Below are 161,885 nucleotides of genomic sequence, written 5' to 3'. Positions count from 1 at the left end.
GATCTTCCTTCTGTCGCAAGAGGAATGATCAACCAAGGGCTTCATTCATGATCAACTGGGGTCACATCACGCTGCTACCGGTTAAACAACAAGCTGAGGGGCCGTTTCAGAACGGGGTGCAGGCGGGTGTGAGACGTGCCCGCCGCGGAGGCGGGGCGACGTTTTCGCGAGAAACCGGCGTTCCGCGTGAGGGCGGGGCGCCGGTTTCGCGCGAAAACGCCACCGGCGTCTGGCGCGCGGTGTCTTCGGGTGAGCGTGCCCGGGGCTGTTTCAGAAGCGGCTCTAACGACGTGCGCGGCACAGCGCCCCGGCGATGGCGGCCTGCCCCAGGCTGATCCCGCCGTCGTTGGGCGGCACCTGCGAATGCAGCAACGTGCGGAACCCGTTGCTGTCCAACGACATCGTGACGCGCTGCAACAGCAGGACGTTCTGGAAGACACCGCCGGAAAGGGCCACGGTGCCGATGCCGGTGGACTCCCGCATCCGGCCGCAAACGTCCACGACCGCCGCCGCCAATCCGTTGTGGAACCGCGCGGCGATCACCGGCAACGGCGTTGCGGCGCGGAGATCGGCGACGACCGAACGAACCAGGTCCGCGCCGCGAACGCGCAACACCGGCCCGCCACTGATCGACACCGGGTATTCGCCCGCCTCGGTGGTGTCGGCGAGTTGTTCGAGTTCGATGGCGGCCTGGCCTTCGTAGTTGATGAGGTCCCGCACGCCGAGGATCGCCGCCGCGGCGTCGAAGAGCCGTCCGGCGCTGGAAGTCGGCGGCGCGTGGCGATCCCATCGCGACAGCGCGGCGATCTCGGCCCAGTTCGCGTTGCGCCGCAGCACATCGAGATCCGGGGACAGGTTCCCGCACTCGGCGAGGTAGGCGACCGCGGTCCGCCACGGCTGCTTGATGGCGGTCGTCCCCCCGGGCAGCGGAACCGGTTCCAGGTGGCCCTGCCGCCGGAAGCCGGTCAGGTCGGCGACCAGGAACTCCCCGCCCCAGATCGAGCCATCGCCGCCGTACCCGGTCCCGTCGAACGCCACTCCGAGCACGGGGCCGGATTCGCCGTTGTCGGCCAGGCAGGATGCGATGTGCGCGTGGTGGTGCTGCACCCCGACCAGCTCGGTACCGTCCAGTTCCGCCGCGTACTTCGTCGACAGGTACTCGGGGTGCAGGTCGTGGGCGACGACCCGCGGTTCGACGTCGAACAGCCGGCGGAAGTGCTCGATCCCGTCGGTGAAGGACCGCAGCGTCTCGTAGTTCTCCAGGTCACCGATGTGGTGGGAGACGAAGACGTGCTCGTCCTTGGCGACGCCGAAGGTGTTCTTCAGCTCGGCACCGCAGGCCAGCACCGGCTGCGGGAACGGCCACGGCAGCGTCACCGGTTCCGGCACGTAGCCGCGGGACCGCCGGACCGGCATCGTGCGGCCGCCGACCACGCGGACGACGGAGTCATCGGTGCGGACGTGGATGGGCCGGTCGTGGACCAGGAACGCATCGGCGATGTCGCCCAGCCGCGCGAGCGCGTCGTCATCGCGGTAGGCGATCGGTTCGTCGGAGACGTTGCCGCTGGTGAGCACGATCGGGCGGGGAAAGCGGCGCAGGAGCAGGTGATGCAGCGGGGTGTAGGGAAGCATGAGGCCCAGCTGGTGGTTCCCGGGCGCGACGCTCGGCGAGACCAGGGTGTCGGGCAGCCGGTCGAGCAGCACGATGGGGCGTCGCCGGGACGTGAGCGCGGCTTGCTCCGCGCCGTCGATCGCGCACAGCGACCGGGCCTGCTCCACCGAGGCCACCATGACCGCGAAGGGCTTGTCCTCCCGGTGCTTGCGCTTGCGCAGGGTGGCCGCCGCATCGCTGTTGGTCGCGTCCACGGCCAAGTGGTACCCGCCCAATCCCTTCACGGCCAGCACTTCGCCGCGTGCCAGGACCGCCACCGCTTCGGTGAGGGGGTCGCCCTGAAGGGCCACGCCGCCGCTGTCGGTCAGCCGCAGCCGCGGCCCGCAGTCCGGGCAGCACACCGGCTGGGCGTGGAACCGGCGATTCGCCGGATCGCGGTACTCCGCCTCGCACCGGGCGCACAGGGTGAATCCGGCCATCGTCGTATTCGGACGGTCGTACGGAACGTCCCGGACGATGGTGAACCGCGGCCCGCAGTTGGTGCAGTTGGTGAACGGGTAAGCGGACCGCCGGTCGTCCGGATCGGTGATTTCGCCCAAGCAGTCGGCGCAGGTGGCGGTATCGCTGGAGACGAGGGCCGCCCGCGATCCGGTCGAGTCGCTGTCGACGACCCGGAACCCGGTTTCGGCCACGGCCGCGACATCGGCGACGGAGATCCGGGCCACCACCGCCAACGGCGGAGCCTGCTCCCGGAGCATGCCGAGGAACCGCCGGATGCCTGACGCCGGCCCCTCCACCTCGACGAACACGCCGTGCACGTCGTTGCCGACGTGCCCGGCCAGCCCCAGCCCGGTCGCCAGCGAGTAGACGAAGGGCCGAAAGCCCACGCCCTGCACGATTCCCTCGACCCGAACACGCTTCCGGACCAATTCGCCCATCGACCCAGTCTCGAACGAAGGACCACGCAACGCATCCGCGCGACTTCACCCGGACGCGACTCTGCCGGCGCACTTCCGCACGTGGATGGGCGGGTGCCACTCCCGTGCACCGAGTGCACCCGAGTCGCTGCAGCCCCGCGCCGCCCGAGCAGCAGAGCCGGTCAGGCCCGGACCCTGTTAACTGGACGGCGCCGACCACGAGAACCCGTGTTCGACGAACACGGGACCATTCGAGCGTCGCGACGTGCAGGTGTGCTTCCGGAGGCCGGCAGGCCCGTCCACATCGCGTCCCGAACGCCACTTCTGAATCCGTCCACATCAGACCCCCTTGCCGCAGAAGGTGATTTTGCCTGCCGACCGAGTCATTCGCGGTGCCTGGCGAGCGATTCGCTTCTCGCCGTTGGCGAGATCCTTGGTCAGGGCGCAGATTCTCTTCTGAGATGGGACTTTCGGCGCTATCACCGGGCGAACTCGGCGTGTTCGCATGGCTACAGGGCGACCGGGACAAGTGTGGACGCAGATGGTGCGTGGCCACGACGCAGCGGTCGCCAAGTGGGCACACCACCGCTCCGGCAGCAGTCGGCCGGAACATGGGGGTGGCGGGCCGCGGGTGCGCCAGGCGTACCGCAGATCACCACCGGGACGGGAACCAGGGCTGGCACAGGAGACAGACCTCGATGGGATACCAGCTCGGGGTGGACCTCGGCACCACCTTCACCGCGGCGGCAGTCGCCGTGGAGGACCGAGTCGAGGTCGCCACGCTAGGTGAGCACGCGCCGAAGGTGCCGTCGGTGCTGTTCCTGACCGACGCCGACGACTTCCTCGTCGGCGAGGCCGCGCACCGCCGGGCGGCCACCGACCCCGGTCGCGTGGTCCGGGAGTTCAAACGCCGGTTCGGTGACCCGGCCCCGATCATCCTGGGCGGCAAACCGTTCTCCGCCGACGCGCTGATGGCCCGGCTGCTGCGCTGGACCGTCGACACCGTCGCCCGCGAGCGAGGTGAGCAGCCCGAGCACGTGACGGTCTGCCACCCGGCGAACTGGGGGCCGTACAAGCAGGACCTGCTCTCCCAGTGCTTCCAGCTGGCCGACCTGACCGGGGCCACCACGGTGACCGAACCGGAGGCCGCGGCCATCTCCTACGCCTCGGCGGAACGGGTCGACGCCGGTGACACCGTCGCCGTCTACGACCTCGGCGGCGGCACGTTCGACGCGGCGGTGCTGGCCAAGCGCGAGCGCGGATTCGACCTGGTCGGAGCATCGCAGGGCATCGAACACCTCGGCGGTATGGACTTCGACGAGGCCGTGCTGACCCACGTCGTGCGCAGCACCGGGAAGTCCTTGCACGGACTCGATCCGCGCGACGTGCACACCCGGCAGATCATCCTGCGCCTGCGCGCCGAATGCACGGCCGCCAAGGAGGCGCTGTCGGAGGACACCCAGACGGTCGTGCCGGTGCTGCTGCCTCAGGTCCAGACGCAGGTGCGGCTGAACCGGCAGGAGTTCGAGCAGATGATCCGGCCGAGCGTCGCCGAAACCATCCGGGACCTGCTGCGCGCACTGCATTCGGCCGAGATCGAGCCGGGGGACCTGCAGAAGGTGCTGCTGGTCGGTGGATCCTCGCGGATCCCGCTGATCTCCCAGATGATCTCCGCGGAGCTGCGCAGGCCGGTGGCGGTCGACGCCTCCCCGAAGTACGCGATCGCCTCCGGCGCGGCCATCACCGCACGCGAACGAGCCGCCAGCCGGCTCACCCCGGCTCCGCCGTCCGCAGCCGCGAGCCCGGTGCCGGCCGGGATGAGCGAGCCCGCTGCGGAGTTGGGCCCACCGGTAAGCGCCCCGCAGGAGGCGCCGAGCGAGCCGGCGCCGGTGCAGCCGGAGCCGGCGGCAGCGGAGCCGGTACCGCAGCAGCGTGCAGCGGCGGAGCCGCCGGCACCTGCCGAGGAGCCGGAACCCGCTCCGGTCGCGGCCGCACCCGGGGAAACGGCCGGTTACGTGCCCGAGGCCGCACCGGTCGCACCGCCGAGTTCGCCGCTCAAGATGCCTTCGAAGCCCTCGATGCCGTCGATGAAGGTCCCCGCAGCGCTGAAGGAGCCGCGGGCGCGCGTGATCACGCTCGTGGTCGCTGTGATCTTGTTGCTCGGGGGCGCGGGTTGGGGCGGCTGGACGTTGCTGTCGGGCATGTCCGGCGCGCCTCCGCCACCCGCGGTGGCGCCTCCGGCCCCAGTGCCCACGCCTGCCCCGTACCAGCCGGGCGGTAGCGACTCCGGGGGCGGCGGAGGTACGGACAGCGGAGGTACGGACAGCGGCGGTACCGGCGGGGGCACCGATAGCGGTTCCGGCGGTTCGGGTGGTTCCGGTGGTGGCACCGATAGTGGTTCCGGCGGTGGCTCTGGTGGCGGCACGGGCGGCGGCACGGACAACGGCTCCGGCGGCGGTTCTGGTGGATCTGGGGGCGGTTCCGGCGGCGGCACCGTGACCGACGACCCGCCGAAGCCCACCGACGAAAACCCCCCGAATACCGGCGATGGAGAAACTGACGGCACCAACAAGGGCACCCACAACCAGTGATGGCGTCCGGGTGGACGACCACCCACGACACGAGGCGGGAAGACATGGACGAGGAGATGGTCGCTGACACGGGTGCCGGCGACGAGACCACGGACTTCTCTGCCGAGGAAACGACGGATTACACGGCAGCGGAAACGACGGACTACTCCGCCGAAACAGATATGTCGACCGAGACGGACTACTCGGCAGATACCGATTACTCAGCCGAGACGGATTACTCGGCCGAGACGGATTACACCGCCGAGACGTCCGACTACGGCACCGCCGAGGACTCCACCGACGTCGCTTACACCGATCCATCCGAGTACGGCACCGCTGAGGACTCCACCGACGTCGCCTACACCGATCCATCCGAGTACGCGGTCGATGAGCCGGCGGACTACGGCGCCGAGCCCACGGATGTTGTCGAGGAGTCTCCCGATTACTCGACGGAGGACGTGGTCCAACCCGGCGAGGAGACTTCCGGCACCGGCGAGTACACGACCCTGGAATACCAGTTCCCCGCGGGTGAAAGCTGGGCTTCCGAGGCGGGGTACGAGCACCCGGGGGCCGGGGAACAGCCGGAGGTGGAACCGGCCGAGCCTGGTTATGAGAGTTTGGCGCCTCATACCGAAACCGAGTACCCGGAGCGTGGGGCGTGGGAGGACGTGCAGCCGGCTGAGCCTGGTTATGAGAGTTTGGCGCCTCATACCGAAACCGAGTACCCGGAGCGTGGGGCGTGGGAGGACGTGCAGCCGGCTGAGCCCGGTTACGAGAGCTTGGGGCCGCACACCGAAACCGAGTACCCGGAGCGTGGGGCGTGGGAGGACGTGCAGCCGGCTGAGCCCGGTTATGAAAGCTTGGGGCCGCACACCGAAACCGAGCACCCGGACTACTCGACGACGCAAGACGCGGGCCTGGCAGCGGAACAGCAGGATCTCAGCCAGGCGGACCTGGACAGGCTGCGAGACCTCGACGCCCACGGCGTAGCGGGCCCGACCGGGTACTTCGGCGGCGAGGACATGCGGGAGCCGCTGGGAGCCGGCACCGCGGCCGAGACGGGTGTCCAGGAGGACCCCAACACCTCGTACTACGTCGACCCCGGGCTAGAACCGTGGGACACGGGGTACGACACGACCTTGGATACGTCCGGGCTCTGGGAAGGCGGAGGCTGGGACACCGGGGGACCGTACACCGGGGGCTGGGACACCGGGGGACCGTACACCGGGGGCTGGGACACCGGGAGCTGGACCACCACCACGACAACGACCACCACCACGACAACGACCACGCTGCCGTGGGCGCAGGGCGATCCGTTCTCGAATCCGGCCCTGCTCCAACTCATCGAGCCGACCCTGCACGACACGGGCTGGCTGGGCAGTCCGGTCGACGCCACGACCTCCGTCGCCGGTGCCGAGCTGGGTGGTTGGGTCGGTGAGCCGCTGGCCGGCACCGACTGGGGCTCGTACGCCGGGGACACCCTGTCCGGAACGGGGTTCGGCGACTTCACCACGGTCGCCGACGACCTGCTCGGCGGGGAGTGGGGCGACCTGGCCGGTTCGGTGACGACCACGATCGGCGACATCGGGCTCGGCGACATCGGGATCGGCGGGGTCGCCGGCGGTCTGCTCAGCGGGGACATCGGCGGGCTGGCCGACAACGTGGCCACCGGGCTCGGTGTCGGCGATTTCGGCCAGGCGGCCACCGACTTCTACAACGGCGACTGGGGCGGTCTGCTCGGGACCGCGGCCGAGGAGATCGGTGTCGGCGATCTCGGCCCGATCGGCGACGTGGCCGATGACGTGCTCAGCGGCGACTGGGGCGGGTTGGCCGGTGAAGCCGCTGGTGTCGCGGCCGATGCGCTCGGTGTCGGGGAATACGCGGATGTCGCTACCGACGTCTTGAGCGGTGACTGGGGCGGCATGCTGGGCACGGCGGTGGACCTGGGCGGCACTGCGCTCGGCGTCGGCGGCATCGCCTCGGGAGTGGAAGACCTCTTCGAGGGCGACTACGGTGCGGCGGTCGGCGGTGTCGCGGGGGCGACCGTCGGCGGAATGTTCCTCGGGCCGCTGGGAGCCGCAGCCGGTGGCTGGCTCGGCAGCGAGTTCGGCGAGTGGCTCGGCGACGCCGGTGTCGACGAGGCCATCGACGACGCGGCCGACGCGGTCGGTGATTTCACCTGGGACGTGGTGACCGACATCGGATTCGACGATGAGCTCACGGACGTCTGGGACTTCAGCACGGAGGCGGTCAGCGACATCGGTGACGCCTTCACCGATTTCGGCACGTCGGCGGGCGATGTGTTCGACGACGCCGCGGAGACGGTGACCGACGTGGTCGACGACGTCGGTGGTGCCCTGGAGGACGCCGGCGAAGCCATCGGCGACCTCTTCGGGTTCTGACCGATGCACATCCACAATGGACTTTGACGGTAACGGGGTCGGGTGGGCGGCAATGACAGGGCCATCGCAGCAACCCAAGCCCCCCGAGGGGGGCTCCGCGCACTGGGTGGACGGCGTCGAAGCCGTCCTGGCCGCGGCCAGCAGGCTCGCCGAGAAGAGCGGGCGCAAGGACCTGGTCCGGCGGTTGAACGCGGACCGGAAGCACCTGGCCGACCGGAAGAAGCGGTTGATCCGCATCGTCGTGGTCGGCGAATTCAAGAAGGGCAAGAGCTCGCTGGTCAACGCGTTGGTCAACGTGCCGATCTGCCCGGTGGTGGACACCGCGTCCACCGCCGTGCCGATGTCGATCACCTACGCAGAGAAGCCCGCCGTCACGTTGACCTACCAGCCGAGCGGCAACGGCAAGAAGGAGGCCAGCCGGGTGGCCGCGCCGATGCGGGAAATCCCCAGGCAGGTCACCGAGGCGCCGCCGAACGACAAGGGCGGCAAGTTGATGTGGGTGGACGTGGGCATCCCGAACCAGCTGCTGTCGCAGGGCGTGACCTTCGTGGACACACCGGTCGGCGGCCTGAGCGAGACGGCGGAGGCGCCCACCTACGGCGTGCTGTCGGCCGCCGACGCGCTGGTGTTCGCCACCGACGCCGCGCAGGAACTCACCGCGACGGAGATCGAACTGCTCAAGTCCGCGAAGAACCTCTGCCCGAGCGTCGTCTGCGCGGTGACGAAGATCGACCTCTACCCGCAGTGGCGGCAGATCGTCGAGCAGGACAAGGCGCACCTGCGCGCCGCGGGGCTGGAGATCCCGGTGTTCCCGGTGGCCACCGCGTTGCAGGCGCAGGCCGCGCTCAAACGCGACAAGCGGCTGTTCGCGGAGTCCGGCTGCGTGCCGCTGCTGGCCTACCTCGGGCAGAAAGTGGTCGCCAACATCGAACGGCTCACCCTGGCCGCGGTCACCGCGAACTTCCGCGACGTGCTGGGCCAGGTCGACCAGGTGCTGGCGGCCCGGCAGCAGACGTTGGCCGATCCCGAGCAGGGCAAGGAGCTCGTCGCGAAGCTGCAGGAGGCGGGCAAGAGGGCCGAGGCGTTGCGCGCCGCCGGGGCGCGTTGGCAGCAGACGCTCGGTGACGGCTTCGGCAACATCTCGTCCGATGTGGACTTCGACATGCGGCGGCGGTTCCGGGATCTCACGCGGGAGGCCAACAAGGCGATCGGCGAGGGAGATCCGGCGAAGACCTGGGAGGAGATCCAGGCGTGGATGCGGCGCCGGCTGACCGCGGAGGTGGTGGAGAACTACACGTTGCTCCAGCAACGCGTCGCCGAGCTCGGCAAGTCGGTGGCCGAGCAGTTCGCCGAGGAGCAGCAGGGCGCCGAGGTCGAAGTGCACGCCGAGGCCCCCACGGAGCTGATCAAGGAGCTGGAGGAGGCGGCCGAGGACGTCGAGATCGTCAAGGCCAGCCTGAAGACCAAGGGGATGCGCACCGGCATGCTGCTGTTCAAGACCGTGGGCCGGGTGGCGCTGATGTCCGGGATGAACCCGGTGTCGATGGCTTTCGGCGTCCTCAGCGGTGTCGGCGGACTGCGCTCCGGGGCCAAGCGCGACGTGCAGGAACGCCGCCAGAAGGCCAAGGCGGCGGTCAACCAGTACACCGAGGACCTGAAGTTCCACATCGCCAAGGACTCCAAGGACACCATCCGCCGGATGCAGCGCGAGATGCGGCAGGGCTATTCCGAACGCGCGGCGGAACTGCAGAACGCGGCGGCGCAGTCGGTGGCGGCGGCGAAGAAGTCGTTGCAGGCGGACAAGGCCCAGCGGGAGCGCCGCCTGCCCGAGATGGAGCAGGCCCGCAAGTCCGTGGCAATGCTGCGCAGGAAAGCCGAAACGCTCTTCCGGGCAAGTGAAGGCGGGGTGCGGGATGAACAACTCATCGCTCATCCAGCAGGTTGACGGGGTGATCCGGTCGGCGGCCACCGCCTACGCCGGCACCCCGGCCGAGGCATCGCTGCAGACCCTCGCGGTGCGGGTTCGGCAACCGCTGCGGGTGGCCATCGCGGGCAAGGTCAAGGCCGGCAAGTCCACCCTGCTCAACGCGCTGATCGGCGAGGAGCTGGCGGCCACCGACGCGGGCGAGTGCACCCGCATCGTCACCTGGTTCCAGCACGGCGACAGTTGTCGCGTGGTGCTGCAGCCCAGGCAGGGCGAGGCACGGGAGGTGCGGTACGCCCGCCCGGACAGCCGCGCCATCCGGATCGACCTCGGCGGCGCCAGGGCCGCGGACGTGGAGCGGCTGGTGGTGGAGTGGCCGTCCACCGCGCTGCGCAACTTCATGCTCATCGACACGCCGGGGATCGGTTCGGTGTCGACGGACATCTCCGAGCGGGCCCAGGACTTCCTGACCCCGTCGAACGGTCGGGCCACGCCGGCCGATGCGGTGCTGTACCTGATGCGCTACGCGCACCGCGAGGACATCCGGTTGCTGGAGGCGTTCCACGACGACGACATCGTGCAACCGACACCGGTCAACGCGGTGGGCGTGCTGTCGCGTGCCGACGAGATCGGTGCGGGCAAGATGGATTCGATGGCGAGCGCGGCGCGCGTGGCCGATTCCTACCGGAAGAGCGAGCAGGTGCGCCGGCTGTGCCAGACGGTGCTGCCGGTGACCGGGCTGCTCGCCTACACCGGGCGGACCCTGCGCGAGGAGGAATTCCGCGGGCTGGAACTGCTGGCCAGGGCACCGGCCGAGGAACTGGCGCCGACACTGGTTTCGGTGGACCGCTTCATCAAGCTGGACTGCCCCGCCGAGGTCGACGCCGAAGGGCGGCGCCGGCTGCTGGAGCGCCTGGGCATGTACGGACTGAGGCTGGGCATCGAGCTGATCCGGTCGGGCAAGTGCGGCAATTCCGCGCAGCTGGCCGCGATGCTCATCGAGAACTCCGGGCTGCGGCAGCTCGTCGCGGCGCTGGGCACCCAGTTCGCGGCCCGGGCCGAAGTGCTCAAGGCCAGGTCGGTGCTGCAGGCGCTGGGCATGGTGCTGCGGCAAATGCCCTTGGAGGGAAACAAACAACTGGTCGCGGAGGTGGAGCGGGTGTGGGCCGGCGCCCATGAGATCGCCGAGCTCCGGTTGCTCAACTCCCTGCGGCAAGACCCCGCCGGGCTCACCGAGGAGGAGGTCGCGGAAGCCGAGCGCCTGCTGGGAAGTTCGGGAATCGCCCCGGCCCGCCGCCTCGGGCTGGCGCCGGAGGCCGACCAGGGAGCGATCCGCAATGCCGCGCAGGGGGCGCTGGCGCGTTGGCAGGGCCGGGCGGAAAGCCCGGCGAGCCTGCGGCAGTCGGTCGCCGCCGCCCACGTCCTGATCCGCACCTGCGAAGGAATGCTGGGCGACCTCGTCGAACCGACCGGGTGACCGCGGGTCGCTCGAGCCGAACATCGGTGCCCGTCGGGTCAGACCCCGTGCTGGAGCGCACGTCCGGTTCGGCGGGCCGGGAAGGAGGGTCCTGTGCAAGACGTGGGACCGAAAGCGAATCCTGGATATCCGAACGACAGCGGCGTCCCGTTCCCCGGGCCCGTCCAGGAAGGCGACTTCAGCGACGAGCACGCGGGCCAGCAGGCCGGAAAAGCGATCGGCGGCGTGATCGGGAGCGCTGCCGGTGAGGGGTTCGGGGCGGACTGGGCAGGTGGCGAGGTCGGCGAAGGAGTCGGCGGCATCGTCGGGGAAGGCGTCGACGCGGTCCGCGGCATGGAGATGGTGCCCGAAGAGGACCTCCCGCACGAAGCGGACCCCGCTGACGCGGGAGCCGCAGCTGCCGCGTCCGAGCAGGGCGCCGGCATGTGCCTGCCCGGCACGGACGACATGGGTGGAATGTCGGCGGATGCGAACATGTCGGGCGGCGGCTACTCCGCCGAACCGAACATGTCGGTCGACCCGGGCTCGCTCGACGGCGGCTACTCGGTCGACCCGGGCGCGCTCGACGGCGGCTATTCCGTCGACCCGGGCATGTCGGATAGCGGCTATTCCGTCGACCCCGGCATGACCGATGGCGGCTACTCCGCCGAGCCGGACATGTCCGACGGCGGCTATTCCGTTGACCCGGGCTCGCTCGACGGTGGCTACTCGGTCGATCCGAGCTCGCTCGACGGCGGCTACTCCGCCGAGCCGGACATGTCCGGCGACGATTCGGCGGACTATTGAGGAGATGGTGGCTTCAAAACCCGTCCTCGTCGAATGAGGTTCTTCCAACCTCGTTTTGCGTGGCGGTGCGGGTGGCGGAACCTCAGAGGCTTCCTGGTCTGTGGGTGCCCTGACTTATGTATGCCCAATACACGGCGTCAGGGCCGTCCTCGCCAGGAAGCCTCTGAGAACCCGCGGCGGTGCCGGTGTCGTAGGTGGGCTATGCGCCTGCGGCGCATGCGACACCACATCGATGTGCGGCTTTGCGGCCCGCGGCTGCGGGCCGACCAGGACGAAAAACGCTCAATAGAACGGGACTATGGCTCGGCTCGTTCCGATGCGGCACGGGGCTCGCCCCTAACGCCATAACGCGAAGAGCCTTTTCGACGCACAGGCAGCGATAGCCATCGTCGTGGTGTACTGCGGGATCAAATTTCCGGGTACGCCGGGCAATGGCGTACCTCCGATCGTCGGCGACGGGAGCTTGGCTGCCAACCCGGGGTCAACCGGTGCAACGCGGCGGTAGGCGGTGGAACACGACGTTCCGGATCTGCTCGCCGGAGATGTCAGCGGTCAGGTACGTGCAGTGCGGCTGGCTACGACGATCGGTGGGAGAGCCGGGGTTGAGCAGTCGAAGACCGCCGGGCGTGGTGGTGTCCCACGGGATGTGGCTGTGCCCGAACACGAGCACGTCGGTGTCCGGGAACAACCGATCGCATCTGGCTTCCCGGCCCCGTGCGGGGCCGGTTTCGTGGATCACGGCGAGTCGGACTCCGCCCAGCTCGGCGCGGGCGACTCCGGGAAGCCGGCTTCGCAGTTCTGGACCATCGTTGTTGCCGTACACCCCGATCGTCCGTGCGCTGCGCGCCTCGAGTTCGTCCAGCAGCGCGACATCGACCCAGTCGCCGGCGTGGATGACGGTGTCGGCTGTTGTCACCGCGTCCCAGATCTCCGCTGGCAGGGTCTTGGCGCGTTTCGGGAGGTGAGTGTCGGCGATCAGCAGCAGGTGCATGCCCCGAGTGTCGAGGAGACCGGTGCCGATGCGCCACAGCGCGGTGGATGTGGCGCAGCGGCGTTGCGGACCGTTCCTGCGGTCACATGCACGGGGAAGAGCTCGGAAGCTCGCTCATGCGTGCCGGCGACTTTCCGGCGAGGAGCACACCTGTTCCGGTGGGTGACCCGGTACTTGGCGATGATCGCCTTGTTCTTCGAACTCGCCATGGCCTGCCCGTGACCTGCCCGATGGCGAACCCGGCTAGAGCGGTTCCTGGTCGCGCCGGGGCAGGAGAGAGCTCTCGTCGTTGGCCCATCGGTGGAGCAGCAGCGCTTCGAGTTTGCCGCCCAGGTGGGTGCTGGCGCGGATGCCGAACACGACATCGGAGGCGAGTTCTGGCTCGGAGTCCAGCAACGGGGCGAGGACGCTCCGTCTGACCAGCTGTTCGTGGACAGCGTCGGCTTCCACGTGCTCGGCGTAGAAATCAATGGCGTCCGGGCCGCAGCCGAGCCGTCGCATCGCCTGGACGAGCCGGTCGGAGCCGGGCGACGAGGTGAGCTCGACGGTGGCGAACTGCCCCAGCAACGCGCCTCGGAGACCGCGGTGCAGCCCGCACATCGACATCAGATTGACTTCGGCGAGCGTCTCCGCCGGGGCGGGATCGAGGTAGGCCCCGTACCGGTCGTCCAAGCCGAGAGCGCGCATCATCCTGGCGAACAGGTGGGAATGCATGCGTTCGGGGTTACCGGCACCGTATTCGTCGTGTTCGATCGTGACGAAAGCGGATTTGGCCGCCCCGGAGAGCCGGGGGATCACCCAGGCTTGTGGGTCCGCTTCCTTGAGGTGGTACAGCGACCGGTGCGCCACGTACTCGCGCAACTGCCACAACTGCCCGTCGCGACGGAGGTGGTGCGTGACCCCCCACGCATCGGCGGGCTCGACGAGGACGTTCTGCAGTTCGGCCGCCACGTCATCGCCGGCCGGGACGTCATCGCGCAAAGCGGCGAGGAACACCTGCTCAAGCCTCTGGCGAAGCGCCAGCAGCGTGGTGTCCCATTCCCACTCCGGTTCGACACCGCGAAAGCCGCGGTAGTGCAGTTCGTGAAGGCAGTAGAGGGCGAGTTGCAGGTCTTGCCCATAGGGGTCGGCCCCGTTCAGGGGCGTCGGCGGAGCCGGGTTGCCGCGGAGCGTTTCGAGGACCGCGGATGACAGCGGGCCGCGGGGGAACGGCAGCTCCGGTGTCTCAGCACTGCCGGTCGTCTTCGAAGGTCTCGTTCTGGTCGTCATCGGTCTTCCTCCGGCGGCTTCGGGCGCAGCGGCGGTGGCTGGTGTCGCACATCGGGTAGCGGCGACTCCGGCGGCACGTGCACAGGGCGGTCACCGCACGTTCGGAACACACGCGACGTCCGTCTGGTGTGATCAGTTCGACCGGGCCGTGCACGAGCACGGGCCCCTCGCCGGTGATCTCGATGCGAGTGGGGGAGCGGTCAGTCACGGCAACCCTCCACGACGACGAGTTCCTCTTCGCGGCGGCCCGATTTCAGCAGTCCGCGACCTTCGACGAGCGCGGTGCGGGTTCGCATCACCGGACCGAAAGGCACGCGAAATCGCGCGACCACCTGTGCCCGAATACCGGCTCCTTCCAGCCGCACCAGGGTCGCGCGTTCATCGCACACCTCGGACTGCACGATCAAGACCGTGCCGCCGCTGGAGAGCGCGTCGGCAGACCCGAGGCAGATCCGGTCGAGCACTTGCCTGCCATCAATGCCCGCATCCCAGCAGCGAGCAATCCGGTGGCGGGGGAGCAGCGAAGTGGGTGCGGGCACGTAGGGAGGATTGGCCAGCAGGAGATCGAATCGTTCGCCCCGCACCGGCTCGAAGAGGTCACCGCGACGAACATCGACCGGGGCTCGGTGCACCCGGGCGTTGAGCCACGTCGCGGCTGCGGACCGCAGTGACAGGTCGACCGCCGTGACCGATGCCGCCCCGGCCCGCACCGCCTCGAGGGCGAGCGCACCCGTACCGCATCCGATGTCCAGCACGCGCCGCCCGCGGGCGTACTGGCCTTGGCGCATGACGTCCGCCAGCAACGACGTGTCGTCGGCTGCTCGGTAGACACCGGGTAGTCGCATGAGGAGCACCCCGCCCTCATACCCGGTACCCATCGGGCGAAACATCGGACTCCGGTCGTTTCCGGTGACGCCGACGTTCAACGGCGGGAGAAGAGGAAGAGCCCGTACCGCCAGCGCTCGTCCATCCAATGCCGGTGAGGGAGCAGGCCGAAGTCGCGCATCTCATCGATGAAGTGCGCCGGATCGAACTTCGCGGAGAATCCGACGTTGATCGAATCGCCTACCGCGAACTCCAGCCGGATGTCCAGTGCGCGCAGTTCCGCCACGTGCTCCGTGGTGGCGTAGAGGTGGCCTTCGACCGTGCGGGTGTGCTCGTTGTAATGGGCCCGCGCCTGGAAGCGGTCGAGCAGGAAATCACCGTCGAAGCGACGGTTGAGGTGGGCCAGGTGGTTCAGGCGGAACCGCACGAACGCGGAACTGCCCGGCGGATCGTTGTAGCAGGTTTCGAGGACGTGCTTGGGTTTGACCAGGTCTGCTGAAACGAGAAAGCGGTCGCCGGGTGCGAGCGTGCGCTCGATCTCCGCGAGCAGCGCGTGGCGTTCGGCGGCGGTCGTGTTTCCCAACGTGCTCCCCAAGAACATCATCGTGACCGGCGCGCGACGTCGTCGGCGGATCCAGCGAAGCCCCGCTTCGTACCGGCCCCACAACCCGCGTACGGTCAGCTCGCGGCAATCGGCGGCCAGCGAGTCGCCGCTGGAGACGAGCATTTCGCGGCTGACATCGATGGGAAGGAACGTCGTTCGACGCCGGGCAGCGCACGCGGCGAGCAGTACTCGTGTCTTCTTCGCGCTGCCGCTGCCCAGTTCGGCGACCCACGGTGTTCCGAGCTCGTCCGCGATCGCCCCGGCATGCCGCTGCAGCAGACCGTCTTCCACGCGGGTCAAGTAGTAGTCAGGTAGCCCGGTGATCTCCTCGAAGAGTTCTGACCCGAGCGCGTCGTAGCCGAAGTGCGGCGGAATTCGAGGCGGCGCCTCGCGCAGGCAGGCCACCAGGGCATCGCCATCAGTCCAGAAGCCGGTGTCGCCGTCCACGGCCTCGACCCTGGTCCGGCCTTCCAATCGCCCACCAACGTTCGCTGCTCGGGTGCATCGGGCTCGTCGACCGGCATTCGAGGCGTGGTCGCCTCCGACCGGCCAGGAACCGGTCGCGAACGAGACGTCGCGAACTCGGTTCGTCCGTGTCTCCCGAATACCCGGCTCGGCGAGTCTCATGCGCTCAGCCCCACTCGCAGTCGCCCATCTGCAACGGCGCCGCGCGGAGAAGGCACTGCTGGCACACGACATCCGCACCCATGTCGGGCCGCTCCTGGCACAGGAACGAATCGAGGCGACCTACGATCTCCAGGCCTACGACGACGCATGCACCCGCCTGTCCGGACCTGGAAAATCGGCGATGTCGTGCAGGTCGTTCGCGCCGATCCGCTTCCGCCGCGCCGCGGCGGCGTGCAATCGCCCGAGAACTCCGGTCCCGCCCCGCCCGAACCGCTGTTCCCATTCGACGAACGCGTCCCGCCGCACGAATGCCCCCTCGGCGATGAAGCCGTCAGCCCGGGACCACCGCGACCGGGCACGGTGGGTGGTGCAACACGCCCCTGGTCACGGAACCCATCAGCAGGCCGGGAAATCCCCCGAGTCCCCGGTGGCCGACGACCAGCAGCTGCGCATGCTGCGCGGCCTCGCGCAGCGCTTGCACCGGCGGGACGTTCGACACGATCTGGCGAACGACCACTTCCGGGTAGGGGGCGGTCCCGGCGGACACCTGCTCGGCGAGGCGCTTTTCGGCGCCGGCCAGGAGTTCGTCGCGGTCCGGGTGGTCGTAGGGGCCGGGAATGAAGTAGGCGTTCGGCAGCGCCTGCACCGCGACGAGTTCGCTGCGACGTCGGTCGGCCGCGTGGAAGGCGTAGCGCAACGCCTTCCGGCTGCCCGTCGAGTCGTCGACCCCGACGACGACCGGCCCGGACGTGGCGGTGCCGGGGCCCGGGACGACGACCACCGGCGACGAGGCGTGCGTGGCGACCGCCGCGCTGATCGAACCGAGCAACGTCTCCCGGAACGCGCCTTGCCCGCGCGAGCCGACCACGACCAGCCGCGCGGAGGCCGACCGGTGCACCAGTTCCTCGGCGGGATGCCCGGTGGAGACCTCCTCGGTGATATCCAGTTCGGCCACCGCCTGGCGGCAGCTGTCGGCGATGTCCCGCACCACTTCCCCGGCGAACGGATCGCGGGTGGGATCGTTGTTGACCAGGAGGACGTGCAGCGGAACCGACAGGCGCTCGGCCTCGACGGCCGCCCACCGCGCCGCTTGCGACGAGGACTCGGAGCCGTCCACGCCGACCACGACGGACTGCTTCGCGCGTGTCATGCTCGCGCCCTCCCGCGATGCTCGGACCGCAACGTCGCTCACGTTGCCAACCTCGACCGCCGCGCTGATAGGGCCGATGGGCTCTATCGCCGCCGACGAGGTGGGGTGGTCTTCTCACGCGTCGCGCGGTACTTCCTGCGGAGACTGGTGGAACCCGACGACGCATCCGCTTGGAGCCGGGCGAACCCGAGGACCCCTCCATCCGCAAGCCCCACGTCCGACGGAACTCCAGTGACCATCTCCCCTTGCCGGACCGCGGCGGGCTGCGCGACGGTCGAGCCGGATCAGGGCCTTTCGGAGTGGAACATGACCGTTCAGGCAAGCGCGCTCGATCTCGCCGGCACTCCCGTGGTCGCCGTCCGGCCCGAGCTGGACGCGATGAGCGCGCTGTACGAGATGTACCGGCGCGACGTCCACCACCTCGCCGTGATCGTGGACGACGACGCCTTGGGCCTGGTGAGCGCGGCGGATCTGCTGCAGGGCATCGCGGCCCAGTACCCGAAGACGACCGCTCCGGTCGGCTCGCTGTGCCCGGCCCCGGGGCCCCGGGTGGACGCCACCGACGACATCGGCGTCGCCGCACAACGCATGATCGACGCCCACACCGATGCCGTCCTGGTCATGCGGGACGGGCGGGTGTGCGGCGTGCTCACCGCGGTCGACCTCGTCCGCAGGATCGCCGGAACCCCCGCCGCACAGCCCGAGGAGGAGGGTTCGCGATGAGCGTCGCCAGGGCCGAGGCAGAGTCCGCCGTGCTCGGTGAAGCCGTCCACTGTGCACACAACACCCACCCGTGGGAACTGCCGGTTCACGGGCGGACCGCCGAGCTCCTGGCGCAGCGGCTCGGCCGCACCGCGGGGCCGCAGGCGCTGATGCGATTCGGCCTTCCCGCGAAACCGGAGGTCGGGGAACGATGACCGCAGCACAGGAGAAACCGGTCGTCGTGGGCATCGACGGGTCCGCGGCGGCGCTGGACGCCGTGCGCTGGGCCGCCGCCGAGGCCCACCACCGAGGCATCTGGCTGCGGGTGGTCTTCGCGGACGTCCTCGCCCAGACGTACCTGCCGGACCTGCCGACGACACCGGTGCCCGAAACGTACGCGAGCGCCATGGCGAGACAAGCCCAGCAATGGCTGCACCGGGCCAAGGGAGAAGCGACCGAAGCGGCCCCGGGTCTGGAGGTGCGGACCTTCGTGGTCGCCGGCGGCGCCATACCCGTGCTCGTCGCCGAGTCGCGGCACGCGCAGCTCACCGTCGTCGGCAGCAGCGGACTCGGCGGCTTCGCCGAACTCCTCGTCGGGTCGGTCGCGATCGGCCTGTGCGCGCACGGCCATTCTTCGGTCGCAGTGGTGCGACGGTCGCGCGTGGAAGCCCCCGACGCGCCCGTCGTCGTCGGCGTGGACGGCACACCAGCCGGGGAAAGCGTGCTGAAGACGGCATTCGAGGAAGCCGCGATGCGCGGTGCCGCTCTTGAAGCCGTGCACGCCTGGCACGCCGCCGGCACCGAGCAAGCCTGGTACAGCTTCCACGCCGAGGGCCGCGCAGCAGCGGTCCAGCAGGAGGAGGAGCGCATCCTCGCGGAGCGCCTCGTGAGCTGGCACGAGAAGTACCCCCAGGTCGAAGTCCGGCGCATCGTGGCGAACGGCAAACCGGCACGCGTCCTGCTCGAACACGCGCAGCACGCGCAGGTGGTGGTCGTGGGAGCACGCGGGCGCGGGGCGTTCACCGGTCTGGTGCTGGGCTCGACGAGCCAGCAGTTGGTGCACCACGCGCCGTGCCCGCTCATCGTGGCACGCTGAACGAGCAGAGGAGGCGAGCGTGATGCCTTACGGCTACGGCTGGGGCATGTGGGGCCTGACGATGATGACGGTGAGCATGGTCCTGTTCTGGGCGCTCGTCATCGCGGCGATCGTCGCGCTGGTCCGCTACCTGCAGCGCACCGGGCAGGGCGACCGCGACACCGCCACGGCCGAAGAGCTGCTGGCGGAGCGCTTCGCCCGCGGGGAGATCGACGAGGAGGAGTACCGGCGCCGGAGGACGGCTCTGACCGAACGAAGACGCCGGACGTGACGGCCGGATCGGGTGTTCCGCTTTCTTCGACGAGGGGAGGAGGGCCGATGAACGACAAGACGGACAGGACGCGGATCCAGCCCCCTGACACCGCTTCGGCGCAGTGGGAGGTCACGGAGCGCTCGGTGAACGTCGACGACTTCGCGGCCCGCTACGACATGGGCGCGGTCGAGCACCTGGTCGTCAACGCGCCGCCGGAGGCGGTGTACCGCGCGCTGCGCCATCTCGACCTGCTCACCATCGGGTCGCGAGCCGCGGATCTGGCCATGTGGGTGCGGGGACTGCCGGAGCGGCTCCAACGCCGTGCTCCGCCTCGGGTTCCGACCCGCCTGACCTACGACGACCTGTGCGCGAGCGGCGACTGGGTGCTGCTCGGCGAACGGCCGGGCCAGGAAGTCGTCTTCGGTGCGGTGGGCAGGTTCTGGACGCCGATCGTGCGCATGGAGGAGGTGACCGCGAAGGAGTTCGCCAAGTACGGCAAGCCCGGCCAGGGAAAGATCGTGGCGTCGTTCTCGGTGCGCCCCTACGGCCGCCGCAGCAGCCTGGCCACCTACGACATCCGCGTCACGCTCGACGACCCGATCACGCGGCGGATCTTCACGCTGTACTGGCGGACGGTGTCGCCGTTCGTCAAGTCCATCATGCGGGCCACCCTGCGCACCGCGGCCGGGCAGGCGCGTCCGTGAGCGTTGTTCCCCGTGGAAACCGGTTGCGTGGTAACGGGAATGGGCGCATGTCGAACCGAAGTGGACTCGCTAGACGAGGTGGGAACCGTGACCGGTTACGGGGTTCTCGTGGTGGGAGTGGACGGATCGGATGCGAGCGCGCGGGCGCTGCGCTGGGCCCTCGCGGAGGGACGCCGGCGGTGCGTGCCGGTGCACGCGGTCATGGCCTGGACGCCGCATGCCGTGCTCGCCGGGCCGGGCCCGATCCTGATGAGCCCCGGGCTGGCTCCGCACCACGTGCGGGATCAGCACTGGGAGGACCTGAAGAGCTTGGTGCGGGGCTGCATGGGCGGAACCACGACGCCGGAAGTGCACGCCGAGCTGGTCGAGGGCGATGCCGCCGAGGTGCTGGCCGAACGGTCCGCCCACGCCGCGATGCTGGTGCTGGGCGATCGTGGTCATGGACGGATCGCCGACGTGATCCTGGGCAGCACGGCGCTGCGGTGCATCCACCAGGCCCGATGCCCGGTGCTGGTGGTCCCCGAGGGAATGCCGGAGCAGACCGGGGACGACGCGCAGGCCGGCGTGGTCTCCTTCGATCCCGCGCTCGATTAGGCCGAAGGGGGAGAACGGATGACCGAGACCAGTCGCAAGGCGGTGGTGGCGGGGTTCGACCTGACGGAGTCCTCTCGCCGGGCTGTGTGGTGGGCAGCACGCGAGGCATCCAGCCGACGTCGGCCGCTGCTGCTCGTGCACGTGCTCACGTGGCCGTTCGCGGAGCACACGTCGATCAAGGTGCCGGGCGAAGATGACTTGCTGGAGCCGCTGCAGAAGATCCTGCGGCACGAACTCGCGCAACTGGTCGCCGGCTGCCAGGAGATCGACGCGGAACTGGAAGTGCACAGCAGCATGCCGTTCGGGGATCCGGCCGAGGTGCTGGCGGACATGGCGGGGGAGGCCGAGGTGCTGGTGCTCGGCGGGCCGCGCATCGGGGTGGAGCTCGGGGTGCTGGGCTCGATGTCGGCGGAACTGCTGACCCGGCGCACCGGGGCTCCCGTCGTCGTGGTCCGCGGTGACCGGGAGCAGCCCGGCACGGGGCCGGTCGTCGTCGGCGTCGACGGCTCAGCGGCCAGCCGCCTGGCCATCGATTTCGCCTACGACTTCGCCTCCCGCCACGGCGGCGAACTCGTCGCGGTGCACGCCTGGAGCGACCTGCCGCTGGACCCCTTCGCCCGCGTCCAGCAGTGGGAGCTGCCCTGGAGCGAGGTGCGCGAGGTAGCCGAGGAAGCGCTCGCCGCTTCCCTGGCTGGACGGGGCGAACGGTATCCCGATGTCGGCGTTCGGCGGGTGGTGACGCCGGAAAAGCCCGCCGAGGCCTTGATGGGCGAGGCCCAGGAGGCGAGCCTGCTGGTCGTGGGGAGTCGTGGGCGGGGGCGCATCCGGCGCAGCCTGCTCGGCTCGGTGAGCCACGCGGTCGTCAACCGAGCGCACTGCCCGGTCGCGGTCCTGCGCGCCGGATGACGCCGCCCACCGAGGCCGCCACTCACGACACCCCGCAGGTTTCAATTGAAACTGTTCCTTCGGGCACTGATGGGGCGCAGGTTTCAATTGAGCGTTTTCCATCCTCTGTGCGGGATGCCTGTGCCTCTGGGTCGTGAGTGTCTGTGGCTGCTATGGCGACCACAGGCACTCACGACACCTGCGCAGCCTCCGGCCCGGACGACGGCGACCGGGCAGGAGGCGTGGTGCAGCACGCCGGCGGCGACCGATCCCAGCAGCAGCCCGGTGAATCCGCCGCGCCCCCGGTGGCCGACGACGAGCAGCCGGGCATCCTCGGCTGCGGCGGCGAGCTCGGCCACCGGGTGCCCCCGCTGGGCCACCTTGCGAACGGGCACGTCCGGATAGGACTCGGCCCACCCGGCGAGCTGCTCGGCCACTCCGCGCAGCGCTTCGTCGCGCAGGTCGGCCAGTTCGTACTCCATGCGGGGCACGACCGGCGCGTACTCGATGTCCTGCCACACCTGCACGGCCACCAGCTCGGATCCGTACCGGGAGGCGGCGTCGAACGCGTACCGCAGGGCAGCGCCGCTGTGCGGGTGGTCGTCCACGCCGACGACCACCCGCCCGCTCGATGCCATGCCAGACCTCCCCGCCGTCCGACCCCCGAGTACCCCGGATCAGCGCCGGAAAATGAGCCCGGCTGGGGCGGCGTTGTTCCAGTTCGCCCACCGGCTGCTCGGCGCGGGCGTCGCGGCCGCTTTCCGGCAGGGCCGCACACTGCGCAGGCCGCCCCGGACGCCGTTCGATCGGAAGTGGCTCATTCGCCGCCCTTCTGGATGTAGGAGCGAACGAACTCGGCGGCGTTCTCCTCCAGGACGTCGTCGATCTCCTCCAGGAGGGAATCGGTCGAATCGTCGAGCTCGTCGCGCCTGTCCGCACCGCGGGTTCGCGGTTCTGGTAGCTCTTCGTCGTGGTGGGTGTGTCGGCGAGCCTTCTCCTGGCGCATTCCGCACCTCCTGCGGTCGATGCGTGCCCCAACGCCCGGTTGCTGCCGGCGTCAAGCGGCCGCGAGTCGCGCCCGTCCGACAAGCGTCGCGAAGCACGATCGCGGTCGCTAGAGACCCTCGTCCCAATCCACTCCGGCGGCTTCCACGCGGATGGGGAACAGCCTCGCGACGAGGTGTCAGAGCGGGGAGCGAGTTCTCCAGCGAGAACCGGGCGGTTTGCGGGCCCCGCCGCCGGCCTGCGGTGCCCGAACAGGCGTGCGCCGTGGGGCGGATCCTCGTGGCCGCCATGGTGACCTTGCGTTCGCTCGCGATGTGCTCGTGGGATACCCGAACCGCCGGGAGATTCCACCGGCGGGGTCGCACCGCCGGCACGATCCCGGTGGCGGTTGAAGGGTGAGCGATGTCCACGGTCCGGTCGCGCGACCGGCGCGGACCAGGGCCGACCGACTCCGTTCCGGCCGACCCCGTGGCGGGTACCCGGGCGGGAAACCCGTGGTGCGGGGAGTGCCGCCATGGCGTTGGCCGCGGAGCTCGCCCCCAGGTCCTGGCCGGAAGCGTCTTCCGCGGACGGTGATCCGGCTGTGCGACGTGACCACTGTGGACGATCGACCCGGCGTTTCCCCGCGCCGCGCCGGTCGTGTGCGGACTGGAGGTGATCGGAATGGCCGGTGGCGAGAGCGAGGCCGGCGGGGTCGGGAAGCGGCTGCCGCGGCCCGTTTACGAGCACGAGCTCTTCCGGTTGCAGAGCGAGTTGGTGAAGCTGCAGGAGTGGGTCCGCACTGAGGGCACTCGGCTCGTGGTGGTCTTCGAGGGGCGTGACGCGGCCGGGAAGGGCAGCACCATCAAGCGGGTGGCCGAGTACCTCAATCCGCGGGTCGCGCGGATCGTGGCGCTTCCGGCGCCGTCGGAGCGGGAGCGCTCGCAGTGGTACTTCCAGCGCTACGTCGAGCGCCTGCCGGCGGCGGGGGAGATCGTGCTGTTCGACCGCAGTTGGTACAACCGTGCGGGCGTCGAACGTGTGATGGGGTTCTGCACGGAGGAGGAGTACCGCCTGTTCCTGCGGCAGTGCCCGGTGTTGGAGGGCCTGCTCGTCGAGGACGGCCTGCTGTTGCGAAAGTACTGGTTCTCGATCAGCCAGGCCGAGCAGGAACGGCGGTTGCGCAAGCGCGTGGACGATCCGATGCGCCGGTGGAAGCTGTCGCCCATCGACCTGGAATCGGTGTCCCGCTGGGACGAGTACTCGAAGTCCAGGGACGAGATGCTCGCGGCGACCGACACGCCGACGGCGCCGTGGTACCTGGTGGAGAGCGAGGACAAGCGGCGGGGCCGCATCAACATGATCGCGCACCTGCTTTCCAGCATCCCGTACCGCGAGGTGCCGCGCCCCCGGGTAGACCTGCCGGCTCGACCGCGGCCCGGCGACTACGAGCGGCCGCCCAAGGAGAACTACACCTACGTACCCGACCACGCCGCCGCGCTCTGAAGCGTCGACCGCCCCGGGCCCCATCGGCAGGTTCGCGAAATGATCGACGACCGCCGCGGAGGCTGAATTGTTCCACAAAGGACGATCGTTCATGGCGCGTGCGCTCAGCTCGGATTTCCTTCTTGCACCAGAGATGCGATGTGCGAGAGCAACGCGCACAGCGAGCGCGGTCCATCGACGGAGTACCGGGCCCAGGTCAGGCGGTCGCCGTGTTCGGCGCTGAGCACCACGATGCCGATGCCGTCGTCGTGCACTTCGCGCAGGGCGTCTTCGTCGGTGTAGTCGTCGCCGGCGAACACCGGCACGACGTCGTGGCCGACCAGCCCGATGCGATTCAGCAACCAGCGCAGCGCCCTGCCTTTGTTCCAGTCGATGTCCGGCAGCAACTCGACGACGCGTCGGCCGTGCGTCGTTCGCAGCCCGGGCCGTGTGTCGCCGACCCGGCGCACGATGGAGATCACCGACTCGACCTCGTCCGGCCGGACGTTGCGGTAGTGCACGGCGAGTGCGAACCGCTTGCGGTCGACCAGCGCGCCGGCCACCGGCCGCAATTCGGTCGACAGCAGCCGTTCGGCCTCGTCGAGGTCGGGCAGCGCGGTTTCGCCCGACTGCTGCACGACCGACGTGCCATCGGGCCCGGCCAGCTCGAAGCCGTGGCTGCCCGCGCACCACGCGTCCTCGACCTGCACCCGTTCGCGCAAGTCCCGCAGGTCGCGGCCGCTGATCACCGCCACCGGGCAGTGCCGGGCGAGAGCCCGCAGCACCTCGCCGGTCCCGGCCGGTAGTCCGACCGCGGTCGGATCGTCCCTGATCGGGGCGAGGGTGCCGTCGAAGTCCAGCAGCACCGCCGGGCGGTGGCCCCGCAGGCGATCCGCGATCTCGGACCACCGGTCGAGCGCGTCGGGCACGTCGGACAGGCGGCGTTCCCCGGAGCCGGCGACGGCGACACCGGCGAGGCTGGGCACGACCACGTCCGCTCCCGCTTCCAGCAGCCTGGTCGGGGAACCGGACCGGGCAACGCCGACGACCAGGGCGAATCCACCGGACCTGGCGGCTTCGGCACCCGGCCCGGAGTCCTCGACGACCGCGCAGCTCGATGGCCGGACGCCGAGCCGACGGGCGGCCTCGAAGAACACGGCGGGATCGGGCTTGCCGGGCAACCCGAGTTCCTCCGCCACCGCACCGTCGACCCGAACGCCGAACAGGTGCGCGATCCCGGCTCGTTCGAGGACGGCGGCGCAGTTCCCGCTCGCGGAGATGACGGCGGTCCGGACGCCGTGGCGGTGCAACGACTCGATCAGCGCGATCGCGTCGTCGAACACCGCGACGCCCTGGGCGTCGAGGGCATCGCGGAAGTAGCCGTCCTTGAGCTTGCCCAGCCCGTGGCAGGTTTCCCGCCCGGCCGCGTCGCCTGCGCTGCCCAGCGGCAATCGGATGCCGCGGGAGCGAAGGAAGTCCCGCACGCCGTCGACCCCCGGCTTGCCGTCGACGTGGCGGAGGTAGTCGTCGCCGGTGAAGGGAAGGTGGTCCTCCGGCGGATCCGGCGCGCGCTCGGCCAGGTACCCGTCGAACAGGCGCTTCCAAGCGGCGGCGTGCACCGCGGCGGTGTCGGTGAGCACCCCGTCCAAGTCGAAGAGCACCGCGTGGTGGCGGAGCGGATCGATGCTCGTAGCGGCCATGATGGCTCCGTGCGGGTACGGCGTCCCCACGGAATACCCAGATCACCGCGCAGTTCCACCCGCCCTCCCTCCGGCGTGCGATCAGAGGTCCTCGTGCAGCGTCCTGCTGATCCACTTCTTGCAGAAGCCGGGGACCGCTCCAGCACGTGTTCCAGTCGCCGTCCCCGTGGTCCTCAGGAGGTTCCCTGCGGTGGCCCCCGCGCTGGAGCTGTGGGCCACCGGAGCCCCCGACGCGCACCATGGCATTCGGCTTCGGGTGGACCTCGCGGAAGGATGTTTTCAAATGCGAACGAAAGGGTTAGGGTGATGTCGCTGCTTCGCCGTGATCGTCGGGTTGGCGGAGCGGCCCTTGGCCGTTGGCTTCGGGGACCGACGGCAGAGCGGGTACTCCGAGACCGCGAGCCGCCCGGGGTGCTCGCCGCTCGAGGCCGTGCGGTCGGTTGTTCCCGTCCGCAGGCCCACAGCCTCCGTCTGCGGCCCTCTGATGGGGCAGTGGCAGCACCTGCGGAGCAGAGGAATCCACCTCGCGCCCCGCTCATGTTCGTGCACAACAGTAGCGCACCGACACGGTGCGTGGCGCCTGCAACCGTTCGGCTGAAACTTCCACGGTGCCCCGGCTCGCGGCACGGCCGAGGCATCCAGTGCGGCACCAACAGCTTGCCACGCGGCAAGCAAATCCGAGTGCATCGAGCGCGCGACGATGTCACCGGCCGGCTGCGCCGATTGGGGTTGCAGGCCGCAGGAGTACGAGGTTGGCGCCGGATTCTTTGCTTCGGCACGCTGAAGAAACATCATCCCCGGGTACGGTTGTGTCCGCGACGCCGTCGCAAGACTGAATGCGCCGATGCGGAGGAGCGGTCCATGCCACAGCCCGAACCGGCCATCAAGAATTCGGACAAGGGATACGTAGCGCTTCTTGGATGGAGTCTCAACGCGGTGGAGGCTCTCGACCGGTTCGATCGACGTTATGTCGTCGTGGCGCCGGACTGGGCCGAGGAGTACTGCTCCGAGCACGACATTCCCTACGTGCGGTGGAACTTCGAGCGGCTCAACGACCGCTCCATGGAGATCGCCGAGACCCTCAAGGCGGAGGGTGTCGACGTTGCGATCCCGCTGTTCGAGGAGACGGTGGAGTGGGCGGGGGCGATCAACTCCGTCCTGCTGGACAACCCGCGTCTGTTCGGCCAGGCCATGCTGCTGCGGGACAAGGCGCTGATGAAGCGTCGCGCGCAGCTCGGTGGGATCCGGGTCGGGATCTTCGAGGAGGCCCATGACCGGGAGGACGTGATCCGCTTCCTCAAGCGCGTCAATCAGACGCTGCTCAAGCTCGACGGCGACCCGAACGACCCGATCCATGTCAAGGCGTTCGACAAGGCCGGGTGTCTCGGGCACCGCGTCATCCGCACCCCCGACGAGATCGACACGATTCCGGACGAGGAGTTCCCGGTTCTCATGGAATCACATCTCGACGGCTGGGAATTCGCCGTCGAGGCGTGGATCCACAACGGGAAGATCAAGTTCCTCAACATTTCCGAGTACGTGACGCTCGGGTACTCGGTGTTCGTTCCGGCGACCCCGGAACTGGAGAGGTACCGGTCGCAGATCACGGCGCAGATCGAGAAGCTCATCAAGACGTTCGACATCGAGTTCGGCTTCGTGCACCCGGAGTACTTCGTCACCAGTGACGGCGAGATGTACTTCGGCGAGGTCGCCTACCGGCCGCCGGGCTTCAAGGTCTTCGAGCTGCTCGAGCGGGCATACGGGTTCAACGCCTACCAGGGCCTGGTCCTGGCCTTCGATCCGAAGACCACCGAGGAGGAGATCGACGCCTTCTTCCCGCGCGAGGTCGCCGACGCGTCCGGGGTCGCGGGCTGCTTCGGCGTCTACCCGCGCCGCCGGGTCGTCGCCGACCTGCAGATCCCGGAGGCGACCGAGGACGACGACTACTACGAGTCGCACGACCTCTCGGCGCCGCTGGAGGAGACGGTCACCAAGAGGACCGCGTTCGGCAACCACTGGGGTCTGGTGTACTTCTTCGGTGACGACCCCTACCGGATGCGTGAACTGTTGAAGAAGCAGGAAGAGCTCGACTTCTACGTCTGACGACTCCGTGGACGCAGGAGACCTACCCGAGGGAATCCTTTGAAACCGACCGCCGACGTCACGGGTGAGGTCACGACGCTGGACAAGCGCGTGGCCTCGCTCGACGCCGCTGTTCAAGCCATGGCCGAGACCCGCGACTTCGGAAAGCACGCGAAGCTGCGGCGGGTCCTGGAAGCGTTGCGGCGGGTGCTGCTGCAGCCGGGCGGCGCCGCGGCGGTCCAGGCCCGGGCGCAGGCATTGGAGGAGGCCGGTCTGTTCGCGGGGACGGACTGGGCTTCTCCGGAGATCCTTCTCCCGTCGCTGGTCGGCCCCGGGCTGCGCAGCGGAGACGCGGACACCGTCGTGGTGGAGGCGACCAGCGAGCTGCGGATGCTCGCTGTCGCGCGTGGCGACTTCGCGCACCCGACCTTCTCCGCCGAGGACGCCCGCCAGTTCCTGTCCCAGGCGCTGGCGATGAACCTGGAGCTGCTGTTCACCCCGCCCAGCGAGGCGGAGCGGACCCGGCAGGGCCGGACCGCGCAGCTGATCCGGGACCTGTTCCGGCACCTCGCCGACGAGATCGGCTACGACAGCGTCCTGGGCAAGCTGGTCGACGAGATCTGGCGGATCCTGCGCCAGCGCCCGATCCAGGTCGACCAGGTGCAGTCGCTGATCACCCGGATCGCGATCTACCGCGGCGATCCGGACGTCGACCTGGGCGCGTCCTCCGGGCAGGGCCTCGACCGGCTCATCACCAGCCTGTTCGGGACCACCGAGGCGTGCCGGGACGACCCTGGCATCGAGGTCTTCCGCTCCAGGCTGGAGGCGATGGACGCCGGAGGTCTGCAGTACGAGGCCACCGGGTTCGCCCGGGCGATGCACGACATCGGTCTGGTGTCGCCGTACCACGCGGAGCTGCTGCGGTTCCTGCTGCACGAGAGCGACTACCTCGTCGGCGAGGCGCTCGGGTTGTCCGACACCGGCCGGAACTGCCTGCTGCGCTACCGTGATCTGGTGCATCGGCTGATCGAGGGGGCCGTGCACCCGCAGACCGCGCAGTGCATCTACGGGCTGGCACTGCTGCTCGACCGCGGCATCCTCTACGAGCCGCCGGTGGTGCCCGCGCTGTGGCGACAGCTGGCTCTGGAACTCTCGCCGGTCGCGGAGGAGCGGTTGGCGGCGGTGTTCGGCGACCAGCCGGAGCCGAAGGCACGGCTGACCGCGGGCGTACTGTCGATGCTGGGCCAGCCGCTCGGTGTCGGGCAGGGCGACAATCCGACCTGCCAGTCGGCCCGCGCGCTGTCGATGTGGGCCTACAACGACCCGGATTACCTGCTGCAGGTGGTGGTCTGGGCGGCCCGCGACGACGAGGTCATCATGCACTTCGAGGGCCAGCCGGTCTCGTCGAAGGACAGCGCGTCCGGGGTCGCGAACAAGGTGCCGATGGACCTGGATCCCGTGTCGTTGCTCGTGGTGCCCCACCTGGACCGGATCTACGCCGAGATGGGGAGGCGCTGCGCCGATCGGCCCGGGGACCCGCACCGGTGGGTCAACCCCGAGTTCCACGGCTGGTGGGCGGCTCGTGGATTCTGGATCAACGTCGAGGTCGAGACCGGGAGGCTGGTCGGCCTCGACGAGTTCCTGCGGCAGTTCCACGCGAGCTATCACCCGTCCTACAACGGTGGGCAGCCGGTGATCCATCCACAGCCGGCCGGCGTCGCCGTCACCGACAGCGCGGCCCGCTACGTCGGCTGGCACGCGATCACGATCCTGCGGGTCGCGCCGGATCCGCAAGACGTCATGCGGGTGTACTTCTTCAACCCGAACAACGACAGCGGCCAGGACTGGGGCGACGGCGTCGTGGTCTCCACCGCGGGCAACGGTGAGCGGTTCGGTGAGGCCTCGCTGCCGTTCGGCCAGTTCGCGTCGCGGCTCTACATCTTCCACGCCGACCCGCTCGAGCGTGGGGAGCCGGAGAGGGTGCCAGTCGAGGACGTCGTGCGGATCATCGGCTACATCGAGCGCAGCTGGGGCGCTGACCGGCTGCCACCGGGGACTCTGCAGGCATCGAAGGACCCGCAGTCCTGACCCGCGTGCTCTCCGGCATCGCGAATCCTCTGCCGGGTCTGCTGCGCGGTGCCAACGCATAGATCCCGCATTCTCATAGTTTGCTTGTCATATGGCAAGCAAGTGGCGTCGGCGCCTGTCCGATGCATCACATCGATCGCCGAACGCTCGGCGCGGAACTGCGATGTGCGAGTGCCGCTTGGCCGGGAAGCGGAGGTTGGCGTCACCGCACGCGAACGGATTCATAGCCAATCGGCAACTAATCCAACTAGGATCACACGGCTGCGGGCCGCCTGAAGCGCAGAGACCGCCTTCTGCTGTGTCGCTCGATCATGCCACCGGTGCCTGCGGGCAGGTGGTGGGAGAGGTGCAACCGGGTGGGCCGGAGTTGCCGCTCACGGTTGGGTACGCGCCGATGTGGGAGCTGATGCCCGCTCCTTCCACCGGTGGTGGATGCCAGATCACTGCGAGATACGTCAGCGGGCCGGCCGAGATGACGGTGACGGTGGGCTACTACGGAGTCCTGTACGGGAGCGCCACGAACGGCAAAGCACCCGGAAAAGCGGTCGCCGGCCCGCGGATCGTGCGTCGTCCGATCACCAAGGACAGCCGTTCGAGATCCCCATCGCATGCCCGGAAGGCTGGGGGCACGTGGTGGCGATCGAGTTGCACCTCGCCCTGCAGTCGGTCGAAGGGCACGTGGTGACCGACGACGTCCCCAGCAAGCCGTGGCTCGACGCGGAGTACGTGGCGTGGGAGCGCGAGCCGGCGACCGCTCCGGAATGACGGGCCGCGAGCGCAGGTCAGAGCAGGATCCAGCTCCGTTCCCGCGCCACGGAGGTCTCACCGCGGTGCGGCCCCAGCCAGTCGACGCACACTGCCACGGCGTCGTCATCCAGGTCGCTGTCCTGGAGAAATGCGCGGAGGTCGCTGAGCAGCGATCGCACGGCTTCGGCGGGGTCGAGGTGGCGACTGCTGTGCAGCCAGCCAGAGCACGCCCAGCCGGTCGCCCCGCACGGTCATCGGCAGATGCAGCGCCACTTCCTCGTCGATCGGCTGTTGGACGCTCACCTGATCGCAGAAAACACGCCCTTCCACGGTTGCCACCAGGGGGATGCCGGGGCCCTCGGGTTCGAGCACCGGTTCCAGAACCGCAAGCCTCAGATCGACCAGGTAGATCTCCAGCCCGGCAACGCCGAAATGATGCCTCAGCAGCGCTTCGAGCACCCCGGGCAACTCGTGCGCGGGAGCGGCCCGCAGGGCTCGATCGATGGACTCCAGACGGGTGGGGACGGTCACCATTTCTCCGGCTTCACCTGGGGCCCGCTCAACTGCGGGCGATCTTGAATCGTGACGTGACAGAATGCGTCCGGGAGCCCGTACGCGAAGGAACGTGATGCACCCGGCTAGGAGGGTTGTTCTAGTGCGCGAACCTGATCCTGTTTCCTCCGAGGCCCTGGACGACCTCGAAGCCGGCGTCGGGGTGCTCATGGTGGTCTGGTCGCGCAGCGCCGAACGCATCAAGCCCAAGGTCTCGGCGTCGCAGCTGCGGGCGCTCGTCGTCGTGGACAGGCAAGGCGCCATCAACCTCATGAGCCTTGCCGACGAGCTCGGTTCGATTCCCTCTGTGACGAGCCGGCTGTGCGATCGGCTCCAGGCCGCCGGGTTCCTCGACCGGACCGCCAGCGAGGGTGACCGCCGCGAGGTCATGCTCCAGGTGTCCAAGGACGGTCGCCGCCTTCTCCGCCAGTTCCGTCGGGAGCGTCAAGCGGACCTCAAACAGGTCTTGGACGCCATGAGCCCTCGAAGCCGCAATGCCCTGCTCGCCGGCATGAGCGCCTTCTACGCGGCCGCGACCGAACTCGGCCTGCCGGACGAGATGCTCGCCTGACCTTCTGCCCGGTTCCGTCCACGGCATACCGGGGCGGCCGTTCCTGGCCGCCGGAGCGGCGCGGCTGCGACCATGTCCTCGCCTTTCCTGTTTTACTTGTCAGAGGACAAGTAAAGTACCGGCCCTGCGCAGCGCGGCCCCAACCGGGTGCGGTTGCCGTCATATGCCGGCGGTTGCGCCTGCGGCATGCGGTAGTCGTGCGAGGTGAGGAGCGGGATGCGTCACCGGCGCCGGACGTCGGCCAGGTGACCGCGTGGCGAAACGTCGAACCGCGACTTGCCGGAACTGGGCGTGTGCGGGTGGTTACGCGCGGGCGAGGTCCGCGATGCCAGTTCCCCTTGTTGACGACGATCGAGTAGATCGTCAGCCCGGGAGCAGTCGATTCAGAGGATCGGATGTGCATGGCTTTCCGCTCCCCGGCGACCCGGAAATCGTTCGCCTCGCGGCTCTTCGTCCGGTGGTGGTGAAGGTCGGCTGCCGAGGTGCTCACGAGGTGTCGACGGCGGTCGCCGGAGACGTCGGCGGCGCGAGCTCGGCCGCCAACTCCCGGCGCATCTTCACGTGCTCGGCAGGCATCGACACGGTCGTTCCACCGACGAACCGGTCGCCGCGGTAGCGCCGGATCGCGAATCTCCCGCTCGCCGGGCCGGGCGTCACTTCGGTGCGGTCGTGCTCGGCCCGCGGCGCGCCGGCCATCTGCACCTTCACCCCGGCCTGGTCGGTCCAGAACCACGGGACGGGCCGGTACGGCGCGTCCTGACCCACGATCTGCTTGGCCACGTGCAGGGCCGAGTCCATGGCGTGCTGGACCGAGGTGAGCCGTTCCAGCCGGTCGTCGAGCGGAAACCGCACGCAGTCGCCGATTCCGCTCACGTGCGGGTCGGAGGTCCGCAGCCGGGTGTCGACCACGACCCCGTCGTCCACCACCAGACCGGCCCGTTCGGCCAGGGCGGTCGACGGCGCGGAGCCGATCCCGACGACCACGAGGTCCGCCGGGATCCGCGCGCCGTCGTCCGTGGTGACCGACACGAGCCGATCGCCCTCGATGGTGTGGGCGACCACCGACCGGCCGAGGTGGAACCTGACGCCGCGGGCACGGTGCCGCTGCAGGAGAAAATCGCCGACCTGCGGCGGTACCGCGTGCGCCAGGATCGAGGACATGCGCTCCACGACGGTGACCGAGCAACCGAGTTCGGCGGCCGCCGTCGCGATCTCCAGCCCGATGAATCCACCGCCCACCAACAGCATCGATCGCGCGCCGCGCAGCCGCTCGCCCAATGCGACTGCGTCGTCGCGGTCGTGCAGGTGAAAGACGTTCCGCAAACCGTGGAGGTCGCGGACCGGGCGCGGGCGGGAGCCGGTGGCCAGCACGAGGTGGTCGTACGGCGTCGTCGTGCCGGAAGCCAGCGAGATCTCACGGGCGGCGAGATCCACCCCGGTCACCGGGTCGCCGAGCACGAGCGTCGCGCCGATCGAGTCGTAGTGCGCCGCGTCGTGGAATTCGACGGGTGCCGGGTCGGCGTCCAGGAGGAACGCCTTCGACAGGGGCGGCCGCTGGTACGGCAGGCATGCTTCGGCGCTGACGAGGGTCAGCTCGCCGGCGTATCCGAGCCGCCGCAGGCTCGAGGCCGCGTGCACCCCGCCCTGGCCCGCTCCGACGATCACGACGCGGCGCATCGGGTTCCCGGACATGGCGGTCAGGGCTCGACGATTTCGATTGCGGCCGTGGGGCAGGAGAAGACCGCCTCGTTGACGTCGGCGACCGCCTCTTCGCCGACCTCCTCGGCCAGCAGGATCACGATTCCGTCCTCGTCCTGGTCGAACACCGCCGGCGCGGCCAGGACGCACTGCCCCGACCCGCAGCACTTGCCCGCATCGATCCTGAGCTTCATGGCACGCCCGCCTTCCGTTCGGTGATCACGTTCCTCATCGGTGTCCTACGGCTCGTCGATGTCGACCAGCGGATCGCCGGCGTTCACCGTCGATCCCTCCGCGACGTGGACGGCCGCGATGGAACCGGCGTGTTCGGCGAGGACGGGGATCTCCATCTTCATCGACTCGAGAACCACGACCGTCGTGTCCGGTTCGACGGCGTCACCCGCTGCGACCAGGACCTTCCAGACGTTCGCGCCCATGTCGGCATTGATCGTTTCCGCCACTGCCCTACCTTCCCGTGGATGCCGTCGCGCGACCGGTGACGGCCGCGACGATGTTCGTGTCGTACCCGCCGGCGGCGAACTCGCGGTGATCGACGAGCTCGCGCAGGAACGGCAGGTTGGTGCGCAGCGGCCCGACGGTGAACCCGTCGAGCGCCTCCCGCGCGCGCTCCAGCGCGCGGTCCCGGTCCTCGGCGAACACGCAGATCTTGGCGATCAGCGAGTCGAAGTGCGGCGTGATCGCCAGTCCCGCCCGGTACCCGGCGTCGACCCGGATCCCGTCCCCGCTCGGTTCCGCCCACTGCTCGATCGGACCGGGACTCGGGAAGAACCGCACCGGATCTTCCGCGCAGAGCCGGAATTCGATCGCGTGCCCGCGCGGACGGGGCGCGAACCCCGCGGTGACCGAACCGGTCACGGCGATGCTCAGCTGTTGCTCCACCAGATCGACGCCGTGCGTCAGCTCGGTCACCGGGTGCTCGACCTGGATCCGGGTGTTCATCTCCAGGAAGACGAATTCCTGCGTCCGCGCGTCGACGAGGAACTCCACGGTGCCGGCGTTGCGGTAGCCGACCGCGCGGGCCGCGTTCGCCGCCGCGTCGTGCAGCCGTTGCCGCACCTCCGGGTCGAGACCGAGCGCCGGTGATTCCTCGACGAGCTTCTGGTGGCGGCGCTGCACCGAGCAGTCGCGCTCGCCCAAGGTGAGGATCGTTCCGTCCGCCAGGCCGAGGACCTGGACCTCGATGTGCCGCGCCGATTCGACGAACCGCTCGAGGAAGACCCGGTCGGAGCCGAAGCTGCGCGCCGCGATCGCTTGCGTGCGGTCGAATTCCTTCCGCACCGATTCGGCGTCGTGGGCGATCGTCATGCCGATCCCGCCACCGCCGCCGGCGGCCTTCACCATGACCGGGTATCCGATGCGCTCGGCCTCCGCAACCGCCTCGGCGGCATCGGACAGCGCCGCACCGGCACCGCCGCCGACCGGAACACCGGCGGCCGCGACGCGGTTTCGCGCCTCGACCTTGTCGCCCATCGCGGAGATCGCTTCGGGGGCGGGGCCGACCCACGTCAGGCCCGCATCCACGACCGCACGGGCGAATCCGGGGTTCTCGGCGAGGAAGCCGTAACCGGGGTGGACCGCGTCGGCTCCGGATTCCACCGCGATGCGGACGATCTGGTCGATGTCGAGATAGGCGCCGACGGGCTGATCGCCGGTGATCTCGCGGGCGATGTCCGCTTCGGCGACGTAGGGCAGGCCGGCGTCGACGCGGTGGTGGATCGCGACGGTGCCGACGCCGAGGCGCCGGGCGGTCGCGATGATCCTGCGGGCGATCTCGCCGCGGTTGGCGACCAGCAGTCGCCGGGGGAATTGCCGCTCCATCCTCATCCGCCTAGGGTCTGTTTCACAAGCGGCGTGAGCCGCTTGCTCTTCTGGTGAGTGGGCCGTCAACTTGCACCGCCACACGCACCGCGACGCAAGCACTTGCAAACACTTCCTAGTAACTCGTGGGCCAGTTGCTGAGGTGGTGTTCGCCCACCCCGCCGGTCCGGGTCAGCGCGTTGTCCTCGAGGGCGCCGAGGATGAACTCGCGGGTGTCCGCGGGGTCGATCACGTCCTGCACGCCGTAGACCCGGGCGACGTCGTAGCCGGTCGATTCCTTCGCCATCTCGGCCAACCGCTGTTCGTAGAGCTCCGGATCCGCGGCGGCGTCGATCCCGTGCACCACCCCGACCGCCGAGCGCGGGTCCATGAAGCTGACCTCCGCGGTCCACCACGCGGCCATGGCGTCGGTGGTCCAGGCGCCGCCCATGTTGACGTAGCCCTGCCCGTAGTTCTTGCGCATCATCACCGTCACCTTCGGCACGGTCGCCAGCGAGAGCGCGTTCATCCAGTTGATGACCTTCCCGACGATTCCGCTGCGCTCGCCGTCCAGTCCGATGAGGAATCCCGGCTGGTCGACGAGGAAGACCAGCGGGATGTTGTACGAGTCGCACAGCACGATGAAGCTGGTCGCCTTCGCGCACGCGGACGCGTCGATGGCGCCCCCCTTGAACATCGGGTTGTTCGCGATGACCCCGACCGACCGGCCGTTGATCCGGCACAACGCGGTGGTGAGCGATTTGCCGTAGCGCTCCTTGACCGGGAACACGCTCCCGAGGTCGGCGATGACCTCGATGACCTTCCGCACGTCGTACACCTTCGTGCGCTCCGGAGGCACGATCGCGTGCAACTGCGCGCCGCGGCCGGCCGAACCTTCCGGCACCGGGGCGATCGGCGGTGCTTCGCCGTTGTGCGACGGGAGGTAGCTCAGGAACCGGCGCAGGAGGTCGATCGCCTCCTCGTCGGTGTCGGCGACCGCATCGGCGAATCCGGTCACCTCGGAGTGCAGTTTCCAGCCGCCGAGTTCCTGGCCGTCGACCTGTTGCCCGGTCGCCCGGCCGACCAGCCCGGGGCTGGACACGGCCATGATCGCGCCCTTGCGCATGACCGCGAAGTCCGAGCCGGCGGTGTGCCAGGCGGCGGAACCGAAGGAGTACCCGAACGCCGCCGACACCCACGGGTTGGTCCGGCGGCGCAGGAACCGCGTCCGGTCGTTGGCGTTGCCGAGCCCGGTGCCTCCCATGACGTCCGGCATCCGCACACCGGTCGACTCGGCCAGGTAGACCAGCGGCATCCCGCTGCGCGCGGTCAGGTCCTTCAGGTGCCCCATCTTCTTGTTGCTGACGGCTCCGGAGGACGCGCCCTTGACCGTGAAGTCGTACGCGATGACGCCGGCGCGGCGCCCTGCGATGCGCCCGGTGCCGGTGACCTTCCCGTCGGTGGGGGTCACGTGCTGGTCGGCATCGACGTTCGAGGTCGCGAAGAGGCCCATTTCGCGGAAGGAACCTTCGTCCAAGAGCCGGGCGACTCGTTCGCGGGCGTTGAGCTCGCCCTTCTCGGCCCGGGCGGTCAGCTTGCGTTCGCCGCCCATCGCCAGCGCGTGCGCACGCCGCTCGGCGTGCCGGATTTCGTGATCGGTGGTCATGTCGTGGATTCGCCCTTCACGGTCGTTCACGCGGTGGCGGTGCAGACGAGCGCGGCTCGACGTTCCTGGAAGTCGATGAGGGACCGCGCGACCCGGCCGGCTTCGTCGACCGAGCGGAAGACGGGCAGGCCGAGTCGCTGCGCCTGGAGGGTGTAATCGGCGACGGCCCGGTCCATGTCCGGCCGGCCGTCCCCCTTGAGAACGAGGTACTGCTGCGTCGCCGCGCCGGTGCGCGCGTGCGCGGCGGCGATGCTCCGGATGATCGTGCCGGTCACATCGCCGTGCCGTTCGGCCAGGTTCCGCTGGATGATGCCGACGTTCAGGTGGGTGATGAGGATGGCAGGCGGCGACGATTCCAGCACGATGGACAACAGGTCCCCGGCGATGGTGCCGCCGCCCACCGCGAGCGTGCCCGCCGGGGTGTCGATCGGGTTCTCCAGGCCGTTTCCGGGCGGCAGACCGAGCGATTGGATCCGCTCGATCGCCGGCTCCGGCAGCGGCGGCACGGAGAATCCGTGGCGTGCCAGCGCATCCGTGGCCAGCACGCTGGCACCGCCGCCGTTGCCGAACAGGACTGCATCGCGGGTGGCCGGTGGCGGACCGTCGAGCCGGACGGTGGCGAAAGCCAGCAGCACGTCGAGGAATTCCTCGAGGGAATCCGTCAGCGCGATACCGGCCTGCCGGCACACCGCCGGCCAGAGCCGGTGGTTGCCCGCGAGCGCGCCGGTGTGGCTCGTCGCCGCGCGCGAGCCGGCGGCGGTGCGCCCTCCGGCGAGGAGCACGACCGGTTTGCCGGAGCCTCGTCGCGCAAGCAGGTCCAGGATCGCGCGCGCCGCCGCGATCGACTCCAGGTACATGCCGACGACGCCGATGTCCGGATCGTCGAGCATGAACTCCACGAGTTCGGCGGCGTCCACATCGGACGAATTGCCGATGCTGGTGACGCTGTGGAAGGCGATCCCACGCGCCGCACCGAGCCGCAGGATGTCGACGCTGAGGCCGCCGCTCTGCGAGACGACGGCGACGCCGCCGGCGGTGAGCGGCGGGTCCGGGATGAAGCTGACCCGCGCCGCGGAACTGTGCATCCCGAGGCAGTTCGGGCCGATGACGCGCGTCCCCTGCGCCTCCATCCGCCGGACGAGATCCCGTTCGAGCTCGACGCCTTCGGCGACCTCGCCGAAGCCGCTGCTGATGATCTGGGCGAACGCGACCTTGCCGGGATCGGCGGTCAGCGCGTCCGCGACTTTCTTGGCCGGGAGCGCGACGTAGGCGTAGTCGACCGGTTCGGCGACTTCCCGGAGCGAGCGCTGCGCCGGGAGTCCCTCGATCTGCTCCGCCGAGGGGTGGATCGGGATCACCGTCCCGGAGAAGCCCGCCCGCCGGAGGTCGGCGATGTACCGGTTGGCGATGTTCGACCCGCTCGCGCTCGCACCGAGCACCGCGATCCTGCGGGGGCGGAACAGGCGTCCGAAGGCACCGTGCACGGCACGTTCCCCGGTGGCGCATTCCGCTTCGGAACCTGCGGCGAGGACCATCCGCGCATCGACCGCGACCGCCTGCTCGGCATCGACGATGACCGGGTTGAGGTCGACCTCGACGATCTCCGGCGGCAGTGCCGAGAGCAGCCCGCCCTCGCCGCCGAGCCGCAGGACGAGCGACACCAGCGCATCGAGGTCGGCCCGGATCCCACCGCGCGCCCCGCTCAGCAGCGCGCTTCCCTTGAGTTCCGACAGCATCGAGGTCACATCCGATGCGGTCAGCGGGGCGATGCCGAACGAGACGTCGGCGAACAGCTCGACGAAGACCCCGCCGAGACCGAGCATGACGACCCAGCCGACGCCGGGCGTGCGCACCGCGCCGACGATGACTTCGTGGCCGGGGTCGGCCTTGGCCTCGACGAGGAAGCGGTCGATCCGATGCCCGTGCGCAGCCAGTGCTGCCGTCATCGCCGTCGCCTCCGTGGCCAGGTCCGCCCGTGCGACACCGACGCGAACCCCGCCCGCATCGGACTTGTGGACCAGCGTCGGCGACACGGCCTTCAAGACCAGGTCGCCGTCGAGCCCGTTCGCCGCGACGGACGGATCGGCGTGCGCGTTGCCCGGCGGGACCGCGATGCCGTTGCTGCGCAGGATTTCCTTGGCCTCGGGCTCCGGCACGACTTGAGCCCCGGAGGCGACGAGGGCGGCGATTGCCGTTCGCAGCTGTTGCGGCAGCCGCGCGGAGTTCTCGATCAAGCGTCTTCCCTTCGTCGGCGCCCGGCACCCGGTTCGGGAGGCGGCTCGTGGCTCCGGCGAGTGTGGCGGGACTCGGAATGTCCGGGGAATACCGCGAATCGTGTACCGGTGATGGCGGATCGCTATCGCGGCTGTCCACTCGCCCCGGTCCGGCAGAGCGATAGCCGGTCCCGATCGGTGCGCAAGCCGGTCGGGTCTTCCTCGCGCCGAGGCGGGCACGCATGATGGCCGCAGCCGCGGCGCGGAGGGGTTTCCGCGCCGGCCGCATCCCAGGAGCCCGGCCCTGCAACGAGGCAGCAAGGAGTCCCCGTGGAAGATCGCACCGAAGCCACGAGCGAGCAGCGGGGGGAGTGCCCGCACCTGAGGCAGTTGTCGCTGGATCCGGCGCCGGAACGCCCGCTGGACGATCCACCGTATTTCAGCGAACTGCGTGCCACCTGCCCGGTCAGCCAGGTCGACCTGGGCGGTGGGAAGACCTCGTGGCTGGCGACGAGGTTCGACGACGTGAAGGCGATCCTCTCCGACACCCGGTTCAGCGCCAACCCGATGACGCCGGGCTTCCCGGTCCGCGGGCTGCCCGGAGCGAACCACCCCATGGTCGCCGACAGCATGATCCGGCAGGATCCGCCGCTGCACACGACGCTGCGCCGGTGCGTGGTCAAGTACTTCACGCCGCGGGCCGTCGAAGGCTACCGGGAGCAGGTCGAAGCCATCGTCGACGACCACCTGGACGCGCTCGCGGCGCAGCCCGGGCAGGCCGACCTCGTTTCCCGGTTCGCCCTCGCGATCCCGACCACGGTGATCACCCGGCTGCTCGGCATCCCGATCGAGGACGCCCCGCGGTTCTTCGACCTCACCGAGCGGCAGACGACGCTGTCGCTGTCGGAGGAGGACATGTACCGGACGGTCGAGGAGTTCCGCGCCCTCGGCCTGGAGTACGCGGCGCTGAAAGAGGCGAATCCGTCCGACGACCTGCTCAGCAACATCATCCGGGAGCAGTACGAAGTCGGCGGCATCACCCGTGATCAGCTCGCGGCGCTGATCACGATCCTCATCATCGGCGGGCACGACACGACCGCTGGGATGATCGGGCTGTCGATCTTCACCCTGCTGAAGCGGCCGGATCAGCTCGCGCTGCTGCTCTCCGGGGAACGCCGGTGGGACGTCGCGATCGAGGAGCTGCTGCGCGTGCACTCTGTCGCGCGGATGGGGCCGCGCCGGGCCGCCACGGAGGACATCACGATCGGCGAGCACACCTTCCGGCAGGGCGAAGGCGTTGTCGCGTCCATCTGGTCGGCCAACCACGACGAGAGCAAGTACGCCCGCACCACGTGGGAGGACTTCGAGATCCCCGCCGAGAAACCGCAGCACCTCGCCTTCAGCTTCGGCTCGCACCAGTGCGTCGGGCAGAACCTCGCCCGGATGGAGCTGATGGTCGCGGTGCCCAGGATCTTCGCGCGGTTCCCCGACATGAAGCTCGTCGACCCCGAGGTCACGCATCTGTCCTATCGGGACGATCGGGCGTTCTTCAGCCTCAAGGAACTCAACGTCACGTTCTGACCGGAGCCTGAAAGCTCGCTCGATTCAGGGAATCGAGCGAGCTTTCGCGTGAGTGGCGCTAGTGCTTGATCGCCCCGCCGTCGACGACGATGGTCTGGCCGGTCACGAAGGAAGCGCCCTCGGACAGCAGGAAGCGCGCCGGAGCGACGAAATCGTCCACAGTGGCAGCGCGTTTGATCGCCCGTCCGGCGATGTTGGCCGGCTCGGTGTGCGCGATGTCCGCCGACAACCCGGTGACGACGAGTCCGGGGGCGATGACGTTCACCGTGATCCGGCGGTCGCCGAGTTCGGCCGCCATCGACCGGGCGAATCCGATGACACCCGCCTTGGACGCGGCATACGCGGCTATCCCGCCGGGCCCCTTGAACGCGGTACCGGAGGAGAACAGCACGATCCGCCCGCCGTCGGACATCGCCGCCGCGCACGCCTGGACGGTGGCGAGGGTGCCGTGCAGGTTGACCTCGAGCACCCGGGCCCACTCGTCCCACGGCATGTCCAGGAACGGCCCGGTGCGGCAGATGCCGGCGCAGTGGACCAGCCCGGACAGGGGACGATCCGCGCAGAGATCCGCCACGAGGCCCACCAGCCCGTCCCGGTCGGTCACGTCGCCCGCGACGTACCGCACGCCCGGCACCGGAGCTTCGGGCACGGCCGGATCCAGGACGACGACCGGCCGTTCACCCGCGAGCGACTCGACCAGCCGGGCGCCGATGCCGGACGCCCCACCGGTGATCAGGAGTGGCCCGCTCATCGGGACCGACTCGCGACCAGCTGCTCCAGGCCCTTGATCGCGTAGTCCAGGACCATCGACATGACACCCACCAGCTCCGAGAGGACCGCCTCCCGGATTCCTGCGAGAACGGGAAGCATCGCTACTCCGCCGCCACCGGAGCGCGCACCAGGTCGATGTCGGCGGGGGTGGCCGTGTGCGGCCCGCCGTTGACGATCACGGTCTGCCCGGTCAGGTACGTCGCTGCGGCCGAACACAGGAACAGGCACACGGACGCGATGTCCTCCGGGCGGCCGAGCCGGTTCATGGCGACGAACCGGGCGACTCGGGCTTCGACGTCGTCGGCCGCGAACCGGGACGCCGCGGTGACCACCGCCCCGGGCTCCAGGCAGTTCACCCGCACGTTCAGATCCGACCATTCCCACGCCATGGTCCGGGTGAGCGACGCGAGCCCGGCCTTCGCGGCGGCGTACGCCCCGCGCAGCGGGTGCGCGTGACCGGCGGAGGCGGATCCGATGTTGACCACCGCGCCGCCGCGGCGCCGGAACCCCGGCAGGCAAGCGGTGGCCAGGTGGAACGCGCCGCTGAGATTGGCCTCGATCATGGCGTTCCACGCGTTGACCGACAACTCCTCGAGACGCGCGCCGAAGTTGCCGCCGGCGTTGTTGACCAGGATGTCCACCCGCCCGAAGCGATCCTCCGCAGCGGCGGCGATGTCGGCCGCGGTCTGCGGGTCGCGGATGTTGCCGGTGACCGCCACCGCGTCGCGACCCAGCTCGCGCACGCGCGAGACCACGTCCTGCAGCACGTCGGCGCGCCGGCCGTGGACGACCAGGTCGGCCCCGGACGCGGCGAACAGGTCGACGACCGCGCCGCCGATGCCGCCGGTCGCGCCGGTGACGATCGCCACCCGGTCGCGAAAATCGAACTGCACGCCGCCGAACGGCGAAACCGCTTGCTGCGCAGCTGTCATCGTTTCCCTCCGAAGGTCCGGTTCGGACCAGGCTCGCCACCGGGTGCCCTCCTGGCAACGGTCCGCGGGCTATCGGCGCGATAGCTCCGCACCGCGCCGATCTGTATTGACAGCCGCGCGTCGAGGCGCGGAGCATCACCGAACCGGCGTGGCACGGTCGGAAAGCGGTCGATCAGCCGCATTCGACGTACGCGGACTGTTCGATGGCGAACGCGTTCCCGAGAGGCACGAGACGCCGTCCCAGCCGCACCACGGTCCACCTCTCGACCCAGCGGAGTTGCAATGAGGCAGACCAGCACGGCGAATCCGAGGACGGAGCCCGCGGACCGGGCGGCGGATCACCGGCCTCCCAGCAGGCGCCCGGCCGGAGCGCCGATCGAATTCCGCCACGTCAGCCACAACTTCATCCACGGCCGGCGCGCGGACGAGGAGGCCTCCGCATGATCGAGCGCATCGTTGCCCCGGACGGCACCAGCCTGGCGTACCGGGTCGTGGGCAACGGCTCGCGCCCGGTGGTGCTGGTGCACTCGCTCGCGCTCGACGGCTCGTGGTTCGAGCCGCTCGCGGCGGAACTCGGGGACGTGTTCAGCTGCGTCATCCCCGACCTCCGCGGCCACGGCGCCAGCGCGGGCACCCCGGACTCGATCTCGCTGGCCTCGGTCGCCGACGACATCGCGCTCATCGCCGAGCGGCTCGGCCTGACCCGGTTCCCGGTCGCCGGGATCTCGCTCGGGGGGATGGTCGCCCAAGCACTCGCCCATCGCCACCCCGATGCCGTCGAGGCCGGGGTCCTCATCGCGACGGCCGGGGCGTACGACGACAACGCGCGGGCCGGATCTCTCGCGCGGGCGGACGCCGCCCGGGCACCAGGTGGGCTGGCCGCGCTCGCCGACATGACGATGACCCGCTGGTTCGGCGATCCCCAGCGACCGGATCCGCTGATCGCCCGGGCCCGGGACCAGTTCCTCGGCGGCGATCCCGCCATCCACGCCGCGTTCCTCGAGGCGATGACCGCCGTCGGCGACTTCGACGTGCCGCCGTCGGTGCCGACGCTGGTGATCGGTGGCGCCGACGACGTGAGCACCCCGCGCACGGTCATCGAGAACCTGCACGCGCGCATCCCGCACTCGCGGCTGCGGTTCGCGCCCGGTGGTCACCTCGCCGCGTTCACCCATCCCGCGCCCGTAGCGGCGTTGCTCCGGGAGTTCCTCGAATCCCCCGAACCGTTCCCGCCGCACAACGACACCTCGAAGGATGCCCGCGTTGTCTGATTCCGCCCAGTCCCCGGAGGAGTTGCTCGATCACCTGCGGGCGGCGCGAACGCCCGCGCTGCTGATGCTCGTCGCGCACCTGACCGACGACCCGTCCGTGCTTCGCCCGCAATGGCGCCCGAACCCGGACCTGCTACCCGCGACCGGTCTCGACGCCGAGACGGATGCGGAGGCCCGGGCGTTCTGCCTGGCGACGCTCGAGCCGTACCTGCAGGACATCGCCGCGTGGCCGGTCGAGCCGTCCGCGGCAGTCCTCGAAGCGATCGCGGAGTGGGCGCTCGACCGCTCCGCCGGCGAGGACACCGCGCTGCTGCGCGTCGCCTTCGTCCCGCCGGGTACCGATCCCCGCGCTCCGAAGTGGACGAAGGACCGGCTCGCCCCGGACCGGCCGATGCGGGTGGCCATCGTCGGGGCCGGCCTGTCCGGCCTGATGGCCGGGCTGCGGATGAAGCAGGCCGGGGTGGACTTCACGATCATCGAGAAGAACGGCGACGTCGGCGGGACGTGGTACGAGAACAGCTATCCCGACTGCCGGATCGACGTGCACAGCCACATCTACACCTACTCCTTCTTCCCGCACGACTGGCCGTCGTACTTCTGCCGGCAGGACGTGATCTTCGACTACCTGCGGGCGTTCGCCGAGCAGAACGGGCTGCTCGAGCACATCCGGTTCGACACCGAGGTCGTCTCGGCGACCTGGGACGACTCGCGGCACCTGTGGTCGGTCGCCACCACCGGGCCGGACGACCGCTCCCGGACCGAGGAATTCACCATCGTCGTGTCCGCGGTCGGACAGCTGAACCGCCCGATGATCCCGCGCATCGACGGACTGGACACCTTCGACGGGCCCGTGTTCCACACCGCGCAGTGGGACCACGACGTCGACCTCACCGGCAAGCGGGTGGCGATCATCGGCACCGGCGCGACCGGCGTCCAGGTGGCGCCGGCGATCGCGCGGTCCGCGGCGTCGCTGACGATCTTCCAGCGCAGCGCGCCGTACCTGCAGCCGACCCCCGAGCTCCGGCAGGAGATCCCGGACGACGAGCGCGCACTCCTGCGCGAGGTTCCGCTGTACCGCGCGTACTACCGCTTCTCGATATTCCTGCCGAGGGCCATCGGACGGCTCGCCGCCGCGACCGTCGACCCGGCGTACCCGCCGACCGAACGGGCCGTGTCGGCACCCAACGAGCGGCTGCGCGAACTGCTGACGGACTACCTGCTCGGCCAGGTCGAGGACCGGCCGGACCTCGCCGCGAAGATCGTCCCGGACTACCCGCCCGGCGCGAAGCGGATCGTCCGCGACGACGGGACCTGGATCAGCACGCTCAAGCAGGACCACGTGGAGCTGGTCACCGAACGCATCGCCCGCGTCGACGGAAGCGGGATCCACACGACCGACGGTCACTACGTCCCGGTGGACGCCATCGTCTTCGGAACCGGCTTCAACGCCTCGGACTTCCTGATGCCGATGAAGGTCACCGGAGAGGGCGGGGCGGACCTGCACGAGTCGTGGGGCGTCGACGCGTGCGCCTACCTGGGCCTGGCCGTGCCGGGCTTCCCGAACCTGTTCTGCATGTACGGCCCCAACACGAACCTGCTGCTGCACGGAAACCTCGTGCTGTTCATCGAATGCCAGTCGGTGTACATCCTCAGCGCGATCGAGCGGTTGCTGGAGTCGGGCAAATCCTCCTTGTCGCTGCGCCGCGACGTCTTCGAGAAGTACAAGGACGAAGTGGCCGAGGCGAGCGCGCTGCGCGTGTGGGGATGGTCCAAAACGCACAGCTGGTACCAGAACGCGGAGGGCCGCTCCACCATCATGTGGCCGCTGTCGGCGCACCGGTACATCAGCAGCACCCAGGCCGTCGATCCAGAGCAGTACGAATTCTCTTGATTTTCCAACTCGTTTTGCGTGTCGGTGCTGGGAGCGGAACCTCAGAGGCTCCCTGGACTGCGGGGGCCCCTCCTTATGTATGTCCAATACACGGCGGAGGGGCCGTCCTCACTCAGGAGTGCCCCAGGGGCACGGGCACAGTGAACCCGCGGCGGTGCGAGTTGCGAAGGTGGGCAGAAAGCGCCTTCGACGCTTGGCGACAGCCTCGCAGCCACACGGCTTCGAGCACCGCGGCTACAGCTGACGACCACGATGAAAAAAGACCCGCTGACCGCGCAGCTCACACCATCTGTCCTGAGGAGACCTGTCTCGCCGTGATCACCGAGAAGAACACCGTCGTCAACGACCTCGAGACCCGATACCTCATCGGGGGCGAGGACCGGGGCAGCACCGTCGTCTTCCTCCACGACGGCGCGTGGGGCGCGTCCTCGGACGTCACCTGGGGGATGCTGTTGCAGCTCGCGGCGCAGACGCACCGCGTCATCGCGCCGGACCTGCTGGGCTTCGGCGGTTCGGCCAAGGCGGTGCGGCTGGACCAGTCGCCGTTCGGCTTCCGGTTGCGCCATGTGTACGCGCTGCTCGACCAGCTCGATGTGGACGGCCCGGTCCACCTGGTCGGGAACTCCTTCGGCGGTTCGATCGCGCTTCGCGCGCTGCTGGACGACCGGCTGAGCGGGCGCCTCGCGTCGGTCACGTCGATCAGCGGTACCGGCGGCCCCTGGCGCAGCGCGACGAGCGCCGAACTGGCCGGCTACGACGGCACCCGCGAGGACATGACCCGGATCGTCCGGCTGCTGTGCGACGACTACCCGGGCATCGAGGACCAGGTCGACGCGCGGATGCGGTGGGCCGCGATGCCGGGCCACTACGCCGGGATGCTCGCGCCGCACGCGACTCCGCCCGAGCCCTTGCGGATCGCGCGCCCGGCCGACCCGTACCCGGCGCCGTTCGCGGACGTCACGACCCCGGTCCTGCTCTTCGACTGCGCGGGTGATCCGCTGGTCGAACGCGGCTGGGTGAAGCACCTGGCCGACCGGTGCCCGGCGGTGACCGTCGCCCCCGTGCCCTACAAGCATGCGCCGAACATCAGCCACCCCGAGCAGACCTGGCGCCTCATCGCCGACTTCGTGAACGGAGCGTGAGACCGTGTTCGACGATCCCCATGACGCCGTCGCCGCCGCGGACGTCCCCCACGACCGGCTGTTCCGGCTCGACGGCAAGCGGTACGCCGTCCTGGGCGGTGCGGCCGGTATCGGCGAGCACGTCGCGCGCACGCTCGCTTCCCGCGGGGCGCGGCTGCTGCTCGTCGACGTCGACGAGGACGCATTGGATCGCCTCGCCGGCGAACTCGACGCCGACCGGTTCGCCGCCGACGTCTCGTCCGAGGACGGTGCGCGGTCCCTGGCCGAGCACGCCGCCGGTGCGCCGCTGCACGGATACGTCGACGTCATCGGCCAGATGCAGCGCAAGCCGCTGCCGGGCTTCACGCTCGCCGAATGGGAGAAGGACTTCCGGGTCAACCTGACGCACGCCTTCCTCGCCGCCCAGCACCTGGCTCCCTTGTTGGTGCGACCCGAGTCGTCGATCGTCTACGTATCGAGCATCAACGGCACGCGCGCGGGCAGCTATGCCGCGGGGTACGGCCCGGCGAAGGCGGCGCTGGAGGGATGGGTGCGTCAGCTGGCCGACGAGTACGGGCCGGAGGGGATCCGGGTCAACGCCGTCGCACCCGGGCTGTTCCTGTCGCCCCGCCTCCTCGCCGGCGCGCACGCCCGCACGATGATCGAGCAGTTCAGCGGCAAGACGATGCTCCGGCGGCTGGGCCAGCCGTACGAGGTCGCCGCGGCCATCGCGTTCCTGCTCACCCCGGCCGCGGGCTACATCACGGGCGCCACGATCCCGATCGACGGCGGGGCGCGCGCGGTCGACGCGACCGGCCTCGACCTGCTCACCCGCTGAGACCAGGGCGGGCCCGCCGGGATCGTCGGCATACGATGACCGGACGGTCGGTGGCAGCGGCGCCGTCGACCCGGCGGGAGTAGGGGCCGAGCGTGAGATTCGAGCAGTTGCGCTACCTCGAAGCAGCGCTTCGCACCGGCTCCTTCCGCCAAGCGGCCCACGAGCTCGGCGTCTCCCAGCCGACGATCACCAACCAGGTGCAGCGGCTCGAAGAAGACCTCGGCGTCGTCCTGGTCATGCGCGGGGCGCACGGCGTGCGCCCGACGGATGCCGCCGAGCGGATCCTGCCGCACGTGAAGTCGGCGATCCGGGCCGAGGACCTGCTCCGCCAGGAAGCCAGCGCGATCGACGGCCTGAAGATCGGCAAGGTGCGCCTCGGCACGGTGGCGATCGGGAGCATGCGGGTGCTGCCGCACGTGGTCCGCGAGCTGCACGAAGGGCACCCGAACATCCGGTTCGAGGTCACCGAAGGCGGGACCTACGTCGTGCGCGACGGAGTCCTGGACGGGAAGCTCGACATCGGCCTGATCACCCGGATCCCGCTGCCGGGTGAGCCGCCGGACGACGAACGACTGCACCACATCGACCTGATGACCGGACGGCTGGTCCTGTGCGTGCCCGACTCGCACCCGCTGGCGCGCGCGGAGACCTTCGACGTCGACGACCTGGCCGGCGAACCGCTGATCTTCTTCCGGGAGGGCAGCATCCTGCGGAAGGCGTTCGAAGAACTCGTCACCGGCATCGACGCGCGCATCGTGTACACCACCGACGGCGCGGAGACCGCGCAGCGGATGGTCCGGGCCGGGGTGGGGATCGCGATCGCGAACACGCTCGCGCCGTCGACGACCAGCGGCAACGGCGTGACGCTGATCCCGATCAACAAGCCGTGGGCCCAGACGACGCTGTCCGCGATCGTGCGGCTCGGGGAAGTGCGCGGACGGATCGTCGAGACCTTGCTGCGCCAGATCCGGTCGTCCAAGACCTCGGTCGGGCAGGCGTAGCGCGGACAGGCTGCTGCGGTGATAGCCGCCGGCTTCTTCTGCCGCGGCGGCCCGTTCCCTAGAGTCCGAGGGCATGAAAGCCGTGCACATCAAGGATCTCGACGGCCCGTCCACCGTCGCCGTCGTCGACGTCGACCCGCCTTCGCGCAAGGATGACGAGGTGCTCATCGACGTTCACGCGGCGGGGGTGTCCTTTCCCGAGGTGCTCCAGACGCGGGGGTTGTACCAGGTCAAACCGGAGCTTCCGTTCATCCCGGGTGCCGAGGTGGCCGGCGTGGTCGTGGACGCGCCCGCGGGAGCGCCGGTGCGCGCGGGCGACCGGGTCGCCGCGCTGCCGTTCCTGGGCGCCTTCGCCGAGCAGGTCGCCTGCCCCGTGGACGCGACGTTCCCCATCCCGGACGCGTTGGGTTTCGAACAGGCTGCGGCGATTCCGTTCAACTACCTGACGGCGCATTTCGCGCTGTGCCGGCGCGGCCGCATGTCGGCGGGGGAGACGGTGCTGGTGCACGGTGCCGCCGGAGGTGTCGGCAGCGCGGTGATCCAGGTCGCGAAGGCGTTCGGTGCGGGCTCGGTGATCGGCGTGGTGTCGACGCCGGAGAAGGGGAAGATCGCGCTCGAGGCCGGGGCCGACCAGTACGTGCTGGCCGACGGTTTCAAGGACGCGGTGCGCGAAGCGACCGGCGGGCGCGGTGCCGACCTGGTCGCGGACACCGTCGGCGGTGACCGCTTCACCGACTCGTTGCGCTGCCTCGCCGCCGACGGCCGGATGCTGGTGATCGGGTTCGCGGCCGGATCGATTCCGGAGGTGAAGGTCAACCGCCTGCTGCTGAACAACCTGGACGTCATCGGCGTCGGCTGGGGTGCCTACGCCAAGGCACGCCCCGGCTACCTGCGCGGCCAGTGGACCGAGATCCTGCCGAAGCTCGAATCCGGCGCCCTCGCGCCCCCGGTCGGCGGCACCTACGCCGTCGACGACGTCCGGGACGCACTGGAGGCGATCGACCGCCGGCAGGCATTGGGCAAATTGGTCCTCCGCCTGCGCGGGTAGCCGCTCCGCCTGCCGGCGGAGCACCTTCTCAGGTCGCTTCGAGTCGTTCCCATCCGTCTTGGGTGAGCAGCCGGGACCGGGTGAGGATCGGGTGCTTCGAGGGAGAAGCCGCCGCCCCGGCCGGGCACGAGGCCGACGGTGAGGTGCGTGTGCTTCCAGTACCCGAACTGCGGTCTCGACATCCACACCGGGACGGCTTGGCCGTCCCGGTGTGATCGCCGAGGTGCCCGTCGGCGTCACTGCTGGCGAATTCGCCCGCCGGGCAGCACATGGGCGCGCTGCCCTCGCAGATCCGCCGGACAGGTGGAACATCACCGTCCGGTTTCAATCGCGCCTCCCGCTCGAGCAGGAGCGAATCCAGATGGGGCGAAATGGTCCGGCGCCAATGACTTTCGGATTGAACGATTGCCCGACCGCGCACATTGCGGAACTCGCCAACCATTCCGGCGAGTTCGAAACGTTCCTGATCAAGTACTCCGCGGCCGGCCCGGACACCAGCTGCACGCTGCAGGGGCCGCCGATCAAGGTGGGCCTGTTCACCGAATCGGGCCCGGTGCCCGGAGTCGTGGTCGAGTCCGACGACGGCATGGGGGATCCGGCTGGTGGATGGCTCCATGTTCGGGATCTCGCAGCGCACCGCGGACCCCGTCAACCCGGTGACCCCCACCTCGATCGAGTTGACCCTCCCCGAGGTGCCTGCCGGGCAGAACTCCCACGAGGTCGCGGCGTGGCCGGCCGATGAGCCGGTCAAGGGTTCCGCGCCGTACGCCACCCAGATCGTGCAAAGCGCGGAGGGCTGAAGCCGGAGGACCGGCTGCCGGAGAAGCTCGAGGACGATCCGTCGCGCCCCGGGATGCTGATGACGGTGTGGGGCGTCGGTTACCGGTTCGACCCGCCCGCTGCTCGGTGATCCGGGTGTGAAGTGGCCGGGACGCTGGGGGGAGACGTCCCGGCCACACAACGATTCTGGGGCCGTCCGGCAGCCGTGCCCGCCGGTGCGCGCGGCGGAGGGTTTTCCTCCACGGACGTCGATCCCGCTGGTGGCGAAGGGGATTGCCGCTTCCGCTCCGCGGGGACCGGTCGGGGATTCGGCGGTCCGGCGGACGACGCGCTCCCACCTGGTGTACTGTTCCACTAGATAACTGGTGAAATGGTCATTTGACCCGGGAAGGGCGATCATGAGTGCAGGAGAGGTGCCCGCGGTGCGGACCCACCAGCTGGCCAAGAGATATCGCCGCGGGTGGGCGCTGCGCGGTTGTTCGCTGTCGTTGCCCCCGAACCGGGTGGTCGCGCTGGTCGGCCACAATGGGGCGGGCAAGAGCACTCTGATGGGTCTGACCGCGGGTCTGCTCAAGCCGACCGAGGGCGACATCGAGGTGTTCGGGCGGCGGCCCAGCGGAACCGGTGCGCCTGAAGAAGTGGCCTACGTGACCCAGCAGAAGCCGCTCTACGCCGGCCTGACCGTGTCGGAGACGCTGCGCTTCGCCGCGCGGATGAACACCCGCTGGGACCAGGCGTACGCGGAGCAGCTCGTCCGCTCGGCGGAGGTGCCGTTCGACGCCAAGGTCGGCAAGCTCTCCGGCGGGCAGCGCACCAGGGTGGCGCTCGTGCTGGCGCTGGGCAAGCGCCCCGGTCTGCTGATGCTCGATGAGCCCCTGGCCGAGCTGGACCCGCTGGCCCGGCAGGCGACTCTGCGCACGCTGCAGGAGGAATCGCGGCAGCACGGCATCGGGATCCTGCTGTCCTCGCACGTGCTGGAAGAGCTCGAAGCGGTCTGCGACCACCTGGTGCTGCTGGGCAACGGCCGGGTGCGGTTGGACGGGGCGGTCGCCGATCTCGTGGCGGGGCACCGCGTTCTGCGGGGAGCCGGACAGCTGCCCATTGCGCCGGGCGACGTCGTCGACAGCGTGCGTTCCGGGCAGGAGCAGGTCCTGATCGCCAAGCGGCGCGGGCCGGTGACAGCATCCGGGTGGCGCGAGCACGCGCCCCGGCTCAACGACATCGCGCTGGCCTACATGCGCAACAACGACGACAACGCGGAGGTGGCGGCGTGATCTGGGTGGCCTGGCGGCAACACCGCGCACAGCTGATCACCCTGGCAGCCCTGCTGCTGCTCGGTAGTGCGACCGTGCTGGTGCTGCATGCCAGCATGACCGGTGACATCGAGGAGCACGGCCTGCAGGCGTGCCTGTCGATCCGCGAGAAGACCCCCGACTGCTCGCAGGCGCGGGTGGAGTTCCAGAAGGAATGGTTCGATCTGATCAAGGTCGGACAGGGCTTGGTCCTCGCGCTCCCGGTGCTGCTGGGTGCGTTCTTCGCCGCGCCGTTGTTCGCCCGGGAGATCGAGCACGGCACCCACGTGCTCGCCTTCACCCAGTCCGTCAGCCGGCTCCGCTGGATGATCACCAAGATGGCGATGCTGCTGCTGCCGTCGGCCGTCGTGGTCGTGGTGCTCCAGTTGCTCGTCGCCCGGTGGGTGGCGGCCGCCGGTCTGCTGGGCCCGTTGCGGAGCGGCCCGTTCCAGTGGCTGAGCTTCGACTCCACCGGGCCGATGCCGGTCGTGCACCTGCTGTTCGGCTTCGCCCTGGGTGCGCTGCTGGGCGCGGTCATGCGGCGTTCGCTGATGGCCTTGTCCACCACGCTCGGCACGCTGGTCGTACTGCGCGTCGTGGTGACCAACGTCGCCCCGAACTTCTTGCCGGTGCAGCGCCTCACCACGTCCGACCCGACGATCAGCGCGACGCCCAGTGAGCCCGGGGCCATGGTGCTGGACACCGGCTTCCTCGGTAAGGGCGGGCAGCTCCTGCACCCTGAGTCGTCGGACGTGACCTCCTGCCCGATTGGTGTGGACTTCGGTGCCTGCTACGCGGAGAAGGGTCTGACCGGAACCTTCGCCGACGTGCTCTCCCCGTCCGCGGCGCCGGGTCTGCAGCTGGCCGAGTTCGCCGTGTTCGGCCTCGCCGCGGTCTTGCTGCTGGTGGGAACCGCGTGGACGCTGCAACGGCAGCACTGATCCGGCGGCCCCGGGTTCCGCGCTCGGATGAGCGGGGAGGATTATGCTGGGCCGTATGATCGAGTTCCGGATCGACCGTCGTTCCGGGGTCTCCACGTACGTCCAGATCATCCAGCAGGTCACACAGGCCATGCGGCTGGGCCTGCTGGGGCCCGGTGATCGGCTGCCCACCGCGCGTGAGGTGGTGGAGGCGACGGCGGTCAATCCGAACACGGTGCTCAAGGCGTACCGCGAACTCGAACGCGACGGACTGGTCGAGGCCCGGCGCGGGGTGGGAACCTTCGTGACGCGTTCGCTGGCGAACGAGCTGACCGCCGTCGAAGCGCCGTTGCGACGCGATCTGGAGGACTGGATGAGCCGCGCGAAGAGCGGTGGTCTCGTCGTGGAGGCCGTCGACGCGCTCTACGCTGCCGTCCGAGACCAGCATTTCCACGTTGAGGGGCCGAACGCATCATGAGCGCGTTGAGCACCACCGGGTTGTCCAAGAGCTACGGCCGGAAACCGGCGCTCCGGGACTGCACCGTCGAACTGCCCGAGGGAAAGGTGATCGGGCTGGTCGGCGCGAACGGCGGGGGCAAGAGCACCTTTCTCGGGCTGGCGGCCGGACTGATCCGGCCGTCGGCCGGGCAGGTGCGGGTGTTCGGTGACGAGGTGCGCGGCCGCCTGCACCCGGACGCGGCGTACCTGCCGCAGCACCGCCCGCTGTACAAGGACTTCACCATCGCGGAAATGATCCGGACGGTGGGAGCCGTGAACCAGCGGTGGTCGCCGGAGCGGGTGGAGGAGGCCCTGGCCACGCACCCGGAGATGGATCGCAGCAGCCGCGTCAGTTCGTTGTCGCAGGGCATGCGCACTCAGCTCGCGCTCGCGCTCAGCCTCGGCCGGCTGCCGAAGCTGCTGCTGCTCGACGAGCCGATGTCGGACCTCGATCCGCTCGCCCGGGAGGACTTCCTCCGGCTGGTGATGACCGATGTCGCCGAGCGCGGGATGACGGTCGTGCTGTCCTCGCACTTGCTCGGCGAACTGCGCGACGTGTGCGATCACCTCATGCTGCTGCATGCCGGGCAGGTGCTGCTCAACGGTGATGTCGAGGAGATCCTCGACGACCACCTCGACGTCATCGGCCCGGCCGACGACGGATCCTCGGTCACCGGCACGGTGATCCACACGAGGCGAACGGGCCGGCAGCAGCGTTCGCTCGTGCGCACCCCCGGCTCGCTCGCGGCGGGCTGGGAGGGTCAGCGGCCGGAGCTCGAAGGGCTCGTGACGGACTACCTGCGGGCTCGGCAGGGAAGTCGCTGATCACGGCGCCGGCCGGGCGTTCCTGTTCTGAGCGCCTGGCCGTGCTGCCGATGGACAGCCCGACGATCATGGCGATGCGCGGGCATCCGCGGGCTGAATCCCATGCGGTGCAACAACATCGAGACTCCGCGCAGGGTGTGCTGGACTCGGAAGAGCCGAGCGATCAGATCAGCCGCCCGCGCCAGGGTCCGCCGCTGATCCTCGGTGCAGCCGTGCGCAGCGGGGCCTTCTTGCGCATCACCCGTACGGCGAAGCCCGGAGTACACGGTTGCGGGCCGTTGGCAGGGGTCCTAACCTGCGCCGATGGTCGTGCAACGATTGCAGGCGGCGGCGCTCTTCCTCGGCCCGGTCATCTTTGCTGCATCGCCGTTCTTCTGGATCGACGGTCATTACGGCGTGAACGGCGGGATGTTGATCGCCCTTTCCATGGTGCCCTGGGTGTACGGGCTGATCGGTGAATACGAACGGTTGCGCGAACTCATCCCCGTCGCGGCCGGGCTGTGGTTGTTGCTGTTGTTGATCGGGATGTTCGGCAGCATCGCATTCGGACTGCAGGGCTTTTTCGAAGGCGTGTTCGGCTTGCACGATCAGGTGGCCCTGGCGCGCTTCGGCGACTACCCGCCGCAGAGCGTTCTGGTGCTGTGGCTACCGGGGCCGACCTTCCCGCTGGCCCTGCTGGTATTCGGGGTACTCCTCTTCTGGACCCGAATGTCCCCGTCGTGGGTCGCCGTCCTGATCTGCCTCGCCGCTGTCGTCTTTCCGCTGGGCCGGGTTCTTCGCCTCGAATGGGTCGCGTACGCCGTCGACCTCCTGGTGATCGTGCCATTCGCCCAACTCGCTTGGAGCGCTTGGCATCGGACGCCGGCCGGATCCACGACGTCCTGAAGGCCGGACCGCTCCGGCGTTGCTCGCGCAGGCCTGCGGTGCGGGGTGTCGGTGTTGTCAGCCGTCTTCCGGGGGATTTTCGCCCCGCCGGGCCGTTCGCGGGTTCCCGGCATCGTTGTCGCCGGGCTCGTCGTCCCGCCGAGCCTGCTCGTGTTCGTCGGCGTCGACGAGCTTCGCGAGGATCTGTTCCGCTCGTTCCCGGCGGTGGATCAGGCTGTCGGTTCGCAGGTCCTTGCTCAGGGCCACGCACATCAGCACCATGACCAGTGCGAACGGCACCGACGCGAGGAACGTCAGATTCTGGATCCCCTCCAGGGCGTCATCCCCGCCGGACATGAGCATGATCGCCGCGACGGATCCCGTGGCCACACCCCAGAACACGATCATCCACTTCCGCGGTGAGATCGTGCCCCGCTGGGAGAACTTGCCCATCACGAGTGAAGCCGAGTCCGCCCCGGTGATGAAGAAGATCGCCACCAGGACGATGACCAGCACGGTGATGACCGTCGGGATCGGCAGCGCTCGGATGACGGTGAAGATCTGCACTTCCTCCCCGCCGGAACCGGCCACGTCGACGGCGCCGCCGCGCTGCAGGTCGATCGCGGTGCCGCCGAAGATCGCGAACCAGGCCACGCTGACCGCGCTGGGGACCAGGAGTACTCCGCCGATGAACTGCCGGATCGTGCGGCCCCGGCTGATCCGGGCCAGGAACGTACCGACGAACGGCGCCCAGGAGATCCACCACGCCCAGTAGAAGATGGTCCAATGTGAAAGCCATTCGTCAACGGCCTCGCTGCCGGTGGCCCCGGTGCGTGCGGCCATCTCCGCGAAGTCGCTGACGTAGTTGCCGATCGACGTCGGGATCAGGCTCAGGATGAACACCGTCGGCCCGGTGATCAGCACGAACAGCGCCAGCAGAGCCGCGAGGGTCACGTTGATGCCGGACAGCCACTGGATTCCCCTGGCGACCCCGGAGGCGGCGGAGGCGACGAAGCAGATCGTCAGGACGCCGATGATCAGCACCATCACCGGGATGCTGACGGCGTCGATCCATCCCGCGCTCCGCATCCCGCTGCTGATCTGCAGCGTGCCGATGCCCAGCGAGGCCGCCGAACCGAACAGCGTCGCGAACAGCGCGAGGATGTCGATCACCTTTCCCAGCGGCTTGACCGCACCACGCCGCCCCAGCAGCGGAACGAACGTGGAACTGATCATCTGACGTCGACCGCGGCGGAAGGTGCCGTATGCGATCGTCAAGCCGACCACCGCGTAGATCGCCCACGGATGCAACGTCCAGTGGAACAGCGTCGTCGCGAACGACGTCCGCACAGCGGCTTGGCTCAGCGGCGGGACCGTTTCCGGCGGGGGCTGCACGTAGTGCGCCAGCGGTTCGGCGACGCCGAAGAACATGAGGCCGATGCCCATGCCCGCGATGAACATCATCGCGATCCAGGACAGCGTGTGGAACTCCGGCTGTTCGTCGTCACCGCCCAGCGGGATCGCCCCGTAGCGGCTCAACGCGAGCCAAACGACGAAGACCACGAACCCTGTCGCGGCCAGCGCGAACCCCCACCCGATGTCGTCCACCGCCCAGCGCAGCGCGGCTTCGGCGAACGCGCCGAGCGTTGCCGGCGAGGCGATGCCCCAACCCAGGAAGAACAGAACCAGCAGTGCCGTGACGCCGAAGATGACGCGGTCGGTCGGCGATCGGGTGGCCTCGGGTGACGGGCTCGCCGCTTGCTCCGCCATGGGCGCACCTCGCATTTCCCGAGTTCAACCTGGTCACATGGTCGTGTCGCCCATCGCGGTCGGCAACTAGATGGCCGACCCCCGCGAAGCCGGCGCTCGTCGCCTCAAGGCCGTCCACGACCAGGGGACGCCAACCCGGTTCGAGTGGGTACGTCGGAAAATTTTGTGAGCGCTTTTCATCCTGATCTGCGTCGTCAGCTCTGGGGCCCGAATGCGCAGGGTCGTGAGTGCCTGTGGTCGTCATAGCAGCCACAGGCACTCACGACCCAGAGGCACAGGCGTACCGCACAGAGGTCGGAAAAACCTCAGTCGCTTCGATACTCGAAGTCGCCGTGGTCAGCCGGGTTGTCTCGGGAGGATCCCGGCCGCGGTCTTGGTGATCGCTTGGAGGGCGTGGGCGATCGTTGGATTGTCCCGGGCACCCATCCTGGTGACTGCCAGGATTCGGCGAGCAGGTGCCGGTTCGCCGTGGAGCGGGATGCGGGCGACCGGCCAATGGCTGTGCAGGCGTGCCAGCCGGGGCACCAGGATGACGCCGAACCCGTGGGCGACGAGTGCGGTTCCGGTGTCCCATTCGTCGGCGTAGTGCGCGATGTTCGGGCTGAAACCCGCTGCCATGCATGCGGTTGTCACCAGCTGGTGGTAGGTGCTGTCCGGCCGGCCCAGGATCCACGGCTCGTTCGCCGCGTCGGCGAGTGTCACCGCCGGTCGGTCGGTCAGCGGGTGGCCGAGTGGCGTGACCAGGTCGAGCGGATCGTCGAGCAGCGGCTGCTGGTCGAACCGCGCGTCCGACAGCGGCGGGGTGTCCGCTGTGACGATCACCAGCGCCAGGTCCGCGTCTCCGGCGAGCAGCAGGTCGAAGCACCGGGCGGGCTCGGCCTCGATCAGCCGCACCTTCAGGTTCGGGAAGTCGTCACGCAGTTCGGCGGCGGCCGGCGGCAGCAGATGCGTTGCTGCGGTGGAGAAACCGCACAGGGTGAACGGACCACCGGGTTCGTCGGCGAGAGCGGCCATTTCCGCCTTGGCGCGCTCCCACTGGGTGTGCAGCAGTTCCGCGTGGTGCAGCAGCGCATGCGCGGCGGAGGTCAGCCGGATCCGGCGGCCTTGCGGAACCACGAGTTCCACGCCGAGTTCCGCGGACAGCTGGCGCAGTTGGTAGGACACCGCCGACGGCGTGTAGTGCAGCGCCTGGGCCGCGGCGGTGACGGTGCCGTGCTTGGCGACGAGCTGCAAGACCCGAAGTCGACTGTCAATCATGCAAAGAGTTTGCACGATCTGCTGCATGAACATTTGATTGTCCGGACCGGCTGTGGCGCTCCACGCTGGTGGGCACAGACGGCCACCTCGGCCGGAATTCGCGAGGAGCGCCATGCACCCGACGGATCCTCTGCTCCAGCCGTTCACCATCAAGCAGCTCACCTTGCGCAACCGCGTGGTCAGCACCTCGCACGAGCCCGCCTTCGCCGATGACGGCCTGCCCAAGGACCGCTACCGGCTGTACCACTTGGAGAAGGCGCGCGGCGGGGTCGGGCTGACCATGATCGGCGGCTCCGCGGTCATCGCCCCCGACAGCCCACCGGCCTTCGGCAACCTGCTGCTCTACCGCGACGAGGTGGTGCCGTGGCTGCGTCGGCTCGGCGACGACGTGCACGCCGCCGGCGCGGCTGTCATGTGCCAGATCACCCACCTGGGGCGGCGCACGAGCAATTACGCGGGGGACTGGCTGCCGGTGCTGTCCGCGTCCCCGGTGCGCGAACCCGCGCACCGCGCGTTCCCCAAATCCGCCGAGCAGTGGGACCTGGACCGGATCGTGCGGGACTACGCCGACGCGGCGGCTCGCTGCGAAGCCGGCGGCCTCGACGGCGTCGAGATCCAGGCGTACGGGCACTTCCTGGACAGCTTCCTGTCGCCGACGACGAACCACCGCACGGACTCCTACGGCGGGAGCCTGGCGAACCGGATGTCGTTCCCGCGCCGGGTGATCCGGGCGGTGCGGGCCGCGGTCGGGCCCGGTTTCATCGTCGGCATCCGGATGATGATGGACGAGGTCCGGCCGGGCGGGCTGACCGTCGACGACGCCCTGGCGGCGGCGCGCTGCTTCCTCGACGACGGCATCGACCTCATCAGCACCATCCGCGGCTCGATCGAAAGCGATGCCGCGTTGGCCCGGACCATTCCGTCCATGGGCACGCCGTCGGCGCCGTTCCTCGAATTCAGCGCCGAGATCAGGCGGCGGCTCCAGGTCCCGGTGATGCACGCCGCCCGCATCGCCGACGTCGCGACCGCGCGCCACGCCGTGCGGGACGGCCTGCTCGACCTGGTCGGCATGACCCGGGCCCAGATCGCCGACCCGCACCTGGTCGCCAAGGTCGCGGCGGGAGCGGAGGACCGCATCCGGCCGTGCGTCGGGGCCAGCTACTGCCTCGACGCGATCTACGACTCCGGCGACACCAAGTGCATCCACAACCCTGCCACGGGTCGGGAGCAACAGCTCCCGCACACCATCACGCCCGCGTCGGAGCGGAGGAAGGCGGTGGTCGTGGGCGGTGGTCCTGCGGGGCTGGAGGCGGCTCGGGTGCTGGGTGAACGAGGGCACGACGTGGTGCTGTTCGAAGCGAACGACGTGCCGGGCGGGCAGGTCCGCATCGCGGCCGCGAACCCCCGCCGGCGGGACCTGATCGGCATAGTCGACTGGCGCGTCGAGGAATGCAAGCTGCACGGCGTCGACTTCCGGTTCGGAGTGCTGGCCGAGGCAGCGGAAGTCCGCGCGGAACACCCCGACGTCGTGGTCATCGCCACCGGTGGCACGCCGAACGCGACGTTGCTGGAAGGCGACGAGGTGGCCGATACCTGGGACGTGCTCACCGGTGCTCTGCGTCCCGAAGGCCGGGTGCTGGTCTACGACGACAACGGCGCGTACCCGGGCATGGACGCCGTCGAGGTGCTGGCCCGCCGAGGGGCATCGGTCGAGTACGTGACCCCGGAACGCATGCTCGCGCCGGACGTCGGCAGCATGAATTCGCCGGCATATCTGCAAGTCTTCGCCGAGAACGCGGTGCGCGTCACGCTGGCTCACCGGCTGCGATCGGTGCGCCGCACACCCGACGGGCGCCTCACCGCGACGTTGCGCAGCGAGTACGCCGAGGTGGAGGCCGAGCGGGCCGTCGACCACGTGGTGGTCGAGAACGGGACGTTGCCCAACGACGAGCTCTACCAAGCACTGCTCGCCGATTCGACCAACCTCGGCGAGGTGGACCACCGTGCGCTGCTGGCCCTCGCGCCGCAGCAGGTCACCCGGAACCAGGCGGGGCACTACCGGCTGTTCAGGATCGGCGATGCCGTGACCAGCCGCAACATCCACGCGGCCGTCTTCGACGCGCTGCGGCTATGCCTGCCCATGTGAACACGAGGAGCGCGGAAGTGACTGCACTGGGAACCATCGAAGCGTCCGAACTCGTCGCCCGGCGGCCGGTCGGCCACAGCCTGGAAGCAGCGTTCTACGCCGGCCGGGAATTCTTCGACCTCGACATCGCGGCGATCTTCGCGAAGCACTGGATCTTCGTGGCCACCGAGGCCGAACTGCCCGAGCCGGGCGACTACCTCACCACGACGCTCGGCACCTACTCGATCATCGTGTTGCGCGATGATGACGAGAACATCCAGTCGTTCCACAACGTCTGCCGCCACCGCGGCGCCCGCATCCTGGACCAGCCGAGCGGATCGGTCGGGAACATCGTCTGCGGCTACCACAAGTGGACCTACGGCACCGACGGCGCGCTGCGGCACGCGCCGTCCCAACCGTCCGGCTTCGACCCCACCTGCTTCGGGCTCAAGCCCGTCCACGCCCGCAGCGTCGCCGGTCTCATCTTCGTCTGCCTCGCCGACGAACCGCCGAGCGACTTCGCCGACGTGGCCGCGCGCATCGAGCCGTACCTGGCGCCGCATCGCCTGCGCGAAGCCAAGGTCGCGGCCCAGGTCGACCTGGTGGAGCAAGGCAACTGGAAGCTCGTGATGGAGAACAACCGGGAGTGCTACCACTGCGACGGCCACCCCGAGCTGCTGCGCACGTTCTTCCCCACCTACGGCTACACCGAGGAGGATCTGCCGGCGCGGCTGCTCCCGGCGCACGAGCGCTACCTGCGAGTCGATGCCGAACTGCGGCAGACATACAAGGACCTCGGCCTGCCGTACCAGCTCATCGAGGAGCTGGACACCCGCGCCACCGGTTTCCGGATCCAGCGCGATCCGCTCGACCTCGCCGGGGAATCCTTCACCGCAGACGGCAAAGCCGCGTGCCGGCGCCTGCTCGGCGACGTCCCGACACCACGGCTCGGGCACCTGTCGCTGCACCTGCAACCCAACTCCTGGTTCCACGTCGTCAGCGACCACGCCGTCACCTTCTCGGCGCTGCCGATCGCCCCGGACCGGACGTTGGTGCGCACCACGTGGCTGGTGGCCCCGGATGCCGTGGAAGGCGTGGACTACGACCTGGGGACGCTGCTCAAGGTCTGGACGGCCACCAACGAGCAGGATGCGCGGCTGGTCGCCCGCGCCCAGCAGGGGATCAGCAGCCCGGCGTACGAGCCCGGCCCGTACGCCCCGACCGAATACCAGGTCGAGGCCTTCTGCAACTGGTACATCAGCCGCCTCCGCGAGTACCTGCGATGACCGGCGTGCGAACCTTCCGGACCGGCCGCGACTGGGCGGACGCGGCGGACCAGCGGCTGGTCTGCAAGCAGGTCCAGCAGCTGACCGCCGACGTGAAGACGTTCGTCTTCGAACCCGCCGAGCCCGGGCTGTTCCACCACGACCCGGGCCAGTACATCACCATCACGGTGCCGGTCGACGGGCTGGAGGTCGACAGGTGCTACACGCTGTCGTCGCCGCCCTCCCGTCCGCACCTCGCGGCGATCACCGTGAAGCGCGTGCCGGGCGGGCAGGCCTCCAACTGGCTGCACGACCACCTGGTGCCCGGTGCGGTCCTCCACGCACGAGGCCCGTTCGGCGAGTTCTCGATGCACCGGCGCCCGGCGCCGAAGTACCTGTTCCTCTCCGCGGGGAGTGGCGTGACGCCGCTGATGTCGATGACCAGGACGCTCCACGACCTGGCCAGCCCGGCGGACGTGGTCTTCGTGCACAGCGCCCGAACCCCGGACGACATCATCTTCCGGCGAGAACTGGACTTCATCGAAGCCACTTCGGAGCGCATCCGGGTGACGCACGTCTGCGAGGACGACGGGCCGCACGAGCGCTGGGCGGGCCGGCGCGGTCGACTGGGCATCGGCATGCTGCGGAGCATCGCCCCGGACTTCCTGGACCGCGAGGTGTTCACCTGCGGACCGGCCGGCTACATGGCGGCCGTGCGGCGGATGCTCGCGGAAGCCGGTTTCGCCATGGACCACTACCACGAGGAGAGCTTCACCATCGACGCCCCGGTCCCCGAAACATCCGGTGGCGAAGGGAGATTCGAGGTGCGGCTCGCCCGCAGCGGCCGGACCGTCGAGTGCGACGCCGACACACCGATCCTGGACGCCGCGGCAAGCTCCGGCATCACCTTGCCGTCGTCCTGCGGACAAGGAATGTGCGGCACCTGCAAAGCAACGCTGCTGAAGGGCTCGGTGGACATGCGGCACAACGGCGGTATCCGCCCCCGGGACCGAGCGGAGAACAAGATCCTCCTGTGCTGCGCCAAACCACTGGAGGACCTGGTGATCGACGCCTGAACCCTCCCAGCCGAGCGCGCTTCCGGGGTCGACGAGCTGACACCGGCGGAGCTGCAGTGCCCGCCGGCGGAGCCGTCCAACGCGGCGGCGGGGGAGCCCTCGGTGTTCATGCGGCTGTGCGGGGTTCCGATGAATTCCGAGGGCATCCGGCGTCTTGTCGTCCCGCCGTCCGGGGGTGACTAGGCGGGAGCGAACCGGTTGTGCTCAGGCGGGGCGAGGTGGTTCAGCCGGAGTTACCCCAGAGCAAGATGAATCCGGTGCAACGCCTGCTTCGCGGCTGAAGAGCGCAGCGAGGAACAACGGTGCGCCCGGCTACGAACAATCCGTCGGTGGTTGCGCGGCTTCCGCTTCGACGATCCAGATCGGCCTGTCGGAACATTCCACGCGAGTGCCGTCACCGGGTTCGAGCCGGGTGCGGATGATGCGCATCCAGCTCCCGTCGATTTCGGCGAATGGTCCGGGGATGCCGGCTCCGTAGTAGAAGGTTCGCACTTGGTTGTGGATGACGTGTGCAGACTGGGACCAGTCGATGTAGCTGAAGCCCGGTTCCATCAAGGGGGCCCTCGTCGCTGCTTTCTCGTCTTGGGGCATACCTGGGAATCCGTCGGCGACGAGGTCTAGGGCTTTGCCGAGGGTGGTCTCGACGCTCGGGGTGATCTGGTCCCAGAGCTGGTCGTAGGTGATGAATTCGGGAAGGTGGATGCCGTCGTGCTGGGCGATGATGTTTCCGGTGTCAATCTTGTTGTCCATCCGGTGGACGGTCACGCCGAGGTGGGTGTCGCCGTTGCGGATCGCCCACTGCACCGATGCGGGGCCTCGGTATTTGGGCAGTGCTGAGGGGTGCACGTTGACGATGCCGAGCCTGGGGACGTCGAGGACGGCAGGGGGCAGTTTCCACGACAGGCCGAAGACGACGGCGACATCGACGCGGTAGCCGCGGAGCGCGTTGGCCAGTCCGTCAACGTCACCGGGCAGCAGGAGGTCGACTTCGGGCGGGATCCCTTCGAGAATGTTGTCCACTTTCGCGCCCATGTTCGGATAGCTGTCTCCCCTGGGGCGGGCGGAACGTCCTGTGATGTACAGGACCGGCTCGTGCCCTCCCAGTCTGGTGCCTGCGTGGAGTGCGGCGAAGAGGTCGGATCGGAAGGACACCAGAGCGACCCGGGGCATCGTGGTCTCACTTTCACGGTCATGTGTGCGGTGCTCGTCCGGTGAACAGCTCACTCGGCTGACAGAGCGTTCACCTGGGTGTGGAGTCGTCTGGCGGCCGGGTCGGTGAACTCGGCGAGGGTCTGTTGCGCCTCGTTCGCGTGAGTGGAGGCCTCGGCTCGCGCACCGGTTGCGGTCAGGGCATGGGCGAGGTGGGTCAGTGTCACGGCCAGGTTCCAGCGGTCGCCGAGCTGGCGGTGCCGCTCCGCGGCAGTGCGGTGGAACTCAGCAGCCTCGGGGTAGCGGTTGAGTGCCGCATACGCCTGGCCGATAGCCCCCCACACGATCCCCTCTCTGGATCGGTCGCCGATGCGGCGCTGCAGGGCCGCCGCTCGGTGGTAGGTCTCCAGCGCGTCCTCGGCCTGGCCGAGTGCGACCTGCAGCCGGCCGAGATCGAGCAGCCACCATCCTTCCCAAACGGGGTTGCGAGCTTCCTCGGCGATGCCGAGAGCCCGGTCAATGCTCTCGCGGGCCTGCTCGAGGTGTCCCGTTCTGCGTTGGATTTCGCTGGCACAGCGCAGCGCGTCCCCCTCCCCGGCCTCGTTGCCGACCTCGCGGTACAGCGTGAGCGCGATCCTGTTGAGCTCGTGCGCCTGCTCGTAGTCCTCGGCTTCGAGGTGTACGTGCGCGAGCCCGTTGGCGGTGATGGCCCGCCACGCATGATCGTCGAGTTCCATCGCCATGGAATGAGCCCGCTCGAAGTAGTCGTGTGCTTGGTCGAGGCGGTGGCCCCGCAGTGCGGCCAATGCGATTCCGTTCAGCGAGGAAACCTGCCCGATCCTGTCACCGACCTCCTGCCGAAGGGCGAGGGCTGCTTGGTGGAACTCGATCCCTTGATCGAGTTCGAAGCTCTGCGTGTGCAGTTTCGCCAGGCTTTCGGTGATCACGGCCTCGCCACTGCGGTCGCCGACCTCGCGCACGGCGGGCAGTGCGATCGCACAGGCGGTGCGCCAGTCGTCGAAGTGGTTGTGCCGGGCGTACATCCGTTGGATCGCGGCGGGAATCTGCCAAGCGAGATCCGGCATGCCCGCGTTGTGAGCGGCCTGAGCGGCGGCGAGGAGGTTCGACCGCTCCTGGTCGAACCATGTGATCGCCTCGGTCTGGTCGTCGAAGCTCATTGGCGGGGGGCCTTCGGCTTGCTCGGCCAGTGAGGTGCGGAACGCTCCCGGCACCGCGGTGGCCATGCACGCATCCGCGGTGCGCAGGTACCACAGCAAGAGCCGCCGCAGTGCCGCACCGGCAGTATCGGGATCCTCATGCCGTGCCTCGTCGAGAGCGTAGGCACGCAGCAGATCGTGGAACTGGTAGCGATCCCGTGCGATCTGTTCGAGCAGATGCGTACCGACGAGCTCGTCGAGCAGGCGTCGGGCCTCACCCGCGGTGGCTTCGACCAGCGCTGCGGCGGCATGCGTGCTGAATTCGGGGCCGGGATGCAGGCCAAGGAGCCGGAACAGGCGGTGAGCGCATGCGGTCAGGCCACGATACGACCAGGCGAACACCGAGCGGACCGCATCGGATTCGTCATCGTGGCTGGCCGTGAGCGCGTCCCAAAGTTCGGACTCGTCCCGGAGCCTGGCGATCAGTTCGCGCAGCGGTATCGTCGGCTGGCTCGCGGCCCGTTCGGCTGCGATCCGCAGGGCCAGGGGAAGGCGCGCGCACAGTCGGGACAGCTCGGCGAGATCGGTCGCGCTGTCGGTGCTCCGGTAGTCGGCGGAGGCTTTGCGGAGAAGTGTGGTCGCTTCGGCCTCGTCGAGGAGGTTCAGCGTGAGGCGGTAGGCACCGTCCCGGGCGACCAGCCCGGACAAGCGGCTGCGGCTGGTAACCAGCACCAGGCAGTCCGATGTGCCCGGCAGCAAGGGACGGACCTGGCCGGGGCCGGAGGCGTTGTCGAGCACCACGAGCATCCGGCGCCCGGCCAGCCGGGAGCGGAACAACGTCGCCCGGTCCTCCAGCTCACGCGGAATTGCCGAGGCCGGCACGTCCAGGGCACGCAGGAAGCGTTCGAGGGCCTGATGGGGGGTGACGGGGGAGCCGGGGTCGTAGCCGCGCAAGTTGACGTACAGCTGCCCATCGGGAAATTCGTGCTGGACCTTGTGCGCCCAGTGCAGGGCGAAGGCGGTCTTGCCGACCCCAGCGGTACCGACGATCACGCACAGTGCCGAGACACGGGCGGAACTCTCGTGCCTCAGGAGTTTGAGGTCGAGGCGCTGCAACTCGGCGTCCCGGTTGACGAAATCCCAGACGTCGGGCGGCAGTTGACGCGGCACGGGCACATCCGCCCGGTGCTCGGCTGCTGGCGGGTGATGGAAGTGGACGCCTCCGCTGACGTCGCGGGCCTGGACGACGTCAGCAGCGCGACCGGACAGTTCCGAGTGCGTCGCGGCATGCTTGTGCGGGTCGTACTCATCCGGCTCTGGCGTTGTGTGCACGGATCGGCCTTTTCTGTCCTGAACGAGGAACTTGTCGATGTCTGGGTCATTCCTCGCCGGGACCGGGCGGGGGCAGTGCCTCCACGACGCGCTCGAAGTAGTCGGCGATGTCCTCGCCGGTCGCGTACAGCCGCATCATGAAATCTCGCCAGCTGGCGAGATCCTCCGGAGCATCCGATCGAATCGCCCCCGCTAGGACGCCGTCGGCGTCGTACAGGACCTGGTAGATGGCCTCACTGCCGACTGTCACGATCTCGGGAAGGGGCCCATCGGACTCGAACGGGGCGACCTCGTCGACTCCGACGATCCGCACCTGCCCGCCGTATTCGCTGCGTTGACGCTGGGAATGTATGAGCCACTGCATGTACGGGGTGAGAGGCTCTTCGACTACACGTACTCGGTAGGTCGTGAATCCCTGCCGGGCAACTCGTCGAAAGTAGGACTTCAGGCTTTCCGATCTGTCCTCGAGGAGCTTCAGCGACTCGCGCCAGTCGCCACGTGCGAACGCATCCCAGCTCGGGTTGCCCTGCTCCTGAAATGACTGCCGTCGTTCGAACTTCCAGAAATCGTTCTCCGTGATCCGCCAGAAACGAGGATCGAAGTCCCGGAGATATTCCTCGGGTGACAGGCGCTCGCCCAGCAGTTCACGCGGAGGATTCTTCATCGGCGATATCCCCCTTCGCTGACCTCAACATCTTCCCGGGGATGACGACAAGCCGCTCGTCGTGGCCGATGCTCACGCCCGAAGGCAATCGCCGCAGGTAGCTCTCGGTGAGATCTCGTCCGATCACCGCCACATCTCCGTTCTCTAGTTCCCAGATATCCGGACAGCTCGGATTTTCATCTGTCATGGACAACTCCAGTGCTGATTTTCCCAAACGTCGCAAAAAAGGCGTCGTAGCGTCGGCTTCCCATTTTCTTTGCATCGGAAATCACATCCAATCAACCGAGCCTAAAACGCATAACGATTACCAGTAATGTCATGTTACGTCAAGTGATCGCGGAAGTACGAGGTGCTATCGGGGGAAGTCCCTACATTCGAGCTTTGTTCCTGCCGATGTGGAACACGAGCGGCACATGTCGCGCACCGCCTGCGCGCGGTCTCCTGCTCGCGGAAGGTTTTCGGGCCCATAGGTTCGAGTTGGGGCCGGGCGGCGCAGTCACGATGTGACGACCATCGTAAACAGAGTTACGACAATAGGAGGCCATCCATTCATCGGAGCAAGAAGAAGAGCTGGGAAGTGCTCTCCGCCGGTCGCCCGATCAACCGGTTCGCCCGCGAGCTTGGGCTTGAGTCATGAGACGTTGTGGAACTGGGTGCGTGCGCAATCCTGTTGGGCCAGTCTCCAGGGACGGGATGGTGTCGGTCGTCGAGCCGCGCTTCGATTGGCAGGGCTTGCTCTGGTGCCCGATGGTGGGAGCGGAACCCGCGGCTGCGGGCGTCTGCAGGGTGGAGTGGGGGGAGCGACATGCCGAAGTACTTGGTGCAGGGCAGCTACACCGCCGGGGGGACGAAGGGGGTGCTCGCCGAGGGCGGAACCGGGCGGCGGGAGGCTGTTGAAAGGGTCGTCGGGTCGTGCGGCGGAACGCTTGAGTCGCTTTACTTCGCGTTCGGAGCCGACGATGTCTACGTCGTCGTCGACATGCCCGACGACGTCTCCATGGCTGCCATGGCCATGGCGGTTCGGGCCGCTGGGGCCGTGACGTCCAGGGTGGTGCCGCTCCTTCGCCCCGAGGACGTCGACGAGGCTGCGCGGAAGACCGTCGACTACCGACCCCCCGGAGCCTGAGCGCGGCTGATGCCGGTGATGGGTCCGTGACCGCGGCCGGTCCGGTGTGGCATGTGGCCGTCTTCGGATACCTACCGGGCGATCCCGGTGTTCGGGGACATCGCTGCAGGCGCCAACCTCGTGAAGGATGATGCGTGCCTGTGCCTGCGATGATCACTCCTGTGATGCCGCCGGAGCCTTGGGTGCTCGTGCGGTGCACGTGCTGCTCGGGCCTTCAGACGCGGGTGTGGACGGGAGTTGCTTCCGGCTGGGAGTTGTGGACGTGCCCGCTCCCCGCGATGGATCCGGCCTGCACCACCGAACCGGCCACGACCTGCGGCTCGGTGCAAGTGATGCCCAAAAGTGACCGTTGAGCATGCCAAGGAGTCTTCATTTTCTCGATTGGTTCCGGCGTCTTCGAAAAATGCGGAGACCGGGTTCGATAATTTCCAATGGTTCTCGCGGAATGCGCGATCTAGGGTGATGTCGTGCGACGAACGATGGAATGGGCATGCTGAGCGGGGCTCTCGCGGGAATCAAGGTTTTGGACCTGTCCCGAATCCTGGCCGGCCCGTGGTGCACCCAGAACCTGGCCGATCTCGGCGCCGAGGTGATCAAGATCGAAAACCCGGTTGGCGGCGACGACACCCGGGGTTGGGGGCCGCCGTACTTGCCGGACACCGCGGTCGCGGACGGGTTCTCCGGCTACTACATCTGCTGCAACCGGGGCAAGCGGTCGATCGCGATCAACTTCGCCGAGCCGGCTGGTGCGGCGCTCGTTCGCGAGTTGGCCGCCGAGGCCGATGTCGTCGTCGAGAACTACAAGCCCGGAACCCTCGACCGGTACGGCCTGGGGTACGCCGCGCTGCGGGAGATCAACCCGAAGCTGATCCACCTGGCCATCACCGGCTTCGGTGCCAGCGGGCCGATGGCTGGAAAGCCTGGCTACGACTACGTCTTCCAGGGCATGGGCGGGCTGATGAGCTACACCGGGCCCGCCGACGGCACACCCGGAGCCGGGCCGTGCAGAACCGGGGTGGCGGTGGTCGACCTGATGTCCGGGATGTATGCGACCAGCGCGATCCTGGCCGCTCTCCTGCAGCGCACGACGACCGGTGCGGGGCAGTCGATCGACATCGCGCTGCTCGACGTCGCGGTGGCGATGAACGCGAACCAGGCGTCGAACTACCTGGTGTCGGACAAGATTCCGCAGCGCATCGGAAACGCCCACCCGAACTGCGCGCCGTACGACGTGTTCGCCTGCGCCGATGGCCACCTGATCCTCGCGATCGGCAACGATGCGCAGTTCCGGCGGTTCTGCGCCACGGCAGGGTTGGCCGAGCTCGCGGCCGATGAGAGGTACGCGACGAATGCCGCCCGCATCGACAACCTGTCCGGGCTGCGTCCGGTCGTGGCCGCCGCGATGGCGTCCCGGAGCCGCCAGGAGTGGTGCCGCGTGCTCGACGAGGCCGGGGTTCCCTGGGGCGCGATCAACACGCTGGACGACGTCTTCCGCGATGCCCAGGTGGTGCACCGGGGCATGCGGATCGAGGCCGAACATCCCACGCTGGGCGTCGTGCCGATGGTGCGCAACCCACTGCTGGCCGGGGACCGGAAGGCCGAACACCGACCGCCGCCGGCGAAGGGTGAGCATTCGGTGGAAGTCCTCAGTGGACTCGGCCTCGGGGGCGACGAGATCGCGGCTCTGGTGCGCAAGGGCGTCGTCCACTCCGGTTGAGAGCTTGCGACACCACCAATCCCGCACGACCCGCTGTGGCGTACCGGTCACAGGCAGAACTGACAGTGAACCCCGGACTTGGGAGCAGATTTGGCGGACAGCAGGACTTCCGAACACACCACGACGACCCTGGACGGCGACGGCATCGCAACGGTCACGATCACCAATGCGAAGGTGCTGAACATCCTGAGCAGCCCGGTCATCAAGGACGTCACGGCGGCGATCGAGGCGCTCGCAGCCCGCGACGACGTCCGGGTGCTGGTGCTGCGCGGCACCGGTGACCGGGCGTTCATCGGCGGCGCCGATATCGGCGAGATGGTCACGCTGAACCGGAGCAGCGCCGCTGAGTTCATCACGGGTCTCAAGGACATGTGCGATGCGGTGCGCGACTTCCCGGCGCCGGTGATCGCCCGGCTCGCCGGCTACACCCTGGGTGGCGGCCTTGAAGTGGCGGCCGCCTGCGACCTGCGAATCGGCAGCAGCGATGCGCATTTCGGCATGCCCGAGGTCGCGGTCGGCATTCCGTCGGTGATCCACGCCGCGCTGCTGCCACGGCTGGTGGGCAACGGCCGCGCCACCTGGCTGACCCTCACCGGCGACCAGATCGATGCGCCCACCGCGCTGTCCTGGGGCTTGGTGCACGAGATCTGCGACCTACCCGAGCTGGATGCCGCGGTAGCCCGCAACGCGAAGCGTCTCGCCGAGCTGGGCCCGGCCGCGCTGCGCCGGCAGAAGCGGTTGCTGCGCTCGTGGGAGGACCTACCGGTCGACGAGGCTGTAGCGGCCAGCATCCCGGAATTCGCGGCAGCCTTCGACACCGGTGAACCGCAGCGGTTCATGGCCGAATTCCTGAACCGGAAGCGCTCCCGGTGACCGCGGTTCGATGAGCGGGTCGGTCGCGGCTCTCAGGAGGCGATCGCGAAACGAACCAATGATCAAGATCGAAGATGTGCTGCCCTCCGCTCGGAGGGGTGGGCAGCGGGGTTGCAGCCACCCACGTGGTCACCGACGGCGCGCGGCCGGGACGCCGTGCGACGTTGTGATGGCCGTCTCGTCGGGTCCTCTCCTGGGCTTTGGGCCGTGGTAATTTCGCCGGGTCGATACCGCAGGTGAGGGGCCGTGCGCGCGACCGGTGTGGAGGTGGCGGATTGGGCGGCGGCATGCGGTACGAACTGACCGATCTCCGGCTGTTCCGCGCCATCGCGGAGGCGGAAAGCCTGTCGACCGGTGCGTCGGCGGTGTTCATCACGGCGTCCTCGGCCAGCTACCGGCTGAAGAACCTCGAACACGCGATGGGCACCGCGTTGTTCACCAGGACGGCGCGCGGGATGCGGTTGACCCCGGCCGGTGAGGTGCTGCTGACGCACGTCCGGGAGGTGCTGGCCGGTGTGGACCGGATGCACGGGGACGTGTCCCGGTTCTCGCAGGGGCTCAAGGGCAGCGTGCGGCTGTGGGCCAACAGCAGTTCCCTCAACGGCTTCATCCTGCCCAGCGTCAGCCGGTTCCTGCTGGCTCACCCCGACGTCAACCTGGATCTGGAGGAGCGGCCGAGCGGTGCGATCGCGGAAGGCGTGGCCACCGGCGAGGTCGATGTCGGCGTGCTGGCCGGGGAAGTCTCCGACAGCCGCGTTCGGTCGGTGCGGTACGCGGTGGACGAGCTGGTGGTGGTCACGCCGATCGACCACCCGCTGGCCCGCCAGCCGGAGATCCGATTCGGCGCGGCGCTGGAGTTCGACTTCATCTGCATGAGCCGGACCAGCAGCAACTACCTGTTCCTGGCCGAGGTCGCGAAGCGGGACCGGCAGACGCTGAACACGCGGTTGCACGTCCACTCGTTCAACGCCGTGCTGCACCTGGTGGAGACGGGCGTCGGGGTGTCGCTGGCGCCGCTGAGCGTGGCCCGGCCGATGGCCGAGAGCGGCCGGGTGGCCGCGCTGCGCATCCTGGAGCCGTGGGCTGCCCGGGAGCTGCACCTGGTCACCTCGGTGGACGCCGCGCTGCCGAGCTTCACGGCGGCGTTCGTGGACTTCCTGCTCACCGACCCCCGGGTGGTGGCCACCCGGCAGGCGGTTCAGCCCGGCGCGTGAGCGCCTTCGATATCCACGAATCCTGGGTTCGAATATTTCAAGTCGATTTCCGGGGTCGTTGGGAATAGTATTTCATTTCGTTCGGTAGTGCGCATCGGTGAATCGAATGTCGCGTGCCCGTGGATCACAAGATTATTGGAAGTCATGGAATTGAATCGCAACGGAGCGGCGGTCGTAGGCGTCGATGACCATTTTCAGCGGAGTCTCGAAGCCGGAAAGTTCGTGATTCCGCGCTGCGAGGACTGCGGCCGGCCCCATTTCTACCCGCGCGTCCTCTGCCCGCACTGCGGCTCGGCGAACCTGCGGTGGGTCGAGCCGTCGGGCCGCGGCACGGTGCACTCCACCACCGTGGTGCATCGCCGGAACGACGAGACCTACAACGTCGCGCTGGTGGACCTCGACGAAGGCCCGCGCCTGATGACCAACGTGACGGGCATCGAGCCGGCCGCCGTCCGGATCGGGATGCCGGTCGTCGCAGTGGTCGGCAAGGCGGCTGGAGCCGGCCCGCTGCTGACCTTCGAACCGGGGGAGGAGCAGTGCTGACCAACTCCTCGATCGCCGTGCTCGGCACGGGAATGGCCGGTCTCGGGCACGCGGGCACCCGCAGCGAGCAGGACATCATCGCGCAGGCCGCGTCGACGGCGGTGGCGGCCAGCGGGCTGCGGATGGAGCAGATCGACGGCATCATCACCGCCAGCCTGACCTCTCCGTGGTGGGTCATGCGGATGGCGGAGTACCTCGGCATCCGGCCGCGCTTCTCCGACAGCACCATGTTCGGCGGCTCGTCGTTCATCGCCGCGCTGAAGATCGCCCAGCTGGCCATCGCCGCGGGCGAATGCGACAACCTGCTGATCTGCTACGGCGCCACTCCGCGCAGCGCGCCGAGCAGCACCGCTGTCAACCAGATGCGCGCCGCGCTGGACCCGCAGCCGTACGAGCACCCGTACCAGCCGTTCAACCCGCCGACCAGCTACGCCCTCGCCGCCGCACGGCACATGCATGAATACGGCACGACGCGCGAACAGCTCGCGAAGGTCGCCGTAGCGGCGCGCAAGTGGGCGCAGCTGAACCCCGCCGCGTTCAAACGTGATCCGCTCACCGTGGACGACGTGGTGAACGCCAAGATGGTCTCGGAGCCGCTGACCGTCCGGGACTGCTGCCTGGTCACCGACGGCGCGGGCGCGTTCGTGGTGACCCGCGCCGACCGCGCCCGCGACCTGCACCCGGCCCCGGTGCACGTGCTCGGCACCGGACATGCTCACTGGCACCGGCAGATCTCCAGCATGCCGGAGCTCACCGTGACCCCGGCGGTCGATTCCGGCCGCGCCGCCTTCGCCCAGGCGGGCCTGACCCCGGCGGAAATCGACGTCGTCGAGCTCTACGACGCGTTCACCATCACGCCCATCCTGTTCCTGGAAGACCTGGGCTTCTGCGCGAAGGGGGAGGGCGGCGCGTTCGTCTCGGACGGCCGCATCGAGCCCGGCGGCAGCCTGCCGATGAACACCAACGGCGGCGGCCTGTCCTTCGCACACCCGGGGATGTACAGCATTTTCCTGGTCATCGAGGCGGTCGAGCAGCTGCGCGGCGCGGCGGGGGCGCGGCAAGTGCCGGAAGCGCGGACCGCTCTGGTGCACGGCAACGGCGGGGTCTTCTCCAGCGAGGCGACCGCGATCCTGTCCACGGCGTCCCCGGCGGAGGTGCGGTCGTGATCAACAAGTTCGTCGAGTCCATCGAGCAGGCGGTGGCCGGCATCGCCGACGGATCCACCGTCCTGGTCAGCGGTTTCGGTGTGGCCGGTCAGCCGGTCGAACTGCTGGAGGCGCTGGCCGAGCAGGGCGCCGCCGAGCTCACCGTGGTGTGCAACAACAGCGGCACCGGGGAGGACGGGCTGGCCCGGCTGATCAAGCTCGGCCGGGTTCGCAAGCTGATCGCGTCCTACCCCAGCGGCACCGGATCCCACGTCTTCGCGGAAGCGTTCGCAGCGGGCCGCATCGAGTACGAATGCGTGCCGCAGGGCACGCTGGCGGAGAGACTGCGCGCCGCCGGCGCGGGCCTGGGCGGTTTCTTCACGCCGACCGGCTACGGGACCGCGTTGGCCGACGGCAAGGAAACGCGGGTCATCGATGGCCGGGGCCACGTCTTCGAAGCGCCGCTGCACGGCGATGTCGCGCTGGTGAAGGCCGAACACGCCGACCGGTGGGGAAACCTCACCTACCGCAAGACGGGCCGGAACTTCGGGCCGTTGATGTGCATGGCCGCCGCCACGGCGATCGTGCAGGCCGACCGGTCCTGCGAACTCGGTGCGATGGACCCGGAATCGGTGGTCACGCCGGGCATCTTCGTGCAGCGGGTGGTCGCCGCGGAGGGGAGGACCGCATGATCGGGAAGCGGAGTCGATCGGAGATGGCGCGGGCGGTCGCGCGGGACATCCCCTCCGGTTCGTACGTGAACCTCGGGATCGGGCTGCCGGTCCTCGCCCTGGAGCACTGGACGCCCGCCGACGAGGTCGTCGTGCACAGCGAGAACGGCATCCTCGGCATGCGCGCCCTGGCGCCCGGCGAGGAGCCCGATCCGGACCTCACCAACGCCGCGAAGGCACCGGTGGGCATGCTGCCGGGCGGTTCGTTCTTCCACCACGCCGACTCGTTCGCCATGATGCGCGGCGGACATCTCGACTACTGCGTCCTCGGGGCCTACCAGGTCTCCGCTTCCGGTGACCTGGCCAACTGGTCGCTGGGAGACACCGGCCGGGCCGATGCCGTCGGCGGTGCGATGGATCTCGCGGTCGGCGCCAAGCGGGTGCACGTCGTGATGGAACACCTCACCAAGGACGAACGGCCACGCCTGGTGGCGCAGTGCTCGCTGCCGCTGACCGGCGCGGGAGTGGTCGACCGGATCTACACCGATCTGGCCACGGTGGACGTGACGAGGAACGGCTTCGTGGTGCGCGAAATGGTTCCCGGGCTCACCCGCGCGCAACTGCAGGACCGCACCGGTGCCCCGCTGTGCTTCGAGCTGGAGGAGAAGCATGTCTGACAACACGAAACCGGCGGCCTTTCGGGCCGAGGTGCGGGACTTCATAGCCGCCGAGCTGCCTGCGGACCTGCGCCGCAAAGTCATCGAGCACCGGCGCCTGGAGAAGCAGGACTTCCTGCGCTGGCAAGGAATCCTGCAAGCGCGCGGTTGGGCCGCGCCGAACTGGCCGGTGTCCCAAGGCGGGGCCGGATGGTCGCCGGCTCAGCGGCAGATCTTCGACGAGGAAGCCGCCATCGCCGGGGCGCCCGAGACGCCGCCGTTCGGCCTGCGCATGGTCGGCCCGGTGCTGCTCGAGTACGGCACGCCGGAGCAGCGAGAACGCTACCTGCCCAGGATCCTGACCGGCGAGGACTGGTGGTGCCAGGGCTACTCGGAACCAGGTTCGGGCTCCGACCTGGCCTCGCTGACGCTGCGCGCAGACCGGGACGGCGACCACTTCGTCCTCAACGGACAGAAGACCTGGACCACCTACGCGCAGTACGCGGACATGATGTTCTGCCTGGCCCGCACCGACAGCGGCGGCAAACCGCAGGAGGGCATCTCGTTCCTGCTCGTCGACATGCGTTCGCCGGGCGTCACGGTGCGGCCGATCCGCACCATCGACGGTGACACCGAGATCAACGACGTGTTCTTCGACGACGTCCGGGTGCCGGTGGACAACCTCGTCGGCGAGCTCGGCGGCGGCTGGACCTGCGCGAAGTTCCTGCTGGCGCAGGAGCGCTTCGGCGCCGCACGGGTGGGCCGGGCCAAGCGTGAACTCGCGTTCCTCCAGCGGATCGCCGCTCAGCGGGACATCGACGGGGCACCGCTGAGCGCGGACCCGGTGTTCGCCTCGAAACTGGCGCGGCTGGAGATCGACGCGCTCGCCTTGCAGGAGACCAACCTGCGGCTGACCGAACGGGTGCTGGCCGACGGTGGGCTGGGCACCGAGGCGTCGGTGCTGCGGCTTCTCGGCGCGGACCTGGCGCAGCGGATCACCGAGCAGCAGGTCGAGGTGGCCGGGGTGCACGGCATCCGGTTCCCGGACGGCGCTTTCTCGCTGGACGGCGCCGGAGTCGGCCCGGACTGGGCGGAGCCGCTCGCCGGCTTCTACCTGAACCTGCGCAAGATCTCGATCTACGGCGGAACCAACGAGATCCAGCGCAACATCATCGCCAAGACCCTGCTGGACCAGCGCGAAGGCCGCTGGCAGCACGTGGACCTGCAAGACGAGCAGCGGGCGATCGCCGAGGCCGTCGGCAGCTACCTGGACCGCGAATACCCGCCGCCGCCGCGAACCACGCTCGAATCCGCGCACTGGAAGTCCTTCGCCGAAATGGGCTTGCTGGGCTTGACCGCCGAGGATTCCGGCGCGGATGCGAGCACGACGGGTGTAGTCCTGGCGGAGTTCGGCAGCCGGCTGGTCGACGAACCGTACGTGAGCACGGCGGTGCTGGGCGCACGGTTGCTCGCCGGCGGCCTTCCCGGGCAGCGCGCCTGCGACGAAATCCTGCCCGGGGTGGTTGCGGGCGAGCGCATCGTCGCTCTCGCCCACGGCGAGGCGCAGACGGATCACAACCCGCACAGCGTCGAGACCCGAGCGGTGCGCACCGGCGACGGTTGGTCGCTGACCGGGCAGAAGATCGTCGTGATCGACGGCGGCCGAGCCGACCACTTCATCGTCTCGGCCCGCACCTCGGGCGAGGCGGCGGCCGAGGCCGGCATCTCGCTGTTCCTCGTCGACCGCGACCAGGCCGGGCTGGACCTCCGCGACTACCCGACCATCGACGGCCGCCGCGGGACCGACCTGCGGTTCACCGACATCCACCTGCCGGAAACGGCCCTGATCGGAGCTCCCGATCAGGCCTTCCCGGTGCTGGACAAGGCGCTCGACGCCGCGACCGCCGCGCTGTGCGCGGAAGCGGTCGGGGTCATGAGCACCGTCCTGGACCTCACCACCCAGTACATCCGGGACCGCCGCCAGTTCGGCTCCAGGCTCGCGGACTTCCAGGTCGTCCGGCACCGGTGGGTGGACATGCTGCTGGCGCTGGAACAGGCCCGATCGCTGGCCTGGCTGGCGGCCCGCCACGTCGACGATGCCGACCAGGCGGTGCGTGCCCGGATGGTCTCCGCGGCCAAGGTCGGCTGCGTCGAAGCCGGACGCCTCCTGCGGCAGCAGGGCATCCAGCTGCACGGGGCCATCGGCATGACCGACGAGCTCGCGCTCGGCCACTACGTCAAGCGCCTGTTCGCCATCGAGCACACCTTCGGCGGCGTTCGCCACCACCTGACCAGATTCGCGGAGCGCTCATGACCACCGCCACGTACCAGCGGCGCAGCGACGTCGCTGTCCTCCTCCTCGACAACCCGCCGGTCAACGGCCTCGGCGACACCGTCCGAAAAGGACTGTTCGAAGGAATCGCCCGGGCGGTCGCCGACCCGGCGGTGCGGGCCGTGGTGCTCGCCGGGCACGGCCGCGGCTTCTCCGGCGGCGCCGACGTCCGCCAGTTCAACACCCCCGCGGCGAATGCCGAACCGATGCTGCGCCAGGTCATCGCCGCGATCGAAGAGTCCGCCAAACCGGTTATCGCGGCGATCCACGGCGTGGCGCTGGGCGGCGGGCTGGAGCTCGCACTGGGCTGCCACTACCGCGTGGTGACCGCGGACGCGACCCTCGGGCTGCCCGAGGTCAACCTCGGCCTGGTGCCCGGTGGCGGTGGCACCCAGCGGTTGCCCCGGCTCATCGGGGTCGCCGCCGCGCTGGACATGATCCAGCACGCCCGCTCGGTGAACGGGGCCGAGGCGGTGGCACTCGGCCTGGCCGATGCGGCCTTCGACGGCGACCCGGTGGATGGCGGCGTCGAATTCGCCCGCACGGTGCTCGACGCGCCGAGCCACCCGGTGATCGGCCGACGCGCTCCAGCAGCCGCCGAAGTCGACTTCGCCGCAGCCCGCGCAGCGGTCTCCCCACGAGCCCGCAACGCCGACGCGCAGCGCGGCGCCATCGACTGCGTCGAACACGCCACCGAACTGTCCCTGGCCGACGGCCTGGACCGGGAGCGAGCGGTCTTCGACCGGCTGGTCGGCGAGCCGACGTCGAAAGCCCTGCGGCACCTGTTCTTCGCCGAACGCAAGGCGGCCAAGGCACCCGGGCCGGGCAACCGCCCGATCGAGTCGGTGGCCGTGATCGGTGCGGGGACCATGGGCGGCGGAATCGCGATGGCGTTCGCCAACGCCGGATACCCGGTCACCGTCTTCGAACGCGAGCAGGCGCCGCTGGATCGTGGGCTGGCGCTGATCCGCCGCAACTACGAGATCACCGCGAACAAGGGCAAACTCGGCCAGGACGAGATCACCCGACGGCTGGCGCGCATCAAGCCCACGCTGGACATGCCCGACGTCGCCGACGCCGACCTCGTGATCGAGGCGGTGTTCGAAGAAATGCCCGTCAAGAAGGCGGTTTTCCAGCAACTCGACGCGGTGTGCAAGCCGGGGGCGATCCTGGCGACGAACACCTCCCGGCTGGACATCGACGAGATCGCCGCCGCGACCAGCAGGCCGCAGGACGTGATCGGGCTGCACTTCTTCAGCCCGGCCAACGTGATGCGGCTGCTCGAGGTGGTCCGCGGCGCCCGGACGGCCGGCGAGGTGATCGACACCAGCATGCGGATCGCCGCCGGCATCGGGAAGATCCCGGTGCTGGTCAAGGTGTGCGAGGGTTTCGTCGGCAACCGGATGCTCACCGGCTACTGGCGCGAAGCCTGGTTCCTGCTCGAAGAAGGTGCCTCGCCGCAGCAGATCGACCAGGCCATGAAGGACTTCGGCATGGCCATGGGGCCGCTGACGATGTCCGACCTCGTGGGACTGGACATCAACTGGGCCGCCCGCAAGCGCCTCGCCCCGACTCGCCCCGAGCACCTGCGCTACTCGGCGGTGCCCGACCGCATCTGTGAGCAGGGCAGGTTCGGGCAGAAGACCAACGCCGGCTTCTACCGCTACGAACCGGGCGACCGCACACCGATCCCGGACCCAGCGGTCGAGGAGATCATCGAGCAGTGCGCACGGGAAGCCGGCATTGAGCGCCGCGAGATTCCCACCGAGGAGATCGTGGACCGCTGCGTGCTCGCGCTGATCAACGAGGGCGCACGGATCGTCGAAGAGGGAATCGTGCAGCGCGCTTCGGACGTCGATGTCGTGTACGTCCAGGGCTACGGATTCCCGGCCTGGCGCGGCGGCCCGATGCACCACGCCCGAACCACCGGCTTGGACATCACCCTGGCCAAGATCAAGGCGCTGCACGCCGCACATGGCGAGCTCTGGACACCCGCTCCGCTGCTGGAACGAGCCGTGGCCGAAGGCCGAACCAGCCTCTGACCCCGGTCTCATTGAGGTTCTTCCAGCCTCGTTTTGCGTGGCGGCGGGTGGCGGAACCTCAGAGGCTCCCTGGTCTGTGGGTGCCCTGACTTATGTATGTCCGATACACGGCGTCAGGGCCGTCCTCGCCAGGAAGCCTCTGAGAACCCGCGGCGGTGCCGGTTGCGGGGGTGGGCTATGCGCCTGCGGCGCATACGACACCCGATCGACGTGCGGCTTTGCGACCCGCTGCTGCCGGCCGACCAGGATGAAACACGCTCATTGCTGGACGAAGGAGTCCGCATGTCCACACGTTCGCTCGATACCGGGAAGCCGGAAGACGCCTCCGGCGTCGCGGCTCCGATCGACTCCGCCGCGCGATCCAGGATGGCGCGCCGGGCCGGAATCGCGGCCTTCGTCGGAACCACCATCGAAATCTTCGACTTCTACATCTACAGCACCGCATCGGCGCTCGTGCTGGGCGCGCTGTTCTTCCCGACGGTCTCGCCGGCCATCGGCACGCTGGTCGCCTTCGCCACCATCTGGGTCGGATTCATCGCCCGTCCCCTGGGCGGCGTCATCTTCGGTCACTTCGGCGACCGGCTCGGCCGCAAGAAGATGCTGATGATCACCCTGACCATGATGGGGATCGCCACCACCATGGTCGGCCTGCTGCCGACCTACGGCCAGATCGGCATCGCCGCACCGCTGCTGCTGGTCACCGTGCGGATGCTGCAGGGCATCGCGATCGGCGGCGAATGGGGCGGCGCGGTGCTGATCGCCACCGAACACGCGCCCAAGAAGAAGAGCATCCTCTTCGGCGCGTTCGCCCAACAGGGATCGCCGGTCGGAAACCTGCTGGGCACGCTGGCGTTCATCGCCATCACCCAGCTTCCCGAGGAGCAGTTCACCTCGTGGGGCTGGCGGATCCCGTTCCTGTTCTCCGCGGTGCTGGTCATCGTCGGCATCGTGATCCGCACCCGGCTGGAGGAGTCGCCGGAGATGGAGAGCCTCCGCCGGTCCAGCACGGTCGTGCGGCTGCCGCTGGCGGAAGTGCTCCGGTCCACGCCGAAGGTCGTCGTGCTCGGCATCCTGGCCGGCGCGATCGGCATGGCTTCCTCGTACGTCAAGACGACCTTCGCGCTGTCCTGGGCCACCGAGGACATCGGCTTCTCCCGGTCCACCTTCCTGATGGTCATCATGATCGCACTGATCGCGCAGGTGCTGGCCCAGCCCTTCGGTGCGGTGCTGGCCACCAGGTTCGACACGCGGAAGGCGATCGTCTGGATCCTGGTGCCGGAGATCTTCCTGATGCCGCTGATGTTCTACCTGATCGGCACGGGGTCTACCGCGCTGGCCATCGTGGGCATGGTGCTGGCGACCTTCCCGCACTCGATGTTCTACGCGACCCTGGCCGGCATCCTCTCCAACGCCTTTCCCGCCCGGACCCGCTACACCGGCATCTCGGTCTGCTACCAGATGTCCACCACGGTCTTCGCGGGCACCGCACCGTTCCTGTGCCAGTACCTGCTCACCACGACGGGCTCGATCACTTCGGTGGTGGCGCTGACGATCGGCTACGTCGTGCTGTCGCTGGTCTGCTCCCTGGCCCTCCTGAACCGGACTCCCGCACCGCAGGATTGATCCGGTGAGGTTTTCCAACCTCGTTCTGCGTGGCGGTGCGGGTGGCGGAACCTCAGAGAGCCCGGAAGGCGAACGCACGACGATCTTCCGCTCCCTCCTCGGTTACGGCGGGGCGATGGCCGTGTTCGGCCCCCTGCTCATCTGGGCCGTCACGGTCCTCCCCAGTTGATCCCCGCCGCAGAAATGAAAGGAGACGTCCATGGGAATCCTCGACGTCCAGCAGCGTGACAAGGTCCTGCATGTCGTCTTCGACCGCCCGGAGAAGCTCAACGCGATGCGCCGGGAGGACATCGACGCCCTATCCGTGCTGATCGCCGGAGCCTCGGACATCCGCGCGATCGTGTTCCGGGGAGCCGGGGAACGGGCGTTCAGCGCCGGCGTGGACGTCAGGGAGTTCCTGTCCCTCACGACTCCCGACAGCGCGCGGGACTTCATCTCCGCGCTGCGCGACATGCTGGCGAGCGTCCGCCGGGCACCCGTAACGACCATCTGCGCCATTGACGGCTACTGCATCGGCGGTGCCCTGGAGCTGGCTGTCGCCTGCGACGTGCGTCTGGTGACGACGCGGTCCAGCTTCGGCCTGCCGGAGATCAAGCTGGGCATCCCGTCGGTCATCGACGCCGGTCTCCTGCAGCAGTACGTGGGTCTCGGCCACGCGAAGGAGATGATCCTGACCGGCGATCTTTACCCGGCCACCGCACCGCAGCTCGCCGGCCTCTGCAATCGGCTGGTCGAGCCAAATGAGTTGGCGGAGGTGCTTGACACCTTCCTGGCGAAGGTCACGTGCCACACCACAACGGTGCTGGCGTCGCAGAAGCGACTCTTCGAGACGTGGCAGAACACGACCACGGACGTGGGCATCGATGTCAGCGTCGGTGAGTTCGCCGGTACCTTCGCCGCCGCCGACACGATGGAAGCGCTGACTCGGTACGGAGCCGAGCTGGGAATCGAGCGCGAGCCGGCCGGCCGGTGATGGCCCGCGACGCAGACCTGATCCCCAGCAGCGCGAGAACAGGAGAGGACACCGCCGGATGACCAAGCCTCTGGAAGGGATGCTCGTCGTCAGCCTGGAGCAGGCCGTCGCCGCGCCGTTGGCGACGTGCCGGCTTGCCGACGCGGGTGCTCGCGTGATCAAGATCGAGCGCACAACGGGAGATTTCGCCCGCGGATACGACCGTGCGGTCCAGGGCGAGAGCGCCTACTTCGTCTGGCTCAACCGCGGCAAGGAGTCGATCTGCCTGGACTTCACCCGGGAAGAGGACGATGCCCTGTTGCGAACCATGATCAGCCGCGCCGATGTTTTCGTGCAGAACCTCGGCCCCGGTGCGGCGGCCCGCGCCGGCCTCGAAGCGGAATCACTGGTCGAGGCGAATCCCCGGCTCGTCGCGTGCACCATCTCCGGCTACGGCCGGACCGGGCCCTACGCGCAGATGAAGGCCTACGACCTGCTGATCCAGGCGGAGTCCGGGCTGGCATCGGTCACGGGAACGCCCGAAGCGCCAGGCCGGGTCGGGGTGTCCGCATGTGACATCGCCGCGGGACTCTCCGCCCACGCCGGGATCGTGGAGGCGCTGCTGAGGCGCGCGAGTACGGGCTCAGGGGGCGTTGTGGACGTCTCGATGTTCGCGGCGATGGCGGAGTGGATGGCCGTCCCACTGCTGCATTGGGAACACCAGGACACGATCTGGCCGCGGGTGGGCCTCAACCACCCGATCATCGCGCCGTACGGGGCATATCCCACCGCTGGCGAGGGGATGGTGCTGGTGGGCATCCAGAACGACGTCCAGTGGCGGAGGTTCGCGGAGCGGCTGCTCGACCGGCCAGAGCTCGCCGGCGACGAGCGGTACGCCACGAACGTCGAGCGGGTCGCCCACCGGGCCGAGATCGACGGTCTTGTCGAAGGTTTTCTCGCGCCGCTCACCGCCGACGAGGCCGTCGCCCGGCTCGTGCAGGTCGACATCCCGTGCGCCCGGATCAACGGGGTTCCGGAGCTCGCTGTCCACCCCCAGCTGAGCCGGCTCGGGGTGGGCACGCCTGCCGGCACCGTTTCTGTGACGGCACCGCCGACGCGGCACTCGACCTGGTCGCTCGAGTCCGCATCCGTACCCGCGCTCGACCAGCACGGTGCGGCGCTCCGCGAGGAGTTCGCGGCGACCACGGCGCCATAGCGCCGACCGCGTCGATCGCCCCGGCACGTGACCGCGTAGCGGCCGTCCGAACAGCACTCGGCTGAAGGCTTTCAGTGGTGAACCCCCGCTCCGACCGGATCGCAACAGCGGCCGAAGCCTGCGCACGCTCACCGCGTCGCAGGCATGGCGTTTCGGCCGGCCCCGCCGCGCCAGACCCGAGAAGGCCCGCTGACCAATGCTTTCGCGCTGATCAGCGGGCCTGTCCCGTACCCCGGAACCGGTTACGCCCGGCGCATTCCGCTCTCGATGGCGTCGATGATCCGCGGCCGCAGTTCGTCGGCGCGAACGATCGCGTCGACCGAGCCGACTTCGACGGCCCGCTGGATGCTGTGCACCCGGTCGAACTCCGCCGCCACCTCGCTGAGCTTCTCCGCGCGCACCGCCGCCCGGACATCGGCCAGCTTCAGGTTCAGCGTCGCCCGCTCGGTGCCGTCGGCCTCGGCGGCGAGCTCTTCGAGCTCGCGCACCGCGGGGTCGTTCGCCGTCCGCGTGTTGACCTCGCCCGCGAAGACCACCGCGGCCGCCGGCGCGCCGCCGATCACCGAGGCGAACGAGCCCTCCACGGCGAGCACCGTCATGTTCGGGTTCAGGGCCTTGGAGAACACCACGAAGGCGCCGCCGTGGTACCGGGAGATCACGCAGAACACGATCGGGCCGCGGAAGTTCACGATGGCCCGGCCGATTTCGGCGCCGTACTCCAGCTGCAGCTTCCGCATCGACTCCGGCGAGCCGTCGAACCCGGACAGGTTCGCCAGCACCACGAGCGGCCGGTTCCCGCTCGCCGCGTTGATCGCCCGCGCCGCCTTCTTCGACGAGCGCGGGAACAACGTCCCGGCGGTGTAGGAGTCCGGCCCGTCGGTGGGCGGGAAACCGCGGCGCGCCACCGGCTGCGATTCGATCCCGAGCAGGCACACCGGCCAGCCGCCGAGGTGCGCGTCCTGCACGACCGCGGTGTCCGCGTCGGCCATCCCCGCCCAGCGCTCCAGAACGGGGTGGTCCTGGTCGGCGACAGCCCGCAGCACCGTGCGGATGTCGAAGGACTTCTTGCGGTCCGGGTTGCTCGCGGCGGAGAAGATCTCGCCCACCGTGGTGAAGTCGCTGCCGGCCAACGCGTGCGGGAAACCGGAGATGTCCCGGTCGCGCGGGTCGGCCGTCCCGGCCCGCCGCGGCGCGGCCTCGCCGGGGACGACGTAGGTGTGGTCGTAGTGCGCCATCAGCACATCGCGCGCGGCACCCAGGTTCGGAGCCCAGTACTGGGCCTGGCCGTTCGGCCCCATCACGCGGTCGTAGCCGCCGATGCCGAAGTTGTCCTCGGCCGACACGCCACCGGAGAAGTCCAGCGACTGCTTGCCGGTCAGCACCATCGCCGAATCCGGCGTCATCACCAGGATTCCCTTGGTGTGCATGAGCATCGTGGCCTCGGCGTTCCAGTACGGCTGGGCGCCGACGTTGATCCCCGCCACCACGATGTTGATCTCGCCGCCGTCCTGGGTGAACTGGACGATCCGCTTGAGCGCGGCGGCCACCCAGTCCATGTTCTCCGTGCCGGAGTCCATCGAGATCCGGGCACCCGCCGACAGCGCGAACCACTCCAGCGGCACCTGCAGCCGTTCGGCCAGGTCCAGGGCGGCGATCACCCGCGAGCACTCCGGTTCCGACAGCGCGCCGAGCGCCTTGGTCGGATCGCCCAGCAGCATCACCCGGGTCACGCCCTCGGGATGGCGCTCGGTCGGTGTGCTGATGACGCCGGCGACGATGGCCGCCGAGTTCTGGCCCTTCGGGCGGTCCACCGGCACCAGCGCGCCGGTCTCGTCGAGGTCGTGCTCGACGAACGTGCCGTCGGGCCCGGCGAGCATGCCGGTCAGCTCGTACGGGTAGGCGGTACCGCGCTTGGCGGCGCGCAGCACCTTCTGGCGGTAGCTGTCCAGCGGCTCGATCGGTTCGGTCGGCGGTTCGATGACGGACAGCTGAATCCCGGTACCGGCGTCGTAGCCGATCCGCACGGCGAATTCGCTCAGCTCACCGGTCTCCCGGTCGCGCCGGCGCCCGAGGAACAGCACTTCCTCCAGCCCGGCACCCGCGGTCGTGGGCAGTACCCGCTGCGCGACGGTGTTCAGCTCGTCCGTGGACAGCTCGTTCGGCGGCCACACGTAGATGGTGATCCGGTTGGTGCCGGACCGGTTGTTCCCGTTGTTCGCGCCGGGCTTCGCCTGCGCCTTGCGGACCGCGTCGAGGCATGCGGTGAGCACGCCTTCCGCGGCCGGCAGCGCGACGAGCCTGCCGTCGTCGTCCCGGAGCGGCGTCAGGTCCCGCACCTGGGCCAGTGCCACGAACCGCTCGTCGGACGGGTTGTCCGGCGCCACGCAGCGGAAGAGGTACACCTCCTCGTCGGCCGACGGCAGGCGGGTGAGGTCGAATTCGCTCAGCCGCTCCAACTGCATCCGCTCGGCGATGAGCGGATGCAGCCCGCGGATCAGGCGTTCCTCGGCGAAGCCGGCCGGCGACGGCCGGAACGTGAAGTGGTGGTGCATCACCGCGCCGCTGCGGCCCGCCACGGTGGTGGTGATCCGGCCGACCTGGCTCGGCAGCGGTCGGGCCGCGAGCACCTCGGCCAGCTCCGCCGCCATCGCGTCGGTGTCTTCGGGCTGATCGGCCCAGACGAGGTAGATGTCGGCGACCAGATCGCCGTCCGGCGCCAGTTCGCCCAACGCCCGCACGGCGTCGGGCAGGGCCGCGAAGTCCACCGCGGTGGCCACCACGCGCGTGCGCGCGCTCCGGTGCTCGGCGCTGACGAACGTGCAGCCCGCGGCCCGGGTCGTGCGGACGTCTTCGAGCTCCCGGTTGCCGTAGTAGCGGCGGGTGAGCACCTCCAGCAACGGCGCCGGATCGGTGCCCTCGCGGCCGATGCGCTGCCCGACCAGCCGGACCAGCGGTTCGGCGCTGGTGACCATGGCGGAGATCCGCTCCGCCCGGTCCGGTGCGTCCGGGTGCTCGTCGAGGTGGCGCAGGTGCTCGCGCACGCCCGCGTAGACCTCCGCGCGGTGGCGCCGCAGCATGGGTTGGGCGAACCAGCGGAAGACCACGGTGCGCGCCAGGTCGGAGACGGCGGGGAACCGGAGCTGGGTGGCCGCGATCAGGTGTTCCAGCGCCAGGCCCGCGGCCTGGCGGGCCGCGCTGGACGGAGGTGCCTCGGCGAGCCACTTCCGCAGCAGGTCGGTCACCACCGCCGCGCCCGTCGTGGCGCGCTGCTGGGCGAGGAAGATCCGGAAGACGGCCTCTTCCAGCTCGGACGCCCGGTCCAGCTCGTGGACCCCGTAGTGACCGAGCACCCGGACGAGGCGCTGCTGGAACGTCTCGGACAGCCCGGCCCGCTCGGCGTCCAGGCTCTGCAGGTAGGTGTGGAAGTACTCGCGGGGGCTGTGCACCCGCGAGTCCGCCTTCGTCTCTTCCCCGACCGGCCGGTTGCGGCTCAGCTCGGAGAGGTCGGCGAACACCGCGAGCAGTTCGATCACCTCGGTGAGCGGGCGCTGCCCGGCCTCGGCGAGCTCCGCCCGGGCGGTCAGGTAGTCCGCCAGCACCCGGCGCTCGTCGTGCGGGTCCACGTCGAACCCGAGCAGCAGACTGCGCAGATCCTGCTGACCGCGGGTCGCCCGCTGCCGCGCGCTGAGACCGTCCGGCCGCTGGGGCAGGGCGAGGTCGGCGGCTTCTTCGGAGGGCTGCTCGGGGCCGGCCTCGTCCTGGTCGCCGAGCGGTTCCAGCCGCAGCAGCGGCGCGCCCATCTCGACCTGGCTGCCCGCCCGCACCCTGCATTCCCGCAGCTTCGCGCGGAACGGCGCGCGCACCACGGTCTCCATCTTCATGCTCTCCAGCACGAGCACCGGAGCACCCGCTTCGACCTCGGCGCCGACCTCCAGCGGGGTCGCGACCACCAGGGCAGGTGCCGGTGCGCGCAGCACACCGCCCTCGTCCCGGCTGACCCGGTGGGCGACGCCGTCGACCTCGACGAAGTGCACGGGACCATGGGTGTCGGTGACCAGCCGGTAACGCTGCCCGTTGACCGAGATCTGCCCGGCGTGCGAGTCGAACCGCTCGACCTCGACGTCCGCGGGGTGGACGTCGCCGCCTGCGGTGCCGATGCCGACCCGGAACCGCTGTTGCCCCACGCGCGCCACCTGCACCCGGTAGCCGACGCCCCGCAGCTTGAGGTCCAGCGGTCGGCCGCTCTCGTGGCGCGCCTGGGGGCGGCCGCCGTGCGCGGCGGCCAGGAACCGCTGTCGTTCGGCGAGCTCGGCGTCCTCGTAGTCCTTGATGGCGGCCGCGGCCAGCGCGATCGCGGAGTGCCGGTGCGCCTGGAGCTCGCCCTGCGCGCGCACCCGGTCGATCCACCCGGTGTCGGCGGTGGCCTCGATCACCTCGGGCCGGTCGAGCAGGTCGAGCACGAAGCTCTTGTTCGTCGCGCCCCCGGCGACGATGACCGTGGTCTGCGCCATCGCCCGGCGCAGCCGGCCCAGCGCCTCGTCGCGGTCCCGGCCGAACGCGATGATCTTGGCGATCATCGAGTCGAAGTCGGCGGGAATGGTGTCGCCCTCGCCGACCCCGGTGTCCACGCGGATGCCGGGACCGGCCGGGAAGTCCAGGCGGACGATCTTGCCGGGGGAGGGGGCGAAGTCGCGGTCCGGGTCTTCGGCGTTCAGCCGGGCCTCGACCGCGTGCCCGCGCTCGGCGGGCGGCTCACCCGCCAGCTTGCCGCCGGACGCCACGTGCAGCTGGGCCTTGACCAGGTCGACGCCGGTGGTGGCCTCGGTGATCGGGTGCTCCACCTGGAGGCGGGTGTTGACCTCCAGGAAGGCGAACAGCCGGTCGCCGGGGTGGTAGAGGAACTCCACGGTCCCCGCGCCCCGGTAGTCGACGGCGAGGGCGAGCCGCTCGGCGGCGGCCTTGAGCTCCCCGCTCTGCTCTGCGTTGAGCACCGGGGAGGCCGATTCCTCGATGACCTTCTGGTTGCGCCGCTGGATCGAGCAGTCCCGCACCCCGAGCGCCCACGCCGTGCCCTGCCCGTCGGCGATCACCTGGACCTCGACGTGCCGGGCGCCGGTGACCAGCCTCTCGAGGAAGACCGCGCCGCTGCCGAAGGCGCGCTCGGCCTCCATCCGGGTGCGCTCGTAGGCGTCGACCAGCTCCTGCTCGTCGTTGATCACCCGGATGCCGCGGCCGCCACCACCGGCGGTCGCCTTCAGCATCAGCGGGTAGCCGATCTCGTTCGCGCTGCGGATCGCCGCGTCCAGGTCGGCGACCTCGCCGCGGCTCCACGGTGCCACCGGGACGCCGACCTCTTCGGCGATCAGCTTCGCGCCGATCTTGTCGCCGAGCCGGCGCATCGCCTCGGGGCTCGGCCCGATGAAGGTCACACCCAGCTTCTCGCAGAGCTCGGCGAACGCCGGGTCCTCGGCGACGAAGCCCCAACCGACCCACGCCGCGTCGGCCCCGGTCTCGGTCAGCGCCCGCTCCAGGGCGCCGAGATCGAGGTAGGGGCGCGCCTGCGCCGGGCCGAGGTCGTAGCTCAGATCGGCCTCGCGCACGAAGGCGGCCGTGCGGTCGGCGTCGGTGTAGAGGGCCACGGTCTCGATCCGGGACCCGGTTTCCGCCGCGACCTCCCGCACGGCATGGATCAGCCGCATCGCAGCTTCCCCACGATTGACGATCGCAACACGACTGAACACCGAGCAGACCTCCTGCAGCTATCTCTCCTGGGGGCGGTAACACCCCGCTAAGCACACCATCCTGGCTACCGACGGGTATGGATATGTCGAAACCATGGCGTGGTGCGCCCCGAAAATCGTTTGGCATCGCCAAATCGACCCGGCAGGCGCCCCATCCGGTGGTCTCGACGCAGCAACTTCAGTGATCCACATCTCATCGGGCGGACGCGAGCGTGGCAGGAACGATATAGGACGGTCCACGGTCGGCCGATCACCGACTCCGGCACTCGGCGGCAGTGCGCATGTCAGCCGTGGCGTCTGCGGCTGATCGTCAGGTCATCCGGCGAGCAGCGCGCCGATCGGCCGGAACATCAGCCTATGTGCCGTCCGCGTTGATGTCGGATGTCGACTGCTCCTTTCTGCGTGCGGCAGGCCAGAACGCCATGCGGTCGAGCAGTCCGTCGCGCAGGACGAGGCTGTGGAACAGCACCGCCGACATGTGCGCCAAGAAGGTGACGAAGAGCAAGTAGGCCAGGACCGTGTGTGTTTGGTGGAGCACGGCGTACAGGGTGGGGTCGGCCGGTAGGATGCGCGGGAGGTGCAGGCTTCCGAACAGCACGACAGGGATCCCGGCTGCCGACGTCATTCCCCAGCCGACGAGTGGTTGTGCGAGCAGCAGGCCATAAAGAAGCAGCTCCGACCCGATTGCCACAACGCGCTCAGGCCGCGACATCGTCGGTGGATGTGGTGGAGGCCGGTGCAGGAGCCGGTTGACAACGCGGACCACGGCAAGAACGAGGACGGCGACCCCCAGCGGACGGTGCACGGACCGCAGCGTGTCGTAGGCGGTGGGGGAGACCACCATGGCGACTCCGATGAACAGCATCGTGATCACCATGACGGCCATCGTCCAGTGCAGCAGGCGGGAGAGAACGGTGAAACGCTGGTTCTGGAGATTCCTGCTCACCGGGGCCCCTTCGTCACGTCGATCGCACCGGGGTGCTTGGGTTCGCCGGCTCGCCGCGTGAACGACTGGGCGTAAACGGCCGAGCGGGCGCTGAGCAATGGATCATCGGAGGCCGCCAGCCCGGCGGGCAGCACGAGGGGGTCGAAGTTGGTATCCCGGGCATTGCCGCTCGCCTCGGTCTGCACGGAGTCGATCGTGAGCATGCCCGCGTCGATCTTCTGGCGGTCGCCTGCCCACGGGATGGTCGGATCGTCCGTGGGATCGTGCGGTTGGCCGACGGTCAGGATCAAACGCCACTGCAACGGGTTCTCCGCCACCTTTTCGACCAGTTCGTCGAACAGGTAGTCCCTCCCCGCGGGAGTAGCCGCATGCGCCGGCGCTGCGGAGCGGGCAGGCACCAGCGACCAGCGAATCGCCGTCGTCACGTCCGCCGCGTTGGTCGCCAGGAACGTGTTCAGGCTGTTGAAGGTGCTGTTGTCGAAGCCGGACGTCGGCGGGTTCGCCTTGATGATCTCCATCGCCTTGGCGGTTTCGGGGTGCTGGGCGAGGAAGCCGGACATCTTCTGCGGGTCCGGTTTGCCCGTACCGGGAAGTGGCTTGGACGCGAGGAGTCGTTCGTAGAATCCTTGCACGGATCTATCCGGAAAGACCGGGATGTTGATCAGGGCGGTGCGCCATTGCTCGCCGTTCGGCACGTGGAAGAGCAGTCCGAGTCCGCGAATCGTGCTGTGGGCATCGGTGGCGTAGGGCATCCCTCCGGACAGTGAGAAACGTCCTGTCACCGGGATGCGGTCACCTTGGAACACCGCCGCTTTCGAGACCGCGGCTCCCGAACCGTTGCTGTCGAAGAATCCGGAGACGCTCACGCCCTTTGCGTGGTTGCGCCTGAACCCGTCGTGCTTGCCGTTCACCTGCTCGAACCGGTCCGCGATTCGCTTCGGTGTCAACTCGTCGGTGCTCAACCACCCGCCGGAGTAGAGAAATGCGCCGGCGCTCGTCGCGCTCGCAGCGGCCACCCCGGTCAGTCCCAGGAGTGCGGATCGACGGTTGACCACCGAGCGACGAGGCAGGCGGGAGCCCTCCACGTCATCGTTCATGTCTCCTCCTTGAACCCGGAAAACTCCGGGAGGAATACGTGGATCGAAGCCGCATCGTTCAACCGATCGCAGTGGTGCCGATCACATCGGCGTGGCGCTCTGTGGGCATGCGTCCCTGTTCGTGGACGACCGACGAGCCGCTCACGTCCGTTGCTTCGACCGCGATGTTCTGCACTGATGCGAAGGAATGGGCCGTTCTCGGGCAGGGCCGGCTGCCCGAGAACGGCCCATCGCGGTTCAGCCGGTCGGCGCGGCGGTCTTGATCGCTTCGCCGTTGGGGCTGACGAGATACCAAGTGTGCATCTTGTCCTGCCCCTTGACGTCCCCGGCGGCCATGTCCTGTGCGAAGTAGTAGAGCGGCTTTCCGGCGAAGGTGATCTGCCGGCTGCCGTCGGGGCGGGTCACGGTTCCGAGCTTCGCCAGGTCCACTCCAGGGCCGGCCTGCGGAGTTCCGCTCAGCGGCGGCCAATTCGCTGCGCACTGGTCCACGCACCGAGAGGTGTTGGGTTCGTCCTTGGTGAAGAGGTAGAGCGTCCGGCCCGAGGCGTCGACCAGGTAGTCGCCGGTGGGTGCGGTGCGGGTGCCGACCACGGTGGCAGCGGGTGCAGGCGTGCCGGCCGGCTCCGGCTGTGAGCCGGGCTGCTCGCTCGTCCCGCACGCCGAGATGGTGATCATGCAGGCACTGGTGGCCAGGACCGCGATTCCGCGCATTGGCATGGTGTTCCCTTCCGTTCGGTTGCCTTGATTCCCCGTACGTCTGCGGTCGCGTGGCGGTTCAGCGCAAGACCGTGGCCGGGATCACTGAACCGGCCGGGTGCGCGCGACGTACACCCGGGCGCGGAGAATGCGGCTGACGCAGGACGGAGTGCGATGAGTGCGAACGAGCGACTGCTTCGTGCGATGTACGAGGAGTACGGGGGCATGCTGACCGCGTTCGTCCTGCGGTACACGGAAGACCGGCAGCGGGCCGAGGACGTCGTGCAGGAGACGCTGCTCCGCGCGTGGCGCAACCTCGATTCGATCGATCCCGCCCGCGGCGACCCCCGGTCGTACCTGTTCTCGATCGCGCGGAACATCCTGATCGACGACTGGCGCGCCGAGCAGCGCCGCCCGCGCCTCGTCCGCGACGATGGGGTCGTCGAATCGCTGCCGGTGGCCGACGACCTGGACCGGCTGCTGGACGGCTGGCTCGTCGGCGAAGCGCTCCAGCGGCTGTCGGCCCAGCACCGCGAAGTCGTGGTGGCGTTGTACTTCCAGGGGCGCAGCGTTGCCGAAGCGGCGGAACAACTGGGGATTCCGCAAGGCACCGTGAAGTCCCGCGCCTACTACGCGGTGCGATCGTTGCGAACGGCCTTGGAGGAGATGGGAGTGGTCCGGTGAACGAGGGGCACGCGGAAGTTCGCAAGCTGCTGGGGGCTTACGTGCTCGGCGGTCTGGACCCAGAAGAGCGTCGGCGTTTCGAGGAACACCTCGGCCACTGCGCGGAATGCAGGGAAGAACTGTCCGGCTACGCGGGGCTTCCCGGGTTGTTGCACCGCGCCGGTCCGCCGCCGGAGCCGATCGAACCATCCGAGCCGGAGTGGGCGAAGCTGATCGAGAAAGCCCGCACCGAACGAGCGGCGCCACCGAGAAACCGGAGGTGGCCGCTGGCCGTCGCCGCAGTGGTGCTGCTCGGTGTGGGAACCCTCGGCGGCATGGCCGCGGTCTCGTGGGAACCGCAGGGATCCGAGCTGGTGGCAGCCGCGGGCGTGGCGTCGCACGGGCACGGCAAGCTGGAGAGCCGTCCATGGGGGACGGCGGTGTCGCTGCACGTGGAGAACCTGCCGCCGGACGAACGCTTCGTGGCCTGGGTGGTGGCCCGCGACGGCCGAGCGGAGCAGGCCGCCACGTGGTCGCGGACTCCGACCAGTGAAGCCCGGCTGTCGGGCGCGTCCGCGATTCCCCGGGACCAGGTGTCGCTCCTGCTCGTCACCACGGGAACCGGCCGCCCCTTGCTGGAGATGCGCGTATGAACCAGGTACTCGCCCTTCCCGGGGCGCACACTCCGCAATGTCGATCGGACCGCTTCAACGTCCATCGTCCACATCGGAGCCTCGAGCAACACCCGCCGGCGCACGATCCGACGACGATCCCATCCGGCGCCGCGAAGTCTTCAACGGACTGATCGAGGAGCGGGCCGGGCTTCGGGCTGGTCAGGGAGCGGCGCATCCCCCTGACCAGCCGGTGTTCTCAGCCCGGCACCTCGCGCAGTGCCTTGCGGCGCCCGTGCCGCCCGACCGACTTGTCCTTCAGGTCGATGCCCTTCGTCTCCGGCAGCGTCAGCACGACGAGGCCACTGATCAGGCCGAGCGCAATGCTGTACCAGGTGAACGCGCCGGCCATGCCTTGGCTGGCGAAGAACGTCTGCAGGTAGGGGGCGGTGCCGCCGAACAGCGCCACGGCGATCGAGTAGGGCACGGCCAGCCCGATCGCCCGGATCCGGGTCGGGAAGATCTCCGCGTAAACGGCGGGCCCGATGGACGTCGACATGGCCAGGAAGATCAGCGCGATCGACATCGCGAAGAACAACGACCACGCCGACTCGTTGAGCATCGCGTTCAGCGGGAAGCTCAGGATCGAGAGACCGACGACCGCGGTCAGCAGGATCGGCTTGCGGCCGATCCGGTCCGAGAGCGCGCCGAACAGGGGGACGGCGATCAGGAAGACGATCTGCGCTCCGACGCCGGCCCACAACGCCTGAGCCGGCGGCACCTTGATCACGCTGATGGCGTACGCGGGGGCCGAGATCGCCCACACGTAGTAGAGGACGGTCGCACCCACGGTCATGCCGATGACCTGGAAGAGCAGCTTGGGATGTGCCTTGACGGTCTGCCAGATGGCGCCCTTCTCGGTGCGGAGGTGATCCTCGTCCTCGTTGCCGGTGGGGTCGTCGTGGATGGCTTCCTCGACGAAGGCCTCGGTCTCGTGCATGCGCAAGCGCATGAACAGCGCGTAGAACCCGAACACACCACCGATGATGAACGGAAGCCTCCAGCCGTAGGCGTTCATCGACTCGGTGGTCAGCATCGTGGAGAGCACGGCGGCGAGCAGGGTGCCGGTGAGCTGCCCGATGGTGCCGGAGAAGTAGATGAGGCTGGACCACAGTCCGCGCTTCTCCTTGGGAGCGGTCTCGGCGATGTACGTCTGCGCAGAGGGCAGTTCGCCGCCGTGCGCGAGGCCTTGGGCGAGGCGGGCGAGGACCAGGATGAGGGAGGCGCCGATGCCGATGGTGGCGTAGTTCGGCGAGATGCCGATCAGCAGGCTGCCACCCGCGGCGAGCGCGACGCACAGCGACATGGAGAGCTTGCGGCCCATCTTGTCGGCGATCCAGCCGAACAATGCGCCGCCGAACGGGCGGGCGATGAACCCGACCGCGAACACGATGAGTGTCTTCAGCACGTCGGAGACGGGGTCGTCGCTGTGGAAGAACTGCGAGGCGAAGAACGGGGTGAAGGTGGTGTAGACGCCCCAGTCGAACCACTCCATCGCATTGCCGGAGCCGATGCCGAAGAGCGTGCGGGCCTTGCTCTGGTCAGCGGAAGTCTGGATGTGGCCGCTGGACTGAGGTGTGTCGCTCACGATGTCGCCTCCTCGGCGAACACGTCCAGCCTGCGGGCGGCGAGGCCGGCGTAGATGGCGGCCGCGTCGGAGAGCACGGCCGGATCGAAGTCCGCGCGTGGCGAGTGGTTCATCGGGGCGGCGTCCGGGTCGAGCCCCGGCGGGGTAGCACCGATACCGAGGAACGCCCCGGGGACGGCGGCTATGACCCGGGAGAAGTCCTCCGACCCGGACACCGGGTGGGGCATCTCCTGGTAGCGCTCCTCGCCGAGGACGTTGCGGACCACGTCGGCGCCGAAGTCGACCTCGGCAGCCGTGTTGACGGTCTTCGGATATTCGCTCGCGAACCGGTACTCGACGTCGACGCCGTGCGATGCCGCGACGCCCTCCAGCGTGCGCTGGATCGAGGAGGCGAGCAGGTCCCCGTTCGCCTCGCTGTAGCAGCGAACGGTCGCTTCGAATGTCGCGGTGTCCGGGATGACGTTGCTCTTCGTGCCACCGGTGAATCGCCCGACGGTGATCACGACGGGGTCGAAGATGTCGAAGGTGCGGGTCACCATCGTCTGCAGTGCGGTGACCATCGCCGCTGCCGCGACGATCGGGTCCTTCGCCCGGTGCGGAGCCGACCCGTGGCCACCGGCTCCGCGGACGGTGACGGAGAGACCGTGCGACGCGGACATGACCGTCCCGGCCTTGCTGGTGAACAGCCCTGACGGCAGCTGACTGGAGAACACGTGCATGCCGAACGCGGCGTCGACGCGCTTGCCGGCAGCGTCGAGGACGCCTTCCTCGATCATGACATCTGCGCCGTCGAAGCCCTCCTCGCCGGGCTGGAACATCATCACCACGTCGCCCTTGAGCGTGTCGCGGTGCTGGCACAGCAGCTTCGCGGCGCCGACGAGCGAGGTGGTGTGCAGGTCGTGCCCGCAGGCGTGCATCGCGCCGTTGGTCGCGGCGAAGTCCAGCCCGGTCTCCTCATCGACCGGCAACGCGTCCATGTCGCCGCGGATCAGCACGGTCTTCGGGTCCGCTGCCGCCCGTTGCCCGCCACGGAGCACCGCGGTGACCGACGTCGTCCTCGTGCCCGTCGTGATCTCCAAGGGGAGTCCCCCAGCGCGGAGAGCACCGCCTCCTGAGTGCGTGGCAGTTCGAGCCCGGTCTCCGGATGGCTGTGCAGCCGCTTGCGCAGTTCGATCAGGTCACCCTGCATCGCCGTGGCATCTTCGAGGAAGGTCATGTCCTGCTCCTTGCCTACTCGCGAATGTCGGCACATCGAATTTGTCCGGATTCGGCGGATTCTGGGCCTGCGTGAGCCGTCCCGATCCGCCGGAGCCGGACCCTGCTGGGGGTGGGCCGCAGCTGTCCGACCGGACGGTATGGGATGCGACGACCAGTGTCCAGAGTGAAGTGCTGTCGTGGCTGCGCTGGCCTTCGCCCTGGTTCTGCCGCTGATCCTGCTGGGCGTAGTCGCGTTGCTGTGGTGCGTGCCGTTCGTGGTGTGCACGTGTGCCAAGTCGCTGGGCTACCGGCTGCTGCTGGAGGACCTAAACTGCACGGCGTGCCTCGCCTCATCCATCTCAATGGTCCGCCCGGCATCGGCAAGTCGACGCTCGCGCGGCGTTATGCAGACGATCACGTCGGTGTGCTCGATCTTGACATCGATCAGCTGCGGGGATTGATCGGTGGCTGGCGCGATCGGTTCGCGGAGACCGGAGAGATCGTTCGGCCGCTGGCCTTGAGCATGGCGGGCACGCACCTGGGAGCCGGTCGCGACGTCATCATGCCGCAGTTCTTGGTGCGGTTGAGCGAGATTGAGCGCTTCGCGACCGTCGCGCACGACAACGGCGCCGAGTTCTGCGAGATCGTGTTGATGGATACCAAGGAACGGTCCGTGGAACGCTTCGCCCGCCGCGGCGGGGACGATGATCCCTGGCATCGCCTGGTCAAAGAGATCGTCGATCGGGAAGGTGGCCCTTCGCGCCTGGCGGCTATGCACGATCAACTCACCGATGTGCTCAGCCGGAGGCCGGCAGCCATCGTCGTGACGAGCGTGGCAGGTGCGGTTGAGCAGACTTACGAGGCCCTGCTCGCGGTTCTCGACCCGAAGCCTTGAACGCGCCGTCCGCGCAGGAAGTCGGCGGGGGAGACCCGTTGACTCCTCAGTCCGGGTATCGGCGATCGGGGTTCGCCCCGGCTACCAGGTCGCTGAGCCGGTAGTCGGCGATTCGGGCGACCTCCAGCACGGCGATGTGGCGTTCCTGGGCCGGGGTGTTGTGCAGTCGTTGCGCTCCGCGGTCCAGCACCTCCTTGAGGTGGGATTGGTCGCGCAGGCACATGACCAGTGGGAAGCCGAAGCGCTCCCGATAGGCATGGGTGAGTTCGTCGAGGCGCGCCTGATCATGTCCGGGTAGCCGGGTCAGGCCGGCTGTCGAGTGGTCGCGTGTGGACATTTCGCCGGTCTCTCCGCAGGCCACCGAGGGCCCACCGAGGTCGGGGTAGCACAAGAGCAGTCGCTGCAGTTCGTCGTTGCTGGAGTTGAAGTAGGCCTCCTGCAGAGCGGCTCTCAGGTCGGTCGCGCTCGCGAAGGGGCGCCGTTCGTAGGCGCGGTCGATCGCCTGGCTCGGGCCTTGGAACAGGGCCGCGAAACCTGTCCTGAACTCCTCGCGAGTCATGTTGTTGATGCGTTCCAGCGGCAGGGGCGTTGCGTTCGGTGGATCGGGGTTCGGGCGCCTGCGTTTCGGACCCAGGTGGTGCAGGACCAGGTTCAGGCCGATAGCCGTGATGGCTCCGAGGGTGATGCCGCTGCCGACGAAGATCTGCGCCCAGTCCGGGACGGCCGTCTTGACGTCGGGGACTGCGGTGACGTACATGGCGATCCCGATGCTGGCCGCGACGATCAACGAGTTGCGGTGGTCGTGGAAGTCGACGCGGGACAGGATCTGGAACCCGACGACCGACACCATGGCGAACATGGCCAGGGAGGCGCCGCCCAGTACCGGGGCGGGAATGGAGGTGACGATGGCGGCGAACTTCGGTACCAGACCCAGCAGCATCATGAAGACGCCTGCGACGCTGATCACCCAGCGGCTCTTCACCCCGGTGATGCGCACCAGGCCCACGTTCTCGCTGAAGCAGGTGTAGGGGAACGAGTTCAGGACGCCGCCGACGGCCACGGAGAGGCCGTCCGCCCGCATCGCGCGGGCTATGTCGTCACCGCGGACGCGCCTGTCGAGGATCTCCGAGACGGCGAACACCGCACCGGTGGTTTCCACCGCGGTGATCAACATGACGATCATCATCGAGATGATCGGCCCGAGGGACAGCTCGGGGATGCCGAACTGGAAGGGGGTCGACAGCCCTATCCATTCGGCTCGGCCGACCTCGCTGAAGTCGGTGTCGCCGAGCAACCAGGCTGCGGTCGTGCCGATCGCGAGCCCGAGCAGTACTCCGATCGTGGCCAGGAATCCGCGTGACACCTTGTGCAGGAGCACGATGATGGCGAGCGTGCCGAGAGCGTAGGCCATGTTCCGGCCGCTGCCCGGGTCGAACGAGGGGCCGTCGCCTCCCGCCGCGCTCACCGCGGCCACCGGCAGCAGGGCCAGGCCGATGATGGTGATGACCGAGCCCGTCACGACGGGCGGGAAGTAGCGCACGACCCGGGCGAACAGCGGCGCGATCACGAAGGTGATCAGACCGCACACGATGATGGCGCCGTAGACCGTCCGAAGCCCTTCCGCGCCGCCACCCGCTTCCAGCGAGACGGCGATCATGGGTGACACGGCGACGAACGCCACGCCCTGCAGCAGGGGAAGACGTACTCCTACCTTCCAGAAACCCACCGACTGGACGATGGTGGCGATCCCGCACGTCAGCAGCGCGGCGTTGATGAGGTGCACGAGCTGACCGCTGGTGAGGCCGAGCGACGACGCCACCAGGATCGGGATGACGATCGCGCCACCGGCGAAGAACGCCAGCACGTGCTGGAATCCGTAGATGACGAGCTTCCCGGCCGGCGGAACCTCATCGACGGCGGCCCGCCGAGCCGGACCGTTGGCACTCATGCCGCACGACCGGCGGCAGCGGGGAAAATGCCGGACATCAAAGGGAATCCCGGCACGCGTTTGACGCGGTCGCACCAGCGCCGGACCGCAGGGTAGTCCTGGCGGGAGACACCGCCTTCCTCGCTGAGGGCCACGTCGCCGAAACAAGCGATGTCGCCGAGGGAGAACGCGCCGGCCAGGAAGTACCGGCCCTGCTGCTCGCCGAACCACAAGTGGCGGTCCATCATCCGCAGCAACCGGTGGGCCTCTCGTTGGGCCGCAGGCAGGTCCAACGGCTCGCCGTAAGCCTCGTGCCGCCGGGCGGCTCCCGCGGAGGCCGTGAGAGAGCGCCCGAATGCCAGCCAATCCAGGACAGCGGCGAGGTGCGCCGGATCATCCGCCGGCATCAGGCCGCCTTCGCGGTCGTGCACCCGAGCCAGGTACAGGAGGGCCGAAGTGGGGTCGTGCACGACGACGGCAGGGCTGAAGTGCTCATCGACGAGGACGATGGCCGGCCGTCCGGCCGGGGCGATGCCGGGATACTCCTCCAGTGCCACCGAGCGGAAGTCCGATCCCAGGACTCCCAGCATCGCCCGCACCTGGTAGCACTCCGCTGACGTCTCGTCGTCGTAGATGGTGATCATCGAGGACTCCTCACAGATCGAGAGTCAGTCGGGGAGTCAGCGAACGAGAGACGCAGGTGATGACCGAGTCGCCTGCCGCCCGCTCCACATCGTCGAGGTAGACGTCTTGATGGTCCGGCCGGCCGTCGATCACGGCGACCCGGCAGGTGCCGCACGCGCCCTGTCCGCACGACGAGGGCACCACGACTCCGGCTTCCCGCACGGTCTCGAGGATGCTGCGCCCGGGTTCGACCGCGAGGTTCATGACCGAGCGGGCGAGGACGACCTCGAAGCGGCTGCTGTCGTCGATCGCCTGGTCGTTGCGGAAGTACTCGAAATGCACGGCGTCGCGAGACCAGCCGCTCCGCCGTGCGACATCCCGCGCGACGTCGAGCATCGGAGGAGGACCGCAGAAGTAGACCTGGCTGTCGTCGTTCGCGGTGGCGAGGAGTCGTTCCAGCTCGGCCTCCGTCGCGGCCGGATCCAGGCCGGCGACGACGCGGACGCCGCCGAGGGCGGCCAGTCGTTCGCCGAAGGCCACGTCAGCTTCGTCCGCCACGAAGTAGTGCAGCTCGTAGTGCAGCCTTTGGTGCTCGAGCGTCTGCGCCATCGCCAGCATGGGGGTGATCCCGATGCCCCCGGCGACCAGGAGGGTGCGTTCGCGGTCTTGCCGCAGGGGAAAGCAGTTGCGGGGCAGTGACACCGCGAGCACGTCGCCCTCGCGCACCCGTTCGTGGAGCGCCACCGACCCGCCCGCCGAGTTCTGGGTGCGCTTCACCCCGATGACGTAGTGGTCGGTCTCGCCAGGTCCGTTGACCAACGAGTACTGCCGCACCAATCCTCCGGGCAGGGCGACGTCGAGGTGGGCGCCCGCCTGACCGCTGGGCAGCGGATGCTCGTCCATCGGCCCCAACTCCAGGCCGCGGACGCCGACTCCCGCGTCCCACGCTCTGACCACCCGAACCCGGGTCGGCAGGTCGCGTCGGTCGCTCTTCTCCGGCAATGTCGCCAACTGCGCCGGTACCGGTTCGTAGCGCGGCGGAAGCGGCTGCGGTGCAGGCTCGTGCGCTGCCCGTTCCTCGGCGATGTCCCGCAACCGGGCCAGGGCATCATCGAACTGCCGAAGGAGTCGCAATCGCTCACCCGCAGGAGGTGCGGGGGCGTCCAGCACGCCCCGGACGATCGCCCGGCCGGCGTCCACCGGCTGCACCACGAAGAAGCCCAGTCCCGGCAGCTCGACGCCGAAATCGCCGCGCCGTCTCGCCGCCGGCGGCTCAGTGTTCGAGGGGGCCGGTGGCTGCTCCAGGAGCAGGGTCACCACGTCGCCAGGCGGTGCGCACACCGGCATCGGTCGTAGCACCAGACCCGGGTCGAGTTCGGGCGGCTCATCAACTGGTCGACCGACGGTGGTCCAGATCATCCCCCCGCGCGCCCGAACCGGGTATGTGCGGTTGCAGATCGTCCTCGCCGGTGCGTCGGCGGGATGGGCTGGGATGTACGTGCAGGCTGCGGTGCGATTGGCGTACCGCCAGCCGTGGTACTGGCATTTCAGCTCGCGCCCGTCGTTGACCGCGATCGACAACCGCACGCCGCGGTGCAGACAGCGGTTCTCCCACACGTTGACGTGGTCGTCGTCGGCGCGCCAGATGGCCAGCTCCTGTCCGAGCAGCTGACCTTGGAACACGTGCCGGTAGACGAGGTCGCTCTCGGACGCGACCGGATACCACGCATCGGCTGCACGCAGCAGTAAGTCCCCGCGCATCAGGCGGCTCCCGGGATGACTCCGTAGCGAACGCCCAACTGGCCAAGCCATCTGCGGTAGGCAACGGAGGACTTGTCGGCGCGAATCGGCGTCTCCGCCCTGGGATCCAGCGGCAGCCGACGTGGCAGCTGGTTTTCCAGGATGGGCTTGTCCTGCCCGAATATCGACACCTGGAAGCGGCGCAGCGCCCAGTCGGGCTGGTCGTCGTCGAGCAGGCACAGCCACATGTGGGCGCGGATGTGCTCCTGGTCGAGGGCCTGCACGAAGAGGGCGATGGCGTCGAACCGCTCCTCCTGAATCGCGCTCGACTTGTACAGCACCGAGCAGTGGGGGTGCGGCACCCGGTACTCGTAGGCGACTTCCGCCCCACCGGTGCTGTTGGCCGCGGCCTGCGGCTGGTAGAAGACGCAATCGGTCGCGAGGATCTCCTGGTCGGCGACAGATGCCTCGACGTTGTAGTCCTTGACCTCCGTGTGCGGCTCCTCGCCCAGCACGGCGGTGTGGATGAACGGAAAGTGCCCCATGTCGAGGAAGTTCTCGATGCTGCGCGGCGCCGATGTGTGCAACGTGACCGAACCCGCGTGCAGCAGGCGCCGGTCGTTCTCGTCGGCTTCGCGGATGTGGAACAACGGTCGAGGCGTACCGAGCGACGTCCACAGGTAGCCGTACTGCTCGAGTACCGGCAAGGTCGCCGCGGGTGGTCCTTCAGCGGGCCACGGCCCGGCCGGAGGATCGTTCGCCGCTCGCTTCCACACCCAGAGCGTCCCGTCAGGAGAGCGACCTGCTGTCAGGGGACGGCCGAGGAGCTGGTCGTGCCACACGCGGTTCCGGGGCATCGTCTCGATGGCCCCCATCGGATGCCACAGGTCCAGCAGGACCTGGTCGTCGCACGGTCGGTCAGGAGAATCGGCAGTGAGCGGAGCCAAAACAGGCCTCCTCGCAAGAGGCCGGGAGTGGAGGGGTGACGGCGGAGAAAGCCGCCCCGCTCCGGAGGTCGAATCCTCGACCACGGATCCGGCGTCAATCACTCCCGGACTGGTGCCGAGCGGAAAGCTAGCAGTACCAATGGTGGGGCGGCAACCCCCGAATCGCTCTTCTGGTGGGGCGTTCCGCTATGCGAGCTGGGGCGGACAGCATCGACGGCGTCGGCAGAATGCCGCATCGGCAACGCGATCTCCTCCATGGTGGACCAGTACTGCGTGCCGCAACGCGAGGCGGGCAACGCGGCCGGACTTCGTGCTCGATCACGATGCGAAATTCGTTGTGGGGAAGCTGAAGCGCCCATGCAAATCTCGTTGTACGGCGTTCAGGCGGGCTGTCCTGGCGCCGGCATGGGAAGGGAAGTGGGAGGATCGCGTTGCCCTGGACTGCGTTGCAATGCGCTGGACGGCGGCGAGCGTCACCGGTTCGTCCCGGGATGCATCCGATGACTGTCTCTTGTGGACGATGCTGGGCATGGAGGACTCGACGGGTGGCTCGCGATCGAGCCATCGGCTCGGCGCGCTTCACTTCGCGCGCACCGAAGACGTTGTGCACCACGCGGATCGCGGAGGCCGGCCTGCTGCTGCCTCCTCCACGGGCCTGCCGACGCGGTGTCGTGGTTCCCCGGCCGAGGCCGGGCCGCGCTCACCGGCTTTGCGAGTCGATGTCGGCGTCGTGCACGAGGAGGGCGACCTGTACGCGGTTGTTGAGGTCGAGCTTGGTCAAGATGGCCGAGACGTGGGTCTTGACCGTGGCCAGGCCGAGGTGGTGGAGCGCGGCGATCTCGGAGTTCGACCGCCCGGCGCCGATCTCGATCGCGACGGTGCGTTCCCGGTGGGCGAGCAGGTCGAGCCGACGGCGTGCCGCGTCGCGACGGGTGTCCTGTTCGGACCCGGCGACGCGATCGATGAGTCGGCGGGTCACTTCCGGTGAGAGCACCGGACGTCCTTGCGCCGCGTGCCGGATCGCGACGACGAGCTCGTCCGGCGGGGTGTCCTTGAGCAGGAATCCGGCTGCCCCGGCCCGCAGGGCGCGCAGCACGTGCGCGTCGGCGTCGAACGTGGTGAGCACGACGACCTGCGGCGCCTGTGGGCGGCTGCGGAGCGTCTCGGTCGCGGCGAGCCCGTCGGTGCCGGGCATCCGGATGTCCATCAGCACGACGTCCGGTGAGTGGCGGTCGGCCAGCTCCACCGCCTCGGCGCCGTCGCCGGCCTCGGCGACCACCCGCAGGTCGGGGGCGCCGCGCAGCATCAGGGTCAGCCCGAAGCGGACGATCGGGTCGTCGTCGGCGACGAGCACGTCGACGGTCGGTGCGGGATCGGTCACGCCGGCCACGGTAGCCGCATTCGGACCCGCCATCCGCCGGAACCGGTCGGTCCGTGTTCGAGTTGGCCACCGACGAGCGTGGCCCGCTCGGCCAGCCCGCGCAGCCCCTCCCCGGAACCGGCGGGCTGCGCGGAGGACGCGGACGGCCGCTCGTTGACGATCTCGGCGGCCAGGTGGTCGCCGGGCTCACCGGTGATCCGGACGACGACCGGCGCGCCGGGCGCGTGCTTGCGGGCGTTGGTGAGGCCTTCCTGCACGAGCCGGTAGAGCGTGCGGCCCACCGTCGCGGGGACGGCCCGCCCGCCGGTCGTCACCCCGGAGTCGTCCCGCAACTCCACCGCGGTGTCGGCGCGCTCGGCCTCGTCGATCAGCTCGACGACGTCCTCGACGCCCGGCAGCGGGAGTTCGCCCACCGGGGCACGTAGCACGCCGATCACCTCGCGCAGGTCCTGCAGTGCGCGGTGCGCGTTCTCCCGGACCACCTCCGAGGCGCGGGCGACCTCCTCGGGCGAGGCGCTGCGGTGGTAGGCCAGCGCGCCCGCGTGGACGCTGAGAATCGACAGCCGGTGGCCGAGGACGTCGTGCATCTCCCGCGCGAGGGCCTCGCGCGCCTCGTGCTGGGAGCGCTCGGCCCGCAGCCGGGCCTCGACCTCGGCCGCAGCGGCCCGTTCGCGCAACGATGCGATGAGCTGCCGCCGGCTGCGGACCAGCAGGCCCCACGCGACGACCGCGACGTGCACGATGACGATGAAGGCGAGAATGACCGACAGCGGCGTCGCCGGCTCCGGCCGCAGCACCAGGTAGATCCCGATCGAGAGCACGCTGCCCACGGCCAGCACCGCAGTGGCCCTCGCCGAGCGATGGACGGCCACGGTGAACAGCGCGATGAGCGAGGCAGCGGAAACCGACTCGGAGAACGTGACCAGCACGATCAGGGCGACGGCGAGCGCCACCGGGTAGCGGCGCCGCCACCACAGCGCGAGGCATCCGAGCACACCGGCGACGTGGTCCAGGTGCAGCACCCACAGCGGCGCCGTTCCCGGGTTCCCCCACCGGTACTCGGCCACGTAGAACCCGGCCAAGGCCGCGATCACGATGAACCCGCCGTCCGCGATCCGGTCCCGGACCGCCCCTCGCCGCGTGCCTGCTGTGTCGTCCATCGTGGCCAGCCTAGGCAGGCCTGCGCGTCACCACCTCCACCCGAAGGACGAGGCCCACTCCGACTTCGGTCAGGCGATCCGAGCCTCTCGATCGATCCGCACCTCCGGGTGGCGTCCCTACCGTCCACGGCATGCCCGGAATGCCCCCTTCCAGCCACGCCGCGGGCCACGCCCGTCCGCGTCGCACCCCGGCAGCCAGGACGGAGCCCGACAGCGCCGTCGCCCGTCCCGACTGGCCGGAGATCGTCATCGGTCCCGCCATCATGGCCGCCTACCGGATCCCACCGCTGCTGCAGCAGCACGAGGCCGCGCTCGGCCCCGTCGTGCAGGAGTCGGCCCTGGCCGGAATCCCCGGGGTGGCCGGGATCGCCGGTTTCGCCGCGGCGGCACGGTCGACCGTGCCGCCGACGTCTACCTGTCTCTGAGGAGAAATCGTGTTTCGTGTTCGCTCGACGTTCATGGCCCTGGGTGCGGCGTCGCTGGTCCTCATCGGCGCCTGTGCCGCGCCGGCGCCGTTCGAGATGAGATCGGGGCCGCCCGGCTCGGCGCCGACGGGAGAACTGGCGGAGTTCTACGACCAGCAGGTCGCATTCGAGCCGTGCGCGCCCTACGCGACGACGGCGCTCGATGAGAAGCTCTTCGCCGACGACCGCTACGACTGCGCGCGCGTCCAGGTCCCCCTCGACTACGCCGACCCGGACGGGCCGCGCGGACAGGTCGCCCTGCTGCGGGTCAAGGCGCGCGGGCAGAAGATCGGATCACTGCTGGTCAACCCGGGCGGTCCCGGTGGCTCGGGGATGAACTTCGTCGCGCAGCTGGGGCCGCTGTGGGCCGCGGGGCCGGTGGGCGAACGGTTCGACGTGATCGGGTTCGATCCCCGGGGCGTGGGCGCCTCCACCCCGCGGGCGGACTGCTACACCGACGCCGAGCACGACCGCGGTGAAGGCTTCTCCGGCGCGCTCGTGCCGGACGTCGCCGACGAGCAGGAGGCGCGGGTGGTGGCGCAGCGCTGCGCGGATGGCTCCGGTGGTCCGCAGGCGCTGGCCAGTTTCGGCACCAGCGACGTCGTACGGGACATGGACGTGCTGCGCGCGACGCTGGGTGACGAGAAGCTGTCCTACCTCGGCATGAGCTACGGGACCCAGCTGGGCGCGATGTACGCCGAGGCGTTCCCGCAGAACGTGCGTGCGCTGGCGCTCGACGGCGCGTTCGACCCCGACCTCACCACCACCGAGTTCCACCTCGTGCAGATGACGGGATTCCAGAAGGCTTTCGAGCGGTACGCCGCGGACTGCGCCACCAGTGCCGACTGTCCACTGGGCACCGACCCGACCCGGGCGACCGAGGCGTTCCAGGCCATCGCGCGGCCCCTGCTGGAGCACCCCGCACCCACCGCGGACGGTCGCGGTCTGACCTACGACGACCTCATGAACGCGGTGATGAGCGCCCTGTACGCCAAGTCGCTGTGGCCGAAGATCACCGAAGGACTCGCCGAGCTGGCCGCCGGACGCGGTGACGTGCTGCTGGCGCAGCGCGACAGCGCCTTCGGACGTGGTCCCGACGGCCGGTACAACAACTCCGGCGACGCGGCCTACGCGATCCGGTGCATGGACTCGCCGCGTCGCACACCCGCGGAGCAGACCGAATTCGCCCGGCAGATCCGCGCAGCCGCCCCGGTCATGGCGTCCGGCCGACCGGTGCAGGAATCGCACCACGAGTGCGAGGCCTGGCCGCAGCCGCCGACCTTGCCGCAGCCGTGGGTCACCGGCCCGGTCGTGCTGCCGCCCACGCTGACGATCTCCATCACCGGCGACCCGGCCACCCCGTACCAGGGCGGCGTCAACCTGGCCCGCGTACTGGGCGGGAGCCTGCTGACCGTGGAAGGCGCCCAGCACGGCATCGCGCTGTTGGGCCAGAGCGAGTGCGTCGACGGCCTCGTCGCCGACTACCTGATCGACCTGCAGACCCCGCCCGACAACACCCGCTGCACCGCGTAGCCGATGCGTCGGCCGACCGGGACCCGGCGGCGGTGGGACTGCCCCGCGCCGGGCCCCGGTGCCCGGCCCGGCGGGCTGGAAGAACTCGGTGGCTCGAAGTGCCGGCACGGCTCCGGACCACCGTTCGCGCTCATCGGTCGTCGACGTGGATCGAAACGGCGGGGCTTCGCGCCGTAGCGGGAGCACCCGCGAGGAGGGAACAATGTTCAAGAAGTACCGGCGGCGCTGGCAGCTCGCCAAGGTCAAGCCCGGCGACGGGAGCGCACTCAAGGAGTACCGCATCTGGCAGTTGTTCTCCCGTTCGCTGTTCGTCCTCGAACTCCCACACCATTCGGGGAGCAGTCACGTCTTCGAGGTCGACGTACGGCACATGGCGGACAGCACGACCAAGAAGAGCCCTGCCGCGCTCTACCGCGACGGTGTTCAGGTCCATCGCGCCAACCTTCCTGTGGCGTTCCCGGTGCCCGGCGGCGTCATCGAGGTCGCCACCAGCCAGTACGGGCTGAAACGCATGCATTACGTCACCGAGGACGGCAGCGAACACACGCTGCGCCCACACCCTCGCTCGCAAGAAGGACTGCGAGCCAGGTTCGACCACCGGTTCCCCCGCACGAGCGCCTTCATCGGCGCAGCAGCCATCGCCGTACTCCTCACCGGAATCGCCGTCAGCCTTTCCCTGGCGGTAGAGGGGCTCACCCGGATCCCTGTCGTCGCCCAGCACATCGGCACGTTCACCTCACCGATTCACCTCCCCCCGTGGGCAAAGATCGCCCTGCCCATCGCCGGGGCCATCGCCGCCACCGAACGCGCCCTGAGACTCCGGAAGACCTGGCTGGTGGGCGGATGAGCGAAATCGCCGTCAAAAGCCGGGTGGCCCGGGCGGTGCGGTACTGGTCGCGGTACTGGCGGGCGTGGTTCACGCACGACCGTGGAGAGGTTCCAGCTGCGCCGGCGCCCCTTGGGGCGCGGTCGCGGGCTGCGGACGTGGCGCCGCCTCCATGACTTCCCGGCCTCGGGCGTCGACGGCCTTCGTGAACAGGTGCTGTGCGGCTCCGAAGATGACGGCCCAGCCGATGATCTGCGCCGACGAATCGAGGGACGTCAACCCGGGGACGAATTCGCCGCGCATGAGCAGGAGCCCGAGCACGGCTGTCAAGGCACCGGCGGGAAGCTTGAGGCACGCGAGCGCGAGCGGCACGTTGGACGCGGTCGGACTGCCCCGGAGCTGGTGCAGCGCTGCGGCAGCGGTCACCGCCGCCGCAACGAACCCGACTGTCTCGACGACTGCGTAGTCGCCACTCGATGCGGCGAATTCCGAGCTCAAGTCCAGATTTCCGGTGAACGCATGCTGGCCGAGAGGACACACGACTATCAGTCCGCGGGGTGGCTCGACTACTTCCGCTGACGGCATGTTGGGAGTGGGCCCGAAGCAGATCGGCAGCAGTGTCGGGATGAAGGCGGTGAAGAACGCGATCGTGATGGCCATGCCCAGCAGACCGATGGCCCAACACCACACGAGTTGTGCGAAACTGCGCTCGCGGACGACCTCGCGCCGCTGAACCCGGTACGCCTCGCGCACGGCATCGATCACGGTCTGTCGCTGCGACTGGGTAAGTCTTCCGCCCTCGGAGCTCTTGAAGATCCTCTCGACGGACGATCGGCGTCTGTCCTCGGGCGGCAGGTTCGCCTCGATCAGCATGAGGAGGTCGGCCAGCATGCCGTGGAGATCTTCGAGGGAAACGATCTGGAGAACGAGGACGTGGGCCGCGTGGATGTGGGCGAGCGCGCTGTCCACCGCGTGAGCCCGCCGCGGCCACCAAGCGCCGCGGACATCTCGCCGAGCGCACTCCAGGTGGGTGCGGGCATGGGCCGCCGACTTCTCGGTGCACAGCTCGCTCGGCGCAGAGCAGTTCTCCGCCCAGTCCACGAATGCCCTCAGCTCGTCCGTGCGGGCGAGCGCTCTGAACCCCCAAGGCCATCGCCGATCAGAGCCTCGTCGTGAAGCGGCGTCCTGACCGGTGTTTCGCGCGGTGTTCACGGCTCTCACCTGCACAGCGATCGGGCGGCCGAGGCCGCAGCCCACGCCACCTCCGGATGCCGGATGTCGCAGTGAGCCTGGGCGAACCAGGACAGGTTCCGCTTGATGACGTCGTTGGCGTCGAGGCGGTAGAACACGCCCGGCTGCAGCCCGTAGTCCGTGCCCTGCTGGGCCATCGTGACGGTCCGGGCTCCGCTCTGCTGGTAGCCGTCGTAGCCCATCGCTCCCCAGCGGTAGTTGATCCGGTCCACCAGCTCGGCGCCCTGCCAGGCCAGCCTGCTGGCGTTGGGATACCACCAGCCGACCGCGCGGTCGGCTTCGCTGAACGTGCACACGAGCGGGCCGTCGACCCGGTCGGCGCAATCGGCCAGCACGCCGGCGCCGTCCCGCACCGGAGCTCGCGGTGCGAACGCGAAGTGGCTGAAGGCGCCCTGCAACAGGTACAGGGATTTGACCGGGCTGTTCGCACCACGCCGCTCAGGCGGAAGCCCCTTGAGGGCGAACGAAACGAGCCGGGCACCGAAGCTGTGGCCGAGGAGGTGCACGCGCACGCCGGGGATGGTGTGCGCCAGCTGTCCGAGCAGGGGGCCGAGGCCGTCGCGACCGACCACCCCGGCGCGTTCCTTCATCTCGTAGTAGCTGAGGACCCGCAACGCCTCTCGCGCTCCCCGCCACATCCGCCCGAACGGATTGAACGCCTGCTCACTTCCCCCGTCGACCGGTGCGAGGGCCGCCATCGCGTCGAACACCCGTCCCGGTGGTGCGCTCATCACCGCTGCCTCTCCCGCGTCCTCCGGTGCGTTGCTGGAAGTGGTCACGAGTCCTCTCGCCAGGCGGAGGAATTCCAAGAGCCGGTCCCGGTCCTGCGGCTGCCGGTCGAGCAGCCGGCCGATCCGCTCCAGCCGCTCCTCCTGGTCCGGAAAGGCAGGGGCGAGCGATTTCGCGAGGTCGGCACCGGTGGACATCTCTCCGGTGGGCTGTGGGGACACCAGGGCCCCCAAGTCGTGCGTCGCCGACGACCGCGGGACCGGTGGGCCGGTGTCGGCCGGGGCATCCTCGGGGAACAGCAACGCGGGCCACAGCACGCCGACGAACCCCGTATTCGCCCTCTGCTCGGCCGAGAGCATCCCCGCGATGAGTCCGAACATCGTCGAGTACAGGTCACGTGCGCCGCCGAAGGAGCTGTTCCAGCCGTGGCTGAAGACGAAGAGCTCGCGCAGCCCCGCGGTCGCGGTGGTCTCGGGCAGATTTCCGCCCTGGCGGAGCACGCCCTTCGCATCGAACTCGGCCTCCCAGTACGGCACATCGCCGAGATGTGACTCCATGTCTCCTCCCCGAGCCGCAGGCGACGTCACACCGGGCTGACCACTCCCATCACGAAGAAACGATTCTCGAGGAACTACAAGGGATCCAGCAGGTCCAGCACGCGGCCCACGGCTCGCGCCGGACTTCAAGGGCTGGTCCCGGTGGGGCTAGCGGTCGGTCGGTACGGCGATTTCGCCGTCCTCCCGCATCAGTCGATCCAGGACCTCGTCCGGCATCCACACCCGGTGCGGGTAGTCGGTGCCCCAGGAGTTCAGGATCGGTACGGCACCGAGCTCGTCCGCGCGGGTGTTGCCGAGCACGGCATGCACGTCGTCGACCGATGCCGCCCAGCGGAACACCTTGATGCCGTCGACCGCGTCGGCGACGTAGCGGGCGCGCTTGGTGTGGTCGTCGTTGGCGTGGGAGTTCTCCCAGTCGACGTGCCCTGCCGAGGCCAATACCTCGGCCGCGGCGCGACAGGATGTTCCGTTGGAATCGCCCGGGTTGGTCTCGGGCCACTGATCGCGGTCCTTGGCCCGGTCCCACAGCCACCAGGCCGTGTACAACTCGTCGTTCAGGATCGTCATGCACCGGCTCCAGGCGAATCCGACGCAGGCGCCCTCGCTTCCCTGGTCGTAGAACTTCCACCACTGCCCGCGGTCCGGTTCGCCGCCGGGTTCCAGGCACACGGCGTGCCCGCCCCGAATCCTGGTGAGCGACTTCGCCCCCTCCCGGGCCACGAACGGAACGCCGTCCTCGCCCGCTTGGGGGCGGTCGAATTCGGTGTACCAGTTGACACCGATCACCACCGGTACCTGTGCGGGTCGGCTCGCGGCGGTCAACGGGTAGTTCTCGACGTGGCGCCAATCGTCGGGGAGGAAACGCCCCAGGCGCACGTCGTCTGGATCTCGATCGATCGGGCGGTATCGCATGGTTTCCTCCACTCGCGCTGTGCAGCTGCCCGTTCGCCGGAACGCGGGCGGGCACGACCAGTAAGCCGGTGGCACGTGGGCGACAGCAATGAGCACATCGATCCAAACGGGATCCAGGCGTGTTCACCTATCGGCGCCCGTTCCTCGAGCTAGAGCACCAAGTTCGAGTAGTCGTCCTTCAACGGCATGCTGTGCGCTCGCGCTTCGAGCCCGTCGGACGTCAACGGGGTTTCGTGCGGTTCGAGGTACTGGAAGTCAAGGCCCGCTCGTTCTCGCAATCGTTCCAGCGAGATGCGGTACGTTCCGGCATCGAAGACGGCTTCGAAGGGGAGCATGTCTTCGATGAGTTGCGTTTGCTCGAGCATGTACGCGGAGACGCGAAGCGCGCCATCGGGTTTGCAGTAGCCGACGACCTTCCAGAACGCCAGGGGGAGCCGGGCGCCCTTGTACAGCGGGTCGTCATCGGTCATGACCGGGCCGGTGAACACGGTCATCTTCTTGTCCGTGAGGTCGGCGTTCTCGAGTATGAAGTTCTCGAGACCCTGCCAGAGCTCTGTCCCCTGGTTGAACTTCTCGTGCTGCGGCGCGCAGTTCGTGAAGTGGAAGGTGTCGTCGTTCGCTCGTGCCAGGTCGTCTCCCCAGACCGGATCGAGCCGCCGGACGAGATGCCCCCGGTCCAGCGCGTTGCGCCGGTAGAGGGACTCGCCGATCTGCTCCGATTCCGCGATGCGGGAGTCGAAGTACCACTTGTCCGCCTGCCGTTCGAAACCGGCGCTCCTGCTGCCGTCGATGTTCACCACCGTGTAGTAGGCGAGTTGGCGGCGCCGGTTCACGACGATGCTGAAGTGCGTGTACGGGAGGACGGTGGGATCTCGGCCCGGCGGGGCGTTGTTGATCTTCGCGGCATTGCGGCGCTGTTCGTCGGAGAGTTCCGGTAGCGGCAATCCGCGACCGAGGAATTCGGGGTCGTACCCGGTGTAGCCCTCGTAGTAGGAGCGGGGTCGGGCGATTTCGAGCGGCGCGCCATCGAGGTGCGCGACCTGAGCGGCCTCGACGGTGGCCGATGCTCCTACTTCTACCGTGATGTTGAGTGGAACGGACAGCTTGTGTCGTGGTTGCATGATCAGGCCTTTCGATTCGTGGTCCGGTGGCAGCCGGCTGCGCCGTGAAACCTCCCGGGGGCTAATCCGGGCGGCAGTCGGAGTGGTGCCTGCCATTGGGCGGAAAGGCCTGGTGCAGCGTGGAACGAACAAGGACGGAGTGATCCAGGCGTTGCTGCCGGGCCCAAGCAGCGGCCGCGGCACGGCCCCGCAACCCCAGCTTGTCCAGGATGTTGTGCACGTGGTTCTTCACAGTCGCCAAGGCGATGCACAACTGCCGGGAGATCTCCTGGTTGGACAAGCCCTGCTCCAGTAGCACGGCCACCTGCGCTTCCCTGCGGCTCAGGACCTCCGCGTTCGGGCTGGGCTGCAACTCCGCCGACAGCTCGGCCACCCTGCGGCACAGGGCAGCGGCAACGCGCGGCGAACAACGCAACTCCCCATTGGCAACGCTCTCTATCGTCCGGATCAGTTCGGAGATCGAATGGTCCCGTGTCAGGTAACCTGCCGCGCCCAACTCGGCATACGCAAGGACGTCATGTTCCTGATCGGACACGCCCAAGGCGATGATCCGCAGGCCGGGGTTCCTCGCCAGCAAGGAGATCACGACGCTGGGACCGTCCGGCAAGTCGGCGATATCGAGCAGTACCACTGCGCGCTTGCGCGCGGTCAGATCCGGCTCTAGTTCCTCCGGCCGCGCAAGGGTGGAGAGGACCGCGAATCCGTCGACGTTCTGGAGGACAAGGGCCAACCCTTCCCGGTAGAACCTCGTCGCGGCGACGATGATGAGCTCGATCATTGTGAACCACCCCAGCGCCGCGCCACCGCGGCACTTGGCCGAGAACCCTTCAGTTGGCCGCTCGGTATCGCACGCCCGATTCGGGTTCACGATACCGGGCCGAGGCCTGTGTCGGGTATGGCAATTGGTCCTCGAACGTCGCCGCGAGGTCAGGACAGCCGCGACTCCTCGTCCTCGCGGCCGCTCGATCTTCCGCAGGCCAGAGCGAGATTATCATTGTCGTGCAAAGGGTTTCGGGAAACCGGCCAGGACCTTCGGCCGTTGCGCCGACGCTGGAAGTGGTGCCATGTTCGAAACGCATCCGGACTGGAAAGGAATATTCCAGACCTTGCCGAATTTCCTATTCGCGGAGGATTTTTTCGCCATGACGAAAAGTGCGACGGGTATTCGCACGGTCTACACCGCCCGTGCCGATGCAGGTCAAGCGAAGGCGATTGCCGCAACCGAGTCCCCGTTCACCATCGAGGTCCGGTTCCTCGGCGGGCTGACCGAGGTGCAGCAGGCCGCGTTCACCCAGGCCGCGGACCGGTGGGTCCGCGTCATCGTGGGTGATCTGCCGGAGGTCGAAATCGAGGGTGACGTCATCGATGACGTCCTCATCCTCGCTCAAGGAGTGCGCATCGACGGTCCCGGCAGGATCCTCGGCCAGGCCGGTCCGACGCACATCCGGACGGCCGGCTCAGGCGCCTCGGCCTTCCTGCCTGCGAAGGGCGCGATGTCGTTCGACACCGATGACCTGGAGAAGATGGAAGAAGAGGGCACGCTCGACGACGTGATCACCCACGAGATGGGTCATGCGCTCGGCGTCGGCGGCCAGCTGTGGTCCCGCAAGGGCCTGCTCGCCGACGAGGACAGCGACAACCCCACATTCACCGGCCGGGACGCGAAGCAGGAATACGGCCGTTTGCGCGACGGCCGGCCGCGGGCTGTTCCGGTGGAGAACACCGGCGGAGCCGGCACTCGCGGCAGTCACTGGCGCGAGACCATCTTCCGCAGCGAACTCATGTCGGGGTTCATCGCGGCGAAGCACAATCCGCTCAGCAGAGTCACGGTTGCCAGCCTGAAGGACCTCGGCTACGAGGTGGACATGGACGCCGCAGAGGCCTACACCCTCCCGAACCTGCTAGAGCTCGCCGAGGAGGGGACGCTGGTCTCGCACGCCGCCCCGGTCGACCTGGGCATCATGCTCCCCACGGTCCCGATGGAACTGCCGGCCGAAAGCCTTACGAGGTAAGGACCTTCCACAGCGTCAACCGGTCGGTTCGGGTCCCGTCCGAAAGCAGTGCCCGGCTCTTGCGGCACACCGGCCATGTTCGTGGCCAGGTGGATCCTCAATGGATCCCGCTGCTCATTGCCGCAGCACGCGGGCTGCGCCTTACATGGACACGAGGCGTCTGTGCGCCGGGCGCGCAGCTAACCACGAGGAGGCTGAGCAATGACGAACTGCAACACTTACACGGTGCAGGAGGGCGACACGCTCTCCGAGATCGGCGAATGGTTCCACGTTCCATGGAAGGAACTCCAGCGCATCAACAACATAGAAAACCCGAACCTCATCTTCCCCGGCCAACCACTGCGCCTGTCGAAGAACGCGAACGTGTGCAAGACCTACACCGTGCGGGACGGGGACACGCTCTCCGAGATCGGTGAGCGGCACAACGTGAAGTGGCAGCGCCTGGGGTACTACAACCACATCGCCAACCCGGACGTCATCCACATCGGGCAGACGATCTGCATTCCGCTCCCACGAGGCGCATCGACGGCCGAGGCGGAGTGACCGGCCGCAACCTCGTCAGCCGACGACATCGCCGTTCGTGCACCGTCGGCTCGCGCGGTCAGACGGTCGCCGTGGCGCCGAGGTCGTAGGGGCGACGAGCCGCGAGTGCGGCGAAGAGGAGCTGCAGGAGGCAGAAGAACAGGAGCGCGGCGAGTGCCCAGTCAACGGTGCCGGTGACGTCGCGCAGGGTGCCGATGAGGGCGGGGCCGACTGCAGCGAGCAGGTAGCCATAGCCTTGGGCCATCGCGGACAACCGGGTCGTTTCGTCGTCTCCGGTGGCGTGTGCGGGTATGGCGGCCAGGGCGGGGGCGAGGGCGGCCATGCCCACGCCGAGCAGTGCCGCCCACAGGAAGGGAGCAGCGGGCGCAGCGGTGAGGAGTCCCAGCAGACCGAGACCTCCGCTGCAGGTGGTCAGCACCATCCACATGCCGATGCGTGTGGTGCTGCGGTAGCAGGACGCGGTGATGACCACGGAGGCGACGATGCTGACCACGAGGCTGCTCGCGCTGAGAGCGCCGGCTTGGACGGCGCTGGCGCCTGTGGCTCGTAGGAGGACCGGCTGCCAGGACAGCAGGGAAAGGGCCTGCAACGACTGCAGACCCATGAACAGGGTCAGGTACCAGGCTCGAGCGCTTCTGAGGAGAGAGCGGCGGTAGCGGGGCGTCCGTGGTGGTGATGCGGCGCGTGTCGTTCGGGCCAGCGACAGCGGTATCCAGAGGAAGAGTGCGGCCGCGACGGGAAGGATCCAGATTCCCAGTCCCGTGCGCCATCCGCGGAGGGTGGTCAGCCAGGGAGTGATCGCGGTCGCCGTGGCCGCTCCGGCTCCGATCATGCTGGCCGACAATGTCGTGAGCGCGGCGGTGTGCAGGCCACCGATCTGCCGGCAGACGGCGGGTAGGAGGACTTGCAGGCCTCCGATCGCGCAGCAGGCCAGGATGGTTCCTGCGAGCAACAGCCACTGGCCGTGGGTGATGCGCACTGCTTGGCCGGCAAGCAGAATGCCGAGGAACACCACCACGCTGGTCTGCGTGCCGCTGCGGCGGCGGAGGGGCGGCACGAGGAGTGTCGTCGCGGCGATGCAGAGGCAGGGCAGTGCTGTGAGGATCGCCACCGTTGTCGTGCTGAGACCCAGCGTCGTGCGGATCTCGGGCAATGCCGCGCCGACCGCGGTCACCGCGGTGCGAGCGTTGAACGCGGCCAGCGCGAGTGCCGCGACCTCCAGGACTTGCCACCATATCGGGCGCACCACAGGTTTGACGACGGTGGGGATCGGCAGTGTCCGCTCGCTGGCGGACACGGTGAAAGAGGACATGCGCCCCTATGCCTAGGCTGATGACTGGGTGTGTCGGCGCGAGATGTTCGCTGCGCCGGTTGCGGTGGCGAAGAGAGGGTCGGCTCTCGGCCGAAGATCATCATAAGGCTCTCGGCGCGAGGGCCTGCCCCGGCCCGACTCCACTGTGGAGGCCCGCTGCGCCGCCATCGCGGCGGCGGGCGATGGCGCCGGATTGTGATCACGGTCGCGTCGAGGTGCGACGTGGGGTTGATGGCGATGCCGAGGTGGGTGAGGGCGGTCGGGGCGATGCCGGCCATGGCGGTGTCGGTGCGAGTCGAGCCCGCGGCGAAGCCACTGCCGTTGGCAATGATGAAGGTCGATTTCTCTGGGGAGGTGACGCCGCCGTGGCTCGCCATCGAGACCGATGACGACGACTTTGGGGGTCTTGGGAGCGCGGCTGGCGTGCGGGAGGCCGGCGGCGCTGGCGGTTCCGGCGAGCAGCGGATAGCCGTCCAAAGGTAGATCCCGGGTGAAGTCCCTTACTTCGCCAGTTCGGCATCGATGGCGTTCGTGAGTTCCTGGTAGGAGTTCGGCGTGAACTGCTCGCCGTTGAGGAAGAAGGTCGGCGTGCCTTCCACTCCGGCGGCGAGCCCGTCGAGTTGGTCCTTCCGGACGCGTTCGGCCGTGGTCGGATCGTTCAAGTCGGTGCGGAAGCGATCCATGTCCAGGCCGATGTTGCGTGCGTAGTCCAGGAAGAGTTGTTCCTGGGACTCCTGCCTCTCGCCCCACAGCCGTTGGTTTTCGAAGAGGGCCTGGTACATCGGCTCGAACTTGCCCTGGATGGCGGCGGACTCGGCGGCGCGGGCGGCGAGCTCGGCGTTGCGGTGGCTGGGGACCGGGAAGTAGCGGATGACGTAGTTGATTCGCCCCCCGTAGTCCTGGCGAAGCTGCTCCAGCGCCGGGTATGCCGCACCGCACGCCTCGCACTCGAAGTCGAGGAATTCGACCAGCGTGACCTTCCCGTCGGCGGACGTGGAGAGGTGATGGCTGTCCGGGCGGACCAGCACTTCCGCGGGCACCGCGCCGGCAACCGGCGGTGAGGATTCCGCGGGGGGAGCGGGCCGGTTCACGACCAACAACGTGAAGATCGCCACGGCGGCTACCCCGATGACAACGAGGGTCAGCTGGAGGTTCCTGCTCATTACCTACCTTCTAGCGGTCGGGCTTGTGCCTCGGTCGCCCCTGCGGAAGAGGCGTCCAGCCGGACGGTGCGAGCGTGGAAGCGTGCCGGTTCCGGTCGGCTTTCATCGCGGCACTGCCTGTGGGCGTATCGTACTAAGCTGGGTAGTAGAGTAGCCGATCGAGTCCGGGATGCTCGGTATGCCCCTTTTAGCGGGTGTGGTCACGGGAAGGCCGAGTCACGTATGCGCGCATCGCCATGTATCTATGAGCGGCTGGCGGAGCGGCCACCCAGTCGCCTGTTGGCGCAGGTGCGCTTGTGGCGTCTTGCGCTCAAGGGCGGTAGTAGGTCCCGGTGGGCGAGGCGGCCGCTCCTGGTTCGGGGACCGTGGATATCGCGAGGATGCTCATGGAGCGTTGGAACCGGCGGGCACGGTCGCGTACACAGGGGAGAGGTAGTTCCACGATCGCATCAGAAAGGGTTGTATGACATCTCGACGGCAAGAGCCCGACCAGAGCGGCTTGGATGAGCAGCCGGAGAACGAGGACTCGGGACACTCTGCGTCCTCGGATGATCACCCGGTGTTCGCCGAGGCCGAGGAGGGCGAGCCGCCAGCTCACGAGCAGCCGGAAGAATCTGATGCGACCCCCGCAGCGGGAAAGCGGAAGACCGGACTGATCGTCGGCGTTGCTGCGGCGGTCGTGGTTCTGGCCGGCGGTGCCGGCGTTGGCCTCATGCTCTTCGGGGGTGGTTCGGCGCAATCGGCCGCCGAAGACTACGTGGCACTTTCGATGAAGGAGACCAAGGACCCCCGAAGCGTCACGGCGGATGACTACCGGCCCATCGTGTGCGAGCAGGCCATGCCGCAGATCGAACAGCTGCAGCAGGTGAAGGAAGAGTTCCTCAAGACGGCGAAGCCGGAGGACTTGGAGCAGCTCAAGGCGGTTCAGGTCTCGGTGAAGAGCGTCCAGGAGAACGGGGACTCCGGCAGTGCCACCGTCGAGTCGACTTTTCCCGGGCAGGCACCGGAAAGCTCAGAACTGAAGCTGATCAAGGAAAGCGGCGACTGGAAGCTTTGCGTCTGAGGGGCATGGATATCCGCGAGGCGCCTCACGTGTAGTGGTCGTCTGCCGATCGCATCGCGGGACGGAGCGGGGCCCGGCCTTCTTGAAGGCCGGGCCCCGCACCGCACATCGGGTGACTCGGTCGTCTTCGTGGGCTGCTGTCCGCTGAGCGGATCCCGGTCGGCTACCGCGTCTACGGCGAGGGTGCCGTGGATCGGCCGGCGTTCATCGGCCCGCCGCCTCGCTCTCCTGCGGGCGTGGTCGGTTGGCCCGGCGCTCATCGTCCGCGGAGGAGGGCTACGAGGAAGCTCGAGTCGTCGGTGAACGGACGTAGGTCCCAAGTGGACAGCAGCAGGTCGGGCTCGAGTGCTGCTGCCGTCGCGTCCTCGAAGAAGTCGGTGAACTCGTAGCCGCGGCCGGTGCCGAAGCCGATCGCGACCCGGCCGCCCGGCGCGAGGTGCGCACGGAGTCGTTTCAGCACGGCACCGCGCGTGGTCGGTGCGAGGAAGGTCATCACGTTCCCGGCGCAGACGATCGCGTCGAACGGTGCGGTGATGCCCCGGGTTGGAAGGTCGAGTTCGGCCAGGTCGCCAACCATCCAGCGCGGTCCCGGGTGGTCTTGCTCGGCGGCCTCGATCAGGACCGGGTCGACGTCGACGCCGACGACGTCGTGGCCGGCTTCGGCCAACAGGCCGCCGACTCGGCCGGGGCCGCAGCCGGCGTCGAGGATGCGGGCGTGGCGCGGCACCAAGGCGTCCACGAGACGGGCTTCCCCGGCGAGATCGTCGCCGGCGCGAGCCATGGAACGGAAGCGTTCGACGTACCAGGTGGAGTGCGCGGGGTCGGCGGTGACCTTCTGCATCCAGATGCTCTGCTCAACCATGCCTGCATTCTTCCCGGCCTCGGCTATGTGCTGGACGGCGAGATGGTGTTCGAGCTCGAAGGTCGGCCGGCGCGTGTCGTCCGGGCCGGCTCAGGCCTGGGCGAGTCCTCCGTCGACGAAGAGTTCGGCGCCGGTGGTGAAACTGCTGGCATCGGTCGCCAGGAAAAGCGCGGCTGCGGCCACTTCCTCCGGGTCGCCCAGCCGGCCGAGGGGCATGCCGGCCAGGAGAGCGTCCTTGAAGTCGGTTTCCTGAGCCGGATCGGCCACGAGGCCCGAAAACATCGGAGTCTCGATCGGACCTGGGCTGACCGCATTGACCCGGATGCGGCGCCCTGCCAGCTCCACCGCCCAGGTCCGCGCGAAGTTGCGAACGGCGGCCTTGGCGGCGCTGTAGACGCTCGACGACTCGACGCCCTTGGACGCGGCGATGGACGACGTCAGGATGACCGACGCGCCATCCGACAGCAGCGGCAGCGCCTTCTGCACCGTGAAAAGCAGCCCCCGGACGTTGACGTCGAAGATGCGGTCGAAATGCTCCTCGCTGACGTCCTCCAGCCGAGCGAGCTCGGCCACACCCGCGTTCGCGAACAGCACGTCGATGCGGCCGCTGTGGTCCCCGACCCGGGAGTAAAGGCGGTCGAGATCCTTGAGCGAGGACACGTCGCTTTGCACGGCGATGGCTTGTCCGCGGTCGTTCTGCGCGTTGATCGTCTTCGCCGTGGTGTCCAGCTCGGCCTGTCGTCGACCGGTGACGAACACGGTCGCACCTTCCGAGGCGAAACGCCGGGCAGTGGCCGCTCCGATCCCCTCGGAGCCGCCGGTGATCACGGTGACCTTCCCGTCGAGCCGCCCCATGAGACATCCCTCCCCGCTCGCCGATGCTCCCCGTGCTCAAGCCCCGGTCACATGGCCCTTCGTCCACAGAACACATGTGCGCGAGCCTGACTTCTGCTCGCCGCCCAGCCTTCGACGGCCGGGATGGGCGGGGTGCGGAGGGGCAGGCCGATCAGACCCGAGCCACGCGTGGGATTCGCGCCGCCGACGCGCTGCTCGACGGTGATTTGCGCGCGCACGAGGCGCGTGCATAAGAGGATCAGCTCGAAGGGGCGGGCCGGTCGGCGAAGACACCGTGCAGCATTCCGGTGGCCTGCCCGATCTCGATGAGGTACCCGTCCGGGTCGCGGAGATAGCACCGCAACTCGGCCTTGCGGTCCTTGGGCTCTGTCAGAAATTGCGCGCCTTTCGCGCGGGCGTCGGCATAGAACGCGGCGATATCGGCGACTCGGATGTTCAGGAACGCCGACACCGGGTCCCCAGGCTGGGGCGGGGTCAGGCTGATGTCTGGTTTGTCCGGTGTGGGTCCGCCTCCGGGGTTCATGATGATCCAGCTGTTGGCGATCCGGACGATGGTGGGGTTCTCGGCCAGCACGACCTGCCCACCGAAGATGTCGACGTAGAACTCTCGCGAGACGCTGACGTCACGCACGGTCAGGAAGTGCGTCACGATCAGCCCCTGCTGTGGTGCGGGAAGATCGTCATGGTCCGTCACTGGTGTCTCCTAACGATCGTTCGGTCGCGAGCCGCTGATCGTCCCAGCGGTGTGGATCGATCTCCAGCTGATCGCGACCGTCAGTCGCGGCGCTCGTGGAGTACGGGATCGGTCGCTACGTCATCGTGCTGCCTCCAGGTCCGTCGCGCATTGGGTCGGGCGCGGAAGCCGGTGCTGCGCGGACCGGGTGCTCACGGACCTGCCTCCGGCAAGGCGGTTCGCCGTGGGCAGCCGGCCCTTTTCTTCTCAGGGCGGCGAAACCCGGCGACACTGTGAAGTGTCGGTGCGGGGCGCCAGGGTGCACCTGGTTTTGACAGCCTTATTCGGCCCCGGAATGACGGAGCTAGCTGGCCCCACCTGGCGACACGCCGGGGTGTCGTGACACCGGTATTCGGCCCCACCTGAGGGCTGGTTCACCGCCAGCCTCGGCTTCGCCACCTACCATCCTGAGCCGGGCGGATAACCGTGCTGCTGCGCAGCGCGGCGGCGGGCCGCGGAGTCAGCTGACGCGGCGATAGCGGATGTGGGTGGTCAGCGGTGAGTGAAGCACCTCGGCGGGCTCGAAGCCGAAGGATTCAACCCCGTCGAAGAGGCGCTCGCCCGATCCGAGCAGGACGGGTGCGATGTCGAGGGTGAACTCGTCGATCACCCCGGCGGCCAGTGCCTGCCGGACGGTCGAGGCACCGCCGGCGATGTCCACCCCGTTGTCCCCGGCGGCCTCACACGCTGCGGAGTAGGCCGCGTCGAAGCCCTCGGTGACGAAGTGGAACGTCGTCCCGCCGTCCATCTGGATCGGATCATGGCGGTGATGGGTCAGCACGAAAACCGGCGCGTGATACGGCGGTTCGGGGCCCCACCAGCCTGACCAGTCCTCATCCCAGTCCCCGCGGATCGGCCCGAACATGTTCCGCCCCATCACATACGCACCCCGAGGGCGCATGAGCCATTCGTTCGCGATCTTGTCAGCGTCGTTGGCCCGCGGGTCGCCGATGTGCCAGCCGTGCAGCTCCCCGCCCCGTTTCCCGAGGGGGTCCTCTCGGCTCTGCTCTGGCCCGGCGACGAAGCCGTCCAGTGAGATCGACATGTGGCAGGTGGTGTCCGGCACCGCGAACCTCCCAAGTGGTTGCGACTTGCAAGCGGTCGTGCAGACGATAGCAGATGGTGAACCGCAAGTGCCGGCCAACGCTTCCGCGCCGTGCGGCGGTGCACCCGGTGCCGATCGGCCGGCGTCCGGACCGACACGTCCGGATCCGTCCGGCGATCACGACGAATGCGTGCGAACAACTCCAAGCGCGACAACGACAACTCCGGCCTCCGGCACGACCGAGCAAGGGGTTGAGGCCGCCCATCGTCGCCGCTCCAACCAGGTGAACCATGATCGTTCACGTCATCGTGAGTGTGTCCACATCGGACACAGTGGGGTCAGGACTCGCCGGAGAACTAGCCCCGGGGCCACAACCGCCCGGAGAGGTGGGGGCAGAGATCACCGGCAAGGACAAGTAGGGGATTTCTTCAGGGACCGGTGTGATTCCTTCACCTGCCGGGGGGCAAACGCGCATTGTTCGCCTTCGGCCAGGTCCGTAGCGTTCCGATATCGAGCTGGCTGTGTGCGCGGTCACCCGCGCATCCGCAGCGGATCCGCGAAGGAGCTGCGCGACCGCGGTTGACCAGAAGGAGAGCGGCCATGCCGTTGGAGCACTCACATCCCCCCGCGCCAAGTGCGCCCGTCCCGGAACAATCCACTGTGGACACCCTCGTCCGGCGCCGGATGCGCCTGGTGGCCGTGCTGTCCGTGTTGATCTGCGTGGTGTTCTTCCCGCTGCCGGTGCTCGGTCAGTTCACCGGCGCGCTCGACGGCCTGACCGGCGGGGGGCTGACCTGGGCCTGGATCTACGCCTTCGCGCAGTTCCCCGCCGCACTCGCCGTCGCCGCGTGGTACGCCGCGCGGGCCCGGCGGCTCGACCAGGCCGTTGAGCTCGTCCGGGAGGGCCGGTCGTGAACGTCTACACCGCCACGATCTTCACGGCCCTGGTCGTGCTCACCCTGGCCATCACCTACGTCGCGGCGCGGCGCAGCAAGTCGGCCGCCGACCACTTCGTCGCCGGCGGCCAGCTCACCGGCGGGCAGAACGGCGTGGCCATCGCGGGCGACTACATCTCGGCGGCGTCGTTCCTCGGGGTCACCGGGGCGATCGCGCTCACCGGGTTCAACGGCTTCTACCTCGCGGTGTTCGTCCCGGTCGCTTATGTGCTCGCGCTGCTCCTGGTCGCCGAACCGCTGCGCAACCTGGGACGCTTCACCTTGGCCGACGTGCTGGCCGCCCGGTTCGGCGGCAGGGACGTCCGGGCCGTCATGGCCACCAGCACGGTGGTGGTGAGCACCCTCTACCTCGTGTCGCAGTTCGTCGGAGCCGCCCTGCTCGTGCGGTTGCTGTTCGGCCTGGACTACACCGTCGCCGTGCTCGTCATCGGTGGCCTCACCACCGTGTACACGATGCTCGGCGGCATGCTCGCCACCAGCTGGATCCAGATCGTGAAGACCACCCTCATGATGGGCTGCGCCGTCGCGCTGTTCGTGCTCGTCCTGGTCCGCTACGGCGGCAACCCGCTGGGAGTCTTCCAGGACGCGCTGGACACCTTCGGCGCCGCGGCGGTCGCGCCGAACCGCAGTTCCGCCCTCGCCGGTTTCGACCAGCTGTCCCAGGTGTTCGGTCTGGTGTTCGGGGTGCTCGGGCTGCCGCACGTGATGATCCGGTTCCTCACCGTGCCGGATGCTCGCGCCGCACGGTCGTCGGCGATCACGGCGATCTGGGTGTTCACCGTCTTCTACCTGATGATCCCGGTGATCGGCTACGGCGCCGCCACGCTCGTGGGGCGGGACGAGATCACGGCGCAGAGCCCCGCGGGCAACCTGGCGGTGGCGCAGCTGGCCGAAACGTTGGGCGGTGGCCTCCTGCTGGCACTGGTCGCCGCCGTCTCCTTCGTGACCATCCTCGCCGTGCTGTCCGGGCTGGTGATCGCCACATCTGGGGCGATCGCGCACGACCTCTACACCCAGGTGATCAAGCGGGGTGCGGTGAGCCCGCGCGGCCAGCTGACCTCGGCGCGCATCGCGACGCTCGCGACCTCCGCGACCGGGGTGGTCCTCGCCCTGGCGGCGGAGAAGCAGAACGTGGCGTTCCTCGCGTCGCTGGCGTTCGCCGTCGCCGCCAGTGCGAACCTGCCGGCGTTGCTGCTGACCATCTACTGGCGACGGATGACCGCCCGCGCGGTGCTGTCCGGCATGGTCGTCGGGCTCGTGGCGTCGGTCGCGATCATCTTGCTCAGCCCGGCCGTGCACGGGCCGTCCGCGCCCCTCGGATTCAGCAACCCCGCGCTGGTGACTGTTCCGCTGAGCCTGCTCGTCTCGGTCGTCGTGGCCCTGGCCGCGCCTGCCCGGGGTGACACGGCGGCCCGCGACCGGGCCACGTTCGGAGCGTTGCGCACGAAGGCTGTGACCGGCCGCAGCACTGCGGACCTTCCTGCGGCCACCGGGCAACCGGCCTGAGAAGTGCACGGCCGAAGGGATAGCGGTGTCCGAGGTCGGCCACGCAGCTGCTGCGAGGGCTGGAGTCCAGCGGCCGGCAACTCGGCTGTGAGGGCGTTCTCGCCAATACCGTCATCATCATGCGAACCGCAGGGAGTGGGGAGTTTCATGACCAGCGATGCCACTGTCGCCGCCTTGACGCGGCGGATCGAGGAACTGGAGGCCGAGTCGGAGATTCGCCGCCTCCAGGCCCGCTACATGTTCCTGTGCGACACGCCGAACCCCGAGTTCGGCGTGCGAGACGACGCGCACCGCATCGATCTGATCATGGAGCTCTACAGCGAGGACGCGGTCTGGGAAGGCGTGGGCGAGTACTACGACGGCCAGTTCGGGCGGGCCGAGGGCGCCGCGGCGATCCGCGAGCACTTCGAGCGGTTCTGGAGCGAGGAGCAGGCACCCGCGTTGGTGCTGAACGCCCACTACCTGACTTCGGAGCAGATCCACGTCGACGGGCACGAGGCGACCGGCCAGTGGATCCACGTGCAGCCGTGGCTGTTCTCCGACGGGAAGTCCCTGCTGCGGTCGAGTCGCCTGAACAATTCCTTCCGAAAGGTCTCGGGAACCTGGAAGATCACCCGTACGCGCACCGAGAACGTGTTCGTCGCGCCGCTGGCACCCGGCTGGGCGAGCGACCACCCGTCGACATCGGTGCTGATGAAGCCGTAAGGGAGGCGGTGGCGGTCATGACAGCCTCGGACCCCGTGGTCCACATCGTCGACGACGACGAGGACCTGCGGCAGTCGCTGATCTTCCTGCTCGAAAGCGTGGGCATCCAGGCGCTGAGCTACCCGGACGCGAGCTCGTTCCTGGCCGAGTTCGACCCGGACGAGTCGGCGGTGGTCATCGTCGACATCCGGATGCCCGGGGTCAGCGGCTTCGAGCTGCAGGAGCGACTGCTGCAGCTGGGCTATCCGGCGCCCGTCATCTTCTGCTCGGCGCACGGCGACATCCCGATGTCGGTGCGGGCGATGTCGCAGGGCGCGGTCGACTTCCTGGAGAAGCCCTACCAGCCGCAGAAGATGCTGGAGATCGTGCAGAAGCAGCTGCTGGAGGCGAAACGGCGGTTCGCCGATCACACCTGCCGTCGTGACGTCCTCCGACGGCTGGACACGCTGACGCAACGCGAACGAGAGGTGCTTCGGCTGGTCATCGACGGGTTGCCCAGTCAGCTCATCGCCCGACGGCTGGGCACCAGCGTCAAGACCGTGGACGTCCACCGCGCCCGGATCAAGGCCAAGACCGAAGCGGATACGCTCGGCGCCCTGGTGCGGGACATCCTGCTGCACCAGATCACCGTCTGAAGCCAGGGCTCGTTCTGCGCAGCGGTGCGGGTGGCGGCCCCTGCGGAAGTCACGGCCGCCGCCGGGACGCCGTCTTCCGCAATTTCCATTGAAATCGAACCTTCGATTTCAATGGAAATTGCGGATCCCCGATGCGCGGGTGCCGGGACTGGTTTCGCGATCGACTCACGAGTGCCGGGCGGTTTCACCCGAGTGCAGGGCGGCTTCGAGCCAGCAGCCGGTCGCGAGGAGCGCGGATTCGCTCCGCGCGGGTCCGATGAGCTGGAGGCCCAGGGGGAGCCGGGCCGCGCTGCGCAGCCCCGGCACCGCCACCACGGGCAGCCCGAGTGCCTGCCAGGCCCGGCTGAGCACCGGGTCACCGGTGGCCGCGAGACCAGCGGGTGCCGTCCCCGGGGCTGCCGGGCCCAGCACCGCGTCGTACGAACTCAGCATGGCCGACACCTGGGCGCCCGCGTCGGCCACCGTCTGGAGAGCGGCCTGGTAGTCGTCGTCCCGGGTGGTCGCGCCGGTCTGGAGGAGCTGCGCCAGTGGCCGGCTCAGCCGCGATGCCTGCGCCAGTTCTGCTGCACGTTCCCGGGCCGCCTCGTAAGCCATCACCACCGGGTGCGCGGCGGTCGCCTCGGCAACCAGCGCTTCCGCCGGTAAGGCGTCGACCACCGCACCCCGGGCGCGAAGCCGCCGCACGACGCCGGACAACGCGGCCGCCATCTCGGGACCGACCACGCCGAGCGGCTCGGCGGTCCACAGCAGCAGGCGCGGCGGGCGGCCGGGGAGCAGCCCGGCGTCCGGCTCACCGGTGAGCGCCGACCAGGCCAGCGCCAGATCGGACGCGGTCGCGGCGTAGGCGCCGTGGCTGTCCAGGCTCGGGCTCAGCCCGGTGACCCCTTCCACCGAGAACCGGCCGCGGGTCATCACGAGGGAGGCGACACCGCAGTAGGACGCCGGCCGGGTCACCGAGCCCGCGGTCTGGGATCCGAGCGCCAACGGCACCTGGCCGGACGCGACCGCGGCGGCGGACCCGCTTGACGAGCCGCCAGGGGTGTGACCGGGCGCGGCCGGGTTCCGGGTGGGACCGGGCGCGAAGAAGGCGAACTCGGTGGTGACGGTCTTGCCGATCGGCACCGCGCCGGCCCGGCGCCATTCGGCCACGATCGCCGCGTCGGCCTCGGCGGGTGGGGCTTGCGCACGCAACTCCGAGCCGCACCGGGTCGGAAGTCCGGCGACGTCGATGATGTCCTTCACGCCGAGCGGCACGCCGCCGAGCGGCCCCGCGGCGGAGGCGAGATCAGGGGAGGGGTCCGGCGCCACCCACGCGCGCAGACCGGACTCGGTGCCGGCGATGCGGGCGCGGCTGCGGGCGAGCGCTTCGGCGGGGGTGGTCGTTCCGGCGGCGAGCTGACCGGCGAGCTCGCGCAGGGACCACGGCCGCCACACCGGGGCGCTCATGCCTCGGCCCAGGCCGCGTCGGCCACCCAGTAGTCCATGCCGCTCGCGCTGACGCCGTGGCGCCATTCCGAGGTCCGCCGCAACAACGGCTCGACCTCCGCGGTGACGGCGTCGGCCGCGTGCGGGCCGTCCGCGTGCACCTGCCAGTGGACCCAGTTCAGTTCGCGTCCCTCGGCGTCGTGGACGAACAGGTCGACGTGGCGCCAACCGTAGCCGTGGGTGTCGTTGTAGCAGGTCAGCGTCATGGTGCCGCAGGCGGTTGACGGTCGGTTCACGGGTGGTCTCCTCCTCATGCGCTCAGCGGCGCGGCGTCCAGGCTGTGGAACCGGCGCTGGAAGTAGACCAACGCGCCGCTGTCCTGCTTGGTGCGGACCTTCTCGACCTCGACGAACAGCACCGAATGCGAGCCCAGGGTGCGTTCGGACACGATCCGGCCGATGACGGAGGCGATCGCGTTGCGGAGCACCGGAACGCCGTCGACGTCGAGGTCCCACGGGCCTTCGGCGAACCGCTCGGCGGTGGGGACCTTGGTCGCGCCCGCGAAGTGCATCGCCAAGTCGTCCTGGTCGGCGCCGAGCACGTTGACGCAGATCCGGCCGTTGGCCATGAGGATGTCGTGCGAACGGCTGGACCGGTTGACGCAGACCAGCACGGTCGGCGGCGAGTCGGTGACCGAACAGGCGGCGCTGACGGTCATCCCGGCACGGCCGCGCGGGCCGTCGGTCGTGATCACGTTCACCGCGGCGGACAGATTCGCCATCGCGGCGCGGAACTCGCGCTGGGTGCGGGTCGGCTCTGACACGATTCCTCCTGTGACGGACGCGGGCGGGAGGCTTGCTCTGCTCCGACGGTACGTCCGGGATCACGGGCGGAATATCGAGACTTCCACCGGCCGGCCTGAGGATTTCCCCTACGCCGGCGGGTGGTGTTCCCGGGCGAGCGGCAGCGCGAAGCCGAAACGGGAGCCGCCCTCGTCGCGTCGCTGCGCCCAAATGGTCCCGTGCTGGCGCGTGATGATCCGGTAGCTGAGCGCAAGTCCGACGCCGCTGCCGTGTTCCTTGGACGTGAAGGATTCCTCGAACGGGTCGTGCGGCAGGCCGCGGCCCTGATCGTCGACGGTGAGGACCCCGGCGTCGTCGTCGATGCGCGTCGTGATGGTGATCCGCCGCCGGTCGGGGTCGCAGGCGGCCATCTCGTCGATGGCGTTGAAGCAGAGGTTGAGCACGACCTGCCCGGTGAGCACCCGTTCGCACCGGACGGCCACCGGTTCGGGATGGCGGCGCACCGCCACCTGCACGCCCAGCGGGGCCGCGCGGAGCCGGACGAAGTGCAGGCACTGCTCGACCACGTCGTTGAGGTCGACGACCTGGTTGACGTGTTCGAGGTGACCGACGAAGGCGCGGACGGCGTTGACGATCGTGCTGGCCCGTTCGATCTGCTTCTCCGCGCTGTCGATCCCGAAATCCAGCCGTGCGGCGGCCTCGGGCGGCAACTCGCCCGAGTTCACCAGCGTCTGGCTGCGGGCCCGCACCCCGGCGAGGTAGTTGCCCGCCGCGGCGAGCGGCTGACCGAGCTCGTGGGCGATCGCCATCGCCATGTCGCCCATCGCGTTGTAGCGCGCCAGGTAGTTCTCCCGGTGCAGTTCGCGTTCCCGGCGCGCCTCCTCCTGCACGCGGTCGGAGACGTCGTGCAGGATCATCAGCAGGGCTTCGTCGTCGGTGTCCTGCAGGCGTTCCAGGCTTCCTTCCAGCCACACCGGCTCACCGGCGTCGTGGGGGATTTCGAGCCTGATCGCGGTCACCGGCTCCGCCCGCGCGGCCACTTCGTCCCAAGTGGACGCGCGGCCGTCCGACCACAACCGGCCGTACTGCGTGAGCGGACCGAGCGGCTCGGTCGGGCGCGCGCCGATGAGCGCGACCGCGGTGTCGGTGGCGAACCGGAGGGTGCCGGTGGCGTCGAGCATCAGCGCGATCGTCGAGGTGTGGTGCGCCAGCGCGTCGATGTAGGACGTCGTCAGCCGCAGTTCGCGCTCGATCTCCTGTTCCCGTTCGATGTCGCGGAACTGCACCATCACCGCGGGTCCTTGAGCCAGTTCGACCAGCACGGCGACCGCTTCGCTGGGAATCACCCGGCCCGACTTGGCGCGGTAGTGCCATTCGATGCGGCTGGCGCCCTTGTCGACCGCTTCCTGCAGCCAGGCGCGCCCGAGCACCCGGTCGTACTGCTGCGCCGAGCTGCTCATGTCGTTGGCCTTGAGCGGGCGCAGCTCGGTGACGCTCCAGCCGAGCATTTCGCACGCGGCGGGGTTGGCCCACAAGATGTTCTTGGTGGCCGCGTCGTGGATGAGCACGCACATCCGGCTGGCGTTCAGCATCGCCACGAAGTCGTTCGCGGCGAGCTCGGGGGCGCGCGGGTCGACCTGCATGACGCCAGCGTAGTTCGGTCCGAGGTCCGGGACCGCTGAAGAAATCCCCTAGACCGACGCCGGGCACTACCAATACCGCGAGCGAATCCCGCTTCCTACCGTCGGATGAAGGCCGGAACGACGAGGAGGACCAATGGTGCACACCCAGGAGGCGGCCCCCGGGGCGACACCCCGTTTCGCGGATGCCGCCGTCGCCTTCGACGACGTTCTGGCAGAGCTCGCGCGGCGGCGGGCGGAGTTCCGCGAGCAGCGCTACGTGCCGAAGGACTTCGTCGACCGGCTCAAGCAGACCGGGCTCTACCGCGCCGCCACCCCGGCCGAGTTCGGCGGCGAGCCGCTGCCGCCTGCGGAGTTCCTGGACCGGATCGAGCGGATCTCCGTGGTCGACGGTTCCACCGGCTGGGTCGCCAGCTTCGGCTCCGCGCTGATCTACCTCGCCGCACTTCCGGTGGAGACGCAGGCGAAGATCTACCGGGACGGCCCGGACGTCGCCTTCGCCGGCGGGTTGTTCCCGATCCAGGCGGCCGAGCCCACCGACCGCGGGTTCCGGGTCGACGGGCACTGGAAGTTCGCCAGCGGCTGCATGGGCGCCGACATCCTCGGCGTCGGCATCCCCGGCGACGAGTCCACCGCCGGCAAGCCGCGGACCGCGCTGCTGCGCCCGGACCAGGTCGAGATCGTCCAGAACTGGGACGTCGCCGGCATGCGCGGCACCGGCTCGTTCGACCTGGTCGTCCGCGACGTCGAGGTCCCCCGGGAATGGACGTTCATCCGCGGCGGAGAGCCCACAGTGGACGAACCGCTCTACCGCTACCCGGCGATCGCCTACGCCGCGCAGGTGCTGGCCGTGGTCGGCGCCGGTGTGGCGCGGGCGGCGCTCGACCACGCCGAGGAGGTCGGCAGCGGATACGCCGGCGTGACCGGCGCGCCGAAGCTGGCCGACCGGCCCTACTACCGCGCGGAGGTCGCCGCCGCCGAGGCCGCGCTCCGTTCGGCCCGGGCGTGGTTCTACGAGCTCAGCAACGAGGTCTGGGAGACCGTGGTCGCCGGTGATCCCGCCACCGACGGGCAGAACGCGCATCTCCGCCTCGCCTCGGCGCATCTGGCCAGGACCGCCTCCGAGGTGGTCGGCAGGCTCGTCGAGGTCTCCGGCACGGCACCGATCTACCGCGACCACCCGCTGCAGCTGTTGCTCGGCGACGCCCTGGTGCCCAAGCAGCACGCCTTCCTCGGGCCCGCGATGTACGACGCGGCCGGCGCCGTCCTCATGGGACTACCGCCCACGACCCCCGGTTTCCGCTGAGAAGTGAATTCTTCGATGGGCTTGCGTAGCGGTGCGGGTAGCGGAACCTCAGACGCCGCCTGGACTCCGGGATCCCCGACTTATGTATGTCCAATACAAGGCGCTGGGGCTGTCCTCGCCAGGCGACGTCTGAGAACCCGCGGCGGTGCGAGCTGAGTCCCCCACCGCATGCGGCTGACGCCGCATTTTGAAAGGGCCCTGAGCCGCCCACCGACGACAGGAGACCACCATGACCGCACCGCCGCTTCGCGTGCTGTTCTGCATCGGCATCAACCAGAACTTCTTCGACCTGCCCTCCGACGGCATCACCTCCGGTGCCGTCTGGCAGGCGTTCGTGTCCATGATGGACCAGCTCAAGGCGCTGCCCGGGGTGAGCTTCATCGGCGACATCGACGACGACTCGCACCTGGTCGGCCCGTCCGACGGCTGGCCGTGGACCTGCTACATCCTCGCCGACGTCGACACCCAGGACACCGTCAAGGCCGCCTGCAACCTCTTCCGCACCACCCCGGTGGGCAGCGGTGAGTTCAAGCTCTGGCGGTTCGCCAAGATCGAGGCCCGCATCGGCCGTGCCCTCACCGTCCGCGACGACGTCGAGCTTCCCGACTGATCCCCGGAAAGGTTCCAGACCCATGACCGAGAACGTTTTCGACGTCGCGCCCGCCGGCCTGGTCGCCGGCGATCGCGTCGCCGGCCGCCTCTACACCGACCCCCAGATCTTCGATCAGGAGATGACCCGGATCTTCGAGCGCACCTGGGTCTGGGTCGCCCACGAGAGCGAAGTGCCGAAGCCGGGCAGCTTCAAGTCGACCTACGTCGGCCGCCAGCCGGTGATCGTGACCCGCGACCGCAAGGGCACCATCCGCACGCTGCTCAACCGGTGCCGCCACCGCGGTGCGAGCCTGTGCGAGAAACCGAAGGGACAGGCCAACGGCTTCACCTGCCCGTACCACGCCTGGTCCTACGGCCTGGACGGGAAATTGCGCGGCATTCCCTATCCCGACGGCTACGAAGGCGTCGTGGACAAGACCGAGCTGTCGCTGAAGAAGCTGCGCACCGAGTCCTACGGCGGCATGGTGTTCGCGACTTTCGACGACGGCATCGAGCCGCTCGATGAGTTCCTCGGCGACGCCAGGCTGTGGATCGACCGGTTCATGAAGCAGGGCGGTGGCTACCCGATCAAGGTGCTCGGCAAGCACCAGTTCAGGTTCAAGGGCAACTGGAAGATCCAGCTGGAGAACACCACCGACGGCTACCACTTCCCGATCGTGCACCGGTCGTGGATGGCGTCGGTGGATGCCGAGACCGCCGACATGATGTCGTTCATGACCGACCCCGAGGCCATCACCCACGACCTCGGCCAGGGCCACAGCGTGATGCAGATGGTGCCCGAGCACTCCGATCTCGACGCGGACGACGGCAGCGAGCCGCTGCAGGCCCGGTTCGACCACCTCGTCGAGGAGCTGTCGAAGACCCTCGACGCCGCCCAGGTGCGCAAGCTGATCCGCGCCATGCACGGCACCGGCTTCAACCTGAACCTCTTCCCGAACGTGTCGATGTCGGCGGCGTTCTTCCGCGTGCTGCGCCCGGTCGCGGTGGACGAGACGGTGATCGAGCACATCGCCATCGGCCCGGACGGACCGTCCGAAGTGGACATCGTCAACCGGGAAAGGCTGCGCATCCACGAGCACTTCCAGGGCCCGTTCGGCTTCGGCACCCCGGACGATGCCGAGGGCTGGGACCGCGTCCAGCGCGGCGCGCAGGGTGCCCCCGAGATGCCGATCATGGTCAATCGAGGCCTCTCCCGGGAGAAGCCGAGCCCGGAAGGCTGGCCCACCTCCCACGTCACCGATGAGACCGGCATGCGCGCTGCCTACGACCAGTGGAAGCAGATGATGAGCGATGACTGACGCGACGCCCACCCTCGCCCCGGCCCCGATCCCGACGACCGATCCGCGGGTGGCCCGCGCGATCGACCTCGTCTGGCGCGAGGCCGACCTCCTCGACCGCAAGGAGTACCCGGGCTGGAACGAACTGTTCGAGGAGGACGGGATTTACGTCATCCCGATCGAGCCGGACACCGAGGACTTCGCCAACACGCTCAACATGGTCTACGACGACGCCCGGATGCGGCAGATGCGCGTGACCCGGATGACCGAGGGCTACGCCATCGCGGCCGTGGACGCCGCCCGCACGGTGCGCACGGTGTCGCGGTTCGTGCCGGAATCGGTCTCCGACGAGGAAGTCGTGCTGCGCTCGGCGCAAGTGCTCGTCGCCTACAAGCGCGGCGACCACGACATCTGGGCCGCCGACCTGGAGCACCGGATCCGCCTCTCGACCGACGGCCCGGCGGCCGACCGGATCGCGCTGAAGGTGGTGCGGCTCGTGGACAGCGAAGCCGCCGTCCCCGCTACGGGATTCCTGCTGTGACCGCCGGGCAGGTCGCGGTCGTCACCGGCGGCGGCAACGGGCTCGGCGCGGCCATCGTGCGCCGGTTGCACGCGAACGGCTACCGCATCGCGATCGCCGACCTCGACGGCTCCGCAGCGGCCGTCCTCGCGGAAGAACTCGACGGCTCGGGCGCCACGGCGAGGGGGTACGCGGTCGACGTCAGTGAACGAGCGGCCCTGGAGCGCCTGCTCGCGGACGTGCTGGCCGATTTCGGCGCGGTGCACGTCCTGGTCAACAACGCGGCCCGGACCCAGGCCAAGCCGCTGCTGGAGATCACGCCCGCCGACCTCGACGCCGTCATGGCGGTGAACTTCTCGGGCACGTTCCACGCCTGCCAGGTCTTCGGCGCCCACTTGGCGGAACGGGGCTACGGCCGAATCGTGAACATGGCCTCGCTGGCCGCGCAGAACGGCGGCACCGCGACCGGCGGCCACTACGCCTCGTCCAAGGGCGCGATCCTGTCCGCGACGAAGGCATTCGCCCGCGAGCTCGCCCCGCGCGGAGTCACGGTCAACGCGGTCTCGCCCGGGCCGCAGGACACGCCGATGGTGCACTCGATCGTCGGCGAGGACAACCTCGAGAACTACCTCACGAACATTCCGGTCGGCCGGCTCGGCGACCCGGCCTTCATCGCCGAGATGGTCGCCCTGCTCGCCTCCCCGGGTGCCGCCACCGTCACCGGCGCCTGCTGGGACGCCAACGGCGGCCTCTACCTGCGCTGACGACGGGAGCGACGATGACGAACATCCTGGTCCGGGTCGCGGAGGTCACCGAGGAGACCGCCGAAATCCGCACGTTGCGACTGGTCCGGGACGACGGCGAGCCGCTGGGGCCGTACGAGGCCGGTGCGCACATCGACGTCGCGGGCCCGACCGGATTGGTCCGGCAGTATTCGCTCTGCGGCCCGCCCGGCGAAGTGTCGTCGCTGCTCATCGCGGTCAAACGGGAGCCGGAGTCCCGGGGCGGTTCGGAGGCGCTGCACACCGTGTCCGCGGGCGACCACCTCAAGATCGGTGAACCGCGGAACCTCCTGACCGTGGCCGGCGACGCGGACAGGCACGTCCTCGTCGCCGGCGGCATCGGCATCACGCCGCTGTTGAGCATGGCCTACGAACTGGCCGGCCGGTCCGCCGACTTCGAGCTGCACTACTTCGTCCGTTCCCCGGACGAGGCCGCCTTCGCCGACATCCTGGAGAACCGGGTGGAGTTCCGCGACCGGGTGCGCCTCCACTTCGGACTACCTCGCGCCGACCACCCCGCCCTGCTCGCCGCGGTGGTCGCCGGGCTGACACCCGCCAGCCACGTCTACACCTGCGGACCGCAAGGCTTCATGGACCGGGTCACGGAGATCTTCGCCCCGGCCATCGGCGAGAACAACGTTCACGTCGAGCACTTCACGGCCACCGAGATCGACACCAGCGGCGACCTGCCCTTCACCGTCGAACTCGACACCGGCGAGGTCTTCGGGATTCCCGCGGGAAAGTCGATCCTCTCCGTCCTCACCGAGAACGGGATCGACGTCGCGAAATCGTGCGAGGAGGGAATCTGCGGCTCTTGCGTCTCCGGAGTCCTGGAGGGTGCGCCCGATCACCGCGACCAGTGCCTCTCGGCGTCCGACAAGGCCGCAGGCACGGAGATCGCGTTGTGCGTCTCCCGCGCCTTGAGCGACAAGCTCGTGATCGAGCTGTACTGAGGCAGGTACTGCGTCGACCGAATCCGGGGTGACCGCGTTCCGAACCGCACCTGCCACCGCCGGTCGCGCGGGTGCTGCTCGGCTCGACTGGCGACGTACACCCCGCCGAGCTGCCCCCTGCGTCTTGATCCAATCGGGCGAGGTGTAGCTGAAACCGGCCCCGTGCGGACCGCCTGTCCTCGGCCTGCGTCCGGTCGGAGTGCGGGTGCCTCTCCCGGTGCGACACCTCGCGCCGGGAATGGAACGTACTGGGGGTGGGAACACCTGGCACCCCCGCGAAATCAACTGTCGCGTATTCGATGCGAGGGCGGCAGGTCTGATCACTGTGTGCGGTCGTCGTCGGGGTGTAGCGGCTCTCGCGTCGATGCGCGACGTCACCGCTCCGCGTTCCGGGGCGATCGCGGGACGGCGCCCTGCGGTTGATCACCTGACTGTCCACTTCGGACGCGGATCTCACTCGCCCGGCGCGAGGAGTCCGCTCAGGCCGCGGGCGAAGGTCTCCGCGTCGACGTCGTCCAGAAGGGCGCGCTGGGACAGGAACGCCGGGGCCAGGGCCGTGAGGACCTGCGCGAGCTCGTCCGCGCTTCTGTCGGAAGTGAGCGTGCCCTCGCGCTGGTAGCGCTGCACGAGCGCGGTGAAGTGGTGCCGCCTCTCCCGGTAGTAGCCCGTAAGCCTGTTGTTCAGCGCCTCGTTTCGCCCGGCCTCAGCCCAGACCTGGACCGCGAGTCGGGCGAGTTCGGCCCCGTACGGCGGGCGATCGAGGACTCGCAGGACGCGGGCCACGGCCTCGTGCGGCGGGGGGAGCGGTTCGGCGTCGGCGAGTGGGTCGAGTGCGGCGAAGATCTCGGTGAGCACCTCCTCGACGATGGCCGCGACCAGATCGTCCTTGCTGGCGAAGTAGCCGTACACCGCTCCGGCGGACAGTCCAGACTCGGCGAAGACGTCCTGCATCGACGTTCCGTGGAACCCGGTGCGGGCGAAGCACCGGCGCGCGGCGTCGATGACCTGGCGACGGCGTGCGTCGCGGTAGCGCTGGGCCGCCGGCTCATGCACATCGACTTCACCAAGCTCGCCGACCAGACCGCAGCGATGTTCGCGCTCGCGATCCCGCAGGACCGTACCGAACAAACCCTCCTCGGCGCGGTCGAGGCCACCGGCCTCGTGGACGTGCGGTTCAACGCCGAAGTGCTCGGCTTCGATCAGGACGCCACGGACGTGCGCGTGCACGTGCGGAAGTACGGGACCGAGACCACAGAACGCGCCAGTCACCTGGTGGGGGCCGACGGTGCACACAGCGTGGTTCGGCGGCAACTCGGCGTCAAACTGACCGGAAAGACCTACCCGACTCCGGCGATGCTGGCGGACGTGCGCATCGCGGGCGAACTCGATCGCACCGACGAGTGGCCGACCCTGCTCGACCGCCGCGGCATCGTCGTGGGCATCCGCTTCGGCGACCGAGTCTGGCGGATCATCGAGCAGGCCGTCGACGACCAGCTCGGCGACCGCGCCCGCCACGAGCACATCGTCACCCTCGCCCAGGAGCTCTTCGGCCCCGGCCCCGTCGAGGTGCTCTGGCACAGCGTCTACCGCAAGCACCAGCGCGCCACCGCCTGCTGCAGTCGCATCGAGGTCGCTACCGACCTGCGCGAGGACTGGTCCCGCGCACTCGTCGAAGCAGGCTTCGACCCCGACCGGCCGACCGCCTGGCTGGCCGAAGGAATCCTCTACGCACTTCCGGCGGAAGCGGCCGATGTCCTCCTCGATCGCATCACCGCCGCCTCCGCACCGGGCAGCGTCCTCGCCCTGGACCACATGGAGGATTCCGAACTCCTCCGCAGCACACGTGCCTCGATCTCCCCCGAACTCCTCGAGCTGTGGCAGGGCGGTCCCACTGCGGACCTCGACACCTGGCTGACCGGGCAGGGCTGGCGGCCGACGGTGCAACCGTTGCCGACGTCGCCGCCCGCTACAACCGCCCGGTACCCCCGGCGTTCGATCCCGCCGACGAGCTCGCCGGTCACGGCTGGCTGGCAACAGCCCACCTCGGCTCCTGACGCCGGAACGCGGTCGCCTCGAGGCGCAGGTCGTAGGACTCGGCATCGGCCACAACCCAGTCGACCGCGCCGTCGCCGGCCACTGCCGGCTCCGCCCGAAAAACACGACGAAGGTCTACCGCGCGATCAATGCCTGAGAGCTCCCGGATACTCATCAGCCACACGACCGGGACATCAAGATGCTCATGTGGCTGAGGCCGAAATCGACATCCAGATAACGAAAGGACAGCACGCCGCCCCAGATGGCTGCCATCGTGACCACCGCCTTCGTCGCTGTCCTTCGAGTGGTCTTGTCCAGCTTCCGCGGGGCGATCGGAGGCCCAAGCTGGATCGGACCGAGTACGCGCTGACCGAGCGGCCCGATCGCACCTCACCAGAACGCCCGACATCCCGACGTCCTGGCCGCCCAACGATGCGAACGCGCTCGCGTCCGCAGCGAGAAGGGCGTCCGCTGGGGCGGCCCCCATCCGAAAGCCGCATGAACAACCAAACTGGCGCCCCATCACGGACAACGCACAAGCTGCGAGGGGGTGCCCGCGATACGGTGCTGCCATGTCACGATCAGTCGAAACCGGCACAGTGTTGTCTCTCGTCACCGCGGACGACGTCGACCTTGCTGTGCGGCTCGCCGTGGGCGTCCTTCGTGAGGCACCCGCGGCGGGGTGGGACGGCAAGGCCGGTTCGCTGGAGTGGGACTGCTGGGAGACCGTCGAGCACCTCGCCGACGACCTGTTCTACTACGCCGTCCAGCTGGGGCCGCAGAGCCCGCCGCTGGACACCCATGTGCCCTTCGCGTTGAGCGAGAAGAGGCCGGGCGGACCTGCGAACTTCCTCTTCGCGGACCGTAACGCGGGTCCGGTCGGCCTGGTGCAGGTGCTGGAGGCGTGTGGCGCGCTGCTGGTCGCCATGGTGCGTACGACGCCGCCCGAGGTCCGCGCCCACCACGCCGCTGGGGTGTCAGACCCCGAGGGCTTCGCGGCAATGGGGGTGGTGGAGACGCTGGTGCACACGCACGATGTGGCGGAAGGCTTCGGGCTTGCCTGGACCCCGCCGTCCGCTCTCTGCTCGCGAGTGCTCACCCGTCTGTTCCCAGAAGCCCCGGCCAGCGCGGATCCCTGGCTCACCCTGTTGTGGGCCACCGGGCGCGCCGAACTGCCCGGGCACCCTCGTCTCACCACATGGCACTGGGACAGCACGCTGCGGTCATAGGCGCGGATCGACTTGAGCCGAGGTCAGTCTGAATACCGTGCCCATACCGCGGTGAGAGCGCACCGAGCCAACCGTCCCGCCGGCAACCCGGCAAACCTATGCGGTCACAGCCCTAGCGGACCAGCGGCAGGAAGATCGTGTCGACGATTTCCTCGATCACCTCGGGTGCGACCGGCCGTAGCGTCATCATCGTCTCGCCTCGAAGCAGGTCGAAGGGGAGTGCGGCGATCCGTGGCGTGAGCTTGGCCGGGTCGAGCTCGCCGCGCTCGATGGCGCGCTCCATGATCTCGTCGCGTCCGGAGCGGCGTCCGGCGAGGATCATCTCGCGCAGCTCGGCGAAGCTGGTTTCGGTCTCGGCGAAGTAGCCGGAGAGCAGCAGGCTGAGTTGGGCGAGGAACGGCCCCTGCTTCTCGCTCGCCTCGGTGAGGGTGGCGATCAGGTCGCCGCGCAGGGACCCGGTGTCGGCCGGGGTGATCAGCTGGATGACGTTGCGGCGTACGACTGCCGCCTCGACCAGCTGCTGCTTGTCCGCCCAGCGCCGGTAGAGCACCGGTTTGCTGGTGCCCGCTCGCCGGGCGACGGAGTCGACGGTCAGGTTCGCGTACCCCCGCTCGCTCAACTCGTCCCAGGCCGCTTCGAGGATCGCTGCCTCGAGCGCTTCGCCGCGCCGTCGTCCCACAACACTCCTTAGAAACGTTGACGTTTCTTATCGGCATACCCTACTCTGCCGGATAAGAAACTCAAACGTATCTTAACGGCCCCGGCGCTCGACGAAGAGAGAGCAGCGGCCGTCGGCGAAACGCGTCGGCGTCTGCTCGAGCGAATGTCTTCGGCATCAACGACGAAGCGTCGGAACATCGCCGCTCGCCTCGCGGCTGACCGCGGGGATGGATCGCATCGACCGCCTTGCCCCAGTTCCGGTCGACAACACGTCAGGCCGCGCCGGCACCGTCGCGAGCCCGTAGTAGGGAGTCCTTGATGCAGCAGAGCAGGACCGGAAGCGCAGACGCCGGACTGCACACGAGATGGAACGGGCGGCTCATCGGCCTGGTGGTCATCCTGGCCATGGTGAACTTCGTGGTCGACTCGGCCATCACCGCGCCGCTGCTCGTCCTCCCGGAGATGCTCGACCACTTTGGTACCGATCAGGCGGCGTGGCTCAACGCCACCGCGATGCTGGCGGGAGTGATGTGGGCACCCCTGCTCGGAAAGAGTGCCGACATCTACGGCAAGCGCAGGGTGCTCGTGCTGACGTTGCTCCTCAGCTGCGCGGGCGCCCTCTTGTGCGCCGTCGCCCCCAGCATCTGGGTGTTCGTGCCAGGACGCATGCTGCAGGGAGCGGCTCTGGCCGCCATGTTCCTCTCCGTCGCAATCGTTCGAGGTGCCTGCGCACCCCGCATCGCGATGATCATCGTGGGCATCGTGACCTCCGGGTCCGCGGTGCTCAACATCGCGTCCCGGTTCCTCATCGAGAAACTGGCCGTGGAGTTCGGCTTCCAGATCTTGTTCCTCGTATCGGCCTTCGTCGCGGCCGCGATGGCGATCTGCGTGCGCAACGTCGTCCCCGAATCCCTGATCAAGACACCGGGCAAGATCGACGTCGGCGGTGCCCTCCTGCTCGGCGGAGGTCTCGCCGGGGTGCTCGGCTACGTCAGCCTGGGCTCGGACCTCGGCTGGCTCGCCGTCGGCCCGCTGGCTCTCCTCGTCGGTGGCGTCGCGGCATTGGCCAGGTGGTTCCTGGTCTCGAGTCGAAAGCCCGACCCCCTGATCGACGTCAGGGACCTCGGTGGGCCATTGGTGCTCACGCTCCTCGTGGTCTTCCTCGCAGCCGGTTCGTACCAGAGCATGCTTCAGCTCATCCCGCTCATCGGCGACGTCTCGGCGGATCGGCATCTCGGGTACGGACTGGCCGACCAGGGATCAGTGGCACTGCTGCTCGCGGCGCCGGGACTCGGCGTCACGCTCGGAGGTCCGGTGGCCGGATGGCTTGCCGCACGATTCGGCCCGGCCTCGACGTTGGCCGGGGCAGTCATGCTCGGAACGGTGGCGACCATCGGGATGTTCCTCGGGGCTTCCCGGCTTCCCGCCGCGCTCTGCTTCGCATTCCTGCTGGGCGTCACGGTAGGAGCGCTCGGGACATCCGGCTTCAACATGGCGGGTGGCTTGGCGTCCGCCGAACGGCAGGGCATCGTGTCCAGCCTGGTCATGGTCATGGTCTCGATCGGGTCGGTGGTGCTGAACTTCGTGGGCGCGGCAGTGCTCAAGTCGACCGCCGTGGTCGTCGACGGCGAAACGACGAACTCGGCCACGGGCGTGTTCAGCTACATCGCGATCGCTTCCGGCGCGTTCGCGATCGCCGCGGTGCTGGCCGTCATGCTCGTGCGACGCACACGCCTCAGCGGCAACTCGCCGTCGCCCGACCTCGCGCGGGAAGCGGTGTGACGGATCTCCGAAGAGGTTCCGGCAGTTTCCTCGCGCACGAGGTCATCCGAGTTTGTTTTCGGTTGTCCCACAACGGAATCAGGGGTTGACGTATGGGCATGAGAACTGCATCGAAAGGTACGGTCCTGGTTTCCGGCGCGAGCATCGCCGGTCCCGCCGTGGCGTTCTGGCTGCACCGGTATGGATTTGCGGTGACGGTGGTGGAGAAGTCCACCGGACTGCGGGGCGGTGGGTACCCGATCGACGTGCGTGGCACCGCGGTGGAGGTGGCTCGCCGGATGGGAATCCTGCCGCGGCTCCAGGAAGCGCATATCGAGTCGCGCCAGCTGACCTTCCTCGATGCCGACGGCAGTGCGGCGGCGGTGGTTCATCCGCAGGCGGTGGCCGGCGGGGTCGAGGGACGTGACGTCGAGGTGCCTCGCGGGGCTTTGACGGAAGTCCTGTACGGGGCCGTCCGTGACGAGGTGGAGTTCGTGTTCGACGACTCCATCGATGCGCTCACGGAACACGAGCACGGTGTCGACGTCACCTTCCGCAGCGGCGTCCAGCGCGGCTTCGACCTGGTCTTGGGTGCGGACGGGCTGCACTCGCGCACCCGGGAGCTCGTATTCGGCCCCGAGCAGCGGTACCACCGCTATCTGGGGTACTGCTTCGCCTTGTTCACCATGCCCAACACCTTCGAACTCTCCCATGAAGTACTCGTCTGGAACGCTCCCGGAAGGGCCGCGGCGCTCTACGCGGTCAGAGACAGCAGCGAGCTACACGCATTCCTCAACTTCGCTCACCCCGAACCACCGTACGAGGTCCTCCGCGACCCGGAGGCACAACGCGACCTCGTCGCCACCACCTTCGCCAACGACGGATGGGAAATCCCGGCCATGGTCGCCGCCATGCGCCACGCGAACGATCCGTTCTTCGACACCGTGAGCCAAGTCCGCATGCCGTGCTGGTCCAGCGGCCGGGTCGCGCTCGTCGGCGATGCCGCCTACGCCCCGTCGTTCCTGACCGGGCAAGGGTCCAGCCTCGCCCTCGTCGGCGCCTACATGCTCGCCGGCTCGCTGGCCGCCCATCGCGACCACACAGCGGCCTTCGCCGCCTACGAGCGCGACATCCGCGGATTCGTCGAACTGAACCAGGCACAGGTCGGTGAAGGCGGCGCAGCGCTCTTCCCCGCCACCGCCGAAGCCCTTGAAAAACGCAACAGCAGACTTCGCGACCTCACCGCCTCGCCACCAGAAACCGGGCGCCCAGCCCACACAGCCCTCGCATTGCCCGAACACAGTCCCCGTCGATGGATCAACGTTGCAGGGGCGGCGCAGACATAGGTTGGAATCACCTGTGGGACAAGGACTTTCAGCTCTGGATCAGGTCTGCGCAGCGTTCGCCGATCATGATCGAGGGGGCGTTGGTGTTGCCGCCGATGATGGACGGCATCACCGAGGCGTCCGCGACTCGGAGGCCGTCGATGCCGAGGACCTTGAGGTCCGGCCCGACCACTGCTCGTTCGTCCGCGCCCATTCGGCAGGTTCCCACCGGGTGGTAGACGCTGTGCACGTAGTCCGGGAGGATCCGGCGCAGTTCCTTCTCGTCCGAGTACTGCCGGCCCGGTCCGATCTCGCCCTGGTTGTCGCCGACGCCGTCCATCACCTCTCGCACCATCTTGATGCCTTCGAGAAGCACGTCGCTGTCCTTGCCGGCCTTCAGATACGCGGGGTCGATCAGCGGCGCGGCGAGCGGGTCCGTGCTGGACAGGCGAACGGTGCCGCGGCTTTCGGGGTAGATCAACGTCGGGAAGACGCTCTGCCCGGGCTTCGTCGAAGGCGGTCGCACCGCCTTGTCGGAGTCCTGGTTCGGAATCGGGTAGACCCAGTACAGGCTCAACAGCTGGAGGTTCGGGACCGAACCGGCGTGCGACGTGCGCACGAAGCCGGTCGCTTCGAACTGCGAGCCGCCGGCCCAGCCCGAGCCGGGGCGGAACCACTCCCGGGCGAGGCCGCGCGCGAAGTACGACGGGGTCGGCCTGCGCAGGGCCGAGTCCATCCGGAACGACACCGGCACGAAGAGGTGATCGTGGAGGTTGTCCCCGACCGGCAGGTCCGCCCGCACCTCGATGCCGTGCCCGCGCAGGTGGTCCGCCGGGCCGATGCCGGACAGCATGAGGAGCTGAGGGGAGCCGAACGCGCCAGCGGACAGGATGACCTCGCGACCCGCCCTGATGACACGTCGGCTGCCGTTCTTGCCGATGACCTCCACCCCGGTAGCGCGTGAGCTGTTCAGCACCACCTTGGAAACGGTCGCATTGGTGACGATGGTGAGATCGTCCACCGAATCGTTGTGGAGGTATCCCTTCGACGAGGAGTACCGCACACCAGGATCGGCGCTGAGCTGGACGGCCGCGATGCCCTCCTGGCCTTCCGCGTTGTAGTCGTCGAGCATCGGCACGTCGAGGCGGCTCGTCGCCGCGTCCATGAAGCCCTGCGCGGCCTCGGTCAGGCCGTCCTGCTTCCGGACGCGGATCGGACCGCCCGCCCCCCGGAAGTCGTTCGCGCCGCCCTCCCAGCGCTCCAGGCGCTTGAACGACGGCAGGACGTCGTCGTACGACCAGCCCTTGCAGCCGTCGCCCGCCCAATCGTCGTAGTTCTCGCGGTTGCCCCGGACGAAGAGCATGCCGTTGACCGAGCTGGATCCGCCGAGCACCTTGCCGCGGGTCTGGGGAATCTTGCGGTTGGCCGCATGTTCCTGGGGGACCGACTTGTAGCCCCAGTCGAAGAACTTCTTCAGCTGCGGCGTGGAGTGCACCACCGCGATGGCACCCGGGATGCTCAACAGGCTCTTCAGCGGCCCTCGGTCGTCCCGGGCCCCGGCTTCGACCAGGATGACGCTGGATCCCCGCTCGGCGAGTCGTCGCGCCACGGCACATCCGGCGCTGCCCGCGCCCACAACGACGTAATCAGCCTCAGACATCCCGACGCCTTTCACCGCAAGCAGACCTTGTTCGGACGAGTGGCAGTTCAAGCGTCGGTTAGATTAGAACACGTTCTATATTCTTGTCCATACTCGCATCGCCGGATCCGCACCTGGCAGCACTGGCAACGCGCTGAGTCCGATCGCGTCGATGTGCCTCCTGTGGAACAGGTTCTGTACTCTGGTTCGCGGCGCCGCAAGGCGCGGGCGACCTGCGAAGACCCGCCGCGTGACCGGCATATCGGATTCCATTGTGGACTCATCGCGCGACGCGCTCGGTGGCGCGCTGGCGGTGGCGGGCGAACTGCCGGCGGAGCAGACGGTGGCGAGTCTCCGGCGTACGTTTTCACCTGCGGCGTCCATGTGACGAGCGTGGTCGGCGCGGATGGGCCGGCCGGCCTTGGGCTGGACGGGCTCCACGGGCAGGCGTCTCGTTGGCGGACCAGCAGCTGGAGGTCATCACCCAGGAACGTGATCCGCAGAATTACGGAGAGTCATTACCCCTGGCGCGCAGGTCGTTGCGCTGTGCGATCTTGCTGCTCTCGTGATACGCAGCGTGCCATGCCTAAGGAGATCGACTGCGGAACATTGCCGCTGACGGCTGCCCAGAGGGGGGTGTGGTTCGCCCAGGAATTCGATCCGGCCAACCCCATTTACCGGGCCGCGGAAGCGGTGGAGATCGACGGCCCGGTGGATGTCGCGCTGCTTGAGGTCGCGTTGCGCCAGGCCGTTGACGAGACGGAAGCGGTGCGGGCCCGATTCGGTGGCGACGACCGCGGGCGAGTCTGGCAGGCGATCGAACCGTTGCCGGACTGGACGCTGCCGGTGGTGGATCTGCGCGGGGCCGCCGATCCGGCTGCGGCCGCCGAGGAGTGGATGTGGGCCGATCTCGGCAGGCCGGCGGACCTCCGCCGCTCGCCGCTGTTCTCGTTCGCCTTGCTGCGGACCGGGCAGCAGCGGTTCACCATCTACCTCGGACTGCACCACATCATCTTGGACGGCTACGGCTTCGCGATGTTCATCCAGCGGGTCGCGGAACTCTACACGGCGGCCGAGGAGAAGCACCCGGCTCCGCCGTGCCCGTTCGGCTCACTGGCGCAGATCCTGGCCGATGAGGCCGAATACGAGGCATCCGAGCGCTTCGCCCGCGATCAGCAGTACTGGGCGGAACAACTGGCCGACTGGCCTGCGGCGCGCCGGGCGCTTCGGCCGTCGTCGATCGTGCCGCACACCTTCCTCCGGGAGACCGGTCATGTCACCCCGGCGGACACCGAGGGCCTGCGGGCGCTGGCGCGGCAGGCGCGCACGAGCCTGCCGTCGGTCGCGATGTCCGCGCTGGCGCTGTACGTGCATCGGCTGGCGGGCGACGACGAGGTCACGCTGGACCTGACCGTGAACGGCCGGGCGGGCAGCGTCGCGCGCAGCGTGCCGTCGATGGTGGCCGGCGTGCTTCCGCTGCGCACCCGGATGACGCCGTCGACCACATTGGCGGAGCTGGTGCGCACCACCGCGAACAGTGCGAAGGGCCTGCTGCGCCACCAGCGCTACTCCTCGACGCACCTGGTGCGCGACCTGGGGATCGGTCATCACCGCGGGGGGTACCTCGGTGACTGGGGCATCAACATCATGACCCACGACGCGCAGCTCCGGTTCGGCCGCCATCCCGCGGTGCTGCGCAACTTGTCGAACGGTCCGGTGACCGGCCTTGGCGTCAACGTCTACGACAGGCCCGCCGATGGATCACTGCGGATCGACTTCAACTCGGATCCGGCCAAGTACGACGCCGCGACCACGGCCGCGCACCACCGCCGTTTCCTCGCGCTGCTGCACGCGCTGGCGACCGCTGATCCCGGGCAGCAGGTGGGCGCGATCGACATGCTGTCCGCGGATGAGCGCGAACTGGTTCTGAACACGTGGAACGACACTCGGCAGGAGACGCCGGCCACGACGTTGCCGGAACTGTTCGAGGCCCAAGTTCGTGCGGCGCCCGATGCCACCGCGCTGGTCTGCGGCTCGACGACGTTGTCCGCCGCCGAACTCAACACCCGCGCCAATCGCCTGGCGCACCTGCTGATCGCACGTGGCGCGGGTCCGGAGACGCGCATCGCGCTGGTGTTGCCGCGCACTGCCGACTACATGGTCGCGGCGCTGGCGGTGCTCAAGGCCGGCGCGGCGTGTGTGCCGCTCGATCCGAGCCATCCACCCGCCCGCATCCGGACGCTGCTCTCGGACACCCGGCCGCTCCACGTGCTCACCACCGCGACGATCAGCGCGACTCTTCCGTCCGGACACCCGCTTCTGCTGCTCGACGACATCGGCATCGACCGGCAGCCCGGCACCGATCCGATCGGCACCCACCGGCCGGACCACGCGGCGTACGTCAGCTTCACCTCGGGCTCGACCGGCAGGCCGAAGGGAGTGGTCGTCGAGCACCGCCACCTCGCCAACCTCTTCCACGACCACCAGCGCGAACTGATCGCCCCAGTGGGGAAACGACTGCGTGCGGCGTTGACCGCGTCGTTCTCGTTCGACACCGCCTGGGAGGGTTTGCTGTTCCTGGCCGCGGGCCAGGAAGTCCACCTGGTCGATGACGCGGTGCGCCTCGACCCGGCCGCGCTCGTGCGCTACTTCTCCCAGCACCGGATCGACTTCGCCGACCTCACCCCGTCGTTCCTTCGTCTCCTGCTGGCGGAGGGCCTGTTGTCCGGACCGGAGAAGTTCCCCTGGCTGCTGATGGTCGGCGGCGAAGCGATCGATCCCGCGCTGTGGTCGACGCTGCGCGACTGCCCCGGTGTCGAGGCGTGGAACTACTACGGGCCGACGGAGTCCACAGTGGATGCCGTGTACTGCCGCATCGAGGGCGACCGGCCGGTCATCGGCCGTCCGGGGCACAACGTCCGGGCGTACGTCCTCGACCGCGTGATGCGACCCCAGCCGCCACTCGTGCCCGGCGAGCTGTACCTGGCTGGTGACCAGGTCGCCCGCGAATACCTCAACCAGGAGGAGCTGACCGCGCAGAGCTTCCTGCCCGATCCTTTCGGGCCGCCCGGCGCGCGCATGTACCGGACCGGCGACGTGGCCCGGTGGACGGAGAACGGCATGCTGGAGTACCTCGGCCGCACCGACGAGCAGGTCAAGGTCCGAGGCGTCCGCATCGAGCCGCGCGAGATCGAGGCGGTGCTCACCGCGCATCCACGAGTCGCCGAGGCGGTGGTGACGACGACAACGTCCGCCGAGCCCGAGCTGGTCGCTTACGTGGTACCGGGTTCAGGCCCGGTCGACGCGGCGGAACTCCGGTCGTGGACGGCGAAACGACTGCCCACCTCGATGGTGCCCGCATCGTTCGTCCTGCTCGACGAGCTGCCCCTGACGGTGCACGGCAAGCTCGACCATTCCGCCCTGCCCGCCGTCGAGATCCGCCCCGGTCGTGCCGCCCGCACCCCCCGGGAAGAACAGCTGTGCGCCCTGTTCGCCGAGGTGCTCGGCGTCGGGGAGGTCACCATCGACGACGATTTCTTCGAACTGGGCGGGCAATCGCTGCTCGCCGCCGAACTCGTCTCCCGTCTCCGAGCCGACCTGGGACCCGAGGTGTCCCTCGGCGTCGTGTACGAGGCTCCGACCGTGGCCGACCTGGTGCGTCTGCTGGAGCACGAAACGTCGTCGAACGCGTTCGAGGCGCTGCTTCCGTTGCGTGCCAACGGTTCTCGACCGCCGCTGTTCTGCGTGCACCCGGTGGGTGGTCTGAGCTGGTGCTACGCCGGCCTGCCGCGGCACCTGCCCGAGGACGTTCCGGTCTACGGCCTGCAGCCCGGCGGACTGACCCGGCCTGACGAGCTGCCCTCGTCGTTCGGCGAGATGATCGACGGCTACGCGAGCCAGATCCGCTCGGTGCAACCGACCGGGCCGTACCATCTGCTGGGCTGGTCGCTCGGCGGCGCATTGGCGCACGCGATCGCCGCCCGCCTGCAGTCCGACGGCGAGCGCGTGGCGTTGCTCGCCCTGCTCGACGCACGGCCGGTCGACCCGCACGAACGGCGATCCGCGCCCAAGCGCGAGGACGTCCTGTCGTTGTTGCTCGAGGCGGCGGGCCTGCCGCCTGACGCCGAGGCGCACCTCGCGTTGGGGGAGGAGCATCTGACGGCGCTCACGACCGTGCTCGTCCACGCCGCCGCGCTGCTGCCGACCTACACCGAGTCCGTCTTCGACGGGGATCTGCTGTACTTCCGCGCGACCCGGGCCGACCAGGTCACCGACGGTGGCGCGTGGCGGTCGCGGATCACGGGTGAGGTGATCTCCCACGACATCGATTGCACCCACCACACCATCACGCAGCCGGAACCGATGGCCGTCATCGGCAGGCTGATCGCAGACCGCCTGCAGTGGGAGTCAGCGGCAGCTACCACGTCACCGTAGCGGGGCCGCGAGACTCATGGGGTGATCGACGAGACGTTCTCTCCGGTGCGAGGAATTGATCGACTCGGCCTGGTCCAAGACATGTTGGGCTGATGCCACCGACTCCTCGGGCTCCTGCTGGGCGAGCTTGCTCAGCAGGAGGTCGTCGAACAGTCGGCTTCCGCAAGTGGCGCCGCTGCCGCTTCGCCGCGGCAACTGCATGGGCCTGTGCATGCCGAGCGTGTGTCGCTACAAGCCCCCGCCTAGAGTCCCGGAGCGGGAGCTGGGTGTGGTCCAGTCGACGGGCTCATTCCTGTGAGCCGAACAGCTTCGTGCCCGGCACGCGGGTGCTGATGGTGGACGGGGCGACGAAGCCGATCGAAGAGGTCCCTGAGGGTGAGGAGGTTCTGGCCACCGACCCGGTGACGGGAGAGACGACGTCTCGTCGTGTGGTGGCCACGATCACTGGTGAAGGCCAGAAGGATCTGGTCGAGATCACGGTCGACACGGACGGCCAGGCCGGCGACGAGACCGGTGTCCAGGTGGCTACCGAAGGCATCCGTTCTGGGCTCCGGACCAGCACCGTTGGGTCAAGGCCGGCGAGCTGGTCGTCGGCGGCCAGCTGCAAGGCCCTGACGGCACCCAACTGCAGGTCGTGTCCACCAAAACCTGGACCGCACTGCAGAAGGTCCACAACCTCACCATCGACGGCACCCACACCTATTTCGTGCTGGCAGCTGGGACTCCGGTTCTTGTTCATAATTCGGGTCCTTGTGTTGCTGCGCCGACAACCTCTGGTGAGGCTGCGCAGATGCTCAGGAACCTGCCCAGGTGGGGGGTCTGGACATAAGAGTGATCCACTGCACCGGGCTGCTGACTTCGCTGTCGATGATGTCGCGGAACACGGGACGGTGTTCCCGAAGGACCTGGCGTGAGAAGAAGCTGCGAATTATTCGTGAATTCAGTGTATTATCGATCGAAATCAGAATGTTAATGTAGTGTAGCTGACTGGGGAAACATGTGAAAAAAGGGGGGGCGAAACGGTGTTCGCAAGGGAACTTCGTCGGCTGTAACAAGCTGGCTATACGTGGAGTGGGAACGATTCCACCGGGTTGATGAGTGTTGGGTTTAGGTGTTGTCCCGTGGAGGGTCGATGAGACTTACGTCGAGGGTGAAGAGCAAGATTGTTGTCGACTTTGGCGAAGAGGCGCCTGAAGTGATTTCTCTGGTGGAAGATGTAGTGGGTTCGTTGGTTGAGAAGAAGGTCGGCGAGGGAGTGAATTTGGTTGCTGAACAAGAGGCCGGTGAAAGACTTGCGGCTGCTGTAGTGATAGTTGCGCGAGGGGATGCAAGCGAGCTGCTCGATGCTTTGCGCCTCTTGGAGGTGGATTTCCGGGATCTTCTTGTTGCGGCTGGATTGGGGAAGGAGGACTGGCGTATTCGGATAGACTCGATTTTTGGGGAAAGTCTTTAACATGTGTCTAGTTTGATGTATTTCCGGTGTAGCGGAGGCGGCGGCGAGGAACCTGCAGAACAGGGTGCCGTAGCGCTCGTAGCGGATGGTGAGTCACCGGTCGGTGGTGGCGGCCTTGCGGGAGCAAGGGGCGCAGTTGCGGTTGCCGGAGGCGGGTGGTCCGGTTGATCTGGAGGATCCGTGTGCTGGGACGACGATCAACTGCTGGAAGTGATCGACCAACGGATCCGCAGCCTCGACGCGGTCACCGCCACTGAGAGCTTCGTCCACCTCAAGCTGCGCAAGTAGACCTGCGCCTGGGGCGTCCGGTGATCGGCTCAGCCGCTCCACGCGTGTTCGAGTCACCGAGCACGCGTGGAGCGAGGTACCGCCGGTGGTGATCCGGCAGGTCAGGGTGTCGTGGTGAGCGGCGCGTAGGCGTCGGGGCGCCGCGTGGTCAGGAACGGGAAGAGCTTCAACCAGTCGCGGCGGGCGTCGAGGTCGAGGTCGGCGACCAGCACGGCGGGTTCATCGCGCGGGGCTTGGACGAGGATGCGTCCGTACGGGTCGACGATGAACGTGCTGCCGTAGAAGGTCAGGCCGTGCTCCGCGCCGATCCGGTTGGGCACGACCATGAACGTGCCGTTCGCATTCCCGGTGATCACCTGCTGCCAGATCGGCTGGGTGTCGAATCCGGGGTGCCCGGACTCGGAACCGATGGCGGTCGGGTGGACGAGGACATCGGCGCCGGCCAGCGCGTAGGCGCGAGCCAGCTCGGGGAACCACTGGTCCCAGCAGGTCGGCAGACCGAAGTTGGCGCCCTCGACCCCGACCACGGGGAACGCGTCATCGCCCGGCGGGCCAGGACGGAACCAGTGGTCCTCGAAGTAGCCCTCGGTCACCGGGATGTGCGTCTTGCGGGTGCGCTGGGCGAGTTTTCCGTCGGGCGCCGCGAGGATCGCCGTGTTGTAGCCCAGGCCGTTGTGCGCGCCATCAGGTGCCACGGCCTCTTCGTACAGCGAGGCGTGCACGTGCAGCCCGAAATCGCGGGCAGCCGCGGCGGCGAACTGGAAGGTCGGGCCGGTCAGGAGGTCTTCGGGAGCGGTGGGAGAGGCGAGCTCGTCCTTGCGCACCACGGCGAAGTACGGGGACAGCGTGAGCTCTTGCAGGCAGACCACGCGGGCCCCCTCCGCGGCGGCCAGGCGGATGCCTTCGCGCAGCGCGGCCGTGTGTTCGGCCGGATCGCGGTGCCAGCGCTGCTGCACCGCGGCCACGCGCAGCGGGGCGCGGTCGGCCGGGCGGGTACGGGCCGGAGACTCGGGTGGGTTGAGCGCGGTGATCAAACGCATCGCAGGGGTCCAATCGGGAAATGGCGGAGTTCGAAGTCAGCCGGCGAACACGACGTCGCCGCCGACCAGCGTCAGGTCGGTGCGGGTCCGGTGCAGCTGCTCGGCGGGCTCGGCGAAGGGGTCCCGGTCCAGGACCGCCAGGTCCGCGAGTGCGCCCGGCCGGATCTCGCCGGCCTGGTCGCAGCCGTTGATCCAGGCCGAGCCCGCCGTGTAGGTCCGCAGGGCGGTTCCGAGGCTCAGCGTCTGCGCCGGGTTGAGCGGGTCCGCCTCGGTGTCACCCGGTGCGCGGCGGTTGACCGCCACGTGGATCGCGGCGAATGGGTCCGGTGTGGACACCGGCCAGTCCGAGCCCATCGCCAGGTGCGCTCCAGCTCGGTGGAGGTCGCCGAACGGGAACTGGTTCTCGGCCCGGGGCGTGCCGTTGCCGAGCAGCGGGAAGCTCACCTCCCGCATCTGGGTGTCCCGGCAAGCCCACAGCGCCTGCAGGTTCGCCGTCACGCCCAGGGCGCCGAAGCGGGCGATGTCGGCGGGGTGGACGACCTGGAGGTGAGCGATGTGGTGGCGGTTGCGCGCTGCCGAGCGCTTGATCGTCCGCACGCTGCGCGCGGTGAACAGCAGGACGAAGATGTCGAGCCAGCACCACGCGCCGAGGAAGCCGGTCAACACCAGCGAGAAGAGGTAGCCGCCACCGGCCTCGCTGCCCAGCCCCGGGAGCGCGAAGTGCCCGGCCGGCACTGCCGCGAGCGTGTGGCCGCTGGACGACAACCAGACGATGAGCCCTGCGAAGAGCAGGAATCCGAGGCCGTAGGCCACGATCCCCTGCACCATGTCGGAGATGACCACGCCCCGCATGTCCATCCGCACCGTCCACATCTGGCGGACGGCCAGCAGGACGATCCCGATCAGGATGGCCTGGGTGGGCGTGACGTGGCCGAACGACAGGTAGGAGAACACCAGGCCGAGCGACTGCATGCCCAGCATGACCCACGGCAACGACGAGACCACCCCGATCGCCGCCGCGACCCGGCGCACCGCGACCGACCGGTACCTGGCGCCAAGCAGGTCCGATTGCGTGCACAGGTCCAGCTGCCTGCCCCACGTGCTCACCCGGTCTGCGAGGAAGAACATGGCCGCCACCGCGAGCAGCGAGTAGAGCATCGAGTAGTACCCGATCACGCCCGCCGAGACGGTCAGCCCGGCGAAAGAGATGAAAACCGTGCCGGGCAGCCAGGTGTTGAGGAACGACATCGTCTGGAACCACGGACCGAAGGAGCGTCCAGCAGTGGCGTAGTCGGAGAACGTTACGTCCGGGCGCCTCGTCAGGTGCAGAACGGTGACCACCACGAGCATGAACAGCGCGACGGCGCCGTAGCCGATCAGCAGGTTCACGACGCCTCCCCGCCAGTGCCCGGTTCGAGGAGCGGGAAGGCGGTGATGGTCAGGACGATGAAGGCACCTCCACCGAGGAAGTAGCCCATCGTCCACACCGGACTCGGATGGTTCCCGATCCACCAGTGCAGGGGCGGGAACAGCGCTATCAGCAGATCGACCAGCAGGAGCGCGTGAAGGAGCCCACGGCGTCCTTTCCGGAGGCCGAGGAGGGCGCGTCAGCATGAGGCGACCTGCTCGGCCCGCACCGCGTCGAGCAGGGTGGCCATGCTGACCTCGAACGCCCGAACTATCCCGGGTCGTCGCCGGATTCGGGATGGCTTTCCGTCTTGTGGGGACTGGTCTGTGTGCCCGCACGCCGGTGTTGGCGCTGACTGGCGGTAGTGATCGAGGTTGATGACCTTGGTGGTACGCCGTCGGGGCGCACGGGTGGATCACTCGAATCAGCATCGTGGTGCTCGGCGCGGTTTCAATCGTGATGATCTCGCACGGAGACGCGCTTGCGCAGCAAGGCGAGGGCGGCAGCGGGGAACAGGAGAACCGACAAGAGACCCGCGCAGATCAGCGCCGCCGCAGTCACCGGCGCCATCAGGCCGAGCGTGACGCCGATCTGCGTTGCGGCAACCAAGAACGGCAGCGACGTCGCCTGCAGTAGCCCGGCCGCGACCGAGGAACGCGTGCCGAGCGAGCGCCGGTAGAGCAGCGCTGGAGCGCCGCGCACGAGCAGCAGCGCGAGCAGGAATAGCGGCACTCGCAGCAACGCGGACGGAGTCGCGATCAATCCTCCGAGGTCGAGCTGCACACCGCTGGCGACGAAGAACACCGGAATCAGGAACCCGTACCCGATCGCCTCCAGCTTCGTCCGGAAATGCGGATGCGTAGCCGAGTCACGATCGACCAAGCCCACGACCGCACCAGCCAGAAACGCGCCCAGGATGCTCTCGAGACCAAATCCCTCGGCGAGCACGACGAAGGCCACGAGCAGCACGACCGCCGCACGAACCCGGATCTCCGCGGTGGTGTCCTGCAACCGCAGGAAAAGATCTCCCAGACGCATTGACCGCCCGGCTAGAGCCACCGCCATCCCAATGGCGGCCACGAAGGCGACGAAGACGATCAGCGACACGAGCCGGCCTCCGGTGCTGCCGCCGGATGTGGAGAAGAGCAGCGACAGCAAGACCACCGCGGCGAAGTCGGCCACGGAGGACGCTGTGATCGTCGTTTGTCCCATCGCCTGGTCCGCACGCCCCGCGTCCTTGAGGATCGGGACGACCAGGCCGAGCGATGTCGCGGACAGCGCCACCGCGATCAGCATCGGGTCACGCACCCAGCCCGCCGCGCCGAACGAGAAGCCCGCCGCCACGCCGATCGCCAAGCTCAGCACGTAGCCGATCAAGGCCACCCGCAGCAGCGGCCCGCGCAGGCGATGGAAGTCGACCTCGAGCCCCGCGAGAAACAGGAGGAACGCCAGCCCCAGCAACGCGACGACCTGCACCGCCTGATCGATGAGCACAAGTCCCAGCACCGATGGCCCCACGATGACCCCGGCCACGATCTCCAGGACCACCGACGGGATCCGCAGCCGCGGTGCCAGCCCGAGCAACAAGGGCGCCAGCAGGGCGATGATCGTCAATATCAGAAGGTTCCCGAAGCTCGGCATCGCTCACCCCGTTCAACCGCTGGTCCACCTCGACCAGGCACCGGGAGACCTCGCTGCCTCCGGGAAACGCAGGCACCGCATGCACGAGCTGGTTCAGACGAGCTTGCTCGTACAAGTGATCTCCACACCCTGCACCCATGCCCCGCCCGGGGCATCTCTGGCGCGATATCGACGTCCGGGCAACAAGCCCCTCGAACGCCCCTGGCTTTTCCATCAGACCACGGCGCACGCCGTGGCGCGCCCGTTGTAGTCGCCCACCGCGTACAGCCACCCGCCGCCGGCGGCGGGTGGCCAGCGGGTTGTTCGGCCAGATGTCGATCTGGGGCCGTCGTCGGCGGCGATCCTGCCTTCGCCTCACATGCGCGCCACGTCCAACCGGCAACCCGGCGCCGTCGCGGGACCTCACCGGCGGCTCTACGGCGACATCGCGGTGAAGTCGTGGGAACCGGGTGGCCGGAACGATGGTCCACGACACCGGGTGCCATGGGCGCCGGCACATGGTCATGTCGTCATTGGGCTGAAGGAGTGATCGGCGGCGGTCGGGGCGAGTGATGAGCCGGGAATGCCCTTCCGCGATGTTTCGAGTGCCTAGAGTCGTGGGCGAGCAGAAGGGGCGCCGCTTTGATCAACGACGCGGAAGATGTGACGACGAGCGAGGACCGGCAGTCTCTCGGCACGGCGATTCTCACCGCCGTTGTGACGGCCGGCGTCCTGCCGTTCGTGCAGGAGATGATGAAGAAGGCCGCCGAAGACTCCTACACCGCGCTGCGGTCGTGGCTGAAACGCAAGTTCCACGACGCCCGCGGTGAGGAGGAGGCACCCGTCGATCCGTCGACCCGGAATCTCTTGGTGGTCAAGGATCCGGACACTCAGCGCTCCCTGATCGTGGAGCCGGGCATGTCAAGCGACGCCATCGTGGCGCTCGGCGAGCTCGATCTCGAGGAGCTGTTCCGGGACGCCGGGAACGGGAAGGTCGCGGTGTACTACGACCGCGCGACCGGCCGTTGGCGTGCCGAGGGCTCGTGATCGTCGGCGTCATGTCGCGCGCGTGCTTCCACTGCGTCGACGTGACCTCCGTGGCGAATCACCGGGATTTGGGCGAGTACCTCGGGAAGATCCGGGGAACCGCGTGCCCGTTGTGCGGAACCGTGGTCGACTGGTTCGAGGTGATGGTCGATACCGAGGACGTGGCGAGGGTGGAACGCGGCCGCGGCGGGACCTGGAACATCGGCGCCCCTCCATCGGCCGGTTTCGGCAAGTTCGTGACCGGGTCGCCGAGGGGCGCGGTGAACCCCGACAGCGTGGTCGGCCGCTTGCTCGGCGAGGTCACGGATGCCAATGCCGCACGACGGCGGGACCAGTGCCGAGCGGTGACCGAGTTCGTGGGAGCCGGCTACGCGCTTTCGGTCGGCGAGGAGGCGTACGAGAGCGGCGACATCGACATGGCAAGGGCCGCGTTCCGGGCCTGTGTCGAATCGAACGACGCGGACAAGGCCTCCGCGGCGGCACTGCGGCTGGGCATGATCGAGCAGGACGGGGGCGACCGCGGGACCGCCATCACGTGGTACCGCAAGGCGGTGCGGTCGTCGGACGTCCCCATCAGGGCGACGGCTCTTCTGTATCTCGGGGTATCGCTCTACGTGACCGGCGATCTCGACGGTGCGCTGTCCGCCTACCGCGACTGCGTGAGCAATGGCGACACTCCCGTGCGCGGCCTGGCGGCGTTCCGGATCGGCGTCGTCCTCGCGGATCAGGGAAGACTTGACGAGGCTCGGACGGCATACGGCTACGCGGTCGACCTCCGTGACCCGATGGGCTCGCCGGAAGCGGCGATCAACCTCGGCGCGATCGCCGAGCAGGACGGTCGGTGGGACCGCGCGCAGGAGTTGTGGGAGTACGCCTTCCAGGCGGGGGAGGGCGAGGCGATCTTCGCCGCCGCGCTCAACCTCGGGCGGGTGTGGGCGCACCGGGGCAAGCGCCGCAAGGCGAGGAAGTTCTACCGGATGGCCGCGGAGTCCCCTGAGCCCGCTGTCGCGCAGCAGGCGCTGGCGAACCTGCGGCGCACATGACACCGATCCAGGCCGAGTACCGGGCGCTTCTGGCCAGGAACGGGCTGACCGAGCGCCTGACTGGTCGCGGTCTGTTCGATGGCATCAGCGCGAGCATCGAACGGACCCTCGCCGCCGGCGGGATTTCGTTGTCCACACCGGTGTACGTCGGGGAGTACCCGCACAACTCGTTCAACGCCAGGGTGTGCACGGTGTCGACAGGCACGCTGATTCTCGTCAACCGCGGGTTGGTGGCGCTGCTGTACGAGGTCACCAAGGTGTGGGGTGCGTCCATCGCCACGTTCACCCGGACCGGCGACGGGGAGATTCGCGTCGACGAGCCGTCGGAGCCGGACGGACGGCGGCAGGCCGAGGCGAACGAGGTGCTCGCCCGAGCCGTAATCGCATACATCTTCCACGGTGACTCGCGGCTCGGCGGGCGCGTGCCGCTGAACCAGGGCCCGAACGGTGCGCTGGCGTTTCTGCTGTGCCAGGCCACAGAACGTTTCGTGGTTGGTCACGAGTACGGACACCTCGTCGCCGGCCACCTGCACGCCGCAGGGTTGCCCGATGGCGTGCCGGCGGGTCTGTGCGACAGTCGAGAGCAGGAGTACGAGGCGGACCAGGTCGCCGCTTTGCTGCAGTTGCTCGGGTTGAAGGAGCAGGACGACCCGTTCAGTGCCGTGGATCCCGACAACACGCTGTGGAAGCACATCGCGGTGGCCGGACCGTTCCTCTTCTTCGCGATCGACCACCTGATCATGCGTGTCCGCAACGAGATCCACGAGATCCCCAGCGGACTGGTCCTCTCCGACCACCCTCCGTCGGACGAGCGCGCCTCCGCGCTGCGACACCTGTTCATGCAAGTAGAGGGACCGAACGTGCTGCAGTTCCCGGAGGCGTGCGTGAGCTGGCTGTCCGGGCAGGAGGAAGCGATCGTCGACACCGCGCGCGAGCTGGTGTGGCGGTCGCCTCACCTCATCGGGCGGAAGACCTAGACGCGCCAAGTCGCGGAGTTGCCCGTGGCGTGCCCCCTGCTCGGATGATCACCGGGGGGTACCGGCGTGCCGAACCGCCGGCTGTGTTCGGGCGACGCGTCCGGCCATGCGCGACCGCCCCGCACCGATCGTCCTAGCGCCAGAGGTCGTCACCGAGTTCCAGTCTTGCCTGCGCTGGATGGTCGGAGGCTTGCGGGCCACCAGGAGTACTCGACGCGTGACCGCGGACAGGCCGGGTCGACGCGGGTGTTCCGCAGAGCAGTGCGAGGCAGAAGAACAAGCCCGATCCCACCAGGGACACGAACAAGCCCTGGGAATACCAGGTCTCGGCCGCCGAGTCGGACGGCGGTCCGTCGGTCAACGTCAACGTGATCAAGCGGAAGGTGCACCACATGGCTAACCCGAACAGCGCGATGAACGCCGCCCAGAGCGGCAATCGCATGAGCCATGCTCTGAGATGTGTTCGATCCATGCCGGGGGATCCTGTCACCGCTGCGGCTGGTCACAAGTTGTTCAACTCTTCCGGGTGACACCCGCCTGGCCGAAGGGCCCCGCGCATCGAGCTGTGGAACATCTTCGATTCGGCCAACCCTGTGGTGCAGGCCAGCACGCGCCACAAAGGGAAAGCTTCGACAAGGAGCCGACGACCGTACGCTTTTCCTCGCCTACGACTCCCTTGAGGAGAAGGCACGGTCGTGGGATATCTCCGACCCAACGCACGTCCCTGAACAGGGTCTCACGCCCGGTGCTGGCTCGGAGGGCGACCAGCTGCCGGCCCGAGTGCTGGTCGACCACTATTCGCGTCCGGCGGTGAGCCCGCAGGAGGCGCCCGCGGTGCGAGCCGGGCGCGCCGCGGATCGACCGGGGCGGCAGAGCTTCCGAGGGCGGCCGACGCGATCTCGGTCCTGCTCGGGCTCGATTCTCGCTTTCCTGTCCGAAATGGACGGTGACCGCAGCTGGTCCTCGGCGGGGTCGCGGTGATCGTCGTCGGCCTCGCGTGGCGGGCGGTCGCGGGAGGTTCGGCGAGCTTCGTGCTCGGCAGCACGCTCGCGCCGGCCGGGATCGCGGTCGCCAACATCATGATGCCTGTGCTGATCAAGCTGTACTTCCCGCACCGCGTCGGCCTGATGACCGGGATCTACTCCATGGGCGCGGCCGCCGGCGTCGCGCTGCCCGCCGGGGCCACCGTCGGGATCGGCGAGGCGACCGGGTACGGCTGGCGCGGCGGCCTCGGGAGCTGGGCCGTCGTCGCGGCGGTCGCGTTGGTGCCGTGGGTGATCTTGCTCCGTCTGCGCCGCGCACCGGCCGGCGAGGAACCGGGCCCACCCCGGGCGCACCCGCCGACGGCCTTGCTCCGCAGCCCCACCGCGCTGGGCCTCGCCGCGTTCTTCGGACTCCAGGCGCTCAGCGCCTACGCCGAGGTGCCGCCCCGCGTCGAGTACGAGCTCACCCCGCTCGGAGCGACGCTGATCGATCCGATCCACGTACTGACCGAGTGGGCGAGGGCGAACGGCGCCGCAGTGCTCGATGCGCTCGACGCCGATTCCGAGCCGGTCGCCCATCACGGCTGAGTCATCACCGCTCTAAAGGTTGTTCCGCGGCGTTGGCGAACCGTGATCGATGAAGTCCGGCATCATCAAAATCCACTGTGGACCGGACGATGGGCCACCTGGCCCCACTGCTAGCACTGGCGCCCCTGACGAAGAAACACGGCTCCGACACCGTGCTGATGGCCGCAGGGATCCATAGGTAGGACGAATCGCGGCTCCAGCGGTGTTCGCCGTGCTGTTATCGTCCTGTCATGGACGCCCGGCAGCTGCGTTGCTTTCTCGCCGTAGTCGACCACGGCAGCGTGACTCGGGCAGCCGAGGTCCTCTACGTCTCGCAACCTTCGCTTTCGCAGACCATCAGGGGCCTCGAACGGGAGCTGGGCACGGACCTGTTCCACCGCGAAGGCAGGACACTGCAGCTTTCCGCCGCCGGGCAGGCGTTGCTCGGTCCGGCCCGGCAGGTGCAGGATTCCGCGCTGGAGGCCTCCGACGCGGTTCGCCGGATCCAGCAGCTGGAGGAGGGGCGGCTCGACATCGCCGTCACCGAGGACCTCGCCGTCGATCCGCTGGCGGATTTCGTGGCCGCGTTCCGGGCACGTCACGCCGAGGTGTGGGTGAACGTGCTCCACGCCGATGACTCCGAGGCGGCGGCGGAACGGGTGCGAGTCGCGGAGTGCGAGGTCGCGTTGTGCTCCCTGCCCGTCTCCAGATCCGGTCTCACCTCGGTCGCGCTGGGCCGCCGTGACCTGCTGCTGGTCCTACCGCCGGACACGCCGCTGCGCGAGCAGCAGGTGGTCCCGCTGGCGTCCTTGGGAGACGTTCCGCTGGTGGCCGGACCGCTCGGTGATGTCGTGCGCGACCTGGTCGAGGCGACCTGCGCGGAGCTGAGGGTCAAGCCGAAGGTGATGGTGGAGGTCGGCGTACCAGCGGTGCTGCCCGACCTGGTGCTCGATGGCGCAGGCGGTGCGTTCCTGCCGCCGGGCGTCGCGAGGTCGGCCGCCAAGGAGGGCGCTCTTGTCCGGCTCACCGATCCGCCGTTGGTCCAGTACTTCGGTTTCGTGTTCCGCAAGTCCACGCTCACCGCACCGTCGAGAGCGTTCTTGAAGCTCGCACAGCGCGCTCACGCGCAAGCGCGGTCCTACGACGGCGACGAGAGCCGATAGCCCTGGCGCCGTCGCGGTCCCCGGCCTGGACGGGATCGCAGACCCGGTCGACGTTGCCGAAGCGTCACCCCCGGTCGACGGCAGGGTTCCCGCGGCGACCGCGTTCGAGCGCATGGTTGTTTGCTGCAACTCATCACTTCTCCCTCTCGCTCCCTTCGGCTTCGCGGTCTTGGCCGAAGGGGAGTGGAGCTCGTTTGATGTGGGTCACAGCGGATCCCGGGGCACCCGGATTCCGCCCACTTTTCCCAGCGGCCCGCGGGGTTCGAGGAGTGGAAGATGGCTCAAAGAAGAAGTACTCGTACGTTTCCTGTCGCGGCGGACTCGGCCGCGGAGGCGAGCGAGCCGCGCTACCAACCGCGCCAGGCGTGGACGATCACCGCGCTGCTGTTCGTCTTCTTCCTGATCAACTGGGGTGACAAGGCGGTTCTCGGCCTCACGGCCGCTCCGATGATGCGGGAACTGGACCTCGGCCCGGCCGAGTACGGGCTCGCGGCCAGCGCGATCTACTTCCTGTTCAGCATCTCCGGCGCATTCGGCGGTTTCCTCGCGAACCGGGTCAAGACCAAGTGGCTGCTGGCCGCGATGGCGCTGATCTGGTCCTTGACGCAGCTGCCCATGCTTTTCAGCGCAGGGTTCGCCGCACTGGTCGCGTGCCGCGTCGTGCTCGGTGCGGCCGAGGGCCCCGCGGCACCGGTCGCCCTGCACGGGCTGATGAAGTGGTTCCCCGACACGAAGCGCAACTTGCCGAACTCGGTGTTCCTGGTCGGAGCTTCGGTCGGTGTCGTCGTCGCTGCTCCGGGGCTGGCGTGGGTCACCGCGACCTTCGGCTGGCGGTGGGCGTTCGGCGCGATGGGCATCGTCGGGTTGGTTTGGGTCGTGCTCTGGTGGATCTTCGGTGCCGAGGGACCGTACAACGGAACTCAGCCGTCGCGATCCTCCCAGGAGGGCAAGGCTGTCGCGGGCGGGATCCGGGTGCCGTACCGCCGGATCTTCACCAGCGGGACCTGGTTGGGGGCCACCATCGGCACCTTCGCGGTGTACTGGGGGATTGCGATCGCCGTGACCTGGCTCCCGGTCTACCTGGAGGAAGAACTCGGTTACAGCACGCTGGCGGCGGGCAACGCGGTCGCGCTGACCGCGCTCGTCGGGGCCGGTGCGCTCTTCGGTCAAGGACTGCTCGCACAGATGTTGATGGCGCGAGGGGTCTCCAGCCGGTGGGCACGCGGCGGCGTGGGCGGTGGTGCCGCGGTCCTGGCCGCGCTCGTGCTGCTGGCAAGCCTCCAGGTCGGGGGTGGCTGGCACCTCGTACTCGTGGCGGTCGGTCTCCAGCTGGGTGTCGCCATCACGGCTGCGGGCCCTCCCGCCATCGGCGAGATCGTGCCGGTGGCACAGCGCGGTGGTGCGCTCGGAATGCACACGGCGGTGCAGACGACTGCCGGCATCCTCGCTCCGTACATGACCGGTCGCATCGTCTCCGCCGCTGCGGATCCCCTGACCGGTTTCCACACCGCCTTCGCCATCGCCGCGGGGATCATGCTGGTAGGTGGAGCGATCGCGGTCCTGCTCATGCGACCGCAGCGGGACGCCGCCCGATTGGGCATCCAGCCCGCGACGCCGACCGCTGTGCCCGAACCGCGGCACCCATAGGCACGGCCGATACGAGTGTTCGGCTCCTCGTCGTTGTTCGGTCCGCTGCTCGCGCCGTTCAATGGAAGTGCCGAGGCACACCTGAGCACCCGCTTTCCGGATAGCGCAGTCGCCGGACGGCCGGCAGGCGTCATCGGAGATCAACCCGATCTTGTTCGACGGTTCTCGCAAAGCATTGAGCTGAAGGTGGATCGAGGGCCGAGGCAGGGAATTGTGCCGCGATCCCGCGTCCGCACGAGTTCCAGACCGCATTGATCAAGGAAACCGCAGGGGTGTCATGTCTGTTGAGCATGTCGACGTGGTGATCGTCGGGGCCGGCTTGTCCGGCGTGGGCGCTGCCTGTCATTTGCAGAAGTACTGCCCGGCGACGACGTTCACGATTCTGGAAGGACGGGACGCGATCGGCGGCACCTGGGACCTGTTCCGCTATCCCGGCATTCGCTCGGACTCGGACATGTCCACCCTCGGCTACTCCTTCCGGCCGTGGGACAGGTCGAGGTCCATCGCCGGCGGACCGGAAATCCGCTCGTACGTGGAAGAAACCGCCGTCGAGCACGGAGTTGACCGGCACATCCGCTTCGGGCACCGGGTGATCGACGCCGACTGGTCGAGCGAGGATGCGCGCTGGACGGTTCGAGCGCGTCGGGCCGGCGACGGCGAGGAGGTCGAGATCACCTGTTCCTTCCTGTTCGCCTGCTCCGGGTACTACGACTACGAACAGGGGTACACGCCGGACTTTCACGGCATCGAGCGCTTTTCCGGGCACGTGGTGCACCCGCAGCTATGGCCTGAAGACCTCGACTACGCGGGCAAACGGGTTGTGGTGATCGGCAGCGGCGCTACCGCAGTCACGCTGGTTCCAGCGATGGCCGACACGGCCGGCCACGTCACGATGCTGCAGCGCTCACCGACGTACGTGGTCACCCGCCCGGAGACAGATCCGTTCGGGGTCCGATTGCGCAGGAAGGTGCCGGCGTCGCTGGCGAACCCGATCGTGCGGTGGAAGAGCATCGCGACGAGCTTCTACTCCTACCAGAAGGCACGACGGGCCCCCGAGCGGATGAAGGCGCTGTTGCGCAGGGGTGTGGAGATGCAGCTCCCCGACGGGTACGACATCGACACCCACTTCGCGCCCCGCTACAACCCGTGGGATCAACGGCTGTGCCTGGTGCCCGACGGGGACTTCTTCACCGCCGTCCGCAAGGGACGGGCATCCGTGGTCACCGATCACATCCACGCCTTCGACGAAGCGGGTATCGAGCTGCGCTCCGGCGAGTTCCTCGAAGCCGACGTGATCGTGACCGCGACGGGCCTCAACATGCTCGCCGTCGGGGGTATGCACCTGGCGGTCGACGGCGTCAAGGTCGATGTCCCGGAAGCGGTGGCCTACAAGGGGATGATGCTCTCCGAGGTGCCGAACTTCGCCTTCACCATCGGATACACCAACTCGTCCTGGACGCTGCGGGCCGAGTTGGTGGCGCGCTACGTCTGCCACCTGCTCAACCACATGCGCCGCCGAGGACTGCGGACCTGCATGCCATTGCGCCCGAAGACGCCCGTCCGAGCTCCGCTCTTCGACCTCACGTCGGGCTACGCGCAGCGTGGGAACGCCGTGATGCCGAAGCAGGGCGCCGGCGCACCGTGGCGCATGCACCACAACTTC

The 161,885-nt window shown here is 68.9% G+C and carries 138 protein-coding genes and 4 pseudogenes (1 of these 142 running past the window's edge); 79 read left to right on the top strand and 63 right to left on the bottom strand.

The genetic code is table 11. The features are described 5' to 3' along the window. Positions 1–282: 282 nt before the first annotated feature. Entirely contained in the window at positions 283–2,550 is a 2,268-nt protein-coding gene (gene hypF, locus AC07EQ_RS07300; RefSeq protein WP_478387066.1) for a carbamoyltransferase HypF, read from the bottom strand. A gap of 677 nt (positions 2,551–3,227) precedes the next feature. On the opposite strand from hypF, the gene AC07EQ_RS07295 reads away from it, so the two are divergent. The 5 genes from AC07EQ_RS07295 (at position 3,228) to AC07EQ_RS07275 (ending at position 11,688) form a co-directional block, all read left to right on the top strand. Then, positions 3,228–5,120 (top strand): Hsp70 family protein, encoded by a 1,893-nt coding sequence (locus tag AC07EQ_RS07295; protein ID WP_478387065.1) that lies wholly within the window; start codon positions 3,228–3,230, stop codon positions 5,118–5,120. A 44-nt stretch (positions 5,121–5,164) separates the two neighbouring features. Then, positions 5,165–7,501 (top strand): ICP22 family protein, encoded by a 2,337-nt coding sequence (locus tag AC07EQ_RS07290; RefSeq protein ID WP_478387064.1) that lies wholly within the window; start codon positions 5,165–5,167, stop codon positions 7,499–7,501. Positions 7,502–7,553: 52 nt separating this feature from the next. Continuing rightward, the gene (locus AC07EQ_RS07285; RefSeq protein WP_478387063.1) at positions 7,554–9,446 is read left to right on the top strand and encodes a dynamin family protein; all 1,893 of its coding nucleotides are present in this window, start codon (positions 7,554–7,556) and stop codon (positions 9,444–9,446) included. Then, positions 9,415–10,902, top strand: a complete 1,488-nt coding sequence (locus AC07EQ_RS07280) for a dynamin family protein (RefSeq protein ID WP_478387062.1) — start codon at positions 9,415–9,417, stop codon at positions 10,900–10,902. The genes AC07EQ_RS07285 and AC07EQ_RS07280 overlap by 32 nt, the downstream gene beginning before the upstream one ends. Before the next feature lie 102 nt (positions 10,903–11,004). Next, on the top strand, positions 11,005–11,688 hold the full coding sequence (locus AC07EQ_RS07275; RefSeq protein WP_478387061.1) for a hypothetical protein: 684 nt from the start codon (positions 11,005–11,007) through the stop codon (positions 11,686–11,688). Between the two features lie 481 nt (positions 11,689–12,169). Here AC07EQ_RS07275 and AC07EQ_RS07270 read toward each other — a convergent pair whose 3' ends face one another. The 6 genes from AC07EQ_RS07270 to AC07EQ_RS07245 all read right to left on the bottom strand — a co-directional run bounded on the left by AC07EQ_RS07270 (position 12,170) and on the right by AC07EQ_RS07245 (position 17,154). Then, positions 12,170–12,679, bottom strand: a complete 510-nt coding sequence (locus AC07EQ_RS07270; protein WP_478387060.1) for a metallophosphoesterase family protein — start codon at positions 12,677–12,679, stop codon at positions 12,170–12,172. Between the two features lie 243 nt (positions 12,680–12,922). Beyond that, complete coding sequence (locus AC07EQ_RS07265) at positions 12,923–13,948, bottom strand: iron-containing redox enzyme family protein (RefSeq protein ID WP_478387059.1); 1,026 nt, start codon at positions 13,946–13,948, stop codon at positions 12,923–12,925. Continuing rightward, on the bottom strand, positions 13,905–14,156 hold the full coding sequence (locus AC07EQ_RS07260; protein ID WP_478387058.1) for a CDGSH iron-sulfur domain-containing protein: 252 nt from the start codon (positions 14,154–14,156) through the stop codon (positions 13,905–13,907). Before AC07EQ_RS07260 ends, AC07EQ_RS07265 begins: the two co-directional genes overlap by 44 nt. Then, on the bottom strand, positions 14,149–14,874 hold the full coding sequence (locus tag AC07EQ_RS07255) for a HemK2/MTQ2 family protein methyltransferase (RefSeq protein ID WP_478387057.1): 726 nt from the start codon (positions 14,872–14,874) through the stop codon (positions 14,149–14,151). The genes AC07EQ_RS07260 and AC07EQ_RS07255 overlap by 8 nt, the downstream gene beginning before the upstream one ends. Beyond that, entirely contained in the window at positions 14,871–15,824 is a 954-nt protein-coding gene (locus tag AC07EQ_RS07250) for an L-histidine N(alpha)-methyltransferase (protein ID WP_478387056.1), read from the bottom strand. The genes AC07EQ_RS07255 and AC07EQ_RS07250 overlap by 4 nt, the downstream gene beginning before the upstream one ends. Before the next feature lie 511 nt (positions 15,825–16,335). Further along, positions 16,336–17,154, bottom strand: a complete 819-nt coding sequence (locus AC07EQ_RS07245; RefSeq protein ID WP_478387055.1) for a universal stress protein — start codon at positions 17,152–17,154, stop codon at positions 16,336–16,338. A 306-nt stretch (positions 17,155–17,460) separates the two neighbouring features. Here AC07EQ_RS07245 and AC07EQ_RS07240 point away from each other — a divergent pair, with 306 nt between their 5' ends. From AC07EQ_RS07240 to AC07EQ_RS07210, 7 genes are all read left to right on the top strand, one after another. Continuing rightward, positions 17,461–17,877, top strand: a complete 417-nt coding sequence (locus AC07EQ_RS07240; RefSeq protein WP_478387053.1) for a CBS domain-containing protein — start codon at positions 17,461–17,463, stop codon at positions 17,875–17,877. After that, positions 17,874–18,071 (top strand): hypothetical protein, encoded by a 198-nt coding sequence (locus AC07EQ_RS07235; RefSeq protein WP_478387052.1) that lies wholly within the window; start codon positions 17,874–17,876, stop codon positions 18,069–18,071. The genes AC07EQ_RS07240 and AC07EQ_RS07235 overlap by 4 nt, the downstream gene beginning before the upstream one ends. Continuing rightward, entirely contained in the window at positions 18,068–18,952 is an 885-nt protein-coding gene (locus AC07EQ_RS07230) for a universal stress protein (RefSeq protein WP_478387051.1), read from the top strand. Before AC07EQ_RS07235 ends, AC07EQ_RS07230 begins: the two co-directional genes overlap by 4 nt. 22 nt (positions 18,953–18,974) lie before the next feature. Beyond that, the gene (locus tag AC07EQ_RS07225) at positions 18,975–19,223 is read left to right on the top strand and encodes an SHOCT domain-containing protein (RefSeq protein ID WP_478387077.1); all 249 of its coding nucleotides are present in this window, start codon (positions 18,975–18,977) and stop codon (positions 19,221–19,223) included. A 47-nt stretch (positions 19,224–19,270) separates the two neighbouring features. Continuing rightward, the gene (locus AC07EQ_RS07220; RefSeq protein ID WP_478387050.1) at positions 19,271–19,909 is read left to right on the top strand and encodes a hypothetical protein; all 639 of its coding nucleotides are present in this window, start codon (positions 19,271–19,273) and stop codon (positions 19,907–19,909) included. Positions 19,910–19,996: 87 nt separating this feature from the next. After that, positions 19,997–20,503, top strand: a complete 507-nt coding sequence (locus tag AC07EQ_RS07215; protein WP_478387049.1) for a universal stress protein — start codon at positions 19,997–19,999, stop codon at positions 20,501–20,503. A gap of 18 nt (positions 20,504–20,521) precedes the next feature. After that, complete coding sequence (locus tag AC07EQ_RS07210) at positions 20,522–21,409, top strand: universal stress protein (RefSeq protein WP_478387048.1); 888 nt, start codon at positions 20,522–20,524, stop codon at positions 21,407–21,409. Between the two features lie 194 nt (positions 21,410–21,603). Here AC07EQ_RS07210 and AC07EQ_RS07205 read toward each other — a convergent pair. Further along, positions 21,604–22,026, bottom strand: a pseudogene (locus AC07EQ_RS07205) (universal stress protein); the annotation flags it as partial. A gap of 179 nt (positions 22,027–22,205) precedes the next feature. After that, a complete protein-coding gene (locus AC07EQ_RS07200; RefSeq protein ID WP_358573819.1) occupies positions 22,206–22,394 on the bottom strand; it encodes a ubiquitin-like protein Pup in 189 nt (62 codons plus the stop codon). Between the two features lie 662 nt (positions 22,395–23,056). On the opposite strand from AC07EQ_RS07200, the gene ppk2 reads away from it, so the two are divergent. After that, entirely contained in the window at positions 23,057–23,878 is an 822-nt protein-coding gene (gene ppk2 / locus AC07EQ_RS07195; RefSeq protein WP_478387047.1) for a polyphosphate kinase 2, read from the top strand. A gap of 104 nt (positions 23,879–23,982) precedes the next feature. Here the strand turns inward: ppk2 and otsB are convergent, their stop codons facing one another. Further along, positions 23,983–25,557, bottom strand: a complete 1,575-nt coding sequence (otsB, locus tag AC07EQ_RS07190) for a trehalose-phosphatase (protein WP_478387046.1) — start codon at positions 25,555–25,557, stop codon at positions 23,983–23,985. A gap of 861 nt (positions 25,558–26,418) precedes the next feature. Here otsB and AC07EQ_RS07185 point away from each other — a divergent pair. From AC07EQ_RS07185 to AC07EQ_RS07175, 3 genes are all read left to right on the top strand, one after another. Next, positions 26,419–27,660: an ATP-grasp domain-containing protein gene (locus tag AC07EQ_RS07185; RefSeq protein ID WP_478387044.1), complete on the top strand. Its 1,242-nt coding sequence runs from the start codon at positions 26,419–26,421 to the stop codon at positions 27,658–27,660. 39 nt (positions 27,661–27,699) lie between these two features. Further along, a complete protein-coding gene (locus AC07EQ_RS07180) occupies positions 27,700–29,727 on the top strand; it encodes a hypothetical protein (RefSeq protein ID WP_478387043.1) in 2,028 nt (675 codons plus the stop codon). A 633-nt stretch (positions 29,728–30,360) separates the two neighbouring features. Beyond that, entirely contained in the window at positions 30,361–30,492 is a 132-nt protein-coding gene (locus tag AC07EQ_RS07175; protein WP_478387042.1) for a hypothetical protein, read from the top strand. 105 nt (positions 30,493–30,597) lie between these two features. On the opposite strand, the gene AC07EQ_RS07170 is transcribed toward AC07EQ_RS07175, so the two are convergent. After that, positions 30,598–31,005: a hypothetical protein gene (locus tag AC07EQ_RS07170; protein ID WP_478387041.1), complete on the bottom strand. Its 408-nt coding sequence runs from the start codon at positions 31,003–31,005 to the stop codon at positions 30,598–30,600. Positions 31,006–31,129: 124 nt separating this feature from the next. Here AC07EQ_RS07170 and AC07EQ_RS07165 point away from each other — a divergent pair, with 124 nt between their 5' ends. After that, the gene (locus AC07EQ_RS07165) at positions 31,130–31,597 is read left to right on the top strand and encodes a MarR family transcriptional regulator (protein WP_478387040.1); all 468 of its coding nucleotides are present in this window, start codon (positions 31,130–31,132) and stop codon (positions 31,595–31,597) included. A 486-nt stretch (positions 31,598–32,083) separates the two neighbouring features. On the opposite strand, the gene AC07EQ_RS07160 is transcribed toward AC07EQ_RS07165, so the two are convergent. The 6 genes from AC07EQ_RS07160 to AC07EQ_RS07135 form a co-directional block, all read right to left on the bottom strand. After that, entirely contained in the window at positions 32,084–33,289 is a 1,206-nt protein-coding gene (locus AC07EQ_RS07160; RefSeq protein WP_478387039.1) for an NAD(P)/FAD-dependent oxidoreductase, read from the bottom strand. Positions 33,290–33,294: 5 nt separating this feature from the next. After that, on the bottom strand, positions 33,295–33,489 hold the full coding sequence (locus tag AC07EQ_RS07155) for a ferredoxin (RefSeq protein ID WP_478387037.1): 195 nt from the start codon (positions 33,487–33,489) through the stop codon (positions 33,295–33,297). A gap of 45 nt (positions 33,490–33,534) precedes the next feature. After that, complete coding sequence (locus tag AC07EQ_RS07150; protein WP_478387036.1) at positions 33,535–33,756, bottom strand: biotin/lipoyl-binding carrier protein; 222 nt, start codon at positions 33,754–33,756, stop codon at positions 33,535–33,537. A gap of 4 nt (positions 33,757–33,760) precedes the next feature. Continuing rightward, positions 33,761–35,134, bottom strand: coding sequence for an acetyl-CoA carboxylase biotin carboxylase subunit (locus AC07EQ_RS07145; RefSeq protein WP_478387035.1), 1,374 nt, complete (start codon positions 35,132–35,134; stop codon positions 33,761–33,763). A gap of 115 nt (positions 35,135–35,249) precedes the next feature. Further along, positions 35,250–36,779, bottom strand: coding sequence for an acyl-CoA carboxylase subunit beta (locus AC07EQ_RS07140; protein ID WP_478387034.1), 1,530 nt, complete (start codon positions 36,777–36,779; stop codon positions 35,250–35,252). Between the two features lie 26 nt (positions 36,780–36,805). Continuing rightward, positions 36,806–39,013: an acetate--CoA ligase family protein gene (locus tag AC07EQ_RS07135; protein ID WP_478387032.1), complete on the bottom strand. Its 2,208-nt coding sequence runs from the start codon at positions 39,011–39,013 to the stop codon at positions 36,806–36,808. 309 nt (positions 39,014–39,322) lie between these two features. Here AC07EQ_RS07135 and AC07EQ_RS07130 point away from each other — a divergent pair, with 309 nt between their 5' ends. Beyond that, positions 39,323–40,573: a cytochrome P450 gene (locus AC07EQ_RS07130; RefSeq protein ID WP_478387031.1), complete on the top strand. Its 1,251-nt coding sequence runs from the start codon at positions 39,323–39,325 to the stop codon at positions 40,571–40,573. A 58-nt stretch (positions 40,574–40,631) separates the two neighbouring features. On the opposite strand, the gene AC07EQ_RS07125 is transcribed toward AC07EQ_RS07130, so the two are convergent. Genes AC07EQ_RS07125 through AC07EQ_RS07115 form a run of 3 tightly spaced genes read right to left on the bottom strand, consistent with a single transcriptional unit; the run spans position 40,632 to position 42,276 of the window. Then, positions 40,632–41,324: an SDR family NAD(P)-dependent oxidoreductase gene (locus AC07EQ_RS07125; protein WP_478387030.1), complete on the bottom strand. Its 693-nt coding sequence runs from the start codon at positions 41,322–41,324 to the stop codon at positions 40,632–40,634. Continuing rightward, positions 41,321–41,443 (bottom strand): hypothetical protein, encoded by a 123-nt coding sequence (locus tag AC07EQ_RS07120; RefSeq protein ID WP_478387029.1) that lies wholly within the window; start codon positions 41,441–41,443, stop codon positions 41,321–41,323. The genes AC07EQ_RS07125 and AC07EQ_RS07120 overlap by 4 nt, the downstream gene beginning before the upstream one ends. Before the next feature lie 2 nt (positions 41,444–41,445). Next, positions 41,446–42,276, bottom strand: a complete 831-nt coding sequence (locus AC07EQ_RS07115) for an SDR family NAD(P)-dependent oxidoreductase (protein WP_478387028.1) — start codon at positions 42,274–42,276, stop codon at positions 41,446–41,448. Between the two features lie 440 nt (positions 42,277–42,716). Here AC07EQ_RS07115 and AC07EQ_RS07110 point away from each other — a divergent pair, with 440 nt between their 5' ends. The 6 genes from AC07EQ_RS07110 to AC07EQ_RS07085 all read left to right on the top strand — a co-directional run bounded on the left by AC07EQ_RS07110 (position 42,717) and on the right by AC07EQ_RS07085 (position 49,446). Next, positions 42,717–43,547 carry an alpha/beta fold hydrolase gene (locus tag AC07EQ_RS07110; protein WP_478387027.1) on the top strand — a complete coding sequence of 277 codons (831 nt, stop codon included), beginning with the start codon at positions 42,717–42,719 and terminating at the stop codon, positions 43,545–43,547. Beyond that, entirely contained in the window at positions 43,540–45,438 is a 1,899-nt protein-coding gene (locus AC07EQ_RS07105; protein WP_478387026.1) for a flavin-containing monooxygenase, read from the top strand. Before AC07EQ_RS07110 ends, AC07EQ_RS07105 begins: the two co-directional genes overlap by 8 nt. Before the next feature lie 314 nt (positions 45,439–45,752). Further along, the gene (locus tag AC07EQ_RS07100; RefSeq protein WP_478387025.1) at positions 45,753–46,580 is read left to right on the top strand and encodes an alpha/beta fold hydrolase; all 828 of its coding nucleotides are present in this window, start codon (positions 45,753–45,755) and stop codon (positions 46,578–46,580) included. Between the two features lie 4 nt (positions 46,581–46,584). Then, on the top strand, positions 46,585–47,397 hold the full coding sequence (locus tag AC07EQ_RS07095) for an SDR family NAD(P)-dependent oxidoreductase (RefSeq protein ID WP_478387024.1): 813 nt from the start codon (positions 46,585–46,587) through the stop codon (positions 47,395–47,397). Between the two features lie 92 nt (positions 47,398–47,489). Further along, complete coding sequence (locus tag AC07EQ_RS07090) at positions 47,490–48,398, top strand: LysR family transcriptional regulator (RefSeq protein ID WP_478387023.1); 909 nt, start codon at positions 47,490–47,492, stop codon at positions 48,396–48,398. Positions 48,399–48,471: 73 nt separating this feature from the next. Continuing rightward, positions 48,472–49,446, top strand: a complete 975-nt coding sequence (locus AC07EQ_RS07085) for an NADPH:quinone oxidoreductase family protein (RefSeq protein ID WP_478387022.1) — start codon at positions 48,472–48,474, stop codon at positions 49,444–49,446. Between the two features lie 28 nt (positions 49,447–49,474). Here the strand turns inward: AC07EQ_RS07085 and AC07EQ_RS07080 are convergent. Then, a pseudogene (locus tag AC07EQ_RS07080) lies at positions 49,475–49,761 on the bottom strand (DUF779 domain-containing protein). A gap of 299 nt (positions 49,762–50,060) precedes the next feature. Here AC07EQ_RS07080 and AC07EQ_RS07075 point away from each other — a divergent pair. From AC07EQ_RS07075 to AC07EQ_RS07055, 5 genes are all read left to right on the top strand, one after another. Then, a complete protein-coding gene (locus AC07EQ_RS07075) occupies positions 50,061–50,246 on the top strand; it encodes a hypothetical protein (protein ID WP_478387021.1) in 186 nt (61 codons plus the stop codon). A gap of 378 nt (positions 50,247–50,624) precedes the next feature. Continuing rightward, positions 50,625–51,500, top strand: coding sequence for an ABC transporter ATP-binding protein (locus AC07EQ_RS07070; protein WP_478387020.1), 876 nt, complete (start codon positions 50,625–50,627; stop codon positions 51,498–51,500). Beyond that, the gene (locus AC07EQ_RS07065; RefSeq protein ID WP_478387019.1) at positions 51,497–52,459 is read left to right on the top strand and encodes a hypothetical protein; all 963 of its coding nucleotides are present in this window, start codon (positions 51,497–51,499) and stop codon (positions 52,457–52,459) included. The genes AC07EQ_RS07070 and AC07EQ_RS07065 overlap by 4 nt, the downstream gene beginning before the upstream one ends. A 55-nt stretch (positions 52,460–52,514) precedes the next feature. Next, on the top strand, positions 52,515–52,916 hold the full coding sequence (locus tag AC07EQ_RS07060) for a GntR family transcriptional regulator (RefSeq protein ID WP_478387018.1): 402 nt from the start codon (positions 52,515–52,517) through the stop codon (positions 52,914–52,916). Next, positions 52,913–53,761, top strand: coding sequence for an ABC transporter ATP-binding protein (locus AC07EQ_RS07055; protein WP_478387017.1), 849 nt, complete (start codon positions 52,913–52,915; stop codon positions 53,759–53,761). Before AC07EQ_RS07060 ends, AC07EQ_RS07055 begins: the two co-directional genes overlap by 4 nt. On the opposite strand, the gene AC07EQ_RS07050 is transcribed toward AC07EQ_RS07055, so the two are convergent. Further along, positions 53,731–54,027, bottom strand: coding sequence for a helix-turn-helix domain-containing protein (locus AC07EQ_RS07050; RefSeq protein WP_478387015.1), 297 nt, complete (start codon positions 54,025–54,027; stop codon positions 53,731–53,733). The two genes, AC07EQ_RS07055 and AC07EQ_RS07050, sit on opposite strands and share 31 nt — an antisense overlap. Before the next feature lie 37 nt (positions 54,028–54,064). Here AC07EQ_RS07050 and AC07EQ_RS07045 point away from each other — a divergent pair, with 37 nt between their 5' ends. After that, positions 54,065–54,646 carry a hypothetical protein gene (locus tag AC07EQ_RS07045; protein ID WP_478387014.1) on the top strand — a complete coding sequence of 194 codons (582 nt, stop codon included), beginning with the start codon at positions 54,065–54,067 and terminating at the stop codon, positions 54,644–54,646. Between the two features lie 57 nt (positions 54,647–54,703). On the opposite strand, the gene AC07EQ_RS07040 is transcribed toward AC07EQ_RS07045, so the two are convergent. Together AC07EQ_RS07040 and AC07EQ_RS07035 are read right to left on the bottom strand one after the other, a co-directional pair. Next, positions 54,704–56,395 (bottom strand): BCCT family transporter, encoded by a 1,692-nt coding sequence (locus tag AC07EQ_RS07040; protein WP_478387013.1) that lies wholly within the window; start codon positions 56,393–56,395, stop codon positions 54,704–54,706. Between the two features lie 336 nt (positions 56,396–56,731). After that, entirely contained in the window at positions 56,732–57,652 is a 921-nt protein-coding gene (locus tag AC07EQ_RS07035; protein WP_478387012.1) for a LysR family transcriptional regulator, read from the bottom strand. 112 nt (positions 57,653–57,764) lie between these two features. Here AC07EQ_RS07035 and AC07EQ_RS07030 point away from each other — a divergent pair, with 112 nt between their 5' ends. Genes AC07EQ_RS07030 through AC07EQ_RS07020 form a run of 3 tightly spaced genes read left to right on the top strand, consistent with a single transcriptional unit; the run spans position 57,765 to position 62,118 of the window. Further along, positions 57,765–59,798, top strand: a complete 2,034-nt coding sequence (locus AC07EQ_RS07030; RefSeq protein ID WP_478387011.1) for an oxidoreductase — start codon at positions 57,765–57,767, stop codon at positions 59,796–59,798. 17 nt (positions 59,799–59,815) lie between these two features. Next, positions 59,816–61,063, top strand: a complete 1,248-nt coding sequence (locus AC07EQ_RS07025; RefSeq protein WP_478387009.1) for an aromatic ring-hydroxylating oxygenase subunit alpha — start codon at positions 59,816–59,818, stop codon at positions 61,061–61,063. Then, positions 61,060–62,118, top strand: coding sequence for an FAD-binding oxidoreductase (locus AC07EQ_RS07020; RefSeq protein WP_478387008.1), 1,059 nt, complete (start codon positions 61,060–61,062; stop codon positions 62,116–62,118). Before AC07EQ_RS07025 ends, AC07EQ_RS07020 begins: the two co-directional genes overlap by 4 nt. A 312-nt stretch (positions 62,119–62,430) precedes the next feature. Here the strand turns inward: AC07EQ_RS07020 and AC07EQ_RS07015 are convergent, their stop codons facing one another. The 4 genes from AC07EQ_RS07015 to AC07EQ_RS07000 all read right to left on the bottom strand — a co-directional run bounded on the left by AC07EQ_RS07015 (position 62,431) and on the right by AC07EQ_RS07000 (position 66,607). Further along, positions 62,431–63,150, bottom strand: coding sequence for a methionyl-tRNA formyltransferase (locus AC07EQ_RS07015; protein WP_478387007.1), 720 nt, complete (start codon positions 63,148–63,150; stop codon positions 62,431–62,433). 188 nt (positions 63,151–63,338) lie between these two features. Then, the gene (locus tag AC07EQ_RS07010; RefSeq protein WP_478387006.1) at positions 63,339–65,756 is read right to left on the bottom strand and encodes an ATP-binding protein; all 2,418 of its coding nucleotides are present in this window, start codon (positions 65,754–65,756) and stop codon (positions 63,339–63,341) included. Between the two features lie 46 nt (positions 65,757–65,802). Further along, positions 65,803–66,420: a DUF6879 family protein gene (locus AC07EQ_RS07005; protein WP_478387005.1), complete on the bottom strand. Its 618-nt coding sequence runs from the start codon at positions 66,418–66,420 to the stop codon at positions 65,803–65,805. Beyond that, complete coding sequence (locus AC07EQ_RS07000) at positions 66,401–66,607, bottom strand: hypothetical protein (protein WP_478387004.1); 207 nt, start codon at positions 66,605–66,607, stop codon at positions 66,401–66,403. Before AC07EQ_RS07000 ends, AC07EQ_RS07005 begins: the two co-directional genes overlap by 20 nt. Positions 66,608–67,225: 618 nt before the next feature. On the opposite strand from AC07EQ_RS07000, the gene AC07EQ_RS06995 reads away from it, so the two are divergent. From AC07EQ_RS06995 to AC07EQ_RS06935, 13 genes are all read left to right on the top strand, one after another. Further along, positions 67,226–67,546: a GYD domain-containing protein gene (locus AC07EQ_RS06995; RefSeq protein ID WP_478387003.1), complete on the top strand. Its 321-nt coding sequence runs from the start codon at positions 67,226–67,228 to the stop codon at positions 67,544–67,546. A 490-nt stretch (positions 67,547–68,036) separates the two neighbouring features. Next, entirely contained in the window at positions 68,037–69,263 is a 1,227-nt protein-coding gene (locus AC07EQ_RS06990) for a CaiB/BaiF CoA transferase family protein (protein WP_478387002.1), read from the top strand. A gap of 90 nt (positions 69,264–69,353) precedes the next feature. Next, positions 69,354–70,136, top strand: a complete 783-nt coding sequence (locus AC07EQ_RS06985) for an enoyl-CoA hydratase (protein ID WP_478387001.1) — start codon at positions 69,354–69,356, stop codon at positions 70,134–70,136. Between the two features lie 287 nt (positions 70,137–70,423). After that, complete coding sequence (locus AC07EQ_RS06980; RefSeq protein WP_478387000.1) at positions 70,424–71,350, top strand: LysR substrate-binding domain-containing protein; 927 nt, start codon at positions 70,424–70,426, stop codon at positions 71,348–71,350. A gap of 87 nt (positions 71,351–71,437) precedes the next feature. Then, positions 71,438–71,893: a Zn-ribbon domain-containing OB-fold protein gene (locus tag AC07EQ_RS06975; protein WP_478386999.1), complete on the top strand. Its 456-nt coding sequence runs from the start codon at positions 71,438–71,440 to the stop codon at positions 71,891–71,893. Next, the gene (locus tag AC07EQ_RS06970; RefSeq protein WP_478386998.1) at positions 71,887–73,059 is read left to right on the top strand and encodes a thiolase; all 1,173 of its coding nucleotides are present in this window, start codon (positions 71,887–71,889) and stop codon (positions 73,057–73,059) included. The genes AC07EQ_RS06975 and AC07EQ_RS06970 overlap by 7 nt, the downstream gene beginning before the upstream one ends. Further along, a complete protein-coding gene (locus AC07EQ_RS06965; RefSeq protein ID WP_478386997.1) occupies positions 73,056–73,730 on the top strand; it encodes a 3-oxoacid CoA-transferase subunit A in 675 nt (224 codons plus the stop codon). The genes AC07EQ_RS06970 and AC07EQ_RS06965 overlap by 4 nt, the downstream gene beginning before the upstream one ends. Continuing rightward, positions 73,727–74,386, top strand: a complete 660-nt coding sequence (locus AC07EQ_RS06960; protein WP_478386996.1) for a 3-oxoacid CoA-transferase subunit B — start codon at positions 73,727–73,729, stop codon at positions 74,384–74,386. Before AC07EQ_RS06965 ends, AC07EQ_RS06960 begins: the two co-directional genes overlap by 4 nt. After that, positions 74,379–76,679, top strand: a complete 2,301-nt coding sequence (locus tag AC07EQ_RS06955; RefSeq protein WP_478386994.1) for an acyl-CoA dehydrogenase family protein — start codon at positions 74,379–74,381, stop codon at positions 76,677–76,679. The genes AC07EQ_RS06960 and AC07EQ_RS06955 overlap by 8 nt, the downstream gene beginning before the upstream one ends. Further along, positions 76,676–78,739, top strand: a complete 2,064-nt coding sequence (locus tag AC07EQ_RS06950) for a 3-hydroxyacyl-CoA dehydrogenase NAD-binding domain-containing protein (RefSeq protein WP_478386992.1) — start codon at positions 76,676–76,678, stop codon at positions 78,737–78,739. The genes AC07EQ_RS06955 and AC07EQ_RS06950 overlap by 4 nt, the downstream gene beginning before the upstream one ends. 282 nt (positions 78,740–79,021) lie before the next feature. Further along, entirely contained in the window at positions 79,022–80,362 is a 1,341-nt protein-coding gene (locus AC07EQ_RS06945) for an MFS transporter (protein WP_478386991.1), read from the top strand. A 199-nt stretch (positions 80,363–80,561) separates the two neighbouring features. After that, positions 80,562–81,335 carry an enoyl-CoA hydratase/isomerase family protein gene (locus tag AC07EQ_RS06940; protein ID WP_478386989.1) on the top strand — a complete coding sequence of 258 codons (774 nt, stop codon included), beginning with the start codon at positions 80,562–80,564 and terminating at the stop codon, positions 81,333–81,335. Between the two features lie 58 nt (positions 81,336–81,393). Continuing rightward, on the top strand, positions 81,394–82,530 hold the full coding sequence (locus tag AC07EQ_RS06935) for a CaiB/BaiF CoA transferase family protein (RefSeq protein WP_478386988.1): 1,137 nt from the start codon (positions 81,394–81,396) through the stop codon (positions 82,528–82,530). A gap of 242 nt (positions 82,531–82,772) precedes the next feature. Here the strand turns inward: AC07EQ_RS06935 and AC07EQ_RS06930 are convergent, their stop codons facing one another. The 4 genes from AC07EQ_RS06930 to AC07EQ_RS06915 all read right to left on the bottom strand — a co-directional run bounded on the left by AC07EQ_RS06930 (position 82,773) and on the right by AC07EQ_RS06915 (position 91,031). After that, positions 82,773–88,271, bottom strand: coding sequence for an ATP-binding protein (locus tag AC07EQ_RS06930; RefSeq protein ID WP_478386987.1), 5,499 nt, complete (start codon positions 88,269–88,271; stop codon positions 82,773–82,775). Positions 88,272–88,626: 355 nt separating this feature from the next. Beyond that, a complete protein-coding gene (locus tag AC07EQ_RS06925) occupies positions 88,627–89,217 on the bottom strand; it encodes a cytochrome b (protein WP_478386985.1) in 591 nt (196 codons plus the stop codon). Beyond that, positions 89,214–90,233 carry a catalase family peroxidase gene (locus tag AC07EQ_RS06920; RefSeq protein WP_478386984.1) on the bottom strand — a complete coding sequence of 340 codons (1,020 nt, stop codon included), beginning with the start codon at positions 90,231–90,233 and terminating at the stop codon, positions 89,214–89,216. Before AC07EQ_RS06920 ends, AC07EQ_RS06925 begins: the two co-directional genes overlap by 4 nt. A gap of 318 nt (positions 90,234–90,551) precedes the next feature. Further along, positions 90,552–91,031: a COG4315 family predicted lipoprotein gene (locus AC07EQ_RS06915; protein ID WP_478386983.1), complete on the bottom strand. Its 480-nt coding sequence runs from the start codon at positions 91,029–91,031 to the stop codon at positions 90,552–90,554. A 153-nt stretch (positions 91,032–91,184) separates the two neighbouring features. Here AC07EQ_RS06915 and AC07EQ_RS06910 point away from each other — a divergent pair, with 153 nt between their 5' ends. After that, positions 91,185–91,694, top strand: coding sequence for a sigma-70 family RNA polymerase sigma factor (locus tag AC07EQ_RS06910; RefSeq protein WP_358573665.1), 510 nt, complete (start codon positions 91,185–91,187; stop codon positions 91,692–91,694). Further along, entirely contained in the window at positions 91,691–92,326 is a 636-nt protein-coding gene (locus tag AC07EQ_RS06905) for a zf-HC2 domain-containing protein (RefSeq protein WP_478386982.1), read from the top strand. The genes AC07EQ_RS06910 and AC07EQ_RS06905 overlap by 4 nt, the downstream gene beginning before the upstream one ends. 217 nt (positions 92,327–92,543) lie before the next feature. Here the strand turns inward: AC07EQ_RS06905 and AC07EQ_RS06900 are convergent, their stop codons facing one another. Both AC07EQ_RS06900 and AC07EQ_RS06895 read right to left on the bottom strand, forming a co-directional pair. After that, positions 92,544–93,932 carry an MFS transporter gene (locus AC07EQ_RS06900; RefSeq protein ID WP_478386981.1) on the bottom strand — a complete coding sequence of 463 codons (1,389 nt, stop codon included), beginning with the start codon at positions 93,930–93,932 and terminating at the stop codon, positions 92,544–92,546. Beyond that, a pseudogene (locus AC07EQ_RS06895) lies at positions 93,929–95,148 on the bottom strand (M20 metallopeptidase family protein). The gene AC07EQ_RS06900 and the pseudogene AC07EQ_RS06895 overlap by 4 nt, the downstream one beginning before the upstream one ends. A 321-nt stretch (positions 95,149–95,469) precedes the next feature. Here AC07EQ_RS06895 and AC07EQ_RS06890 point away from each other — a divergent pair. Continuing rightward, a complete protein-coding gene (locus tag AC07EQ_RS06890) occupies positions 95,470–96,024 on the top strand; it encodes an AAA family ATPase (RefSeq protein ID WP_478386980.1) in 555 nt (184 codons plus the stop codon). A gap of 46 nt (positions 96,025–96,070) precedes the next feature. Here AC07EQ_RS06890 and AC07EQ_RS06885 read toward each other — a convergent pair whose 3' ends face one another. From AC07EQ_RS06885 to AC07EQ_RS06860, 6 genes are all read right to left on the bottom strand, one after another. Further along, positions 96,071–97,972, bottom strand: coding sequence for a solute carrier family 23 protein (locus AC07EQ_RS06885; protein WP_478386979.1), 1,902 nt, complete (start codon positions 97,970–97,972; stop codon positions 96,071–96,073). Beyond that, the gene (locus AC07EQ_RS06880; RefSeq protein ID WP_478386978.1) at positions 97,969–98,595 is read right to left on the bottom strand and encodes a glutathione S-transferase C-terminal domain-containing protein; all 627 of its coding nucleotides are present in this window, start codon (positions 98,593–98,595) and stop codon (positions 97,969–97,971) included. The genes AC07EQ_RS06885 and AC07EQ_RS06880 overlap by 4 nt, the downstream gene beginning before the upstream one ends. Before the next feature lie 10 nt (positions 98,596–98,605). After that, on the bottom strand, positions 98,606–100,336 hold the full coding sequence (locus AC07EQ_RS06875) for a PDR/VanB family oxidoreductase (protein ID WP_478386977.1): 1,731 nt from the start codon (positions 100,334–100,336) through the stop codon (positions 98,606–98,608). After that, on the bottom strand, positions 100,336–101,262 hold the full coding sequence (locus AC07EQ_RS06870; RefSeq protein ID WP_478386976.1) for an aromatic ring-hydroxylating dioxygenase subunit alpha: 927 nt from the start codon (positions 101,260–101,262) through the stop codon (positions 100,336–100,338). The genes AC07EQ_RS06875 and AC07EQ_RS06870 overlap by 1 nt, the downstream gene beginning before the upstream one ends. Before the next feature lie 700 nt (positions 101,263–101,962). Continuing rightward, positions 101,963–102,652 carry a response regulator gene (locus AC07EQ_RS06865; protein ID WP_478386975.1) on the bottom strand — a complete coding sequence of 230 codons (690 nt, stop codon included), beginning with the start codon at positions 102,650–102,652 and terminating at the stop codon, positions 101,963–101,965. Next, on the bottom strand, positions 102,640–103,803 hold the full coding sequence (locus AC07EQ_RS06860) for a sensor histidine kinase (protein WP_478386974.1): 1,164 nt from the start codon (positions 103,801–103,803) through the stop codon (positions 102,640–102,642). Before AC07EQ_RS06860 ends, AC07EQ_RS06865 begins: the two co-directional genes overlap by 13 nt. Positions 103,804–103,934: 131 nt before the next feature. Here AC07EQ_RS06860 and AC07EQ_RS06855 point away from each other — a divergent pair, with 131 nt between their 5' ends. The 3 genes from AC07EQ_RS06855 (at position 103,935) to AC07EQ_RS06845 (ending at position 106,647) form a co-directional block, all read left to right on the top strand. Next, the gene (locus AC07EQ_RS06855) at positions 103,935–104,228 is read left to right on the top strand and encodes a hypothetical protein (RefSeq protein WP_478386973.1); all 294 of its coding nucleotides are present in this window, start codon (positions 103,935–103,937) and stop codon (positions 104,226–104,228) included. Positions 104,229–104,237: 9 nt separating this feature from the next. Then, the gene (locus tag AC07EQ_RS06850) at positions 104,238–105,800 is read left to right on the top strand and encodes an alpha/beta hydrolase (protein WP_478386972.1); all 1,563 of its coding nucleotides are present in this window, start codon (positions 104,238–104,240) and stop codon (positions 105,798–105,800) included. Positions 105,801–106,002: 202 nt separating this feature from the next. Then, complete coding sequence (locus AC07EQ_RS06845; RefSeq protein WP_478386971.1) at positions 106,003–106,647, top strand: hypothetical protein; 645 nt, start codon at positions 106,003–106,005, stop codon at positions 106,645–106,647. 69 nt (positions 106,648–106,716) lie between these two features. Here the strand turns inward: AC07EQ_RS06845 and AC07EQ_RS06840 are convergent, their stop codons facing one another. The 5 genes from AC07EQ_RS06840 to AC07EQ_RS06820 all read right to left on the bottom strand — a co-directional run bounded on the left by AC07EQ_RS06840 (position 106,717) and on the right by AC07EQ_RS06820 (position 111,974). Then, a complete protein-coding gene (locus tag AC07EQ_RS06840) occupies positions 106,717–107,595 on the bottom strand; it encodes a hypothetical protein (protein WP_478386970.1) in 879 nt (292 codons plus the stop codon). A 248-nt stretch (positions 107,596–107,843) separates the two neighbouring features. Further along, positions 107,844–109,163, bottom strand: coding sequence for a hypothetical protein (locus AC07EQ_RS06835; RefSeq protein WP_478386969.1), 1,320 nt, complete (start codon positions 109,161–109,163; stop codon positions 107,844–107,846). A gap of 147 nt (positions 109,164–109,310) precedes the next feature. Then, the gene (locus AC07EQ_RS06830; protein ID WP_478386968.1) at positions 109,311–110,075 is read right to left on the bottom strand and encodes a hypothetical protein; all 765 of its coding nucleotides are present in this window, start codon (positions 110,073–110,075) and stop codon (positions 109,311–109,313) included. A 149-nt stretch (positions 110,076–110,224) separates the two neighbouring features. Further along, positions 110,225–111,196, bottom strand: coding sequence for a DNA/RNA non-specific endonuclease (locus AC07EQ_RS06825; RefSeq protein ID WP_478386967.1), 972 nt, complete (start codon positions 111,194–111,196; stop codon positions 110,225–110,227). A gap of 61 nt (positions 111,197–111,257) precedes the next feature. After that, positions 111,258–111,974 carry a LuxR C-terminal-related transcriptional regulator gene (locus AC07EQ_RS06820; protein WP_478386966.1) on the bottom strand — a complete coding sequence of 239 codons (717 nt, stop codon included), beginning with the start codon at positions 111,972–111,974 and terminating at the stop codon, positions 111,258–111,260. A 286-nt stretch (positions 111,975–112,260) separates the two neighbouring features. Here AC07EQ_RS06820 and AC07EQ_RS06815 point away from each other — a divergent pair, with 286 nt between their 5' ends. Together AC07EQ_RS06815 and AC07EQ_RS06810 are read left to right on the top strand one after the other, a co-directional pair. After that, positions 112,261–113,208 (top strand): leishmanolysin-related zinc metalloendopeptidase, encoded by a 948-nt coding sequence (locus AC07EQ_RS06815; RefSeq protein WP_478386965.1) that lies wholly within the window; start codon positions 112,261–112,263, stop codon positions 113,206–113,208. Positions 113,209–113,409: 201 nt separating this feature from the next. Beyond that, the gene (locus tag AC07EQ_RS06810; RefSeq protein ID WP_478386964.1) at positions 113,410–113,751 is read left to right on the top strand and encodes a LysM peptidoglycan-binding domain-containing protein; all 342 of its coding nucleotides are present in this window, start codon (positions 113,410–113,412) and stop codon (positions 113,749–113,751) included. Positions 113,752–113,809: 58 nt separating this feature from the next. Here the strand turns inward: AC07EQ_RS06810 and AC07EQ_RS06805 are convergent, their stop codons facing one another. Then, positions 113,810–115,048: an MFS transporter gene (locus AC07EQ_RS06805; RefSeq protein WP_478386962.1), complete on the bottom strand. Its 1,239-nt coding sequence runs from the start codon at positions 115,046–115,048 to the stop codon at positions 113,810–113,812. Positions 115,049–115,563: 515 nt separating this feature from the next. Continuing rightward, positions 115,564–116,226 carry a DsbA family protein gene (locus AC07EQ_RS06800; protein WP_478386961.1) on the bottom strand — a complete coding sequence of 221 codons (663 nt, stop codon included), beginning with the start codon at positions 116,224–116,226 and terminating at the stop codon, positions 115,564–115,566. Between the two features lie 559 nt (positions 116,227–116,785). On the opposite strand from AC07EQ_RS06800, the gene AC07EQ_RS06795 reads away from it, so the two are divergent. After that, positions 116,786–117,289, top strand: a complete 504-nt coding sequence (locus AC07EQ_RS06795; RefSeq protein ID WP_478386960.1) for an Rv0361 family membrane protein — start codon at positions 116,786–116,788, stop codon at positions 117,287–117,289. 256 nt (positions 117,290–117,545) lie between these two features. Here the strand turns inward: AC07EQ_RS06795 and AC07EQ_RS06790 are convergent, their stop codons facing one another. The 4 genes from AC07EQ_RS06790 to AC07EQ_RS06775 all read right to left on the bottom strand — a co-directional run bounded on the left by AC07EQ_RS06790 (position 117,546) and on the right by AC07EQ_RS06775 (position 120,784). Further along, positions 117,546–118,151 (bottom strand): class I SAM-dependent methyltransferase, encoded by a 606-nt coding sequence (locus AC07EQ_RS06790; RefSeq protein WP_478386959.1) that lies wholly within the window; start codon positions 118,149–118,151, stop codon positions 117,546–117,548. Positions 118,152–118,241: 90 nt separating this feature from the next. Beyond that, on the bottom strand, positions 118,242–119,006 hold the full coding sequence (locus tag AC07EQ_RS06785) for an SDR family NAD(P)-dependent oxidoreductase (RefSeq protein WP_478386958.1): 765 nt from the start codon (positions 119,004–119,006) through the stop codon (positions 118,242–118,244). A gap of 238 nt (positions 119,007–119,244) precedes the next feature. Next, positions 119,245–119,700 carry a VOC family protein gene (locus AC07EQ_RS06780; RefSeq protein ID WP_478386957.1) on the bottom strand — a complete coding sequence of 152 codons (456 nt, stop codon included), beginning with the start codon at positions 119,698–119,700 and terminating at the stop codon, positions 119,245–119,247. 499 nt (positions 119,701–120,199) lie between these two features. Further along, positions 120,200–120,784, bottom strand: a complete 585-nt coding sequence (locus AC07EQ_RS06775; RefSeq protein ID WP_478387076.1) for a dihydrofolate reductase family protein — start codon at positions 120,782–120,784, stop codon at positions 120,200–120,202. 660 nt (positions 120,785–121,444) lie between these two features. On the opposite strand from AC07EQ_RS06775, the gene AC07EQ_RS06770 reads away from it, so the two are divergent. The 4 genes from AC07EQ_RS06770 (at position 121,445) to AC07EQ_RS06755 (ending at position 124,586) form a co-directional block, all read left to right on the top strand. Beyond that, positions 121,445–121,699, top strand: a complete 255-nt coding sequence (locus AC07EQ_RS06770; protein WP_478386956.1) for a DUF485 domain-containing protein — start codon at positions 121,445–121,447, stop codon at positions 121,697–121,699. Further along, positions 121,696–123,246 (top strand): solute symporter family protein, encoded by a 1,551-nt coding sequence (locus AC07EQ_RS06765; RefSeq protein WP_478386955.1) that lies wholly within the window; start codon positions 121,696–121,698, stop codon positions 123,244–123,246. Before AC07EQ_RS06770 ends, AC07EQ_RS06765 begins: the two co-directional genes overlap by 4 nt. Positions 123,247–123,393: 147 nt before the next feature. Continuing rightward, complete coding sequence (locus tag AC07EQ_RS06760) at positions 123,394–123,951, top strand: nuclear transport factor 2 family protein (RefSeq protein WP_478386953.1); 558 nt, start codon at positions 123,394–123,396, stop codon at positions 123,949–123,951. A gap of 17 nt (positions 123,952–123,968) precedes the next feature. Further along, a complete protein-coding gene (locus AC07EQ_RS06755; RefSeq protein WP_478386952.1) occupies positions 123,969–124,586 on the top strand; it encodes a response regulator transcription factor in 618 nt (205 codons plus the stop codon). Between the two features lie 165 nt (positions 124,587–124,751). Here the strand turns inward: AC07EQ_RS06755 and AC07EQ_RS06750 are convergent, their stop codons facing one another. From AC07EQ_RS06750 to AC07EQ_RS06735, 4 genes are all read right to left on the bottom strand, one after another. Continuing rightward, a complete protein-coding gene (locus AC07EQ_RS06750; RefSeq protein ID WP_478386951.1) occupies positions 124,752–126,032 on the bottom strand; it encodes an amidase in 1,281 nt (426 codons plus the stop codon). After that, positions 126,029–126,307 carry a hypothetical protein gene (locus AC07EQ_RS06745; RefSeq protein WP_478386950.1) on the bottom strand — a complete coding sequence of 93 codons (279 nt, stop codon included), beginning with the start codon at positions 126,305–126,307 and terminating at the stop codon, positions 126,029–126,031. Before AC07EQ_RS06745 ends, AC07EQ_RS06750 begins: the two co-directional genes overlap by 4 nt. Before the next feature lie 14 nt (positions 126,308–126,321). Further along, entirely contained in the window at positions 126,322–126,834 is a 513-nt protein-coding gene (locus AC07EQ_RS06740) for a flavin reductase (RefSeq protein WP_478386949.1), read from the bottom strand. Positions 126,835–126,942: 108 nt separating this feature from the next. Continuing rightward, a complete protein-coding gene (locus AC07EQ_RS06735; protein WP_478386948.1) occupies positions 126,943–128,457 on the bottom strand; it encodes a PAS domain-containing sensor histidine kinase in 1,515 nt (504 codons plus the stop codon). Between the two features lie 133 nt (positions 128,458–128,590). Here AC07EQ_RS06735 and AC07EQ_RS06730 point away from each other — a divergent pair, with 133 nt between their 5' ends. From AC07EQ_RS06730 to AC07EQ_RS06705, 6 genes are all read left to right on the top strand, one after another. Continuing rightward, positions 128,591–129,760 carry an acyl-CoA dehydrogenase family protein gene (locus AC07EQ_RS06730; protein ID WP_478386947.1) on the top strand — a complete coding sequence of 390 codons (1,170 nt, stop codon included), beginning with the start codon at positions 128,591–128,593 and terminating at the stop codon, positions 129,758–129,760. A gap of 229 nt (positions 129,761–129,989) precedes the next feature. After that, entirely contained in the window at positions 129,990–130,370 is a 381-nt protein-coding gene (locus AC07EQ_RS06725; RefSeq protein WP_478386946.1) for a hypothetical protein, read from the top strand. Between the two features lie 22 nt (positions 130,371–130,392). Continuing rightward, positions 130,393–131,670 carry an aromatic ring-hydroxylating oxygenase subunit alpha gene (locus AC07EQ_RS06720; protein ID WP_478386945.1) on the top strand — a complete coding sequence of 426 codons (1,278 nt, stop codon included), beginning with the start codon at positions 130,393–130,395 and terminating at the stop codon, positions 131,668–131,670. After that, positions 131,663–132,190: an aromatic-ring-hydroxylating dioxygenase subunit beta gene (locus tag AC07EQ_RS06715; protein ID WP_478386944.1), complete on the top strand. Its 528-nt coding sequence runs from the start codon at positions 131,663–131,665 to the stop codon at positions 132,188–132,190. Before AC07EQ_RS06720 ends, AC07EQ_RS06715 begins: the two co-directional genes overlap by 8 nt. After that, positions 132,187–132,933: an SDR family NAD(P)-dependent oxidoreductase gene (locus AC07EQ_RS06710; protein ID WP_478386943.1), complete on the top strand. Its 747-nt coding sequence runs from the start codon at positions 132,187–132,189 to the stop codon at positions 132,931–132,933. The genes AC07EQ_RS06715 and AC07EQ_RS06710 overlap by 4 nt, the downstream gene beginning before the upstream one ends. 14 nt (positions 132,934–132,947) lie before the next feature. Further along, a complete protein-coding gene (locus AC07EQ_RS06705; RefSeq protein ID WP_478386942.1) occupies positions 132,948–133,904 on the top strand; it encodes a PDR/VanB family oxidoreductase in 957 nt (318 codons plus the stop codon). Positions 133,905–134,357: 453 nt separating this feature from the next. On the opposite strand, the gene AC07EQ_RS06700 is transcribed toward AC07EQ_RS06705, so the two are convergent. Further along, entirely contained in the window at positions 134,358–134,855 is a 498-nt protein-coding gene (locus AC07EQ_RS06700) for a TetR/AcrR family transcriptional regulator (RefSeq protein WP_478387075.1), read from the bottom strand. A 96-nt stretch (positions 134,856–134,951) separates the two neighbouring features. Between AC07EQ_RS06700 and AC07EQ_RS06695 the strand changes: the two are divergent. Together AC07EQ_RS06695 and AC07EQ_RS06690 are read left to right on the top strand one after the other, a co-directional pair. After that, positions 134,952–135,617 (top strand): annotated as a pseudogene (locus tag AC07EQ_RS06695) (FAD-dependent monooxygenase); the annotation flags it as partial. Between the two features lie 893 nt (positions 135,618–136,510). Beyond that, positions 136,511–137,167, top strand: coding sequence for a hypothetical protein (locus tag AC07EQ_RS06690; protein WP_478386941.1), 657 nt, complete (start codon positions 136,511–136,513; stop codon positions 137,165–137,167). Between the two features lie 112 nt (positions 137,168–137,279). On the opposite strand, the gene AC07EQ_RS06685 is transcribed toward AC07EQ_RS06690, so the two are convergent. Continuing rightward, a complete protein-coding gene (locus AC07EQ_RS06685; protein WP_478386940.1) occupies positions 137,280–137,846 on the bottom strand; it encodes a TetR/AcrR family transcriptional regulator in 567 nt (188 codons plus the stop codon). Between the two features lie 299 nt (positions 137,847–138,145). Here AC07EQ_RS06685 and AC07EQ_RS06680 point away from each other — a divergent pair, with 299 nt between their 5' ends. Then, entirely contained in the window at positions 138,146–139,609 is a 1,464-nt protein-coding gene (locus AC07EQ_RS06680; RefSeq protein ID WP_478386939.1) for an MFS transporter, read from the top strand. A 98-nt stretch (positions 139,610–139,707) separates the two neighbouring features. Next, positions 139,708–140,934: an FAD-dependent monooxygenase gene (locus AC07EQ_RS06675; protein ID WP_478386938.1), complete on the top strand. Its 1,227-nt coding sequence runs from the start codon at positions 139,708–139,710 to the stop codon at positions 140,932–140,934. A gap of 28 nt (positions 140,935–140,962) precedes the next feature. Here AC07EQ_RS06675 and AC07EQ_RS06670 read toward each other — a convergent pair whose 3' ends face one another. After that, positions 140,963–142,573 carry a GMC family oxidoreductase gene (locus AC07EQ_RS06670; RefSeq protein ID WP_478386937.1) on the bottom strand — a complete coding sequence of 537 codons (1,611 nt, stop codon included), beginning with the start codon at positions 142,571–142,573 and terminating at the stop codon, positions 140,963–140,965. 561 nt (positions 142,574–143,134) lie between these two features. On the opposite strand from AC07EQ_RS06670, the gene AC07EQ_RS06665 reads away from it, so the two are divergent. After that, complete coding sequence (locus AC07EQ_RS06665) at positions 143,135–146,986, top strand: amino acid adenylation domain-containing protein (protein WP_478386936.1); 3,852 nt, start codon at positions 143,135–143,137, stop codon at positions 146,984–146,986. A gap of 286 nt (positions 146,987–147,272) precedes the next feature. Here AC07EQ_RS06665 and AC07EQ_RS06660 read toward each other — a convergent pair whose 3' ends face one another. Next, on the bottom strand, positions 147,273–147,659 hold the full coding sequence (locus AC07EQ_RS06660) for a hypothetical protein (protein ID WP_478386935.1): 387 nt from the start codon (positions 147,657–147,659) through the stop codon (positions 147,273–147,275). Here AC07EQ_RS06660 and AC07EQ_RS06655 point away from each other — a divergent pair. Beyond that, positions 147,570–147,815 (top strand): hypothetical protein, encoded by a 246-nt coding sequence (locus tag AC07EQ_RS06655; protein WP_478387074.1) that lies wholly within the window; start codon positions 147,570–147,572, stop codon positions 147,813–147,815. The two genes, AC07EQ_RS06660 and AC07EQ_RS06655, sit on opposite strands and share 90 nt — an antisense overlap. A gap of 321 nt (positions 147,816–148,136) precedes the next feature. Beyond that, positions 148,137–148,439 carry a hypothetical protein gene (locus AC07EQ_RS06650; RefSeq protein WP_478386934.1) on the top strand — a complete coding sequence of 101 codons (303 nt, stop codon included), beginning with the start codon at positions 148,137–148,139 and terminating at the stop codon, positions 148,437–148,439. 389 nt (positions 148,440–148,828) lie between these two features. Here the strand turns inward: AC07EQ_RS06650 and AC07EQ_RS06645 are convergent, their stop codons facing one another. From AC07EQ_RS06645 to AC07EQ_RS06635, 3 genes are all read right to left on the bottom strand, one after another. After that, positions 148,829–149,767, bottom strand: coding sequence for a nitrilase-related carbon-nitrogen hydrolase (locus AC07EQ_RS06645; protein ID WP_478386933.1), 939 nt, complete (start codon positions 149,765–149,767; stop codon positions 148,829–148,831). Between the two features lie 36 nt (positions 149,768–149,803). Beyond that, on the bottom strand, positions 149,804–151,156 hold the full coding sequence (locus AC07EQ_RS06640; protein ID WP_478386932.1) for a sodium:solute symporter family protein: 1,353 nt from the start codon (positions 151,154–151,156) through the stop codon (positions 149,804–149,806). A gap of 469 nt (positions 151,157–151,625) precedes the next feature. Next, complete coding sequence (locus AC07EQ_RS06635; protein ID WP_478386931.1) at positions 151,626–152,789, bottom strand: cation:proton antiporter; 1,164 nt, start codon at positions 152,787–152,789, stop codon at positions 151,626–151,628. A 648-nt stretch (positions 152,790–153,437) separates the two neighbouring features. Between AC07EQ_RS06635 and AC07EQ_RS06630 the strand changes: the two genes are divergently transcribed. Genes AC07EQ_RS06630 through AC07EQ_RS06620 form a run of 3 tightly spaced genes read left to right on the top strand, consistent with a single transcriptional unit; the run spans position 153,438 to position 155,862 of the window. Continuing rightward, positions 153,438–153,842 carry a hypothetical protein gene (locus AC07EQ_RS06630; protein WP_478386930.1) on the top strand — a complete coding sequence of 135 codons (405 nt, stop codon included), beginning with the start codon at positions 153,438–153,440 and terminating at the stop codon, positions 153,840–153,842. An 11-nt stretch (positions 153,843–153,853) separates the two neighbouring features. Beyond that, positions 153,854–154,885: a tetratricopeptide repeat protein gene (locus AC07EQ_RS06625; protein WP_478386929.1), complete on the top strand. Its 1,032-nt coding sequence runs from the start codon at positions 153,854–153,856 to the stop codon at positions 154,883–154,885. Further along, complete coding sequence (locus AC07EQ_RS06620) at positions 154,882–155,862, top strand: M48 family metalloprotease (RefSeq protein WP_478386928.1); 981 nt, start codon at positions 154,882–154,884, stop codon at positions 155,860–155,862. The genes AC07EQ_RS06625 and AC07EQ_RS06620 overlap by 4 nt, the downstream gene beginning before the upstream one ends. 133 nt (positions 155,863–155,995) lie before the next feature. Here the strand turns inward: AC07EQ_RS06620 and AC07EQ_RS06615 are convergent, their stop codons facing one another. Next, the gene (locus tag AC07EQ_RS06615; protein ID WP_478386927.1) at positions 155,996–156,304 is read right to left on the bottom strand and encodes a hypothetical protein; all 309 of its coding nucleotides are present in this window, start codon (positions 156,302–156,304) and stop codon (positions 155,996–155,998) included. Between the two features lie 535 nt (positions 156,305–156,839). Here AC07EQ_RS06615 and AC07EQ_RS06610 point away from each other — a divergent pair. The 4 genes from AC07EQ_RS06610 to AC07EQ_RS06595 all read left to right on the top strand — a co-directional run. Beyond that, the gene (locus tag AC07EQ_RS06610) at positions 156,840–157,433 is read left to right on the top strand and encodes an MFS transporter (protein WP_478386926.1); all 594 of its coding nucleotides are present in this window, start codon (positions 156,840–156,842) and stop codon (positions 157,431–157,433) included. Between the two features lie 230 nt (positions 157,434–157,663). Then, on the top strand, positions 157,664–158,575 hold the full coding sequence (locus AC07EQ_RS06605) for a LysR family transcriptional regulator (protein WP_478386925.1): 912 nt from the start codon (positions 157,664–157,666) through the stop codon (positions 158,573–158,575). A 276-nt stretch (positions 158,576–158,851) separates the two neighbouring features. Further along, positions 158,852–160,222 (top strand): MFS transporter, encoded by a 1,371-nt coding sequence (locus AC07EQ_RS06600; RefSeq protein ID WP_478386924.1) that lies wholly within the window; start codon positions 158,852–158,854, stop codon positions 160,220–160,222. 277 nt (positions 160,223–160,499) lie between these two features. After that, positions 160,500–161,885, top strand: the 5' portion of a protein-coding gene (locus AC07EQ_RS06595) for a flavin-containing monooxygenase (RefSeq protein ID WP_478386923.1). It continues 66 nt past the right edge of the window; the window shows 1,386 of its 1,452 coding nt (coding positions 1–1,386); it begins with the start codon at positions 160,500–160,502; the stop codon falls past the right edge of the window.

It is taken from the genome of Saccharopolyspora sp. NPDC045839, assembly GCF_056431645.1.
Note: the sequence above shows the minus strand (reverse complement) of the source record. Positions and strands in the feature narration are given on the sequence as shown.

Bases quoted from the DNA above. Each gene is read 5' to 3' on its own strand.
- hypF (WP_478387066.1), bottom strand. From the start codon at position 2,550: ATGGGCGAATTGGTCCGGAAGCGTGTTCGGGTCGAGGGAATCGTGCAG.
- AC07EQ_RS07295 (WP_478387065.1), top strand. From the start codon at position 3,228: ATGGGATACCAGCTCGGGGTGGACCTCGGCACCACCTTCACCGCGGCG.
- AC07EQ_RS07290 (WP_478387064.1), top strand. From the start codon at position 5,165: ATGGACGAGGAGATGGTCGCTGACACGGGTGCCGGCGACGAGACCACG.
- AC07EQ_RS07285 (WP_478387063.1), top strand. From the start codon at position 7,554: ATGACAGGGCCATCGCAGCAACCCAAGCCCCCCGAGGGGGGCTCCGCG.
- AC07EQ_RS07280 (WP_478387062.1), top strand. From the start codon at position 9,415: ATGAACAACTCATCGCTCATCCAGCAGGTTGACGGGGTGATCCGGTCG.
- AC07EQ_RS07270 (WP_478387060.1), bottom strand. From the start codon at position 12,679: ATGCACCTGCTGCTGATCGCCGACACTCACCTCCCGAAACGCGCCAAG.
- AC07EQ_RS07265 (WP_478387059.1), bottom strand. From the start codon at position 13,948: ATGACGACCAGAACGAGACCTTCGAAGACGACCGGCAGTGCTGAGACA.
- AC07EQ_RS07245 (WP_478387055.1), bottom strand. From the start codon at position 17,154: ATGACACGCGCGAAGCAGTCCGTCGTGGTCGGCGTGGACGGCTCCGAG.
- AC07EQ_RS07240 (WP_478387053.1), top strand. From the start codon at position 17,461: ATGACCGTTCAGGCAAGCGCGCTCGATCTCGCCGGCACTCCCGTGGTC.
- AC07EQ_RS07235 (WP_478387052.1), top strand. From the start codon at position 17,874: ATGAGCGTCGCCAGGGCCGAGGCAGAGTCCGCCGTGCTCGGTGAAGCC.
- AC07EQ_RS07230 (WP_478387051.1), top strand. From the start codon at position 18,068: ATGACCGCAGCACAGGAGAAACCGGTCGTCGTGGGCATCGACGGGTCC.
- AC07EQ_RS07225 (WP_478387077.1), top strand. From the start codon at position 18,975: ATGCCTTACGGCTACGGCTGGGGCATGTGGGGCCTGACGATGATGACG.
- AC07EQ_RS07220 (WP_478387050.1), top strand. From the start codon at position 19,271: ATGAACGACAAGACGGACAGGACGCGGATCCAGCCCCCTGACACCGCT.
- AC07EQ_RS07210 (WP_478387048.1), top strand. From the start codon at position 20,522: ATGACCGAGACCAGTCGCAAGGCGGTGGTGGCGGGGTTCGACCTGACG.
- AC07EQ_RS07200 (WP_358573819.1), bottom strand. From the start codon at position 22,394: ATGCGCCAGGAGAAGGCTCGCCGACACACCCACCACGACGAAGAGCTA.
- ppk2 (WP_478387047.1), top strand. From the start codon at position 23,057: ATGGCCGGTGGCGAGAGCGAGGCCGGCGGGGTCGGGAAGCGGCTGCCG.
- otsB (WP_478387046.1), bottom strand. From the start codon at position 25,557: ATGGCCGCTACGAGCATCGATCCGCTCCGCCACCACGCGGTGCTCTTC.
- AC07EQ_RS07185 (WP_478387044.1), top strand. From the start codon at position 26,419: ATGCCACAGCCCGAACCGGCCATCAAGAATTCGGACAAGGGATACGTA.
- AC07EQ_RS07160 (WP_478387039.1), bottom strand. From the start codon at position 33,289: ATGTCCGGGAACCCGATGCGCCGCGTCGTGATCGTCGGAGCGGGCCAG.
- AC07EQ_RS07155 (WP_478387037.1), bottom strand. From the start codon at position 33,489: ATGAAGCTCAGGATCGATGCGGGCAAGTGCTGCGGGTCGGGGCAGTGC.
- AC07EQ_RS07145 (WP_478387035.1), bottom strand. From the start codon at position 35,134: ATGGAGCGGCAATTCCCCCGGCGACTGCTGGTCGCCAACCGCGGCGAG.
- AC07EQ_RS07140 (WP_478387034.1), bottom strand. From the start codon at position 36,779: ATGACCACCGATCACGAAATCCGGCACGCCGAGCGGCGTGCGCACGCG.
- AC07EQ_RS07125 (WP_478387030.1), bottom strand. From the start codon at position 41,324: ATGAGCGGGCCACTCCTGATCACCGGTGGGGCGTCCGGCATCGGCGCC.
- AC07EQ_RS07120 (WP_478387029.1), bottom strand. From the start codon at position 41,443: ATGCTTCCCGTTCTCGCAGGAATCCGGGAGGCGGTCCTCTCGGAGCTG.
- AC07EQ_RS07115 (WP_478387028.1), bottom strand. From the start codon at position 42,276: ATGACAGCTGCGCAGCAAGCGGTTTCGCCGTTCGGCGGCGTGCAGTTC.
- AC07EQ_RS07110 (WP_478387027.1), top strand. From the start codon at position 42,717: ATGATCGAGCGCATCGTTGCCCCGGACGGCACCAGCCTGGCGTACCGG.
- AC07EQ_RS07085 (WP_478387022.1), top strand. From the start codon at position 48,472: ATGAAAGCCGTGCACATCAAGGATCTCGACGGCCCGTCCACCGTCGCC.
- AC07EQ_RS07075 (WP_478387021.1), top strand. From the start codon at position 50,061: ATGTTCGGGATCTCGCAGCGCACCGCGGACCCCGTCAACCCGGTGACC.
- AC07EQ_RS07070 (WP_478387020.1), top strand. From the start codon at position 50,625: ATGAGTGCAGGAGAGGTGCCCGCGGTGCGGACCCACCAGCTGGCCAAG.
- AC07EQ_RS07060 (WP_478387018.1), top strand. From the start codon at position 52,515: ATGATCGAGTTCCGGATCGACCGTCGTTCCGGGGTCTCCACGTACGTC.
- AC07EQ_RS07055 (WP_478387017.1), top strand. From the start codon at position 52,913: ATGAGCGCGTTGAGCACCACCGGGTTGTCCAAGAGCTACGGCCGGAAA.
- AC07EQ_RS07045 (WP_478387014.1), top strand. From the start codon at position 54,065: ATGGTCGTGCAACGATTGCAGGCGGCGGCGCTCTTCCTCGGCCCGGTC.
- AC07EQ_RS07040 (WP_478387013.1), bottom strand. From the start codon at position 56,395: ATGGCGGAGCAAGCGGCGAGCCCGTCACCCGAGGCCACCCGATCGCCG.
- AC07EQ_RS07035 (WP_478387012.1), bottom strand. From the start codon at position 57,652: ATGATTGACAGTCGACTTCGGGTCTTGCAGCTCGTCGCCAAGCACGGC.
- AC07EQ_RS07030 (WP_478387011.1), top strand. From the start codon at position 57,765: ATGCACCCGACGGATCCTCTGCTCCAGCCGTTCACCATCAAGCAGCTC.
- AC07EQ_RS07020 (WP_478387008.1), top strand. From the start codon at position 61,060: ATGACCGGCGTGCGAACCTTCCGGACCGGCCGCGACTGGGCGGACGCG.
- AC07EQ_RS07015 (WP_478387007.1), bottom strand. From the start codon at position 63,150: ATGGGCGCGAAAGTGGACAACATTCTCGAAGGGATCCCGCCCGAAGTC.
- AC07EQ_RS07005 (WP_478387005.1), bottom strand. From the start codon at position 66,420: ATGAAGAATCCTCCGCGTGAACTGCTGGGCGAGCGCCTGTCACCCGAG.
- AC07EQ_RS07000 (WP_478387004.1), bottom strand. From the start codon at position 66,607: ATGACAGATGAAAATCCGAGCTGTCCGGATATCTGGGAACTAGAGAAC.
- AC07EQ_RS06995 (WP_478387003.1), top strand. From the start codon at position 67,226: ATGCCGAAGTACTTGGTGCAGGGCAGCTACACCGCCGGGGGGACGAAG.
- AC07EQ_RS06990 (WP_478387002.1), top strand. From the start codon at position 68,037: ATGCTGAGCGGGGCTCTCGCGGGAATCAAGGTTTTGGACCTGTCCCGA.
- AC07EQ_RS06980 (WP_478387000.1), top strand. From the start codon at position 70,424: ATGCGGTACGAACTGACCGATCTCCGGCTGTTCCGCGCCATCGCGGAG.
- AC07EQ_RS06960 (WP_478386996.1), top strand. From the start codon at position 73,727: ATGATCGGGAAGCGGAGTCGATCGGAGATGGCGCGGGCGGTCGCGCGG.
- AC07EQ_RS06955 (WP_478386994.1), top strand. From the start codon at position 74,379: ATGTCTGACAACACGAAACCGGCGGCCTTTCGGGCCGAGGTGCGGGAC.
- AC07EQ_RS06950 (WP_478386992.1), top strand. From the start codon at position 76,676: ATGACCACCGCCACGTACCAGCGGCGCAGCGACGTCGCTGTCCTCCTC.
- AC07EQ_RS06945 (WP_478386991.1), top strand. From the start codon at position 79,022: ATGTCCACACGTTCGCTCGATACCGGGAAGCCGGAAGACGCCTCCGGC.
- AC07EQ_RS06940 (WP_478386989.1), top strand. From the start codon at position 80,562: ATGGGAATCCTCGACGTCCAGCAGCGTGACAAGGTCCTGCATGTCGTC.
- AC07EQ_RS06935 (WP_478386988.1), top strand. From the start codon at position 81,394: ATGACCAAGCCTCTGGAAGGGATGCTCGTCGTCAGCCTGGAGCAGGCC.
- AC07EQ_RS06915 (WP_478386983.1), bottom strand. From the start codon at position 91,031: ATGCCAATGCGCGGAATCGCGGTCCTGGCCACCAGTGCCTGCATGATC.
- AC07EQ_RS06910 (WP_358573665.1), top strand. From the start codon at position 91,185: ATGAGTGCGAACGAGCGACTGCTTCGTGCGATGTACGAGGAGTACGGG.
- AC07EQ_RS06885 (WP_478386979.1), bottom strand. From the start codon at position 97,972: ATGAGTGCCAACGGTCCGGCTCGGCGGGCCGCCGTCGATGAGGTTCCG.
- AC07EQ_RS06880 (WP_478386978.1), bottom strand. From the start codon at position 98,595: ATGATCACCATCTACGACGACGAGACGTCAGCGGAGTGCTACCAGGTG.
- AC07EQ_RS06875 (WP_478386977.1), bottom strand. From the start codon at position 100,336: ATGCGCGGGGACTTACTGCTGCGTGCAGCCGATGCGTGGTATCCGGTC.
- AC07EQ_RS06860 (WP_478386974.1), bottom strand. From the start codon at position 103,803: ATGGACGACACAGCAGGCACGCGGCGAGGGGCGGTCCGGGACCGGATC.
- AC07EQ_RS06855 (WP_478386973.1), top strand. From the start codon at position 103,935: ATGCCCGGAATGCCCCCTTCCAGCCACGCCGCGGGCCACGCCCGTCCG.
- AC07EQ_RS06845 (WP_478386971.1), top strand. From the start codon at position 106,003: ATGTTCAAGAAGTACCGGCGGCGCTGGCAGCTCGCCAAGGTCAAGCCC.
- AC07EQ_RS06835 (WP_478386969.1), bottom strand. From the start codon at position 109,163: ATGGAGTCACATCTCGGCGATGTGCCGTACTGGGAGGCCGAGTTCGAT.
- AC07EQ_RS06830 (WP_478386968.1), bottom strand. From the start codon at position 110,075: ATGCGATACCGCCCGATCGATCGAGATCCAGACGACGTGCGCCTGGGG.
- AC07EQ_RS06825 (WP_478386967.1), bottom strand. From the start codon at position 111,196: ATGCAACCACGACACAAGCTGTCCGTTCCACTCAACATCACGGTAGAA.
- AC07EQ_RS06820 (WP_478386966.1), bottom strand. From the start codon at position 111,974: ATGATCGAGCTCATCATCGTCGCCGCGACGAGGTTCTACCGGGAAGGG.
- AC07EQ_RS06815 (WP_478386965.1), top strand. From the start codon at position 112,261: ATGTTCGAAACGCATCCGGACTGGAAAGGAATATTCCAGACCTTGCCG.
- AC07EQ_RS06810 (WP_478386964.1), top strand. From the start codon at position 113,410: ATGACGAACTGCAACACTTACACGGTGCAGGAGGGCGACACGCTCTCC.
- AC07EQ_RS06800 (WP_478386961.1), bottom strand. From the start codon at position 116,226: ATGAGCAGGAACCTCCAGCTGACCCTCGTTGTCATCGGGGTAGCCGCC.
- AC07EQ_RS06790 (WP_478386959.1), bottom strand. From the start codon at position 118,151: ATGGTTGAGCAGAGCATCTGGATGCAGAAGGTCACCGCCGACCCCGCG.
- AC07EQ_RS06785 (WP_478386958.1), bottom strand. From the start codon at position 119,006: ATGGGGCGGCTCGACGGGAAGGTCACCGTGATCACCGGCGGCTCCGAG.
- AC07EQ_RS06775 (WP_478387076.1), bottom strand. From the start codon at position 120,784: ATGTCGATCTCACTGGACGGCTTCGTCGCCGGGCCAGAGCAGAGCCGA.
- AC07EQ_RS06760 (WP_478386953.1), top strand. From the start codon at position 123,394: ATGACCAGCGATGCCACTGTCGCCGCCTTGACGCGGCGGATCGAGGAA.
- AC07EQ_RS06755 (WP_478386952.1), top strand. From the start codon at position 123,969: ATGACAGCCTCGGACCCCGTGGTCCACATCGTCGACGACGACGAGGAC.
- AC07EQ_RS06750 (WP_478386951.1), bottom strand. From the start codon at position 126,032: ATGAGCGCCCCGGTGTGGCGGCCGTGGTCCCTGCGCGAGCTCGCCGGT.
- AC07EQ_RS06735 (WP_478386948.1), bottom strand. From the start codon at position 128,457: ATGCAGGTCGACCCGCGCGCCCCCGAGCTCGCCGCGAACGACTTCGTG.
- AC07EQ_RS06730 (WP_478386947.1), top strand. From the start codon at position 128,591: ATGGTGCACACCCAGGAGGCGGCCCCCGGGGCGACACCCCGTTTCGCG.
- AC07EQ_RS06725 (WP_478386946.1), top strand. From the start codon at position 129,990: ATGACCGCACCGCCGCTTCGCGTGCTGTTCTGCATCGGCATCAACCAG.
- AC07EQ_RS06720 (WP_478386945.1), top strand. From the start codon at position 130,393: ATGACCGAGAACGTTTTCGACGTCGCGCCCGCCGGCCTGGTCGCCGGC.
- AC07EQ_RS06715 (WP_478386944.1), top strand. From the start codon at position 131,663: ATGACTGACGCGACGCCCACCCTCGCCCCGGCCCCGATCCCGACGACC.
- AC07EQ_RS06705 (WP_478386942.1), top strand. From the start codon at position 132,948: ATGACGAACATCCTGGTCCGGGTCGCGGAGGTCACCGAGGAGACCGCC.
- AC07EQ_RS06700 (WP_478387075.1), bottom strand. From the start codon at position 134,855: ATGCAGGACGTCTTCGCCGAGTCTGGACTGTCCGCCGGAGCGGTGTAC.
- AC07EQ_RS06690 (WP_478386941.1), top strand. From the start codon at position 136,511: ATGTCACGATCAGTCGAAACCGGCACAGTGTTGTCTCTCGTCACCGCG.
- AC07EQ_RS06680 (WP_478386939.1), top strand. From the start codon at position 138,146: ATGCAGCAGAGCAGGACCGGAAGCGCAGACGCCGGACTGCACACGAGA.
- AC07EQ_RS06675 (WP_478386938.1), top strand. From the start codon at position 139,708: ATGAGAACTGCATCGAAAGGTACGGTCCTGGTTTCCGGCGCGAGCATC.
- AC07EQ_RS06670 (WP_478386937.1), bottom strand. From the start codon at position 142,573: ATGTCTGAGGCTGATTACGTCGTTGTGGGCGCGGGCAGCGCCGGATGT.
- AC07EQ_RS06665 (WP_478386936.1), top strand. From the start codon at position 143,135: ATGCCTAAGGAGATCGACTGCGGAACATTGCCGCTGACGGCTGCCCAG.
- AC07EQ_RS06645 (WP_478386933.1), bottom strand. From the start codon at position 149,767: ATGCGTTTGATCACCGCGCTCAACCCACCCGAGTCTCCGGCCCGTACC.
- AC07EQ_RS06625 (WP_478386929.1), top strand. From the start codon at position 153,854: ATGTCGCGCGCGTGCTTCCACTGCGTCGACGTGACCTCCGTGGCGAAT.
- AC07EQ_RS06620 (WP_478386928.1), top strand. From the start codon at position 154,882: ATGACACCGATCCAGGCCGAGTACCGGGCGCTTCTGGCCAGGAACGGG.
- AC07EQ_RS06615 (WP_478386927.1), bottom strand. From the start codon at position 156,304: ATGCGATTGCCGCTCTGGGCGGCGTTCATCGCGCTGTTCGGGTTAGCC.
- AC07EQ_RS06605 (WP_478386925.1), top strand. From the start codon at position 157,664: ATGGACGCCCGGCAGCTGCGTTGCTTTCTCGCCGTAGTCGACCACGGC.
- AC07EQ_RS06600 (WP_478386924.1), top strand. From the start codon at position 158,852: ATGGCTCAAAGAAGAAGTACTCGTACGTTTCCTGTCGCGGCGGACTCG.